This is a genomic window from Bhargavaea cecembensis DSE10 (genome assembly GCF_000348905.1).
Lineage (GTDB): Bacteria > Bacillota > Bacilli > Bacillales_A > Planococcaceae > Bhargavaea > Bhargavaea cecembensis.
On record NZ_AOFT01000006.1, the window covers coordinates 1 to 184,436 of the forward strand.

At 49.7% G+C, this 184,436-nt stretch carries 175 protein-coding genes and 2 riboswitches; of the genes, 123 read left to right on the forward strand and 52 right to left on the reverse strand.

Going from position 1 to position 184,436, the window contains the following annotated elements; all coding sequences use genetic code 11:
- Positions 1-166: 166 nt before the first annotated feature.
- From C772_RS06735 to C772_RS06770, 8 genes are all read right to left on the reverse strand, one after another.
- Positions 167-1,369 carry a M20 family metallopeptidase gene (locus C772_RS06735; protein ID WP_008298505.1) on the reverse strand — a complete coding sequence of 401 codons (1,203 nt, stop codon included), beginning with the start codon at positions 1,367-1,369 and terminating at the stop codon, positions 167-169.
- 21 nt (positions 1,370-1,390) lie between these two features.
- Positions 1,391-2,257, reverse strand: coding sequence for a MetQ/NlpA family ABC transporter substrate-binding protein (locus C772_RS06740; protein WP_008298506.1), 867 nt, complete (start codon positions 2,255-2,257; stop codon positions 1,391-1,393).
- A 17-nt stretch (positions 2,258-2,274) separates the two neighbouring features.
- Entirely contained in the window at positions 2,275-3,144 is an 870-nt protein-coding gene (locus tag C772_RS06745; protein WP_008298507.1) for a MetQ/NlpA family ABC transporter substrate-binding protein, read from the reverse strand.
- Between the two features lie 53 nt (positions 3,145-3,197).
- The gene (locus tag C772_RS06750; protein WP_008298508.1) at positions 3,198-3,860 is read right to left on the reverse strand and encodes a methionine ABC transporter permease; all 663 of its coding nucleotides are present in this window, start codon (positions 3,858-3,860) and stop codon (positions 3,198-3,200) included.
- Entirely contained in the window at positions 3,850-4,875 is a 1,026-nt protein-coding gene (locus C772_RS06755) for a methionine ABC transporter ATP-binding protein (RefSeq protein ID WP_008298509.1), read from the reverse strand. The genes C772_RS06750 and C772_RS06755 overlap by 11 nt, the downstream gene beginning before the upstream one ends.
- Before the next feature lie 81 nt (positions 4,876-4,956).
- A riboswitch (SAM riboswitch) is annotated at positions 4,957-5,069 on the reverse strand.
- Positions 5,070-5,412: 343 nt separating this feature from the next.
- Positions 5,413-6,114: an ABC transporter permease gene (locus C772_RS06760; RefSeq protein ID WP_152419719.1), complete on the reverse strand. Its 702-nt coding sequence runs from the start codon at positions 6,112-6,114 to the stop codon at positions 5,413-5,415.
- On the reverse strand, positions 6,114-6,959 hold the full coding sequence (locus C772_RS06765) for an ABC transporter ATP-binding protein (protein WP_008298514.1): 846 nt from the start codon (positions 6,957-6,959) through the stop codon (positions 6,114-6,116). The genes C772_RS06760 and C772_RS06765 overlap by 1 nt, the downstream gene beginning before the upstream one ends.
- Positions 6,960-7,114: 155 nt before the next feature.
- Positions 7,115-8,179 carry a LytTR family transcriptional regulator DNA-binding domain-containing protein gene (locus C772_RS06770; protein ID WP_008298516.1) on the reverse strand — a complete coding sequence of 355 codons (1,065 nt, stop codon included), beginning with the start codon at positions 8,177-8,179 and terminating at the stop codon, positions 7,115-7,117.
- Positions 8,180-8,636: 457 nt separating this feature from the next.
- On the opposite strand from C772_RS06770, the gene C772_RS06775 reads away from it, so the two are divergent.
- The 20 genes from C772_RS06775 (at position 8,637) to C772_RS06870 (ending at position 28,192) form a co-directional block, all read left to right on the forward strand.
- Positions 8,637-10,265: a flavin-containing monooxygenase gene (locus C772_RS06775; protein ID WP_008298519.1), complete on the forward strand. Its 1,629-nt coding sequence runs from the start codon at positions 8,637-8,639 to the stop codon at positions 10,263-10,265.
- 40 nt (positions 10,266-10,305) lie between these two features.
- Positions 10,306-11,271 carry an alpha/beta hydrolase gene (locus C772_RS06780; RefSeq protein ID WP_008298521.1) on the forward strand — a complete coding sequence of 322 codons (966 nt, stop codon included), beginning with the start codon at positions 10,306-10,308 and terminating at the stop codon, positions 11,269-11,271.
- 263 nt (positions 11,272-11,534) lie between these two features.
- Positions 11,535-12,239 (forward strand): response regulator transcription factor, encoded by a 705-nt coding sequence (locus tag C772_RS06785; protein ID WP_008298523.1) that lies wholly within the window; start codon positions 11,535-11,537, stop codon positions 12,237-12,239.
- Between the two features lie 534 nt (positions 12,240-12,773).
- A complete protein-coding gene (locus C772_RS06790; RefSeq protein WP_008298524.1) occupies positions 12,774-13,358 on the forward strand; it encodes a TetR/AcrR family transcriptional regulator in 585 nt (194 codons plus the stop codon).
- 47 nt (positions 13,359-13,405) lie between these two features.
- Positions 13,406-14,587: an acetyl-CoA C-acetyltransferase gene (locus C772_RS06795; RefSeq protein WP_008298526.1), complete on the forward strand. Its 1,182-nt coding sequence runs from the start codon at positions 13,406-13,408 to the stop codon at positions 14,585-14,587.
- Positions 14,588-14,605: 18 nt separating this feature from the next.
- The gene (locus C772_RS06800; RefSeq protein ID WP_008298528.1) at positions 14,606-16,174 is read left to right on the forward strand and encodes a class I adenylate-forming enzyme family protein; all 1,569 of its coding nucleotides are present in this window, start codon (positions 14,606-14,608) and stop codon (positions 16,172-16,174) included.
- Positions 16,168-17,409, forward strand: a complete 1,242-nt coding sequence (locus C772_RS06805; protein WP_008298531.1) for an acyl-CoA dehydrogenase family protein — start codon at positions 16,168-16,170, stop codon at positions 17,407-17,409. The genes C772_RS06800 and C772_RS06805 overlap by 7 nt, the downstream gene beginning before the upstream one ends.
- Positions 17,406-18,398: an NADPH:quinone oxidoreductase family protein gene (locus C772_RS06810; RefSeq protein ID WP_008298532.1), complete on the forward strand. Its 993-nt coding sequence runs from the start codon at positions 17,406-17,408 to the stop codon at positions 18,396-18,398. Before C772_RS06805 ends, C772_RS06810 begins: the two co-directional genes overlap by 4 nt.
- A gap of 20 nt (positions 18,399-18,418) precedes the next feature.
- A complete protein-coding gene (gene dctP, locus C772_RS06815; protein ID WP_008298533.1) occupies positions 18,419-19,540 on the forward strand; it encodes a TRAP transporter substrate-binding protein DctP in 1,122 nt (373 codons plus the stop codon).
- 68 nt (positions 19,541-19,608) lie between these two features.
- Positions 19,609-20,961, forward strand: coding sequence for a TRAP transporter large permease (locus C772_RS06820; RefSeq protein ID WP_008298534.1), 1,353 nt, complete (start codon positions 19,609-19,611; stop codon positions 20,959-20,961).
- Positions 20,962-20,966: 5 nt separating this feature from the next.
- Positions 20,967-21,530 (forward strand): TRAP transporter small permease, encoded by a 564-nt coding sequence (locus C772_RS06825; protein ID WP_035001716.1) that lies wholly within the window; start codon positions 20,967-20,969, stop codon positions 21,528-21,530.
- Positions 21,531-21,538: 8 nt separating this feature from the next.
- On the forward strand, positions 21,539-22,282 hold the full coding sequence (locus C772_RS06830; RefSeq protein ID WP_008298536.1) for a 2-phosphosulfolactate phosphatase: 744 nt from the start codon (positions 21,539-21,541) through the stop codon (positions 22,280-22,282).
- A complete protein-coding gene (locus tag C772_RS06835; protein WP_008298537.1) occupies positions 22,279-23,310 on the forward strand; it encodes a phosphotransferase family protein in 1,032 nt (343 codons plus the stop codon). Before C772_RS06830 ends, C772_RS06835 begins: the two co-directional genes overlap by 4 nt.
- Positions 23,307-23,699 carry an FAS1-like dehydratase domain-containing protein gene (locus C772_RS06840; protein ID WP_008298538.1) on the forward strand — a complete coding sequence of 131 codons (393 nt, stop codon included), beginning with the start codon at positions 23,307-23,309 and terminating at the stop codon, positions 23,697-23,699. The genes C772_RS06835 and C772_RS06840 overlap by 4 nt, the downstream gene beginning before the upstream one ends.
- The gene (locus tag C772_RS06845; RefSeq protein WP_008298539.1) at positions 23,696-24,061 is read left to right on the forward strand and encodes a MaoC family dehydratase; all 366 of its coding nucleotides are present in this window, start codon (positions 23,696-23,698) and stop codon (positions 24,059-24,061) included. Before C772_RS06840 ends, C772_RS06845 begins: the two co-directional genes overlap by 4 nt.
- On the forward strand, positions 24,058-24,957 hold the full coding sequence (locus C772_RS06850) for an NAD(P)H-dependent flavin oxidoreductase (protein ID WP_008298541.1): 900 nt from the start codon (positions 24,058-24,060) through the stop codon (positions 24,955-24,957). The genes C772_RS06845 and C772_RS06850 overlap by 4 nt, the downstream gene beginning before the upstream one ends.
- Entirely contained in the window at positions 24,950-25,780 is an 831-nt protein-coding gene (locus tag C772_RS06855) for an enoyl-CoA hydratase-related protein (RefSeq protein WP_008298543.1), read from the forward strand. The genes C772_RS06850 and C772_RS06855 overlap by 8 nt, the downstream gene beginning before the upstream one ends.
- A complete protein-coding gene (locus tag C772_RS06860) occupies positions 25,777-26,544 on the forward strand; it encodes an enoyl-CoA hydratase/isomerase family protein (protein ID WP_008298544.1) in 768 nt (255 codons plus the stop codon). Before C772_RS06855 ends, C772_RS06860 begins: the two co-directional genes overlap by 4 nt.
- Before the next feature lie 4 nt (positions 26,545-26,548).
- The gene (locus tag C772_RS06865) at positions 26,549-27,421 is read left to right on the forward strand and encodes a 3-hydroxyacyl-CoA dehydrogenase family protein (protein ID WP_008298546.1); all 873 of its coding nucleotides are present in this window, start codon (positions 26,549-26,551) and stop codon (positions 27,419-27,421) included.
- An 18-nt stretch (positions 27,422-27,439) separates the two neighbouring features.
- Positions 27,440-28,192 (forward strand): SDR family NAD(P)-dependent oxidoreductase, encoded by a 753-nt coding sequence (locus tag C772_RS06870; protein ID WP_008298547.1) that lies wholly within the window; start codon positions 27,440-27,442, stop codon positions 28,190-28,192.
- A 187-nt stretch (positions 28,193-28,379) separates the two neighbouring features.
- On the opposite strand, the gene C772_RS16340 is transcribed toward C772_RS06870, so the two are convergent.
- Positions 28,380-29,216, reverse strand: a complete 837-nt coding sequence (locus tag C772_RS16340) for an HNH endonuclease signature motif containing protein (protein WP_008298549.1) — start codon at positions 29,214-29,216, stop codon at positions 28,380-28,382.
- 273 nt (positions 29,217-29,489) lie between these two features.
- Complete coding sequence (locus C772_RS06875; RefSeq protein WP_008298551.1) at positions 29,490-30,350, reverse strand: glycerophosphodiester phosphodiesterase; 861 nt, start codon at positions 30,348-30,350, stop codon at positions 29,490-29,492.
- A gap of 480 nt (positions 30,351-30,830) precedes the next feature.
- On the opposite strand from C772_RS06875, the gene C772_RS06880 reads away from it, so the two are divergent.
- The 8 genes from C772_RS06880 (at position 30,831) to C772_RS06915 (ending at position 38,955) form a co-directional block, all read left to right on the forward strand.
- The gene (locus C772_RS06880; RefSeq protein WP_008298552.1) at positions 30,831-33,461 is read left to right on the forward strand and encodes a Cna B-type domain-containing protein; all 2,631 of its coding nucleotides are present in this window, start codon (positions 30,831-30,833) and stop codon (positions 33,459-33,461) included.
- 14 nt (positions 33,462-33,475) lie between these two features.
- Positions 33,476-35,206: a SpaH/EbpB family LPXTG-anchored major pilin gene (locus C772_RS06885; RefSeq protein ID WP_008298554.1), complete on the forward strand. Its 1,731-nt coding sequence runs from the start codon at positions 33,476-33,478 to the stop codon at positions 35,204-35,206.
- A 77-nt stretch (positions 35,207-35,283) separates the two neighbouring features.
- A complete protein-coding gene (locus C772_RS06890) occupies positions 35,284-36,123 on the forward strand; it encodes a class C sortase (protein ID WP_008298556.1) in 840 nt (279 codons plus the stop codon).
- Positions 36,110-36,790, forward strand: coding sequence for a class C sortase (locus C772_RS06895; RefSeq protein ID WP_008298558.1), 681 nt, complete (start codon positions 36,110-36,112; stop codon positions 36,788-36,790). The genes C772_RS06890 and C772_RS06895 overlap by 14 nt, the downstream gene beginning before the upstream one ends.
- Positions 36,791-36,871: 81 nt before the next feature.
- Positions 36,872-37,081: a hypothetical protein gene (locus C772_RS06900; protein ID WP_008298561.1), complete on the forward strand. Its 210-nt coding sequence runs from the start codon at positions 36,872-36,874 to the stop codon at positions 37,079-37,081.
- A gap of 146 nt (positions 37,082-37,227) precedes the next feature.
- A complete protein-coding gene (locus C772_RS06905; RefSeq protein WP_008298562.1) occupies positions 37,228-38,139 on the forward strand; it encodes a hypothetical protein in 912 nt (303 codons plus the stop codon).
- Complete coding sequence (locus C772_RS06910; protein ID WP_008298564.1) at positions 38,120-38,326, forward strand: hypothetical protein; 207 nt, start codon at positions 38,120-38,122, stop codon at positions 38,324-38,326. The genes C772_RS06905 and C772_RS06910 overlap by 20 nt, the downstream gene beginning before the upstream one ends.
- 113 nt (positions 38,327-38,439) lie before the next feature.
- Positions 38,440-38,955: a YfiT family bacillithiol transferase gene (locus C772_RS06915; protein WP_008298566.1), complete on the forward strand. Its 516-nt coding sequence runs from the start codon at positions 38,440-38,442 to the stop codon at positions 38,953-38,955.
- A gap of 59 nt (positions 38,956-39,014) precedes the next feature.
- On the opposite strand, the gene C772_RS06920 is transcribed toward C772_RS06915, so the two are convergent.
- Positions 39,015-39,275 carry a hypothetical protein gene (locus C772_RS06920; RefSeq protein WP_008298569.1) on the reverse strand — a complete coding sequence of 87 codons (261 nt, stop codon included), beginning with the start codon at positions 39,273-39,275 and terminating at the stop codon, positions 39,015-39,017.
- Positions 39,276-39,497: 222 nt separating this feature from the next.
- Between C772_RS06920 and C772_RS16655 the strand changes: the two genes are divergently transcribed.
- On the forward strand, positions 39,498-39,656 hold the full coding sequence (locus C772_RS16655; protein WP_008298570.1) for a hypothetical protein: 159 nt from the start codon (positions 39,498-39,500) through the stop codon (positions 39,654-39,656).
- Positions 39,657-39,759: 103 nt separating this feature from the next.
- Here C772_RS16655 and C772_RS06925 read toward each other — a convergent pair whose 3' ends face one another.
- The 4 genes from C772_RS06925 to C772_RS06940 form a co-directional block, all read right to left on the reverse strand.
- Positions 39,760-41,478 carry an S-layer homology domain-containing protein gene (locus C772_RS06925; protein WP_008298572.1) on the reverse strand — a complete coding sequence of 573 codons (1,719 nt, stop codon included), beginning with the start codon at positions 41,476-41,478 and terminating at the stop codon, positions 39,760-39,762.
- Between the two features lie 132 nt (positions 41,479-41,610).
- Positions 41,611-43,326, reverse strand: a complete 1,716-nt coding sequence (locus C772_RS06930; RefSeq protein WP_008298574.1) for an S-layer homology domain-containing protein — start codon at positions 43,324-43,326, stop codon at positions 41,611-41,613.
- Between the two features lie 143 nt (positions 43,327-43,469).
- Positions 43,470-45,116: an S-layer homology domain-containing protein gene (locus C772_RS06935; protein ID WP_008298575.1), complete on the reverse strand. Its 1,647-nt coding sequence runs from the start codon at positions 45,114-45,116 to the stop codon at positions 43,470-43,472.
- Positions 45,117-45,251: 135 nt separating this feature from the next.
- On the reverse strand, positions 45,252-45,944 hold the full coding sequence (locus C772_RS06940; protein ID WP_008298578.1) for a GDSL-type esterase/lipase family protein: 693 nt from the start codon (positions 45,942-45,944) through the stop codon (positions 45,252-45,254).
- A 138-nt stretch (positions 45,945-46,082) separates the two neighbouring features.
- Here C772_RS06940 and C772_RS06945 point away from each other — a divergent pair, with 138 nt between their 5' ends.
- Positions 46,083-46,781, forward strand: a complete 699-nt coding sequence (locus C772_RS06945) for a GntR family transcriptional regulator (protein WP_008298579.1) — start codon at positions 46,083-46,085, stop codon at positions 46,779-46,781.
- 36 nt (positions 46,782-46,817) lie between these two features.
- Here the strand turns inward: C772_RS06945 and C772_RS06950 are convergent, their stop codons facing one another.
- A complete protein-coding gene (locus C772_RS06950) occupies positions 46,818-48,455 on the reverse strand; it encodes an SLC13 family permease (protein ID WP_008298581.1) in 1,638 nt (545 codons plus the stop codon).
- 227 nt (positions 48,456-48,682) lie between these two features.
- Here C772_RS06950 and C772_RS06955 point away from each other — a divergent pair, with 227 nt between their 5' ends.
- The 3 genes from C772_RS06955 to tcuA all read left to right on the forward strand — a co-directional run bounded on the left by C772_RS06955 (position 48,683) and on the right by tcuA (position 52,964).
- Complete coding sequence (locus C772_RS06955; protein WP_008298583.1) at positions 48,683-49,777, forward strand: tartrate dehydrogenase; 1,095 nt, start codon at positions 48,683-48,685, stop codon at positions 49,775-49,777.
- A gap of 235 nt (positions 49,778-50,012) precedes the next feature.
- Positions 50,013-51,182 carry a glycerate kinase family protein gene (locus tag C772_RS06960; RefSeq protein WP_008298586.1) on the forward strand — a complete coding sequence of 390 codons (1,170 nt, stop codon included), beginning with the start codon at positions 50,013-50,015 and terminating at the stop codon, positions 51,180-51,182.
- A gap of 273 nt (positions 51,183-51,455) precedes the next feature.
- Positions 51,456-52,964 (forward strand): FAD-dependent tricarballylate dehydrogenase TcuA, encoded by a 1,509-nt coding sequence (gene tcuA, locus C772_RS06965; RefSeq protein WP_268743602.1) that lies wholly within the window; start codon positions 51,456-51,458, stop codon positions 52,962-52,964.
- Positions 52,965-53,022: 58 nt separating this feature from the next.
- On the opposite strand, the gene C772_RS06970 is transcribed toward tcuA, so the two are convergent.
- Positions 53,023-53,901, reverse strand: coding sequence for a LysR family transcriptional regulator (locus C772_RS06970; RefSeq protein ID WP_008298591.1), 879 nt, complete (start codon positions 53,899-53,901; stop codon positions 53,023-53,025).
- A 210-nt stretch (positions 53,902-54,111) separates the two neighbouring features.
- On the opposite strand from C772_RS06970, the gene yyaC reads away from it, so the two are divergent.
- On the forward strand, positions 54,112-54,612 hold the full coding sequence (gene yyaC, locus C772_RS06975; protein ID WP_008298593.1) for a spore protease YyaC: 501 nt from the start codon (positions 54,112-54,114) through the stop codon (positions 54,610-54,612).
- 187 nt (positions 54,613-54,799) lie between these two features.
- Here the strand turns inward: yyaC and C772_RS06980 are convergent, their stop codons facing one another.
- Positions 54,800-56,113, reverse strand: coding sequence for a CitMHS family transporter (locus tag C772_RS06980; protein ID WP_008298595.1), 1,314 nt, complete (start codon positions 56,111-56,113; stop codon positions 54,800-54,802).
- A 157-nt stretch (positions 56,114-56,270) separates the two neighbouring features.
- A complete protein-coding gene (locus C772_RS06985; RefSeq protein ID WP_008298596.1) occupies positions 56,271-57,134 on the reverse strand; it encodes a LysR family transcriptional regulator in 864 nt (287 codons plus the stop codon).
- A gap of 148 nt (positions 57,135-57,282) precedes the next feature.
- Here C772_RS06985 and C772_RS06990 point away from each other — a divergent pair, with 148 nt between their 5' ends.
- Together C772_RS06990 and C772_RS06995 are read left to right on the forward strand one after the other, a co-directional pair.
- Positions 57,283-58,410: a 2-methylaconitate cis-trans isomerase PrpF family protein gene (locus C772_RS06990; protein WP_035001767.1), complete on the forward strand. Its 1,128-nt coding sequence runs from the start codon at positions 57,283-57,285 to the stop codon at positions 58,408-58,410.
- A gap of 532 nt (positions 58,411-58,942) precedes the next feature.
- Complete coding sequence (locus tag C772_RS06995; RefSeq protein ID WP_008298599.1) at positions 58,943-59,617, forward strand: hypothetical protein; 675 nt, start codon at positions 58,943-58,945, stop codon at positions 59,615-59,617.
- 858 nt (positions 59,618-60,475) lie between these two features.
- On the opposite strand, the gene C772_RS07010 is transcribed toward C772_RS06995, so the two are convergent.
- From C772_RS07010 to nhaC, 3 genes are all read right to left on the reverse strand, one after another.
- Entirely contained in the window at positions 60,476-60,907 is a 432-nt protein-coding gene (locus C772_RS07010) for a hypothetical protein (RefSeq protein ID WP_008298606.1), read from the reverse strand.
- Between the two features lie 701 nt (positions 60,908-61,608).
- Positions 61,609-62,130, reverse strand: coding sequence for an SMI1/KNR4 family protein (locus C772_RS07015; protein ID WP_008298610.1), 522 nt, complete (start codon positions 62,128-62,130; stop codon positions 61,609-61,611).
- Positions 62,131-62,152: 22 nt separating this feature from the next.
- On the reverse strand, positions 62,153-63,526 hold the full coding sequence (gene nhaC / locus C772_RS07020; protein WP_008298612.1) for a Na+/H+ antiporter NhaC: 1,374 nt from the start codon (positions 63,524-63,526) through the stop codon (positions 62,153-62,155).
- 1,167 nt (positions 63,527-64,693) lie between these two features.
- Here nhaC and C772_RS07025 point away from each other — a divergent pair.
- Both C772_RS07025 and C772_RS07030 read left to right on the forward strand, forming a co-directional pair.
- A complete protein-coding gene (locus C772_RS07025; protein ID WP_008298614.1) occupies positions 64,694-65,653 on the forward strand; it encodes a S8 family peptidase in 960 nt (319 codons plus the stop codon).
- Positions 65,650-66,414: an endonuclease I family protein gene (locus C772_RS07030; protein WP_008298616.1), complete on the forward strand. Its 765-nt coding sequence runs from the start codon at positions 65,650-65,652 to the stop codon at positions 66,412-66,414. The genes C772_RS07025 and C772_RS07030 overlap by 4 nt, the downstream gene beginning before the upstream one ends.
- A 35-nt stretch (positions 66,415-66,449) precedes the next feature.
- Here C772_RS07030 and C772_RS07035 read toward each other — a convergent pair whose 3' ends face one another.
- The 11 genes from C772_RS07035 to C772_RS07085 form a co-directional block, all read right to left on the reverse strand.
- Positions 66,450-67,343 (reverse strand): sulfurtransferase, encoded by an 894-nt coding sequence (locus C772_RS07035; RefSeq protein WP_008298617.1) that lies wholly within the window; start codon positions 67,341-67,343, stop codon positions 66,450-66,452.
- Between the two features lie 127 nt (positions 67,344-67,470).
- Entirely contained in the window at positions 67,471-68,169 is a 699-nt protein-coding gene (locus C772_RS07040; protein ID WP_008298619.1) for a PoNe immunity protein domain-containing protein, read from the reverse strand.
- Complete coding sequence (locus C772_RS07045; protein WP_008298621.1) at positions 68,124-68,909, reverse strand: PoNe immunity protein domain-containing protein; 786 nt, start codon at positions 68,907-68,909, stop codon at positions 68,124-68,126. Before C772_RS07045 ends, C772_RS07040 begins: the two co-directional genes overlap by 46 nt.
- 5 nt (positions 68,910-68,914) lie before the next feature.
- Positions 68,915-69,634, reverse strand: coding sequence for a PoNe immunity protein domain-containing protein (locus C772_RS07050; protein ID WP_008298624.1), 720 nt, complete (start codon positions 69,632-69,634; stop codon positions 68,915-68,917).
- 5 nt (positions 69,635-69,639) lie between these two features.
- Entirely contained in the window at positions 69,640-70,368 is a 729-nt protein-coding gene (locus C772_RS07055; protein WP_008298626.1) for a PoNi-like cognate immunity protein, read from the reverse strand.
- 154 nt (positions 70,369-70,522) lie between these two features.
- Positions 70,523-71,242: a PoNi-like cognate immunity protein gene (locus C772_RS07060; RefSeq protein WP_008298628.1), complete on the reverse strand. Its 720-nt coding sequence runs from the start codon at positions 71,240-71,242 to the stop codon at positions 70,523-70,525.
- Between the two features lie 10 nt (positions 71,243-71,252).
- On the reverse strand, positions 71,253-71,849 hold the full coding sequence (locus tag C772_RS16825; protein WP_051059418.1) for a hypothetical protein: 597 nt from the start codon (positions 71,847-71,849) through the stop codon (positions 71,253-71,255).
- Complete coding sequence (locus tag C772_RS16080; RefSeq protein ID WP_235046387.1) at positions 71,812-72,816, reverse strand: ribonuclease YeeF family protein; 1,005 nt, start codon at positions 72,814-72,816, stop codon at positions 71,812-71,814. Before C772_RS16080 ends, C772_RS16825 begins: the two co-directional genes overlap by 38 nt.
- A gap of 199 nt (positions 72,817-73,015) precedes the next feature.
- Complete coding sequence (locus C772_RS07075; protein ID WP_008298635.1) at positions 73,016-73,729, reverse strand: PoNe immunity protein domain-containing protein; 714 nt, start codon at positions 73,727-73,729, stop codon at positions 73,016-73,018.
- A 66-nt stretch (positions 73,730-73,795) separates the two neighbouring features.
- Positions 73,796-74,599 (reverse strand): PoNi-like cognate immunity protein, encoded by an 804-nt coding sequence (locus C772_RS07080; protein WP_235046385.1) that lies wholly within the window; start codon positions 74,597-74,599, stop codon positions 73,796-73,798.
- Positions 74,580-74,957 (reverse strand): hypothetical protein, encoded by a 378-nt coding sequence (locus C772_RS07085; protein WP_008298638.1) that lies wholly within the window; start codon positions 74,955-74,957, stop codon positions 74,580-74,582. Before C772_RS07085 ends, C772_RS07080 begins: the two co-directional genes overlap by 20 nt.
- A gap of 127 nt (positions 74,958-75,084) precedes the next feature.
- Here C772_RS07085 and C772_RS07090 point away from each other — a divergent pair, with 127 nt between their 5' ends.
- Positions 75,085-75,378 carry a hypothetical protein gene (locus tag C772_RS07090; RefSeq protein ID WP_008298640.1) on the forward strand — a complete coding sequence of 98 codons (294 nt, stop codon included), beginning with the start codon at positions 75,085-75,087 and terminating at the stop codon, positions 75,376-75,378.
- Between the two features lie 260 nt (positions 75,379-75,638).
- On the forward strand, positions 75,639-76,274 hold the full coding sequence (locus tag C772_RS07095; protein ID WP_008298642.1) for a DapH/DapD/GlmU-related protein: 636 nt from the start codon (positions 75,639-75,641) through the stop codon (positions 76,272-76,274).
- A gap of 141 nt (positions 76,275-76,415) precedes the next feature.
- On the opposite strand, the gene C772_RS07100 is transcribed toward C772_RS07095, so the two are convergent.
- From C772_RS07100 to C772_RS07110, 3 genes are all read right to left on the reverse strand, one after another.
- Positions 76,416-77,138, reverse strand: a complete 723-nt coding sequence (locus C772_RS07100) for a CPBP family intramembrane glutamic endopeptidase (protein ID WP_008298644.1) — start codon at positions 77,136-77,138, stop codon at positions 76,416-76,418.
- Between the two features lie 259 nt (positions 77,139-77,397).
- On the reverse strand, positions 77,398-77,637 hold the full coding sequence (locus C772_RS07105; RefSeq protein ID WP_008298646.1) for a hypothetical protein: 240 nt from the start codon (positions 77,635-77,637) through the stop codon (positions 77,398-77,400).
- A 16-nt stretch (positions 77,638-77,653) separates the two neighbouring features.
- Positions 77,654-78,541, reverse strand: a complete 888-nt coding sequence (locus C772_RS07110) for an S-layer homology domain-containing protein (protein WP_008298649.1) — start codon at positions 78,539-78,541, stop codon at positions 77,654-77,656.
- A gap of 196 nt (positions 78,542-78,737) precedes the next feature.
- Here C772_RS07110 and C772_RS07115 point away from each other — a divergent pair, with 196 nt between their 5' ends.
- From C772_RS07115 to C772_RS07125, 3 genes are all read left to right on the forward strand, one after another.
- Positions 78,738-79,712 carry an agmatinase family protein gene (locus C772_RS07115; RefSeq protein WP_008298651.1) on the forward strand — a complete coding sequence of 325 codons (975 nt, stop codon included), beginning with the start codon at positions 78,738-78,740 and terminating at the stop codon, positions 79,710-79,712.
- Positions 79,713-79,734: 22 nt separating this feature from the next.
- Positions 79,735-80,376, forward strand: coding sequence for a helix-turn-helix transcriptional regulator (locus tag C772_RS07120; RefSeq protein WP_008298653.1), 642 nt, complete (start codon positions 79,735-79,737; stop codon positions 80,374-80,376).
- A gap of 74 nt (positions 80,377-80,450) precedes the next feature.
- Positions 80,451-81,701: an Nramp family divalent metal transporter gene (locus tag C772_RS07125; protein WP_008298655.1), complete on the forward strand. Its 1,251-nt coding sequence runs from the start codon at positions 80,451-80,453 to the stop codon at positions 81,699-81,701.
- A 156-nt stretch (positions 81,702-81,857) separates the two neighbouring features.
- Here the strand turns inward: C772_RS07125 and C772_RS07130 are convergent, their stop codons facing one another.
- On the reverse strand, positions 81,858-82,835 hold the full coding sequence (locus tag C772_RS07130; RefSeq protein ID WP_008298656.1) for a DMT family transporter: 978 nt from the start codon (positions 82,833-82,835) through the stop codon (positions 81,858-81,860).
- 134 nt (positions 82,836-82,969) lie between these two features.
- Here C772_RS07130 and C772_RS07135 point away from each other — a divergent pair, with 134 nt between their 5' ends.
- Positions 82,970-83,866 carry a LysR family transcriptional regulator gene (locus C772_RS07135; RefSeq protein WP_008298659.1) on the forward strand — a complete coding sequence of 299 codons (897 nt, stop codon included), beginning with the start codon at positions 82,970-82,972 and terminating at the stop codon, positions 83,864-83,866.
- A 199-nt stretch (positions 83,867-84,065) separates the two neighbouring features.
- On the opposite strand, the gene C772_RS07140 is transcribed toward C772_RS07135, so the two are convergent.
- Positions 84,066-84,968, reverse strand: a complete 903-nt coding sequence (locus C772_RS07140) for an S-layer homology domain-containing protein (RefSeq protein ID WP_008298662.1) — start codon at positions 84,966-84,968, stop codon at positions 84,066-84,068.
- A gap of 191 nt (positions 84,969-85,159) precedes the next feature.
- Between C772_RS07140 and C772_RS07145 the strand changes: the two genes are divergently transcribed.
- The 3 genes from C772_RS07145 to C772_RS16660 all read left to right on the forward strand — a co-directional run bounded on the left by C772_RS07145 (position 85,160) and on the right by C772_RS16660 (position 86,938).
- Entirely contained in the window at positions 85,160-85,381 is a 222-nt protein-coding gene (locus C772_RS07145) for a DUF2188 domain-containing protein (protein ID WP_008298663.1), read from the forward strand.
- A gap of 310 nt (positions 85,382-85,691) precedes the next feature.
- Positions 85,692-86,681: a nuclease-related domain-containing protein gene (locus C772_RS07150; RefSeq protein ID WP_008298664.1), complete on the forward strand. Its 990-nt coding sequence runs from the start codon at positions 85,692-85,694 to the stop codon at positions 86,679-86,681.
- A gap of 95 nt (positions 86,682-86,776) precedes the next feature.
- Entirely contained in the window at positions 86,777-86,938 is a 162-nt protein-coding gene (locus C772_RS16660) for a hypothetical protein (RefSeq protein WP_160162841.1), read from the forward strand.
- Positions 86,939-86,973: 35 nt separating this feature from the next.
- Here C772_RS16660 and C772_RS16085 read toward each other — a convergent pair whose 3' ends face one another.
- Entirely contained in the window at positions 86,974-87,780 is an 807-nt protein-coding gene (locus tag C772_RS16085; RefSeq protein ID WP_008298668.1) for a hypothetical protein, read from the reverse strand.
- A gap of 188 nt (positions 87,781-87,968) precedes the next feature.
- On the opposite strand from C772_RS16085, the gene C772_RS07165 reads away from it, so the two are divergent.
- From C772_RS07165 to wecB, 15 genes are all read left to right on the forward strand, one after another.
- A complete protein-coding gene (locus C772_RS07165) occupies positions 87,969-88,694 on the forward strand; it encodes a YveK family protein (RefSeq protein WP_035001736.1) in 726 nt (241 codons plus the stop codon).
- 5 nt (positions 88,695-88,699) lie between these two features.
- Positions 88,700-89,419: a CpsD/CapB family tyrosine-protein kinase gene (locus C772_RS07170; protein ID WP_008298672.1), complete on the forward strand. Its 720-nt coding sequence runs from the start codon at positions 88,700-88,702 to the stop codon at positions 89,417-89,419.
- A 54-nt stretch (positions 89,420-89,473) separates the two neighbouring features.
- Positions 89,474-90,241, forward strand: a complete 768-nt coding sequence (locus C772_RS07175) for a tyrosine-protein phosphatase (RefSeq protein WP_008298673.1) — start codon at positions 89,474-89,476, stop codon at positions 90,239-90,241.
- A 113-nt stretch (positions 90,242-90,354) separates the two neighbouring features.
- Positions 90,355-92,190 (forward strand): polysaccharide biosynthesis protein, encoded by a 1,836-nt coding sequence (locus C772_RS07180; protein ID WP_008298674.1) that lies wholly within the window; start codon positions 90,355-90,357, stop codon positions 92,188-92,190.
- A 123-nt stretch (positions 92,191-92,313) separates the two neighbouring features.
- Positions 92,314-93,555 carry an O-antigen polymerase gene (locus tag C772_RS07185; protein ID WP_152419724.1) on the forward strand — a complete coding sequence of 414 codons (1,242 nt, stop codon included), beginning with the start codon at positions 92,314-92,316 and terminating at the stop codon, positions 93,553-93,555.
- Positions 93,556-93,576: 21 nt separating this feature from the next.
- Positions 93,577-94,779 carry a DegT/DnrJ/EryC1/StrS family aminotransferase gene (locus C772_RS07190; RefSeq protein WP_008298677.1) on the forward strand — a complete coding sequence of 401 codons (1,203 nt, stop codon included), beginning with the start codon at positions 93,577-93,579 and terminating at the stop codon, positions 94,777-94,779.
- A complete protein-coding gene (locus tag C772_RS07195; protein WP_008298679.1) occupies positions 94,772-95,365 on the forward strand; it encodes a sugar transferase in 594 nt (197 codons plus the stop codon). The genes C772_RS07190 and C772_RS07195 overlap by 8 nt, the downstream gene beginning before the upstream one ends.
- A gap of 13 nt (positions 95,366-95,378) precedes the next feature.
- Positions 95,379-96,038: an acetyltransferase gene (locus C772_RS07200; RefSeq protein ID WP_008298681.1), complete on the forward strand. Its 660-nt coding sequence runs from the start codon at positions 95,379-95,381 to the stop codon at positions 96,036-96,038.
- Between the two features lie 11 nt (positions 96,039-96,049).
- Positions 96,050-97,255 (forward strand): ATP-grasp domain-containing protein, encoded by a 1,206-nt coding sequence (locus C772_RS07205; RefSeq protein WP_008298683.1) that lies wholly within the window; start codon positions 96,050-96,052, stop codon positions 97,253-97,255.
- 18 nt (positions 97,256-97,273) lie between these two features.
- The gene (locus tag C772_RS07210; protein WP_008298684.1) at positions 97,274-98,521 is read left to right on the forward strand and encodes a glycosyltransferase family 4 protein; all 1,248 of its coding nucleotides are present in this window, start codon (positions 97,274-97,276) and stop codon (positions 98,519-98,521) included.
- Complete coding sequence (locus C772_RS07215) at positions 98,521-99,834, forward strand: nucleotide sugar dehydrogenase (protein ID WP_008298687.1); 1,314 nt, start codon at positions 98,521-98,523, stop codon at positions 99,832-99,834. Before C772_RS07210 ends, C772_RS07215 begins: the two co-directional genes overlap by 1 nt.
- Before the next feature lies 1 nt (position 99,835).
- Positions 99,836-100,927, forward strand: a complete 1,092-nt coding sequence (locus C772_RS07220; RefSeq protein ID WP_008298690.1) for a glycosyltransferase — start codon at positions 99,836-99,838, stop codon at positions 100,925-100,927.
- Positions 100,928-100,971: 44 nt separating this feature from the next.
- The gene (locus tag C772_RS07225) at positions 100,972-102,402 is read left to right on the forward strand and encodes a lipopolysaccharide biosynthesis protein (protein ID WP_051059419.1); all 1,431 of its coding nucleotides are present in this window, start codon (positions 100,972-100,974) and stop codon (positions 102,400-102,402) included.
- 31 nt (positions 102,403-102,433) lie between these two features.
- Positions 102,434-103,492, forward strand: coding sequence for a sugar-transfer associated ATP-grasp domain-containing protein (locus C772_RS16090; protein ID WP_008298694.1), 1,059 nt, complete (start codon positions 102,434-102,436; stop codon positions 103,490-103,492).
- A 90-nt stretch (positions 103,493-103,582) separates the two neighbouring features.
- Positions 103,583-104,683 (forward strand): non-hydrolyzing UDP-N-acetylglucosamine 2-epimerase, encoded by a 1,101-nt coding sequence (gene wecB / locus C772_RS07235; RefSeq protein ID WP_008298695.1) that lies wholly within the window; start codon positions 103,583-103,585, stop codon positions 104,681-104,683.
- Between the two features lie 96 nt (positions 104,684-104,779).
- Here the strand turns inward: wecB and C772_RS07240 are convergent, their stop codons facing one another.
- Positions 104,780-106,129 (reverse strand): ABC transporter permease, encoded by a 1,350-nt coding sequence (locus C772_RS07240; RefSeq protein WP_008298697.1) that lies wholly within the window; start codon positions 106,127-106,129, stop codon positions 104,780-104,782.
- Complete coding sequence (locus C772_RS07245) at positions 106,107-106,796, reverse strand: ABC transporter ATP-binding protein (RefSeq protein WP_008298699.1); 690 nt, start codon at positions 106,794-106,796, stop codon at positions 106,107-106,109. The genes C772_RS07240 and C772_RS07245 overlap by 23 nt, the downstream gene beginning before the upstream one ends.
- 901 nt (positions 106,797-107,697) lie before the next feature.
- Between C772_RS07245 and dctP (C772_RS07250) the strand changes: the two genes are divergently transcribed.
- The 6 genes from dctP (C772_RS07250) to C772_RS07275 all read left to right on the forward strand — a co-directional run bounded on the left by dctP (C772_RS07250) (position 107,698) and on the right by C772_RS07275 (position 112,683).
- Positions 107,698-108,777 carry a TRAP transporter substrate-binding protein DctP gene (gene dctP / locus C772_RS07250; RefSeq protein ID WP_008298700.1) on the forward strand — a complete coding sequence of 360 codons (1,080 nt, stop codon included), beginning with the start codon at positions 107,698-107,700 and terminating at the stop codon, positions 108,775-108,777.
- A 12-nt stretch (positions 108,778-108,789) separates the two neighbouring features.
- Positions 108,790-109,287 (forward strand): TRAP transporter small permease subunit, encoded by a 498-nt coding sequence (locus C772_RS07255; protein ID WP_008298702.1) that lies wholly within the window; start codon positions 108,790-108,792, stop codon positions 109,285-109,287.
- A complete protein-coding gene (locus tag C772_RS07260) occupies positions 109,284-110,603 on the forward strand; it encodes a TRAP transporter large permease (protein ID WP_008298703.1) in 1,320 nt (439 codons plus the stop codon). The genes C772_RS07255 and C772_RS07260 overlap by 4 nt, the downstream gene beginning before the upstream one ends.
- Positions 110,604-110,623: 20 nt before the next feature.
- Positions 110,624-111,523 carry a 4-hydroxy-tetrahydrodipicolinate synthase gene (gene dapA, locus C772_RS07265; RefSeq protein ID WP_008298705.1) on the forward strand — a complete coding sequence of 300 codons (900 nt, stop codon included), beginning with the start codon at positions 110,624-110,626 and terminating at the stop codon, positions 111,521-111,523.
- Between the two features lie 119 nt (positions 111,524-111,642).
- A complete protein-coding gene (locus C772_RS07270; protein WP_008298706.1) occupies positions 111,643-112,185 on the forward strand; it encodes a helix-turn-helix domain-containing protein in 543 nt (180 codons plus the stop codon).
- A gap of 162 nt (positions 112,186-112,347) precedes the next feature.
- Positions 112,348-112,683 carry a hypothetical protein gene (locus tag C772_RS07275; RefSeq protein WP_152419726.1) on the forward strand — a complete coding sequence of 112 codons (336 nt, stop codon included), beginning with the start codon at positions 112,348-112,350 and terminating at the stop codon, positions 112,681-112,683.
- Positions 112,684-112,887: 204 nt separating this feature from the next.
- Here C772_RS07275 and C772_RS07280 read toward each other — a convergent pair whose 3' ends face one another.
- Complete coding sequence (locus C772_RS07280; RefSeq protein ID WP_008298712.1) at positions 112,888-113,661, reverse strand: DUF2935 domain-containing protein; 774 nt, start codon at positions 113,659-113,661, stop codon at positions 112,888-112,890.
- Between the two features lie 191 nt (positions 113,662-113,852).
- Here C772_RS07280 and C772_RS07285 point away from each other — a divergent pair, with 191 nt between their 5' ends.
- On the forward strand, positions 113,853-114,329 hold the full coding sequence (locus C772_RS07285) for a pyridoxamine 5'-phosphate oxidase family protein (protein WP_008298713.1): 477 nt from the start codon (positions 113,853-113,855) through the stop codon (positions 114,327-114,329).
- A 94-nt stretch (positions 114,330-114,423) separates the two neighbouring features.
- Here the strand turns inward: C772_RS07285 and C772_RS07290 are convergent, their stop codons facing one another.
- Positions 114,424-115,119: a FadR/GntR family transcriptional regulator gene (locus C772_RS07290; protein WP_008298716.1), complete on the reverse strand. Its 696-nt coding sequence runs from the start codon at positions 115,117-115,119 to the stop codon at positions 114,424-114,426.
- A gap of 135 nt (positions 115,120-115,254) precedes the next feature.
- Between C772_RS07290 and C772_RS07295 the strand changes: the two genes are divergently transcribed.
- The 4 genes from C772_RS07295 to C772_RS07310 all read left to right on the forward strand — a co-directional run bounded on the left by C772_RS07295 (position 115,255) and on the right by C772_RS07310 (position 121,510).
- The gene (locus C772_RS07295) at positions 115,255-116,382 is read left to right on the forward strand and encodes a M24 family metallopeptidase (RefSeq protein ID WP_008298718.1); all 1,128 of its coding nucleotides are present in this window, start codon (positions 115,255-115,257) and stop codon (positions 116,380-116,382) included.
- A gap of 13 nt (positions 116,383-116,395) precedes the next feature.
- Positions 116,396-118,474 (forward strand): hydantoinase/oxoprolinase family protein, encoded by a 2,079-nt coding sequence (locus C772_RS07300; protein WP_008298720.1) that lies wholly within the window; start codon positions 116,396-116,398, stop codon positions 118,472-118,474.
- A gap of 4 nt (positions 118,475-118,478) precedes the next feature.
- The gene (locus C772_RS07305) at positions 118,479-120,167 is read left to right on the forward strand and encodes a hydantoinase B/oxoprolinase family protein (protein WP_008298722.1); all 1,689 of its coding nucleotides are present in this window, start codon (positions 118,479-118,481) and stop codon (positions 120,165-120,167) included.
- An 80-nt stretch (positions 120,168-120,247) separates the two neighbouring features.
- On the forward strand, positions 120,248-121,510 hold the full coding sequence (locus C772_RS07310) for an MFS transporter (protein ID WP_008298724.1): 1,263 nt from the start codon (positions 120,248-120,250) through the stop codon (positions 121,508-121,510).
- A gap of 207 nt (positions 121,511-121,717) precedes the next feature.
- Here C772_RS07310 and C772_RS07315 read toward each other — a convergent pair whose 3' ends face one another.
- From C772_RS07315 to C772_RS07325, 3 genes are read right to left on the reverse strand one after another with little or no spacing between them, the layout of a single operon-like run.
- Complete coding sequence (locus tag C772_RS07315; RefSeq protein ID WP_008298726.1) at positions 121,718-122,938, reverse strand: M20 family metallopeptidase; 1,221 nt, start codon at positions 122,936-122,938, stop codon at positions 121,718-121,720.
- A complete protein-coding gene (locus C772_RS07320) occupies positions 122,935-123,657 on the reverse strand; it encodes a hypothetical protein (protein WP_008298727.1) in 723 nt (240 codons plus the stop codon). The genes C772_RS07315 and C772_RS07320 overlap by 4 nt, the downstream gene beginning before the upstream one ends.
- A 19-nt stretch (positions 123,658-123,676) precedes the next feature.
- Positions 123,677-124,384 (reverse strand): DUF5058 family protein, encoded by a 708-nt coding sequence (locus tag C772_RS07325; protein WP_008298728.1) that lies wholly within the window; start codon positions 124,382-124,384, stop codon positions 123,677-123,679.
- Positions 124,385-124,793: 409 nt separating this feature from the next.
- Here C772_RS07325 and C772_RS07330 point away from each other — a divergent pair, with 409 nt between their 5' ends.
- Complete coding sequence (locus C772_RS07330; RefSeq protein WP_008298729.1) at positions 124,794-125,705, forward strand: fumarylacetoacetate hydrolase family protein; 912 nt, start codon at positions 124,794-124,796, stop codon at positions 125,703-125,705.
- 37 nt (positions 125,706-125,742) lie between these two features.
- Here C772_RS07330 and C772_RS16830 read toward each other — a convergent pair whose 3' ends face one another.
- Positions 125,743-125,982, reverse strand: a complete 240-nt coding sequence (locus C772_RS16830; RefSeq protein ID WP_326977095.1) for a DUF6241 domain-containing protein — start codon at positions 125,980-125,982, stop codon at positions 125,743-125,745.
- Positions 125,983-125,984: 2 nt separating this feature from the next.
- Here C772_RS16830 and C772_RS07335 point away from each other — a divergent pair, with 2 nt between their 5' ends.
- From C772_RS07335 to C772_RS07420, 17 genes are all read left to right on the forward strand, one after another.
- Positions 125,985-126,197: a nucleotidyl cyclase domain-containing protein gene (locus C772_RS07335; RefSeq protein ID WP_008298730.1), complete on the forward strand. Its 213-nt coding sequence runs from the start codon at positions 125,985-125,987 to the stop codon at positions 126,195-126,197.
- A 738-nt stretch (positions 126,198-126,935) separates the two neighbouring features.
- On the forward strand, positions 126,936-128,522 hold the full coding sequence (locus tag C772_RS07345; protein ID WP_008298731.1) for a PucR family transcriptional regulator: 1,587 nt from the start codon (positions 126,936-126,938) through the stop codon (positions 128,520-128,522).
- A gap of 147 nt (positions 128,523-128,669) precedes the next feature.
- Positions 128,670-129,728, forward strand: coding sequence for a TRAP transporter substrate-binding protein (locus C772_RS07350; protein WP_035001747.1), 1,059 nt, complete (start codon positions 128,670-128,672; stop codon positions 129,726-129,728).
- A 96-nt stretch (positions 129,729-129,824) separates the two neighbouring features.
- Positions 129,825-130,310, forward strand: coding sequence for a TRAP transporter small permease (locus C772_RS07355; RefSeq protein WP_035001749.1), 486 nt, complete (start codon positions 129,825-129,827; stop codon positions 130,308-130,310).
- Positions 130,311-130,314: 4 nt separating this feature from the next.
- Complete coding sequence (locus tag C772_RS07360) at positions 130,315-131,589, forward strand: TRAP transporter large permease (protein ID WP_008298734.1); 1,275 nt, start codon at positions 130,315-130,317, stop codon at positions 131,587-131,589.
- Positions 131,590-131,604: 15 nt separating this feature from the next.
- Positions 131,605-132,906 (forward strand): CapA family protein, encoded by a 1,302-nt coding sequence (locus tag C772_RS07365; RefSeq protein WP_008298735.1) that lies wholly within the window; start codon positions 131,605-131,607, stop codon positions 132,904-132,906.
- 186 nt (positions 132,907-133,092) lie between these two features.
- Entirely contained in the window at positions 133,093-134,349 is a 1,257-nt protein-coding gene (locus C772_RS07370; protein WP_008298737.1) for a Zn-dependent hydrolase, read from the forward strand.
- Between the two features lie 30 nt (positions 134,350-134,379).
- Positions 134,380-135,165 carry a dihydroorotate dehydrogenase electron transfer subunit gene (locus tag C772_RS07375; protein ID WP_008298739.1) on the forward strand — a complete coding sequence of 262 codons (786 nt, stop codon included), beginning with the start codon at positions 134,380-134,382 and terminating at the stop codon, positions 135,163-135,165.
- Positions 135,162-136,103 (forward strand): dihydroorotate dehydrogenase, encoded by a 942-nt coding sequence (locus tag C772_RS07380; protein WP_008298741.1) that lies wholly within the window; start codon positions 135,162-135,164, stop codon positions 136,101-136,103. The genes C772_RS07375 and C772_RS07380 overlap by 4 nt, the downstream gene beginning before the upstream one ends.
- Positions 136,072-137,529 carry an allantoinase AllB gene (gene allB / locus C772_RS07385; protein ID WP_235046386.1) on the forward strand — a complete coding sequence of 486 codons (1,458 nt, stop codon included), beginning with the start codon at positions 136,072-136,074 and terminating at the stop codon, positions 137,527-137,529. Before C772_RS07380 ends, allB begins: the two co-directional genes overlap by 32 nt.
- A 19-nt stretch (positions 137,530-137,548) precedes the next feature.
- Positions 137,549-138,757 (forward strand): NAD(P)-dependent malic enzyme, encoded by a 1,209-nt coding sequence (locus C772_RS07390; protein WP_008298743.1) that lies wholly within the window; start codon positions 137,549-137,551, stop codon positions 138,755-138,757.
- Positions 138,754-140,151: an aspartate ammonia-lyase gene (gene aspA, locus C772_RS07395; RefSeq protein WP_008298744.1), complete on the forward strand. Its 1,398-nt coding sequence runs from the start codon at positions 138,754-138,756 to the stop codon at positions 140,149-140,151. Before C772_RS07390 ends, aspA begins: the two co-directional genes overlap by 4 nt.
- 322 nt (positions 140,152-140,473) lie before the next feature.
- Complete coding sequence (locus C772_RS07400) at positions 140,474-141,565, forward strand: DmpA family aminopeptidase (protein ID WP_008298745.1); 1,092 nt, start codon at positions 140,474-140,476, stop codon at positions 141,563-141,565.
- A gap of 15 nt (positions 141,566-141,580) precedes the next feature.
- A complete protein-coding gene (locus C772_RS07405) occupies positions 141,581-143,089 on the forward strand; it encodes a sodium:solute symporter family transporter (protein WP_008298746.1) in 1,509 nt (502 codons plus the stop codon).
- Positions 143,090-143,269 carry a hypothetical protein gene (locus C772_RS07410; protein ID WP_008298747.1) on the forward strand — a complete coding sequence of 60 codons (180 nt, stop codon included), beginning with the start codon at positions 143,090-143,092 and terminating at the stop codon, positions 143,267-143,269.
- A 218-nt stretch (positions 143,270-143,487) separates the two neighbouring features.
- Positions 143,488-144,591, forward strand: coding sequence for a hypothetical protein (locus tag C772_RS07415; protein WP_008298749.1), 1,104 nt, complete (start codon positions 143,488-143,490; stop codon positions 144,589-144,591).
- Positions 144,592-144,623: 32 nt separating this feature from the next.
- Positions 144,624-145,067, forward strand: coding sequence for a DUF4209 domain-containing protein (locus tag C772_RS07420; RefSeq protein ID WP_152419727.1), 444 nt, complete (start codon positions 144,624-144,626; stop codon positions 145,065-145,067).
- A 417-nt stretch (positions 145,068-145,484) separates the two neighbouring features.
- Positions 145,485-145,591: riboswitch (SAM riboswitch) on the forward strand.
- Positions 145,592-145,638: 47 nt separating this feature from the next.
- Here the strand turns inward: C772_RS07420 and C772_RS07425 are convergent.
- Positions 145,639-146,532 carry a LysR family transcriptional regulator gene (locus C772_RS07425; RefSeq protein ID WP_008298751.1) on the reverse strand — a complete coding sequence of 298 codons (894 nt, stop codon included), beginning with the start codon at positions 146,530-146,532 and terminating at the stop codon, positions 145,639-145,641.
- Between the two features lie 147 nt (positions 146,533-146,679).
- Here C772_RS07425 and C772_RS07430 point away from each other — a divergent pair, with 147 nt between their 5' ends.
- The 29 genes from C772_RS07430 to C772_RS07575 all read left to right on the forward strand — a co-directional run bounded on the left by C772_RS07430 (position 146,680) and on the right by C772_RS07575 (position 177,498).
- Positions 146,680-148,236 carry a long-chain-fatty-acid--CoA ligase gene (locus C772_RS07430; protein WP_008298753.1) on the forward strand — a complete coding sequence of 519 codons (1,557 nt, stop codon included), beginning with the start codon at positions 146,680-146,682 and terminating at the stop codon, positions 148,234-148,236.
- Positions 148,237-148,416: 180 nt separating this feature from the next.
- On the forward strand, positions 148,417-149,196 hold the full coding sequence (locus C772_RS07435) for an enoyl-CoA hydratase/isomerase family protein (protein WP_008298754.1): 780 nt from the start codon (positions 148,417-148,419) through the stop codon (positions 149,194-149,196).
- A gap of 13 nt (positions 149,197-149,209) precedes the next feature.
- Positions 149,210-150,268 (forward strand): TRAP transporter substrate-binding protein DctP, encoded by a 1,059-nt coding sequence (dctP, locus tag C772_RS07440; RefSeq protein WP_008298755.1) that lies wholly within the window; start codon positions 149,210-149,212, stop codon positions 150,266-150,268.
- Between the two features lie 36 nt (positions 150,269-150,304).
- Positions 150,305-150,781 (forward strand): TRAP transporter small permease, encoded by a 477-nt coding sequence (locus C772_RS07445; protein WP_008298756.1) that lies wholly within the window; start codon positions 150,305-150,307, stop codon positions 150,779-150,781.
- Positions 150,771-152,081 carry a TRAP transporter large permease gene (locus tag C772_RS07450; protein ID WP_008298757.1) on the forward strand — a complete coding sequence of 437 codons (1,311 nt, stop codon included), beginning with the start codon at positions 150,771-150,773 and terminating at the stop codon, positions 152,079-152,081. Before C772_RS07445 ends, C772_RS07450 begins: the two co-directional genes overlap by 11 nt.
- A 267-nt stretch (positions 152,082-152,348) precedes the next feature.
- Positions 152,349-152,837, forward strand: a complete 489-nt coding sequence (locus C772_RS07455; protein ID WP_008298758.1) for a hypothetical protein — start codon at positions 152,349-152,351, stop codon at positions 152,835-152,837.
- 26 nt (positions 152,838-152,863) lie between these two features.
- Positions 152,864-153,211, forward strand: a complete 348-nt coding sequence (locus tag C772_RS07460; protein WP_008298759.1) for a hypothetical protein — start codon at positions 152,864-152,866, stop codon at positions 153,209-153,211.
- A gap of 320 nt (positions 153,212-153,531) precedes the next feature.
- Positions 153,532-154,725, forward strand: a complete 1,194-nt coding sequence (locus C772_RS07465) for an iron-containing alcohol dehydrogenase (protein WP_008298760.1) — start codon at positions 153,532-153,534, stop codon at positions 154,723-154,725.
- Positions 154,726-155,265: 540 nt separating this feature from the next.
- Positions 155,266-156,000, forward strand: coding sequence for a glycosyltransferase family 2 protein (locus C772_RS07470; protein ID WP_008298761.1), 735 nt, complete (start codon positions 155,266-155,268; stop codon positions 155,998-156,000).
- 1 nt (position 156,001) lies between these two features.
- On the forward strand, positions 156,002-156,340 hold the full coding sequence (locus tag C772_RS07475) for a DUF2304 domain-containing protein (RefSeq protein WP_008298764.1): 339 nt from the start codon (positions 156,002-156,004) through the stop codon (positions 156,338-156,340).
- Between the two features lie 3 nt (positions 156,341-156,343).
- Positions 156,344-156,685, forward strand: a complete 342-nt coding sequence (locus C772_RS07480) for an EamA family transporter (protein WP_008298765.1) — start codon at positions 156,344-156,346, stop codon at positions 156,683-156,685.
- A gap of 12 nt (positions 156,686-156,697) precedes the next feature.
- Positions 156,698-158,014, forward strand: coding sequence for an ArnT family glycosyltransferase (locus tag C772_RS07485; protein WP_008298767.1), 1,317 nt, complete (start codon positions 156,698-156,700; stop codon positions 158,012-158,014).
- Between the two features lie 56 nt (positions 158,015-158,070).
- Positions 158,071-159,930: an LTA synthase family protein gene (locus tag C772_RS07490; protein ID WP_008298769.1), complete on the forward strand. Its 1,860-nt coding sequence runs from the start codon at positions 158,071-158,073 to the stop codon at positions 159,928-159,930.
- Between the two features lie 1,024 nt (positions 159,931-160,954).
- Positions 160,955-161,959 carry a LacI family DNA-binding transcriptional regulator gene (locus tag C772_RS07500; protein ID WP_008298774.1) on the forward strand — a complete coding sequence of 335 codons (1,005 nt, stop codon included), beginning with the start codon at positions 160,955-160,957 and terminating at the stop codon, positions 161,957-161,959.
- A gap of 22 nt (positions 161,960-161,981) precedes the next feature.
- The gene (locus C772_RS07505; protein WP_008298776.1) at positions 161,982-162,938 is read left to right on the forward strand and encodes a sugar kinase; all 957 of its coding nucleotides are present in this window, start codon (positions 161,982-161,984) and stop codon (positions 162,936-162,938) included.
- Positions 162,939-162,955: 17 nt separating this feature from the next.
- A complete protein-coding gene (gene hxlB, locus C772_RS07510) occupies positions 162,956-163,498 on the forward strand; it encodes a 6-phospho-3-hexuloisomerase (RefSeq protein WP_008298778.1) in 543 nt (180 codons plus the stop codon).
- 16 nt (positions 163,499-163,514) lie between these two features.
- Positions 163,515-164,525: an ureidoglycolate dehydrogenase gene (allD, locus tag C772_RS07515; protein WP_008298780.1), complete on the forward strand. Its 1,011-nt coding sequence runs from the start codon at positions 163,515-163,517 to the stop codon at positions 164,523-164,525.
- A 36-nt stretch (positions 164,526-164,561) separates the two neighbouring features.
- Positions 164,562-165,572, forward strand: coding sequence for a TRAP transporter substrate-binding protein (locus tag C772_RS07520; protein WP_008298782.1), 1,011 nt, complete (start codon positions 164,562-164,564; stop codon positions 165,570-165,572).
- A 78-nt stretch (positions 165,573-165,650) separates the two neighbouring features.
- Positions 165,651-166,148, forward strand: a complete 498-nt coding sequence (locus C772_RS07525) for a TRAP transporter small permease (RefSeq protein ID WP_008298783.1) — start codon at positions 165,651-165,653, stop codon at positions 166,146-166,148.
- Positions 166,145-167,422 carry a TRAP transporter large permease gene (locus C772_RS07530; RefSeq protein ID WP_008298785.1) on the forward strand — a complete coding sequence of 426 codons (1,278 nt, stop codon included), beginning with the start codon at positions 166,145-166,147 and terminating at the stop codon, positions 167,420-167,422. Before C772_RS07525 ends, C772_RS07530 begins: the two co-directional genes overlap by 4 nt.
- Positions 167,423-167,434: 12 nt before the next feature.
- Positions 167,435-168,454 carry a zinc-binding alcohol dehydrogenase family protein gene (locus C772_RS07535; RefSeq protein ID WP_008298786.1) on the forward strand — a complete coding sequence of 340 codons (1,020 nt, stop codon included), beginning with the start codon at positions 167,435-167,437 and terminating at the stop codon, positions 168,452-168,454.
- A gap of 11 nt (positions 168,455-168,465) precedes the next feature.
- Positions 168,466-169,089, forward strand: coding sequence for a bifunctional 2-keto-4-hydroxyglutarate aldolase/2-keto-3-deoxy-6-phosphogluconate aldolase (locus C772_RS07540; RefSeq protein WP_008298787.1), 624 nt, complete (start codon positions 168,466-168,468; stop codon positions 169,087-169,089).
- Between the two features lie 13 nt (positions 169,090-169,102).
- Positions 169,103-170,182 (forward strand): mannonate dehydratase, encoded by a 1,080-nt coding sequence (uxuA, locus tag C772_RS07545; protein ID WP_008298788.1) that lies wholly within the window; start codon positions 169,103-169,105, stop codon positions 170,180-170,182.
- The gene (locus C772_RS07550; RefSeq protein ID WP_152419735.1) at positions 170,173-171,009 is read left to right on the forward strand and encodes an SDR family oxidoreductase; all 837 of its coding nucleotides are present in this window, start codon (positions 170,173-170,175) and stop codon (positions 171,007-171,009) included. Before uxuA ends, C772_RS07550 begins: the two co-directional genes overlap by 10 nt.
- 58 nt (positions 171,010-171,067) lie before the next feature.
- Positions 171,068-171,718 (forward strand): 3-hexulose-6-phosphate synthase, encoded by a 651-nt coding sequence (gene hxlA, locus C772_RS07555; protein ID WP_008298790.1) that lies wholly within the window; start codon positions 171,068-171,070, stop codon positions 171,716-171,718.
- A gap of 149 nt (positions 171,719-171,867) precedes the next feature.
- Positions 171,868-173,493: a PucR family transcriptional regulator gene (locus tag C772_RS07560; protein ID WP_008298791.1), complete on the forward strand. Its 1,626-nt coding sequence runs from the start codon at positions 171,868-171,870 to the stop codon at positions 173,491-173,493.
- Positions 173,494-173,677: 184 nt separating this feature from the next.
- Positions 173,678-175,090, forward strand: coding sequence for a sodium:solute symporter family protein (locus C772_RS07565; protein WP_008298792.1), 1,413 nt, complete (start codon positions 173,678-173,680; stop codon positions 175,088-175,090).
- 18 nt (positions 175,091-175,108) lie between these two features.
- A complete protein-coding gene (locus C772_RS07570) occupies positions 175,109-176,320 on the forward strand; it encodes a metal-dependent hydrolase family protein (RefSeq protein ID WP_152419728.1) in 1,212 nt (403 codons plus the stop codon).
- A 23-nt stretch (positions 176,321-176,343) separates the two neighbouring features.
- Entirely contained in the window at positions 176,344-177,498 is a 1,155-nt protein-coding gene (locus tag C772_RS07575; protein WP_008298796.1) for a M24 family metallopeptidase, read from the forward strand.
- A gap of 121 nt (positions 177,499-177,619) precedes the next feature.
- On the opposite strand, the gene C772_RS07580 is transcribed toward C772_RS07575, so the two are convergent.
- On the reverse strand, positions 177,620-178,753 hold the full coding sequence (locus C772_RS07580) for a M20 metallopeptidase family protein (RefSeq protein WP_008298798.1): 1,134 nt from the start codon (positions 178,751-178,753) through the stop codon (positions 177,620-177,622).
- A gap of 219 nt (positions 178,754-178,972) precedes the next feature.
- On the opposite strand from C772_RS07580, the gene C772_RS07585 reads away from it, so the two are divergent.
- The 3 genes from C772_RS07585 (at position 178,973) to C772_RS07595 (ending at position 180,909) form a co-directional block, all read left to right on the forward strand.
- Entirely contained in the window at positions 178,973-179,866 is an 894-nt protein-coding gene (locus C772_RS07585) for a serine hydrolase (protein WP_008298799.1), read from the forward strand.
- Between the two features lie 110 nt (positions 179,867-179,976).
- Complete coding sequence (locus C772_RS07590) at positions 179,977-180,513, forward strand: DUF1643 domain-containing protein (RefSeq protein WP_008298800.1); 537 nt, start codon at positions 179,977-179,979, stop codon at positions 180,511-180,513.
- A gap of 6 nt (positions 180,514-180,519) precedes the next feature.
- The gene (locus C772_RS07595; protein WP_008298801.1) at positions 180,520-180,909 is read left to right on the forward strand and encodes a hypothetical protein; all 390 of its coding nucleotides are present in this window, start codon (positions 180,520-180,522) and stop codon (positions 180,907-180,909) included.
- Between the two features lie 96 nt (positions 180,910-181,005).
- Here C772_RS07595 and C772_RS07600 read toward each other — a convergent pair whose 3' ends face one another.
- From C772_RS07600 to C772_RS07615, 3 genes are all read right to left on the reverse strand, one after another.
- A complete protein-coding gene (locus C772_RS07600; protein ID WP_008298802.1) occupies positions 181,006-182,241 on the reverse strand; it encodes a metal-dependent hydrolase family protein in 1,236 nt (411 codons plus the stop codon).
- A gap of 15 nt (positions 182,242-182,256) precedes the next feature.
- Entirely contained in the window at positions 182,257-183,429 is a 1,173-nt protein-coding gene (locus tag C772_RS07605; protein ID WP_008298803.1) for a hypothetical protein, read from the reverse strand.
- Between the two features lie 362 nt (positions 183,430-183,791).
- A partial coding sequence (locus tag C772_RS07615) for an aminotransferase class I/II-fold pyridoxal phosphate-dependent enzyme (RefSeq protein ID WP_035001801.1) occupies positions 183,792-184,436 on the reverse strand: 645 nt, incomplete at its 5' end.

Below are 184,436 nucleotides of genomic sequence, written 5' to 3' on the forward strand. Positions count from 1 at the left end.
AAATCTCGTCATTCAGCTGCTAAGTTTCGTCATTCGCGTCCGGGAGAGGTTGAATGACGAAACTGCGACCTCGAATGACGAGATTAAAGCCCCGAATGACGAAACCACTCAAATCGAAAATCCCCCGCCACGGCCAAAGCCATAGCGGGGGATCTCATCAACCTAATTATTCACCTTTAGCCGCAAGCGCCCGCTCAAACTCAACTTGAATCTTGTTAAGCAGCAGTTCTTCCGTAAGCAGGCGGTAGCCCGCAGCGGCAAGGGCTTTGGCGCCGCGGATAAGGGCTTCATCGCCGACTGGGGAGGCGGCGGCTTCGCGGAACTCGTTGGTGTGTCCGATCAGGTCGTCCGGCCCGATCTTGATGTGCGGGTGGGCTGTCGGGACGGCGTAGCTGATGTTGCCGGCGTCGGTGGAGCCTTTGCCGGAACGCTTTTCGTCGACGACGTGTTCACCGACCGCAGACAGTTCCTGGCCGATCGTTTCGTCGAGGACACGGTTCAGGACAAAGTCACGGACTTCGTTCTGGAACCGTTCGATCTTGACTGTGGCGCCGGTCGCAAGGGCTGCGCCTTCCGCGACGGCGCGGACTTTTGCGGAGACTTCCTCGGTCCGTGCCCAGGTTTCCGCACGGATAAAGAAGCGGGCGGAGGCATAGTCCGGAATGATATTCGGAGCATCGCCGCCGTGCGTGATGATGCCGTGGATCCGGACATCTTTCGGCAGCTGCTGGCGAAGTGCGTTGATGCCGTTGAACAGGCCGATGACGGCGTCCAGCGCATTGATGCCTTTTTCCGGGGAACCGGAAGCATGCGCGGAGCGGCCGTAGAAGTGGAAATCAAGCGGGTCGACGGCAAGCGTCTCTCCGGTCGGGGATGTCTTGGCGCCCGGGTGGATCATCATGGCGACATCGACATCCTCCAGGAACCCGTGACGGACAAAGCTTCCTTTTGCACTGCCGTTCGGGCCGCCTTCTTCGGCCGGGGTGCCCAATACGACCACCCGTCCGCCGGTTTCATCCAAACGCTCTCCGAGGGCAATTCCTGCTGCGACACTCATCGTCCCGATGATATTGTGTCCGCAGGCGTGGCCAAGTCCCGGGAGTGCATCGTATTCCGCCAGATAAGCGACAGTCGGGCCTTCTTTGCCGCTGTCCTTCACGGCATGGAACGCCGTTTCGTGCCCGGCGACATTCCGCTTAACCGTGAATCCGGCTTCCTCAAGCAGTGCGGATAGCCGGCCGCTTGCGTAGATTTCCTCATTCCCGATCTCGGGACGGGCATGGATATCATGGCTTACACCAATATAGCGCTCGCGGTTCTCTTCGATCGTTTCCCAAATCTTCCCTCTCGCATCCTGTGCAACGGTCATTCCGGATCCCTCCACATCAAATTACTTTTTCAGTTCTACAAATGCCTTGTCCAGCTCTTCCTGGCTGAGTTCGACGAGGATCGATCCATCGTTCGTGTCTTCCTTGACGGCCTCGGCGATGTCTTCTTCCTGGTAAAGCTCGGCGATGCGCTTGTACGTTTCGTTTTCTTTGTCCTCACCGCGTGCCGCGATGATGTTGACGTAAGGGTGGACGTTCTCGTCGGTTTCATCTTCCACGAAGATCGCATCTTCCTTAGGAGAGAAGCCGGCCTGTCCGGCCACACCGTTGTTGATGACCGAAGCGGCGACGTCAGGCAGGACGCGCGGTGTCTGCTGGGCGGTCATCGGAAGGATCTCAAGGTTCAGCTTGTTTTCCGCGATCTTGGACGGGTCACCGAACATGCCGAAATCGTCTGCAAGCGTGATGAGTCCGGCGCTTTCAAGAAGAAGAAGTGCGCGTGCCTGGTTGGACGGATCGTCCGGAATGGCGATCTTGTCGCCTTCCTTCAGCTCAGAAACGTCGGAGATCTTCTCGGAATAGAGGCCCATCGGCGCGAACATCGTGGAGCCGATCGGGATGATGTCATTTCCGCTTTCAGTCACATACTGTCCGAGGAACGCAATGTGCTGGAAGGCGTTCAGGTCGATGTCCCCCTGGGCAAGGGCGTTGTTCGGAAGCGTGTAGTCGGCGAACTCGATCAGCTCGATTTCGATACCTTCTTTTGCTGCCTTTTCCTGCAGGATCGGCCATTGTGCGCCGTCCGCGCCATTGACGCCGATCTTCACTTTGACGGTCTCGCCGCCGCTTTCTTCAGAACTTCCGCTTCCGCATGCCGAAAGGGCGAGGGAAGCAATGAGGGCAATTGCCAGAATCCAGATTTTCTTCATGATGAGGCTCCTTTAAATTAATAGTTCTTTAATTCTTCGTACGTTTGATCAAGTTCTTCTTGGCTGAGGTCAATCAGGAATGAGCCGCCGTTCGTGTCTGCTTTAACCGCCTCGGCAATGTCTTCTTCCTGGTAAAGCTCGGCGATGCGCTGATACGCTTCATTGTCTTTGTCTTCGGCGCGTGCCGCGATGGTATTGATATAAGGACGGATGTTTTCATCATTTTCATCTTCAATGAAGATCGAGTCTTCAACAGGGGAGAGACCGGCCTGTCCGGCAATGCCGTTGTTGATGACAGAGGCAGCGACATCCGGAAGGGCGCGCGGTGTCTGCTGTGGGGTCATCGGGATGATTTCAAGGTCCAGTTTGTTTTCTGTGATCTTCGTCGGGTCATCGAACAGTCCGAAGTCTTCGGAAAGGGTCAGAAGCCCTGCGCTTTCAAGGAGGCGAAGCGCGCGTGCCTGGCTGACTGCATCATCCGGAATGGCAATCTTGTCGCCTTTTTTCAGTTCGGAGACGTCCTTGATCTTATCGGAGAACAGGCCCATCGGCGCGAACATCGTGGAACCGACCGGAACAAGCTCATTGCCGCTTTCCTTGGAATACTGGGCAAGGAAGGCAATCGTCTGGAAGGCGTTCAGTTCGATGTCACCCTGTGCGAGGGCGTTGTTCGGCAACGTGTAATCCGCGAACTCAACCAGTTCGATTTCAATGCCTTCTTTAGCAGCTTTTTCTTTGAGGATCGGCCACTGTGCGCCGTCCGCACCGTTTACGCCGATCCGTACTTTGACAGTTTCGCCGTCCGCATTTTCTCCGCTTGCCCCGCCGCATGCCGCGAGGGTAAGGGAAGCGATCAGGGCGATCGCCAGAATCCAGAACTTTTTCATAGAGGTTTCTCCTTTTGTTAGGGGATTAGTTTCCAGCAAATCGCAAGCGCCGGTCAGCGGCGCATGATTTTTCTTGAGAGCGTGTTCCCGAGCCACTGAGCCAACTGCACGAGGACGATCAGGATCAGCACGGTGACGATCATGACGCTCGCGTCAAAGCGCTGGTAGCCGTAGGTCATCGCGATATGGCCAAGGCCCCCGCCGCCGACGGTTCCGGCAACTGCCGAGAAGTCGATCAGGGTGACCGTGACGAATGTCAGGCCGAGAACGAGCGGTCCGAGCGCTTCCGGGATCAGGACCGTGAAGATGATCCGGAGCGGGCTCGCGCCCATTGCCTGGGCGGCTTCGATCACACCCGGGTCGATGCTGACGAGGTTGTTCTCGACAACACGGGCGATTGTGAAGCTTGCAACAATCGTCATCGGAAAGATGGCGGCCGCAGTTCCGATCGTCGTGCCGACCACAAGCCGCGTCAGCTGCGAGATGGCAACGAGGAAGATGATGAACGGCACCGGGCGGATGATGTTGATGACAATATTTAATAGGTTAAAGACGAACTTGTTCTCCAGAATATTGTTCTGGCGGGTCACAAACAGCAGGAGCCCCATGATGATGCCGAGGATCGATCCGAAGATGAGCGTGGCGATGACCATCGTGATCGTCTGGCCGGTCGCTTCGATAATGCGGGGCCAGAAGGTTGTCCAATCAACGTTCAATTTCCTGCACCTCCTCGATGTCAGTCAGTGTTGCAATTTCCCTGATGGCGGCTTCGACGGCCGCCGGGTCGCCGAGGAACGAGACAATCAGATTGCCGAACAGCCGCTCCTCAAGCTCCCGGACGGAGCCGTACACAATGTTGAACGTAATCCCGTGTTTTGCAGTCACAGTTGATAACACCGGTTCGTTTGCAACCGGTCCCTTGAACTTGAGCCGGTACAGACTGCCGCCGCCGGATTCCCTCCATTCGGCAAGGACATTCGGGGAAGGGAGGTCCTGCTGAACGGAATGGATGAACCGCTTGGTCGTCGTGTGCTGCGGATCCGTGAACACTTCGAACACGCCGCCGGACTCAATCACTTCACCGTTCTCCATGACCGCGACCTTCGTGCAGACCGACTGGATGACTTCCATTTCGTGGGTGATCAGGAGGATGGTGATTCCGAACTCCCGGTTGACCTGCTTAAGGAGACGGAGCACATCGGCTGTCGTATCCGGGTCAAGTGCGGAAGTCGCCTCATCGCAGATCAGGATGTCCGGGTTGGTCGCGAGCGCACGCGCGATCCCCACGCGCTGTTTTTGCCCGCCCGACAGCTGATCCGGATAATCCTTCGCCTTGTCGGCCAGGCCGACGAATCGGAGAAGCTCTTCGACGCGGGTGTTGATCTCGTGCTTCGGAGTGCCGGCGAGTTTCAGCGGATACGCAATGTTTCCGGCAACCGTCCGGGAATTGAACAGGTTGAAGTTCTGGAAGATCATCCCGATGTTCCGGCGCTGTTTCCTGAGCTCCTTGGCGGAGAGTGACGTGACGTCCACGCCCTGTATTTCGATCGAGCCCTCACTCGGGCGCTCCAGCAGGTTCACCAGCCGCAACAGCGTACTTTTCCCGGCGCCGCTAAAGCCGATGATTCCGTAGATGTCGCCCTGCTCAACTTTCAGCGACACATCCTTTACTGCGTGAACCTCACGCTTTCCAAGCCGGAATGTCTTGGAGACTTGTTTAAATTCAATCATCCGGCGTACCTCCTGTTGTCAGAAATGAAAAAATCCTCTTGATCTCATAAAGAGAAAAAGAGGACCGTCAAGGCCATCTTTTTCTCATCTTCCAGATGGATAGACATCTGCAGGAATTAGCACGGTGCCGCCAATGGATGGGGTCCGCTGCCGAGACGTCCTAGGGCCTGTCCCTCGGTCTCTCTTGATAAGAAAAGATGTGCATATTTGATTAGTGCAAGAATTGTAACTAACTTTACTGCGATGCAGAAGGGAAGTCAATGACTTGCAAAAAGTAGTTTTATTCTGATTAATTGTGAATTTAATGGAAGCGTTTGCGATGTGCTGGGACATATGGAGAGTGGGATTGGAGGTCATTCAAGGGGAAAATAGAAGATTGCAAATTGACTATGGTGAAAAGCATAAAAAGCTCCCGGTGCACCGGAAGCTTTCAGCCTAAAGGATCGCGCATACGTTTTCGTTATTCCCCTCCCAGAGCAAGTGGTGAATGACGAAATCGAGCCCCGGCACCCATCATGCCGGGGCCCTCAATTTCGATCAGTCCATCCGCCGTTTCCGGTAAACAATCACAGTCGCTGCGATGGCCCCCACAGCCCACAGAACGAGGAAGAGGAAAGATTCACCGACGGCCGTTCCGCTCTCCAGCCCGACCCAGATTTTCGTGAGCAATTCATTCGGGAGATAATCCAGCACGGTCAAAATCGTTTCGTTTGTAATCATCGACTTGAACATCGACGACATCCCGAAGATCACCATGACGGGCATGCCGATGATGCTCGTTTCCATGACGGTACGGGACAATAGTCCGAGCAGTGTGCCGATTGCGAGGAAGAAGATGAGCCCGAGCAGGATGCTCAATGCAAACAGCGGGAGAGAAGGGACATTAAATTCTGCCAGCCAGATGCAGCCGACCACGACAACCAATGTCGACACGGCACTCAGCAGGCTTTTGCCGACAAACACTTCGGTCACGCTTGCCGGGGAAAGAAGCAGTCCCCGTAACGTGTTTTTTTCCTTTTCTTCCGCGACCATTGCGGCCTGGACGAACGCGCCGGCGATTACCAAAGCAAAGACAATCGGGAAAGCGATCATTTCAGCACTGTCAGCGCCGATCCTTCCGAGCCATGCGGCGAAGAAGAGGGGCAGGGCCAGTGTGAACAGGACGTACGAGTTGCGCTGCAGGTCTTTCCAGTCTTTCACAAAAATCGCGTTGACGCGTTTCATCGAAAATGTGGTCATCATAGGTTCCTCCCGGTCAGTTGTACGAACAGGTCGCCGAGTGTCGGCTCATTCGAGTGGATCGTCAGCAGGCTGCCGCTGGCCATGTAGCCGGCGATTACGGCGGCGCCGCTTTCATTCGGTTTAACAGTGACAGTCGTCTTGTCTTTGAGAAGAAGTGAGATGGACGGGCTTCCGGACATCGTCCGCAGGTTTTGCGGGGTATCAAACAGCTTGATCTCCCCGTCATGCAGGAAGGCGACCCGGTCACAAAGCGCTTCCGCTTCATTCATGTCGTGCGTTGTCAAAAAGATCGTCGTGCCTTCCCGGTTCAGCTCACGCAGCCCCTCGTGGATATGCTTGGTCGTCGTCGGGTCGAGCGCCGAGGTCGGCTCATCGAGGAACAGGAGGGCCGGCTTATGAAGGATGGCCCGGGCAAGCGTGACGCGCTGCTTCATTCCCTTGGAAAGCTTTTTGACGGGTGTCCGCTCTTCGCCGAGGAGGCTGACCATCTCCAGCACTTCACGGATCCGCTCTTTCCCGACACCGTACAGATCCGCATAAAGTGCCAGGTTGTCCTGTACGGTCAGCCGGTCATACAGCCCGCTGTTGTCGGTCAGGATGCCGACCTTCTTCATTCGTGCCGGTTCTTTTAATAGGTGGACCGGTTCCCCGAACACCAGGATGTCGCCTGCCGTCGCAGCGAGCTGGGCGGTCAGGATCTTGATCGTCGTCGTCTTGCCCGATCCGCTCGGTCCGAGAAAACCAATCGTCTCTCCCTTGCGGACATTGAAATCCACATCTTTCAGTGCGAGTTTGTCTCCGAATGATTTGACGAGGCTGTTGACCTCAATGATGTGCTCCATCATCATCGCTCCTTTTCTGCCGTTCGTTTTCTTGACTCCACCTTACCGCGCCCCTTTAAAGAACGCAGTAATATCAAGGTGAAAGGAGCTCTCGGCAACGTGAGTGGAGTAATTCGGGGATGAATGGAGCGCTAATATTAGCGCTGACAGATCGGTCAGATGCCGAGGAACGTCTTCAGCTCGGCGTACTTGCCCTTGGAGAGGGGGACGGTGCTTTTATTGGGATCCTCCAGAATGAGGCTATAGCTGTTGCGGGTCCATGTGATGACTTCGCGCACGCGCTGGAGGTTCACAATATACGAACGGTGGCAGCGGAAAAACCCGAACGGCTGAAGCCGTGTTTCAAGATCGGCCATTTTGATGGCGCACGGGAACGTCTCGCCCTTGACATGCAGCTGTGAGATGCCGTCCACGCTTTCAACGAAGATGATCTCCGTCGGGTCGAACAAAATCAGCTTGTCATTCACCTTTGCGGGAATCTTGTTGAACTGGAGCTGGGGAGCAGGAATGCCCTCTTCGGCTTCGGGCCCTGTTTCTTCGGCAGAAACAGGTTCCTCCAGGATCACCTCCCCGTCTTCCTCCTCCGCCAGTTCAAACAGTTTAAGTCCATCCGAATTCAGGCGGTAGACGGCATCACCCATCGTGACCGCGTTCTCCAGGTTGCTGGTCGTCAGCAGCACCGCACCGCCGCCAGTCGTGAATTCAGAAAGGACCCGCTGGAGGATGATCCGGCTCTCCACATCCAGGTTCTGCTCCGGTTCCTGCAAAATCAGCAGCTCCGGACGATGGACAAGTGCCCGTCCAAGCAAGACGCGGCGTTTTTCGGAATACGTGAGTTTCGAAATTCGGACCCTTCCGCGTTCATCCATCCCGACTTTCCTGAGCAATTCCTCAACCGGAGTCCCGGCACCATACAAATTACGGAATAGCCGCAGCTGCTCGGCGGGCGTCAGCCGCTCATAAAGGGCATCATCCAGCAACACCACCCCGACTCGCGAGGCCAGGTCCCGGAAACGCCGGCTGACGGGCTCTCCGGCAAACCGCACTTCTCCGTGAGATGCGGGAGCTGTCCCTGTCACCATGCCGATCAGCTGCAGCCCTGCCTCATGCTCGCACTGAACAGCCGTCACCGCACCCGGCTCCACATTCAGATCAAAGCGGGGAAACACGACCTGATTCCCCGCCATTTTCTCCACCTGATGAAACTCCAAAATTCCCATGATGATCCCCCTGATGTCTGACTCTTCATATTAATTACAGTCTAAAGAAAGGGTGAGTGGGGAGCAATAGGGCTTGTTTGTATTTATTGAGGTATGGGCGAATGGTGAGGGATTAGGAGTGCAAGGTTTTGCGGATGAACCAAAATGGAATGCGAGTGCTTCAAAGTAAAGCTCCAGTGCTTCCATTAGGAGCCCGAGTACTTCCGAGAGGCTAATGTTAACCCTCACCCCCCAGCCGGGGGATGATTCACCGAAACCGGGGACTGTCTTTTGGGTACCTTTGTCCCTTAATATCAAAAACACGAAGGCGATGCGGCTATTCGGAATACGGTTCAAAAGGGGGCATCCACATACCTAAATACGGTTCGATGCTGAATCAAGCAGAATTTTGTAAGCGCATACAATGCGGGCTTCATAATCAGGCTGTCAAACTCACTGGAAAGGAAGGGAGATGCCGATGAATCAGCAGGTCGATTTCGATGCGGTTGTGGTAGGTGCCGGATTTTCAGGGTTGTACATGCTCCATTTGCTGAGGGAGGCAGGCTATTCGGCTCAGCTTTATGAAGCTGCGGGTGATGTGGGCGGAACGTGGTATTGGAACCAGTACCCGGGAGCCCGATGCGATGTCCCGGCCGAGTTCTACAGTTATACATTTTCCGAGGAGATTCACCGCGACTGGAAATGGTCCGCCGTTTATCCGGAACAGGACGAGATCTTGGCGTATATCAAGTATGTCACCGAAAAACTGGATCTCCGTAAAGACATCCAGTTCAATACGCGCATCACGGATGCCAAGTATGATCCGGAGGCGTTTACGTGGACGGTCAATATCGGAGGCGGCCGGACCGTGACGGCCCAGTACTTTATCCCGGCGATCGGGAACGTTTCCGTTCCTCATGCGCCGGCCATTCCGGGGCTCGACAAGTTCCGGGGCCAGACGTACCACACAAGCCAATGGCCGCATGAGCCGGTTGACTTCAAAGGCAAGCGGGTGGCTGTCATCGGGACGGGCTCCAGCGGTGTGCAGGCGATCACGTCCATCTCCAAAGAGGCCGGCCATCTGACCGTCTTCCAGCGGACGCCGCAATACGTCATGCCGGTGGAGAATCCGAAGGTGGGCGAGGAAGATCTCGAGAGAAGGCGGGCTGAGTTCCCGACACTGCGCAAGCGGGTCCGCGAACACATCGTCGGCATGCCGTGCTTTGATGTGAGGAAGTTCTATTCGGCACTTGAGGACACCGAGGAAGAGCGGAACAGGCATTACGAAGCACTTTGGCAGGAGGCAAAGGGCTTCCAGATGCTCTATGCGTATACCGACCTGACGATCAATGACGATGCGAATGCGACGATCGCAGAATTCGTCCGCGGGAAAATCCGTGAGATTGTGAAGGACCCGGCAAAGGCGGAGAACCTCATGCCCACTTACCTACTCGGAGGAAAGCGGCCGGTCGTCGCGACCAAATACTATGAAACGTATAACCGGGAAAATGTCGACCTCGTGAATCTCAAAAAGACGCCGATCACGGAATGCACCGAGAACGGCCTCGTCACGGCGGACGGGACGGAGCACGAGCTGGATATCATTGTGTTCGCGAGCGGATTTGATGCGATGATCGGGCCGCTTGCGGGAACGAAAATCCGGGGCAGGGAAGGCATCACGTTAAAAGAAAAATGGGATGACGGCCGAAATCTGAAAACGTATCTCGGGGTCTGCCATGTCGGCTTCCCGAATATGTTTACCATTACGGGCCCGCACTTCCCGCTGACCGCCAATGCGCTCGCGGTAAACGAAGTGATCGCGGAGTGGGTGATCGACTGCATCGAGCATGCCGAAAAGCAGGGCCTGGCCGAAGTGGAAGCGACGCCTGATGGGGAAGAGGAATGGACAAGCCATGTGAATGAAGTCGGCAACGCATCGATCTATGCGAGAACCGACAGCTGGTATACCGGCGCGAACATCGAAGGCAAACCGCGCGCCTTCTACGGCTACACGGGAGATTTCCAGACCTACCAGGATAAATTCGAGAAGTCCAAGGACTACAAGGCGCTTGCCGTGAAGCCGCTCCAACAGGTCGAAACCACCTGACCCGAACAGAAAAACCACCACACAAAGGGAGGAAATAAGAATGAACTATGATCCGCAGGTAACGGCATTGATTGAACTGTTAAAGCAGGCCGGCGGCCCGCCGGTGCATACCCTGTCGCCGGAACAGGCCAGACAGGTCATGGACGGCATGAATGCCGTGGAGCAGGTGGAGGAAGTCGGCAGCGTGGAAGACCGGAAGATACCGGGTCCGGAATGCGAGATTCCGATCCGGATCTATAAGCCGCAGAATGCGGCAGCCTCCGGAGTGCCGGTTCTCGTCTACTATCATGGTGGCGGCTGGGTGGTTGGCAGCGTCGAATCCTATGATCCGGTGTGCCGCAAGATCGTGAACCGCGCGGAATGCATCGTCGTGTCTGTCGATTACCGTCTGGCACCGGAGCACAAATTCCCTGCAGCGGTCATTGACTGTCAGGCAGCCTTTGAATGGGTCAAGAAAAACGCAGGAGAAATCGGCGGCGATCCGGATCGGGTGGCGGTCGGCGGAGACAGCGCGGGCGGAAACCTGGCAGCCGTCGTAGCTGCGAACGTAAAGGATTCCGAGGATCTGAAAGTCGCCCACCAGCTGCTCGTCTATCCGACGACCGGCACCGGCGGCAAATCCGAATCGTACCAGAAATACGGCTCAACGTGCCCGATCATCCCGACCGAGGTCATCTCCTACTTCTGGAATCATTACTGGAGAGACCCGAGCGACGAAAAACACCCGGACTTCAGCGTCTACTCCCGTGAAGACGTGAGCGGCGTGGCACCGGCAACCATCATCGCTGCGCAGTATGATCCATCCCTTGATGACAGCAAGCTCTACGCGCAGAAACTCATTGCGGAGGGTGTTGATGTTGATTACAGGGAGTATCCGGGGATGATCCACGGATTCTTCACGATTGACGCAATCGACAAGGGCCTGGAAGCCATCGAGGATGCGTGCAACAATTTAAAGGCGCAATTTGAAAAGCTCCAGCCGGCAGAGGCCGGAGTCGGCAAGTAATTGTTATTGGAATTGGGGAGGCGCCTTGCTCAGGCAAAGCGCTTCTTTTTTGCGTGGAATTGGCGGGAGCAGACAATCGGTTGCTGAACGTACACTTTGACCCCGCAAACGTACACCTTCGTTGCGGGAAATGACACCATCAGAAAAAATGTCGCAAACCAACAATATTCATCGGAACATTCAAAATCATTTGACGTTTGACTCCTGGCGATTATAATCTTATCCATAGCATAACAATTGTTAGCGGGTAAGGGGGAATGTCGGTGGTCACACTGGAAATGGATCAAATGATTTCAAGGCTGCAGCATGTCCCGGGGCACGAAGATCAGATTATCGAGATGCTCGAAGGGTTTCTTGAGATGTTTCCCATTTTGGATGTGGGGCTGTTCCGCTATTCCCCGATCGGTTACCTGACGGAAGGCGTCATGGCAATCGTTCCGGAAGATGCCGGACTGACGGAACTCAGTCACATCCGGGATGTCCGGGATGACATCCGCACTGTGCCGCCCGTGAAGGAAGCGGTCCGCGAAAGAAGGGCCGTCCTGGTGAAGGGCGAGGAGTTCATCAAGTACAACTTCAGGTACCGATTTTCCCAGAACACGAAGTTTTTGCTGTTTGTCCCGATCTGCTTCAGGAATACGGTGATCGGCGTTCTCTCCAGCACCCAATTCTCTGCCGGGGAAAAGGAGATCGAAGCCCTGCTGCCCGACATCACCCGCTACGGGGTGGAAGTCGGCAGGATTTTTGAACGGCCTTACTTGAAAAGCGGCGACTCCGAACTGCTGAATGCCCGCGAACTGGAGATCATGTACCTGCTCTCACTCGGGGAAAGCACCAAGTCCATTGCCGAAAAAATCCACCTGAGCGAATTCACCGTCCAGGACTATATCAAGGCCTCCCTGAAAAAGCTGGGCGTCCGTAACCGCACGCAGGCAGTCGCCGAGCTGCTGAGGAAAGGGATCCTGTGAGTGATTTCGTCATTCGTGTGTACAGTCTCGTCATTCGACGCAATCATTTCGTCATTCACTCCTGGTAAAAGGGCGAATGACGAAATCGGGGGTGTGAATGATGAAACTGAGGTCACGAATGATGAAATCAGAACGGCGAATGCAGAAATCTTGATGGAGTTATCAGAAGTCTGTAATTGTGGGAAACCATCTACTCATCCCTACCTCAGATGCTGACGCGTCGGAACTTACTATTGTGACTAACCAACTATAAACGGTCCTTCAAACCGAATATCCGTGTTTGAACCATGTTCAAATAATTCTTGGCCCTTGTTCTCAAGCAAGGGCCTTTTCCATATAAATATTTTGAACAATGTTTAAAAAATCTCTTTACAACCCAATCGCGAGGCGTATAATAGGGGTCAACACCCAATAGTCTGATAATTTAACAAAGTTCAAAAACTCTTCCTTCCAGCAGGGAGATTCGCAGGTTCCAGACACATTTATGTAAGCCCTTACAAATAAAAATAGACGGCGCTAACCGAGGTGATGGCCATGAGAAATGCAAGCCGCAAACAGCAGGAGAAAAGAGAGAGAATCATCCTGTCCGCAATCGCAATTATGAACCGGGAGGGCTTCAAGTACACGACGATGGAGCAGGTCGCTTCCGAGATGCAGATGACGAAGGGGTCACTTTATTACTATTTCCGGAATAAGCAGGATCTGATGTTCCAGTGCCACGAGCTCGTGCTGGACCAGGCCATCGAAGACCAGCAGGAGGCATTCGAGGCCGAGGGGACCTACGAGGATAAACTCCGCAGGATGATCCACTGCCATATCGATTACGCGGTCAACCGGAAAGAGACGTTCAACATGATCATCCAGCCGGAGCAGGCATTCGAGAAGGGGCAACTGCCATCGATCGTCGAGAAGCGTGATGATTACGCGCGGCTGTTTGACCGGGTCGTCTCGGAAGGAATCGGCGCGGGAGAGTTCCGGAACTCTGACGTGAAGATCATCCGCATGATCCTTCTCGGGGCGATGAACTGGGTCCAGACCTGGTACCGGAAAGACGGGCTGATCAGTCTGGATGAACTGAAAACCATGTACGCGGAATACCTGATGAAGCTCCTGAAGTAAGGACTTCACAAGGCCAACACATAGAGAAATCTGGAGGAGATGCAGAAATGACTGAAGTTTATCTGATTGACGGTGCACGGACGGCATTCGGGGCATTTGGAGGTTCATTCGCCAGCACGCCTGCCGATGAGCTCGGAAAGGCAACGGCGGTTGAAGCAATGAAGCGTTCCAATGTGATTCCCGAAGACATCGACCATGTCATCTACGGAAATGTCATCCACACGTCGACGAACGCATCCTACCTTTCACGCCACATCGGGCTCAAGGCGGGCATCCCGCAGGAAGTGCCTGCGCTGAACGTGAATCGTCTCTGTGGTTCCGGGACGCAGTCGATCGTATCCGGCACACAGATGATCAAGCTCGGCGACGCGGGAATCGTGCTTGCCGGCGGAGCGGAAAACATGTCGATGTCCCCTTATGCCAGCTTTAAGGCCCGGTTCAGCCAGCCGAAGATGGGCGGCATGCAGTTCGACGACATGCTGCTGGCGACGCTGACCGACGAATACACCGGAAGCGGAATGGGGATGACGGCGGAAAAGCTGTCCGAGATCCACGGCATCAGCCGCGAGGAGCAGGACGAGTTCGCCGTACTCAGCAACAGCCGCGCGGCAGCCGCCCGTGAGTCTGGCCGGTTCGCAGAAGAGATCGTCGGCGTGGAAGTGAAGACGAGAAAAGGCACCAATACAATCACCGAAGATGAACATATCAAGCCGGAGGCGAGCACCGAAACCCTTTCCAGGCTCCGCCCTTCTTTCAAAAAAGGCGGGACGGTCACCGCGGGGAACGCGAGCGGCATCAATGACGGGGCGGCCAGTGTCGTCATCGCCGGGGAAGATACGGTCAACAAGCACAATCTGCAGCCGACCGCGCGGATCGTCAGCTACGCCGTCACGGGCGTTGACCCGACGATCATGGGAATCGGCCCGGTGCCGGCGATCCGCGAGGCACTCCGCCGCGCCGGACTGACGCTGGACCAGATGGACCTGGTCGAGGTCAACGAAGCGTTCGCCGCACAGTATCTCGCGGTCGAAAAAGAACTCGGCCTGGAGCGGGAGCGGACGAATGTGAACGGCGGCGCGATTGCACTCGGCCACCCCGTCGGCGTCAGCGGCACCCGGATCGTGCTGTCGCTTGCCTACGAGCTGAAAAAGCGGAACGGCCGATACGGCGTCGCGAGCCTCTGCATCGGAGGCGGCCAGGGAATTGCGTTAGTCATCGAATCAGTCTGATGAAGGAGTTGAACGCTCATGACCACGTTGACGATCTCTGAGATGACACTGTTCGGGCGGGAAAACATCCGTGTTTACGGGGAGCGCCCGTCCTCCATTGCGGAATTCATCCATCAGTCGGCGGAAAAATATCCGGACAAAACGGCAGTTTCGAATGAACAGGGCGAACTCACGTACAGGGAGTTCGAGAGATGCTCGAAAAACCTGGCGGCCTATCTCCAGAATGAGCTGCATATCCGAAAAGGCGACCGGGTCGCGAGCCTGATCGGCAACAGCCTCGAGTTTCCGATCGTCTGCTACGCATGCGCGATGATCGGGGCCATCATGGTTCCCATCAACACGAAACTGTCCAAAGGAGAAATCGACTATATCCTCAACCATTCGGGCGCCCGGACCATCCTTCACCAAGAACCGCTCCAAGACAAGATCACCGACACCCCTCACCTTGAATCACTGCACGACATCACCGAACTCATCCGGAAAGTCGCCAGGGCCAACCTGGTCAATCTCCGGAAGACCACTGTCGAAGAAACGGATCCCGCCTACATCCTGTACACCTCCGGGACAACCGGGCGGCCAAAGGGCGCGGTCATCTCCCACATCAATGTCATCCACAGCGTCATGAACTTCAAAAACATCCTGGACTCGGATGAAACCCTGTCCACCGTTATTGCCGTCCCGATGTTCCATGTGACCGGCCTGGTCGGGCAGCTGCTCCACCAGTTCTACAACGGCGGCACGGTGTACTCGATGGAACGCTATCAGAACGAAGCCTACATCGAACTGGTTCAGAAGCACAAAATCAACTTTCTCTTTAATGTTCCGACCATCTTCATCATGATGTCGACCAGCCGGAAGTTCCTCGAGAATGACTTCAGCTTTGTCCGCAAAGTGGCCTACGGCGGGGCACCGATCTACCGGCAGACATACGACACGATGAAGCAGGCCTTCCCGAATGCCGACCTGCACAATGCCTACGGATCCACCGAGACAACTTCGCCGACGACGCTCATGCCGGCCGTCTACGATGAAAGCAAAGTCCGCTCATGCGGCCGCCCGGTACCGGTCGCCGACGTCAAGATCGTGGACGAAAACGGCGAGGAACTGCCTGCCGGCCACACCGGAGAGCTCTACATCCGGGGCCCGATGGTGGTGGAGGGCTACTGGGACAACGAAGAAGCCAATCTGAAAAACTTCACCGACGGTTACTGGCACTCCGGCGATCTCGGCACGATCGACGAGGAGGGATTTGTCTATATCCTCGACCGCAAAAAAGACATGATCAACCGCGGAGGCGAGAAGATCTTCTCCATCGAGGTGGAGGACGTCCTGAAAGCCCATCCCGAGATCAACGAAGCGGCCGTGGTCGGCGAGCCCGACAGCGTATTCGGCGAACGGGTCAAGGCGTTCATCGTCTCCCCGAGCCTGAACGAAACGGACATCGAAGCGATCCGAAGCTACTGCCTCGAACGTCTTGCCAAATTCAAAGTGCCGGAATCGATCGTATTCCTCGATGAACTGCCGCGGAACGCTGCAGGCAAAATCCTGAAGACCGCACTGAAAAACAAAGGAGGATCATCATGCTAAAAGAACTATCCCCGAAAGCTCAAAAAATCAAGGACCAGCTGACGCAGTTCATGGACGAACATGTCTACAAAAACGAGGCCGTTTACGAACAGCAGCTGAATGACGCGGAACACCGCTGGGTCGTCCCGCCGATCATCGAGGAACTCAAAGCGAAAGCCAAGGCGGAAGGCCTATGGAACCTGTTCATCGACAACGAGGAATACGGACCGGGGCTGACCAACTACGAATACGCCCATCTGTGCGAGATCATGGGACGTTCGCTGATCGCGCCGGAAGTTTTCAACTGCAACGCGCCGGACACCGGCAATATGGAAGTGTTCATGAAATACGGCACGGAAGAGCAGAAGGAAAAGTGGCTCAAGCCATTGCTTGAAGGCGAGATCCGCTCCGTGTTCTCGATGACCGAGATCGAGGCCGCTTCCTCGGACGCGACGAACATCCAGGCCTCGATCACGCGTGACGGCGACGAATACGTGATCAACGGCAAGAAATGGTGGTCGTCGGGTGCGATGGACCCGCGCTGCAAAGTCGCGATCGTCATGGGCAAGTCCGATCCGGAGGCGGAAACGTACCGCCAGCAGTCGATGATCATCGTCCCGTTCGACGCGCGGGGTGTGGAAGTCAAACGGTACCTGCCGGTGTTCGGCTATGACCATGCCCCGCACGGCCATGCGGAAGTGCATTACAACAATGTCCGGGTGCCGGCCTCGAACATCCTTCTCGGCGAAGGCCGCGGATTTGAAATCGCGCAGGGCCGCCTCGGACCGGGCCGGATCCATCACTGCATGCGGGCGATCGGTGCCGCGGAACGCGCGCTGGAACTGATGATCGAGCGGGCGGACGGCCGTGAGACATTCGGCTCCCGCAACATCGACAAAGCGGTCATCCGCGAACAGATCGCGGAAAGCCGGATCGAGATCGATTCCGCACGACTGCTCACGCTGTCAGCGGCTCACAAGATGGACACCGAAGGCAACAAGGCGGCGCGCAAGGAGATTTCGATGACGAAAATCGCGGCACCGCGGATGTGCCTGAATGTCATCGACCGCGCGATCCAGCTGTTCGGCGGCGCCGGCGTCTCGGATGACACGGTACTTGCGGCTCACTGGGCAAATGCCCGCACGCTCCGGATTGTCGATGGTCCTGACCAGGTCCACCTCCGCGACATCGCCAAGCTGGAAATCCGCGAGCAACTGAACGAAAGGACGTCCAAGGAAAAGGAGCCCGTTCGATGAGGGCGTGGCAGATCACAAAGCTGGACGATCCGCATGAAGCACTCGAGCTGAATAAAGTGACATCGCCGGAGCTCCAGCCCGGCCAGGTCCGCATCAGCGTCCGGGCGGCAGCGATGAACTTTTTCGACATCCTCCAGTGCCAGGGCAAGTATCAGGAAACCCACGACCTCCCGTTTACACCGGGCGCGGAAGTGAGCGGTGTCATCAAGGAAACGGCCAACGGCTCCGGCCTGAAGGCGGGGCAGCGGGTCATCGCGACACCGCTCCTGCCAAACGGCGGATTCGCGGAAGACCTCGTGATCGACGAATCGCTCGTGTTCCCGATCCCTGATGAACTGAGCCACGAAAAAGCGGCGTCCATGTTCATCACTTACCAGACGGCCTATTTCGCCCTCCACCGGATGGGCAAAATCCGGGAAGGCCAGGTGCTCCTCGTCCATGCCGGTTCCGGCGGCGTCGGGTCTGCGGCCATCCAGCTTGGAAAAGCGGCAGGTGCCACCGTCATCGCGACTGCAGGTTCGGATGAGAAAACGGACATCTGCCGTAAGATCGGAGCGGACTACGCGATCAATTACCGGTCTGAAGACTTCGTGAAGGAAGTCAAGGCGATCACCGAGGGCCGCGGGGCGGATCTGATCTTTGACCCGGTCGGGGGAGATGTGTTCGACAAGTCGAGAAAGTGCATCGCCTTCGAGGGCAAGATCCTCGTCATCGGGTTCGCGGGCGGACGCATCGCGGATGCCCCGACCAACCACGTACTGATCAAGAACTATTCGGTCGTCGGCGTGCACTGGGGCTACTTCCGGAAACTTCACCCGGAGGAAGTGGCCAACTACCACGACGCGCTCATGGAGTTATATAAGGAAGGGAAAATTGACCCGCTCGTCTACGGGGCGTATCCGTTCGAACAATTGCCGGAAGCACTCGGCAAACTGTCGAACCGGGAGACGTATGGGAAGCTGCTGCTGAAGGTCGGAGAAACCCAATAACAGAAAAGGAGTTGAACGAGATGAGATGGACGAAGAAATCAAAGCTGATGGGGGCCGTTCTTCTGGGCGCCTCGATGATGCTCGCAGCATGCGGAGGGGAGACGTCCTCTGAAGACGCCGCTTCTGCCGATGGCGAAAAGATTACGCTCCGCGCGGCAACGGGACTCAGCCCGCAGCATGCCTGGTGGGAAGGCGGCATGGAGCCTTGGATGGACCGGGTCACGGAGCTGACCGACGGCCAGGTGGAATTTGAAACGTTTACGTCCGGAGAGCTTGTCGCCGTACCGGATGAGGCGGAAGCGGTGGAAAACGGCACGGTCGACGTAGCCCTGATTTTGCCGATCTACCAGCCGGACCAGTTCCCGATGGCGGAAGTGACGATGCTCCCGCTCAGCCACTCCGACACGATGATCGCATCGAACGCATGGAAAGCGCTGCTTGAAAGCGATGTTGAGCTGCAAGACGGCAAGACATTCTCCGAGCTCCAGTTCGACCAGTTCAAGGTCTTCCCGATCTCGACCACACAGGAATACTCCATCTCAACAACCGGCAAAGAGTTCGCGTCCGCCGGTGATGTGAAAGGCACCTCGCTCCGCACGCCGTCCCGGATCCATGAAATGTATTCCAAGCAGACCGGCCTGAACAGCATCACGATGCCGGCGGTCGAAATGTACGACGCGATGAGCCGCGGCGCCTTCGACGGCAGCTTCTACAGCATCGCAGACTGGACCGGCTACGGATTCCAGGATCTGTTCAAGTACACGGTGACCGGCATCAACTTCGGCCACTTCAACGCATTTATCGGCATGGACGAAGCGAAATTCGATTCGCTGCCTGAAAATGTCCAGGAAGCGATGGAACAGGCGACGGACGAGTACTTTGAAGACTCCGCACAGATCTGGATGGACCGCTCCGAAGAAGTGATTGCGATGAACGAAGAACAGGGCGGCCAGTTTGTCGACTTTGCGACGCTCCCTCAGGACGTTCAGGACCACTTTAATGAAGGAATCGAAAACACATGGGGCGACTATGCCAAGCTTCTAGAGGACAACGGCCTTCCGGGCACCGAACTCGTCAAGCTCTGGAGGGACCTCATGATTGAGCAGGGCGGCGAAGTGCCGCAGAAAGTCAAGGAGATGTAATAGAAAAAATGAAAAGGCGATAATCCTGGCATTATCGCCTTTTTTCAACCTAATGGGGGTGAAACAAGATGGACAGCTATTTGGTGGTCGGAATCATCATCTTCATGATGATTATGTTCCTGCTGATGGGGATGTATATCCATTCCGTCCTGCTGGCAAGCGGCATCATCGGGCTGATTTTGCTTGAAGGCTTCTCGATCCTGCCGGGCCTGCTCGGAAATGAACCGTTCAACCGTGTGGCGAGCTATACGCTCACGACGATCCCGCTGTTTGTCCTAATGGCGCAGTTTATCCTGCACTCAGGCCTGGTACAGGACATTTTCTACATTGTTCATAAAATCTCCCGCGGCCGGCGGAGCCTGCTCGGCACGCTGACGCTCATCATCGGCGGGATGCTCGGGGCGGTATCCGGCTCCGGGACGGCCACGGCCGCTTCACTCGGACAGGTCGCGGTACCCGAACTGAGAAAACACGGCTACAGCGGACCGCTTGCCGGTGCGATTGCATCAGCCGGCGGCTCGCTGTCCGGCATCATCCCGCCGAGCATCATCCTGATCCTTTACGGGGTCGCGACGGAAACACCGGTCGGGGCGCTGTTCATCGGTGCGTTCATCCCGGGTGTGCTCGTCATGGTGACATTCATCATTGCGATGCTGTTCTACTACCGGAGAGAAACGAAGCGGTCCCCGGCCGCAGCGGAAGCCCAGGCGGAAATCGCAGCCGCGGCCGAAGCGGAAGCTGCAGAGGAGAAAGTGCCCGTCACAAGGCTGGCCGTCTCCGTCATCATGGGCTTTCTGATTGTCGCGACTATCTTTGGCGGCATCTATTCCGGAATCTTCACGCCGACGGAAGCCGGCGCCATCGGTTCTGTTGTCGGCCTGCTCACCGCACTGCTGCTCGGCAAGGTGAACCTGAACTTCTTCAAGGCCTCCCTCACGGAGACCATCAAGCTGACGGGGATGGTCATGCTCATCATGATCGGCGCCCAGATTTTCGGCCGGTTCGTCTCGCTTTCTCTTCTTCCGAGAAAGCTGATCAGCCTTCTGGAGCCGGTCATGGATTCGCCGGCACTTGTCCTGCTCCTGATTTCCGCCATCCTCTTTGTCATGTTCATGTTCATTGAAGGGGCCGCGGTCATCCTCATGACAATCCCGGTGTTCCTGCCGATCATCACGGCGCTCCAGGTCGATGTGCTCTGGTTCGGGGTGTTCATCTCCGTCATCTGTACGATCGGGCTGATCACGCCGCCTGTCGGACTGAGTGTCTATGCGGTATCGGGCGTAACGGGTATCAGTTCCGGTTCAATCTTCAAAGTCGGCATGGGGTTTGCGGTATTCTCGATGATCGTCGTCTGCGGCCTCATGATCGCCTTCCCTGAACTGGCGACATGGCTGCCGTCGGTCAGCGGCGGAAAGGGGTGAACGGAATGACGACCTTTTATAAACTTTACGGCTATTTCGGAGTACTGAAGAAAATCGGACTCGTCATCAGTGCCGTCGTTGCACTGATCATGATGTTCTTCATCACCTACGACGTCGTGATGCGGAACGTGTTCTCCAGCTCGATCCGGGGCGGGTTTGAGATCATCCAGAACTACATGATGCCGCTTGTCGTGTTCCCGGGTCTGGCCTATGTGTATGCATCGGGCGTCCTTCCGAAGATGGAGCTGCTGTTTGCGAAGTTTTCTCCCGCGGTCAAGCGGATTCTCATCCTGTTCCTCATCGCGATCGAAGTGTTTATCCTCGTCCTGGTCGTCCAGTTCAGCTGGACGTATGCGATGGACGGGATGGAGCGGAACACATCCTTCCCGGCAGCCGGCACACTGTACCAGCTATGGCCGGTATTCTTCACGATCCCTGCAGCATTTGCACTGATCGTCATTGAGAACATCTTCCTGTTCATTAAAAACCTGATCGAGAAAGATCCGACCTTCGTCGTGGAGTACAATCCGTCCGAGGAAGAGCAGATCATCAATCAGGCCGTGAAATGAGGCATTCCATGAGAAAAATCCATGTGGTTCCGCAAAAGGAAACCATTGATCCCGAGAAAATAACGGATTGTGTGGCGGTGGTCTACGACGTGTTCCTGGCCACTTCCACGATCCTGTTTTTGCTGGAAAAGAATTATGGGCCGGTCACGGCGGTGGAGAACGAGGCGGCGGCACGGGCATTCCATGCTTCCGCCCAAACGCCTGCTGTCATGATCGGAGAATCTGACGGAGACCCGATCGAAGACTTCCTTTATCCGGACCCCCAGCAGATCGGCCCGGCAGAAAGCAGTGAACGGGCGGTGTTCTGTTCGACCAACGGCACGAGGGCGCTCGAGAAGGCGAAAGGGGCAAAGGAGCTGCTGATCGGATCGTTGCTGAACGGGCGCTCGCTCGCCGCCTATATCGCCGGACAGACGGAAAGCGACTCGATTGTCATCGTCGCCGCGGGCAACGCCGGCAGGCTTTCGGTGGAGGATATGGTGGGCGGGGGCCATCTGATCGATGAGCTCCTGAAGCTGGGTGATTATCAGCTGTCCGACGCTGCCGTGATCGCCCACCGCCTTTATGCCGAGTCGGCGAACGCGGATCACCGCGATCTCCTGGATGTCGAGACCTTCCATCTGCTGGAGGCGAAAGGGTTTCCCGATGCGGCGGAATATGTGATCAGACACAAAGACCGGGTACCGGTCATTGCACGGTATTCGGCAGAAGAAAGAGGGATTGTGAAATTACGAAAAGGGGTGTTTCCATGACCGTCCAAACATTTTATATCAACTGGGAACCGCTTGAGCAGCTGCTTAGGGATAAGATCGATCTTCCGGAGGAGCCGCTCCGCTACGAGAAATTCTCCGAAGGCTACTCGAACATGACCTATCTCCTGAAAGTGGGGGACTGGGAAGGCGTCATGCGCCGTCCGCCTGGCGGGCCGCTTCCGCCGCGCGCCCATGACATGGAGCGGGAATTCACGTTGCTCAAAAAGATCAACCCGCTGTTCCACTACGCGCCGAAGCCCTACCTGCTCCATGAAGACGAAGCAATCATGGACAAACACTTTTATGTGATGGAGAAAAAGGAAGGCGTCGTCGTCGACGAAACCTTCCCGGAGCGCTGGGGAAGCTCCGAGATCGTCGGTCCCAAGCTGTCCCGCAATCTGATCGGCACACTGATCGAACTGCAGCAGGTGGACTACAAAAAGGCAGGCCTTGAGAAGATGGGCAAACCGGAAGGGTTCATGGAGCGGCAAGTGAACGGCTGGATCCGGCGATATGACGCCGCGAAGACCGAAGATATCCAAGGCATTGGAGAACTCGAAGAATGGCTCAAGCAGGCCGTCCCGCTCAACCCGGAAACGACGATTGTCCATAACGACTTTAAGCTGAACAACATCGTCATCGATACGGATGATCCGTCAAGGACGACAGGTGTCCTCGACTGGGAACTCGCCACGATCGGCGACCCGCTCAGCGATGTCGGCTCGGCACTTGCTTACTGGGGAAGCGCCCAGGACCGGGACATGGGCATCAATGCGGTTTCAAGCCTGCCCGGATTTTATTCCAGAAGGGAATTCACGGAAGAATACGCGAAAAAAAGCGGCAGGGACATGACCCGCATCGACTTCTACCTGGCATTCGGCTTCTACAAGCTCGCGGTCATCCTCCAGCAGATCTACAAACGGTGGGCAGACGGCACGGTGGAAGACGAGCGGTTCGGCACACTGAACGGGGCGGTCCGGAACCTGATCGAGATGGGCCACGACGCCCGTGCGGGGAAACTGCTGTGACCACGGTCGGATTCGAATTCGACTACACCCCGCTTGTCCTGGAGCCGGAGGTTGTCCGGACCTTCTCCGAAAGCGTCGGATACAGCGGCCCCGGACTGCCGCCGACGATCTACTCGGCCGCCCTCTACAGGGGAGAGCGGAATCTGTACACCTTCCTGGATGAACTGGGGCTTGGCGAGGCGCACGTTCTCCATGTGGAGCAGCAGTTTGAAACACTCCAAGAGCCGGAAGAGGGAGAAACCCTCCGGATGACTTCCCGGGTGGTTGGGGACGAGCAGAAAAAGAAGTGGCGGATTTTAATAGTAGAAACGTCGATCCGCTCCGACGCTGACGAGGTCGCCAAGGCTCAAATGACCTACTTCTGCAGGAAAGGGGGCGATGCGGAATGACCCTGCAGCAGCTGATCATTCCCGTCACCGTCACGGCAGAACAGATTGTGGAATACGGCCATGCAAGCGGTGACCTGAATCCGATCCATATGGACCCGGAGGCGGCAAGGGCGCATGGTTACCGTGACCGCATCGCCCATGGCCTGCTCATGATGGGCATCTGTTCGTCACAGATCACGGAAGCCCTCGGCAAGAAGCCGGAGCGGCTGTCCGCCAAGTTCAAAGACATCGTCTACCCGGATGATCCCCTCCAGTTGGAACTGGAGACGACATCGGACGGGGCAGGGACCGGCAGCCTGACCGGCCAGGACGGTACGGTGAAAATCGCACTGGAATTCGGACTCAAAGGAGGAAACCCATGAACCTGCCTGTTATCGTTTCCCCCATGTTTCTCGTCTCGAACCCGGCGATGGTCGTCGAGGCATCCCGCAATGGACTAATCGGATCGGTTCCATTACTGAATGCCCGTACCCGGGAAACATGCGAAAAGTGGCTCAGGGACATCAGTTCCGAACTGATCAGCGGCGAGCCGTGGGCGGTGAACTACATTTCCCATAAGACGAACAAGCGGTTTGAAGAAGACCTTGAACTCATCAGGGAATACGAGCCGCCGATCGTGATCGCCTCTCTCGGACATCCGGGACGCGTCGTTGAGGCGGTGAAATCCTACGGCGGCAAGGTGTACGCGGATGTCGCGACACTGAAGCATGCACGCAAATCCGCGGAAGCCGGCGTTGACGGACTGATCCTCGTCTGCGCCGGAGCGGGCGGTCATGCCGGGAAGCTGAACCCGTTCGCCTTCACACAGGCGGTCCGGGAATTCTGGGACGGCACGATCATTCTGGCAGGCGCCATTTCGACAGGAAAAGACGTCCTTGCTGCACAGACGATGGGCGCCGACTACGCCTACATGGGCACTCGTTTCATCGCGACGGCAGAAAGCAGCGCCCCTCAGGAATACAAGGAGATGCTGGTGGAAGCTGGTCCCGAGGACATCATCTACACCGATTCCTTCAGCGGCGTCCATGCCAACTACCTGATTCCGAGCCTGCTGAAAAACAACATCGACCCGGCATCGCTTAAGCCGAGGGAAGACGTGGACCTTGCCCATATGACCGACGCCAAAGCGTGGCGGGACATCTGGTCGGCCGGCCACGGCGTGACCGCCGTCAAGGAAGTCCAGACAATGGCGGACGTGATCGGCCAGCTGAAACAGGAATATGAAGAAGCGCTGAAAGGTGTGACCCAGCTTGTATGAAACGATTTCCGTAGAGACGAAAGCCGGCATCCGGACGATCTTCCTCGACCGGCCGGAGGCGATGAATACATTTTCCGAGAAGATGATGGAAGAACTGATCGATGCCTACACGAAAGCGGGCGGGGATGACGACGTCCAGGTGATCATCGTGACCGGCAAGGGACGCGCCTTCTGCGCGGGGATGGACCTCTCGCAGGGGGATGACGTGTTCACATCCACCGAGTCCTTTGATGACTTCCGGGACACCGGCGGCCGTGTCAGCCTGGCAGTTTACCGACTCAACAAGCCGGTCATCGCCGCGATCAACGGTGCCGCCGTCGGGATTGGCATCACGATGACACTGCCGATGGACATCCGCATTGCGGCACCTGCCGCCAAAGTCGGGTTCGTCTTCGGGCAGCGCGGCATCGGGCCGGAAGCGGCCAGCGGCTATTTCCTTCCAAGGCTCGTCGGCCATGCCAAGGCACTGGAATGGGTCTACACCGGCCGGATTTTCCGGGCAGAGGAGGAAAAAGACAGCGGGCTGTTCCAATACATCGAAGCCGATCCATACGCGCGCGCCGTACAGCTGGCGGAAGAGATGATCGGGAACACGTCACCGGTTTCAAGAGCGTTCTCGAGACAGCTGTTTTATTCGATGGTCGGCAGCAACCACCCGGAAGAATCCCATCTTGCCGAATCAAAATTCCTTCATTGGATCTCGGATTCCCCTGACGTGAAGGAAGGCATCGCTTCATTTAAAGAAAAGCGGAAAGCCAACTTCCCGATGCGGGCCGGTGACCTGCCGGACTTCTTCAAGGAAAAGAAAGGAGCAGGCGTATGACGGTACAAATTGAGCAGGAGGGCGCGGTATTCACCCTTACCATCAGCAATCCTCCGATGAACACGCTGAATGCGGACGTGCTTCGGGAACTGGACGAGGCCATCACCAAAATTGCGGAGGACGATTCGGTCCGGGCACTGATCATTACAGGAGAAGGCGACCGGGCATTTGTTGCGGGAGCGGAAATCAGCGAGTTTCTGGGGCTGGACGCGGAAACCGCCCCGGCACTTCTCGGCAGGGGCAGCGGCATTTTCCGCAGGATCGAGCAGTTGGAGATCCCGGTCATTGCCGCGATCAACGGCTATGCCCTCGGCGGAGGGCTGGAACTCGCACTTGCCTGCGACATCCGCGTGGCCACGACCAAGGCGAAAGTCGGCCTGCCCGAGGCGAAGCTCGGCATCGTTCCCGGTTACGGCGGCACGCAGCGGCTCAGCCGGATTGCGGGACCGGGAACGGCAAAAGAACTCATCTTCACCGGCCGCATGCTGGATGCCGAAGAAGCCCGGCGCCGGGGCATCGTCGAGGCGGTCACGGAGGGGGAAGCCCTGGTCAAAGCACGGGAAATCGCCGAAGCCATCACGAAAAACGGCCCGCTCGCGGTATCCGCTGCCAAGCGGGCCATCGACGAAGGGGCGGCGCTTCCGCTGGATAAAGCACTCCAACTGGAAACCGCCGTCTGCAGCCCGCTCTTCGGGTCGGGGGACATGCGGGAAGGGGCCACGGCATTTCTCGAGAAGCGGCAACCACAATTTACGGGGAGGTAATGAGATGAAGGTAGGGGTAATCGGAGCAGGCACGATGGGGAATGGCATTGCGCAGGTGTTTGCACAGCACGATCATGAAGTGGTGTTGTGTGACCAGTCCGGGGAAGCGCTTGAGCGGGCCAAACAGACGATGGAAAACAGCCTGAAGCGGATCTACGGCAAACAGGGCAAGACGGATCAGGACATTGCGGACACACTGGCAAAGATTTCGTTCACGCTCGATATCGAAACGCTCAGCGACCGGGAGTTCGTCGTCGAGGCGGTCGCGGAAAAAATGGAGGTGAAGCTGGAAGTGTTCCGGAAGCTGGATGCCATCTGTCCGGATGAAGCACTCCTCGCCACCAACACTTCGGGACTGAGCGTGACCGAGATCGCCGCCTCAACAGGGCGTCCGGACAAAGTGGTCGGCACCCACTTCTTCAACCCACCGCCGATCATGAAACTCGTCGAAGTGGTGACGGGTGAAGAGACATCCGAGGAAACGGTGAAGGCTGTCCGGGAAATCTGCGGATCGATCGGGAAAGAAACGATCCAGACCGTCGACTCCCCGCTGTTCATCGTCAACCGGATCCTCGTCCCGATGGTGAACGAAGCGATGTTTGTCTACCAGGAGGGCCTTGCGTCAAAAGAGGACATCGACAAGGCCATGAAGCTCGGCACGAGCCAGCCGATCGGCCCGCTCGCACTGGCCGACCTGATCGGACTCGACACGCTCCTGTTCGTGTGCGAGACGCTTCTTGAAGAAACGGGCGACTCCAAATACCGCGTCCCGCAGATTCTCCGCAAGAAAGTCCGCGCCGGCCACCTCGGCAGAAAAACAGGGCGCGGCTTCTATGAATACGAGCCGGCAAAAGAAAAGCAGGCATCGCTCACGTAACAGTCGGGAGGTGAAAACATGTTTAACCTGACCGGAAAAACCGCCCTGATCACCGGCGGCAGCAAGGGGATCGGCCTTGCGATGGCCGAGGCGCTCGGCAAACAGGGCGCCAACATCGTCATCACAGGACGGGGGGAAGACGCCCTGTCTGCGGCAAAAGAACAGCTCGGCTTCTCAGGCATCCGGGCAGAAGCAGTCCAGTCCGACGTCACGGACCGTATCAGCATCGAGTCGGCAGTCGCACATGCGGTGGAGCAGTTCGGCTCACTCGACATCCTCGTCAACAACGCCGGCATGAACATCCGGAAGCCGCTTGTCGAAGTCGAAGAGGAGGACTGGGACCGCGTCGTCGACACCAACCTGAAAGGCATCTTTCTCGCCGGACAGGCCGCCGCCCGGCAGATGATCCGGCAAAAGCGCGGCAAGATCATCAACATCTCCTCGATCTATGGACTCGTCGGCGGTCCCAACCAGACGAGTTACGCCGCCAGCAAAGGCGGCATCAACCAGCTGACACGTGTCTGGGCCGAAGAACTCGCCCCACACGGCATCCACGTCAACGCCATCGCACCCGGCTACATCCAGACCCCGATGACCGCGTCGTTCCTCGAAGACAAGGAACGCACCCAAAAACTCATCGGCCACACGATGCTCGGTCGCCTCGGCGAGCTAAAAGACCTCGCTGGCCCCGTCGTCCTCCTGGCATCCGATGCATCCAACTACATCACCGGCCAGATCATCAGCGTTGATGGCGGATGGTCGGCGAGATAATCAGTTTAATCAATCCCCCAGCTGAGGCCGGGAGCTCTTGTCTAAGTCAAGATCAGTATGATAGGGGTTGAGAATATCGGGACTGCCTGGGGTAGTCCCGATTTCTTCAGTAATAATAATTTCGTCATTTATCTAGCTAGAGAACCCTCAAAATTTTCATTTAAACCACAATCTTTCAAGTAGTTTACTATTCATTTCCCCACTTAAGAAATTCATCATCAATATTCCAAAATGGTACATGTGTTGTACTCGTATCTGTATTTCTATCACTTTTTATAGCATTGCAATCTGAACATAATAATTGCATATTTGAAGCATCATTAGTTCCAAAAAGGCTCAAAGGTACAATATGGTCAATATTAATAGTACTATCCAGTGTAACAACTCCTGTCAAGTCACGACGACAAATGACGCATTTCCCTTTATCTCTATGGAAAACAGCCTTTTTAAGCCAAACCGGAAAAGCCAATCTTCTTATCCTCCCTCTAGCTGTAACATTATCAGGGTATTTTTCTTTAATTTCGTCAATATTCTTTTCTATAAATTCAGCTAGTTTTAAATTAAAATCGTGAAGGAATTTTCTATCTTGAAAAACAAATTGGAAAGCAGAATGGATAACAATTTTATCAATTTCAGAAGCCATACTTTTAGCGTATTCTTCCCACTTATCAATTCTTCTTGCACATTCGCACTCATAATGATTATCCTCATCTTCACAATTATGAAAATCAGGTTCTTGCAAATCAGGTAACAAATTTACATCTGTTAATAACCTTTTTAGATATGCAAAAAATTCTTCCTTACTTTCTGCTCCTCTAACATTATCTATTTCTTCATAACTATCTTGAAAACAATTTAATAGATAATGAATAGCGCTCGTCCTATTAGCTTTAACCACAACATTAATAATTTCTTCCCCAAAAACATCAAAGAAGACTTCAGATTCACTCCAAAAATTTATTATTGTCCATCCTGCAAGTCCAGCTCCAGAACTCATTGCTAAATGTTGTGGTGTGCTAGTCAATTTTTTGTTCACCTCATGAAGTATGATTGATTAATTATATCACGCACGAAATAAAACAAATTAAATCATTGCTAGTATTGTATCCACTATACCTATTTTTTAAAAACGGAAGCGAAAGGTTTAGTTGCCTCCGAGAAACATATGAATGACTAAACCGCGACGCATATGACGATACTGAGCCCGCGAATAACGAAACCAAAGCCGCCAATGACCGCGCCATACCGCATATAAAAACAGGGCCGCCCGCAGGCGACCCTGTTTTCCTAATCCAACTCACTTGCTCTTAACCGGGTGGTGGTAAACATGCTCCGTGTAGTCGGTGATGATGCCGTCCACGCCGAGGTCGAACAGGCGGAGGGCCTGCTCCTGCGAGCGGGACGTGTACGGATAAATCTTCATGTCCGCCTCGTGCACGTCAGCCACCAGGTCATGTGTCACGATGTTCATGTTCGGGTTAAAGTAATCCGCGTATGTAGCAAACTCCGCCAGCTGCTCTTCCGTTACATCAGCCCAGCTTGCACCGGCGAGTACGCCATGAGGGACGTTCGGCAGAAGCTCCTTGGACGTCTGCATCGATTCATGGTTGAACGACTGGATGATGATCTTTTCATTGTTCGGGCGGTGCAGGTTGCGCTCCATCAGCGCTTCCGCGACCTTTTCCTCGATTCCAGGATACAGTTCCGGTGCCTTCAGTTCGATCAGGATGCCGACCTTGCCGCGGAACGCATCAAGGATCTCTTCGAATGTAGGGACTTTCTCGCCTGCAAACTCCGGACCGAACCAGCTGCCCGCATCCAGCTGACGGATCTCTTCAAATGTCAGGCTGCCCACTGCGCCCGTGCCGTTCGTGGTGCGGTCGACAGTCGTGTCATGGATGGCGATCAGTTCGCCGTCCTTCGTCATCTGGACATCGATCTCAATATAGTCCGCCTTCATTTCGAACCCTTTATGGAACGCCGCCATTGTGTTTTCCGGCGCGTGTCCGGAAGCCCCGCGGTGTGCCACGTTGATCATCTTCTGCTGCTCCTGCTTGGAAACAATGCTGCTGAGCTCTGCCGGTTCCGCCGCTGCAGTCCCCGCAAACGAACTCATCGCGATTCCCACTCCTGCCAATACAGTTACAATCCGCTTCATCCAAACCACTCCTTGTCCTTTTGTCGACTCCAGTATAGGAATCGAATATGAAGCAGACATGAACAGAATATTAATAACCGATTGAGGTCAAAGAAAGTATTTTAATAGAATATCAACAATGAGCCCCCGGAACCATGTGGCCGGGGGCTTATTTCCTATGTAATTGCGGCACTACCGGGCTCTCACCCCGGCCGGAGCGGCGCGTATTTGTTTTCCACTCTCCGTCAAGAGTGCCCATGCGCGCAGGACAAGGCGGTGCCGCGGCCTTGTGATAAAACCAGTCTATGCATTTCGCAAATTGTTTATTCACCATTTGGGTAGGGATTAAGATTCATTTACTTTCCTGATTTCAGAAAATATAAATTACTCTATTAGGTCATTTTTCCTTTCTATCTCGCATAAATATAGTTTTGTGCAGGAATTAAGGACCAGTATAAGAGAGGTCTGCGCATAAACTCGGATCGAAAGGAGGGAACTTGTATGCGGAAATTGAGGGGGCTTTCGGTCATGCTCTGTGTGCTATTGGCCCTGCAGCTGGCGATTCCTTACTGGACCGGGGCTTCAGCGGGCCAGACGGACGATCCGGGGAGAGTACAGGCAGAGCTGATTGATCAGTCCCCGGAATCCGTGAAATGGCGGATCACACTCAATGCATCCGGTACGGAATTTGAAGGATTCCGCGCCGCCATCCGCCTTGGCGCAGGACTGGTTCCAGGGACAGTGACGAATGACGAAAATGCCCAGGTCAGCACGACTTCGGATGGCTATGACGTAGAGGCGGGTCCCGGCAATGGAAGCATCAGGCTGGACATAACCGCCGCCATCAGCGACCCGAATCTATCAGTCTATGAGATTCGTGCAACTGCCTCGTATCCTGACGGGGAATTCAAGGCAAGCCATCAGGCGGAAGCCATCAAGCCGGAAATTCCTGAGCCGGAGCAGGAGGCCGCACCGGAAGAAGCCGATGATCCTGCGGAACAGCCTGCAGAGGAAGACCCAGGAGCCCAGCCGGAAGGTGAACAGGCGGATTCGGAATCCCCTCCTGCTGATAGCCGGGACCAGCCGGCTGAAGAGCCATCGGAGGGAGCGACCGAGGACCAGGATGTCCCGGTCGAGCAACCGGCCGAACAACCTGAATCCCCTGCCGATCAACCTGCTAATTCTTCGGATGCGCTTGAGGCACAGCCGGAGGAAGAGGTGGTCGAGGAACAGGAGCCCGCTGATCAACCGTCAGCACCGGTTGTCATTGACGACAACTGGCCGCCAAAAGATGAAGAACAGGTACCCGCAGACCAGCCGCCAGCTCCTGTCGTGATCGACGGCACGACCGACTGGCCGGCGGAAACCGAGCCTGACGGAGTCGTGCCGGATCCGCCATCGGCACCGGTGGTAATCGATGATTTGATCATCCCGGATGAATCGGACGAAACGGAAGAATCTGCCGAACAGACGGAAGAGGATACACTCACCGAACTGCCGCCACCTAAAGCCGGCCTGGCGGCTGCCACCGGCCAATACACTCCCGATCCGAATGCCATCATTGTGCCGACCCGTTTGGAAGGCGTCTCTACTAATGCTCATACTCGACCGGTGCTTATGTGGGTTAACAGTGGATTGGTACATGTAGCCGTAAAGTCTACACATCGCCTTGAGTACATGGAGCTGGTTGGCGTTAGGAATACAACCTTTGACCGATATAATGCACAGATTTCAATAACCGTCGGTGATGATGAGTTCAAACCAGATGGGCTTAACGGGAACACTAATGATGCACACTGGACAGTCTTCAAGTTTTTCGCCGATGACCTGTTCCTTAAGGACCGAACAAATTATCCGTTTTTCATAAAAGGAATCGGCGGCGGCCACGATGTGCGCGACAATTTGGTAGTCACACTACCAGTAGCCGACGTAACAGCGAACAAAAATTGGGTCGGGGGTAAGGAACACCCGGCAATTAACCTTCAACTGATTGCACAGGCAGAAGGCGAAGCCCGTAGAATTATTGGAGCGGAGAAGGTAGACGGAACGGAAACACCTGCCTGGTCAAACACCTGGCTACAAGTCCCCCAATATAACCCGTTCGGAAGGCCATATGAGTTTACTGCAGATGAAGTAGAGGTTCCAGTGAACTATGTGAAGACCATTAAAGGCACGACCGTCACAAACACCTATGATCCTGTAAAACGAACCATCAAGGTTGAGAAGAAATGGATCGGACCGGCCGGAGAATCAGCTACGGTCCAGCTGATGGAAGATGGAGCGGACACAGGCCAGACAATCACTCTGAGTGAAGCCAACAACTGGACCGGGTCATTCTTCGTAAATAAGTTGGACGACAAGAGTGGCGCTGAAATTGCCTATGACGTAGAAGAATTGGAACTGGACGGTTATTCAACAGTCAAGACCGGTTCGATGGAAGAAGGCTTTATCTTCACGAACACAAGCACCTCAACCACGCAGGTGGATGTCGTGAAGAAGTGGGTAGGACCTAAAGCGGGTCCCGTTACAATCCGGCTGCTCGCCGATGGGAAAGTGACAGAACAAACACTCGTCCTGTCTGAGGAGAATAGCTGGGCTCAGTCATTCACCGACCTCTCAAGGTACCATTCGGTGACGGGAGAAGAGATCGATTACTCGGTTGAGGAACTTCAAGTTCCCGCTGAATATGTGGTCAGCTACAGCATCGACGAACAGGGAGCATTCATAGTCACCAACACGGCCCAGGCCGCCATGCTCACTGTGCTCAAAGTCGATGAAAGCGACCAGCCGCTTGCAGGTGCAGAGTTCGAACTGCGGGATGCAGACGGAGAAACAGCCGGTACCGGCACATCTGACAAAGACGGAAAAATTGTCTTCGGGAATCTCGAGTGGGGCAGCTACACACTGGTTGAAACCAAAGCGCCCGATGGCTATCGTCTGTCGGCTAAACTGATTGAAGTAACAATCGGCGCCGGTTCGCTGAATGTCGAGAAGAAAGTGGTCAACACCCGGATCGGATGGGAACTGCCGAACACTGGGGGAATGGGCACGACACTGTTTTACGGTGCCGGAGCGGTCCTGATGGCGACCGCGGGATTCATGCTGTTCAGAAGAAGAGATGAAGAAGAATGAGAGGGGAATTGAGAATGGCTGTGTCCAAGAAAAAGAAACTGAATCTCGTTTTTGTATTCGCATTGTTGGCAGCGCTGTTTTTCCCGCAGATGGCTTTGGCGGTTACACCAATAGGAGATCCAAGTAATCCGACACTAACCATCCAAAAGTTTGAGCAAGAGCCGGATACAGGAGCAGGCCTAGAAGGGACCGGTATGCCGGTAGAGATTATAGGTAAAAAGGTTCAAGGGGTCACCTATGAAATAACTCAGACTCACTCCTTTAATCCTGAAGACAATGAGTGGAGTGAATTTAATGGTGATACTATCGAAGGAACCACGGGTGCAGATGGGATTGTAGTCTTCTCAAATTTGGAGCTTGGCCGCTATGAGATAGTAGAAGTGTCCGGCCCTGACCATATTCTTCTCAATAAAGAACCTTTCTATGTGGACATTCCGATGACAAACAAAGAAGGAACAACTCTTAACTATGACGTGCATGTTTATCCGAAGAACGAAACAATTCGTTCGAACGTGGAGCTGAACAAGGTTGGTGAAGATGAAAACCCACTTGATGGGGTATCTTTCAAACTTTATAAATTTGGCGGAACTCCAGCAACAGATTTGGAAGGAAATGAAATCCCAACACTAGTCACTAAAGATGGCGGAAAGATTAATGTTTCCGGTCTTGCTGCGGGCAAGTACTACTTCCAAGAAACAGGGGTGCCAGCGAAATACGCTCTGAACAATACGGAAATCGAATTTGAAATCAAGAAAACCAGCGAAACTCGTGACGGAATCACTGTAGAGTGGACTCCTGAACCTGGTTTCGTCAATGACGGGGTCGTAACTAACTACTACAGCCCTGAAATCAAAAAAGACGCGAATGGCCAACAGCATCTACGAATTAACCGCGATACCGAATTTGACTACAATCTGACCATCAAAATTCCAGGTGACATAGGGAAATATAAAAAATTTGTAGTGACAGATAATCTCGATCCACGTCTTGCTTACACGGGTACATGGGATGTGAGCGAAGGTGCTTCCAAAGAAGACTTCAAATTTACGCAGGATGGTCAGTTGCTCACTTGGGCGGTGGAGGACTTTGAAGGCTTGTCTGGTAATGAGGAAATAATAATAACCTTCAAAGCAAAAATCCTTCCGGATGCTGTAATAGACAAAGAAAAAGAAGAAGGCATCGAAAACACCGCAAAACTAAACTTTGACAACGACAACGGCTGGATTAAAGAAGTTGATTCTGGAGAACCGCCGATTGTAACTCCTAATGATGGAGGGATGCAGGTCATCAAGATGGACGCCACTGACAACACCAAGTTGCTTCCGGGGGCAGAGTTCCAGCTTACGGATAAAGAAGGTAACGTAATCGACGTATCGGATACTTCCGTGAGATACAACGGGAATCCAATCGGCCAACTGAAAAATCTGGTGACCGATGAAGACGGTCAGTTTAAAATTACCGGCCTCACCCCAGGTACGTACTATCTGGAAGAAACAAAAGCACCGACATACAAAAATGATAAAGAGGAAACAAAATCGTACCGCCTCCTTGCCCAGCCAGTTAAAGTTACGATTCTACACGGCGAGCCCACTAAGGTGGAAGTGAAAAACTCCAAATCCGACTGGCTCCTGCCGACAACGGGCGGTATTGGTACGGTTCTGTTCACATCCGGCGGCCTTTCGCTGATGTTGGCAGCAATGGTGCTCTATGCCCGCCGACGCAAGTCGGAATCCAACGCAGCTTAATGGACCTGAATGGGGGAGAGATTCTCCCCCATTTTTTATCATTTTAAAAATTTCCTTATGATAGGACGGGAAGCGCTGTGAAGAAACATCTATTTCTTATTTTATTTCTAGTGGGTTTGGCCATCTTTTCCTATCCTATGATAAGCAATATTTTTTCAACGAAGGCCCATCAGTCGGTCGTCAGGGAATACGAAGAGACGGTGAAAAACCTGGATGCGGAACGGATCAGGGCTGAAAAGGAAAAGGCCAACCAATACAACCGGCAGCTTGCTGGTGTTCAGACGGATTTTGTCGATCCTTTTTCCGAGGGCGGAGGCGGCGAAGGGGACCGGAGTTACTATGACGCGCTCAATATCGGCCCGGCCATCGGGTCCGTGGAAATTCCCAAGCTCAACGAGGAACTTCCTATTTATCATGGAACGAGTGAAGAGGTGCTGTCGCAGGGCGTTGGCCATCTGGAAAAGTCCTCTCTGCCTACAGGCGGACCGGGCACACATAGCGTGCTTACTGCGCACAGGGGCCTTCCTTCCGCCAAGCTGTTCCGGAACCTAAATGAATTAACCGTTGGAGATCGGTTTTATATCCGGGTACTCGGTGAAACACTGGCTTATGAAGTCAGTCACACAGATATTGTGTTGCCGGAAGAAACGGACTGGCTCCAGATGAATGAAGGGGAAGACCTTGTCACACTGCTGACTTGCGACCCATATATGATCAACACGCACCGCATGCTGGTCACAGGCAAGCGGATTCCATACGAACCTGAAGCGCTTGAAGTAAGTGCCCAGCAACAAGCGGAAGATAACGACCAGTCGTGGATTTACTATGCATCCACCGCAGCACTGCTCGTTCTCACAATCGCACTAATCGTGTACCGCAGAAGAAAGAAAAGGATGAAAGCTCATGAAGAAGCATAAATGGCCCCTCCTTTTATTTCTGGCAGGCCTCCTCATCCTCCTCTACCCGCACATCGCCCAGTTCATCAACAGCCAGATGCAGCGCAGCCAGGTGGAAGAGTTCCGGACCGCCCTGGACGATCTGCCTGATGACGATGTGGATGACCTGTTGGACCGCGCCCGGCAATATAATGAAGAGATCTCCCGTGACCTGGAAGGGCTCCGGGATCCGTGGGGCGACCACCAGGAGCTGATGACGACCTATCATGATCTCGGATTCGACGATAAGAACATGTTCGGCGCCATTGAAATTCCGAAGCTGGAGTTGTGGATTCCGATCTACCTCGGCTCGTCGGAGGCCGTCCTCAGCAAGGGGGTCGGGCAGGTCGAAGGCTCCTCTCTGCCGCTTGGCGGAAAAAGCACGCACACGGTCCTCGCCGGCCACCGCGGGATGAGCACGAAGGCGATGTTCCGGGATCTGGACCAGCTGTATCCGGGTGACGTCTTCTACATCCACACAATGGGGGAAACGCTTGAGTACCGGGTCACCGAACAGGAAGTCATCTATCCGACCGACACCGATTCGCTGGAAATCCGGGAGGGCAAGGACCTGGCCACCCTGCTGACCTGCCATCCGTACCGGCACAACTACCAGCGGCTGCTGATCCACGGGGAGCGGACGGGGTAGGGCTTTCTGAGTCATCCGCCCAACCGCCACCCCTGACAAACGCATAGGATGCACTTGATTCCCTATAAAAGGAGAGATCTTGTGGATCCGAGATTGGCCCAGCTTCTTCAGATGACGAGTTTGTATGGAACATTGGCGAAGTTTTATGAACACAGTGACCCGGAAAAACATATTTATTTCTATAAGAAACATATCCAGTACGAGATGCAGCTGGTCCAGATGTATTGGGCGTTGCATGGCCATGACCACCAGGAAGCCTATTCCTGGGATGAGCAGCATTATCACGGTTAACTGAACGGAATCATCTTTGAAGGAGCCGAATTTGGCTCCTTTTTGCTGTTTTCAGGCGTAATCCATCCTGTGTAAAATCAGGCAGACGACAGCGGAGAGAACGGAAGGGCGTCTGCATACAATGGCTACTAAGGGGTGAGGAACCGATGTGGAATGCCTTCTGGACGACCCGGCTGCGGCCCTTTTTGACCCGGTATTTGCCGCTGACGATTTACTTCGCCGGGCTGCTGTTTTTGCTGGGGGTCATTTTCCGCAATGTGCTGGCGTTCGATGGCGTCAGGGAGTTTACCGAGGCCGAGCTGGAGAAGTTCAGTCTGTTGAAGCTGTCCATCGTGGCGATCGGGGATTCGCCTGAGCTTCAGAAGATCACGGTCAGCGCCTGCCTGATTTTGCTCTGGATCCTGTTTTTTGTCGTCGCACGCCTTGGCATGAAGAACCTTCAACGGCTGAAAGTCATGAACTTCGAAATGGAAGCGGAAAGTCCGGAGAAGAAGATCGAAGTGCTGAAGGGGGAAGTGGAGGGGTCCATCCAGCCGGCGAAGCTGATGAAGTTCTTTTCGGGGCAGGAAGTGTATGACTTCGTATTTGAAGTGCTGCTTGAGGAAAGCTTTCAGCCCGTGGACCGGATGCGCCCGATCGGTGAGGTGTACGAATCTCTTTTGTCCGGTTATCTTGAACAGACGGCCGACCAGTACCTTCAGCATTACGGGAACAGCTTTGATTATGAAATCATCCATGGGTCGGAGGCGGAATCGCTCTCCAAGCCCATGACGCTTCTCGTCAACAAGGCCCGCCATTCGGCTGAATCGGTCTTTGTGAACCGGGAGGCGGACATCTGGCCGAAAAAGAACACCTTCATCCACCGCCACGTATTCGAGGAGGAGGAGTACTTCACGATCCTCACCAGCTACGCCTATGCATTCCGCACGAGCGATGACTTCCTGTTTTCCGTGCTGCACAATACCATCATCAGCAACATCGACCGCGCGCTCCACGTCATCACCCTTTCACAACATCTGTTAGAGGAGGAGAGTCAGAATGAGAAATCGCCGCATTAATAAAGCCTTTATGGAAGCGGCCTCCCAAAGGGCGCAGCAACAGATGAAGTCGCATATGGACCGGTTGAGTGACCAGGGTTACGCCCGGTCATGCCGAATCGACCCGAGACTGGCTGAGACCACCAAGCTGCCGGATAATGACGGAGCGGTGCTGGACATCAAAAAGAGAATCCGGAAAATCAACTGATGGGCATGCACTGAAAGGTGCATGCTTTTTAGTTTGCAAGAGCCAACCCTGTCCGGTATATTGAAGGTTAATGGCAAAATATTTAGAAATAAATACGGAAAAGGGGTTATCGCATGGATGTGAAGTTCCCGATCGGCCAGCTGGACGTTCCCGAAAAGGTCACGCTAAACGACGTACAGGGGTGGCTGGAGGAGATCAAGACGTATACGACCCGGCTAAGAGAAACGGTCGACTCCCTAAGTGAAGAGGAACTGGGCCGGAAATACCGCGAGGGCAGCTGGAATGTCCGCCAGCTGGTTCACCATATTGCTGACTCCCAGCTGAATATGTACCAGCGCCTGCGTCTCGCATTGACAGACAACAGCCCGACCGTGCCCGGATTTGACCAGGATAAATGGGCAGTCCTGCCGGATACCGAGCTCCCGGTGGAACCTTCCATTAAAATGCTGGAAGGGCTCAATGAGCGCATTGTCGCCCTCGGCCAAAGCATCACCGAAGACCAGCTGGACCGCTCATTCATCCACGAGACAAACGGCGAAATCAAAGTCGCCACGAAGCTCAGAAAACTCTCCTGGCATCAGGAGCACCACTTGGAACATATCAAGATTGCATTGGAGAATCCTGCATAATCCTCATCCTAATAAGGCCGACCGGCTCCCGGTCGGCCTTCACGTTTTTATTCTGGTCATCAATAGCGATGCGGTTTGAGAAAAATCCGTCCGTCTTCCGCCGAATCCACTTTATATCTTCCGCCGAAGGCAAGGTAGATGCCATCAAGCGCGGCAAGGTTGGTAATGACCGTCCGCTCTGCCAGGAGCACACGGAAATGATCGAGCGTCGGCCCGTCTGCAGTCCGGATGTCGACGCCCTTCGCGGAATAGGCGATCGATCCTGTGACGGTCCGTTCCCATTTGTCATGCGACAGCCTGGTGAATTTAACTGGTTTCAATCCATCACCTCTATACAGTTCACGATCATCACTTTGAATTCAAACTTCTATTCCCTTTTTGGCTGCTTCGGCAAACTTGGTAAAAGTAAGGGGAAATGCTAGCCCACCCTCAATGAATAAGTCGAGTGTTTAGAAAGTTAATTAATTTGTCGTTTTGGATTTTTATTTCCAAAATCGGGTAATGAATAACCATACATCGTTCCAATAAAGGAGGGAGGGACCATGGAACAGAAAGAACGAACCCCTGAAGTGATGATGTTCTCTTATGAACTGCTGCGCCTGTACAGCGACCGGATCCGCTGCCGGGATAAAGAAGTACAATCCAAAATTACGGATGATATTACACTTCTGAAACAGGCATTAAAAGAATCCGTTGCTTAATACAGAAAAGCATGCGCTGTTTTAGCGCATGCTTCTTAATGTATAACGATTAATAGATGCGATATTGAAGTCCCTGAGCCTATCATAATAGACCTTCAAAAAATCACTCATTAATCTCTGCTGGTTCGAGTGGTTCGACTATGAAAATGTCATCCTTGGTGACCGTGATCGTTGCTGGGGCCACTACAGGATTTTTGTTTACAGAATCATCCGTGAGAACTAATGCCTCGTTGTCTTTCCCTTCCGGAACAACAGTAATTGTAGAGGTGTGGTTGATATCCATCTTTGGGAATTCAATATAAACTTGCCCGTTTTCTTCTACCCCTAGGCTAGTAATATTCACTTCTGTACCGTCCACGGTAAGGACCAGATCATCCTGCTTGTGTAGAGAGTTATAACCCTCTAATATAATCAAGCTTACAATCAGGTCGTAGTCGTTCTCGTGGGTAAGGCCATTGCGGTTGTAATATAAAGGTGCCAGTTTTTCAGAGAATGTGAGCAGCATGGCATCAGTGGTTTCGGTATCCGAAGAGTAAACGACATACTGACCGGAGACGAGTGTCGGTGGTACATTATCGTGAAATTTTCCATTCACAGTAAAGTTAATGGGTTCTTCAGCACCGTTATTTGCCTCCTTGGCATTATTAGCAAAAATGTCGCCGGATTTGGTTTTAACGTTTTTGGAGAATTCAATGGTATACTCGGTATCTTTAAGGATTTTCTCAGGTGCTTCAAGAGTGATCGTCATTCCGCCGTTTTTAAGGAGCTCAATCGTCGTGCCTGAAGGCATGGGCCCGCCATTAAACGTATAATTGGAAAGATCCAGGGCGGAATCACTTAATTCTTCAGATTCAAATACGATGACATTGTTGTTGGCATCGACTGAGACAGGTTCAGTGTATGTAGGTTTCTTTACGACCACCTGAACAGACGCCATCAGATCAGTGTCGACCACGTCTCCTGTGATGGTATAGGTCTCGATTTCATCTGTGGCCAGGTCGTTCGTGTTCCATTCCACAGCCTTGGTCGTTGTCACGCCGCTTTCGAGTGTCACGCCGACTGTTTCCGGGAGTTCGGGAGTTTCACCTACCGTGATGGTGATGTCATCCAGAGAGTGAACCGATTCAACCGGGAATGGATACGGGCTCTGAGGATCCAGTCCTTCCGCCACTTTATAGGCACGGACCAGGAACGAGGCAAACTGTCCGCGGCTGGTTGATTCAAACGGACGGTAGGGATTGGCGTTGGAGATGCCATTTTCATAGATCGTCTCAATTGATTTGGCGTAGCCGGACTGATCGGTGTCTGAAATCCCCGGGTCACCTTCCTGATCTTCGAAACCGAATGCCCGCACGAGGACTTCGGCAATCTGATCGCGTGGCATCAATTTGGAAGCATTGAGCTTGTTGTTGGCTCCTTTAAAAATCCCTGCTTCTTTTACGATCTTCGAATAGGTGACCAGTTCTTCGTCAACCCAGTCATCAGGGACATCTGTAAAGTTTTCGACCTCTGAGATGTTGTTCGCTTCTACATATTCTTCAAGCGTCAATCCGCTCTTGGCAACCACGTATTTGCCGAACGCTTTTGCGACGTTTCCGCGGTTCAGCTTCTGGTCCGGCTTGAACGTCGAGTCTCCATACCCTGTCATGATTCCCAATGCACGTGCTTCCAGGATCGTTTCATAGTGTGAACTCGATGTCGGAACATCCGAGAACTTTTCTGGTGTTTCTGCCGGAGCCGCCGCTACGGGCACAATCGCGGAGCCGACCAAAGCCGAAGCTGCAGCGAACACTGTAGCTTTTTTGGATGTCTTTGTTTTCAAGAAAAACAACCCCCTTTATGTAATTTGGAACCTGAATCCTACTACAGAAAATTATACCATTTTATTTGCCGTGATTGAGATACATAAAAGACAACTCAAAAAGAAGAGCCGCCCAATAGGCAGCTCTCACACTCATTCAGCTTCTTCTTCTGGTTCCTCTGCTGGTTCGATTACCACAACATTATCTTTTGTAATCGTCTTGGTTGCCGGAGCGACTGCGGGATTTTTCGCTACAGAATCATCTGTAATAACCAACATTGCGTTGTCTTCGCCTTCCGGAACAATGGTGATGGTGGAAGTTTGGTCAACTTCCATAGGCGGAATCGATAGATAAACTTTACCGTCCTTTACCGATGGATTATAAGTGTCAATCTTTTTACCGTCTACTGTGAAGATTAGGTCATCACGACTGTTGTAAGAAAGATTGGAGTTGTAGGCTTCCCAATATTCAAACCAAGGGTCCTCAGGATATTGGCTGACATACTCATAATATAAAGGTGCCATATCCTCAGAAAATGTCAGCTGAATGGTATCTGTAATCTCCGAATCCTCAGAAGGAATAACATAGTCTGCAGAGACTAATGTCGGCGGTACATTTTCCGCAAACGTACCAGGGATTTTAAGATTGACCGGTTCTACCTCACCGTCTTCTCCAACAATGAGTTCATCGATTAATAAACTGCCGGATGCAGTTTTAACATTCTGGATTTCCAATATATATTCAAAGTCCTCGGTAACTTCCTGATCCGTGGGAAACTCAATAAGCATCCCGTATTCGCTTGTTTTAATTTTCGTGCCAGGGGGCAGGGGACCGCCGTTAAACTTGTAATTAGAAAAATCGAGGGCAGAATCGCTGAGTGGCTCTGTATCAATTTGGATTGTATTTGGGACACCAGGTCGAGTGAAAATTGTAACAGCGTATGCATAAGTAGGCTTATTGACGACCACCTCGACAGATGCCGTAAGGTCCGTATCGGCAACGTCTCCTGTGATGGTATATGTACCAATTTCATCCGTGGCAAGATTGTTGGTGTTCCACTCCACAGCTTTGGTCGTTGTCACGCCGCTTTCGAGCGTCACGCCGACGGTTTCCGGAAGTTCAGGCGTATCACCAACCGTGATGGTGATGTCCTCTATGTCGTGAACCGATTCAACCGGGAATGGATATGGGCTCTGAGGATCCAGTTCTTCTGCCACTTTGTAGGCACGGACCAGGAACGAGGCGAACTGCCCGCGGCTGGTTTGGTTAAGTGGATGATATGGATTGGCGTTGGATACACCATTTTCATAGATGATCTCGATCGACTTGGCATAACCGGATTGTTCGGTATCCGAGATTTTCGGGTTACCTTCCTGATCTTCGAAGCCGAATGCACGTACCAAGACTTCTGCAATCTGATCGCGCGGCATCAGATTGGAAGCATTGAGTTTGTTGTTGGCTCCTTTGAAAATGCCGGCCTCTTTGACGATTTTCGAATAAGTCACCAATTCACTGTCAGACCAGTCGTCAGGAACGTCTGTGAAGTTTTCGACTTCCGAGATATCGTGCTCTTCGATGTATTCTTCAAGCGTCAACCCGCTCTTGGCAACCACGTATTTGCCGAACGCTTTCGCGACGTTCCCGCGATTCAGCTTCTGATCCGGCTTGAACGTTGAATCGCCGTAACCGGTCATGATGCCGAGTGCACGTGCTTCCAGAATGGTTTCATAATGCGAGCTCGACGTCGGAACGTCCGAGAACTTGTCTGCCGTTTCTGCCGGAGCCGCCGCTACGGGCACAATTGCAGAGCCGACCAATGCAGAGGCTGCAGCAAACGCTGTAGCTTTTTTATATGTATTTGCTTTCAAGAAAAACAACCCCCTTTATGTAATTTGGAATCGGAATCCCTCTAATGAAAATCATACCACTTCTCTATGAATATTGGAGTGGTTAAGAAGATCGGGTTTACTTTCAAATAGCAAGAAGAGCCGCCAAATGGCAGCTCTCAATCTTATTCAGCTTCAGCCAGTTCCTCGGCTGTTCCGATTACGACAACATCATCTTTAGTAATCGTTTTTGTTGCTGGAGCTACTACAGGATTTCTTCCAAGGGAAACATCTGTAATTCCTAATCTCTCATTGTTTTCCCCTTCCGGGACAATGGTGATTGTCGATGTTTGATTAATATCCATTGTAGGGATTTCAATGTAAATTTTACCATCACCATCGTAATAAACACTTTCATGATTGACTTCTGTGTCCCCCACTTTGAAGGTAATATCATCATCCCAGTCTTGTGGAATAAGCATCGCATCTTCAGAGAATGTAAGTTGAATGGTATTTGTGATTTCAGCGGCCTCAGAGGTAACCACATAATCCGCGGAGACTAATGTCGGCGGTACATTTTCAGCAAACGTCCCAGGGATCTTAATGTTGACCGGCTCTACCTCACCGTCTTCTCCAATAACGAGTTTTTCGATTAAATAACGTCCGGATACAGTTTTAACATTTTGGATTTCCAATATATACTCAAAATCCTCGGTAACTTCTTGATCCGATGCAAGTGTAATGAACAAATTGGCCTTTTCGCCAATTTTAATGGTTGTCCCGGAAGGCAGGGGGCCGCCATTAAACTTGTAATTGGAAAAGTCGAGGGCAGAACCGGTCAACGCTTCTGTATCCACGACAATTGTATTCACTTCATATGGGTGAGGTCCGTATGTTACAGGGAAAGAGTAGGTTGGCTTCTTGACGACTACCTGAACAGATGCCGTCAGGTCCGTATCAGCCACGTCTCCTGTGATGGTATAGGTACCGATTTCATCTGTCGCAAGATCGTTCGTGTTCCACTCCACAGCTTTTGTCGTTGTCACGCCACTTTCGAGCGTCACGCCGACTGTTTCCGGAAGTTCAGGCGTTTCTCCTACTGAGATTGTGAGATCTTCCACATCGTGAACCGATTCAACAGGGAATGGGTATGGGCTTTGCGGATCCAGGCCTTCTGCCACTTTGTAGGCACGGACCAGGAATGAGGCAAACTGTCCGCGGCTGGTTGATTCAAGCGGACGGTAGGGGTTGGCGTTGGAGATGCCATTTTCATAGATCGTCTCAATTGATTTGGCGTAGCCGGACTGATCGGTGTCTGAAATCCCCGGGTCACCTTCCTGATTTTCGAAACCGAATGCCCGCACGAGGACTTCCGCAATCTGGTCACGCGGCATCAGTCTGGAAGCACCAAGCTTGTTGTTGGCTCCTTTGAAGATTCCCGCCTCTTTGACGATTTTCGAATAGGTAACCAGTTCCTCGTCGACCCAGTCGTTAGGGACATCTGTAAAGTTTTCGACCTCTGAGATGTTGTTCGCTTCTACATATTCTTCAAGCGTCAATCCGCTCTTGGCAACCACGTATTTGCCGAACGCTTTTGCGACGTTTCCGCGGTTCAGCTTCTGATCCGGCTTAAACGTCGAGTCGCCATACCCTGTCATGATTCCCAATGCACGTGCTTCCAGGATCGTTTCATAGTGTGAACTCGATGTCGGAACATCCGAGAACTTTTCTGGTGTTTCTGCTGGAGCCGCAGCTACCGGAATAACAACTGAGCCGACCAATGCAGAAGCTGCAGCGAGCGCTGTGGCTCTTTTATATGTCTTAGATTTCAAAAAGAACAACCCCTCTTATGTAATATGGAACCGCAATCCCTCTAAAGAAAATTATACCACTTCTCTATGAGTATTGAGGCAGGGGGAAGGACTCTGACAAAAAAAGAAGAGCCGTCCCAATGGCAGCTCTCCAACTCACTTCATCTGCTCCAGCCAAACATCATACCCCTTCCCGTTCAGGTGCACACCATCGACGGTGTACTGTCTGTCCAGCTGCCCCTTATCATCCAAGAAATGAGGGTGGAGGTCAATAAATTCCGCTCCGCTCTCCTCCGCGACTTTCCGGATGATCTCATTGAACCTGTTAATCTCCTCATCCTTCACTGAGTTCCCGACCAGGTCATGGTTCACCGGCAGGATAGAGAACAGGGCCACTTTAGTTACAGAAGTATCGAAGGCATCGACAATCTCCCGAAGGTTCTTTTCGTATGTCTCCGCTTCGACGCCTTTGATGATGTCATTGATTCCGACCATCACATACGCTTCCTTCGGCTCCCGTCCCGCAACTTCTTCAATGCGGTTCAGCACGAACTCTGACGTATCGTCATAGACGCCCCGATTGATCACTTGCTCGTCCGGGAAGTACTCGCCGAACGCTCCGTAATCGGTCAGGCTGTCACCAACGAAAGCCTTGTCGACCGGCGCATCCGGCGACTCCTTGAAAACGGAGGTTTTGGTCAGATAGTATTCACTGAACGACTTGTCGGAAGTCATTGCCCGCCACTGGGCCTTGATGAAACGCTCCCCGCCGTTCATCTGGATAATCCATACGGCTGCCCCGATCAGCAGCATATTCAATAATACCGAAATCACAAACCATTTCTTCACGTTGTCCACTCCAAGTCATCTGACAGAATAAAAGATGTCTACCCGCTCAAGCCCCGGTGCAATCAGGACCGGGCCAACACTATGATTGAGCATCTCCGTTCCTTTATAATAAAACCAACAGGAAATGGAGCGGATAATATGGAGATCACAGCGACATTAACCCCCTTTGCACAGCAGCTGGAGGGGCTGGATCAATACCGCCTGCCGCAGCGGGCGTATCATACGGTAAGGCTGGCGATCCGGAACCTGGTGCTCCCGCCGGGCCAGGCGATCCTCGAGCGGGAAATCAGCGAGGCGCTTGAGATGAGCCGGACGCCGGTGCGGGAGGCGCTGGTCCGACTTGAAACGGAAGGAATGCTGACGCTTGTTCCGCGGCGGGGGTTCATCGTGGCACCCATTGAAGCGGATGACCTCCGGGAGATCTATGCAATCATCGGCACGCTCGATGGGCTGGCAATCGAGCTGGCTGCGGAGCGGGCAGAAGAGGAACTGCTCGGACAGCTGGACAGCATCATCGACAGTCAGGAAGCGGCGCTGCGGTCCGGTGACCTGAAAAAGTGGTCGTCCCTGGATGATGAATTCCACCACCGGATCGTCCGGTGCGCGGGAAACCAACGGCTGACAGGCATCATCGACAGCTACGCCGACCAGTCGTACCGTGCCCGGCTGTATACGATCGCGGAGCGGCCCGTACCGAAGCGGTCAATCATCGAGCACCGGGCGATTGTTTCGGCGATGAGGGCGAAGGACGGCAAAGCTGCGCGGATGCTGATGGAGTCCCACCGGAGCCGTGCCCAGAAAGAGATACTTGAAGTGCTCAGCCGGATCAACGAATAAAAGGATTGGAAGCCGGGAAGCTTCCAATCCTTTTTGTTATTTTATCAGTCCGCCAAACACCAGCGGAACAAAGTAGGTGACGATAATCAGGGTGAATACAAGAGAGAACAGGTTAAGCCAGAAACCGGTAACCGCCATCTTGCTCATTTTCACATAGCCTGTACCGAAGACAATGGCGTTGGGCGGGGCGGCGACCGGAAACATATAGGCGAAGGTGGCTGCCATATTTGCAGCAACCATAAGGATGATCGGGTCCGTCCCGAGCGATGCTGCTGCCACCGCGACAATCGGGTAAACCATCGTGGCTGTCGCCGTATTGGATGTGAATTCTGTAAGAATCAGAATCACGAGTGCCATGAGGCCGATCGAGACAATAAGCGGCAAACTGCCGAATGCGGTAATCTGCTCGCCGATCCATTTATCCAGACCGGATTCCATGATGCCCGCAGCAAGCGCAAGGCCGCCGCCGAACAGCCAGAGAATGCCCCAAGGCAGTTTCATCGCTGTATTCCAGTCCATGATGTTGCCGTTCGCGTTTTTCGCAGGAATCATGAAGAGCAGGATACCCGCCAGTAATGCAATCAGTGCATCATCAATTCCGGGAATAAATTTGCTCAGGATGAAACCGCGGGTGATCCAGGCAATGCCGGTCAGTGTAAAGATTGCAAGAACGACCTTTTCTTCATAGCTCATTTTCCCAAGTGAATCGAGGTCCTTTTTAACAATATCACGGCCACCCGGAATGCTTTTGCTCTTGATGGGGAACGCGACTTTTACAAGGTAAAGCCAGACCAGCGGAATCAGGATGGCGACAATCGGCACCCCGAACATCATCCAGCGGGCAAAGGAAATATCGACATCGTACATTGTCTTAACGGTGCCGGCAAGGATGATGTTCGCCGGCGCGCCGACAATTGAACCGAACCCTCCGATTGTTGCGGAATAGGCGGTCCCCAGCATCAGGGCGGTTCCGAAGGCGAATTTCCCGGGAGTCGTATCGATTGCGGAATCTCCCTTGAGTGAATCGGCCACATGCTTCGTGACAGCGAGGCTGATCGGCACCATCATCATCGTTGTTGCCGTATTGGAGATGAACATGGATAGGAATGCTGTCGCGGCCATGAAGCCAAGCACAATCGTAGCCGGATTCGTGCCGACCGCGTGGATGATTGATAGGGCAACCCGCTTATGGAGGTTCCATCTCTCCATGGAAAGGGCAATCATGAAGCTTCCCGCAAACAGGAAGATCAGCGTATCCCCATAGTTTGCTGTCACGGCACCTGAATCCATCACTCCCTGGAGAGGGAACAGAAGGATCGGCAGGAGTGAGGTAATCGGAATGGGCATCGCTTCGGTGACCCACCAAGTAGCGACCCATGCGACAGTGGCGAGAACGGAAACTGCAGCGGCCGACATACCGGCAGGTTCTACAAACAGCTTGATCAATAAGAAGAAAGACGGTCCGAGGACAAGTCCGATCTTCTGCGGGACGGTATACGTCGGGGCACGGGGCGGGCTTTTCAGCCGGCCCTCTTCTTGTTCCGAACCGGAAGAGCCGGATCCGGCGGTGGTCACGATGGCCATGACGTTCAGCGTCAGGATCGCCTTCAAGAGTGCTTTGGCCTGGTCATTCCAGACCCAGAGCTGCGCCCACAGGTTTTTAGCAAATGACATTAACTGTTCTCCTCCTTTTCCCTGCCTTCAAATGAAATCGCTTTCAACAACCAATCTTGAAACAGATTGTAGACAATGAATACGTTATAGTCAATAGTAAATAAAGAAATTTCTAAAAATAAAGCGATTTTGACCCTAATTGATACCGTTTTCATTTTCCTCTTGACTTTAATGTATACGTTAATCTAAGATTCAGATAACACGAAACACGAAGGAGGAGCATGACGATGGCAGAACAGACATTCAAGATTGCAGTCATCCCGGGGGACGGGATCGGTAAGGAAGTCATCAAGGAGGGACTGCGCGTCCTGGATCACCTCGCGGAGGAATCTGAAGGGAAGTTCGCATTTGAATACGACCATTTCCCTTGGGGCTGCGAGTACTACCTCGAGCACGGCAAGATGATGGATGAGGACGGCGTGGAGAAAATGCGCAACTATGACGCAATCTACTTCGGTGCAGTCGGCTTCCCGGGCGTGCCGGACCATGTGAGCCTTTGGGGCCTGCGTCTCGCAATCTGCCAGGGCCTCGACCAGTGGGCGAACATCCGCCCGGTCGAATTCCTGCCGGGCGTTCCGCACCGCATCAACCATCCGGACCCGGAAAGCCTCAACTGGATCCTCGTCCGCGAAAACTCGGAAGGCGAGTACTCCGGCATCGGCGGGCGCAACTTCCAGGGACGCGGTCCTGGCGGGGAAGTCGCCGTTCAGTCGGCGCTGTTCACAGAGAAAGGTACGGAGCGCATCATCCGCTTCGCATTCGACCTTGCCCGGACACGCAAGCGCAAGAAAGTCACAAGCGTGACGAAAAGCAACGCCCAGCAGTACGGCATGGTGCTCTGGGATGAAGTATTCGCTCGCGTGGCGAAAGACTATCCCGATGTCGAAACCGACCAGTGGCTCGTCGACGCCATGGCGGCTCACTTCGTCCTCCATCCGGAAGACCTCGAAGTCGTCGTTGCATCCAACCTGTTTGCGGACATCCTGTCCGACCTCGGCAGCGCACTAGCCGGAAGCCTCGGCATCGCGGCAAGCGCCAACCTCAGCCCGGACAAGAGCGCACCGAGCATGTTCGAATCTGTCCACGGATCCGCGCCGGACATTGCCGGCAAAGGCATCGCCAACCCGATCGGCACCATCGGCAGCGCCGCGCTCATGCTTGACCACCTCGGCCTGAAAGAAGAAGCGGAACGCGTCAACCAAGCGATTGCCGACACGACCGGCCAAGGCATCCTCACCCGTGACATCGGCGGCACCGCGGACACAGTGGAAATCACCGATGCCATCATCAAGAACCTATCGAAGGTGAATGTGGAAGCTTGAGGGTTTTTGGGGGTGTGAGGAGTGAGGGGGGTGCCTCTGAATAGGGGTGAGTGCTCATATTCTCGGGGTGAGTGCTTCCATACGGGGAGTGCGTACCCCCAAACATCTCTTGAGTGCCCACATCCGCCTCACGAGTGCCCGCTAAAGGAATTCCAGGCTCTCACGCAGAATCAGTAAATAAAGAAAGAGGGACTGCCGCCTGGCAGTCCCTCGTTGAATAAGGAAGGTGATTCCGGTGAACATCCTCATCGCCATCGATTCATTCAAAGGCAGCCTCACCTCGGCCGAAGCGGGCGAGGCGGCCGCAGCCGGCATCCGCGCGGCAAATCCCGACGCTGAAATTGAGGTCGTGCCGCTCGCGGACGGCGGGGAGGGGACGGTCGAGGCACTTGTCCAGGCGACGGGCGGGGAACTTGTCCGCGCCCGGGTGACCGGCCCGCTCGGTGAGCCGGTTAATGCCGCTTATGGCATTCTCGGTGACGGCACGACCGCTGTCATAGAAATCGCCGAGGCATGCGGGCTTCCACTCATCCCGGAAGCCGATCGCAATCCGCTGGAGGCCACCAGTTACGGTGTCGGCGAGCTGATCTTGGATGCCGCCTCCCGGGGAGCCCGTTCACTCATTGTCGGCCTCGGCGGCAGCGCGACGAATGACGCAGGTGTCGGCATGCTGCAGGCACTCGGCTGCCGCTTTCTGGACGGGGCGGGGGAAGAAGTGCCGCGGGGCGGGGCGGCGCTCGGCGCCATCCGTTCGGCTGATGTCTCCGGCCTGCACCCCGACATCCAAAGTCTCGACATCCAAGTCGCCTGCGACGTGAACAATCCGTTGCACGGGGAGCAGGGGGCGGCATATATCTATGGTCCGCAAAAAGGCGCGACGCCTGAGATGGTGGAGGAACTGGACAGCGGTCTCCGCAACTTTGCTGAAGTGGTTGAAAAGGAACTCGGAAAAGATATCCAGGAGATTCCCGGCGCCGGGGCGGCCGGCGGACTCGGCGCTGCCTTCGCCGGACTCCTGGATGCCGAGCTCAGAAGCGGGATTGAATTGGTTCTGGATACCATCGGACTGGAGGAAAAGGTGCGACCCGCTGACTTCGTCATCACCGGTGAAGGCCGGATGGACGCCCAGTCTTCCATGGGCAAGGCGGCCATGGGCGTTGCCGGACTTGCAGAAAAACACGGCGTTCCGGTCATTGCACTTGCCGGCAGTGCCACAAATGAAGCCGCATCATTGAACGGCAAAGGCATGACCGCCTATTTCTCCATTCTGCAGGAGCCGATCACACTGGAAGAAGCGATCCGACCGGAAATCGCCCGACAGAATATGGAGACGGCGGCGGAGCAGGTATTCCGGCTGATTGGAGCGGTGAAACCGGCACTACCCGAGGTTCAGAGACTAAAATGATGAAGGCTTCCTTATCGATTTCCGCGGTATTCGTCTTCCCTAAAGGGGCACTCGCCCTCCCAAAAGAGGCATTCACTTCCGAGAAAGAAGCACTCGCTAAAGCCTCCTCACGACCGCTGAGCATCTGATAGCTTATTCATCAAAAGGAAGGTTCCGAAAAATTCCGGGACCTTCCTTTTCGCAATCAGCCATAACTTTCTTGTATGGTGATTCATACATTAACGGTATTTTATTTATTCTTCTATTCACCTTACGATAGATTCATCAAAGAAGCTGCCAGGAGGAATAAAGATGACAAAGAATTATGACGTGATCGTTGTAGGAGCTGGGAACGCGGCACTGTGTTCGGCCATCGCTGCTAGGGAAAACGGGGCAGAGGTTCTTGTCCTCGAGCGCGGACCGAAAGAAAAGCGGGGCGGGAACTCCTTCTTCACGGATGGGGCAATCCGGGTTGCCTATGAGAACCTGGATGCCATCCGTAAAGTGATTCCGCTCACGGATGAAGAGGCGGAGAAAATCGAGATGCCCGAGTACACGCAGGAGGACTTCCATGCGGATCTGATGCGCGTCACGGAGGGCAAGAGCGATCCGAAACTGGCCGACCAGCTGATCTCCAAGTCCTATGAGACCATCGCCTGGATGGCGGAGCAGGGCGTACAGTTCGAGCTGAACTTCGAGAACCAGTCGTTCGAAAAAGACGGCAAGCGCCATTTCTGGGGCGGTCTTCCGATCCGCACGAAGAACAAAGGGATTGGCCTGATCGACGACCTGATCAGGCGGTCCGAGGAACTGGGCATCGACATTTGGTACAACTCGCGTGCGACGGATCTCGTCATGGATCAGGGCCGTGTTACCGGTGTGGTGCTTGAGCAGGAAGGTGAACAGGTTACCGTCAGCGCACCAAGTGTGGTCCTTGCGTCCGGCAGCTTCGAAGCGAATAAGGAAATGAGAAGCAAGGAAATGGGCAAGGAGTGGGAAGCGGCGATTGTCCGCGGAACCGAGTTCAACACAGGCGACGGCATCAAGATGGCGCTAGCTGCAGGAGCACAAAAGCACGGACAATGGGACGGCTGCCACTCAATCGGGACGGACTACAACGCGCCGAAGGTCGGAGACTTCAACAAGCCGGGCGACATCTACAAAAAGTCCTCCTTCCCGCTCGGTCTCCTGGTCAACAAGGAAGGCAAGCGGTTCGTGGACGAAGGTGCCGACTTCCGGAACTACACGTATGCCAAATACGGCCGCGAAGTGCTGAAGCAGCCGGAACAAACGGCCTTCCAGCTGTTTGATGCACAGGTCCGTCCGATGCTGCGCAAGGAATATAACCTTGAAGAAGCCACGGTCCTGGAGGCAAACACCCTTGAGGAACTGGCTGACCTGATGAAAATCGACAAAGAGCAATTCCTTGAAACGATCAAAGCTTACAATGCGGCAGTCCAGGAAGGGGAGTACAACCCGACCATAAAGGACGGCAAGGGCACAGTAGGCATCACCCCGCCGAAGTCCAACTGGGCGCTGACCCTCGACCAGGCGCCGTTTTACGCCTACCCGCTCACATGCGGAATCACGTTCGCATTCGGCGGCGTGCATGTCAGCCCTGAAGGCGAAGTCCTCGACGAACACGAAAACCCGATTGCCGGACTTTACGCGGCAGGCGAAATGGTCGGCGGCATCTTCTACCACAACTACCCGGGCGGCTCGGGGCTTATGTCCGGAGCGGTCTTCGGAAAACAGGCCGGCACATCCGCCGCGCGCTACTCACAGGCGAAAGTCACAGTCTGATCAACAATAATAAGAGCATCTGCCAAAACAGGCGGATGCTCTTTTTGATGCCCTGATTTCAATCTGTCAGCCATTCCCTGGCATCCGATTCCTTCACAAAGTTGACGAACGCCTTCACCATATTGAGCTCCAGCGACTCCTCGTGGTAGAGCATCCAGGTTTTGCGGACAATCGGATTGCCGTCGGCGGTATGGATCACGTTCGTGTGAATGTCATCGTTGCCATTTAGGACCATCGACGGCAGGATCCCATAGCCCAGCCCGTTCGCAACAAGTTTCTTGCACGTGCCGGCCTTGTCCACCTCGATGCTGACCAGGGGCGGCTCGGAGAAGTTTTCGTGCCACCAATGATCGATGGAATGCTTCAGGCCAGGATCCGTATGGTAGTCGATGCGCGGCAGCTCGGGAAGTTTCCGTATATCAATTTCGCGATCGGCAGCAATGCTCAAGGTATCTTCGAACAATAAATGTTTTTGGCCGTTCCAGGCATAGTCGCCCCGCACGATCGCGATGTGGACCTCCTGGCTGTAGATCAGATCTACAATATCACTGCTGAAGCCGGTGGTGACCTTGAACTCGATACCCGGGTACTGCTCCTTGAATGCCTTCAGCAGGCTGGGCATGAGGTAGTCGGTCGAGAAGTTGGAGACGGCCAGCCTCAGGGTGCCGGTGAGCCGGTCCTCGAAGTTCAGCACGTTTTCCTTGATCCGCTGAATGGCCATCAGCATTTCCGATGCAGCCTTCGCCAGGTATTCACCCTGCGGCGTGAACTGGACACCTCGCCGCCCTCTGTTCACGATCTTCACGTTCAGCTTCCGCTCCAGCTGGTGAAGACGATTCGTCAGGGCCGGCTGTGAGATGTAAAGCATCTGGGCCGCCTTCGTGATGTTCTTTTCCTGATACAGCGTCTGGATCAGGATCCAATCCCGTTCATCCAATCTTTACCCCTCCTTTCCATAGACTTTCGAACAATGTATTTCCTGTTCATCTCCCGGTTAGGATATGATAGAGACAAAGCTAGTTCATGCCAAAACGTTAGGGTGATGATCGTGTGTTCATTATTCCGGGATCCTGAAAATCGTCTGCAAGACTCCACCCCATTTTATCTGAAACCCGGCGGGAAAACAGAAGACAATGAGATTTCTGCTTTGTCTCTGACCATCGGGGAAATCATCCGGCAGGCTTCCGCCGAGGGCCGGGAAGTGGTCTTTTTGTGCATCGGATCGGACAGGTATGTCGGGGATTCCCTCGGCCCCCTGGTGGGATCGATGCTTGAAGACAGCCAAGTCCCATACAAGGTCTACGGAACATTGAAAGATCCGGTCCATGCATTTAACCTGAAGGGGACCATCAAGGAGATCAACCGGCAGTTCACGAAGCCGGTCATCTTTAGCATCGATGCATCCCTCGGGACAAAGGAAGAAGCGGGTTCCGTCATCTTCAGGGATGGACCGCTGAAGCCGGGTAAGGGAATCGAAAAAGTGCTGCCGCCGGTCGGTGATTATCATTTTGCGGGTGTCGTGAATTATATCGACCCGCTCCCGACTTCCCAGTTTCTGAACGATACGAGGCTGTACACCGTCATGACACTGGCGCAGGCAATCGTGAAAGTCATCTTGGGTGCGCGGCGGGACGAAGAATCACTTTAAGATTGCATTCGAGAAAAAGCCATCCAAACCGTAAACTCCCGGTTTGGATGGCTTTTGTTTTTGGCCTCGAATCACAAATTTGTCGCGAAAACGGCTGTTGCGGTCGCGAATTGGTGACTTGCGGTCGCAAACTCATGACTTGCGGCCGCAAATAACGAAGCTTCCGCAAAAAATGTTCTTGGTGTCTTCAGATCACGCCTGTCAGAACCGCGATGATGATCATGAACACGGAGCAGAGGAAGGCCCATTTAAAGGCGAACTTCTGAATTTCCCCAAGATCACGTTTGATCATACCGGTTAGCAGGAGGGTGGAAGCCACCAACGGACTGAGGAAGTGTACAGGCTGACCCAGTACGGAAGCCCTGGCGATTTCCAAAGCACTCGCGCCATACGCCGTGCCTGCTTCTGCCAGGATCGGCAGGACACCGAAGTAGTACGCGTCATTGGACAGGACAAACGTGAACGGCATGCTGGTGATTGCGACGATCAGCGGGAAGAAGCCGCCGGCAGATTCTGGAATGATGGCGATCAATGCATTCGAAATGGCATCGACCATTCCCGTACCGGAGAAGATCCCCGAGAAAATCCCTGCTGCGAATACTAGCACAACAACCGTCAGTGCATTTCCTGCGTGCGCCTGAATCCGTTCTTTCTGCATCTCGAGATTTGGATAGTTGATGACGCAGGCAAGGACGAATCCAATCAGGAACAGCACGGCTACCGGCATGACGCCAATCACCAACAGTGACATGACCGTGACAACGAGAATCAGGTTGACGATTCTGAGTTTCGGGCGTTTCAGGCTATTTTCTGCAGCGGCTGTAGCGGATACAGCCATTTCAGTCATTCCCAGGGATACATTGGAATTGTCCTTTACTTCGACGACTCCGAGCCTGGCCCGCTCTTTCATGCCGAGGACATAAGCGATAAACAGGATGGAAGCCATTCCTCCAAGCATCGTAGGGATGATCGGGAGGAAGAATTCATTGGCGTCCAGACCTAACGAAGCGATCGCTCGTGTAGCCGGACCTCCCCACGGTGTCAGCCCGCTCACGACACTGACAGAAAGCAACGAGATGGTTGCAAGAATAAGTGGATTCATTCCAATCCTAAGATACAGGGCAAACATCGCGGAAATGGTGATCATGTGGGTCGTGGTTCCGTCACCGTCCAGGGCAACAGTCATGGCAATGACGGCTGTGCCCAAGGCGATTTTTGCAGGGTCCCCCTGAACCAGTTTTGTAATCGTATTAATCAAAGGATCAAATAATCCCGCATCGATCATGATTCCGAAGAACAGGATGGCAAACAGCAGCAGGGCAGCTGAAGGAGCGACTTCTTTCAGACCGTCCATCATCATGTCCCCAAGCTCTAACCTAAAGCCGGCAATCACTGCGAAAATAATAGGGATTGCGACAAGCGCAGTGACCGGTGATAATTTTTTGGCCATAATCAGATAAGTAAATGTAATGACCATCGCGATGCCCAAGAACGTAAGCATGGATGAATCCCTCCTCCAAAGTAAGTAATCGCTTTCATCGATGATAACAAAAAAAGCATCGAAAAAAAGTATTGTTTTTAGAATATTACAAGGAGAGGGATAAGTGAAATAGTTTTATTTTAGAGGTTTTATAAAAAATTTCTTATAATCCAATCTCTTATACGGAAGGACGCGCCTCAAGAAACTCCACAAAACTTCGGACCGTCGGCAGTTTGAGCAAGTCCTGGTCATACATCAGCCAAGTGTGCCTGCTGACCGGATTGCCATTCTTATAGGAGAGTTCATAGACATGCAGATTGTCTGACGGCTGTAGACAGATCTGAGGAACGACGGCGATTCCCAAATCATTCTTCACCATCTCTTTGCACGTTTCCAGACGGTCCGTCTCCATGACGACACGCGGAGGCTCCGAAAACTGATCCTGCCACCATCCCATGATCAGAGCTTTTAAAGAGTTATCGGTTTTGTAATTAATAAAGGGGAGGTCAGCCGAATTTTCAATGGAAATCTCTTGTGCGGAAATCAGGCATAAGTTCTCGGTATGCAACAGTGTTCTTTTTCCGTACCATTCATAATCCCCGCGGAAAATCCCCAACTGAACCGTAGAAGAGTTAAGCAGGTCCATTACCTCGGTACTCCATCCTGTGTTGACGCTGAATTGGACTTGCGGGTATTCGGTGGAGAACTCCTTCAGGATCTTCGGCAGCTTATATTGGGCAAAGTTACTGGAAACGCCCAGCCGCAAGGTTCCTTTCACTTCGCCCTGCATATTCATCATATAGTCCTTGGTGTGCTGCAGTTTTTTGATCATTTCATCTGCGTACTCGGCCAGATGGGTGCCTTCCGGCGTGAATTCGATGCCGCCTTTGATCTTGAAAAAGATCTTGGTCCCGAACTCAGTCTCCAGGTTTTTAAGCCTGTAACTCAGTGCCGGCTGGGAGATGTACAAGCGCTCTGCCGCCCTGCTGATATTTTTTTCTTCATATAGGACCCTGATTGCAGTCCAATCTTTTTCATCCATTCTCATATTCTCCCTTCATGGTTATAAGATTTTTTATAAGTTTAATAAATAAAATATCTATTTTACTTATGACATTAACTATCATACTCTAATTTTACAAGTAGGGTGTTGAATGATTGAAAAAATTAAGCAAAAGGTGGTTGGTGACATGAAAGTTCCTGTAGTGGTGATGCGAGGCGGAACCAGCAAGGGCGTATTCATCAATTTCGACGATATGCCGGCAGACCGGTCCCTCTGGGAGGAGTTCCTTCTGGATATTATGGGAAGCCCGGACCGCAGACAGATTGACGGGCTTGGAGGAGCCAACTCACTGACCAGCAAAGTGGCGATCATCAAGCAGTCGAAACTTGCCGGAGTGGATGTGGAGTACACGTTTGCCCAAGTGAGCATCGAGCACCAGATGGTCGATTTCAAAGGGAACTGCGGGAACATCTCATCCGCGGTAGGGCCTTATGCCATCCAGCAGGGGCTGGTGGCAGCCGTTGAACCGGTGACCAAAGTGAGGATCTTCAATACGAACACGAACAAAATGATCGGCGCGGAAGTGGAAGTGGAAGGCGGTCAGGTGAAAACGGAGGGACTGTGCTCGATCCCGGGCGTCCCGGGAACGGGCTCGCCAATCTACCTGGCGTTCAAAGATGCCGAAGGGGCCGTCACGGGAAAGGTGCTGCCGACAGGAAAACCGGTCGAGCAGATCCAGACGTCCAGAGGCCCAGTATCCATCTCAATCGTGGATGCCGCCAATCCGCTCGTGTTCGTCCGGGCGGAAGAAGTCGGCCTGACAGGTGCCGAGCTGCCTCATGAACTGTCCCAGGAAAAGCTCGACGAACTGGAGGAAATCCGTTCCATCGCAGCAGAGCTGTGCGGTTTTGCGTCCAGGGAAGAGGCGACGGTGAAGTCCCCGGCAGTTCCCAAAATGACCGTCATCGCAGCTCCGCAAGACTACACGGATGTCACCGGTGTCCTCAGGAAAGCCGAAAACATGGACTGCACCATCCGGATGATGTCGATGCAAAAACCTCACCAGGCACTGGCCATCACAGGGGCCATCTGCTCGACGACAGCCATCTTCCTGAAGGACACGCTCCTGTATGACCTGGTCGAACCCAAGCAGGAAGTCATCCGCCTGGGCCATCCGGCAGGAATCATGGAAACCAAAGTGGACCTGATCGCCGGCAACATCAGCTCAATAAAAGTCGTGCGCACGGCCCGCACCATCCTGGAAGGAACGGTCTACACGAAGAAGAATTATGAGTATGCTTATCACCTGGCCTGACAGAGAAGAAACCCTATTATGACTTCTAAATTGGCCTCCGCCCAAGCGGAGGCTTTTTGTGTTTATATGTATCTTGTCAAAAGAGAGTGTGGAATCTTAGCCCAGGCTTAGCGGCAGGCCTTTGTGATTAGAGATTAATTCTCAATAAACTCATTAATTTACTGGTAAAGCACACTATCTAAAAACTAGTAAAGTTATTGCATCATCGTAAGTTTTATACGGCTCACATGTTCAATTACAAGATCTGCCAATTATGAATGTTATTCAAAAACAGGTAATTTACAAATATTCTCGTTACCTGGCTTAAGTGTTTAAATCATATGTTTCATTTATTTGGCAACCTAACGCATCCAGAGTGTTAGGGATATAGAACCTTTTGTTAAATAAAATTCCATTTTTACTTACCATTTCCATTAGAAAGAAAATGGACTAGTATAGTTTGTGCAATCGCTTCTTGCTTTTGCAAGGAGGTGGGGTGGGAAGTAATAGGCAATTTGTGCAGTTCTAAAACGCAGCTTAAGGGGGATTTTTCATGAAACAAAAAAAGTTGATGGTATTTCTATCTATGGTGCTGCTCTTTAGTAGCTTTATTCTTGGCACCGGCAATGCGGAAGCCAGTACCGGAGCAGCGCAGCAAGATGTCACAAAGCCTGAATTAAGCCAAGAAACAATTGAATTGGCCGATCCATTCATTATCCTTAAGAACAACAGGTTTGTAGTCGTTGATGCTAATTCGTTGATTAAAGTAATCGGAAAAGATGATTTTGTTAAAGTAAAACAGGAGCTGGCAGAAAAAAATGCGGTTTTAAGCGGAGTCACAAGCAAAGAGTTTGAAGCCGCCCATGTCACCGGAAACACAGTTGAATTTATTAATGAAACAAGTGGCTTCAGCACACTTGCTTCAAAAGGAAAAAATGGGATTTCCGTTCATTGGTGGGGTTATAAGGTCTACTTGAATGACAATTTGACCAATACAACTGCCCAAGCCCTGGCTGCAGGCGGTGGAGGAGCTGCAATTGCTGCTATTTGGGCGCCGTTCATTTCCGCTCCTACGGCAGTTGTTAAAGCTGTAGCTGCTAGTGCAGCAATCGTTTTGGGCGGAGCATCTGCGATGTTCTATAAGACGAACAAAGGAAACGGTGTATATCTGAGGTTCACAGGGATTGTACCTCACGCTGTTATTTACACAGGCATGTTTGCTCAATAAATCATCTTTCTTCAACAACACAACCAGCCCAAAAGCTTCTATCGAGGCTTTTGGGCTGGTCTTTAATTTATATACCGGAAGCAACTATGCAGCCGAACTCACGTTAAAGTCTTTATACACCAACAATATAGTAAGAGGGATCAACAGCATCAAATAGGCGATCAATGTCGTTTGAGTGCTTCCATCCAAGACAAAACGGTTGATGACAATGATCAAAATATTGAATGACAGAAACAATCTGAATCCTATATCCAGCTTCTTTTCTTTCGGTGAGTAACCCTTTTTCCTCTTGGCAGTGAGCCATTGGTCAATGGTATACATGGAAGCAACCGTGAACGCAATTACTGCCCAAGGCGTATAGAAACTATAATTGATCAAAAAGATTACCGAAGTGATCAATAACAAATATGATAATGCGCTCGATGGATTGGGCAAGTTAGTCACACTCCTCATTTTTGGTACGTACAGCTGAGTGGGCAGGTAAATGGATTTCTCTGGTTATTGTAACAGTTCCATACATATCCAGTCCATGCGGCTTTTTACTTAATTAGAAAAGGAGAGGGGCATGATATTATGACTGCTCTATATGAAGTAAGCTATAGCCCGGATTAAGACGCGGATAGGAGTCTAACCGCTTGTGCAGCGTAAAGATGTGTTTCAGATTGTAGCTTTAGTGGATTTGATTGCCCCCGGGCCTTCACTCTCTTTGGTGGATCGACAAAGTAATACTCCAATTGGGTTTGGTCCCGGCGGAAGCCTTCTTTTAATTGTTGGAGGCCATTCGCATACTGGAGGGAGGACCTCGGCTTCACCATTAAGGCACTCGCTTCCGCCAAAGAAGCACTCGCCATACCCCCCTCACTTCCGTTCCTCTTCCGCCAGGAGCTCCTCAAAAAACTCCCCATACGTTTCCCATACATCCGGTGGCGAAGCGAGCGCTCGGTCGGCCAGATTGTTCACATCCGTCGCATCGAGCCAAATCACTTCCGGAGTGCCTGTGGTATCCATGACAATCAGGCTCCCGGGAGGCTCGGCCAGCACGACGAATCGGGAGGGGAGGCCAATGCTTTCCCTCAGCCGCAGGGTCTCTCCCTTAATATTCGGCTCCCGATCATCCGGTATGGAAAAATGGCTGATGCCGCCAAGGAGGCCGCCGCTGTAGAACGAAGAAGTTTCCATGAACGTCACCGGAAACCAGATGCCCAGCACCCTCTCGGTTTCCTCTAATTTTCGGCGTATTGTGCCTTCATTGGGATAAAGTTTGGTGTACCGCGGTTTTAATTGCTGCATCTGCATGCTCCTTGTCAATATGTATAAAAGGCCCATGAATCAAAAGGAAACGATCATCATATAACCTAAAGGGGAGTGCGGCATCCCCCGAAAAAAGGCTCCCCAAAATACACAGTATCGTTTGAGAACCACCCCATCGGTGGTATAATAATGTCGAACACAGTCGAATCCGCCAAAAAGCCATCCGGGGGCAACCGGATGGCCCAGCGGACACGGCGCAGGGAGACCTGCCCGGAACATATGGATCAAGCAAAAAATGACCTCACCATCGAGCGGCTATTCTCAAACGGGGGGTCATTTTTTCTGTGCTGATTCCATAATGGTAGCGACCAGGGCCGCAAATGCGACAGCAAACATCAGTGCCTCGTGAATAGACACAAGCCTCACCCCCTTTCGTCTGGGAGTGGGCAGATCCGTTGCAGGCCGCACCGCTGTCCTATAATTATACCATTTGTCGATCAAAAACTTACTAGGCTAAGAGTAGGGAATACTATTCTAAGTAAAGGAATAAAGTAGCATTTTTGTATAATCGTTGTTTCTTCTTTTGCTTGTTCAGAGGCTGATTGCCCTAGAGAAGAGCCATTCCGTATAGTCCGAGCAATTCCCAAATGAAGGCGCCCGATGCGGACGCCTTCTTTTCAAATATTATAGTAATCCATGTCATAAGGGTAACAAGAGAGCTGATTCCTTGCGAGGTTTATTCATTCTGATCCCAAATCCATGACTTCCTCGCGGTTATAGTCGATCATCGCAAGGAAATACTCCTCGAAACTCCCGAACCGGTCGATTTCCTCTCCGGCAAACCAGATGACCGTGCCGGGGGAAGGGGAGCCCTCCAGAGCAATAACGAAGAGGTCCTTGTCGGATGCTGTCGAAGCAATCGGCAGCAGATCCACTTTTGCAAAGCCGCTGCCCTCCAGGACATCCGGCTCGATCGAATCGAGCAATTCCATGGCATCATCCATAACGCCGGAGCGGGTTAACTGCCCGGTTCCGAACAGATCCACTGTCTGAAGGAAACCTCTCCAGCCGTCAGCATGCATCAGGAACTCGCGGTACTGGGGATCCAGCGGGATGCCCAATGCCTTCTCGGCTGCCTGCAGCTGTTCTTCGGTCGCGCCGACTTCCGGCAGGTGGTGGGGCCACAGTTGGTCCCTGTCCCGTTTCAACAGTTCCTGTTTGACCAGATGCATGATGGCGATGTGGTCTTTCCAACTGTTCATTGTCCGATCCTCCCGCCATTGATCATTGTTTGGACAAGCCAACTTTTGTGAGGCCGCTTAAAATTGTCAGGACCGGGCACAGCAAACAGAAGATCGCGAATGGCACGTATTCCACCGTCGGAACGCCGAGTACGCCCGCGATAAATACGCCGGCCACTCCCCACGGGACAAGCGGATTGATCACAGTGCCGGCATCCTCCAACGCTCTGGATAATGCTTTTTTGTTGTAACCGAGCTTGGTGTATTGCCCCTCAAACGCTTTTCCTGTGATCAGGATGGACAAGTACTGCTCGCCGACGAAGAAATTCAGTCCGATTGCCGTAAAGGCCGTTGTGGAAATGAGGCGCGCAGCGCTGGTTAACAGCCCTGCAACTGCCTCCAGAATCGCCGGGATGATCCCCAGCAAAAACAGCAGTCCGCCCATGCCGAGCGCCAGCAACACCAGGGAAATGGAGAACATCATGCTCTCAATCCCGCCGCCGGAAAGCACAGCGTTTAATTGATCCACGTTGCTTTCCATGACAAATCCGGAAAACAGGATGTCGGCCATCTCCGTGAAATTAAGGGAACGAACTTGAATAAATGCAATCACAATACTGCTGATGATCCCGGCCGATAAAGTAGGGATCGCAGATACTCTCCTCATCGCCAGAACAGCGACAATGATAAACGGGATGAAAGCAAACCAGCTTATGTTGCTATATTCTTTAAGCGCCTGCAAAAAGGCTGTAATCTCGTTTGTTCGTTGACCTTTTTCCGGCGAAATGATTACAAATACAACAGCAGAGATGATGAATGCCGGAATCGTCGTCCATAGCATGTTTTTGATATGTTCGAAGAGGGGGACACCAACGGTTTCGGAAGCGAGGTTGGTCGTTTCAGAAAGGGGAGACATCTTATCTCCCAAGAAGGCTCCGGACACAATGGCGCCCGCCGTAATGGCCAAAGAGGCATCCAGCGCGGTGGCCATTCCGATAAATGCCACCCCGATCGTCGCTGCTGTCGTGAACGCACTGCCGATCGCCACCCCCACAAGGGAAGTCACGACAAACACGGCGAAATACAGCGGCAGATCCGAGAACAGGTGGAACCCATAGTACATGAGGCTCGGAATGGTCCCGCTTGCCATCCAGCTGCTGATCAGCATCCCGATAAAGAAAAAGATGTAGACGGCGCCGAGTCCCGAGGCCGCGCCATTGATCATGCCCTTTTCAATTTCATGGATGGGAAGGCCCTTTATCAGCCCATAGATCATCAGGAAAATGATCGAGAAAATGATGGGCAAATGCGGATTCATGCCAAGCATGATGATGCCCACACTGATGGATGCAAAAACCACCAGCAAAACCAGAACCGCTTCCCAAACCGGTAACTTTAACTTTGACGACTGCAACATACGATTCTCTCCCCGTAACATGATGAGCCTCAAAAAAAGAGCACAAAAAAAGCCCTTCTCCGTAATAGGGACGAAGAGGCTTCGCGGTACCACCCTAATTGGCAAGAAAATCTTGCCCACTCAATTCGAACTCCGCCTGAAAGGCGCAGGTGTAATTCACTTTGATTCCGCTCGGATTCGCACCAACCATCCGATCTCTTCCTTCTGCGGGAAATCAAAGCTACTGTGTCTGCCGGCAGATGATAATGATGTTGTCGTGCAAAAGTATAATGTTTAATTTACGGATGAACCACCCATTTGTCAACCGGGGCACTGCACGCAGCTGCTGTCATCCTTCCTCTGAATAACAAAAGCCAACTTGGCATAGGGTAAAAGGGGACTCGCTGAAGGTTTCGTTTTCATCAAAGGTAATCACTCAAATCCGATAGGTAAGAACTGAACAGCTGCAGGTAAAGATTGGGCGTCTCAGGTACGAATTCGCACTGACACACCCGTTTCATAACCCCGCCATCGGTGGTATACTAATGGCGGTAAGAGATGAATGAAAAAACCATCCGGCGGCAACCGGATGGCCCAGCGGTACGGCGCGGTTTTGAGACCTGCCCGACGCTACGATCAATCAAAAAATGACCTCACTATCGAGCGGCTATCTCAGATGGGGGTCATTTTTTGTGTTTCGCTTCCATAACGGTTGCGATCAGTGCTGCAAAAGCAACTGCAAACATCAGTCCCTCATAAACGGACATCTGGCCTCACCCCCTCTCGGCGGGGAGTGGGCAGACCACCCATCGCAACCGTACCGCTGTCCCATAATTATACCATTTACTGATAAAAACCTTACTAGGCTAAGAGGAGGGAATATTATTTTCTGCAAAGGAACAAAGTAGCATTTTTGTTTGTAGATTCTTTCTTTTTTTCTTAATGGAATGCTGATCTCCCTATGGAAGAGTAGGAAAAGACAAGCCAATACTCGATTGATGTCGAAATGTGGAACCCGGAAGGAAGGCGTCTGTCACGGACGCCTTCTTTTTCTGTTTCACAATGAACTCTATTATTGAGATAGTATTTTTAGGGCAAACGACTCTATCGGAAAGTAGTTTTAATTGTTAAAATTTTAATCACAACAAGAGCCGGCTTCTCATGAATCTCTTAAGGGGAGGGAAAGAAATGGAGCATCATGTTCGCGTCATTCCTCACACGGTGATTCAGCAGGAAGAGTCAGTCAAGGAAGTGCCAAAGGGTGTTGAATTGATTCAGGCGCCAGAGATCTGGAAGGAAACCAAAGGAAAAGGCATGAAAGTCGCTGTCCTGGACACGGGTTGTGACACCAATCATCCGGACCTGAAGGAACGAATCATCGGCGGCCGCAATTTCACGGACGACGATCAAAGCAACCTCGAGATTTATAAAGATTACAACGGGCATGGGACGCATGTGGCCGGGACGATTGCAGCCCAGGAAAACAATGCAGGTGTCGTTGGAGTCGCCCCTGAAGCCGATCTCCTCATTGTGAAGGTGCTGAACAGAAACGGATCCGGACAATACAAGTGGATCATCAACGGCATCCATTACGCCATCGAGCAAAATGCCGATATCATCTCGATGTCCCTCGGCGGACCGGTGGATGTGCCGGAGCTTCATGATGCCGTCAAATCGGCGGTCAAAAAAGGGATCCTCGTCGTCTGCGCCGCGGGCAATGAAGGCGACGGCGACCATTCGACCGACGAATACGCCTATCCCGGCTGCTACAACGAGGTCATCAGCATCGGGGCGGTCAGCCTGGAATTGGATCCGTCCAAGTTCACGAATTCCCACAACGAAGTGGACTGCGTAGCACCGGGTGAAGGGATCCTCTCCACTTATCTGAACGGCAAATACGCCACCCTCAGCGGCACGTCGATGGCGGCCCCCCACGTCTCCGGTGCGCTGGCGCTGATCAAGGTCTATGCCAACGAGCATTTCGGAAGAGAACTTACGGAACCCGAACTGTATGCACAACTGATCAGGCGGACCGTTCCGCTCGGCAACTCACCGAAACTCGAAGGGAACGGACTGGTCTATCTGACTGTGCCTGAGCATCTGGCAGGCATCTTCGAACAAAGCGTCCAATCTGTGATTGCGATATGATCAACGCATCGGTTCAGGTTGAAACCTATTACGATCCGGAGAAGGATTTGAAGGCGCAGGAAGACTATTACAGGGAGGTGGATTTCGGGAAAGGAAACCTCCCGGAACAGATCCGCTCGCTGCTCGTCGGCACCCACACTCGCCCACTGAATTACTCACCGCATCAATACGTCTATCCGTGGGTGGACCTGCAGGAAAACGGCCGGCTGAAGAGCCTGTACTCGGGAGCCAGTCTGGACCCGATCGAAGCCATCAACCATGATCTGAAGATCCTGCAGATGAGCCGTCAAGAAGGTGCATCCACAAGCGAAAAACTGATGTTCAATACCGAGCATGTCGTGCCCCAATCCTGGTTTGACGAGAAAGAACCGATGAGGGGCGACCTCCATCATCTGTTTGCCTGCGAACCCGCCTGCAACAGCATGAGAAGCAACTATCCGTACCATGATTTCAAGTCGTATGTTCCTGAATTCCGGGCGGACAAGATCCGGAGCGGATGCGGCATGGCGGAAGAAGGGAAGTTCGAGCCCGAGTACGGCAAAGGAATCGTCGCGCGGGCCGTGTTCTATTTCGCGGTCAGATACAAAGACGTGATCCGTATGGAAGACAAAATGGACCTGGAGCTATTGCTGAGGTGGCACCGGGAACATCCCGTAGATGTCTACGAAAAGCACAGAAACGCCGCTATCCAGGAACTCCAGGGTAACCGGAATCCGTTTATTGATCACCCGGAGCGGGCAAAAGAAATGCTTGGCATATAAAAGAGAAGGCGCCCATTGCGGACGCCTTCTCTTGTTTATTTTGTTTCCATTGGCAGTGACGGATCGTTGGCCCATTCTGTCAGTGACCCGTCATAAACCGATACATTTTTCTGTCCCAGTTTGTTCAGAATCATGCCGGTCCAAGTCGCGGCAATGGCGCTGCCGCAATACGTGATGACTTTCTTGTCAGGGTCAAGCGCGCCGACACTTCCAAAGATCTCACGCAACTTTTCATCATCGTAAAGTTCCTTTGTCTCCGGGTCGGAAAGCGCACCGAAGAATACATTGACGCTTCCGGGAATATGGCCGGGTCTTCCGTAGGTGTTTACTTCACCGCTGTAACTATCCGGCGACAAACTATCTAGGATGACGACGTCTTCATCATCGATTGCCTTTAGGACGTCTTCTTTTGTTACAAACAATTCAGGTCTTCTCTCACCTGTAAAGTTCCCTTTTGGATAGGACCCGGGCTCGGTCGTCACCGGACGCCCTTCTTCCATCCACTTCGGAAAACCACCGTCGAGAACCGCAACATTGTCAAAGCCTTCATATTGCAATTGCCAAGCAAGACGCGATGCCCAATCCGATGCGATGACTTCTGGGATATTGACGATCGCCCCCTGATCGTAGATGACGACATAAGTGCCCTCACCGACACCCAGCTCACTGATTTTCTCAACAAATCTCTCGCGGGAGGGATGGGTAAAGGCGTGTTCTGCATCCGGGTCCGAGAGCTCCTTGTGCAAGTCAGCAAATACGGCACCAGGGATATGTCCCTTTTCATAAGCTTCCTTACCTGACCAGACGTCATAATACCCGCCCTCTTCAGGGTGTTTCAGAAAGGTCGTGGCATCCAGCAATCTCAGATTAGGATCATCCAATCTTTCCGCAAGCCATTCAGTCGTTACGAACTTTGGTACGTTAACCATTTGGACAGCTCCTTTAAAACAGATTTATTTAATCGGGATTAAAAATAGCGTAACACGCTGTTGGGCTTCTTTCAAACGAATCACATCTAGAATAAAAAGGAAAGCGCCCATTGCAGACGCTTTCCTTTTAGTCTTTGTAGTGGACCAGGTCATATGGGTAGTAGGGGACATTCTTCAGGCTACTATCATCCAGCTCAAGGATCTTTACGATTGCTCCGCTTTCAAAGCTCCAATAACCACAGTAGATGGCATCCCGATGATCATGGGTATCATGCCAGCCGGCATGCTTGTTGCCGTCATACCAGTACTTCTCAAGGTATTCTTTTAATTTCTCTAGCTGCGTTTGCTTGTTGCCGCCTTTAATGACATCAAGAAGACTGTCATAGGGGGCTTCAACGCTTGCCGAACCTTCGGATGCTGGGCTTCCTTGGATCATCAGCTTAATGATGGGATTTCGAAGGTCATGCTTCCTGGCCAGGTCCACGAGCCGGCTGAATGAATCATCCTCCAACTCCAGCATGACACATACGGAGAGCACCCGAAGCATCTGCCCAACATCGCTGCCGTTCCACGTTTTCTCCATCGATTCAATCAGCGGTGGCATCAGCGCTTCGATTTCTTCGATTGGCCGCCCAGCGGAATACAGCGCCCTCAGCTTCTTGAGGTATCGGTTATTCAATATGGAATAGGCATTATGAACGCCCGGATCATCAGCACCCCGGGCTTGCTTGACCTGATCCATCGCCAGTTGGAATTTCTGAATGCTTTCATCCACCCAACTTAGGTAATCTTCAAAGTAGCGTTCGTCTTTGATGAAGTCGCGCATGCTTCATTCCTCCTGGCCGGTGTCTTTGGAATGCACCATGTCATACGGATAGTAGGGGACGTCCTTGAGTATTTGGTCATCCAGACAAGTATCTTCATGATCGCCCCGCTTTCAAAACTCCAGTAGCCCCTGTAAATGGGGTCCTGATGCAAATGGGAATCGTGCCACCCCATGCCGTCATGGCCCCTGTACCAGTCGTTTTCCAGGTAGACATTCAATCGCTGGATGCTTTGCTCACCTTCGATTACCGGGAGCAGCCGGTTGTAAGGATAACCATATACAAAAGAGGCCTGGCGAGGCTTCCAGGAAACAGAACGCCGGGCATTCAGGAGAAAATCGATGAGCGCATCATGCGGAGCGTAATGCTGCGCCAACCGGTCCAGCCGGGACATGAGCGCTTCGTCAATCCCCAACATAATCCCGATGGAAAGCAGCCATACCAGCTCGACATAATCATCAAGGGAGTCAGGGTCATCCGGCTCCCATGTTTTCTCGAATAGACCAATCAGCGGCGGGAGGGCGTCCCTGATTTCATCCAGCGGACCGCCCGCTGAATACATGGCGATCAGCCGGTTGAAATGATAGCCGCTTAAGGCGATGTAGCCATTCCGCACGCCCTCATCATCGACACCGCGCTCACGGATCACCGTCTCCAGCAATTCCTCGAATTCCGCGATTGTCTGGTTCTGAAACGTAAGATATTCCATGAAGTAGGCTTCGTCTTTTAAGGGGTCTCTCATCTCATTCATCCTTTGTAGTGCACCATGTCATACGGGTAATAGGGGGTGTCGTTCAGGCTGTTGTCGTCCAACCCCAAGATCTTTACGATCGCTCCGCTCTCGAAGCTCCAGTACCCCCGGTAAACAAAATCATCAATAGCATGCGTGTCATGCCAGCCGGTGCCTTCGTGGGCCGGGTACCAGTTGCTATGCAGATATTGAGCGAGGTGCATGACGGAAGTGTCTTTGTCTGACGTCATAAGGACATCGTCTAAATTTGCGCAAGGCCGGTCCATGAGAAAGAAGTGATGGTTTCCGCTCACCGAACCGTTCATCAGGAAATCCATCATCTTGTCATGATTCTGATAAATCCGGGCAATCTGTTTGATCCGGTTCATAAGCCCGTCCTCGATATCCAGCATGATTCCGATGGACATCAGCCAAAGGCATTCATTGTAGTAATCCATGTTCCGGATCACCGAAGGGGTATAGGCTCTCTCCATGATCCCGACCACTTCAGGAAGGAATCCCCGGAATTCATCCAAAGGGCGTCCCGCCGAATACAGGGCAATCAGCTCATTGAAATAAAGGACTTCCAGATAGGTGACGAGCGTGTAGACGCCTTCACCATCAGGCCCTCTTTCTGCAATCAAAGCCTCTGCGGCACGTTCGAACTTTGTGATTCTGGCATCTAGATTATCCAAAAACCCCTCAAAATAGGCCATGTCCTTGTATCGGTCTCTCATTCCACTCATCCTTTATAGTGAACCATGTCATACGGATAGTAGGGCACATCTTGCAGCTTGCTGTCATCCAGCCCAAGAATCTTTACGATTGCTCCGCTCTCAAAGCTCCAATAGCCAGGGTAAATGATGTCGTCATCATGATGCGTCTCGTACCACCACGCTTTTTTATTTCCCTTATACCAATCATTCTTCAAATAAGCTTTCAGCTTCAGGGTTTGTTGCTCTGGGTCATCGCCATTAACGACCGGCCGTAGTTTCTTGTAAGGCAACCCAAACAAGAATGTGGAGTGATCAGGCTTCCACCCGGAACGACGGGAATTCAGAAGGAAGTCAACCAAGGCATCGCGTTCCTCATAGGTCTTGGCCATTTTTTGAACACGAGAGAGCAACGTCTCGTCGATTTCAAGCATGATTCCGATGGATAACAGCCAGACCACTTCAAGGTAATCGTCATAGTTTCCAATTCCATTTGTAGGCCGGCTTCTTTCAATCAGATCGATCAGCTTTGGAAGGGCGTCCTTGATTTCATGAAGCGGGCGTCCGGCAGAATACATGGCAATCAATTTGCTGTAAGAGTAAACACTCAGGGAGTCATAGGTGTTATCGATACCTTCATCGCCTATGCCGCGCTCGTGAATTAAATGTTCCACTAGATCCTCTAACTCACCGATTGCGGAATGATAGTTTTCGATGTAATCCTTGAAATAGCCTTCATCCCTCAGGCGGTCTCTCATCATATCGATTCTCCTTAACCAGATATCCGTTACCAATAGTTTACCATTTGGAGATGAGGGAACTCAGTGTTCTGTCTGGAAGGGAACGGTGGCAGGGTTTTTAAAAGGGATAAGGAGCTGAAAAAGAAAAGCGCCCATTTCGGACGCTTTCCTTTCAGCCTTTATAGTGAACCATGTCGTACGGGTAGTAGGGGACATCTTTTAGGGAACTATCGTCTAGCCCTAAGATCTTTACAATCGCGCCGCTCTCGAAACTCCAGTAGCCGGGGTAAATGAGATCTTCATCAAGATGTGTTTCATACCACCAGGCATATTTATGGCCTTTATACCAATCTTTTTTAAGATAGGACGCGAGCTGTTGAATTTGAAGGCCAGGATCATTGTTGGTGATGATTGGCAGGAGTAGTTCATAGGGGAAGCCATATAAGAATGAAGTTTGCTTAGGCCTTCGAGCATTTAGAAGGAATTCCATAAGTGCATCACGGTCAGCGTAGGTACTAGCCAACCTTTCGATTCGGATGTTTAAGTCATTATCAATCTCTAGCATAGTTCCAATTGATAATAGTGTAATGACTTCTAGGTAATAGTCATAACTACCAATGACTTTAGGTGACCATGTATGCTCCATTAAATCAACGAGTGGAGAAATAACTTCCTTAATTTCATCTAATGGTGCACCTAACGAATACAAGGAAAGAAGTTTGTTGAAATAATATCCGCTCAGGGCTATATAGCCACTGTGGACTCCAGGGTCGTCTTCACCTCGCTCCCGGATTACTTGCTCAACAAGATTCTCGAATTCCTGGATAGAGGTTTCTTCGAAATCTATTTTTTCCTTGAAGAATGTTTCATCTTTAAAAGTATCCCTAATCAAGATATTTCACTCATTTCTTTATAATGTATCCATCAGTATTAAGTTCTTTCTCCACTACATTCCCATCATGTTTTATACGAACTAATTTCTTCTTTACAGAATCAGGATTGGTAACCATGCTTTTTTGGATATCATTATATTTCTTTACTCCAACAGCACTTCGTAACCTTCGTTGCACCCAATAGTTATCCATCTGTCGCCAGTCTTGTGTCTTATTCAGTTGAGCTTTGTTATATTTTGCTTCAGCAATGATGAACTTTGGCGGAGGACCAGAGTCTTCATAAACACCATCAATACCTTGAGCAATTTTTTGATCTAACTTCGTTACTCGCCCTTTGCTAATCCTATTGTATCCCTGACTCTCATAATGCACGTCCATCTTCATCTCGCCGTAGTTGCCTTTTTGCTGGTTGTTTTTCAGTTTGGTTTTTCCGGATTCTACAGATTTTATAGCATTCTGCTGCTGAATCTGCGCAACTTCAGTGGCGGTGTAGTGGCGTTTTCCTTTGAGCGCCGCGTTGTTGGAGTCAGTTTTGAACCACTTGCCGACGGGGGATTCCTTTACCAGCTTAAATCCGAGCTTTCCGGCCTTCACGCCTTTGCCCATCGGCGTCATGCCGAAGATGGCTATGCCTTTTTGCAGGAGGGAGGAGTCCTTGTCTGTGATGGTTTCCAGATCGTCGAGTAGTGCGTAAATCCGCGAAGTCTTTTGCAACCTTGAGGAATCCGTTCTCGCTTTCTGCTTCTGGTTTTTCGGTGCTGTTTCCGATTGCAGCGTTAGGAGCAGTCATCAGTGATTCAGGAGGAAGACCTTCCAGAGTCGAGAAGCCCAGGTTCCTTCCATTGTACAAAACATTCTGGGGGTTCTCCATGCTGTTCAAGCCCCTGACGCTATCCATTTTGGCGGATTGGTGTGCCAGTCCTAGTTGGAGCGGAGACCTGGCCGCTACTGCAGCCCATTGCTCTGCTGGAAAATCAACGCCAGTCAATCCGCTCTGGAACAAGGATTCAATTTGAGCAATCCACTGTTCCATTGCCTGGAGTTGGTCTGACACGGGCATCAGCCGGTTTGTCTGTGTGGCGTCGAATTCATTCAGATCACTGACGGTCTGATTCTTTTCGCGCCGTGCATCCAGTACGCCCTCCTGTACCTGACTGTCATCCAGGTGGGGGAGGCTGACGATATCGGCAACCTGGTCCATGATGGCATTGGTCTCATCGGTCAGGTTACTGGAAATCCGGGCAATCTGATTCAGCCCATTCTCCACTTCACTTTCGATAAAGCCTTCATCTATGTAGCCGTTGGGAGCGGGCTCCAGTGCATCTGTGGCGGATTCGATGCCGGCCAATGTGCTGTAGAAGTTCTCTTTGAACAGGAGAAAGTACTCTAGGAACGGCAGGTGGCATTCCTGATAAAATCTCCTGATGGTGTCTCCGCCCTGGCCTTTCAGTGCTTCGTTAAGCTGGACCAGTTCTCTGACGGAGTCCATGATGAGCGTCATTTCGCTCTCCAGCCGGTTCAATGTGTCCTTATTACGCTCCAGCCTCTCCTCAAACGGGGTGACATCCAACACTTTCAATCTCCATCACCTTCTTCTGCGGATTGCACAGCAAAGATCAATTACCAATAGTTTACCATTGAGGGGTGGGTGAGGGACTGCGACGTTTAGCCCGTTTTTGCTAGAGGGTGGGAGGAGGATGGGGGCTGTCTTATAGGTAAGAACTCATAGAAGAGCAGACGAAGAGAAGGCACCCGATGTGGATGCCTTCTTGTTAATTCTTATAGTGGACCAGGTCATACGGGTAGTAGGGGACGTCTTTCAGGCTGCTGTCATCGAGTCCAAGGATTTTTGCAACGGCTCCGCTTTCAAAGCTCCAGTATCCACTGTATATTGGATCTCGGTGTTTATGGGAGTCATACCACCCGGAATCGCTATGGCCGGTGTACCAGTACTTTTCCAGATAAAGCTTCAATTTTTTTAACTGCTCCTCTTTGTCCGGGGTGCCTATTACATCAGCCAATTTGGCGTAAGGGCGTTCGTAGAGAAGTTCTCCCCTAAGAGTTTTGTCCCCTTGCTCTTTCCCTTTAATCAGAAACTCCAAAAGACCGTCTTGCACGTTGTATTTCCTCACGAGCGCAACCAGTCGATCAAACTGGTCGTTATCTACATCTAGCATGACTCCAATAGATAACATCCACAGCATCCGTTCATAGTTTTCTCCATTCCATGACTTCTCTAATACTTCAATGACATCAAGGAAAAAATCTCGGATTTCATTAATAGAGTGGCCTGCTGAATAAAGCGCCCTTAACTTTGCGAAATGGTAGCCGGTCAATATGATGTAACCGACCCGCACTCCATCATCATGTTCACCTCGTTGCTGAATGACCATCTCTATTCCTTTAGAGTACTTTTCAATCCGAGCAGTTTCATCTTGAAGGAATTTCTCGAAATAAAGATCGTCTTTTAAATAGTCCCTTGCCATTGTGATTCTCCTTCTATTCTTAATCGATCACTTTCTTATGTAATTTTCCATTCGGACGCCTTTTGTTTAATCCTTATAGTGGACCATCTCAAATGGGTAGTAGGGGACGTCTTTCAGGCTGCTGTCATCCAGCCCTAAGATCTTCGCAACCGCACCACTCTCATAGCTCCAGTAACCTGTGTAGATGGCATCCCAATGATGATGGCTGTCATGCCATCCGGTGTCTTCGTGGCCGTCATACCAGTGAATCTCAAGATAATCCTTCAGCTTCCGGATTTGCTGTTTATGATCATCGAAGTAGATCAGGTTAAAAAGATTTTGGTAAGGGTCTTCGTGCAGCAATGGGCTATTGCTTTCATTGGAAGCTAGGCCTCTCGAGGACAAGAGGAAATCGATCAAAGCATCTTCCAATTCATATGTCCTGATCAGCTCTTTGAGCCGGGCTAAATCAGAGTCATCTATTTCAAGCATGATTCCAATAGAGAGGAGCCAAAACATTTGGACATAGTGACCGCCGTTCCAGGAATTCTCCATTGTATCAATGACCTCTGGTATAAAATCTCGAATATTTTCTAACGGGACTCCGCCCGAATACATGGCATTCAATTTATTGAAGTGGTAAGTGTTTAAGGACACAAATCCATTCTGAACCCCTTTATCTTCTATCCCGCGTTCCGCAATCACGACTTTTAATAGATCCTTTAGTTCCTCGATGCTCTCATTTTCGGACTCTAAATAAGTTTTAAAATAGGTTTCATCTCTTAAGGTATCTCTAACCACGACAATCACTCCAACTTCTTGAGGTCTTCTGTATAGGTATTGTAGTAACCTTCGCTGCGCAATGAATCCCTCACCACCATTTTTCAGCACTCCTCTTAGCAGTATCCTGAACGGGCGACTCACGCCTTTCTTTCCGGTCAATCAGAGAAAGGACGATCGTGGTGATCAGGGATAGAGTCAGGAAGAGAAACAAGAGAGAGGTTTGTTTGTAAACAACATGAGAGAATACGCCCAATAGCACCAGGGATGTAGGAAGCATCCAGCGGGCTTTTTCTCCGGCCAGCCATTCGCCGGTCATTAAAATGATGCCACCGCCGATCAGAAAATAGGGAAGGGCGGATTCGTAATAATCTTCGTAGATCGCAAAGGCCGGGAGGACGACGGCTAAGAAAAATCCGATGATTTTCATGCCTTTCCCGAGTCGCACTTTAAACGATTTCTTTTCCATAACCATTCCCCCAGATCGTTAACGTTGCTCCAATTATACCATTCTTTCCCACTTATGTTTTATAAGTATTAATCAGTGGGTGGTTAGGGGCCAAGTCTGGAAAATGAGCTAACGAGGGTTAATTAGGTTGGATATTTATGTTTTACTAAAGAAAATGAGACTTTCGATTAGCGGTATTAGACTTTGGAGCTCTATACAATCTTTGGCTGAAGGGATTGAGCTACAAGTGAAAAGCAATCTTAGTGTGGGTGCTGCCTTTTGTATTGTCATCATCTTAAATATCGATAAAGTGATCAGCAGTTCATTCATTGCAAATTTGATTAAAGTGCTGGCAATCATAGCGTTCGTTGCTTATGCAATTGTAGTAATAAGAAAAAGAGGGAAGAACAGGGAGCGTGAAAAAGGCGATCGCATTGAGTAATCGGATCACTTGGAGCGATCAGTAAATGCCGCGGGTCTGGAGACGAATCTCCGGACCCGCTGCTTTTGATTGGTGGGGATTCACCACTGATTCGTCGTAACTCAAAGGGGTGGAGGACGGAACTCACACCCTCATAGGTAGTAACTCGGTGGGGGTGAGGTGGGGATTCGCATTTTACAAACATTTAATAGTGTATTGATACGGGTTCAATCCTGCCAAGCTACACTGGAACTATCCAGGATAGAAAGAGGCGGGGAGAAGTGAGGGAAATCCATCAGGTGAAAAGTGGGGCCATCCTTTCTGAAGAGCCGACCGTGCACGGGACGGCTCAGGTGGCGAACAGTCAGGCGGGTGTGTATACATCAATCGGGGCGTTCAATAAAATCGTGGAGTCCGAGATAGGAGACTACACATACACGATGGAAAACGTCACGATGAATTACACGGAAATCGGAAAGTTCTGCTCGGTGGCGGCGCAGGTTTGCATCAATCCGGTGAATCATCCGATGGAGCGGGTCACCCAGCATCATATGACGTACCGGCGCCGCTCATTTGGTTTTGCCGATACGGATGATGTGGAGATTTTTGATTGGCGGCGTTCCCACCGGGTGAAGATCGGCCATGATGTCTGGATTGGCCACGGCGCGATCATCATGAAGGACGTCACGATCGGGGACGGAGCGGTGATCGCGTCGGGCGCGGTGGTGACGAAGGATGTGGAGCCGTATACGATCGTCGGCGGAGTTCCGGCCAGGAAGATCAAGGACCGTTTTCCGAAGGAGATTGCAGAAAAGCTCCAGCAGATCGCCTGGTGGGAGTGGCCGAGGGACGTGATCGAAGAGCGCTTTGAAGAACTGAATGACTTGGAGCGATTTTTGGAGAAGTATGGTCAATAAAGGCAATCGGGTCCGGATTTTCCGGACCCGGTTTGTTTTTTTAGGGCACTCGCGAGTAAAAAAGGGGCACTTGTAAGTGGAAAAGGAGCACTCCCGCACGAATCGGGGGCACTCGCCGTCACGAAAAGTGCACTCGCCAATTCAATCCCCCAGCTTCGCAATGTAGTCGACCATGAAATGCAGAACGATCAGGGGCAGCAGCGAGTCCAGAGAGATGTAGATGGTGCAGAACAGCACACCGAAAACAGACGTTCTGACGACGCCCATCAGGAAGCCCTGATAGGTGTGGGCAAGCCCGAAGAGGATCGCCGCCAATACAATCACAATCCAGATGGAAAGCGAAGGGAACAGGTACAACAGGGCAAAGATGAGAAATCCCCGATAAATCACTTCCTCCGTCAGACCCGCTGTGATCGAGACATAATTCCAGCGCTTGTTTTCCTCAGCCGTAACCGGCAGGATCGGCGAAATGACCGACCGGTCCCATTCTTCTTTTTTCTTCTTCGTCAGTTCTGCCCTGACTTTGCTGTTGAAATGGAATCCGAGAATGAAATAGGTGACGAACAGAAAGTACAGGAGACCGATGCCGAGAGCGATCATCGACGGAATGGTCCCCAGCGGTTCGAAGTTGAATGTCGGCAAGGAAAGTCCGATGTCGCCCAGTGTGATGCCGGAGAAGGCGACCAGTAAGAGAATGACAATGGTGGGGACCCAGAGGCCTATAATGGTTTGTTTGTAGAACGTCATTCTCGCCCGGTCATTGACCTGGACGTCGACTTTGAACTTTTGGAAATCCCGGTAGCCGAAGATCGGATCATAGATCAGCAGGAACAGCAGCAACCCCCAAATGACGGCGTCGACCATGACTTCACCCCTTTTCTACAAGTGTACCTGAAAACAGTGTAAGGAGAGGTAGGGATTCATCCCATATACGTTATGATTCGGAGTCCCTTAGGTTGCGACTCGGAGGGGGTGAGGTGGGAATGAACCCAAAAGGAAGAGGAAGGCCGCGGCCTTCCTCTGATTATGAGGTAATCACTGAATCCGCTTCGGTCACGATTCGTAAGATCGAGGTAAACGCTCGCACCTCTGGGGTAACCATTCACCATTCCAAGGTAAACACTCACCCGTGCTCCCGGAAAAACGCCTTCACGTCTTCATCTGCCTTCAACTGATCTTCCCCACTTATCTTTCCATACATAATCCCAAACAGCCCATACTCGATCACACCATTCACGGGGTCGTACCAGATCGTCCCCGTAAAACGCCCGGTCGTCTCCTTCACGCGGACGCCCACAAGGCCATTGTTCGTATGGGTCAATTCATCGGATACAACCTCACCAATTCCATGGACACTTGACATCAACCTCACGCTCCATTCACTCACTCACGCCCATCGGGTCTTCCACGAGCACATTTACTTCAAGGGTGTGTCCGGTGTCGCCAACCGTGCCGGTCACATCATATTCTCCCACGGTCATGGTATCCAGGTCTCTCAAATCCCAGAAGACTGGGGTTTCCGTCACAACGCCATTCACCAGCGTGACGTTCAGATGGGTCGGCGGCTCGGGGTGCTCCCCGACGGCGAGAGTGATGATATCGGGGAAGTCGACGCTTTCAATCGCGTAGTTCACGACGCGCTCGTCATGTGCCCGTACGAGGAAGCTGGCGAACTGTGCCCTGGATACGGATTCCTTCGGCCGGTATGTGTCGACGAGCGTCACGCGGTTTTCCCAGAGGGTACGAATCGGCTCCTGGAAGTACGGCGCCGCCTGGCCGATGTCGCGGATCGATGCGATGCGGTTCGGGATGTCTTTCAGCCCAAACGCGCCGACGAGGACTTTGGCCATCTGTTCACGGGAGATGTGCGGAGTGGGGTTGATATGGTTGTTCGGGTCCCCGTCGAAGATGCCTGCATTTCTCACAATCAATGAGTACTTGTACAGCTCGCTGTCCGGGTGGTCCGCCGGTACGTCAGCAAACGGTTGGATGCCGCTGTAGTCATAGGTTTCCAAAGTCTCGCCGGAGCGGTTCAGTTCCAGTTTGCCGAGTGCCTTGATCGTCTGACCTCGGGTGAGCTTCATGTTCGGCTTGAACGTGCCGTCCGGGTAGCCGGTCATGACGCCCGCTTCCTGGGCGATGAAGATGTTCGTGCTGTGTTCCGCTTCAGGCGATACGTCCGAGTATCCCTTGGCAGCCGCGGTGCCCGGCACGAGTGCGCCTGCCGCAAGCACCGCAGCTGCACACCACTTTGCAAATCCTTTCATGTCAATCGACCCCTTCTTTATAGTTGGTACTTTTTACATACCCTTCGGGAGGGGCGGGGTAATCACGAATTCAAGCAAATACATGCCGAAAGCCTTCTCTACATAACTTTTACAAAAAGTAAAAGATTATTTGACTAACGATAAAAATCTCCGTACCATTGCACTAACTTCCAATTCTCAGGAAAGGGATGATTTCATGCTATACGGCAATACACCATGTTTTCTCGATGCGAAGAACATCTCCAAGACGAAGGACACCACGGATCTCGACGCGGTGGTCTACGGGGTGCCCTGGGAGGGCGCGGTGACGTGGGGGGATTACACGGGCTGCGAGCTGGGGCCGAAGGTGATCCGCCTGGCGTCGGGGCGCTACAGCGGCTATCTTCCTGAGCTGGACCATATCGATGTGTTCGAGCATATCCGGCTGGGGGATGCCGGCGACATCGATGTCGTGCCGGCGGATGTGGAGGAGACGATGGAGCGGATTTCCGGATTCACCGCGGACCTCTGGAAAAGCGGCAAGTTCCTGGTCGGGCTCGGCGGCGATCATGGAATCACGTACCCGATCATCAAGTCGCTCACCGAGACGACGGGCAAGAAGGTCGGCATCATCCACCTCGATGCGCACTACGACAATATGCCGCATTACCAGGGCGACAAGTACGCCCGCTCCACGCCGTTCGCGCGGCTGTATGAACTCGACGGCGTGCGCAATGAGAGCCTGATCCACACCGGCATCCACGGTCCGAGGAACAAGCCGGACAGCGGCAAGCTCGCGCGTGATGCGGGGGCGGTCACTTTGACGGTGAACGACATCCGGGGCCGCGACCTGAAGGAACTCGCAGCTGAAATCTACGAGATGGCGAGCAAGGACGTCGACTGCGTCTACCTCAGCATCTGCAGCGATGTGCTCGACTTCGCCTTCAACCCGGGAGGCCCGGTCGACGGCAACGGCATCACTTCGTACGAACTCGTCACGCTCGTCCACGAGTTCACGAAAAAAGGCATCATCGGCATGGACTTCGTCGAAGTGTACCCGCAGCAAGACGCCAACCAGAATTCTGCACACTTCGTCTCCACAGTCGTGCTGTACGCACTCGCAGGCCATGCGCTGCACCAGCAAAGCAAGCAGGCGAGCAGCAGCCAGGAGACCGTCAGCTCCAGAAGCTAAATAAAACAGAACAGGTGAAATCATGACAGCCAATGAACACCAGGACATATTCAAGCGCTACATCCCGATCGCGGACATGATCGCGGCGACGTTCGGAAGCCGCTGCGAAGTGGTGATCCATAATCTGCGCGACCTCGAGTCATCCCTCATCTACATCACCGGGAACGTCACGGGCCGGAAAATCGGCGCGCCGACGACCGAGGTGATCCTGAAGGAACTCGTGAACCAGGAGGACGGCATCAAAGATAGGCTCGGGCAGGTGACCCGGACGGAGGACGGCAAATTCATCCGAACGTCCACGTCGTTTATCCGCGACAGCCGGGGGAAGGTCATCGGATTTATGGGCATCAATTTCGACATCTCCGCATTTGCAGAGATGGAGTCCGTCATCAGCGAGTTCACCGCCGGGATGAACGATGCGTTTGTCCCTCCAAAGGAGTCCTACGCCCAGTCGGTCGGAGAAGTGTTCGAGAAGCTGATCGATGACGCCCTGAAAGAGGTCGGCGTCCCGATCGAGAAGATGAAGAAAAGCGACAAGGTGCGGTTCGTTAAAAAGCTCGAGGAAAACGGCGTCTTCCTGATCCAGGGGGCCGCCGAGCGCATCAGCGCGGTACTCGGCGTCACGAAACAGTCTGTTTATAACTACTTGGATGAAACACGGTGACAGCCTTCAGGCCGCACCGTCATTGGCAAACCTGAAAGCGCTTTAGGGGGAATCAACCAAAAGGGGTGGAAAGGATGGAAACAACGGTAAGCAAGTCGGAAGCGCCCAGAAGGGGACTGATGGAGCGGCTCAAGTCCATCGGTCCGGGCATGGTCATCGTCGCAAGTTTTATCGGACCCGGCACCGTCACGACGGCGACCCGGGCAGGGGCATCGTTCGGATATGCCCTTCTCTGGGCGGTCCTGTTCTCGATTCTCGCAACGATCATCCTGCAGGAAATGAGCGCACGGCTCGGCATCATTACACAGAAAGGGCTAGGGGAAGCCATCGCCGAGCAGTTCTCCAATCCGGTCATCAGATACGCCACGATGACGCTCGTCATCGTCGCCATCACCGTCGGGAGCACTGCCTATATAACGGGGGACTTATTAGGAGGCTCTACCGGGCTGTCGATCATCACCGGCCTGCCCCAGAAAGTGATCGGCCCGATTCTCGGGATCATCATCCTGTTCCTGGCACTGAAAGGCTCCTACAAGATCGTTGAGAAATTCATGATCGGGCTCGTGCTCATCATGGGCGTCACGTTCTTCACGACGATGATCGTCGTCAGGCCCAATATCGGCGAGGTGTTCCAGGGTGCCTTCCTCCCGTCGATTCCGGTGGGCTCGATCATCACGGTCATCGCCCTGATCGGCACGACGGTCGTACCATATAACCTGTTCCTGCACGCCGCCACGGTGAATGAGCGGTGGAAAAGCCCGGACGACCTGAAGGACTCGCGCCGCGACAGCATGATCTCGATCCTGATCGGCGGCCTGATCACCGCGGCCATCCTGATCACCTCCGCGACGGTGATCAAGGGCATGAGCGTCGAAAGCGTCGCTGATCTGTCGCTCCAGCTTGAGCCCGTGCTCGGCAGCTGGTCATCCGCCTTTATCGGCATCGGATTCTTCGCGGCAGGCCTGTCCTCCGCACTCGCCGGACCGCTCGGCGCCGCCTACACCATCTCCGGCCTTCTCGGCTGGAAAAACGGCATGAAGGACAAACGCTTCAAAGCCGTCTTTGCCGGCATCACGGTGTTCGGCATCTTCTCGACACTCACCGGCTTTGAAGTCGTCTCGGTCATCATCTTCGCCCAGGCGATCAACGGGATCCTGCTGCCGTTCATCGCGTTCCTCCTGCTCGTCATCGTCAACAACAAAAAACGCCTCGGCGGCTACGCCAATAACCTCACGCAGAACATCATCGGCGGGGTAGTCGTAATCATCTGTGCGGGGCTTGGGATTTACAGCCTGGTCGATGCGATCGGAGCATTTCTCGGATAAAAGCATAAAGGAAAGCCCGGACGGATTCCCGTCCGGGCTTGATTTGATTTGGTGGTGATTCAGGCAAGATTGGTAGGAATTCAGTAGAGGGGAGGTGGGAACTCAGCACCCCCTTGGTAGGGACTCGCACCCCCATAGGTGGGAACTCGCGATTCCTTATGCCTCCGTTTCCTGCAATCTTCCTCTGAAATCCTCTTTTGTTTCCCTTTTCTTCTGCTGTAACCGAAGAAACAGATTGTTTAAAAGTAAGGACAGGATAATGAAAACGGTGCCGATATAATCATAAGCCGTGACGCTTACACCTTGGACAATTTGAATGACTAGCGTGGTGACGGGCACAAAGTTAAGAAATAACAACCCATTCAGCGGTGTGATGACACTGACGCCATAGTTCCACCCCACCAGTGCGATCACTCCCGGGAAGATGACCATAAATGCAAGATGCGGGCTTGTAATGGTCAATGTTTCAACGGTTGGAAACGAGACATAGCCTGTGAGCGTGACACCAATCACGACAACAGCCGCAGTAGCCGTTCCGAGCAAACAGCTTAAAGTTGAATAACGCAATGCAGACCAGCCATCGTTACTGAATCGGGTTCCGCCCATCGTGTACACAACCCACCCAACAACTGCGATAAAGACCAATAAAGATGGGATGATCGCATTTGAAGCTGAGAAAAAGGCACCGAAATCGCCTTTTGTTACGACCAACGATGCGCCGACAAACCCAAGAACGACACAAAACATCGTAAATGCATGAGGTCGTTGCCTGATGAACAGCCAAGCAATCACAATAGAAATCATCGGCATTAACGATTCCATAATCGAAGCAATCATCGTACCCGGATCACCCAATAAATCCTGACCCCAGAAAATCAGCAAATTATAAACCGCAAAGGCCATGGTTCCAAAAAACCAGAGGAGCCGACCCTTCCCTTCAAAACGGAAAGCTTCCTGCCCTTCCTTCCAAAACAGCCATACAACTAAAATAATCGTTACAAAACCATACCGGAAAAGTGTGAAATAAAATGGGTCGATATGTTGAAATGCATGATTCGCAACCGGAAACATGGCTCCCCAGGAAACTGCGGAAATCAGGCATAACATAGCGGCCCATACTACGGTGTTCTTCATGATGTTCGGTCTCCTTCAACTAACTGTTAACTCTATTAAATCATAGGTACGATATCTCTTAAAATGAACAATAACGATGTCTTCCATCTCGATTAGTGATATCATGAGAAAGAGTATATTGAAGGAATGATCATATGGAAATTAAAGATTTAGAGATTTTTCAAATGGTTGCACAAAAAGGTACAGTCACCGATGCTGCAAAAGAATTAAGTTATGTCCAATCCAATATCACCTCCAGAATTAAAAAACTTGAGACTGAAATGAATACCGCTCTTTTTAACCGTCATAGTCGTGGAATGACATTAACGCCCGAAGGAAAAAAACTTCTTGTTTACTGCGAAAAGATTCTTGCGCTGACCAATGAAATGAAGAAAGTCGTTCAAAGTAAAACTGAACCGGCAGGCAAACTTGAAATCGGGACGGTCGAAACCGTTATGAAATTGCCGGTGATACTGGCTTCTTATAACAAAAAGTATCAAAACGTAGACTTATCACTCTACACGGGTGTGACTCATCAACTGCAAGATGATGTGCTGCACCACCGTTTGGACGGTGCGTTCGTGACAGAAATCGATCCCCATCCTGAACTGGTTTCCCATGATGTGTTTCAAGAAGAGCTTGTCCTGATATCAGACAGTGCGAAGACTTCGTTGGATCAACTAAAAGAAGAACCGATTCTTTGCTTTAGCGAAGGATGCGGCTACCGGGCACGACTGGCAAAGTGGTATCAAGATCAAAACATCACACCGCAAAAATTAATGGAGTTCGGGACATTGGAAACGATTTTGGGGAGCGTAACGATGGGGCTGGGCATTACATTCGTTCCCAAATCAGCCGTTGCCCATCTGGAAGAAAGAGGAATCATCCACTGCCATTACTTGCCTAAAGAATATAGTAAAGTCAATACAGTATTCATCAGACGGAAAGATGCCTATTTAACTTCTACACTCGAAAAGTTCATCGAAACATTTGAACGGGTCGAAGGCGTAATGGCCTACCCGCTTGCAAATAAAAAAGTCCTCAGTACTTGAAAAAGGATCTGAGGACTTTTTCGGTTATTACTGTGCGTGCTTTATTGGTGGCGTAACGATTCACGTTCTTTTGGTAAGAACTCAGTTGAGGAAGGTAATCACTGACGTTTTCGGGGTAAAGATTCATCAGAGTGTGGTAATCACTCACTGCAATACAGATGAAAAAGGAGGAGTGCCCGCAGGCGCTCCTCCTTCGACATTACTCAACCGGTTTATCTTCCAGCCACTCATCCTCAGCATACACATAGATCGTCGCCACTGCCGTCTCACCCGGGAAATCCTTGAGTGTGCCGGTAATCACATACTCACCCGGTGTAGAGGTATCCAGCTCAGCCAGATCCCACTCGACAGGCGTATTGAACATGGCGCCATTCTGGAGGAACACATACAGAGAATCCGGCAGCTCCGGCTGTTCGCCCGGCAACAGGTCCGCATAATATTCTTCGATATACTCCACCGGGGAGTTGGTCATGACGTCATACGAGCGCACCAAGAATGAAGCAAACTGTCCCCGCGTGGTCGTCGCGAGCGGCCGGTACTCCGACACAGTTGTCACGCCATAATGGGACAGCACCAGGATGTAGTCTTGGAAATACCAAGCTGCCTTATCAAGATCCATGATTGCAGTATCATCGAGGTCACCGACTTGCCACAGTCCAAATGCATTCACCAGCACCTTCGCCATCTGCTGGCGGGTTATGGGCTTGTCCGGATTCACATTGCCGTTGGAATCCCCTTCGAAGATGCCGGCATTGCGGACGATGACCGAGTACTTGAACAGCTCCTTGTCCGGATGCGTCCGCGGGATATCCCGGAACGGGCGCGTCCCATAGTAAGGATACGACTCCAGCGTCTCGCCGATCAGGCGCAGCTGCAGTTTGCCGAGCGCCTTGATGACATTCGCGCGCTGTAGCGGCTTCGATGACTGGAACGTGCCGTCCCCGTAGCCGGTCATGAGCCCGAGCTCCTGCGCAGCCAGGATGTTTTCATAGTGCGCATCCTTCTCTGTAACGTCCGAGTACCCCTTCGCGAACGCGGCGGACGGCAGGAGCGTCCCAACCGCGATCACCGCTGCCAGCCCCCATTTGATCAATGATTTCATGTGAATTCCCCCCCAATTCTCTGTGTGTTGAGATGAGTATAGTCGGTGTGCGGAGGCCAGTCCATAGCGTTTGATGTCGGAAGAAATATATAGTTTTAGTGGAATAAAAGCGGTATCCGACACGGGTCCGGATTCGCCGTTCACACCCTGGGGAATGAAAGAAGAAAAGAGCGATTGAAGGAGTGAGCCGAATGGGCAAGAACATACATGTAATACCGGTTGATGACAGATGGGGCGTGAAAGCAGAAGGGGAATCGGAGCCGTCTCAAGTGGTGGATACGCAGGAAGAAGCGTTTGAAATCGGACGGGAACTCGCCAAGCAGGAGCGGTCGGAGCTGCTCATTCACGGGGAAGACGGCCAGATCCGGGAGCGGAATACATACGGGAAGGATCCGTTTCCGCCGAGGGGATAAGAGAAGAAGGGAAGGACTGCCGGCCCGGCAGTCCTTTTCGTATAGACTAAAGCGGTCTTGGTAAAAACACGAATGCCAGCAGTAATAACTAGGGAGGGGGAGGTAAAGGTTAAGGCACTCCAGGTAATCACTCACCAGAATGCTAAATTTCAATTTTGATAAATAGCCTGTTTAGTCCTGCCATGGCTTCTCCGAAATAGCAACCTCGCAAGATTCAATTATGAGCCATATAAGGAGTTCAAATTTGAATGATGCCGATTCGTCAACCGACAGTCATCCTGCTATGGTAACTCCAAAAAGGAGTGAGGGCATGGAGGTGAGGCGACAATATCCTGTCTATCTGTATGCGTTGGAGCGGGCACTGGCAAGGCTCAAACCGGATGATCCTGCGATTCGACAGGTGAAGGACGAAATTTATCGGCAGGAGGCCGGGTACTCAGGTGAGTTGGCGTCAGATCAATATGTGCAAAGGACTCGACTGCCCGGGAGCGTGCGAGTGCTTACGGATCTGCAAATCGAGCTTGGGGAAGGTGAAAGCGTGCAGATTGATACACTTATTTTGACGCCGAGAGGGGCGTGGATCATCGAGTCGAAGCGTTACCGGGGCATGCTCCGCTATTGCCATTCACCTAAGCGGATTGAGCGGGTGGATGATGATGGACTTGCCATCGCATTCCCTTGCCCGATTCTGCAGCTGGAGACTCAGATCCGCGCAATGGAAGGCTGGTTGGAAAGCCGGGGGATTGAGCTTCCGGTAAATGGCACGGTAGCTTTCGCATCCCACAATGTGTGGGAAGGATTGCCGGATGCCGCGCCCATTATCCCGGTCCGCGAGATTCCGTTTTACCTGGAGAACGAGTTCAGGATCAAGCCGGACTGTCTGGATGCTCAACAGTTCAATCAGCTAGTTAGGCTGCTTGAGCGAGAGGGTCTTCATAAGGAGTGGACTCCGATCTGCAAACGGTTCGGAATCAATCCGAATCATCTGAAGCGGGGATTCCTATGTCCGGACTGCGATGCCGTCCTGGCCCGGGCGACTGAGCGGACTGTCCACTGCACGGGTTGTGGTCATGAGGGGCTCCGGGATTATTGGCAGCTGATCTTGGACTGGTTCCTGCTTATCCATCCGACAATCAATAATGCCCAGCTCCGGACCTTCGCCAGGCTCACCGGCAAGCAATCCGCCAACCGGATTCTCCGGATGTACGAGCTGGATAAAGGCGGTGCTTCCACCCGAACTGTTTATAGTCTGAATCCTTATCGGGATTTGGATGCAATGTATGAAGTGTCTCTCTATTGACCAAGCTCTCTATAAATCGGTTAGGGAGGTTGGCTATGAAGAGCAGTGTGTTGGAGATTACCCCGTCTCAGTATTATTTTCTGGCGGTGGGTTGGATGGATCTATTCGCTACCCGACAGCAGGAGGATGTGGAGGCGGCAAATCGGGAGCGGTTCGCGAGTATGGCGACGGAGGATTTGGTGGCGCTTCATGAACGGGTGGGGCCGCAGGGGCTGAAGGAAATGATTGAGGCAGAACTTACTATAAGAGGACGTTAAAAGGCTTCCGGCGCGAACCGGAAGCCTTTTAACGTTTATTGAGCGATGAAGTATTGGATGAGTGCGTCTGCCCAGACATCGAGGCCCTGTTCAGTCGGGACACCGTTTTCGTCGAGGTATGAATCCAATTCATCCATTGGCCAGTTGTTCCATGTGTCTACATAAGGAATGCCTTGCTGCTCGGCGTAGTTTTTGAGCGAATCAATCTGCGTCAAGTAGTAGCCGGCATTCTCAATCGGGTGGGACGGGGTGATCAGGAACGCGGAGTCCTGGACGGCTTCCATGGCGCGTTCTTCGACTTGCGCGATGTGGGCGTGTTCGTCTTCGATCACGACGATGCCGTTGTTGTTGAGGGTGAACGGTTCGTACAGGACGATGTCATATTCGTTCGTCCACGCCAAATTCGGTACGCCCTGTTCGACAAATTCGGCGCTTGTTCCGTCGAATGCGAAGGCATCAACGGTCAGGAAATCACCGTATGCTTCATTCACAGCATCCGCCAGGCGGTCAGCAATGCCCTGAATTTCACCGGATCCGATAACAACCATTTGTGCAGGTTCGCCGGCTTCCAGACGCGCCAGGAGCACTTCCTGGACCTTAGCATCAGTGTTGGCCGACAGGATTTCCAGTTCTTCCTGCTTAATCGACACGGAATCTGTGTTTTCTTCTCCATTTTGCTCCGGTTCAGAAGTGGTGTTTTCTTCCGGTTCATTTGTTACTGTTTCCTCATCCGTTTTTACCCGTGCGGCTTCTTCAAGCCGGTTTTGGTAGGTGAGGTAACTGAATATGAGTATTGCTCCGCAGAGCAGTGCGACTAATGTAACAAGAAGTCCTTTCCGCATGATTACGGCTCCTCCCAAGGTCATGTGTATATAGTCTTAGACCGCTATAGCGCGGTTCTTTACAAACTGATTACAAGTTTACCATAAATGAATGCGGATTTTGTCACAAAATGAATGGATTCTATGATATACTACGAGAATAATTGGAAGAAATTCCGAATAGACCACAGCAATAAAGGGGCCGCATGATGGAAGAGACTATCAGTCTGCAGGATCTGTTCAGAACATTAAAGAAACGCCTGGCTTTGATTCTGACCTGCATCATATTGGCGACGACTGTCGCAGGGGTTGTGAGCTTCATGCTTATGACGCCGGTATACCAGGCGAAAACACAGATTCTCGTGAACCAGACGAGCGCTGAAACCGAGCAGTTCACTTCGCAGGATATCCAGACAAACCTGCAGCTCATCAATACGTACAACGTGATCATCAAGAGCCCGGCAATCCTGGACCTCGTCATCGAGCGCCTGGACCTTGACCTCACCGCGTCACAGCTTACACAAAAAATCGCTGTCGAAAGTGCACAGAATTCCCAGGTGGTCACGGTGACCGTGCAGGATCCTGACCCGTATCGGGCGACGGACATCGCCAATACGACCGCGCAAGTGTTCGAAGAAGAAGTGCCGAACCTGATGAGTGTCGACAACGTGAACATCCTCTCGCCTGCCATCACATCCGACAACCCGCAGCCGGTAGATCCGAACCCGGTACTGAATATGGCGATTGGTGCAGTAATCGGACTCATGCTTGGTGTCGGGATCGCATTCCTACTCGAGTATCTGGATACGACGATCAAGTCCGAACAGGATGTGGAAGATGTCCTCGGCATGCCGATCCTCGGACTGGTCAGCCCGATTCCGGATTCTGAAGTGAATGTAGATGAAGTCGTCAGGACAAGCAGAAGGAGAAGGTGAACCGCATGGCACTCAAGACAAAGAACCGCAAGAAAAACCAACTGGAGCAGCGTGCGCGTAAGCTGGTCGTCCACGCAAGTCCGAAATCACATGTATCCGAGCAGTTCCGGACGGTCCGGACGAACATCAACTTTTCTGTGCCGGACAAGGATCTGAAGACACTGCTCTTCACATCGTCCCAGCCGGGTGAGGGGAAGTCGACGGCTTCGGCGAATCTCGCAATCCTGTTCGCACAGGACGGAAATCGCGTCCTGCTGGTGGACGGGGATATGAGGAAGCCGACTGTCCACTACACATTCCATATGACCAACACACTGGGTCTTTCAAACGTCCTGACCCGTCAGGAAAATCCGGGTGAGGTCATCAGAGAAGCCGAAATCACGCCGAATCTTCATGTGATGACAAGCGGCCCGATCCCGCCAAACCCGGCGGAACTCCTCGGTTCCCAAACGATGGACCAGTTCATCGAGGACATGACTGCCCGGTATGACATGGTCATTTTCGACGCGCCTCCAGTCCTTTCGGTGACGGATGCGCAGATCCTGGCCAACCGGGTAGACGGAACGATCTTTGTCATCAATACAGGGGAAACCGAGAAGGAAAGCGCCGAAAAGGCGAAGGAGCTTCTTGGTTCTTCAAAAGCCCGCGTTCTCGGGGCGATCATGAATAACTTTAAACTTGGTAAGGACCATCACTATTACCACTACTACGGAGAGGGAGAGTAAGGGGAACACCCTCTTCCTCTCTTTCGTTTTGCGTTCAGACAGGAGGAACAACACGTGATTGATACACATGCACATATTTTGTACGGAGTCGATGACGGCCCGGCGACCCTGGAGGACGCACTAGAGATGCTCAGCCAGGCAGAGGCGGAAGGGATCACCGATATCACGGCGACGTCCCATGCCCTTCATCCACAATTTCATGCGGAAAAGGAAGACGCGCTTATACGTCTTCAGAACCTGCAACGGGCTGCCGACCAGGCGGGCATCAAGGTGAAAATTCACCAGGGCCATGAAGTCCGGATCAAAGACGATATCGTGGAACGGTTTGACCGGGGAGAACTTCTCACACTGGCAGGCTCGAAGTATCTCTTGATCGAGCTTCCGTCTTCCGGCATCCCAGGCAACACAACAAGTGTAATCAATGAATTCCTATCACGGGACATTCTGCCGGTCATCGTCCACCCGGAGCGCAACCGCGCTATTATCGATAAGCCGGAGCGGCTGGCACGCCTCATCAACCATGGAGCGCTCGCGCAAGTGACGGCGGGTAGCCTGGCAGGGAAATTCGGTAACGATGTCCGGGATACAGCTCTGCAGCTGATCGATGCTAATCTCATCCATTTATACGGCTCGGATGCCCATGACCTGAGGAAGCGCAACTTCTTCTTCGACAAGGGCCTGACGTATCTGGAGCGCAAAAAACATGCCGATGCCGTCGATATCTTCCTAGAGAATAACGCACGTGTCATCGAACACCGCGATCCGGTCATCTTGGAGCCGGCTGAGCCTGCCCCGAAGAAGAAATGGTTTATTTTCGGTTAAGTCTATGTAAAATTGTCAAAGATTGATAGCCCTGGGTTCCATTTATAGGAATTCTTTAGTATAATAGCCTATGGTAAAATAGACCCTTATGTAACTTGAAAGGAGTTAGGTGTGTGACGCATCCAAAACGTTTGATCTTGTTAGGATTCATCGACTCCTGCATTGTCTTTTTCTCAATCTATGTCAGCTTCCTGCTTTTGCATCCGGCAGCGGATGTACTGGAATCCAAAACACTCCTGCTTAGTGCTCTGACGATCTTTGTCGCCCATCACCTGACCGCAGCCTATTACGGGCTGTACCGGAAAGCTTGGGCCTATGCATCAGTCGGAGAATTGAAAGCCATCTTCAAGGCGGTAACCATCTCGATCGCCACGATTGCAGTCGTCCAGATGATCGTACTGCAAGACATCTATGTACGGGTTCTCGCAATCACCTGGATGCTTCATATGATCCTCATCGGCGGCTCCCGGTTTATGTGGAGAGTGTACCGCGACTCGATCACCAAACGCCTAAAGCTAAGCGGAAGACGCACAATGGTCGTCGGTGCGGGACAAGCCGGAACCATGGTTGTCCGGCAGATGAAGCAGAATCCTCAGAACGGCCTCATGCCTGTCCTGTTCGTTGATGACGATAAGACGAAGCAGCATCTCGACATCTACGGGGTGAACGTTGCCGGAGGATCAAAGGAAATCTCTCAACTCGTCAAGGCCCACAATATCGAGAATATTGTCATCGCTATTCCATCCATGTCCAAAACTGAGATGGCAGATCTTACCAAGGCCTGTGTCGACACCGGGGCCCGCACCCAGACCATCCCAAGGATTGAGGATGTAATGACGGGCAAGGTCTCTGTCAACGATATCCGTGACGTGAAGATCGAAGACCTCCTCGGCCGCGAGGAAGTCGAACTCGATATGAAAGCCATCGCCAATAAGCTGCAAAACAAAACGATTCTTGTTACGGGCGCAGGCGGGTCGATTGGGTCGGAAATCTGCCGGCAGGTTATGAAGTTCAAACCGGATAAGTTGCTACTTCTTGGCCACGGTGAAAACTCAATCTACCTGATTGACCGTGAACTTCGTGGATTAAAGCAATCTGAAACCGAAATCGTTCCGATTATCGCAGATGTACAGGATCGGGAACGGATCTTCGATACAGTTGCCGAACACGCACCGGACGTCATCTATCACGCCGCAGCCCACAAACACGTCCCGCTTATGGAAGCAAATCCATTCGAGGCGGTAAAGAACAACATCTTCGGCACGAAGAATGTTGCAGAAGCAGCGGACACATTCGGCGTTGGCCATTTCGTCCTTGTCTCTACAGACAAGGCGGTCAACCCGCCAAACGTCATGGGCGCAACCAAACGCTTTGCGGAAATGGTCGTCCAAAACCTGGCTAAGAACAGTAAAACTAAGTTTGCAGCAGTCCGATTTGGTAACGTCCTCGGATCTAGAGGATCTGTGGTTCCGCTCTTCAAAAAGCAAATTGCTGCAGGCGGTCCTGTGACGGTCACGGACGAGCGTATGACCCGCTACTTCATGACTATTCCGGAGGCATCCCGCCTTGTAATTCAAGCCGGCACACTCGCCAGTGGTGGTGAAGTATTCGTTCTCGACATGGGTGATCCCGTGAAGATTGTCGATCTTGCCAAAAACCTCATCAAGCTGTCGGGCTATGAGGTCGAAGAGATCGGCATCACTTACTCAGGCATGCGGCCGGGAGAGAAGCTTTACGAAGAACTTCTCGATCCTTCAGAAATCCAGCAAGAACAGGTCTTCCCGAAAATTCATATCGGAAGAGCTACACCGATTGGTAGTTCGGAACAACAATATATCCTGGACAAGCTCCTTGATATGAAAGAGGACGAATTAAGGATTACATTAGTTGCTCTTTCAAACAGAAAAATACCTGAATCTCCAAGAGAAACCGAACTTGTCAAGGGGTGAAAAACTACTTGAAATTAAGTGACGGTAAATAAGAAGACTGAAAGGATAACTTTATCTATGAACTTCCTTTTAGCGTTCATACAGCTGATTAGTATAATTGTGTTGTGTATTTATGAGTATAGGATGAAATTTGTTTCAGTTTTTTTGTGGGCTACTCTTTTGGTTATGTTTGGGATTCCGCATTTTCTTTCCGTGGTTTTTAATCAAATGGAATACGGTTATAATGTTATGATCAAAGCATCAATATTTGTTATTTTATTCAATTCAATCTATCTCTTTTCAAGATTTATGTTGTGGAAAATTGGTAAGAAAAGAAAAAACATTATAACTCTTAAGGAACATAGTGCTATACAAATATCTCATTCGCATTTTCCCAGCAGGGAAAAACTGCTTTATGTATTTTTCTTTGTAGGCTTAATAGCTTCGTTTGTTGCATTGTTGCTTTACACTAATTTCTACTTAGGTAGTATCTTTAATGCAAATTGGGGTAGCTTTTATGTGATTGGGCAGAATTTGGGTTATGGGAACGTATTGAAATACACTAATCTTCTCTTTTTTGCAACGGCTGGGGTGGCATTGGTTTTTCGATTAAATGGTAAAAAGAAACTTTTCGTAATATCTTCTATATTGGTTCTTTTCTACTCTTTAATTACTGGTAATAGAATTACAATTTTGCCGCTATTTATAGCTTTAATTATTCCATATGTCTTCAATGAGAAACGGAATATATCCTTAAAACAAGTGATCTTTTTTACTACAGCAGGATTGGTAGTTATATATTCAGTATACTTTTTAAGATTATTGAGAATTTATGGTGGGTTTTATTTATTGATGAGTAATTTTGATTTTTGGGGGATTAACAACCAAATAATAACTATGCTATTGAGTGGAGATGGTGAACTAAGTTTAAGAAATACATTTTACCGTTTCATCGAAATTGATAATGATTGGCCTGGTTTTAACGAAGCTCATACTTATATTAGGTTGTTATTAATCGCAATTCCCACATCTCTCTCCTTTGGGTTAAAACCACCAGATTTCGCCATAACGATGGGCAGTGCGTCACTCAATAATATTTATAATACAAAATCTTCAATGCATCCAACACTTTATGGTGATGTATTCGCTAATTTATGGTGGTTTGGTATTTTTTTGGGTGTTTTTTGGGCTATACTGAATTCTATAGTTGATAATTTTGTTAATAGGAGAAGTTTTGTGATAAAAGCTATGTTAATAGTTTTGTTTGGTGTGGTTTATGTGATTGCAGGAAGAGGATCTGTTTACAATGGGTTTTTTATAGGATATACAGGCTGTATTATTATTTTCGTAGTCTTCTTAATGACAAGATTGAGGCTAAGTAAATAACATTATTTGGAGGAATAAATAGTGAAAAATATAACATTTTCACCGCCAGATATAACTGAAAGAGAAATTGAAGAAGTTGTCAAAACAATGAAAACTGGCTGGATTACAACTGGACCAAAAACAAAAAAATTCGAAGATGAAATCGCTAAATTTGTTGGAGTCAAAAAAGCTGTTTGTTTAAATTCGGCAACGGCAGCTATGGAACTAATTCTTAGAATATTAGGAGTCGGGCCAGGTGATGAAGTTATTACTACTGCGTATACATATACCGCTACAGCTTCTGTAATTAATCATGTAGGAGCAAAAATAGTATTAGTAGATACGGCTCCAAATTCATATGAAATGGATTATTCTATGTTGGAAAAAGTGATTACTCCAAATACCAAGGTAATAATCCCAGTGGATATAGCAGGAAAAATGTGTGATTATGACAGGATTTACGATGTTGTAGAAAAAGTTAAAATGAAGTATAAACCAAGTAACGACATACAGAGCTTATTTGGAAGAATTGTTGTGCTTGCAGATTCTGCGCATGCATTTGGTGCCGTTAGAAATGGTAAAAATTGCGGACAAGTTGCGGATTTCACTGTGTTTTCATTCCATGCAGTTAAAAATCTTACTACATCAGAAGGTGGAGGGATTGTTTGGAGAAACGATAACGGCCTTGATGATAAGTGGATGTATAATGAGTTAATGCTATATAGTTTACATGGTCAATCAAAAGATGCACTTTCTAAGTCGCGGATAGGTGCATGGGAATATGATATTATTTACCCGGGTTTTAAATGTAATATGACTGACATTAACGCAAGCATTGGACTGATTCAATTAGAGAGATATGAAGAATTATTAAGTAGAAGAAAGGAAATAATTAAGAGATTTGACTATGGATTAAAAGATTTAGATGTTGAATTGATAGAACATTATGGCGAACTATACTCATCTTCAGGTCATCTCTACCTAACTCGAATAAAAGGAATCGGTGAAAAACAAAGGAATAATATTATTAACAAATTGGCAGCAGAAGGCATTCCATGTAATGTTCATTATAAGCCCTTACCTATGTTAACAGCATACAAGAGGATGGGGATGGATATTAAAAATTATCAAAATGCATATAAACAATACGAGAATGAAATTACCCTTCCTCTACACACACAATTAAGTGATGAACAAATAGAATATATTATAAGTAAATTTAGGCGGTATGTCGCAAATGAATAATATTTATGAAAAATTCGGAAAAAGAGTATTTGATATATTGGTTGCGATTTTTGCGTTACCTTTTTGGCTATTGATTTTTATCTTTGTTGCGCCAACAATATATATCACTGACAGAGGCCCAATTTTTTATAATTCATCAAGGTTAGGAGAAAATGGGGCAGTTTTTAAAATGTATAAATTTCGTTCTATGATTGTGAACGCCCCGGATATAAGAAATAATGATGGATCCACATATAATTCATTAGATGACAAACGGTTAACATCCATAGGACGTTTCATTAGATCTACAAGCATCGACGAAACCCCCCAAATATTAAATGTTTTAAAGGGGGATATGAGTATCGTAGGCCCACGGCCTGATTTGCCGAGTGCCATTACTAAGTATAACGAATTCCAAATAAAAAGATTAAAAGTCAAACCAGGAATTACTGGATATAGCCAAGCTTTCTTTAGAAACTCAATTTCAAGTGAACAAAAATATGAAAACGATATATATTATACTGAAAACGTTTCTTTATCTTTAGATATTAAGATTATAATTTATACAATAAAGAATACAGTAAAAAGAAACAATATCTACCAATGAACTGGAGACGAAAATGAAAGACTTAATTATATTTGGAGATTCTCAATTTGCTAAAATAATAAAATGGTATATTGATAATGATAAAGATCCTCGAAAAGTAGTTGCATTTTGTAAGGAAAAACAGGGAACCGATAAAGATTTATTTGAAGGATTACCATTAGTAGACTTCTCCTACATTGAAAAATTATATCTTCCTCAAAAATATGAAATCTTATTGGCAATAGGTTATAAAAATATGAATAAAATAAGAGAAAGAATTTTTAAAGAATGTAAAAATAAAGGATATAGTATTGCTTCATACTTTCATTCGTCGTCAATAATAGAGGCTAAAAGTATTGGTGAAGGTAATATTATCCTTGAGCGTTCTCTTCTATGTCCTTTTGTTTCTATTGGAGATGGCAATCTGATATGGAATAACGTGTCAATTGCTCATGATTCAATTATTGGTGACTTTAATACTTTTTCTGGAATGGCGGCTATAGCAGGAAATGTCCAAATAAAGGATAATTGTTTTTTTGGAAAGGCCAGTGTGGTAAAAGACCATGTTTCTATTGATAGTTTTTCTTTAGTTGGTGCCGCAGCATATTTAAGCGAAGATATACCTCCATATACCGTAGTTGCTGCAAATAAAGGGACTATTTTAAAAGGGAAAAAAAGTACACATTTTTTATGAGGAATGAGTGCATGAAAAAGAAAATTATGATTTTAGGAGCTAGTATCTTACAACTTCCTGCTATAAGAGCGGCCAAGGAAATGAATTTAGAAGTAATCGCTGTTGATATAGACAAAAACGCAATTGGATCAACAGAAGCTGATATCTTTGTTAATAAAAGTACAAATGAAATTCCCTCAGTGATAGAGGCCGCTAAATATTATAAAATTGATGGAATAATAACATTAGCAAGTGATTTGCCTATGAGAAGTGTAGCAGCTGTGGTTAATGAACTTAATTTAACTGGAGTATCAATAGAAACAGCAGAGTTAACAACAAACAAATATCTAATGCGAGAAGCTTTAAACAACAAAAGTATACCTGTTCCGAATTTTAAGAAGGCTAAAACCGTTTCAGAATTTCTGGAGTTGTTAAATGACTTCAATGATGACATCATAGTAAAACCAGCTGACAGTTCGGGCAGTAGGGGCGTTACTAAAATCCATCAAAAGGACGATGTGGAAACAAAAAAAGCAGCGTTCCACAAGAGTTTATCTTTTTCAGTTGCAAAAGAGGTAATTGTTGAGGAATTTATGATTGGTCCAGAAATTAGTGTTGAAACCATAAGTATGAATGGCCATGTATCTGTACTTGCTATCACTGACAAAGTTACTACTGGCGCACCTAATTTTGTTGAAGTTGGTCACTCTCAACCAAGTATTTTATCGATTGAGATTATAAAAAAAGTGGAGGAAATATCAAAAGCCTCTATTAAAGCATTAGGCATATATAATGGACCCGCACATATTGAAATAATTATAACTAGTGAAGGACCTAAAATAGTTGAAGTTGGAGCAAGGCTTGGGGGAGATAATATTTCCACGCATTTAGTTCCCTTATCAACTGGTATTGATATAGTAAAAGCTACGATTGATATATCTTTGGGTAACCAACCGAAATTAACGTTTACTAAGAACGGTGGTGCAGCTATAAAATATTTTTATCCAAAGGACACTGGAACCCTTAAAGGAATTTATAATCTTAACAAAGCTAGGATGATTGAAGGGATTAAGCAAATCACCGTAACAAAGAAAAAAGGAGACAAAGTAATAGGCGGAAAGGATTTAGAGAATAGCACTGATAGACTCGGTTTTATTATATCGCAGAGTGAAGATAACCAATCTGCAATAGAGAAATGTGATAAAGCGGTATCTTTATTACACATCGAAATTGAATAGAAGGAAAGGAAGTTCTTATTGAATATATGGATAGTTTCATCTGGAGAACCACTACCTATTGATCCTGGAAAACCACGACTTAGAAGGATGGGGTTATTGGCGGATGTATTAAATAAATTGGGCCATGACGTTCATTGGTTTAGTTCCTCTTTTCATCATTATAAAAAAGAACATAGAAGTTTGCAGAATAAAGATATAGCAATTAATGATATGTATACTATCCATCTATTAAAAACTAAAGGGTATAAAAGGAATATATCCTTACAAAGAATAATGAATCAGAGAGAATTAAGTGAAAAGTTTAATATTAAGGCAGAAAGTCTCAAGAAACCTGATGTAATAATTGCGACAATGGCACCTTTACAACTCTCTAAAAGTGTGGTCGAGTTTGGGGAAAAGAACAATATCCCAACAGTAATAGATATAAGAGATCTGTGGCCAGAAATATATTATGAAGCCTTTAATGGTTGGAAGAAAAAACTTATCATACCGTACGTCAAGTATTCCGAAAAGAGATTAATTAGCACATTAAGAAAATCCACCTCTATAATCGGTGTAACTCCAGGCTTTTTAGAATATGGACTGAACTTAGCAAAAATACAAAAGAGAAAATATGACGATGTTTTTTATACTTCGTATAAACAACCAGATTATAATAAGTATAAAAATAGATTTGAAGATTATTGGGGCCAATATGGACTCAAAAAAGATGATTTTATAGTTACCTTCTTGGGGAACTTTGGTAGGCAATTCGTGCTAGAGCCTGTTATTGAAGCTGCAAGAAAACTCTCTCACATCAAGGGATTGAAATTTGTTTTATGTGGTACTGGAGAATCTTTAGATCGAATTAAAAGCAATACTAAAGATACAGAAAACATTATTTTTCCTGGTTGGATTGAGGAAAAACAAATTTACTCTCTTTTATCAAACTCAGATCTTGGTATAGCACCATACAAAAATAGTATTAACTTTACTAAGAATACGCCAAATAAGTTTGGGGAATACCTTTCGGCATCTTTGCCTATTCTCATGAGTGTAGATGGGATTATGGAGGACTTGGCAGAAAAATATAATTGCGGAAGGAGATACCGAACCTCGGAAGAATTAGCAAAATATATTATTGAGTTTAAAAATAACTCTCAAAAATTATGCGCGATGAAAAAGAATGCAGAGCAATTATACCAAGATAAATTTAATGCTGAAGAAGTTTATCAAAAACTTTCATTGCATTTAACAACCATAGTGAAAGAAGTAAGGAGCAAATAATGATTAATTACGAGAATTTGATTAAACAAGAAAAGATAATATCAATAATAGGATTGGGCTATGTAGGATTGCCATTAGCAATTGAATTAGCAAAGAAATTTAAGGTAATAGGATACGATAATAACTCTGAGAAAATCCAAAAATACCTTAATGGCATTGACATTACACAGGAAGTGGGCGATACCGAAGTTAAACAAACTTCCATGCGCTTCACAACTAATGAAGAGGAGTTAAAACAAGCTGATTTTCATATAGTTTCAGTACCAACTCCGATTAATTCTGATAAAACTCCTGATTTAAAACCAGTAATTAGTGCGAGCGAAGTTATAGGTCGCAACTTAAATGAGGGTGCAATCGTAGTATATGAATCAACTGTTTATCCGGGTACAACGGAGGAGGTTTGCATTCCTATATTAGAGAAGGAATCAGGCTTGAAATTTGGCAAACAATTTAAAGTTGGTTATTCACCAGAAAGAATAAATCCAGGTGACAAAAAAAATACATTAACAAAGATTAAAAAGGTAGTCTCTGGTTCTGATGATCAAGCACTTTCGCTCATTGCAAAAGTTTATGGTGAAATAATTAAAGCTGGAATTCATAAAGCGGAGTCAATTAAAGTTGCAGAAGCAGCAAAAGTCATTGAAAACTCTCAACGAGATATAAATATAGCTTTTATGAACGAATTATCACTAGTGTTCAATCGAATGAATATAGATACTAAAGAAGTATTAAAAGCAGCAGGAACAAAGTGGAATTTCCTCGACTTTAAACCAGGTTTAGTAGGGGGGCATTGTATAGGGGTAGACCCATACTATTTTATTTATAAAGCAGAACAGTTAGGTTACCATTCGCAAATTATTACGGCTGGTCGCAAGATTAATGATGATATGCCTAAGTTCGTGTCCTCAAGTGTAATTAAAGAAATGATAAAAGCAGATATTCCAATAAAAGGATCAAGTATTGGTTTATTAGGTATTACGTTTAAAGAAAATTGTCCTGATGTAAGAAATACTAAAGTGATAGACATAATAAATGATTTGAAAGAATTAGGGGTTAATATAATTGTATATGATCCATGGGCAAACCCGGTAGAAGTAGAAAGGGAATATGGTATTAAGCTAGCTCATAAAGATGATTTGAAAAATCTAGATAGCATTATTTTAGCTGTAGGACATGATGAATTTCAAAAACTTACAATAAGTGATTTTAATGATTTTTATAAACGTGAAACAAGAAAAGTCTTTATTGATATAAAAGGAATTCATGATAGAAAAAAACTTACACAGAATAGTTTTATTTATTGGAGCTTATAATATGAAGATTTTGGTTATTGCAGAGGATTACTCAGAGGTAGGAAGGGTTTCTTTACATTATATCCATAGTAGAAATAATTGGTATAAACAATCCGGTATTGATGTTAAAGTCATTTCATTTAAAGCGAAACAAAACTATACTTATGAAGATATCCAGGTCTATACATTCGAAAATTTTACTGAAAATCCTGATTTCTTTAAGAGTGATATCCTAGTTTCACATGCACCTAATATAAAAAATCATTATAAATTTATTAAGAAGTATCATTATTTGTTTTCTGATATAGTCTTTTTCTTCCACGGTCACGAAGTCTTAAAAACATCAGAGATTTATCCACAACCATATAAATACCTTAAAAAGAAATCTCAATATCATTCCATTGAAAGGAAGATATATGATTACTTTAAGTTGAAGATTTGGAGGTCTTTCTTTATTAAAATATCACACAAATCTCAATTTGTATTTGTAAGTGAATGGATGCTTGAGATGTTTTACAAGTATGTGAAGGTACCCCGGGAAACTTTAGCTGGCAGAAGTCATGTTATTTACAATTGTGTTGGGGAAACCTTCGAGAAAGAATCCTTTGAAAGTGAAACCCAAAAGTTTTATGACTTTATCACAATACGTAGCAACTTAGATGGTTCGAAATACGGGATAGACATAGTTAGAAATTTGGCGTTAAATAACCCCGATTATAAATTTTGTGTAATCGGAAAAGGTAAATTCTTCGAACATAATTCAAAACCGGATAATCTAACTTTAATTAAGAAAAATCTTTCCCACTCTGAAATTATTAATTATTTAAATAGGTCAAGATCTGCTTTAATTCCAACAAGAGTGGATTCTCAGGGAGTTATGGCTTGTGAATTCGCTACATTTGGGATTCCTGTCATTACCTCAGATATCTCAATATGCAGAGAAGTATTTTTGGGATTTGAAAATGTTTCTTTTATTAATAATGATAATCCTAAAATAAATCTCGGAACTATCTTAGAAAGATTTCCTCAAATTAAAGAAAAAAATACAAAATATTTCTCGGAACATACAATTGAAGAAGAGATTAAGCTCTTCCAAGAAATAATTAAAAGGTGAGTGGAATTTCCGACGAGTTTTCATTTCTTGTTGGAAGAATGTATATGAACAAACTTTTATCGAAATTCTTAACGTATTTCTTAGGAAGTGGATTAGCTTTAATAGTAGGTGCAATTACTACAATTATAAGTACAAGGATTTTCCCCCCTACAGACTTCGGTAAATTTTCCATGTTTACTTTAGCGGTTAACTTAATAATGATATTAATTATATTTGGGACAGACCAAGCTTTTGTTAGATTTTACTATGAAGAAGAAGAAAAGAATAGAACCACTTTATTTATAAATACACTGAAAATGCCTGTAATTTTAACTGTGTTTTTTGTTTTCTTCATTATTATTTTTAAGGAAAAAATCAGTTTATTGCTCTTTGGCGAAATAGAAGAACAGGTTGTTTGGATTCTTATAATAAGCATATTATTCCAAGTATTATTCAGATTTGCATTATTAGTCATACGGATGGAGCAAAAAGGAATACTTTACTCTATTGTTACTGTAGTTAATAGATCCCTCAATTTGTTGTTAATTATTCTTTTTATTATTTTCTTTACTGCAGATTATAAGCTTCTTATCTATGCTTTTTCTTTCGCATTAATATTAGCTACATTTCTTGCGATATTTAAAGAGAAAGCTTTTTGGTGTAAATCTTTGCTGAAACACAGCAAAATAGCATTGCATTCTCAAAAGGAAATATTAATATATAGTTTTCCCTTAATGATTACAATATTAATTACCTGGCTGTTTCAATCCTTCGATAGATTTGCTATTAGATATTGGGCTAATTTTGAAGAATTGGGCATATACACAGCTGCATTTCAAATTGTTGCCTTATTAAAAGTTATAGAGTCTGCTTTTACAACCTTTTGGGCCCCGGTTAGTTTCCAAAGATTTCAAGATTCTCCGCTTGATTTTAATTTCTTTTCTAAAATAAGCAAGGCGTTAGCATTCGTACTGTTTTTTATTGCAATAATAATTATCCTCCTAAAAGATTTAATAATATTTCTATTGGGCGTTGATTACAATGCGGCTAAAGTAGTTATACCGTTTTTAGTTTTCATGCCTATTATGTACACATTGTCAGAAACTACTGTGATAGGAATAAATTTTTATAAAAAAACTCATTGGCATATATTAATAGCACTAATTTCATGCGTTTTTAATATAATTGGAAATGCTTTATTAGTTCCGGATTTTGGTGCAGTTGGAGCAGCAATTTCTACGGGTCTATCATATATCGTATTCTTTTCTTTAAGAACGCATATTTCATTAAGATACTATAAGGTGGATTTTGGACTAAAGAAAGTGTACTTTTTTATTGGACTTCTGACTGTATTTGCATTAGTAAATATAATATGGCCATTAGAATTATTCACATATATTTTCGGTGTTATATTAATTTTTATGCTGTGCATGTTTTATAAAAAGGAAATTGTTTTTATTTTTGGTTTGATAAATAAAAAAAGTAATAATATATGAGGAGTAATATACATTAAATGGAGGATTAATGATGTCCATAAAAAAGAAGTTCTTGTCCTTGGCAAAAGCAGCAAATGTTCACAGAAACTTTTATCTTAAGGAAAAAAATTCACGATTACGAACAAATTTTGTTAAAAGAATTAAGTGGATGTCAAAAGGGTTTTTGAGCGAATCTGAATATATATACAATCTAAATACGAACGATTATAAAGACTATCTTTCAGACCGTTCACGATATAAAACTATGTACCTTAATTCTCCTTATTCTTTTATTTTAAAGGATAAGGTAGTCTTTGAAGCTATGTATAAATACCATTTTAAAGTACCAATAAGCTATGCTTTTATATCAAAGGGTAAAATTTCTTCACTTGACAGCAAGCATTCAATAAAAACAATTTCGGATATCTTTTCCTTCCTCGAGGAAAATCAAGCTTGTGTTTTTAAGCCTGCGAGAGGGGATGGGGGAAAGGGAATTTTTATTCTGAAGCGTATCGAAAAAAAGTATTACTTAAATTCGAGTGAAGTCCTGCCTCAGCAAATTGAAGAGTTGGTGTACAGTATGGATGATTATTTTATGAGCGAATACCTAATACAAGGCGAATTTGCAAATGCGTTTTATCCAAGTACTACCAATACATTGAGGATCGTTACAATGGTTGATGAAGAAACTCAAGAAGCTTTTATACCGATAGCTGTGCAAAGAATAGGAAATTCTAAATCTTCTCCAGTTGATAATTGGACTGCTGGGGGGTTAAATGCAAGGATTAATCTCGAAACAGGTGAACTAGGAAAAGGTGTTTCATTTCCATTTAATGAAAAACTAATGTGGTATGATAAGCATCCAGAGTCTGGAGAGCAAATAGAAGGCAAGGTTATTCCAATGTGGAATGAAATAAAGAAGGGCATCTTGAGAGCGGCGTCTTCATATCCTTATATAAAGTACGTGGGGTGGGATGTTGTTTTGCTTGACAAAGGCTTTGCTATACTAGAAGGCAATAACGTACCCGATGTGAATTTGTTGCAGGTTCATACTCCATTGTTAAAAGAGCCTAAAGTAAAGAAGTTTTACAAACAACATAATATATTATGAGTTTAAACCTTTATATCGCAATACCGAAAAGCGTGTTTGAAAGGGCTGATTATTTTTATTTAAGACTTAATAAGAGATTGGAGATACATTATGAAGAAAACAGTATTAATAGTTTTCGGAACTAGACCTGAAGCAATAAAAATGTGCCCCTTAGTAAAAGAACTAAAAACAAGAGAAGCGCTAAAGACAATTGTTTGTGTAACCGGACAACACCGCGAAATGCTTGATCAGGTATTACATGCATTTGACGTCCAACCGGACTATGATCTATCCATCATGAAGGCAAAGCAAAGTCTCTTTGATGTAACCATCAATATTCTAGAAAAGATGAAAGCTGTCCTTGAGGAAGTGAAGCCGGATGTGGTCTTGGTGCATGGAGACACGTCTACAACGTTCGTGACTTCATTAGCATGCTTCTACCTGCAAATCCCAGTCGGCCATGTCGAGGCGGGCCTGCGTACATATAATATTTATTCGCCATACCCTGAAGAGTTCAACCGACAGGCAGTCGGACTTGTGGCTAAGTACCACTTCGCTCCTACAGAAACCTCCAAGGAAAACCTAGTGAAGGAAGGGAAGAACGCGGAAGACATCTATGTCACGGGTAACACAGCAATTGACGCTCTTAAGACGACTGTTCTAGAAGATTACCGTCATAAGCAGCTCGAATGGGCATCGGATAGCCGATTAATTATGATTACCGCACACCGCCGTGAGAATCTCGGCGAGCCGATGAGAAACATGTTCCGTGCAATTAAGCGGATTATCGATGAACATTCGGATATTAAGGCGATCTATCCAATCCATATGAATCCGGTTGTAAGGGAAGCGGCCAACGAAATCTTGGGAGACTCCGATAGGGTAAGAATTATTGAGCCACTAGAGGTACTGGACTTCCATAACTTCCTTGCACAGTCCTATATGATACTTACAGATAGCGGCGGCATCCAGGAAGAAGCCCCGAGCCTTGGTAAGCCCGTTCTGGTTATGCGTGATACTACAGAACGCCCGGAAGGCATTGCTGCAGGGACACTTAAGTTAGTTGGAACTGATGAAGAGACAATTTATAACACCTTTAAGCAACTGCTAGAGGATGAAGAAAAATATGCAAAGATGAGTAGGGCGAGTAACCCTTATGGAGATGGTTTTGCTAGTAAACGGATTGCGGATGTTTTGGAGAAGCATTTATAAGCATAAAAGGGACCGAAGAGAAACAGCGTTTTCTCTTCGGTCCCTTATTTTTGAGTATCTTAGAACTCGCGGGGGAGTGGTTACTGGTGGGGCTATCTATTCAAACCGCAACGCCCGACTAGGCTGCAACCTAGCTGCCTTAATCGCCGGATAAACCCCACAGACAATGCCAATTAGAATAGAAGATCCAAGTGCTAGCTGAACAACCCACATAGGCAGAACAAGTGGGAAGATTGTGATGGATTCGTTCCACCATGTGACAAATCCATATCCGAGCAACAGTCCTATGATTCCTCCTGCCAGGCAGAGAAGGATGGTTTCAAAGAGAAATTGGAATAAGATCTCAATAGTAGAGGCGCCCAATGCTTTACGAATCCCGATTTCCCGGGTCCGTTCCCGGACAGACATCACCATCACGTTCATGATACCTGCGCCGCTGATGACGAGTGCGGTGGTCGTGATGCCGATCAGCATGACCTGCAGGATTCTGGTGACCGTGTCGATGGCATCCAGCATCTCGGTTTGCTTGACCGTACTGAAGTCGGTTTCGGGATGGTTGATTCCAACTGCTCCATGCACGTCTTTTTCCGCCTGAGCCAGGTTGTCGATCGAGTCCGCTTTGACATAAATGCTCGTCAGGTTTTCCGTGCTGGTCACCTCGAGTGCAGTTTGGACCGGCATGAGTATGCTGTTATCGGATGTCATGCCGAGTGTGGCTTCGGATTCCAGAACGCCGATGACGGTAAAGCTTTCTCCCTGGATGGTGACTTCCTTACCGACCAGGCTTTCTCCTTCAGCCGGTGCTTCTGCGGCACTGACAGATGAGCCGGTCAGTCTATCCAAGAGCTTCTGCCACCAGGCTTTCTTTGGTACTGCCTGCTGTGCCGGATCTGTTTCGGGCAGTTCCTGTTTCTGATTGAGGAGGGAAGCGTGGATTCCGCTCCCGAGCACGACTACCCGGTTTTTATTGGCCCCTTCGTCATTCGTGAAAAATCGCCCTTCTTCAAGGGTCGTATGTAAGACTTCCTGGTAGGATTCACTCGTACCCACGAGCATGCCTTCCACCGTGGTCGGCTCTCCGTTTCCATTGTCGTACTGGATGCGGCCTACCGTTTCCAGCATAGGGGTCACAGACTTGACGGATTCCAGTTTCCCGATCTCCTCGGCGTCGGTATTGGTCAATGTGCTTGGCGTACCGGACACGCCGCTGAGGAAATTATGGGCTCCGCCTTCGTCCTTCAGAACACGCCCAGGCATGACCATGATCTGTTCCGCGCCGAGACCGCCCATCTGCTTCATCACCGTATCCTTGACACCCAAGGAAATGGCGGAAAGGGCGATGACGGCAAATACACCGATGACCACGCCGAAGATCGACAGCAGCACACGGAACTTATTGCTCCAAATCCCGAGAAGCGCCATCTTAAAGGCTTTGAACAGTCTCATAAGCTTGCTCCTTTATCTGTCCGCCTTTTAAATACAGAATTCGTTCCGCCCGTTTCGCCACTTCCGGATCATGGGTGATTAGGATGATCGTCACCCCGCGCTGATGCAGCTCGTCGAAAATCTCCAGGATTGACTCCGTCGTCTTCTCATCCAAACTCCCAGTCGGCTCATCCGCCAGAAGCAAGGAAGGCTCATTCACAATCGCACGCGCAATCGCCACACGCTGCTTCTGCCCGCCCGAAAGCTGATGCGGCTTCGCCTTCAGCTTTCCCTCGAGTCCTACCATGGCGAGCGCTCTTTTGACCCGAGCCCGCTTTTTCGACTGCCACTTCCGCTGATATGAGAGGGGGAGGAGCACATTCTGATACACAGACAGATTTGGGATCAGCTGATAATTCTGGAACACAAACCCGATCTCCTCGTTCCGCAAGAGCGTCAGCTTCCCATTCCCCATCCGATGAACCTTCTTATCACGAAATATGTACTCACCGCCATTCGGCCGCTCCAGCGTCCCAAGGATATTCATCAACGTACTCTTCCCCGTACCCGAAGCCCCCATAATCGCCACATACTCACCCTCATCAAGCTCAAAATCCAGTCCCTCCAAAACCGACTCCCTACCCGCAGCCGACCGATAGGACTTACTGATATTCGATAACCGGATCATCTGAAAACCTCCCACTTCGTCAGCAATCGACACGTTTCACCCCGTACCCTCTATCTTTAACACGAAAACTAGCTGATGAAAATGGACAGAAAGACGTGAATTGAGCGGGGGAGCAGGGGAACCACCAATGATTGGGTTACAAATGACACAGTTAACAAACAGTAGGCGAATGAGTTCTTCCCAATTGCTCTCGAATTCCTACCAAGGGGCACCCGAGTTCCTACCTGCACCCGTCCGAGCTACTACCTCCGGTGTCTGAATCTTAACGAATCCGGGGTGAGTGTTTATCTGGCACAGGTAAATGGTTACCTAGAAGCAATGCCGCAAGGCATTCTTCAAAAACGAAAAGAAAAAGCCACTGCCCGCATGGTCCTGGCAGACCATGCGGGCAGTGGCTAAAACATTCACCTTGGGCTACGAATATGAAATGGATTTGAGCTCATGAATACGTGCTTTTTAAAGTGATCATCTAACAGACGTGCATGCGAGTTTCTACATCTTGTACCTGAAAGTCATCCGCCATTGCTCTGATCACCCTCATCTTGCAACCAAGGCATTCTCGGCCATGGACTGAAGAACAGCCTTTCCATCATGTACCGGACACAACATGTACGTTGGACACGTTTGAGGAGGCTCTTAAAGAGTCTTCAACCAGAAGTCATCCTGCATTCAGACAATGATTCCACTACACCGATCTGAGGATCAGAAACACCTCAAAGACGTGCAAATTAGCCAATCGATGTCCCTAAGAGGAAAAGCCATATACGGCTCTAAACGGAATTAATTTCACTCACAGTGAAATATTTATTGACTTTACGCATATGGTGAAATAATATAACTAATATTCAGTCTAATCGAGGACTGAAAGTTCGTCTAACAGAATCAAAAGGGGGCTGGTTGGATGAAAAAGAAGGTATGGGGACTTCTGTTTTTGGTGGCTATATTGCTTTTGAGTGCGTGTCAATCCTATCAGACGATTCCGGAGGGGGAAGCCAGAGTCTACAAGTGGAGGATGGTGACTCACCAGATTCCTGGCACAGCAAGATATGAAGGAACGGTCGTCCCGTTCGTCAAAGCGGTGGAAGACATTACAGGGGGGCGCCTGATCATCGAACCGTTCGGTGCCAATGTTCTTTTCCCGAATGATGAGACGTTTGATATGGTGAAGAACGGCGTGGTGGAGCTGGCGGCTGTTTACACAGGCTTCTGGACAGGAAAGGATCCGGTGTTTGCGCTTGGGGGAGGCACAATTCCCGGAGATCCAATTGCGAATTTCGATGAACACTTCTATCGTTCTGATCAACTTCAGCCGATTATAGATAAGGCTTATGAGAAGCACGGCATCAAAAATTTGGGGGCTTTTGACTATGCCCCCGAAGAAATCCTCATGTCAAAGGTGCCTATTCGTTCTCTCCAGGATTTCAAAGGGAAAAACATTCGGGCTGCAGGTGTTGCGAGCTTATATTACGGGAAACTTGGTGCATCGGCCATCTCGTTGTCAGCGCCGGAAATCTATACAGGTTTGCAACTCGGCACTGTTGACGCGGCAGAGTTCAATGACTATCTCGTCAACGGAGAAATGGGGCTGGATGAGGTCACGAAATACGTAGTTGAACCGGCTCTGCATGTAGGTCCGAGTACAGACAAAGAATTGATTGTAAACCCAAAGGCATGGGATGAACTGCCAGATGATCTGAAAGCGGCATTGTATGTTGCCCGTGACAAAGTACGGTACGAATCGGCTATTGCATACGGCGTGGAAAGTCGGAAGGCCATGAAAGAGTGGGAGGAAAACACGGACATCGAGTTCATTCAGCTTCCAGAGGAAGATGTCGAGGAGATGCGCCGGCTCGGCTTTGAACTGCTCAATGATTATAAGGAAAAAAGTGATTTGAGCAGGGAGTATGTGGAAGAGTATGCGAAGGTTCTCGCGGAATTGGGATACACGGAAGAAGCGAAAATCTTGGGCTATGGGGAATAAGGCGGTGATCAGATGAACGTACTATTAAGAGGGATCGAGACTTTGTCAGCACTTATGGGGAAATTGGCTGGGTTCTTGATGATCCCGTTAACACTAGTCATCGTCTATACCGTCATTCTCCGGAGATTCTTCTCAAATGCCCCTGACTGGGGTTTTGAAGTCCCAATATTCCTGTTCGGGATGATGATCTTGCTTTCAGGAGCAGACACGTTGAGGGTCAAGGGGCATATTGCCGTCGATATCATCCAGAAGTATGTATCTGAACAATGGGGACGTATTTTGACCACTTTTGGGCTTTTGATTGTCTTACTTGTAAGCGCATTCTTGGTGTTTAAGGGGTTGGATTCAGCAATCGAATCGACGAAAATCATGGAACGGTCTTCTCATCAGAGTTCATTTAACCCTCAAATCTGGTGGTTTAAATGGTTTATCCCCATCGGGGGCCTGCTAATCTGGCTTCAGGCATGGGTGGAGATCTATAAAGTATGGCGCGGAGGTGATGCAAGATGATGCTCATCTTTGAATACGCGCCGATTGCCATGTTTGTTCTGTTGCTGCTTCTCCTGTTCCTCGGCGTACCGATTGCGTTTTCACTCGCTTCAACCGGGATTTTATTTGCCCTGATGATGTGGGGGATTGACAGTACGGCGCTGCTGACAAGTGCCACATGGGGAATCATGAACAACTTCACGCTCATTGCCATTCCATTGTTTATCCTCATGTCGGTGCTGCTTGAAAAGACTAACATTATCTCTGAGCTTTTCGACGCTGTGTATAAATGGTCCGGAGGTTTGCGCGGTGGCCTCGCCATCACGGCCATCGTCGTCGGAGCCATTATCGGGGCAATCTCCGGCGTCGTTGCGGCGGGTGTAATCGGGCTCGGCCTGATCGCACTTCCACAGATGATGAGATACAGATACAACGAAACGCTGAGCCTTGGGTCGATTATGGCCGGCGGGACACTCGGCCAGCTGATTCCTCCGAGCCTGAACATGGTCGTTTACGGTGCCATTACAGGTGTTTCGGTTTCCAGTTTGTTTGCAGGCGGGCTCAGTGCCGGAATGATGTTGATTCTGCTGTTCATTGCATACATTCTCTTCCAGGCCTACCGGAAAGAAGACGTGGCACCGGCTCTTGCTAAAGAGGATCGCGCCACAACCGAGGAAAAGTTTGCTTCGCTGAAATCCATCTTTCTGCCGATGCTTCTTATCATCCTCGTACTCGGTTCTATTTTCACGGGAGCAGCAACACCGACCGAAGGGGCGGCAGTTGGAGTGCTGGGCACGGTCATCATCGGTGTCATCTCCAAGCGGTTGAGCTGGACGAAAATGAAAGAATCCATCTATGAATCCATGAAGATGACCGGGATGGTCGGATGGATTTTGATTGGTGCAGCAGTCTTCAGCGCGGTCTTCTCCGGAGTTGGGGGCAATCAATTTGTTTCCGAGATGGCAGCCAATGCACCGGGGGGCAAATGGGGAATTCTCTTCTTCGCCCTTGCATTCATCATTGTGCTCGGGATGTTTCTGGAAACGATGGCACTTATCATGCTCGCCACACCGATCATTACGCCGGTCGTCGTCAATGCAGGATTTGATCCGCTTTGGTGGGCAATCATTTTCATGGTCGTTCTGCAGATGGCATTCCTGACACCGCCATTCGGCTTTGCAATTTTTTACTTGAAGAGCGCAGTTGGTGAGAAAGTCACCATCGGCAAGATCTACCGCGCAACCGTGCCGTTTATCATTATTCAGCTAATCGCGGCCATTCTGCTGATTGTATTCCCGCAGTTGGCAACATGGCTGCCTGAATTGCTAAGTAAATAAATTTAATGGAGGTATTAGAGATGGAAGAATTTAAGGGAGTTTATCCAGTGCTCGTTACACCAATGAACGAGGATGGAAGCATTGACTGGGAAGGCTTTGCAGAGAACATCGAGTATTACATCGGAGAAGGGGTTGATGGTCTTGCCATCAATGGCAGTACAGGAGAATTTGTCAGTTTGACTAAGGATGAACGGTTTAAGGCAGTGGAAGTCGCAGTCAAGCAAGTGAATGGACGCCTGCCGCTTATTGTCGGTACAGCGGCTGAAACAACGGCCGATGCGATTGAATACACCCGCCAGGCTGAGGAAGCGGGTGCGGATGGTGCATTGCTGATCAACTCTTACTATGCCCATCCGAAAGAAGAAGAAATCTACCAACACTTCAAGGCAGTTGCAAAGGCAGTCTCCTTCCCGGTCATGATCTACAACAATCCGTCTACGAGTGGAGTAGACATCTCAGTTGAAACCATTCTTCAGGTCGGAAGAGACGTAGGCAACATTACTCATATCAAAGAATCAAGCGGGGAAATCCGGAAAGTCCGGGATATTTCACGGCAAGGCAAAGGATTCATCAAGACGTTCTGCGGAGCAGACGATATGGTGCTTGAATCGTTCCTCGTTGGGGCAGTAGGCTGGATTTCAGTGGCCGGCAACATCGCTCCCCGCACAGCAAAAGAGTTATTTGCCTCATTTGAAGCGGGGGATTTGGAAAAGGCGTGGGAAGCCTATGACCGATTATTGCCGCTCTGTAACTTCCTCGAAGGCTCGGGCAAATATGTGCAGATCGTCAAGCGAGCTATGGAACTAAAGGGGCTCGCTGGAGGACCACCACGAAAACCACGGCTGGGACTCACTGGTGAGGAAGAAGAGAGACTGACGAGGCATATGCAGGAACTTGGAGAACTAAAGGTTACTCAATGACAGATAGGATCCCAGAGTGTAAATACGCTCTGGGATTTTATTGCACTGAGACAAAATTTAGAAACGTGATGATAGAATAGTATGGAAAGAAGCGGATAACGAATCAGGAGTGAGGAGTCATGGATAACCAAATCGGGGAAGAATTCAAGCGGATTCGCAAAGAAAGAAAAATGACTTTGCGGGAACTAAGTGAAAAAAGCGGACTGTCAGTGAGCTTCCTATCGCAAGTCGAACGCGGAATCAGCACCGTTACATTCACCTCGCTCCGTAAAATCGCGGAAGCCCTCGGTGTGAGTGTCAATTTCTTCTTCGAACCTGAAGAAGACACTCCGATTAAAAAGAGGTCCCTGAAGAAAAGCGCCGACCAACCCAACTTCACATACACCAGCCTGGCGGGAGACCTTGACCAACCAAAATTCACTCCCGCCCGAATCGAACTTAAGGCAGGCGAATCCCAAACCGCCCCCTATTCCCACCAAGGTGAGGAGTTTGTATATGTGCTAGAGGGGGAGCTGAAAGTGATGCTCGAAGGGCACGAAGAAATCCTTTATCCACACGAATCACTTCATATCGATTCAACGAAAGAACACACATGGTATAACGAGACAGACAAGCCGGTCGTGTTGTTGGTGGTGAGTACGAATGAAGATGGTAGAGACTGAGAAGTAAGCCTCGGAGTTAGTAATCTCTCTGAAGTATACCTGACCATACGGGGAGTATTTCCTTTTTAACAAGCTTACCCTTGAATCAAAGGTGACACCCCAAGGTCTTATAACCGAACCCCCACCCAATGAATAAGATGAGGGGAGGTTTAGGAAGGGGGAATGAAGATGACTGGCAATTACGGTCAATGGTCGGCGGAGCAAGATGATGTGAAGTGGCATGTTGGTCCGGATCTTTCCATTCCGTATATGGATGGACCGTTTGAACATGATCAGGACTCTATGTATGAAGAACAGCCGGCTCTGTTTGTTCAGGATCAATTTATGGATAATATGGGTCCGGTCTACGCTGTTCCGTCTTTTTCATGGCAACAGGGGGACAGTTACGGGGCAGGAGGCGGACAGTGGCAGCCATATGGGCAATATCCTCAAATGCCGATGCCGTGCTGTATGCGCTGCGGATATTCCCCATGGATGGAGCAGGGCTTCTGGTACTAATCGAACCGCGAACATGAAAACCACCTGTTGCCAGGTGGTTTTGTTAGTTATTCGGATTGACTTTGGCTACGGAGCACTGATCTGCCATGGGGCATTGACGGCAATCCCGTAGAGGTTCTTGACTGCCTTTATCGTGTAGGGGCTCAGCGAGTTGAGGGGATGGCTGAGCACTTTTTGGTTTGTCGGTAGCTGTTTTCACCAAACTCACGTGATGATCTCTTCCTCGAGATTCCTCCACAGATGGTGGGCTTCCCGGGCGATGTGTTCCAATAAATCAGGAGGTGACGTGGTAACAGCCGCGCATTGTTTGACCAAATCGTCCAGCTCCAGTTTAAACTCCTCTAAGCTTTTGGCTTCTTTGATGATCATGTTCTTAAATTGGGTCAGGACCGGCAGGGTTTCATTTCTCGGGGTCCGGATCATGGTCTGCAGGGCTGTCGCCTGCATTTGCAGACGCTCAAACTTCTGCATCATCTCCGTCACCCTGAAATTCAACTCATAATTCGATACATCTAAATAATGGCGGATATAGCCCAGGTGATCGGCCATTTGCCTGATCCAAAACACGCATTCATGAATGATGGCATCTGACGGGGAAATCTGAGCGCCGCTCTCGATCAATTGATAAACCCGCTGGGACTCCTCGGATTCCCTCACCATATGGTCCAGGAGAGAAACCGGCGTGGAGATGATGACCTCACAATGCAGTGACTTATCCATCGTGTACGCAAGCAGACTATGGAACTCCTTCGTCGCATGGCGCGCCTCGTCAATCAACTTGCCCACATCGCCCTGCTTCTTAACCGCCTTCTCATACACCTTCCCCAAACGCTGGATATTGTTCAGGTTCGCACGGGCCAACTCCGTCTCATAATGGCTGATCTCACGGTCAAAAAACCGCCCGTGGTCATAATCATTCTGCAACCAAAACGCGATAATCCCGTACGCATCCCGTTCGTAACGATCCGTATACCCCAAGTACCTGGCTCCTTCCTTCCGGTTATGGCATAGCCTTATAGATTGTATTCGATTAGTGGATGGGCTATGAGCGGATAAACGAGCTGCCAGGGTTGAGTGGTTACCCCGGTCACCCGGGTGGTTACCTCGGCACTGAATATCTAACTACTAGAAAGGGTAATCTACCTCTATAACACAAATGAGGTGATTCTATGAAACAAGAAGAAATGGAAACACTCCGAGACCTGATCAAAGGCGTTGACACCGCAATGCTAACGACGGTATCCGATGAAGGACTCGTCTCCCGCCCAATGAAAACACAGGAAGTCGAATTCGACGGCGACCTCTGGTTCTTCACCAAGAAAGAAACCGACAAATACAAAGAAATCCTCCACAACAAAGACGTCAACGTCGCCTACGCCGGCAAATCCTACGTCTCCGTCCGCGGCCGAGCCGAAATCGTCGAAGACATGTCCAAGAAAGAAGAACTTTGGAGCAAAGCCTACGAAAAAATCATGCAAACCACATACGACGACCCCGATGTTATCCTGATCAAAGTCAAAGCAGAAGCCGCAGAATACTGGGAGAGCGGCAGCCTTGTGAAGAACATAGCGTTTATGTACAAGCGGATGACAGGGAAGGATCCGGAGTCGGCGGAGATTAATGAGACGTTGGAGTTGGATAAGTAATTGAGGAGAACAAGAAACGAAACGGTGCCATGGGAGTGACCCATGGCACCGTTTAATTATTCAAGTAAAAACCAACAGTTAGCTCCCTAGCCGATTAAAAAATCAGAAAGTAATTCATATGTTTGTCCATTTCTCTTTCTGCTGCCTTTACATCGCCGGCGATAACCGCATCTATCACTTCAATGCTGTTCGCGGTAATAAATATTTTATTGTCATCATTAAAATCTTCGGATGACTCCAGGTACGATTTTGTTATTGCATTAATAATTGTTTTTGTCAGCGGGTTTTGTGTACAGTCTGCGATGGACATGTGAAATTTCAAGTCAAGTTGCAGGATTTCTTGCATGCTGAGTTTTCCGCAGTCATTTAATTGACTTTTCATCATCTGGAGTTTTTCCAAATCACTCTCTGTTCTTCTTTCTGCAGCCAATCCGGCGCAAGGTATTTCGATTAACTTCCTCACTTCGAGCAAGTCATTCGTTTGCATTTTATTAAAAGTGAGGGAGAACGTAATCATTTCATACATACTGTTCATTAACTTATCAGGGTAGGACTCTGTGATGAAGTAACCGCCGTTTCTTCCTTTAATGATTGTAATCAGGCCGGATTCGTAAAGGGACTGTAGTGCTTCCCTCACCGTAGGCTTACTTACTCCCAAGCTTTCACTTAGATCGTCCAGTGAAGGAAGTTTGTCGCCTGGCCGTAATCTCCCTGTTACGATTTCATGCTTGATATGATCTGAGATTTGCTGAGGAATGGATCTTACTTCAATGCTTTCTATAAAACTCATGCATCAGGGTCCTCCTTAAAAAGATTAAAACTTTTAAACGGTAAATTTTCTTTCATTTTAAAGTTATTTGATTAGTTGTATCATTTCCATTAGTAAGAGTATAACAAATACCTCGTTTGGAAAGGGGAACTTTCAATGCAAGCAGTAGCTGGTGTTGTTCAGAAAAGATTTGACCTGTTGGAAAAAAGGATGGAACAAGAAAATTTGGATGCGGTGATTGTTTACGGAAGAGGTATGGTCACCCAGTACGGATATTTGTATTACTTTGCAAATTACTATCCAATTCTCCGCCCGGGCTTTGTCATTAAAGTAAAGGGCGAGGAACCGATTGCTTTTTATACAACAAGAGCGGATTATTATTTGGCGAAAGAAAGAGGTTCTATTGAAGATGTGCGTTATGCAGGAATTGGGGATGTCGTTGATAGCAAAAATGGCATTATGGAACAAATTTCTTCGCTTCTCAATGAAAAAGAACTCGAAAATATCGGGATTTGCGGCTTGAATTCACTCATGTCATATGCCGAAGCAAGCTACTTTAAAGAAAACCTAAAAGGAAATGTTATTGACGGTACAAACCTGATCCAAGAAATGAAAGCGGTTAAATTTGAAGAAGAACATGAACAAGTCAGAGAGACATTTGAAATTGCGGAGCTGAGCTTTGCAGAGTTTGAAAAACATATCGCGGGCGGCAAGACACCGGCTGAGATTGCTGCAGAAGTTGATAAAGTCGCTAGGGCTCATGGGTCCATCTCCACTTTGATATTCTTGGAAGATGGTCCATACTTCCTGAGAAAACCAACATTAACGCCTCTAAGGCAATCCGGCCTCTTGACAGCTTTTGCTGAAATTGTCGGACCTAACGGAAGTTGGGTGGAAAAGGGTGGACTTTTTGCACTGGGTAAACTGACCAAGGAAGAAGAAGAGATTGGGAATGCGTGTGTAGCAGCCATGTACGCAGTTAAAGAAGCGATTCGGCCAGGCATCAAAGTATCAGAACTTGCACGGATCATCACAGAGAAAACAGAACATCTGAATGTCAATCCTGGCATCTGGCATGGACATGGAGTGGGTGTTGACCATGATTCCCCAATCATCCGTGAGGATTCGGATGCGGTGATTGAACCTGGTATGGTCATCAGTGTCCATCCAAACTTCTCAAACCAGGAAGAAACCATTGGAGCAAGCCTCGCCGATGTATTTTTGATTCATGAAGACCGTGCGGAATCACTCAGCAAAAGAAGCTACGATATTACTTACTTGTGAGGAGGGTAAGCAAATGGGCTATGCCATCGGGATTGATGTAGGCGGAACATTCACTGATCTGCTTTTAATGGATACAGAGTCAAAAAAGCAAATGATTAATAAAACCTCGACAGTCGTAGAGGATCCTTCTGTCGGGGTGATGAACGGACTTAAAGGATTTGCCGACAGATTCAATTTGACCGTAAAAGATCTGCTGGCGAAAACAGATCTGATCGTCCATGGAACAACCGTAACGACGAATGCAGTACTGACGAATAATGGAGCCAAAACTGCCCTGCTCACTACGGAAGGTTTCCGTGATGTTTTGCAGATGAGAAGAGGAGTCAGAAGCAGGGATAATTTATTCAACAATAAATATGTCGCTCCTCCTGTCCTTGTGCCGAGGGAGTTGAGAATTCCAGTTTCAGAGCGGATGGACAAAGGCGGAGTCGCTGTCAAAGAGGTTGAGGAAACAGAGATCGTCCAAATTGCAAAGAGCATGCAAGAAGACGATGTTAAAGCTGTGGCAATTTCTTTCATGCACTCGTACGCAAACAATGAACACGAAGAAAAAGTCAAAGAAATTATCAAACAGTACCTTCCGGATGCATTTGTAACGACGTCGACCGAAGTAGTCCCGATTGTCCGTCTATACAACCGGACAAGTACTGCGGTGATGAATGCTTATGCGGGTCCCATCCTGAACCAATATATCATCAATCTTGTCGATAAACTGGAAGCAGAAGAATTCCAGGGGAACTTATTGATCATGCAATCAAACGGCGGTGTCAGCAACCCTGAAACCGTGAAGAAACTTCCTGCGACCACATTGCTTTCAGGCCCTGCTGCAGGACCGGTCGCCGGAGGAACATTTGCCAAATCAAGCGGATATGATCATTCGATTGTAGTAGACATGGGCGGCACATCTTTTGAGGCATCAATTGTACGGGATGGGAATGTGTCGATCAGAAAAGAAGGGGAGATCAATAAAAACTCGATTTCTCTGCCGATGGCTGATATTCACACGATTGGGTCGGGTGGGGGAAGTATCGCTTACCTTGATGACGGGGGCCTATTGAAAGTCGGACCGCAAAGTGCCGGAGCGACACCTGGCCCGGTCAGTTATCAAAAAGGCGGTACAGAACCGACAACCAGTGATGCTAATTTAGTGCTTGGTTACTTGAACGATGACTACTTCCTGGGCGGATCGATGCGATTGGATAGAGCTGCAGCCAGACAGGCGGTCGAAGAAAAAATTGCTAATCCGCTAGGTATGTCTGATGAAGAAGCTGCTTTTGGTATTTATACAATTTCCAATCTGAATATGGCAAGCGGTATCAAGGAAATCACCATTGAAAATGGATATGATCCGAGAGAATTTCCATTGGTCGTCGCAGGGGGGGCAGGTCCAATCCATGCCGCGATGATTGCGCACGAGTTAGGGATAAAAGAAATCATCATTCCAAGATTTTCATCCGTCCTCTGTGCCGTCGGCATGCTGTCATCGATGCTTAGACATGACTACTTGAGAAGCTATCCTGCAAAATGGAGCAGTTTGGAATTCTCTTCCATTCATGAAGAAGTCAAAGAGGATATCAAAGAAGGCAGCGAATCCTTGTTGCATGAGAGCGTCCCTGTCAATGAGCAGACGATCATGATCGGGCTTGACTTGCGTTATGTCGGTCAACATTTCGAGGTGACTATAGAATTTGACCAGAAATTATTGATTGATGGCGATAAGGATCAGGTAGAAGAACTGTTCCACAATGAACACAACAGGTTATACGGCTTCGATTTGAGAGGACATGAAATGGAACTCATGAATATCCGTGTATCTTGCCAAGGAAAGCATACTGATTTCTCCATTCAAGAAGTGGGAAATACGGTTGGCGATGTGGCACAGTATATTAAAAACCAGCGTTCGATGTATGACCCTGTTCTAAGAGAGCGGGTGGATGCGCCAGTATATGATGGGGAGAAGATGGGGGCAGGATGTCAGTTGGAGGGTCCGGCAATCATTGAGTTGATCACGACAACTATCATCGTTCCGCACGATTTTGAAGTGACCACAGAGAAAAACGGCAACTTCATATTAAGGCATAAGGGAGAGTGACGAAATGGATCAAATACTAGTGTCAGTGATCTCAAACCGGCTAAAATCCATTTGCAGTCAGATGGGTGTAACGATCGAAAAAAGTGCGCACTCACCCCTATTGGTAGAAGGACGGGATTTTTCGCTGGGATTATACGCCGCAGATGGGACGCTTATTGAGCAGACAGAGTATATTCCGATTCTCGGATATGCCACTGTACCCGGTGTGAAGGCGATTGTGGAATTTTTCGAAGATGACGTCCACCCGGGAGACGTGTTCCTCCATAATGACACGTATACAGGAGGGAACCAAAACTCAGACTGGAAAGTTGTAAAGCCGGTATTTTCGGATGGTGAACTCGTTGCTTGGACTGCGATCATCGGCCACCAGGCTGATGTCGGAGGTGCTGTTCCGGGTTCTTATAATCCGCATGCAACCGATTTGTGGCAAGAGGGATTGCGGATTCCCCCGCTTAAAATCATTGAACGAGGCAAAAAACGCCGAGACGTATGGGATCTCGTTTTTGGTAACGTCCGTCTGCCGATTGTTGCCGATGACATCACCGCGATGATCGGCGGTTGTGCAGTCGGTGAAAGAGAATTTCTGAAGCTTGTCGACCATTATGACATCGGTACAATCAATCATGCGGTGGAGGAGATCTTCAAATCCACAGAAAGAATCGCGAAGAAAATCATCCGTGACATTCCGAACGGAACCTATAGAAGCAGCATTATGACTTACGATGATGGCTTCGATCACGAGAAAGAAATGAACATTGACGTGGCCATCCACGTGACGGATGAACATATGACGTTTGACTTTACTGGCACACATGAGCAGACGAAAGGATATGTCAATGCTCCGTTACCAGTAACTGTATCTTCCGTCATGATTGGATTCTTTATGTTGAGTGATCAAGATTTCCCTCACAATGATGCCATTCACAATTGCATCGACATTATTGTCCCAGAAGGAACGATGTTGAATCCGAAGTTCCCGGCAGCTTCCGGATTCGGCAACCATCTGAGCGATCAAATTGTAACCGTTGTTATGATGGCACTTTCTGAAGTGCTTCCGGAACGTGTAACCGCCGGATGGAACCCGCAGTTGGGTGCCATTATCAACGGTGTCGATCCGGAAACCGACGAGCAATTTGTTGATATTTTGCTGAATGGGGCAAAAGGCGGCAGTGGGGGAACACATGAGGCGAATGGCTTCGATCATATCGGACTGATTGCATCAGGCGGTGCGCTCGCAGCTCAGGATCCGGAAATGTTTGAAATTACGCTCCCTCTATTCCTTAAAAAATATGAATACGCGACAGACTCGGCCGGCGCCGGCCAGTGGCGTGGAGGATTCGGGGTGGAAACCGTCTTCGAGATCAATTCCCCTGGCGCACAGCTTAGCGTATTTGGTGACGGCGAATCTCCAAACTCTGTAGCCAAAGGTCTGCTTGGCGGAACAGACGGAGCAGCCAACTTGATTGAACTGGAATACCCTAATGGAGAGCAATACCGCTCCAAAATGAAAGATTTGATTTCGGATATTCCTAAAGGGACGATTTACAGGCAGATTGCGGGTGGCGGCGGAGGTTATGGTGACCCTAAGAAACGGCCGAAAGAATTGATCTTGAAGGAAGTCAAACAAGGGTTAATTTCCCCGGAATTTGCACTGAAGCACTACGGTGTTGAGACTAGAGGCCTACTCGTATAAAGGTTGAATTAAAATAGCAAGCTACTGCTTTGTTAACTGCAGGAGCTTGCTATTTTTATTTGAAAATAGGAGTGATATAAATGGAAAAGAAAAGCTTTTTCAACTACGAAAATAAGTTGTTGATCATCCTGTTTTTCGCAATGGGATTTGTTTTCCTTGACCGGCTTGCGATCACTTTTTTATTTCCATTTATTACAACTGAGTTTAACCTGACGAATATGCAAATCGGTCTCCTTGGAGCAGCCGTATCCATTGCCTGGGCAGTGTCCGGACCGTTAATCGGCTTTATCGCCGATAAACATGCAAAGAGGAAAGTACTTATGATTACACTCATGGTGATTTTTTCTTTCATTTCATTTGCACAAGGATTGGCGACCGGATTTGTATCCTTGCTGATTCTTCGGCTATTAATTGGTGTTTTTGAAGGTCCCTTTTTGCCAATCGCCCAATCCATGATGGCGATTGAATCGACACCCTCACGCCGAGGTTTTAATATGGGCTTCATGCAAGTGACATCAACCGGACTATTCGGAGGTGTTTTGGCTCCCATCGTTCTTGTAGCACTCGCCAATGCATTTGACTGGAGAGTCGCTTTCTATTTTACAATCATACCTGGTCTCGTTGTTGCCTTTGTCATGTGGAAGTATGTAAAGGAACCACAGACAAGCATTGAGGTGAAAAAACAAGCCCCGGTTGAAAAAAAAGAAAGCAGAGCGCAGTTATTTCGCATTATTAAAGAAAGAAATGTCTGGCTATCCATGGTCATATGCAGTTTTGCGCTCACATGGTTTAATGTTTTTGCGATATTTGCGCCAACTTATTTGGTTGATATCAGAGGATTCACAACGGGGACGATGAGCATTATCATGAGTACAGCCGGGGTTGCTGCGATGATTTGGGGCTTTGTCGTCCCGGCCATCTCCGACAAGCTTGGCAGAAAACCGATCATGACCACATTTGCGCTGCTCTCCGCAATGTCACCGCTCCTCGTTCTTTACTTTGAATACTCGGTATTTCTGTTGGGGATTTTAATCTTTTTGCTGCACACTGGTCAAGGGTTCCATCCTTTATTCATGTCAGCCGTTCCAGCAGAATCCGTTCCACCCAAATACGTCGGTTTTTCAATCGGATTAATCATGGGGGTAGGCGAAATTTTTGGCGGCGTGCTAGCCCCAATCATCGCCGGTTACCTTGCCGACACAGTAAGTGTACAGGCACCGCTATGGATCTGCGTATTCAGTGCGCTGGCGGCAACTTTGTTCTCCATGTTCATTAGAGAAACTGCACCAGCTAAAGTAAATGCAGAAACTCAGAAGAAAGTGATTTCTTCAGTTAACGTATGAGTTACAGGAGAGAGAGAGTCGGCGGAGATTAATGAGACATTGGAATTAGATAAGTAATCGTGGAAATGGACTGTCCTATATGGGCGGTCCATCTTTTGATTTAAACGAATGAGCACTGAGTGATTACCTTCGAAGAGCGAGTGGTTACGGGCGCCTAAGGAATAGGAAAAAGCAGCCGGTCGGGCTGCTTTTGTCCAAGTACTTCCATTAATCAAAGCTATACTCGCAAACCACATGTGCAACGGATTTGGCGGAGATCAACAAGGCGTCTTCATCAATGTCGAACTTCGGGTGATGGTTCAGGTAGGGCTTGTCCACGCCTTTGGGTTTGCATCCGATGATATAAAACGTGCCTGGGGTCTTTTGGGTATAGTAGGCGAAATCCTCGGAACCCGAGTTAATCGGAATTTCTTTGACGGCCTCAATGACCGGGTCATCCGCTTGTTCCAAAATGGAGACGACTTTGGCGGTGACGGAAGGGTCATTGTAGAGCGGCGGGTAATCCGGGACGTAGTTGAGCTCGCATTCGACCCCGAACTCTTCCTCGATTCCTCTTGTGATCCGGTGGATTTCCTCCGAGATGACTTTCTGTGTGTCTTCATTCATATAGCGGACGTCGCCCTCGAGTTCGACGCTGTCCTTGATGACGTTGAATGAGCCTTTCCCGTCAAACGAGCCGATGGTCACAACGCCCATTTCAAACGGATTCAACCGGCGGCTGACAACGGTTTGGATGGCCGTGATGAAATAGGCACCCGCAACGATCGAGTCGTTGGATTGGTGGGGAGAGGAACCGTGGCCGCCTTTGCCTTTGATCACCAGCTTAAAGTACGTCCTGCCAGCCATGGAAAAGCCGCTTCTGTATCCGATTTCCCCTGTAGAGAGTGCGGGCATCAGATGGGTCCCGAACACGGCATCCAAATCATCCAGAACACCGGATTCAACGATGCTTTTTGCGCCGCCCGGCGGTGTTTCCTCCGCGTGCTGATGGATGATCTTGATCGTCCCGCTGATCGAGTCCTTCAGCTGAATGAGGCAGTCCGCCAATACGAGCATGTAAGCCGTATGCCCGTCGTGGCCGCATGCGTGCATGACACCCGGGTTTTTGGATTTGAATGGAACATCGGTCTCTTCCTGAATCGGCAGCGCATCAAAATCGGCACGCAGACCGATTGTCTTGCCTTCTTTTCCACCCTTGATCGTCACGATGATCCCATAGCCGTTTCCGACATTTGTCTGGATTTCGACGTCCTTGCCTTTGTAGAATTCTTCGATGTATTTTGCGGTCTTCTCTTCTTTAAAGGACAATTCAGGGTTTTCGTGGAGATGCCGCCGGATCTGGATCATCTCTTCCTTCCGGTCTTCCAGCATGGACAGCAATTGCTGCTTGAGCGTCTGATTTTCGTTCGATATGTTCGAAGTCGTCATTTGTCTCCCGCCTTTTCTGATTTTATCTTCTCTAATAGTATACAGGCTGCGACCGTCCCGAAGATGCATAAGAAGGTTTGAAGGGATTGAGGAACCGGCCCAAGATTCACGAAGAGGCCGAATGCAATCCCGATCAGTCCCCATACCGGCTTCTGAATCGCAAACTGGGCAATCACACCGCCGTAAATTGCAGGGAGGACGAACTTGAACGTATCGACCAACGCGGCCGGCAGCAGAGAAATCAAATAGGATCCTCCCAGAACGACGAGGACGAGAATCGATGTATTGATGATGGCCGCCGCCGCTATGGCAAGGGTGGCCGTCAGTTCTCCTTTTTCAGTCCCGGGCTCCGCACCGACTGCCGTCTGTGCAACCGAGGCGCTGGGAAGGCACATGTTTCCGATGTTCCCGTTCAGAAACGCCAGATACGTCCCGGAGACCCCCAGTATCGGATAGTAGCTGATCGGCTCAACCACCCAGACAACCGCAATGATGGAAGCATAGGCAAGGAAACCGGACAAGATGGCGGACCAGCCGGGGTGATAGCCCAGGCCAAATGAAAGGATCATCGGCAGAGAAAAGGTCAATAAAATAATGCCCCAGAGTGTCAGGCGTCCCCAGAAATGCGATTTGTCCTGGAATGTCGTGAAGCTGAATGCCTCTTCGCGGGCGGCGCCTCTTACCGCAACCGAACTTTTTAATTCCTTACTGACTGACATCAAGCCTTCCCTCCCTTAGTTAACTTAACAGGTAGCCGACAGCCAAACCGACGAGAATCACCAATCCAAGTGACCATTCCACCAGCCACTTCATCTCGAACTTTTTAGCTGCCTGTAAAATGATCGGCATCACCATGAACGCGACAAGCAACACAATCGCTTCCTGATAGCCCTTGATCATCTGGCCGCTGCCCAGATAACTGAATGCGCCGATCATCGCGGCGGTCGAAATGATTTTGAACCGTTCCAGATTTTTCGGAGTGCTCGTCGTTTTCGCCTGGACCTTCCCAAGCGATTTAGTGAATAAGGCAGTGAACAAAAGCCAGCCGAGCCCTCCAAGACACATCACCCAGACCGCATTCGTGAAGGCGTGCGCTGTAAAACTCGCTGCCCCGAGTTCAGCACCCGCCGCCTCAGCCCCGAGACTCGCACCCACCGTCTCAATCGGAGCAGAACCGATGATCCCGATCCGCACCAGGGTCACCGGATTCCCGATCAGTGACAGGAGGGAGATCGCGATAATAATGATGGCAAAGGAAGGACCGATCGAACTGATGGCGCCCGCCCGGATCGCTGTCTTCACCTCCTGCTTCGACATTCCTACAGAAGCGCTGGTCTTTGTAGCGAGGCTGATAAACTTGAACGCCTGAAAAAAGACAAGTCCGATCACCAACGATGCGATAATCCATAGCGGATAACTGTTTGCGATTCTCATGACATCATTCATCGTTCTCCTCCATCCCATCAGAATCAATATTCTGTTTATTTGGTGAAGTATAGAAGAGTGAACCTGTTAAAGCAATGGCAATTGGGCGTGTGAGGTGAAATTCTACCTTATGTATCAGGGGGCTGGGGCTTACTGACTGGGGGGGAGAGAGGCAGATTCGAGATTTGATCGGTGAGGTGGGCTGGAGGTATGAGGTCGATTCCGCAAGCGTGCTGTTTCCGTCAGTTCCCACCTACAGGTACCCGAATCCCTACCAAGGGGTACCTGAGTTCCTACCAAGAGGGATCTGAGTTACTACCAACTGGTGCTGAATGATAACGAATTGGTGGTGAAATTAGATGAACCGAGAGAAGGGAGTAGTCCTCTCTAGAGCGAACTATTTAAAGAGAGATTACAAGGGGGGATGAACATGCGACTGGCAACAGTGAAACTTGAGGGGAATGAAACAGCGGCCATCATTGCGGGGGTGAAAGCAGTGATGGTTGAAGAGGTGAACAAGGCCGAGGGGAAGAAATGGGCCACTTCGTTATTTGAGATTATCGATTCCGGTCAGCTCGGTGAAATGACCAACTGGTACCACAGGGAAGGGAAACAGAAAATCCTGGATGGGGAGATCGGAGAGTTGGACACAGCATCTCTTGAATACCAGCCGCTCTACCGCAATCCTTCGAAAATCTGGGGAATCGGACTCAATTACGTGGACCACGCATCGGATCTGGGTGAAATCGCTCCGAACACCGAACCGGCAAGTTTCATGAAACCGACGACGTCGATCATCGGACCGGGTGAGACGATCAACATTCCTCACCAGTCCGAGCGCACGACCGCTGAAGCAGAACTCGGAGTCATCATCGGCAAGGTCTGTAAGGACGTTGAAGAAGCGGACGCGATGGACTATATCGCCGGATACACGACGATCATCGACATGACCGCAGAGGACATCCTCCAGCGCAACCCGCGGTACCTGACCCGGTCCAAGAGCTTTGATACGTTCTTCAGCTTCGGCCCGCAGTTTGTCACCCCAGATGAAGTGGAAGACCTCATGAAACTGGAAGTGTCGACAATGATCAACGGTGAAGTTCACCGGAAGAACACCGTCGACCATATGACATTTAATCCCCTGAACCTCGTGTCGTTCCACTCCAAGGTTATGACGTTGCTGCCCGGGGATATCATCTCAACCGGGACGCCGGGAGCGGTGGTGATTAACAATGGGGATGTGGTGGAATGCCGGATTGAGGGCTTTGCGCCGCTGTTGAACCATGTAAGGGATTTGAAGGTGGAGACGAAGGGAGAGTTGGCTGCGGAGACGGGAGTTTGATTAAAGTTCAAACATTCACAAGCCGGATGGGTAACAGTTAATTCCCATCCGGTCTTTTTCCTTCGTTTGTTACCTCGGTTTTTTCTTCGTTTAAAAACCACTCCCCAATAAACTTCAATTCTTCTTCTTTACCCAAGAGCCCCCTGGCTTTTCCAAGCGTCCCATCCTGCAGGTCCCAGATATAGTTATGATCCTTGTCAGCCTCGCTGAAGTCCCCACGCTCCCATTTCGCAATGATACCCAGCAGTTCTGATAGTCCCTGCGGCGAGGGAGACAGGTATGACTTTGATCAAGCTCCGGCGGGAGTTGGGCATTGCCAAACGGGTCCGGGTTGGGTCTGTTGCTGTGAGTGCATCGATGGGCTCCGCCCGGTTCCCTCAGGACGGCAGCACCTACACAGAATTGGTTGACGCGGCGGACCGGCGGATGTATGGCGAAAAGGCGCGGCGGAGGGAAGAGCATTCATTTACATTGGCTGGCGACATCTGTTGAGGTGTCTTTTTTTGTTGTTCAAGAGTCAGTGAGAGATCCGCTGGTGTTGAGGGAGTAGGAACAGGAAATTTCGGAATGGTTACCCTATTGGATTAGTGGTTACGAAGAAAAGTTACTCAAATGGAGGGTAATATATGCCTACTAAGCAAAGCACAACGAGAAATCCTAACCCCTATGTAATGAATGAAGGTACTGTAAATGTGTTCCCAACTTTCTTTTGTCAATGTTTTATTTTGTAGCTCTTTGACAGGCTTGATGTTAAAGCGATAAAAGTAGAGATTAACGTCTACGTAGAGTCCATGTGGCCGCATTTTTAGTGAATTAGCATGAAAACGGTAAGGATCCTGCCGGGCTTAGGGTTTTCGAATTTAGCTTTTTGACCGGTCATTAAAAGATATAGAACAGAGAATAATTTATACACATTTCTTTGAAAGAAACGAATAAATATGAAATACTCTTTATTATCTGAGATTTCTATAATAGAATATAGAGATTCAAAGGACCTATTACGGGTCAATAGAGTAGAAAGGCTGTGAAGAATATTGGATAAGACAAACGCATTCATCGAATTGTATCAACTTCTACTGTTTTACTCTGAAAACCGTGATCAACCCGTTCCGGAAGACTTCAATTTTTTTGGTGAGCTTAAGCGCTATTGTAAGACTTTGGATTTAGACTACACTACAATCGAAAAAGAATTTCAGCTTAATTCTTTTAAGGGATAAGGAGAATTGAGCAATGGAACTAACCATGCGGGATTTGCTGAAGTTAGGGGGATTTACTGAGTGCCAATTAGTGGCGGGTGAAAGAGGTTTGAAACGCCAAGTGAACAGTATTACCGTACTTGAAGTACCTGAAGTAGCAAAATGGGCCAAGGGGGGTGAGTTTATGCTCACTTCCCTTTATGCGGTAAAAGATGATCTGACAGCACAGCTGCGCTTGTTGGAACGATTGAATGCTTCAGGGGCATCCGGCATTGGGATAAAACCGGCGCATTTTATCGGAGAGATTCCAAAAGTATTACTCGCCCGAGGAAATGAGTTAGAATTTCCGATTATTGAAATTCCCGAGCATCTGCCTTATCTGGATCTAATGTCACCGGCTATGCATGCATTATTCAATAAAAAGGTCGTCCTTCAAGAAGACCTCGACCGTGCAACTCGTTTACTGGAAGAATTATCACTGACAGATCAAGGAATTGGGCAATACGTAAAAACAATCTCCTTTATTTTAAAGACAGATGTCTCTATTGAGAGTGAATTGCCAACTATAGATTCTTCTAACATTCCAGAGGGCTTGGAGGACCTATCTGACCATCAAAAGAAAGAGCTCACAATAGTCAAACGCCCTCTCAAACTGGAGCGAAGGATAAATGAAAAACTTGTTTCTTGCGCTGTTGCTCCTATCATTGTTGAGGGAGAGTATTTCGGAAATATTACAAGTTGGAACCATTACATTGAGTATTTAGCTAATGATGTAGCAATTCTTGAACGAGCAGCTTCAAAGCTTTCTTTCGAATTTTTGAAACAGAAAGTACATTTAGATATTGAACAACGCTATGAAAGTGATTTTATGCGAGAATTGCTGTTCAGTGAAACCATCCGTGAAAAGCAGGTTGTCGAATGGGGTGGCAAATATCGAATCGGGCATCACCAACGTTATACTTGTCTCCTTTTTAGTGTCTTGGACTCTGAGACAGGAGAAAAGCAATACCATGTTCTGAAAAACTATAGGTTGACAAATTACCTAAAGCAATTGAATCCCCAGGCACTTGTCGGAGCAATACGGAATGGAATTTGTATCATTCTGCCTAATACATCTGATCAACAACTTAGGCATATGGCTAATCAGTACTATAACGGTATTAGCGGTCAGATCAGCCAAAACTTTCGTTTGGCACTCGGAACAGGAAAGTCTGAAATAGGAGTAGCTGGAATTCAGGACAGTTTCCTTCAAGCAGAAAAAGCACTGTACTTTGCTGAAACAGAAGAACGGCAGAAGAGAATCATCTATTACGATAACTTGGGAATTTATCGTTTAATATATTCAGTTAGAAATGAAGAGGAGCTCCGCTCTTTCTATTTTGAGACTTTTCAAGGTCTGCTGCAAGAAGCTAAGCGGGACGAATTTTTTGAAACGTTACGTACCTATTTTTTGCATGATGAGAGTTTAAAGGAGACTGCGAATGCGCTATTTATCCATGTCAATACCCTTAAATACCGTCTTAGGAAAATTGAAGAGTTAAGTGGCTACTCATTAAGAAAAACAGAAGGGAAGATGAATCTATTTATCGGATTGAAAATTGCGGAACTGATTAAAGTATAGTTTAGTATTTGTCTTTTAGGACAATGAAAAAAACAATATATTGGTGCATAGGACATACTAATGTTCTCTAAATTTTTGTAATATTAATTTAAGCATTATGAAAGGGCTTTCAAACTATTTCCAAAAGAGAGGGTGGGTTCTATTAAGATGAAAAAGTCATCTATGTTTGCTTCGCTGTTCTTGGTATCTTCCGTGTTGCTTGGGGCTTGTAATGGTTCTGGTGCCTCGTCAGGGTCTGATGATGCAACCAATGAAACAGATGGAAGCTATCCTGAAATGACGATTACGCTAAGTCATAATCAGCCAACAGAAAGTCCCGAACATGTAGGGGCTCAAAAGTTTAAGGAAGTTGTAGAGGATAAATCAGAGGGTGCAATTCAAGTTGAAGTGTATCCGGCTTCCCAGTTGGGAAGCTTGCGAGAGCAAGTGGAATCAACGCAACTTGGAGAGATTGATATAACGATGCAGCCGACTGCTGTCGTCTCTCCGTTCGTGGACGATGTTAAAATTGTCGACTTGCCATATCTGTGGCCTGCAGAAGCCGACAAAATGTATGAAGTCTTGGATAGTGAGGTAGGCAGTGAAATTCTTTCAACGCTAGAGAGTGGTGGCTTTAAAGGTCTTGGATTTTGGCCTGGTGGCTATAAGCTGATGACGACAAAAGACACAGCCATTCATAAACCTGAAGACTTAGATGGATTGACCATGCGCGTTATGGAATCACCACTATTGATTGATCAATACAAGATGTGGGGAGCAAATGCTATCCCTGTCCCTTATGCTGAGGTCTATAACTCACTTCAACAGGGAATTGTAGATGGCCAGGAAAATCCACTTCAGACTGTGTTCCTAAATAACTACCATGAGGTTCAAAACAATATCATCGAGACGTATCACGGTACGATGACTTACCTTCTGATGGCAAACCAAGGCTGGTTTAATGGCTTAGATGGTGACGCTCAAGAGTTAATCCTTGAAGCTGAAGAGGAAGGTCGTAATGCAGCAAGGGAGAATTTAAAAACAACCGAAGACGACTATCGTGAGAAAATTATCGATTCGGGTGTGGAGTTCCATCAACTAACAGAAGAAGAAATTGAGACGTTCCGTGAAGCATCTGAACCATTCCATGAAGAGGCATATAATACTCCGGAGCAACTTGAACTTTTGAAAAAAGTAAAGGAAAAGATTAAAGAAGTTACAAGTTGATCGTCCAAATGTGGAAGGACCAAGCAGGACGTGATAGCGTGCCAGTGCTTGGTCCTTTTACTATACGTCTTCGCAAAATGGAAGGGGGAGAATAATATGCATGTATTAAGGAAAACGGAAGACATTTTTGTCGGTGTTGCATTAGCAGTAGCTACACTTCTGTTATTCGTAAATATTGTTCTAAGATATTTTTTTGATGCAAATACAACATGGGCAGAGGAATTTATACGATATGCAATGATCTGGATTGCTTTTATAGGTTCAAGTATCTGTTTCCGTAAAGGAATCCATGTTGGGGTAGACTTATTAATGAATAGTTTAAAGGCCAAGGGGCGCAGGATGCTACAAATATATATAAATATATTGTCTATTCTTTTTATGGTGCTTCTCGTGAAATTCGGAATTGATCTAGTTATTTTTAGTGTAAACACTGGTCAAATTACGCCATCTCTAAAAATAAACATGTTCTGGATATACCTGGCAATCCCAGTCGGAGCCGCATTATCAATACTTCATCTAATAATTGACACCTTCCAATTGTTCAAGGGTCATGATACTCCGGATAGAGGAGAGGTGGTCTGATCCGATGCTGATTGCTTTATTGGTATTTATCTTGCTGTTTTTGTTCACAAGTGTACCGATTTTCATCTCTTTGGGCCTAGGTGGGTTTTTGGCAGTTTTGCTATTTAGTGATACACAGCCTGTAGTTCTTATTCAGCGACTGTTTGGTGGTATTGATCAGTTTGCGCTAATGGCACTTCCATTCTTCATTCTAGCGGCAAATCTGATGGATGGTGGAGGTCTCTCAGATCGTATCCTTCGATTTTCGAGAGCTTTGGTTGGCCACCTTGCAGGTGGTATAGCCCTGACTGCTCAGGTGGCCAGTATGTTTTTCGGGGCATTATCCGGGTCAAGTCCGGCTACAGTTATAGCGATTGGGAAAATTATGTATCCAGAAATGCTCCGGGGGGGTTACAGCAAAAGCTTTTCAGGTAGCTTGCTTGCATCGGCTGGCGCTGTGTCCTTAATTATTCCGCCTAGTATTACATTGATTATATTTGGATCTGTGACAGGCGTTTCAGTAGGTAATTTGTTTATTGCAGGAATCGGGGCAGGCTTGGTGATAGGGCTCACTTCCATTGTTTATATCTATATTTATGCGATACGCAACAACTTGCCGAGAGATAAGAGAGCATCAGGTAAAGAATTAGGGCAATCATTTCTGAGGGCTTGGTGGGCACTGATGATTCCTGTGATTATTTTGGGAGGAATCTATAGTGGGATTTTCAGTCCTACTGAGGCAGCGGGTGTATCCGCAATTTATGCACTCTTTGTTGGAATGGTCATTTATCGTGAATTGAATTTTAAAAAGCTTTTCCAAATCACAATCGATTCGGCAGTGACTTCTGCGCAAGTTTTGGTTTTGGTTGCCGCAGCCCAAGTACTAGGTTGGATTCTGACCCGTGAACGTCTTCCGCAAATGGTAGTACAGTTCATTACTGAGAATATAAGTTCTCCATGGGTGTTCCTGTTACTACTAAATGTAATTCTGCTTGTTATGGGGATGTTCATGGAAGGCGTGGCAGCGATTATTGTTACGGCCCCGCTTGTCTATCCAGCTGCAATGGCGCTCGGTATAGATCCGGTTCACCTTGGCGTGATTGTAATTGCGAACCTTGCTATCGGAATGTACACGCCTCCGTTTGGAATGAATATTTTTGTTAGTCAAACCATCACTAAAATCGGAATGGCTGAAATGATGCCCGGAATCGTAAAGTTTCTAATTTTCAATCTAGCTGGTTTAATGTTAATCACGTATATTCCGGAACTTTCTTTATTCCTTGTTCATTTACTGGATTAATAAGGAGTTGATAGCTTGGAGGAGACTGTGTTTATTGCCACTGGAGATAGCTTTATTACAAGGCGTCTGCCTCAGCCGGCATCTGAAGCGTTTGATCAGCTTTCTGCACTGATCCGGAATGGGGATATAAGATTTACTAACTTGGAAGTTATCACGCCGGGGCCTGATGCCCCGCCCTCCGCTTTTTCGGGAGGAACATGGGCCCGTGCGGATAAACGGGTCATTGATGACTTAAAGAAATATGGCTTTAACTGCATGAACACAGCAACTAACCACGTACTTGATTATTTGTACGAAGGCCTCTATGCCACGGAACAAGCCTTGAAGGAAGCAGATATCGTCTACGCAGGCGTGGGGGAGAATCTTCATGCGGCATCAGCACCAAAATATGTTGAGGCGGATCATTCGAGGATTGCGTTGATTGGAGCAACAACTACTTTTCATGAAAGTTGGATGGCTGGTCATCAGCGAAAGGATAGTCCGGGCCGCCCAGGTGTCAATGGCATGCGGGTGCAATCTACATACAAGGTGGCACCTGAGAGGCTGGAGCTTCTAAAGGAAACTGCAGATCGAGTTGGTCTCAATCATCAACGGAATCTCGATATCAAAGAAGGTTTTCTTCCAGAGGATGAGAATAATCGTGTGCACTTTGGATCTTATGTGTTTGAAAAAGGGAACGTAGAAGCTTCTTCACGCACAATCCACAAAGAAGATATATCAAGGATGGTTAAGTCTATTCACGAAGCAAAGCGTCAAGCCGATTATGTTCTGGTAAGCTTGCATACTCATGAAATGGAAGGAGATAGAAAAGAAGTACCCGCCAATTTTGTCCGGGAAGCTGCACACCGTTTTATAGATGAAGGTGCGGATGCAGTAATAGGGCATGGTCCCCATATATTGCGTGGAATCGAAATCTATGAGGGTAAGCCAATATTTTATAGCCTCGGTAACTTCATTTTTCAAAATGATACCGTTCAGCAACTTCCCGCCGATTTCTATGAGAAATACGGATTGTCATATGAACATAATGTGGCGGATGCTTTGGACCACCGAAGCCGTAACGGAACCATTGGCCTGGGGACAAACCCGCTCGTGTGGGAGTCAGTGGTGGCAGAATGGACGATGAGTGAGGGTCAACTTACCCAACTGGTCTTACATCCGATTGAACTCGGATTTAACCTACCAAGATACAGGAAGGGTTGGCCGAAATTGACGAATGAGTCTTCTCCACTTTTGAGGCTCCGTGATTTATCCGAACCTTTTGGAACAAAGATGGAGATTGTGGACGGAAAGGCAATCGTTCAAATCCCAACATAAATTTAGATGAAGACAGTATCCGAACCTTTGACAGGGCAAGGATACTGTTTCTTTTTATCATGGATCTTGCGATTGTTTGAATCGACAAGAATTAGTGCTCAGATTTGTCCAATCGTACGTTAAGATTCTGACTTTTCTATAATAATATAAGTATATCCAGTTATCCGAGCGTGAGGAGTGAAGACGATGGATATAAAGCGTTTACAAAATGAAGTTGACAAGTTGTCAGGGTTTTCAAGCCGTAATGATGGAATTGACCGTTTGGCATACTCTAAAGCCGAAAGAGAAGCGGTGCGATATCTGGAAAGGTGTTTTTCCCAGATTGGTATGCTCACCCGTTACGATCCCGCGGGTAACCTGATTGCCCGTATGGAAGGCAAGAATCCGAAATTGCCGGCTCTTGCGATTGGCTCCCATGTTGATTCAGTTTATGACGCAGGCCGCTACGATGGAGTGGCTGGTGTGGTGGCTGCGTTGGAAATCGTTAGAAGTTTGAAAGAATCAGATATTAAACCCGAACGGCCGATTGAAGTTATCGTGTTTGCTTGCGAAGAATCATCAAGATTCGGGATGTCCACTGTAGGAAGCAAGGCAATAGCAGGTAAATTAAGTGTAGATGTATTTAGAAAACTAACAGATCGCAATGGGGTGTCGACTGAGGAAGCACTGAGTGAAGTTGGACTTAATGTAGAAGAACTCTTAGATGCACGTCGAGCAACTGAGGATCTGCATTCTTTTATAGAAATCCATATTGAACAAGGTCCAGTTTTGGAAAACGAAGGATGTGAAATCGGTATTGTTACAGCGATTGCAGCCCCGCTTAGATACCGTATTACACTGCATGGTCAAGCTTCCCATTCAGGTACCACGCCGATGGCATACCGCAATGATGCATTTCTTGGTGCAGCTGAAATTGCTTTAGCAGTTGAGGACGCGTCGGTTAAGGAAAGTGATTATGAAACAGTCGGGACAGTCGGGGTAATAGAAGTTTCCCCTGGTGCTATGAATGTTGTTCCTGGTGAAGCAAGATTGGATATTGACATCAGGAGCACCGATCTTGAATCAAGAGAGCGTGTAAAAGAAAGAGTGCTGTCCAAAGTAAAAGAAGTGGAGAGGCGCCGGGGATTGCGTGCAAGCATTCTCCAGTTGTCTGAGGAATTGCCTGTGAAGTTAGACGATGGCGTGATTGCTGATTTAACAGAATCTTGTCGATCCAAGGGTATATCCTTTAAGAAAATGGCTAGCGGAGCGGGACATGATGCTATGAATATGACTGCTATTTGTCCAACTGGAATGCTGTTTGTCCCTTCGAAAGATGGCCTCAGTCATACTCCAAAAGAATTTACGCTGATAGAGCACATCTATGAAGCCGCCGATCTTCTCATGCAATATGTTTTGAAACATACAGTGGAAAGCTTCCTTCCAGAACATCAAAGCCAATGACAAAATTTTCATTAGGGAGAGAGATTAATCATGCAGTCCAATAAATTATCCATCCTGGAACACCGACAAGTGAGCGTGCGTTATTGGCATATGGTCGTATCCGCACAAGGATTGACCGAACAGATTCGACCAGGACAATTCTTTAACATTCTTTGTGGTAATCGGGCACTTCCATTCCTAAGACGTCCTTTCAGTATCTATCGAATCAATCGGGAGGAAGAAACGATTGAATTCCTATACCTTGTGCAGGGAGCTGGAACGAGGGAAATGACCAATATGAAGGTTGGTGAATCCATCGACCTTCTCGGTCCGTTTGGAATCGGATTTACATTGGATGAACAATGGGAAACCGTGCTTCTATTAGCTCGAGGAGTTGGTATTGCTACACTTGCCGCTTTGGCACAAGAGGCCGTTGCACAAGGAAAACAGTGTATCGCAATTTTAAGTGCAAGAAGTCGCAATGACTTGCTGGCGGCGGACACATTACAAGGCCTCGGAGTGGATGTTCTAAAGGTTACTGAAGAAGACGGCAATAGTGATGTGACCCAAGTCGAAGAACTAATTATGGACATACTGGACAAACGAAAGATTGATGCAGGATTTACGTGCGGTTCAAAACGGCTATCACGACTGATGCAAAAGGTCTCTATAAACAATGGATTCCCAGCACAAGTAGCACTTGAAGAACATATGGCCTGTGCAATGGGGGCATGTTTTGCCTGCGTCTGTGATATCCGTGAGGGAGACGCAATTAAATCTGTTCGAATCTGTACAGAAGGACCCGTATTTGACTTATCTAAGGTGGTGATGGCATGAACATGAGAAGCCGAAATCTGGAAGTGAAAATCGGCAACCTGGCCCTTGCGAATCCGATCATGCCAGCCTCTGGTGCATTCGGCGTCGAAATGAATCAAGCTATGGACTTCAACCGGCTTGGAGCGCTTGTGCCGAAAAGCATCACGAAATACCCGAGAGGGGGCAACCCTACTCCCCGTGTTTGTGAAGTTACCAGCGGAATGATTAACTCAATCGGCATTCAAAGTAAGGGGATTGATTATTACATTAAAGAAGCTATTCCAGAATACGCCCAGTATCCAGTTCCACTGATCTCTAGTATTTCTGGAGACACAGTTGAAGAATTTGTTGAGATGTGTCAAATCATTGGTAATCATCCAGACGTGGATGCAATTGAATTGAACATTTCATGCCCTAACCTGGAGCATGATGGGAAAGCATTCGGGATGGATCCAGATATCTCCTATGATTTGATTAAGAGGGCGAAACAAGTCACCGATGTTCCGCTAATTGCCAAACTTACACCTAATGTAAGAAGTATTCAGGAAATTGCAATTGCCTGTGAAAATGCAGGAGCTGATGCACTCACAGTTGCTAATACATTCCTTGCCATGGCCATTGATATCCATACAATGAAGCCGAAAATAGGAAACATAATGGGAGGTATTTCTGGTCCTGCAGTAAAACCAATGATTGTGCGAATGATCTATCAAGTATATCAATCTGTGGATATCCCGATTATCGGTTGTGGCGGTGTGATGAATCCCGAAGATGCTATTGAAATGATGGTTGCTGGAGCAACCGCAGTACAAGTTGGGACTGCGTCGTTTATTAATCCCAACAGCATGATAGAGATCATTGAAGGAATCGAAGCTTACATGATTGATAAAGAGATTGATGATATTAACGAACTTATTGGGCGTTTTCATGCAGACGGTACTCCCAATCTCTGTGTATGACAAAAAAGAAACCGAAGGGATGATGATGAATATGTGGGATCAGGCGTTTATAAATGGAGTTATTGTGGATGAAGACCATACATTCAAAGGAAATATTTATGTTAAAGACGGTAAAATCGAAGCTGTATCCGAGACGCAATTGGAAGGCAACGTAAAGGAAACAGTTGATCTAAAAGGCAGATATGTTCTGCCGGGATTAATCGACACCCATGTTCATTCTAGAGATGGAGGAGCGACTCACAAGGAAGATTTCTTTCATTCTACACAAGCCGCTGCCGCGGGGGGAATAACTACAATTTTTGAAATGCCAAATACAAACCCGCCGATCAGCAACCGAGAAAATTTCATCAAGCAAGTAGAAAATTTCAAATCAAAGGCGCATGTGAATTTCGGAGTTTGGGGAATCTGCCTTGGTGACCTGAACTTGGGAAATATCTCAGAGCTCGACGAAGCAGGTGTAATTGGATTCAAATATTTCTGGGGCTATGCTGTCGACCGTGCCAACTATCAGCTGGTCTATAACTACGAGGAAGGCATGGAAAATGTGATCCCGCCAGCGGATGATGGTGAAGTATATGAAATGTTCAATGAAGTGGCGAAAACCGGAAAACTGATTGCTATCCATGCAGAGAATAGTGAACTCATTAATCATATGACGAAGAAGGTGAAGGAAGAAGGAGGGACGGGGTATGCGGATGCTCTCCGTGCCAGGCCCGCTCTCGCAGAACAATTAACGATTCAGACTGGAATCGGGCTTGCAAAAGAAACCGGCGCTAGACTCCACATTCTCCATGTCAGCTCTGGGGAGAGCGTGGATATTATCAAGCTCGCGCAGGAATCAGGCTATCCGATTACAGCAGAAACTTGTCCGCATTATTTGTTTCTTACCGATAAAGATTTTGAAGAAAAAGGCTCAATGATGAAAGTTTACCCTCTCGTCCGCCATCAGGAAGATCAGGATCGTCTGTGGAAAGGAATTGAGGAGGGGGTGTTTAGTCTAGTTTGTTCGGATCATGCGCCCCATACACTCGAAGAAAAACAAAGGGATTTGTGGAGTGCTCCCGCAGGCATGTGCGGCGTGGAAACGCTCGTTCCAATGATGCTCAATGAAGTTAGCGAAGGACGATTGACTCTTCACGATATCGTTGCCTTACTTTCATCCAATCCGGCGAAGTTATATGGGATCTATCCTCAAAAAGGTTGCATTCAGGTGGGAGCAGACGCTGATTTGACAGTTGTCGATCTTGAAAAAGAGCACACCATTCGTTTGGATGATCTGCACAGCAAGAGTAAGGTCTCTGCCTATGACGGGATTCAGATTAAAGGAATGCCAGTGATGACAATCGTGAATGGACAGACTGTCATGAAGGACGGAGATATTGTCGGTGGCCCATCCGGTGAATTGGTCACACCGGCGCGAGATTAAATTGTACAGGAGGAATAGAATGAGCCAATATCAGGAAGCAATCGATCTCCATGAGCAGTGGCAGGGAAAACTCTCTGTCACAGTCAAGCCGGAAATCAATAATATGAATGACTTGAGTCTAGCGTATTCCCCTGGTGTTGCGGGTCCGTGCATCGAAATTGCAGCGCGGAAAGAAGACGTCTATCGGTATACATCCAAAGGAAATCTGGTGGCTGTCATAAGTAACGGCACAGCTGTACTGGGGCTTGGCAACATTGGTCCGGAGGCTTCCCTGCCTGTCATGGAGGGCAAGTCGGCGCTGTTCAAACGATTTGCTGATATCAACTCCGTACCGTTGATTCTGGATGCCGCGAATCCTGAGGTTTTTATCCAGACCGTCAAAGCCATTGCGCCGTCATTTGGGGGAATCAACCTGGAAGACATTGCTGCACCGGAGTGTTTCTATATTGAAGAGTCGCTAAAGCAAGCGTTGGATATTCCTGTTTTTCATGACGATCAGCACGGCACTGCAATCGTTGTAGTGGCTGCTCTTATTAATGCCGGGCGCCTGGTTAACCGAAATATAAGTGAAATGAGAGTAGTCATAAATGGAGCGGGTTCAGCGGGGATTGCAATAGTGAAGTTGCTGAATGAATTCGGGGTCAGAAACGTCATTATGTGCGATACGGCTGGTGCCATCTATGAAGGAAGGCCAGAACGCATGAACTCGGTTAAGGAAGAAGTCGCCCGTTTCACGAATCCTGAACTGGCCAAGGGTGATCTCATAGACGTTCTTAAAGGCGCGGATGTGTTCATAGGAGTTTCTTCCGGCGGTGCATTAACTTCAGAAATGGTCGCCGGAATGAATGAAGATCCCATTGTATTCGCCATGGCCAATCCAGTGCCGGAGATTATGCCGGAAGAAGCGAAGGCCGCCGGTGTACGAATCATCGGGACGGGCCGCTCAGACTATCCAAATCAAATTAATAATGTATTGGCGTTTCCTGGTGTGTTTAGGGGGGCTTTATTAGCACGTGCGAGCAAGATCAATGAAGAAATGAAAAAAGCAGCGGCGACAGCAATCGCTGGCCTGATCAGTGATAAGGAACTGCGCCCAGACTATATAATCCCCAATCCGTTTGATGAAAGAGTCGTTAAACAAGTGGCTAAGCGTGTAAGTGAGGCCGCTTATCAATCGGGAGCGGCAAAAAAGAATCGTTCTAATGAAGAAAAGATGATTCTGCGATGACGGATAAACAGGTACGTATAGAAAGGGATTTTCTCGGATCCATCGAAATTGATGATCGCTCATATTATGGAATTCAAACATTGCGAGCGGTGGAGAACTTTCCGATTACAGGTTATTCAATTCATCCGGAACTAATCCGTGCATTAGGGATGATTAAAAAGGCTTCGGCACTGGCCAACAGGAAAACAGGTCGTTTGGAAAATGGAATCGCAGCGGCTATCTGCATCGCTTCCGATGAAGTCATCGAGGGACAGTTAACAAGTCAGTTTATTGTAGATCCAATTCAGGGAGGTGCAGGCACCTCCATTAACATGAATGCCAATGAAGTGATTGCCAATCGGGCACTCGAACTACTAGGTCATCAGAAGGGGAGATATTCAATAATAAGTCCGAACACACATATCAACATGTCCCAGTCAACCAACGATGTATTTCCCACGGCCATCCACCTTGCTGTCCTGCGTTTGTTGGATGGTGTAATTGAAGAGTTGGAGGGATTAGTTGGAGCTTTTTCGTCAAAAGCAATGGAGTTTGATGACGTTATTAAGATCGGGCGTACACACCTTCAGGACGCTGTGCCAATCCGATTGGGGCAAGAGTTCGGCGCTTATGCCAACGTTCTTCGCCGTGACCTGAATCGTATTCGCCGGACGCGTGAACCGCTACTATTTGTTAATCTAGGTGCGACTGCGGTTGGGACCGGGTTGAATGCAGATCCGGACTATGTAAGGTTGTCAATAAAGCACTTAGCTGAAATCAGTGGTTACCCACTTGAAACTGTGGACCATTTAGTGGATGGCACTCAGAATACGGATGGTTACACAGAAGTTTCAGCAGCCCTCAAAATCTGCATGGTCAATATCTCGAAAATCTCCAATGACCTAAGACTGATGGCTTCCGGTCCTAGAGCTGGTTTGAATGAACTTAATCTTCCACCGAGACAGCCTGGATCATCCATCATGCCCGGAAAGGTAAATCCGGTCATCCCAGAAGTGATGAACCAGATCGCCTTTCAGGTGATTGGCAATGATCATACCATCACACTAGCATCCGAAGCAGGGCAAATGGAGTTAAATGTCATGGAGCCAGTCCTGGTGTTCAACCTGCTGCAGTCGCTGTCAATTATGAAAAACGGGTTCCATGTGTTCAAAAATTACTGTATCGAGGGGATTACACCAAACGAAGACAGGATGAGGGAAAATGTGAATCAGAGCATCGGTTTGATTACGGCCATTAATCCTCATATCGGATATGAGCAATCTGCTGAGATTGCGAGAGAAGCTTTAGTAACCGGCAAGCCAATCAGAGAAATCTGTCTGGACCGAAATATCTTGGATGCAGTCGTTTTGGAACAGGTTCTGGATCCGTTTCAGATGACCGGAGCTAAGAGTTGAGGTTGTCCTTACGCCAATGAAAAATTTAAAAACATTTTAAAGCTCCCAAACCTAACCTGGGGGCTTTGTCTTAATGCGCAAGGCATAAGGTTTATCCGCTGTTCACCTTAGATTAAATATTTGTCCGAGTGCGACACCATTTTACCAAGAGGGAATGCCGATTTAATCTAGTATGAGAGACACTATGTCTATTTGAAGGATTGGACGATTTACACAACGTATAGGGACTTTTCGGCTATTAAAGTTTATAATATGGTGAATTAACGAACTGTTTTGACTTTTTGTAAGCGCTTTTATTTACAATCTTAAGGGGGAGAAGTAAGTGGATGCAAGAGAGTTGGGCATCCCGTTTGAGGGGGAACCAGGAGAGTACAATGCAATAACGGATGTGCCGGGGGTCCAAGTAGGGTATTCGACCATTATTGAAGGGGAAGGGGCACTTGAAGTCGGCAAGGGTCCTATTCGGACAGGAGTGACCGCAATCCTTCCTAGGGGCGATAATAAAACCCTTCAACCTGTGTGGGCTGGTATGTACGCACTAAACGGAAATGGGGAAATGACGGGAACCCATTGGATTCATGACGCAGGATACTTCTTAAGCCCGATCTGTATCTCTAATACTCACGCAGTCGGAACCGTTCATCATTCGGTAACGAAGTGGATGATTAACAAGTATCAGAACCAGTATCACAATGAACATTTATGGATTATGCCGGTAGTAGCAGAAACGTATGACGGTATCCTCAACGATATCAATGGCCTACATGTAAGAGAGGAGCATGTCTTCGAGGCCTTGAATACTGCGAATACCGGGAAAATTAAACAGGGTAATGTCGGCGGCGGTACAGGCATGATTTGTTATGAATTCAAGGGGGGCACAGGGACTTCTTCGCGCAAACTTGAGGTTGATGGAGAGACTTATCATGTCGGTGTCCTCGTACAGGCTAATCACGGCAAGAGGGATTGGTTGACTGTTGCAGGTGTCCCGGTAGGCAAGCATCTTACGGAAGACACTATTAACGGGAAGGAAATGGGTTCAATCATTGTTGTAATCGGTACGGATATCCCAATGCTGCCTCATCAGCTAAAGCGGATGGCTAAACGGGCCGCAATAGGGATCGGTCGTTCCGGTACTCCTGGGGGAAATGATTCCGGTGATATCTTCCTGGCTTTTTCTACAGCGAATGAGATGGAAATCCCTCATAAAGAGAAAACTCGTCTGAACATGGAATGTATCAATGATGAATGCTTTGATCCGATTTATGAGCAGACAGTACATGCAGTGGATGAAGCCATTATCAATGCGATGGTATCTGCAGAAGATATGACGACATTGAAACCGGAAGGAAAAGTTGTTAAAGCAATTAATCATAATGACTTGGTTGGTGTCCTAAGAGAATATAAGCGGATCTAATAAGGGGGATCTTCGATGACGGGGCAATTAACAGGATATTTAATTCTACTTGTTTTTGCAGTTATTCTGATTGGCATTTCAGCTTTAATCAATAAGAATAACAAACTGAACCGAGTCGATGAATTGCTGACGGCAGGGCGCGGAATTCCGTTTGGTTTCATTGCAGCAAGTGTATTTGTTGCTTGGGTTTGGGCTGGTTCCCTTATGGGTGCGGGGGAAGCTGGAATTTGGTACGGCGTAAGCGGAGGATTCAATTATGCATGGGGTGCAGCGCTTCCGTTCCTATTGTTCATCCCAATCGCGCTACGGATCCGTAAAATCATGCCTAAGTCCACAACGTTCATAGAGTTTATTAGAGAGCGATTTGGTGCTAGGCTAGCCAATACATTCCTGGTTTTTGGTATCTGTTTGGTTCTCTATGTTTGTGTGATGCAGGCGGTCGGGATTGCATATGCATTTGAATACACATTCGGACTCAACTTTAAGATCACGGCATTCCTCGCCTCGATGCTCTTCGCCAGTTTTATTGCCATCGCAGGACTTCGGGGTTCCATCTATAACTCAGTGTTCCAGTTCTTCGTCATTATGCTAGTTGTTTTTGTTACTGTTCCATTTATCGTGAAAGAGCTCGGAGTCGCACACATCTTTGAATCGTTAAATATCATTGCTACCGATGCGTCACACCCTGAACATAATGCTGATGCACTAAACTTCTTCAGTACAGCTGGACTCCGGTACGGACTGTCTGCGGTCGTGATTGCAATGGGGCAAGTATTGCTGAGCCAGAGCTACTACTCAACTGCTGCTTCAGCTAAAAGTACCAAGAGCCTGTTTTGGGCATACCTGATTGGTACAGTGGTTGCGTGGATGCCGATTCCCATCATTTTCGGCAATGTTGTCGGTGGGGGGTTCCATGCCCTTGGCCTTACTTCGGGCGACGTTCCGGTTGATAGTGGAGCAGCACCGTACATCTTCCAACTGGTTCTCGGTGATTTCGGGGCAGTTGCATTCGTCATCCTGATCTTAATGACGGGAATTACAACAGGCGGAAACGGATTGGCCGGGCTTCAGGCAATGTTTACACTCGATCTATATAAGCGTTACATCCGTCGTGATGCAACGGAGGAACAGCAGACAAAGTTTGGCCGAATGATTATTCTCGTCGCGGGAGCAGTGATCGGCTTTGCTGCTACATTCCTGGATGGAGTTTCTCTTCTCATGATCGATATCTTCAGTGGTATTCTTTTCGCAGCTCCTGCTGCAGCTCTGATTCTCGGTCTCTGGCTGGATAAAATCAACAGCAAGGTCGCATTTGCATCAATTATCATCGGTTTGGGTTCCGGTCTTGCAGCATTCGCCCTAATCTCCGATGATGAACTGAATTGGTTCGTCGGAAATATGTTTTCCCTCATACTGCCGTTTATCGTGCTGCTTGTGTCGATTCCCTTTACGAAAGAGCGCTTCGATTACAATGTGCTCAGTAACTATGAACCGTCCCATGACCTAGGAAAAGGAGGAGCTTAAATGTCATTAGAAACATTCTCGTTCTTTTACTACTTCGTCTTTATCTGGGGTGGTGCCGGAATGCTGTTCATTGCTGTAGTCCTGATTAGAGAGATGTTGCAAATGGGCAAAAAAGCAGATGACATGGAAGCTGAATTGAGTAAGGCGAAAGCAATTGGGTCGGAGGAATCTACGATATAGGGATTTGGCAAAATTATATTTAATGAGCTAAATATATGACCCTCTTCCCGAACTTTGGGGAGAGTTTTTTCTTGATAAAGAATTAATATAGTAACACAATAAAAGGAGACAACTCCTTTAAAAACCACAATGTCCCATTACCTTAGAAACCTAAACATTCGTTGTAAGGTTTAATAGAGGGAAAATGACCATATAATTTATGGATAGCGGGTGATATAATGGATGAATTTATTGAGTATTTGGAAACGAACATCACTAATCTTCGTTTAGTAAGGGCTCATGAATTTCAAAATCATGCTAATTATAATTACGAAATGTTTGCCTTAAAACATCAAATTAGTACAGACGGTTGTGAACTAAGAAAACCAATTCTACAGTCCGTTGAAAACTATGGAGAATGGCTTGGTTATATTGAAGAAAGGGCTCTATCAACTACTAATTCTGTGTTGCGTTCTCGCTATAACGATATTCTGTGGGTGTACAGAAAAGAGGGATCGGCACAATCAATTAGGGTGGGCAATGTTAAAGATAAGTGTGAGTTAGCAATTTCAGACTATATAGAATTAGCGAAGTCGAGACTATTAAGAATTGAGGATGATAAACATCTGTTGTATAACCTTACAACATATTTATTTAGACCTTGGTGTTTAACCAAGCAAATAAATAGCGCTAAGAAGGATAGTTTAATTCAAATAATGATTGATGTTGAGGCCACAATTGAAGAGGATGGAAAAATAGGATTATGGGGCTTCTCATATGAAAATTTAATAAAAAATACTTCTGTTACTTTGTCAGATGAACAAAAAAGAGAAGTGATACAACTAATAGATAGAAGAGTTAATCGGCTAGACCTAAGAGAGTTTCATCCATTAATGCATGGAGTGACTAAGTTACTTGAATATTATAGGGATGACCCAAAGAAGCAGTTGGAGTACCTTGACATTTTAGAAAAGAGCGCTGAATTGGGGGATGAAATGCCTTTTCGTACCCAGTACCGCTATGAACAACTCATAAAGTTATATCATAAGTACGATTTCAAGGAAAGAAAAGAAATGGCATTAATTAATTATCAAAAGCATGGCAAGGAGATAGTTAAGAATCTAGCCAAAATCGAAAGAGGAACGGAAATTAGTCGTGATACGCATCAGACTCTCTTAAATTTGTTATATAACGAAGATCATCAAAAACATTTGATGAATATTACATACAATTTCTTTAGAAATAACAGAAAAGAAGCAGAAAGGCTAAAAAGTAAAGAAGAGAGAATGTCCTATATCAAAACTATAACCTCCAATGGCAATGCAAATTGCAATTTTTGTTAATTTCACTTGCGGATTTTGCCGCGAAACATGAAATGAAAGATAGTAAGAGATGGGATGAAATATTATATGACGATCTCTTATACAAAGGCCAACAACAAATATTTTCGAGAATAACAAATGCCTTTGTAAAAGAGGATCATATCTCTATGTGCTATCTATCTATACCTGTCATTGAAAATGCTCTTAGAAATTTATTGTTCTTATGTGATCGATCTATTTATGAAGAAAGTAAAGAGGATGCATATGAAAATGTTAAGTTAACACGAATTCTAAAAACATTAGAAGAGTATTTGGATGAAGACATAATTTTTATACTTAGATTTATTCTTAATGAAAAGGCAGGGTTAAATCTAAGAAATAGACTTGCTCATGGGCTTATAAATGATGCAGAAATTAATGTTGGAACTTCGACTACATTGTTTTATGTATTAATGATTTTAAGGTTTCTTGTAAATTCTTCTCATCAGAATGAGTAGAAGGATAAGAAATAGAATACTTAACATAATTGTTTGGATGATAATTCGACTGTCAATGCCAAATGTCCGTTAGTTGCTTGGGACCGAGCCGCAGGATTTGTGAAAAGCGAGCAGATCACTTCAAAGAATTTTTGGAGAACAGCTTTATGGACGCCAAGGAAGAGTGGGAGGATTAATTACTATTCATATATTGTTAGGGACTGCTGTATTCACTGTAAGCATTCGATAGCGTTAAGTATTAGCTTAAAAAATCTAATCTGAACAAAAATAGGAAGTGAGATGGTTCTAAAGGTAGGAGGGCAGGCTGGGACTTAAGGATAAAGAATTTTATCCAGTCTGGACCTCATTGACCCATCTACTTTAAGGTGTTAAACTACTAAATAGTTTGACTAACTAACAACTTAAAATATTATATACTTCTTATCCAGAGCGGCGGAGGGACTGGCCCGACGATGCCCGGCAACCGGCAGGCGAAAGCTTGTATCGGTGCTAATTCCTGTGGGAGTGATCCCAGAAGATGAGAAGAGTCCGCCGATATCATCGCCACGCACTCTTCTTATGAGTGCGTTTTTTATTTGTCCGGGTCTTGGATAAAAGCTTTCGCCGCTTGGGCGAATCGTTCTGCGAGGGGAGAGGCATCCTGCCGGTTCCACGCCAGATACAGGCTGATGGCGTCATCTGCACTTTCAATTTCCCTGTAGACTATCTCATCTCTTTGGGTCTCGGCAGCGGCGGTCGACACGATGGAAATGCCGATGTCGGCGGCGACGAGGGAGAGGATGGTCGTGACGCCTTCCGCTTCCTGGCGGATGTCGGGGCTGATGCCGGCCCGGTTGCAGAGGGCGATGATCTGGTCGAAGTAGCCGGATTCTTCACCCCTTGGCGGCAAGATGAACGGTTCGCCTTTCAGTTCGGACAGCCTTATCGGAGAGGGGTCGCCGGCGAGCGGATGGGAGGACGGCAGGGCGACGACGAACGGATAATCGTACAGGTGGAAGAATCCGAGCGCGTCCCCGTCGATCGGCGGGCAAAGGAATCCGATGTCGATTCGGCGTTCGGCCAATGCTTCGTTCTGCATGGCGCTCGACATCCGGTGAAGGATAAGCTCGACGTCCGGATGCCGGTCCTTGAACGAGCGGAGGATCCGGATAATGCCACTGCTCAGCATCCCTGTATAGCCAACGGCGAGCTTGCCCGCTTCACCGTTATAAATCTTCCGGGCCTGGTTGGTCGCCCGCTCAAGATTGCCCATGATGGCCTTGGCCTCGCGGAAGAGATGTTCGCCTGCGGGGGTGAGCCTGACGGAGCGGTTCGTCCGGTAGAAAAGCTGCGCACCGATTTCTTCTTCCAGCTGGGCAATCTGTTGGGAAAGCGGCGGCTGGCTCATATTCAGTTCCTTGGCGGCGCGGCCGAAGTGCAGGTGTTCGGCGACGGCGATAAAGTACCTCAGATGTCTCAGTTCCATGGCGTTTTCCTCCGGTGGCAGTTAATGGCTGATTGATAGCCGGTGCGTATTATTTCATCTTCAATACATATTAGCCCGACTGAAGTCTTAATGGTAGTGTAATTCAAAAGATTTAATGTCGGAATATTTATATAGGGAGGAAGGACAATGTTTGCTCCTGCAAATGATTTTAATACATTCCTTAGAAACCGATTTACCACACACGGAAAAAGAATCGCCCTTCATGCGGACGGAAAGTCGATCAATTATGAGGAACTACTTGCGGAATCCAGCCGACTGGCGAATGCGTTCATCCGCGCGGGCATCCGCCGGAATACGCGCATCGGAATGCTTATCCCGAACAGCATTGAATACGTAGTCACTGAGCTTGCCGTCTATTTTTCCGGCGGGACGAAGGTCGCGCTCAACACGATGCTGCGGGAAACGGACATCGAGTACATCCTGAATGACTCGAGTGCGGAGATCATGGTCGTGGACCACCAGTACCTGCCGATCATCGAGAATGTGAAGGACAAGCTCACGACGGTGCGCCAGATTGTCGTCCTGAACGGCCCGGCAGACCAGCCGGAAGAGTATGTGGACTGGCATGCGTTCAAGAACAGCGAGTCCGCGGAATTCCCTGAAGCGGGCAACGATCCGGACGACATGACGACGATCCAGTACACGGGCGGGACGACGGGAGAGCCGAAGGGCGTCATCTATACACGCGAACGGACGCTGCTCACGCTGTCATCGATCATCATCGATGCGGACGTGCATCACGACGAGAAGATCCTGGTCACGACACCGCTCCCGCACGCGGCCTGGCTGTATACGTATTCCGGGCTGATCATGGGGGCGCAGGTCTTTATTGAAGAAAAGTTCGATCTAGAGAAGGTTGTCCACCATATCGAAGAGAACAGGATCACGTTCCTGAGCCTGGTGCCGACGATCATCTACCGCCTGTTGGATTACCTGGAGGGCAAGGACATCGACGTCAGCTCGATCCGCACGATTCAGTACGGCACCGCCCCGATTACCGCGGAGCGGCTCAAGCAGGGACTGGAGCGGTTCGGTCCCGTCTTCACCCAGATCTACGGGCTGAGCGAAACGCAGAGCGCTGCGACTTGGCTGAGAAAAGATGACCACCTGAAGGGCGGCAAACTGCTCCGGAGCTGCGGCAAGCCCGCGTACTTCAGTGCGGTGAAGATCGTCGATGACGAGGGGAATGAAGTGCCGGCAGGAGAGCCGGGCGAGATCCTAGTCAAGGCGGTTACGAACATGACCGGCTACCTGAACAAGCCGGAAAAAACTCGGGAAGCGCTCACGGAAGACGGCTGGCTCCATACAGGCGACGTCGGCTCGAAGGACGAGGAAGGCTACATCTATCTGCTTGACCGCAAAAAAGACATGATCATCAGCGGCGGCATGAACGTCTACTCGTCGGAAGTCGAAAACGCCCTCCAGCTGCACCCGTCCATCCGCCAGGTCGCCGTCATCGGCGTACCGGACGAAGACTGGGGCGAAGCGGTCCATGCATTCGTCATCCTGAAGGACCACATCACCGACGAAGAACTCGTCCGCTTCTCCAAAGACAACATGTCCAAATATAAAGTGCCGAAAGCCTTCCACATTGTCGACGAATTCCCGCTCACGAACTACGGCAAAATCGACAAAAAAGCACTGCGTGAACCGTTCTGGAAAGTTAAAGAGAGGCAGATCTGAGTTTGACTGTGAGGTTGATTGCAGTGGAAGGCCCGAGACTCCTGCGGGAATAGCCGGACAGGCGAGACCTGCATGGCGTAGCCGCAGGGCTCGGCGCCGGCCCGCGGAAAGCGAGGGCCTGAAACGGAAATCAACAAGCTCTATATAACAGCGCTTAATCAGAGAAAAGGGGGAGACCAAATGTTCAACTACGAAACCATCCAAGTCAACGACGAAAAGCCCGTGCTGCGGGTGAACCTGAACCGTCCGGAAAAAGCCAACGCCATGAACGCGCAGATGAACCAAGAACTCGACGACGTCATCACACGCGTCCGGCAGAATCACGACTACCGGGTCATCGTCTTCACCGGAAACGGCCGCGTGTTCTCGGCCGGCGCGGACATGAAAGAAATGAGCGGCATCCTGAAAGACAACCCAACCGACACCACCTGGATCCGCGAAGACCAGCTGCAGCGCCATGAGTTCCTGCACAAGTTCGACACACTCGACCAGATCACCGTTGCCGCGATCAACGGCCCGATGCGTGGCGCCGGCATGGCGCTCGCGATGGTGTGCGACTTCCGCATCATGGCGGAGGAAGCGGACGGCGGCCTGCCGGAAATCGAACGCGGGCTGTTCTTCTCGGGAGGCGGCACGCCAAGGCTCGTGAACCTGGTAGGTCCGTTGAAGGCAAAAGAACTCATCATGCTCGGCGAGACGTTTACCGCAGAAGAAGCGGACAAGATGGGCCTTGTGAACAAGGTCGTTCCACGCGAAGAGCTGGAAGCGGCGACCGATGAACTCGTCGGCAAGCTCACGGCGAAGTCGTTCGCTCCGCTCCGCATCTCCAAGAAAATCGTCAATGCCGCCGTTCCGGCGATCGATCCGCTCCTGTATTACGACGCGGAACTCCAGGAAGCCGTCATGACGGCCGGCGGCACCGCCGACCAGATGGCCGGATTCGAAAAAGCGAAGAAATAAGGGGGAACGGAAGATGAAAAAGAGCCTCCTCGGCATCACGCTCCTCGCACTGCTTGCCGTCCTCTCCGGATGTGCTTCGGCAAGCGGGAGCGGCAAGGCGGAATATGTGTATTCATTTAATATCCAGCCGGCGGCGACGCACAAATTCCATACAGATGTCGTCGCCCCGTGGGCGGAATACGTGGAAGAACAGACGGACGGCCGCGTGAAGATCGAGATCTATAACAGCGGCGCGCTCGGCAACCTTGCAACAGCATACGAAGACATCGAAGGCGGCCTGTACGACATCGGCTACGTGAGCCCGAGTGCTTCGACAAGCACACCGGCCTATCCGCTGACGCTCGGCGACTTGCCGTTTGCGATTCTCGACCCGATGGACAGCCCGAAAGTCCTTCAGCCGTTTATCGATGAATTCATGCAGGACGAATTTGAAGATAGCATCCCGCTTGCCATCTCCGCGACGGATGCCTACCAGCTCATTACGACGGAGCCGGTTGAGACCGTGGAAGATGTGAAAAACAAGAAAGTCATCGTCTCCGGAAAAGAGCGCGTCCAACTTGTTGAGCTATGGGGCGGCGTGCCCGTGACCCTCGGCATCGAGGAAAACTACCAGGCGCTCGATCGCGGCACCGTCGACCAGACAACGTACACCGCGATCGGTGCGAACGGCTTCCGCCTGTTCGAAGCGGCGCCTTACCTGACAAAAGTCGATATCGGTGCCACAACGCTCCTGTTCCTCATGAACGAGCGGGCATTCGACAAGCTGCCGGACGACCTCCAAAAGCAGTTCGAGGAAGATTTCGGACCGAAGCTTAGCGAACTCAACTCGAAAATGTACTCCGAAGGCACTGCCGACGCCCTGGTCCAATTCGAAAAAGAAGTGGCGGACAAAGGCGGCCGTGTGATCGTGCCGGAGGGCGAAACACTCGCGGAATTCCGCGCCCCTGCAGGCCAGATCTGGGAAGACTGGGTGAAAAACGCCGAGAAGAAAGGCTATGACAATGCCCAGGAAATGATGGACTTCTTCACCGAAACGCTCGAAGAGCAAGGCATCGACAGCCCGGTCGATTAATTTCGTGAAAGATAGAAACAGAAAGAGGGGGAAAGCATGGAGCTCCTGCAGAAACCGGTCCGTCTCCTGACGAACATCAACAAATGGATCGGCCTGATCGCACTAGGTCTGATGTTCCCGGCCGTGTTCGTCTTCGCCGTCGCGCGGACGACGGGCAACCCGATCATCGGGGACATCGAACTCGTCCAGTTCGTGATGGTCGTCCTGATCATGGGCTCGCTGTCCCTCAGCGAAGCCACCAACACCCATATCTCGATCGGGCTTTTTGTGGACAAGTTCTCGCCCAGCATCCAGCGCGTGATGGATTTTATCGCTCACCTGCTCACGCTGGCGTTCTGCCTGCTCGTCTGCTGGGCATTCCTGTCCCACCTGAAAACCCAAACATCCGACCTGCTCGGAATCTCATACGTCCCGTTCAAGCTGTTCGTCATCTTCGGCTTCCTTACCTGGGGGCTCGAGGCACTGCTCAAGCTGGTGCAGGATCTGAAAGGGGAGAAGAGCGGTGCCCACTGAAATCGTTGGTCTCATCGTCATCCTTGGGGTCCTCTTCCTCATGTTCCTCCGGATCCCGATTGCGATTGCCATGGTCGTCCCGGCAGCACTCGGCATCATTTATCTCCGGGGAATCGACACGCTCCTGGCCGCCGTCAATAGCATCGTCTGGAGCCAGAGCTTCAGCTACACACTCAGCACCATCCCGCTGTTCGTTTTAATGGGGCAATTGCTGTTTGCCTCCGGCGTCACGAACAGCCTGTTTGAAACGTGCAAGCACTGGTTCGGCCACCTGAAAGGCGGCCTCGGCATCTCCACAATCGGCGCCTCCGCGCTGTTCGCAACTGCCGCAGGCTCCAGTGTCGCGACGACCGGAACGATGGGCGTCATCGCGACCGATGAAATGAGGAAAGGCGGCTACAGCAAGAGCCTGACCGGCGGCACAATCGTCGCGGGCGGCGCGCTTGGGATCCTGATCCCGCCAAGCACCACGTTCATCGTGTACGCGATGATCACCGAACAATCCGTCGGCGCGTTGTTTACCGCGGGTATCATTCCTGGGATCCTGCTCACGCTGTTCTTCATGATCACCATCTGGGCGGCTGTTCTGATCAACCCGAAGCTTGCACAGACCGAGGAAATGGAGAAATCCACGTGGAAACAGCGGTTCGCCTCGCTGCCGAGTAACCTGTTGGTCGCTTTGCTGTTTGTAGTCGTCATGGGCGGCATCTACCTCGGCTGGTTCACCGCAACGGAAGCCGCCGGCGTCGGCGCACTCGGTGCCATGCTGATAGGTGTCATTAAACGCACACTGACTTTGGAGAAACTTAAAGAAGCCATGGTCGGCACCCTGCAAACCACCGGCTTCATCTTCGCCATCATCATCGGCGCCTTTATCCTGAACTATGTATTGGTGCTGACAAGGTTCCCGAACATGCTCGCAGACGCCCTGCTGTCCGCGAACCTGTCCGACGCCATGATCTTTGCCCTGATCGTCCTGCTCTTCATCATCCTGGGCGCACTCATGGACTCCCTCGCCATGATGGTTGTCACCATCCCGATCCTCATGCCAGTCTTGGCGGCGCTGGAATTTGATTTGGTATGGTTCGGCGTCATCATCGTATTGGTCGTCGAAATGGCCCTCATCTCACCACCGATCGGCATGAACGTCTTCGTCCTGAAAGGCGTCACCAAAGAACTCGAACTCACGGATATCTTTAAGGGAGCATTCCTGTTCATGATCCCGATCTTGACGCTCATTATCTTAATCTATATCTTCCCTGAAATCGCCTTGTATCTGCCTCAGCAGATGGCAGGGTAAGGGGAGTGGAGCTACCTGGAGAGAAAACCCTCCAGGTGGCTTTTTTGTTATGGGGGTGAGTGGTTACCTTGGGGGAGTGAGTGGTTACCCTCGAATACTTACCAAGGGATACCTGAGTTCCCACCAAAGTGTATCCGGGCTCCTACCAATCCCCGCCGAATCGCCACCAACCGGGATTGAATTACCACGAATTTCTTAGAGGAGTGAATGGGGAAGAGTCGAAATCAACTGCATTAAAACGTTTAGATATACGGGGGAGGCGGTTAAATGGAGAACATGTTGAATGAAATTGAAAAAGGGTTGGAAGCAGGGTTATATCACTTGGCATTGGGAATGACATTATGTATTCCTGATATCTGTGCCGCTCTGCAATCAAATAATGGGGAGACCAAGAAAAATAAATATGTGAATTGGTATGATCAGTACGTAGGAGATAAAGTTCGTATGTCAGCCAACGATTGCTATTATTTCCGATGTGCATTCTTGCATCAGGGGAGAACTGAACACAAGGATTCGCAGTATAGGAAAATTATTTTCATTGAACCAACTTCGACATTAACTTTACACAACAATGTATTGAATGATGTTTTGAATATCGATATCCAGATTTTTTGCAGAGTAATCATTGATGCCGCGAGAAATTGGTATGAGGAACAGAAAGATACCAAAAACTATAAGAGTAATTTTGAGCACTCATTTAAAAGGCATCCTGAAGGGATGGCTCCTTATATTGTCGGTGTTCCTGTATATGGATAAGATAACTGGAAGGAGGCGAATTAATCGTGAAACGAGGAATGCGTTACTCGGACTTTCTTGAAGCGTTGGATAAGGAACAGAATTACCTTCAAAATGGGGGGACCTCTTATCGCCGGCAAACAGCAGCAATGGCAAGGGACTTGGCAAGTATTAATGATGGGCTCGCTCAGTTCTTGAACCGCCAGGAATTGGTACGTCAGGTTCGTACTGCTTATCCGTTAGCAGATGAGGAACGCATCCAAGACGTAGCTAAGATGTTGAATGTGGTGGCAAAGAACGTCTATCTGCGATCTAACGTTTCCGATGAAGCCGCCGCATATGTCCGTTCAAGGAAAGCCCGCCGAAAACCGTTAACACTGATGAAACATGAATAAAAATAAACAATAGCGCCTTACTTGAATTATTCGTATTCAAGTAAGGTTTTTATTTGCAGGTGCCGTGTCAATAACAAATACTCTCCGGGTGGTTTTTTTGTTTTGGGGGCGAGTAGTTACCTTGGGGGAATGAGTGATTACCGACGGATCCCCACCGAGGGGTATCCGAGTTCCTACCAAGCCCCTAGTGAGTTACTACGAGTACAACTGAATTCTAACCAACGTATGAATAGACAGAAAAGATGAAACACATTGACACTTCCTACTTTTGTAAGATACGCTTTTTCTACAACACCGTTCAAACAAAAGGGGGAAACATCATGAATACTAGCAAGGGGTTCCTTACACCACCGTCAATCGTCTATCTGCAGGGGGCGTTTCAGCAGGTCGGCAAGCAGGCGCTGAACTTGAAGGGGAGCAAGGCGCTGATCATCAGTGATGCCATCATGGACAAGCTTGGTTATGTGGATGAGTGCCGGAAGCTGCTTCAAAATGACGGAATTGAAAGCGCTATCTATCTGGGGGTCGCGTCTGAACCGACCGATGACTTTGTGGCTGAGGCGCTGCGCATCTTTGAAGGGGAGCGCTGTGACCTGATCATCTCCCTTGGGGGCGGGAGCTGTATTGATACGGCGAAGGCGGTGTCGATCCTGGCGACGAACGGGGGCTATATCGGGGATTACATGGGCGGCCGGAAACTGGCCGACCAGCGGCCGGTGCCGCATATCGCCATTCCGACTACAGCCGGGACCGGAGCGGAAGCGACGGACGTCACCGTGATCACGAACTCCACAACTCAGGTGAAGATGATGATCAAGCAGCCCGCGCTCATGCCGGACGCCGCGATTGTCGACCCGATGCTGACACTGTCCACGCCGGATAAAGTGACTGCCGCGACAGGCGTCGACGCCCTCAGCCATGCCGTCGAGGCTTACATCTCCAGGAAGGCGCATCCGATGACGGACATGCTGGCCCTTTCCGCCATCCGGCTGATCGCAGCCAACCTTCAGCGGGCTTACGACAACCCGGAAGACGTTGAAGCGAAAGAAGCGATGTCGCTGGCGGCACTGCAGGCGGGCATGGCCTTCTCGAACGCTTCCGTCTGCCTGGTCCACGGCATGTCCCGCCCGATCGGCGCGCTGTTCCATGTCCCGCACGGCTTCTCCAATGCCATGCTGTTGCCGGCAGTCCTGGAATACAGCAAGGTTGCCTGCGTGGATCGGCTCTCGGATATCGGCCGGATCTTCTCTCCGGATGAAGACATGACCAATGAACAAGCCGCAGAACGGACCGTTCAAGCGGTGAAAGAACTCTGTCATTCATTGAACATCCCGAACCTGAAGGAATGGGGTATCGATGAAGAGGAATTCATGAACGCCAGAGAAAAAATGGCCAAAGACGCCTTGGACAGCGGTAGCCCGTCGAACAACCCGAAGGTGCCGACGAGTGAGGAGATTATTGAGCTTTATCAGATCGTCTATAATTACCAGGCGGTTGAGCGTGTAAATCAGTAAGTGAAAGAATGGAGAGACGGGGCTGTCCAACCAAACTTGGATTCAGCCCGCCATATAGCAAACGGCACGGACGCCGGGAGACACCTGCGGGAAAAGCCGGGCTGTCGAGACCCGCTTCACGCGGGGTTCGGCGCCGGCCCGCGGTAAGCGACCAGAGTCCGTGCTGTTTGCTTTTTTTAAATTCATACTTACTTTCTGGACAACCCCGTCTTTGCGTGTGGAGGCGAGTTGTTACAGAGGACGCCTGAATGATTACGAAGCAGGGTCCAGTGATTACCTGCCACCATCAAATCGTTACCAATGGTGAGAGAGTTAGTACCAACCATTTGCTTCTGTGGTCATTAATTTTTACTCTGTCATATCTCTATCGAATCCCCACCAATACCGCCCGAATCCCTACCATTTCAAACCACTCCGAGCACTCATTTCTATTAGCTCCAATTTCACAATTAACAATAAATCTCCATTTAATCCACGCACTCGTTGAATCCCTTTCGCCAGTAAGGTATGATATCGTTAGGAATTTTGGAGGTCTTATTAATGAAAGAAACTCAGCGTGAGTCGTTGAAAATATTAATTATTGTCCCGGCTTTTAATGAGGAAGAGGCGATTGCGGGGACGATCGGCAACCTGCTGAATGTGCGGGATCGTTTTCCGGGGCTGGACATCTGTGTCATTAACGATGGTTCCAAAGACGGGACCGCGGACATTGTGCGCAAGTATCCGGAAGTGGTTCTTCTGGATCTTCCGAACAACCTCGGCATCGGCGGCGCCGTCCAGACCGGCTATAAATATGCGGATTATGCCGGCTATGACATTGCGGTCCAGTTTGATGCGGACGGGCAGCATAGTGCGGCTGAACTGGAGACAATCATCACTCCGGTCGCTGACGGGGAATGCGACATGTGTATCGGTTCCCGATTTGTGGAGAAGACCGACTACTCCGGCAGCCCGTTCCGCCGGATGGGGATCTTTTACTTTGAGCGGCTGATCCGCCTGTTGTCCGGACAGCGTGTCACCGATCCGACTTCCGGCTTCCGCGCGGTGAACCGGGAGATCATCCAGCTGTTTTCGGAGGCTTATCCGAGCGATTATCCGGAGCCGGAAGTCATCATTTATCTGAGGCGGAAAAAGAAGCGGATCCAGGAAAAAGCGGTCCGCATGCATTCCCGTCAGGGCGGCGAGTCTTCGATCACGCCATTCAAGTCCATTTACTATATGGCAAAAGTGACGCTGTCCATCGTCATGCAGCGCCTCGTAGGCGGGAGAGTGTAAGATGGATATCAGCATATTGTCTTTTGTCCTTGTCGTTGTTTTGTTTATCGTTGTCATCGAGGCGGTCAGGCGCGGAATCCTCGAGACCAAGTATTCGCTGCTCTGGATTCTGACCTGCCTGTTCATGGGCTTCTTCAGCATCAATGAGACGTTCATCAACCGGCTCGGGGAGTGGCTTGGCGTCTTTTATCCGCCGTCCCTGCTTTTCCTTTTTGGTCTGCTGTTCGTCTTTGTGCTGATTTTCGACCTGACACGCCGGATTTCCAAGCTGAACAAAGCGCTCACCAACCTGACCCAGGAACATGCCATCCTTAAGAAAAAACTAGAAGAGAAGGAATAATCCATGGTTTATCTCGTTCTGATTGCGAACATTCTGCTCCTGGTTACCGGTCAGGTGCTCTGGAAAATGGCGGTGTCTTCGATCGATGCCTGGTCACTCCAGTCCGCCATCCGGCTTGTTCTCTCGCCGCTGTTCATCGGCGGTGCTACGCTCTATGTTATTGCCACAGGGCTTTGGCTGTATGTCTTAAGCAAACTTCCTCTAAGTGTCGCTTATCCGAGCCAGAGCATCAGCTATATCCTTGCCGCCATCATCGCCATTCTGGTATTTCGCGAGACTGTCCAGCCGACCCAGTGGATCGGCATGGCGGTCATCATCTTCGGCGTTTATCTCGTCGCAAAATAGGAGTTCTGAATTATGTCCATAGCTAACAGGATGATGCCCTTTCTGAAAAGGCACGTCATCATCATTGCCTTATTGGTCGCCTATGCGTTTGTGAACCTGTATTTCCTTTATACCCACCCGGGGTCCATCTACAATGACCCTGAGTATTTCGGGGAAGAGATTTCTACATACGGATCGCGGGATGCCGCGCTCTATGCCAAGATGGCCTGGCAGTTGCTGAATGACGGAATCTACGGTTATGAATACAGCCCGAACGCCGCGGGCCAGTCGAATGCCTACGTCACCTATGGGCAGCCGTTTTATCTGGCCGCGATCTTTAAGACGGCAGAAGTGCTGAATACGAACCACCTCATGCTGTACCGTCTGGCCAATATGATGCTGAACTTGGGGATTGTCATTCTCATTTATTCGATTGCCCAGAGGCTGTTCCGCAATCGCTGGATTTCGGTAATTGCATCCATCCTGTACATGACGCATATTGCGCCGTTGCATTATTTCCGCGCCGCGCTCACTGAGATTCCGAGTATCTTCCTTCTGATGCTGTCGATCTGGATCTACATCATCGCCCTGAAGAAAAAAGATTTCAAATGGCATATGTTCTTCGGTATTGTGGCATCACTGATGTTGATGTTCCGCGCGACGCCGGCACCGATGCTGTTATTTGCCTGGTTCCTCACGGTCTCCCGGTATGGCTGGAAAGACGGCATCAAAACCGGCTTTATCTGGTGCATCGGGCCGCTTATCACGATGGCTCCCTGGGCCGCACGGAACATCTATCACTTCGGACATGCCTACCTGTTTTCCAACCATGCCGGCGGTCCGTTGCTCGGCGGGGCGAATCCGTTCTACCGGGTTCCGCCTGAAGACCTCGTCCACGAGGCCGTGGCAAAAGGCTATAACCAGGAGCAGTATGCCAAGATCCTGATTCCCCAAGGATTCAAGGAAGACTTTGCGCTCTGGTTCAGCTGGTTCACAATGGGCAAGACGTTCTGGCTGTTTTTCGACAACAACTTCACCCCGGATGGTCTCGGCCCATATAACCGGTACATCTCGGGCACGCTGCGTTCGTTCTTTGTCGTGCAGAACCTCTTCCTTGCGGGAGTCGGCCTCATGTCGGCCATCCTGACAAGAAAGCACCGGCCTGTCATGTATCTGAGCGTTCTCGTGCTGATCTATATCGCCGCGTCGAACATCTTCCTGGCACTGCCGCGCTACGGGCTGCTGATCATGCCGCTCCTCGCGATCATCGGAGCCTATGGAATCGTGACACTTGTCGGATTTGTTGTTGGTAAAGTAAAAGCTCTGCGAATGAAAAATGCGATGCAGTAAATGGAGTGGACCGGGCGATCAGGCCTGGTCCATTTTTAAGAGGAAGTGGAGGAACGATGAAACAATCTGTTAAAAATAGTCTGGCTCTTGTCCTGACAGCGATTTATTTTGGCATCCTTGTGCTGATGCTTGAGATGCGGCTTCATGGCGATGCATCGGAAGAACGGCTGGAATGGATGCAGACGACCGGCACGACCGCGTATCTGCTGAATGTCCTGATCTTGTTCGTGATCTACCTGATCCTGATGGCTGTGACGAACCGGTTCTTGATCAGTTTTATCATCACGAACATCCTGGCTGCCGGCCTCACCGCTGTGTCTTATTTTAAGATGAACTTCCTTGGGGAAAATCTGTATCCTTGGGATCTGTTCCTCTACAATAACGTCATCAACCTGTTGCCGAGCCTGTCCGAGCAGATCAACCTGCCGAGGATTCTCACGATGGCCGCGATCGGATTGGCGGTCATTGTAGCGCTGATCGTATTCATCCGCCTGAAAAAACCGCCTCGGCTGGTGAAGTTCCCTTGGTGGGGACGGGTAATCATGGCGTTGGTCGGCCTGCTTGTCCTGTCTTCATTTATCTTCTACAGAAGTTTTCCGGTGGCGGGCCAGGTACTGGAAGATCGGTTCGGCATCATGAACCGGGACTGGAACCAGAATGAGAACTATACGGTGAACGGCTTTTTCGTCGCTTTTCTCCTGAACACCCAGAGCGCGATCGTGCTGCCGCCTTCCGGATACGGAAAAGGAAAGATGGCGGAGATTGCCCAAGAGATCGAAGAAGAGAAAGACGAGCGGGAAACGGAGATCTCGGATACCCGGCCGAACATCATCATGATCATGAACGAGGCATTCTGGGACCCGACGTTATTGAGCGAAGACCTCAAGTTCAATCAGGATCCGATGCCGAACGTGAGAGAAATGCAGAGCGGCTGGTTCCTCGCGCCGGTATTTGGCGGAGGCACCGCCAACTCCGAGTTTGAGGTGCTGACGGGCATGTCGAACGCGTTCCTCCCGAACGGATCCGTTCCTTATCAGCAGTACATCACAAGCGACATCCCGGCATTGCCGAATTACCTGAAGTCGTTCGGCTACAGGACGCTTGCCGTCCACCCGTACCCGAAATGGTTCTGGAACCGGGAAAGCGTGTACCAGCATATGGGATTCGATGACTTCATCGACATCGACCGCCTGGACAATCCTGAATATATCGGCCCGTATGTCGGCGATGCCGAAGTGACAAGGGAAATCGTCCGGCAGGTGGAAGACTCGGAAGATCCGCTTTTCCTGTACGCGGTCACGATGCAGAACCACATTTCCTATAATCCGGGCCGGTATGAGGAAGTGAAGATCACTTCCCAAGGCGGCGGCCTCACCCCTGAGATGCGGTCGATCGTCGACCTGTATGCCCAGGGCGTGTTGGATGCGGACCAGGCACTCAAGGACCTGATGGATACGCTCGAGGAGCCTACGGTGATCGTGTTCTTCGGAGACCATATGCCGTCCCTCGGGCTGGACTATCAGGCGTACAAGGAAGCAGGCTATGTTCCTGGCGGCCCGGGAGAAGAAAACTGGGAACTCGCGGACACCTACAACATGAGACGGACACCGCTTGTCTTCTGGAACAACTTCGGCGCGCCGACTCCGGAAGTGGATGTCCTGAGCGCCTCCTTCGTCGCGCCATACGCGCTGGAAATGGCGGGAATCGAACAGCCGCTGTTCTACTCATTCCTCGACCAGATGGATGACGTCATGCCGGGCTATACCCGTGACGTCAAAGTCGATGCGGATGGGGAAATCTATTATGTAACTCCGGATGATGTGGATCCGCTGCGGCAGAAATATATGCAGATCCAATACGATATTCTGTTCGGCGATCAGCACTCCAGGGAGACGCTATTTGGGAAACCGGAATAAAGATGGATGGATAGAGCGGCTCGGCCTATTATGGCTGAGCCGCTTTTTGGTGTTTAATGATTACCTCGGGGCGGCCAGTTGTTACCTGGTAGTGATGAATCATCACCATTGGGGATTAAGGGGTTACCTTTCTTGCTTGAGTGGTGACGAATAAGATTCAACAAAATCCACCAGTGACTGTCGCTATTTGTCTATAATATTTTGTTGTTTACTGAAGGTGCCATTGGTAGTATTTGAATATGCAGAAGTATGAGAAAATAGTTGCCGAAACGGTAGAAGGGTACAGACGAAAGTTGTGCATGGGGGACAAAAAATTGCAGGGGACGGTGTCCGATGGGGGAAGTGAGGGATATCATGATTGCATCGCATGTACCGGTAAGACTGTTTGAAATTGTGGATACGGGGTGGGGCGAAGAAGACCTGTTTGTAGTCATTCTATCTTCAGGGGACCCTATATCATTGGATAGCGAAGGAGCCCGGGAATATGCCAGGGTCGTGGCTGCCCGGAGACGATGCGGCATCCCGGTTTCCGCTGGTCCCATCAAGCCGGGAGCCGAACACCCGGGCTATCAGCGGGCCTTTTTCTTTAGAGATTCGGTTAGGAGAAGTTAACCACAACCTTCCAAGCCTAAATTGCAACAAATGCTGTCTAAGCTCTAACCAATCAAAATCGCCGGCAATCCTTCGCGAAGGGTTGCCGGCTTATTCAATACTGCTTTTAAGTGTGCACTCACACGCGGAGTTCATGGATGAAAAAGGAACGTGCCGTGCTGAGTCTGCTCGTAGATTGCGGGTGACAATCTCAACCGGGTTGTCCTGTAAACAGGTCATTTGGAGTTCAAGAAGGATGATAGCGCAAATTACCTGTGACTCTTCATTTAAGCCAGTGTCATAGAGTCATTCATTTACTTTTTGGAAAAAGAGTGTTTCATTTATTGAAAAAAGTCTTGAAAGTGAAAAGGCTTTCAAATATAATTCTTTCTAAACCGGTTTACTAAACCGGTTTATGCTAGGAGATAGACAAATGAAAAAAGTAACTATGGCAGATGTTGCAGAGCGTGCAGGCGTATCCAAAAGTACCGTTTCGCAATTTATCAATAACCGCTATGAATATATGGCGGAGGCGACCAAACTCAGGATTGAAGAAGCGATTGAGGATTTAGGATATGTTCCGAATTACATCGCGAAAAGCCTGAGGCAAAAGAAAACATCGACCGTCGGTGTGATTGTCGCCAATATTCTTCATGCCTTCTCGACAGAGATTATCCGGTCGATCGAGGATGAGTGTGAGCAGAATGGCTTTCATTTGTTCGTCTGTAATGCAGATGATCAGCCGGAAAAAGAGCGGGCCTATATCGATATGCTCGTAGCCAAGCAAGTGGATGGTCTGATCATATTTCCTACAAACGGAAATGAAGATTACTACGAGCAATTGAAACGCTCAAAGTTCCCAATTGTGTTCATGGACCGGAAAATCGATCACACATTCTATCCGACAGTTCTGCTGGATAACGAAGCAGCTGCATCGTTAGCTGTCGCAGAACTGGTCCAAGGAGGGCATCGTAAAATCGGTATGGTTTCCAACTCTATCGAAAACAAAGTCACTCCACGACTTGAGCGGATAGCCGGTTTCCGGGAAGCTGCGGTAAAACACGGGCTTGAAGTGGTGGAAGAATGGATCATTGCAGACCAGGTACCGAACATCAAGGGCAGGTTGGAGAATGTTTGGAAAAAAACAGATCGGCCAACCGCTTTCTTCGCTGCAAACGACCTTGCTTTAATCGAACTCATGAAGTTTGCGAAACAGGAAAGGCTCCGGATTCCGGACGACCTCGGAATGATTGCCATCGATGATTCTCCGTTCCTTGAGATTGCACAGACGCCCATCACGGTCATCAGGCAACCAACGTTTGAAATGGGCAAGGCTGCAGCAGAGATGCTGTTTAGTCTGATTCAGGGCGGCCGGATTGACTCGGTTTGCGAAGAGATTCGATTTGCCCCTGAGCTGGTCAAAAGAAATTCGATCTAACTGTTTTTGAGGAGTGGGTGCTGTGTCTGGGAAATATGGAATGCTGACCATCGGTGACGCCATGATCACCATGAATCCTCTGTCAACGGGACCGATGCGTTATGTATCAGAGTTTGAAAGAAAGGTTGGAGGGGCGGATCTGAACGTTGCCATTGGCTGTGCGAGGCTGGGGCTGAATGCCCGCTGGATCAGCAGGCTCGGAAAAGATGAATTCGGCAAGGTCATCTACAGCTTTGCCCGCGGAGAAGGGGTGGATGTGAACCATGTCCGTCTTGAAGAGGGTTTTGCCACTGGAGTCAATTTTAAAGAAATCCGCGAAGACGGTTCGGGAAAGACATTTTACTACCGGTTTCCGACACCGCTGAGTGTACTGACACCCGAATCCATCACCGCAGACATGTTTGAAGGCATTCAGATGCTTTATCTGTCCGGTGTCTTCCTTTCTTTGGACCCGAAAAATGTTGCGATTGCCTTGCGGATGATCGACATCGCTGAAGAAAAAGGCATCACCATTGCATTCGATCCGAATATCCGTCTGAAATTGTGGACAATCGAACAGGTTCGGGAAGCCTTTGCTCCGATTTTGCCGAGGGTGGATATCTTATTAACCGGCTTTGACGAACTTCAGCTGATTGCGGACCGGAAGGATTTGCAGGAATGCCTGGAATTCCTGAATTCGTACGAAATCAGAGAGGTTGTCATCAAGAACGGAAGCAAGGGATCGAAGCTATACCGGGAAGGATCATGCTTTAACGGAGAACCATTCCAGGTTAAGGCGATCGATACGGTCGGAGCAGGTGATGGATTCAATGCCGGATATCTCTACGGATATCTGAACGGCCTTGGGCCTGAAGAGAGACTTCGCTTTGCCAATGCAGTGGGGGCGCTGGTTACGACAGTATCAGGAGACAATGAAGGTTTGCCTGATACTGATGAAGTGAATGCGTTTCTCGGGAACAAAACGGTCATCGAACGTTGAAAGGGGAGGTGTCTGAATTGGTCACGCCATCAGTCATCCTGCAGGAAGTCAGCCAGGTGATCGGAAAGGTCGATCCCCGGCAATACCGGCAACTCAAGGAAATGCTGAATGAACCGGGCAGGCTGTTTATCTTCGGTGAGGGACGATCCGGGCTCTTGGGGAGGATGATCGCCATGAGGCTGATGCACTGTGGCTGTAAAGTGTTTGTCGTTGACGAAACGATTACGCCCTCCCTGGCTAAAGAGGATCGTTTACTGGTTATCTCCGGATCCGGCAACTCTGCACGCATCCGGGATATGGCAAAGAAAAGCGAGGGCGCGGGATATCGGATCTGGCTGGTTACAGCGAATGGGGAAGCCCTCGGGGAAACCTGGTGCGAAGGCGGGCTTCTGATTCCGGCTGCAACGAGGAGCCGCAAGTCTGGAGAGCCCGGGACTATCCAGCCGCTCGGCAATCAGTTTGACCAGAGCGCGCATCTGTTGCTTGATGCGTTGGTCATCGATGGACCGGCTTCCGGATTGGATCATCAATCTCTGAAGGACCGCCACTCGAATCTCTGAGAAGGAAGGTTGACTCATGGCGACTGTCACAGTGCCTCACCAAGAGGCTCAAGTGCTTATCGAACAAAAACTGGTGGAAAATGGTGTTTCCCCAAAAGAGGCTTCGAAAGTTGCAGATGTCCTGCTTCATGCAGACTTGCGGGGTGTGTCCTCTCACGGATCGCTCAGGACGGAACATTATGTGACCCGGCTACAATCAGGGAGCATCAATCCTGCCCCGAAACTCGAATTTCAGGCAACCGGTCCTGTGACCGGTGTCGTCGACGGAGACGATGGGCTTGGGCATGTGGTCGCTGACTTTGCGATGGACCGGGCCATTGAGATGGGATTGGAGAACGGTGTGGGAATGGTAACCGCCATGAACAGCAGTCATTGCGGAGCGCTCAGTTATTTCGTCCAGAAGGCGGCAAGTAGCGGCCTGATCGGAATCGCGATGACCCACACCGACAAGATTGTCGTGCCATTTGGCGGTAAAGAACCGTTTCTCGGCACAAACCCGATTGCCTATGGGGTACCGGCAAAAAACGAAAAACCGCTGATTCTGGATATGGCCACATCCAATGTCGCACTCGGAAAGATTCTCCAGAGTGAGGCGGAAGGAAAAGAAATTCCGTCGGGATGGGGAGTTGATGAAGAAGGCCGCGAAGTGAACGACCCTTCAAAGGTTAAAGCGCTTCTTCCATTTGGCGGACCCAAAGGTTATGGTCTTTCACTGATTGTCGACATCTTTTCCGGACTTTTGGCCGGAGCCGCTTTCGGTCCACACATCTCGAAGATGTATGGAGATTATGACCAGAAGCGCAAACTTGGCCATTACTTCTGTGCAATTGATCCGGCCCGGTTTACCGATCGGGATACGTTCTTCGTGCAGATGGACCGGATGATCCGTGAGCTTCACGAGGCGCCTCCTGCGGAAGGGTTCGAGAGAGTTCTTGTCCCGGGAGAAATCGAACAGATGAATGAAGAACGGAACCTCCAGCTGGGAATCCGGATCGCCGAAAAGACTTATGAGTATCTGAAAAGCTGAAACAATGAATTCATCAAATAAAAGGGAGAGATTGAGATGAAAAAAGCATGGTTGGCAGGAGCGTTGGCATCCGCGATGATTTTGGGGGCTTGCGGATCGGATACTTCGTCGGGAGGAGAAGCAGAAGGCTCAACGGGTTCGGGCGATAAGATCGAATGGCGGATGGGCCACCTGGCAGATGAAAATCATATCTGGCATAAGACAGCCGAGCAATTTGCAGATTCAGTCAGCGAGAAAACCGACGGTCAGATTGAAATCACCATCTATCCGAACAACTCGCTTGGCGGAGAGACCGATACGATCAATGCGATTCAGGCAGGAACAGCAGACATGGTCATTTCCGGTGAAACGCTTCAGAACTGGGCACCTAGCGCTGCTTTGATGGCCGCTCCATATGCCTTCCGTGACCTTGATCATGTTAAGTCGGTGGTCGAAGGCGAGATCGGACAGCAGATCGCTGATGAAATCAAAGAAAAAGCCGGTCTGACACCGCTTTACTACCATACCCGTGCGCCGCGTAACCTGACGTCCAATGAGCCGATTGAATCTCCTGAAGATCTGTCAGGATTCAGCATGCGTGTCCCGAACGTCCCGCTTTTCCTTGATGCGTGGAGCGCTGCAGGAGCGAAGCCACAGGTGATGGACTTCCAGGAAGTGTTCACAGGCCTCCAGCAGGGTGTCATCGACGGACAGGAAAACCCGGTCGACCTGATTCAGAGCGGAGGACTTTATGAAGTTCAGGACTACGTCAACCGTACGGAACATGTCTACTCCTGGATCTATCTCCTCGTTGGTAACGAGCAGTTCAACCAGCTGAGCGATGAGCAAAAGTCGGCTGTTGAAGAGGCTGCGGCTGAAGCTCAGGAATATGGAATGGAGCTCTACGATGAAGAAATTGAAAAGATCGAACAGGCGCTGAAGGATGAGGGCATGGAGTTCGTCGATGTTGACCAGGATGCGTTCCGTGAAGCGATGAAACCGGCTATTGAAAAATCCTTGGGTCAGGAACAGTTGGATCTCTACAATAAAATCCTTGAAGCTGAGTAAGAGCATTGAACTTTGAGAGGCACATCTGGCTGCAGGGAAGCCAAATGTGCCTTTCCAACTAGAAAGGACTGAACTGATATGACAACGATGCGGAAGGCGATAGATTTTACTCTGGCTACTTTAACTTTTTTAAGCTTTGCCGGCGTCATAATCATCGTTACCGTGCAGATCATTTCGAGATTTGCACCGTATTCATTTGTCTGGACGGAAGAACTGACGCGCTATCTTTTTCTATATGCCATTTGCTTCGGGGCACCGCTTGCATTGATGAGAAATGAATTTATTAATGTTGACCTAATCTTGAACAAGATGCCAAACAAGTTTCGCCGATACTATGAGGTGTTCATCTATGTTCTTATCATTGCCCTCAGTGTTGTGATGGTTATTGAAGGCTACAATTTCACACTGATCGGGAAAAATCAGGCCTCAGCGACTATGCCGTTCCAGATGTCAGTGATTCACGCAGCACTGATTATTATGGCCGTGTTCCTGATTTACTACGCTGTGCTGAAGGTGATTGATCTCATTAGGAACGAACAGGACTATTCTCAAGACTTTGGAGGTGAGGATCTATGATGGCCGCTCTGCTGTTTGTTTCATTTATTGTACTCATTTTCTTGGGAGTGCCCGTTGCATTCAGTCTAGGTCTCTCTTCACTTCTCTATTTGCTGATTGCGGATATTCCGCTAACTATCATCCCCCAGAGAATGTTTGGCGGTCTAAACTCTTTCGTATTGCTATGTATACCGGGGTTTGTACTGGCAGGTAACTTGATGAATGCAAGCGGAATCACTGAAAGAATCATTGGTTTTGCCAATAACTTTCTTGGTCACATCCGTGGGGGGCTAGGACTTGCAAACGTCGGTGCGTCAATGGGATTTGCGGGTATCTCTGGTACGGCGCTAGCTGACACTGCAAGTATCGGGTCGGTATTGATTCCGGCAATGAAGCGGGAAGGATACGGGGCTGGCTTTTCGGTTGCAGTTACTGCATCTTCCTCTACGGTTGGTCCCATTATTCCACCGTCTCTGCCATTAATTATCGTTGGTACACTCGCATCATTATCCATTGGCGATTTGTTCCTTGCCGGAGCAGTTCCAGGAATCTTACTTGGTTTGGGCCTGATGATCCCTACATATTTCATCTCTGTAAAGCGGAACTACCCTAAGGGTGAACGCAAAACACTAAAGGAAGTCGGAAAAAGCTTTGTCAGTGCGTTTTGGGCACTCCTCATGACCATTATTATTTTGTGGGGAATCCTCGGAGGCTTCTTTACACCGACTGAAGCATCAATTGTAGCTGTACTCTATGCGTTCATCATCGGAATCTTTGTCTATCGCCAATTGCCTATTAAAGAAATTCCTAAGATCATGCTGGAATCCATGACTTCTACGGCGTCTATCATGTTACTTGTCGGGTTCGCCAACCTGTTCGGCTGGATCATGGTGCGGGAACAGATTCCACAGCTTGTAGCTGATTCCATCCTGGGGATTTCAACAAATGCGATTGTGGTTATTATTCTGATCAACTTGCTGCTGCTATTTGTCGGTACCTTCATGGAAACCATTGCGGCTATTGTCATTTTGTTCCCGGTTCTTCTGCCTGTGGCGACATCCATCGGAATGGACCCGATCCAGTTCGGCGTCATGATGGTGCTCAACTTGGTGATTGGCCTGTGTACTCCTCCGGTGGGCGTCTGCCTGTTCGTCGCCTCTCAGATCGGGAAAGTCTCGATGGGCAAGGCAACGAGAGAGCTCCTTCCGTTCCTCGGAGTCAGTCTCGTGGTCTTGATGCTGGTGGCGTTTGTGCCGGAAATTACTACATTCCTGCCAAGCCTATTTGATAATTAAGGAGAATGTCTGATGAAAGCTGTCCATATTCCTGAACCACATACGTTGAACATTATTGAAATGGAGAAACCGGAAATTCGGAATTCTACAGATGTGCTCGTGAAGGTGAAGCGGGCGGGGATCTGCGGATCAGATATGCATATTTTCCATGGAACCAATCCGCTGGCCACCTATCCGAGGATCACCGGCCATGAAGTTGCCGGGGAAGTGGTGGAAACCGGAACAGGCGTTAATCATCTTAGAGCCGGTGATCATGTGGTTATCGAGCCGATCCGGTATTGCGGCGAGTGCTATGCATGCCGTAAAGGCCGTCCGAATGTCTGTGAACACCTTTCCGTGTTCGGTGTCCACGAAGACGGAGGGATGCGTGAATATCTCGTGTTGCCTGAACGTCAGCTGCACGCGGTGGATCTGGAACTTGATTGGGACGAGATCGTCCTGGCGGAACCGTATACAATCGGTGCCCAGGCAGTATGGCGCGGAAATGTTGAGGAGGGGGACACCGTTCTCATCCAGGGATGCGGGCCAATCGGCATCTGCATCCTGAAAATGGCCAAGATTGCCGGGGCAACTGTTTATATGACCGACCTGAACGAAGAACGGATGAAGTTTGCCCTTGAAAGCGGTGCGGATGAAGTCATCGATGCAGGAAATGAGCAGGTCGATCAGGCCATTATGCGCCTAACGGACGGCAGAGGCGTCAATGTCGCCATCGATGCAGTGGGCCTACCCTCAACGGCGGCACTGGGAGTAGATGTGGTCTCGCCTGCCGGGTATGTCGTGATACTCGGTTTCGACGAGCGCCCTTCTCAAATCCCGCAGCTTCCGGTTACCAAGAAAGAGGTGACCATCGTCGGCTCCCGTCTGCAGACCAATCAGTTCGGCCGTGTGGTGGAACTCCTGAATCAGAAAAAACTGTGTTCAGATGGCCTGATCACCCACAAGTTCTCTCTGGAACAGGCTGGAGATGCATTCAAGTTTGTCGAGGAGCACCCGGACCAGGTCCGGAAAGCATTGATTGTATTTGACTGAGGAGGCTGTCCATGATTCCGAAGATGAAGGTATACGAGGAATTGCTTGATACAAAAGTGGTTGCCGTGATCCGGGGAAAAAATGCGGAAGAAGCAACAGCCATTTCTGAAGCTGCGCTGGAAGGGGGCATGAGGGCCATCGAGGTGACCTACACCACCCCTGGGGCGGGACAGGTGATTGAACGGCTATCCGGCACGGACGCGCTGGTCGGAGCAGGTACCGTACTTGATGCGGAAACCGCCAGACATGCCCTTCTGGCAGGAGCGGCGTTTATCGTCAGTCCCCATTTCGATCCGGAAGTGGCGAGGCTGTGCAACCGTTACAGCACGCCGTACTTGCCTGGCTGCATGACGATCAAGGAAATGGTGCTTGCAAGTGAAGCGGGCTGTGACATTCTCAAGCTGTTTCCAGCCAACGGATTTGAACCATCATTTATCAGGTCGGTGCAGGGACCGCTTCCGAATGTCCGGATCATGCCGACCGGAGGCATCAATAAAGAAAATATGAATAGCTGGCTCGAGGCAGGCGCAGTCGCAGTGGGCGTCGGAAGCGACCTGACCAAGACGTACCGCGCTTCTGGCAGGGAGGCGGTCGTAGAGTCAGCCCGCAACTATATGGCCGCTGTACAGCGATGAGGAGGAATAATTCTTGAACATCACATTCAGATGGTACGGACGGGGCAATGACAGTGTCACCCTTGAGCAAATCCGCCAGATTCCGGGCGTAAAGGGGATTGTATGGGCCCTGCATCAGAAACCGGTCGGAGACGTGTGGGAAAAGGAAGAAATACTCGAGGAAGTTGAGTATATCCGCTCCCATGGCTTCCATGCGGATGTCGTGGAAAGCGTTAATGTGCATGAGTCAATCAAGCTGGGAAATGAGGACCGGGACCGCTACATCGAGAATTACAAGGAGACCATCCGCAATCTGGGCGAGGCAGGCGTCAAGGTGATCTGTTATAACTTCATGCCGATCTTCGACTGGACCCGGACCGCGCTGTATGAACCGCTCGAAGACGGTTCGACCGCCCTCTATTTCGATAAGGAAAAGATCGAGTCGCTGGATCCAGAAGAACTTGTCAGTACGGTCGCTTCTGCGTCAGATTTGACGCTGCCGGGCTGGGAGCCGGAAAAGATGGCTCGGATCAAAGAGCTGTTTGAGGCATATCGGGAGATTGACGAAGACAAGCTCTGGGAACATCTCGCCTACTTCCTCGAGGAGATCCTGCCTGTTGCAGAGCAAGCCGGCATCCGGATGGCCATTCATCCGGACGATCCGCCGTGGTCGATTTTCGGTTTGCCGCGCATCATGACGGGCGGCGAAAGCTGGAAAAAGCTCCGTGAAATTTCCGATTCCCCATCAAACGGCATTACATTCTGCACGGGTTCGATGGGCGCGAATCCAGATAATGACATGGTGGAATTGGCAAAAGATTATCTGGCACACTCGCCATTCAGTCATGTCCGCAACGTGCGCATTTTTGAAAATGGAAGCTTTATCGAAAGTTCCCATCTGACTTCTGATGGTTCGGTCGATATCAACGGGGTCATCCGTCAATTCGCTGATCAGGACTATGAAGGTTACGTACGCCCCGATCATGGCCGGCATATATGGGGAGAGGAATGCCGGCCGGGGTACGGCCTTTACGACCGTGCTCTCGGCATCATGTACCTGCTTGGACTATGGGATGCCTACACGTCCGGAAAAGGGGAGAAGGCATCATGGTGACACATGAAAACCTTAGCGGACGGGTAGCAGTCATTACGGGCGGGAGTGGCGTCCTATGTTCTGCGATGGCCCGGTCGCTGGCATCCCAGGGTGTGAAAGTCGCCATTCTCAACCGCACCGAGGAAAAAGGATCGGTCGTGGCTAAGGAGATTAAAGATATTGGCGGCGAGGCGATGGCGGTTGCGGCTGACGTGCTCGACCGACCCTCTCTTGAACAGGCAAAGAAACAGATCCTGGAACGCTTTGGCAGAATTGATATCCTGATTAACGGCGCAGGCGGCAATCATCCGGATGCCATTACGGATATGGAAACCGCCGATGAATCAGCAGAAGGGAAGTCATTCTTCGACCTGGAGCAAGAGGGCTTCGACAGGGTGTTTTCGACCAACTTCACAGGATCCTTCCTGGCCAGCCAGGTGTTTGGAAGAGAACTGCTCAACCAAGAGCATCCCGTCATCCTCAATATCTCTTCGATGAGTGCTTACTCACCGATGACGAAGGTGCCGGCATACAGCGCGGCAAAGGCCGGAATCAATAACTTCACCATGTGGATGGCCGTGCACTTTGCGGAGAAAGGCCTGCGAGTCAACGCGATTGCCCCAGGCTTCTTCCTGACGACCCAAAACAAAGACCTTTTAACGAATCCGGACGGCTCACTAACACCCCGTTCCGAGAAGATTATGAACGGCACACCGATGAAACGTTTTGGTAAGCCGGAAGATCTGGTCGGCACTGTGCTTTGGCTGGTCGACGAGTCCTATTCAGGCTTTGTCACAGGAATTACGGTACCGGTGGACGGCGGTTTTATGGCGTATTCGGGAGTTTGATTGAATGAGCAGGCTGTGCCGGAGACGGCATGGCCTTTTATTTGAGGGAGGGAAACGCATGAAATTGCAGCTGGCTCTGGATCGCCTATCAAGGGAGGAGTGTATCGATTTCATCGCGAAAACTCGTGATTTTATCGATTGGATTGAAGTGGGTACCGGAACCATCAAGGAGCATGGTATCCGGCTTGTGAGGGACATCAAGGATGCCTATCCGGATAAGACGGTCGTAGCCGATATGAAAATCTGTGATTCCGGCCGGCACGAGGCTGAAATGGCTTTTCGGGCGGGAGCGGACGTGGTCACCGTGATGGGGTTCGCAGGTATCGAAACCATCCGGCAAGTGCTTGAATCTGCAAAAGAAAACAGGAAACGTGTCATGGTGGATTTGCTCGAGGTAACAGATTCCGGCCGGGTAAGGAATATATACCTGGCAGGAGCCGATCTGTTCTGTCTGCATATTGGAAAAGACCGGCAGTCAAGCGGCAAACAGCATTTTGAAGATCAGCTGCATCTTGTGGGCGGCCTGGACCAGGCAGATCTGGCCGTCGCGGGAGGAATTGGTCCGGATAACCTACCATCACTGAGAAAGCTGGGAGTGGGAATTGCCATCGTGGGGAGTTACATCACAAACAGCCAGGACCCGGAGCAGGCAGCTGCCGGAATGGCGGATGCACTCCGCCGATCGGATGGGCAACAAAAACATCTATAAATACAGGGATGGTAATCAGAATAGATTTCCATTTTAGTATTGGTAGAGGGAGTTCAGGAATGACTTAGGTAAGATGTCTTCAGGCATTTTCTTTTTACGATGCTTCAATCTGTTCTGTGTGTTCTGACTGGGTAGGAGTTCAAGTTTCCATGAGCGAAATACAGTATCAGTTGGAATCCATAAAGATAAAAAGGGGCTATCACCAAATGATCACGGTAGACCAAATCGCTCAAGAGCTTGCAAAAGCTGATATTCCTCTTCTGGCAGGCAGGAATGGGCTTGAACAGGAGATCCGGTATGTGACCGCAATTGAGCTGAAGGAGCGGACTTCACGGATTCAAAAGAATGGGTTGCTGCTGTCCACCTTTCATGCATTTCAGGATGTTGAGGAAATCATTGATCATCTCCATTGGTTGGTGGACGTCGGCGTGTCTGCCATTGGTTTTCATACATCGGTTTATCCGGACATCCCGGTACAGGTAAAGCGCTTTGCCGATGATCAGGGTCTGCCTGTTTTCCGGATACCTGCTGAAACGCCATATAATTTGATATTTGAGCTGTTTAACCGGATGCGGCAGACAATCAGGGACCAGGCAAGGGAACGGATCGGCCGGCTGAATAACCTGCTGATTGAATCGATTCTTTCCAGGCGAAGCCTGAGGGTAATTATTGAGATGATCGGAGAGTATATGGGTGGGGATGTTGTCTTCTGGATCGACTCGGATCTGGAAGTCCTGGAACAATGGGCGGATCGTCAGGTTGAACGGGGAGCGGTACATTCATTCGCAGAGACCATCATAGCCGAAAAAAATCGGCTTCAAGAATCGCGCATCAAGAATGAGCCTTGCCGTCTGACTAATCTTGATGGGGCAGGATGCATAATCATTTATCCGATTTTCTCGGATTCCGGATTTGGAGGATATCTGGCATTCCATTTCAAGCAGGACCAGGATGCACCCGAACAAGACCTCATGGAAGAAATGATCCGGACGGCATCCAAAATTCTTATGTCGGATGTGTATAATCCGGACAAACAGGGACGTCAGGAGGCTATCAGCATCCTGGAAAAACTCCTGTCCGGAGCGACCGATCCTCATTTGGTGCAAGAGCTTCCTGATGTTGAGGAACGAATGTATCAAGTGGTCCTGATCGAATCGACTAACCAGGATAATGCCGGAGTGCTGGAGAGGGTTAGCCGGTGGGTAGACATGCATGCTGAACAATCGTCGGAACGCTTCATCTTATTTCCGCCTTTTATCCGTGATCATCATCTGGTTTTATTGACCCGGGCAGATTCTCGAATCCAGCAATGGAAATCAAAACTGCCGGAAACCGAGCATTTGCTGATCGGGGTCAGTGACCGAGCGGAACTATCGGATGCCTCTACCTATCGGCGTTTACATGAACAGTCTGAAATTGTTCTCAAATTGTGCAAGCAGAGCGGCCATACGTACGCGGAATGGGGACAAATGGGCATTGAGAAGGTGGCTGCATTTCTGGAAGGGGAGGATCTGTTCCAAAGTTTTGCGGAGCAGCTTTTACAGCCGCTGATCAAGTACGACTGCGAGAAGAATACCGATCTTGTCGGGACACTCCGAGTCTATCTTGACAATTTCTTTAATCTGAAGAAAACCGGCAAGGAATTATTCATCCATCCGAACACAGTGAAGTACAGACTCGAAACCATTCGTGGATTGCTTCCTCTTAATATTGAAGATTCGTCCATCTACGCATTATTGGTATTGGCCTACCGGTCTTATGGGGATCACCCATAAGGCCGGTTTGTTGATGACAGACAAATTCATTAGATAAGTTTGTCGATGGCTCACATGGTGATATGGTTGTATACATTATAAGATTTAACTATTCAATATAGTCAGTCATTCGGGAGGGTGAAAGTAAGCGCTTACTATCCGGGGTTAATGGAGGAGCCATAATTACGATAAGAGGTGAACAAGAATGAGTATCTACCTGGTAGCTGTCGTTGTTTATCTGATTCTGATGGCACTGCTCGGCGTCTACTTTGCCAAAAGTTCGATCAAGAACAGCGATGATTTCATGGTGGCGGGGAGGAGCCTGCCGCTGTGGATTGTCATCGGGACGCTTCTAGCGACTTTCGTCGGTTCCGGCACCGTTGTAGGCGGGGCCAGCTTTATCTATCAATATGGTCCGTTTGCGGCAATCTTTAACCTGTCCGGCGGCTTTGTCGGTGCGTTCATCTTGTATCTGATCGCAAGCAAGGTGCGCCAGAGCGAGATGTACACGGTTCCACAGCTGCTTGAAAAACGGTTTGGTACAGCTACGCGTGTTATTGCTTCAATCTTTATCCTTCTTGCTTACGTCGGAATCACGGCTTACCAGTTCACTGGAGGAGCTTATGTCCTTCAACTGACGACAGGCATGCCGCTTGAAGTAGGGGCGATTGTCATGTGTGCGCTGGTCATTTTCCTGACGATGAGCGGCGGGCTTTTCTCCGTTGCCTATTCGGATGCATTGGGCGCGGTGCTGATTCTGATCGGATTTATCATCGGGATTCCATTTGCTCTGAATGCAGCCGGAGGGTTCAGCGGATTGGCGGAAGCTCTGCCGGCAATGACGAAGACATGGAACGGCGGCCTGTCCATTCCGCAGCTGCTTGGCTTCTTCCTTCCTCTGTTTCTGCTGGTATTGGGGGACCAGAACATGTACCAGCGGTTTGCTGCGGCAAAAGACGAGCTTACGGCCAAACGCTCTGTGCTCGGATTCATTGCTGGTAACGCGCTGGTCGTCGGCCTTGTTATCATGATGGCGACAACGGCCATTGTGCTGTTCCCGACCATATCACCGGATGCGGCAATCCTGACTGTCGCAATCGAAGGAGTCCCTGTAGCAATTGGCGTACTGATCCTGTGCGCTTCGGTCGCTTTTCTGATCACGACGGCTACTTCTTATTTGCTTTCCGCATCCGGCAATATCGTGTACGACCTCGTACAGCGTTTCAGCAAAAAAGAGCTTCCGGAACAAAAACTGCTCTGGCTGAACCGGGGTACCGTGCTCGGACTTGGTGTATTTGCATACGTGCTGGGTCAGTTCTTCCCGAGTGTCCTGGCGATTCAGATGTACTCGTATACGATGTATGGCGCGGCCATTACACCGGCAATCATCGCGACGCTGTTGTGGAAGAAGGCGACCACAGCGGGCATCATGAGCTCCATTATTGTCGGAGGATCGGCCACGATGTTCTGGGAGCTGGTGCTCAACCGGCCGTTTGACTGGAACAGTGTGCTGTTCGCGCTTCCGCTTTCTGTGATCACACTGGTTGTCGTAAGCCTGGCAACACAAAAGAAAGGGGCAAGCCTGACGCTCGGCAACAAGAATCTGAACCTGGAGTAAGGAGAAGGGGTTTTGACGGTGGAATATGTTATTTCAAACGTACGGCTGCTTCTTGGGGAAGAGCTGGAACTAATCGAGAACCGGGCAGTATGGGTAAAGGATGGAGTCATCGAGGACGTCATTGCAGATTCGGAGATTCCTGAAGGGGTCCTTGTCTATGACGGTCAGGGGCATCTGCTCATGCCGGGTCTGATTGATCTCCATATTCACATGATGTGGGACGGTTCTGCCGACCCGGTGGCGACCCTTGAGTCAGAAGGTTACGAGCAAATGCTGATCCGGGCGGTAGCCAACTGCAGGCATTACTTGGAGCATGGCATCACTACAGTACGCGACATCGGTTCGGTTGATGATATCGCATTACATGTGGCCAAAAGCATCCGGCGGGGGCTGGTTCAGGGGCCGGATGTCATTGCAAGCGGGAAGACGCTGACGATGACCGGCGGGCATGATCCGTTCTGGGCCCGGTTTGTGGACGGGAAAGATGAGGCGCTGAAAGGTGTCCGTGAGCAGATCTATAAGGGCGCCCAGGTGATCAAGGTGAGTGCGACCGGAGGGGCATATGGCCGTGATGAAGGGGAGCAGGTCGGCCATTCCGAGCTGAACCTTGAGGAACTACAAACCATTGCAGATGAAGCGCATCGCTTCGGGCTTAAGGTCGCTTCCCATGCAATAGGACGTGAAGGCATCCGGAACTCTCTGCTAGCCGGCATAGATACGATTGAGCACGGGCACTACTTGGACGATGAGTTAGTGGGCCTCATGAAAGAGCGGGGAGCGGCATGGATTCCAACGCTTCATGTCTATCAACAGCTCGCATCCATGAAAGAAATCCCAGACTACGCGAAGGAGAAAGCAAGAAAAATCACGGAAATCCATGCAAATGCATTCAGAAAATATCTCGAGAGCGGTGTTCTGGTCGGGGCCGGATCCGATGCAGGTTCGCCGGGCACTTCCCATCATGCATTGATCGATGAACTGTACGCCATGCACGAGCTCATTCCTGATACAAGGGCCATTTTGAAAACGGCAACGGTGAATGCCGGCAAGATCTTGGATTTGAACGTCGGCAAAATTGAGAAGGGATACAAGGCGAATCTGCTGATGATAGCGGACAATCCGCTGGAGAGCCTGTCCCACTTGGAAAAGGTCAAGCAGGTAATTGTCGACGATAAAATTTTGGTCAATCACGGCCTTACCGGAACACCGTCACTTGAAACTGTACGATAACTCGAAGAAAAGGCGGGATGTAGATGAATACAGAAAAACGGGTGCAAAAACTGCGCGAAGTGATGGACGCAAAGGGAATCGACGTATCGGTCATCTTTAATTTTGAAAACCAGTATTATTTCAGCGGGCTAAAGGCCATTATCTATTCCCGGCCGATCGTGCTGCTCGTTGATAAAGAGAAAACCGCACTGATCATTCCATCTCTTGAAGAAGAGCATGCCAAGGCCAAAGCGAACGTCGATGAGTTGTATGTCTATCATGAAGTAAAGTCGAAGACCGGGCAGGGTGGGTCCTACACCGAGCATTTCGACACGCTCCTGTCCCGTTATCCGAAAGGAACGGTGATCGGGGCAGAGTTCGCTTCATTCTCGGTGAAGCTGGAACAGATCGCGCATCAGCACGGTGCAGAATTGGTCAGCATCGACCAGGAAATCGTGGACATGCGGGCGGTCAAGGACGAAGAGGAGATGGCCATGATCGCCGAATCCGGCCGACTCGTCAGCCTGGCGCTCAAACATTCCCTTGAAAATGCAGCAGCCGGAATGTCTGAGATTGAAATGGACCAGTTCGGTACACGGGCTCTGTTCACTGAAGTGGCGGAGCGGCATCCGAACGCGACGCTCGACTATTTCGTCATGTCTCCGTCGGGTGTTGAACGGACCAATATGCCGCATGTTTTCTCAAACACCCGTCAACTAGAGGAGCAGGACATCATCATCCACAGCCGTCAGGTCGGACTGAACGGTTACCGTGCAGAGTGCGAGCGAACCTTCTTTATCGGTCGCCCGACGGACAAGCAGAAAGACGCGTTCAAAGTCGCGGTGGAGGCACAGGCTGCCGCCCTCGATTTCATTAAGGTCGGCGTAACTGCGAAAGAGGTCAACGAAGTCGCACGCAAAGTAATTGAAAAAGCGGGACTTGAGCCGTATGTCAACCACCGTACCGGCCACGGAATCGGCATCGGCCTACACGAAGAACCGTCGCTCCGCTACGACAATAACCTGGTCCTGAAGCCGGGCATGGCCTTCTGCGTCGAACCGGGCATCTATATCCCTGAAGTCGGCGGCTTCCGCCATTCTGATACGGTCATTCTGAAGGAAAACGGAACAGAACTGATTACAGAATATCCGAGTGATTTGGAGTCGCTGGTGTTTGATGGGGTGAAACAGGGAGTGTAAGAATAATACTGGAATTGTTGTTGAAGAGAGCGCGGAGTGCGCTCTTTTTTGTGCTTTCTTCTGCCGTATCAATGAGAAAAGGACCGGTGCCAGGCACCGGTCCTTTCTAGTATAACTACTGTTAAACATCGGCCGTGACGCCACACCCCGCCAGCTCCTTAAACAGCTCGACGCCCGTTTCAATCAGCTCATCGCGGAAGTCATATTCGACGGTGTGGATATGCGGATAATCTTCTCCGTTTCCGATAAAGCAGAAGGCCCCTTTCGTGAGTTTGGTGTAGTGGCCAAAGTCTTCGGAACCGCGGAAGGCTTCCTGGATTTCGACGAGTTCCATTCCTCTGGTCCTTGCTGCGGAGCGGATGCGGTCGGCGCTTTCCTTGTGGTTGTAGGTTTCGGGAAATTCATCATTGTACTGGAAGCTGACCTTGAGCCCGAATTGTTCCGCCTGTTTCTTTGCAAGGTTCTCAAGGTTTTTCTGCAGGTTGTCCAGTTCCTTCTCGTAGAGGGCCCGGATCGTCATGCGGAGGTCGCCTTTGGATGCGGCCACGCCAAACGCTTTTTCGCCGACATCGATCTGGACGACCGTGCAGAGAACAAGGCCTTTATGATTTTCTGGAGCGGTAAGTGCCGGAATCGCGCCAAGGATATTTCCGATGGCGAAGGATGGGTTGATTCCTGTTTCCGGCTGGCTGGCGTGGGCGGGAGTGCCTTCCAGGTGGATGGTCATACCCTTGGATGCACACATCATTGTGCCATCGATGATGCCCACCGCTTTGTAGGGCAGGCCGCTCATATTGTGCCAGCCATAGATGGCATCGACCGACTGGTCTTTGATGAGTTCCGCACATTGGCGAGCGCCGTCTCCGGTTTCTTCCGCGGGCTGGAACAGGAAGAAGATATTAATGTCCGCGCCTTGCTGGTCGACTTCGAGCGCAAATGCAGCCAGTGTCGCGGAATGGCCGTCGTGGCCGCATTTATGGGACACTCCCGGAATCCGGGAAGCCCATGGCAGTTCGATTGTTTCATCAATTGGTAGTGCGTCAAAATCTGCCCTGAATGCGATGTTGGGCTTATCCGCTCCGGCCCGGTAGATGGCATAGAACCAGTTCCCTTTGTCGACAACCTCGAGTCCGGTGTTTTCTTGGATGAATTCCATCAGGTGCTGCTTGGTCCAGACTTCTTCGTTGGACAGTTCAGGATGCTGGTGCAATTCGTGGCGGAGTTTTTTTACCAGTTCATAGTGATGAGCGTTCATTTCCAACCCTCCAACGTGGTATCTATCTGATGTACGGCCGCTTATTAATTATCGATGATGCCTTGCAGATAGACAACATCAAATAGTTGAAGAAAGGTGAATAGGAAGATTTTTTATTAGCAAGCAGAGGCTTGATGTGTGGAAACTACCAGAGTAGGAATTTTGGTTGTTCATCAAGAAAGTAGAGAACAGGGAAGTCTTAACAAAGGGGGGAGCGGCATGAAGCTCCAGGATAAAATCGAGAAACTACTAAAAGAAACCGACGCCACCTTCGGCATCTCCATCAGGCACCTCCAGTCAGGGGAAGAAGTGCGGATCCGCGCAGACGAATCGTTCCAGATGGCGAGTGTATTCAAAGTGCCGATCCTGCTTGCGCTGTTCGAGCAGGTGCATGAAGGCCGGATTGATTTGACGACGAGGATTGCCCTCACGGAGGAGGAGCGGGTGCCGGGCTCGGGAATCTTGCAGGAGCTCGATCCCGGACTCCCGGTTACAGTCAAAGACCTGGCAACCCTCATGACAATTGTGAGTGATAACATGGCGGCCGATGTCCTTTTGGGAATGCTTGGGAAGGATGCGGTCCGGGATACAGCAAGGAGGCTTGGTGCCGGGAGCATCTCCATCGCGCATTCCTGCTGGGAACTGCTGAGCTTGGCGGTGGGAATGGAGCCGCTTCCCTACAGCGAGGAATCCTGGAAGCAGCTGACGGAGCGGCTGGAGATGGATGTGGATGAAGCGCCCGGTCAGGAAAATCCGGTGATGAGGAAGGATCGGGAGAACAACCTGTGCACCCCGGATGACATGACGGCAATCCTGACGAACTTGGCGGAAGGGGCGTTTATCAGTCCGGGGTTATCGGAGTCTGTCCTCGACATCCTCTACCGTCAGCAGCTGAACGACCGCATCCCTGCCCGGCTTCCGGCCGGAACGAAAGTCGCCCACAAGACCGGTACGATCGCTTCCGCTGTGAATGATGCCGGAATCATTGATCTGCCCGGCGGGAAGGGACCGCTCATCATCAGCATCTTCTCCGCCGGCAACCCGACGACCGATAGCGGGGAAGCCATAATTGCACGGATTGCCGAAACGGCCTATCAGCATTTCACGAAATGAAAGATATGCGTTCTCATGAGATTCGAAACTCCATCATATACCTTAGAGAAGCAGCTGTTTTAGGCTGCTTCTTTTTAAGATAGTAGAAATCAAGCGGAGGGGGAATGGGGATGGTCATCTGGAAAGAAGAGGATGTCCGGATTGAGTCTGGGTTTTGGAAGAATGATGAACATGTTCTTGTGATGTTTGATCACACGGACAGGCATCGCTACCGGTTAAGCGTAACTTGGGAGACAGGCAAGCCCGAGTGGCTGTTTGTGATGCTGAATCCGAGTACGGCGGATGCGGGAAAGCCGGATGCGACGCTTTACCAGTGCATGAACATCGCCAAGCGACAGGGCTACGGTTCGCTTGAGGTCGTCAACCTTTATTCGCTCAGGACGAAAAGTCCTCAAGTCCTCTTTGCTTCGGATGAACGCCATCATTCCCCGAATGACGGATATCTGGCTGATGCTATTGGAAGCGCCAGGCAAGTGATCGTTGCATGGGGGCAGCATGGCGGAAGGGATGGCCGGGATCAGGCGGTCCTCAATAGGATCCGGGAAGCCGGTAAAACACCGTACTGCCTGGGAACAACAAAAAGCGGAATGCCGAGGCACCCGCTCTATCTTCGATCCGATACGCCGCTTGTTGAATATAGACATTGATCGGCCATGAAGCAGAATCCGATTTTCGGCTTCCTGATGCAAATCGGACGGATGAGCGAACAATTTTCCCGGAGAAACCGCCAGCACACGCGCGGCGAGATGGGCGAATGGATCAACCAGGGAGATGAGTGGGAAGAAGACTGGGTCTGGGTTGACAGTGACAAGGCGAAGTGGCTCTACAGAATCTGTTACATCAACATTCATCAGCGGGAAGACGGCCACGACTTAATCGTTTCCTGGGAGCGCGATCCGGATGCCGATCACGTCCAGGAGACCACCTACCGGCACATCGACCAGGCCATCGCCATCTGGTCCAGGTATTACAGGCACGAGGGGAAAATCACATTGATCCGGGAAGTCGAAGATGAGGGGTGGGAGGGTGACGCGTGGTTGTAACCGGAGAAATAAAAACTGCAGACAAAGCGAATGTTTCGCCTCATCTGCAGCCAAACGCGCATCTCCCGGGAGGTGCGCGTATTTCTATTCAAAAACTTATTGTCCCTTTACCAATTCTCCGTCTTTCAAAACGGTCAGGATGTTGTTCGGGTTGGAAAGAGAATCGATATCCTCCAGCGGGTTGCCCTTCACGATGACCACATCCGCCAGCTTTCCTTGTTCAAGCGTCCCGACTTTGTCTTCCCAGCCCATGCATTCGGCGGCGGACTTGGTGGAGGCGACGATGGCGTCCATTGGGGTCATCCCGCAGTCGACCATGAGAGAAAGTTCGCGCAGGTTGGTGCCGTGCCTGAATACGCCGGCGTCGGTGCCCATGGCGATGTTCACGCCTGCCTGGTAGGCCTTTGCGAAGCTGGCTTGATGGGCTTCGATGACTTCGGCGGATTGCTCGACAGCCGATTGGGGCATGCCGACTTCTTCCGCGGTCTCCAGGACGGAGACCGGGGCGAGGAGGGTTGGCACGAGGTACGTCCCGTTTTCTTTCATCAGTTCGATCGCTTCGTCATCCAGGTAGATGCCGTGTTCAATCGAGTGGACGCCCGCGCGTACCGCGTTCTTGATGCCTTCTGCGCCCTGGGCGTGCGCCATGACCTTGACGCCTTTGCGGAAACGGGCTTCTTCGACGATTGCCGAGAGTTCCCCGAACGAGTACTGGGTGAACTCAGGGTGGTCGGTCGGGCTGAGGACGCCGCCCGTGGCATGGACTTTAATGACTTCGGCTCCGGCGCGCAGCATTTCACGTGTTTTCTTGCGTACTTCATCGACGCCATCAGCGATTCCATTCGGCATGCCCCGGTAGCCGGACGGGGAGATGTCGAACACGTCTCCGTTCAATTGCATCCCGTCGCCGTGGCCGCCTGTGATGGTCAGGGCATTGATGCTGACCTGGATGCGCGGTCCCTGGATCAGCCCGTCTTCGATGGCGCGTTTGACGCCGAGGTCGGTTCCGAGTGCATCGCGCACAGAGGTTACGCCTGCGTCAAGTGTCTTCTTCATGTATGCCATTGCCTGATAGAACATGTAGCTGAACGGCGTCGTCAGCCGCTGCTGGAGCGGCGCGTATTCAAACATCATATGGACATGCGTGTCGATGAATCCCGGCAGGACGGTGTTGCCTCCCGCATCGATCACTGTCTCGTCACCGGTTTTCGTATAGCCCGAAGCGTCCCCGATGTAGTCGATTTTGTTGTCCTTTACGACAACAATTCCTTGGCGCGGCTCGCTGCCGGTGCCGTCGATGATCTGTCCGTTTTCAATGATTGTTGTAGTCATCAGCAATTCCTCCAATTATAAGAATGAAACGAGTATACCTGCGATAAAGACCGAGGCGACGGTGACCGTCGTGAATCCGCCGATCAGCATCGGGGTCAGCAATTCGTTGAAAATGAGTTTTTCCTCATCCTTTGTCCGGGCCGTGCTTCGTGCGACTTCTTCACACAGCAGGTAATCCCCCGGGAAGCCGAACAATGCTGTGAGTGCAACCGGCATCCCTTTTAGCGGATCCCATTTGACGAGTTTCGCACCTACATATCCGCCGAGCGCGATCCCGGCCGTTCCGAGGATGATGATCGCGGCAACTGCCGGAAGCTGTGTCATGACATCCTGAGGGGAGACCCCGGCCATGGAACCGATGACGACGAACATGATGCCGACCAGTGTCAGTGTGAACGAGTTCGCCTTCACAAGGGACTCCTGCTCGAGGAAGCCGATCTTTGCACCGATGATGCCGAACACGAGGCACCAGATGCTGTAGTTGATCGGTGTAATAGAGCCGAGAACGACGCCGAGCGCGCCGACAACAAAGACGAGGAACAGCCGGATGGTCATGCTGGAACGCACCGGTCCGAGTTTCTTCGTTTCCTCCAGTTCCTCGGCAAGCTCGGCGTTCATCGGCGTAAAGGTACCGGCATCGATCTTGCCGATCAGCCGCTTGGCATAGGCACGCATAAAGTTAAGTGCGAGCGGCATGCCGAGCAGTCCCTGGAACGCGACGATCAGTGCAGGGATCAGGGCAATCGTTCCGAGGTCCAGTTCCTGAAGTTTTTCAGTCGTGATGATCATTGCGACCACGCCGCCGCTGATCGGACCCATTCCCGCGACCGCCGTCTCGAAATTAAAGACAAAGGGAATGACCGCGAAAATCAGGATGGCCGCCACAACAACGCCGGACAGCGCAATGATGACAGCACGATATTGCTCCCGAAGCACCTTCATCGGAATCAGTGTCCCCATATGGACAATGGCCGGCCCGATCAGGATGGCGCCGAGCGCTGCGAACTGGGAGCTTTCCAGGATATTTTCCGGGAAGATGCCCGTCCAGGTAAGGAGCATAAATCCGACCATGGCGGTCAGCAGCATCGGCACACGGGCGCGTGACACAATTGAGAGCCATTCGCCGAACGCGATCAGTGCAAAAACGAGCACCGTGGCAACAAGTGGAGAATGTATGATTTCTGACATAAATAGCCTTCCTTCCAAGCTGATTCATTGCGCCAACCAAGTTAGCTAAAGCAATGAACTGATTCTACAGAAAATAAGGAAGAATAGTCAATGGAATTTTTAGAAATATATCGGATTTTATATTTTGGATTCCTTATCTTTATTGAAGAACCTTGCAGGCACAGGGGATTCTTCATGAATGCCAATTTATGTTGTAAAATTCCTAATTGGTGGACAATAAACTATGGTAAATATTGTTCCTTTAGCAAAGTTTGGATGGAGGCGTTTTCGATTAATGGGTGGCAATAACAAGCATTGCTTGGCATAGACTTCCCAATACAAAAAGGCGGTACCGGAATCCCATCCGGTGCCGCCTTGCTATTTCAGATTGTCTCTACTGCTGTGAGTTCCCGGACAAAGGCCTCCATCCGATCCATGGCTTCCATCAGGTTGTCCATCGAATTTGCGTAGGAGATCCGGATATGGCCTTCGCCGTAGGAAGTGAAGGAACTGCCCGGAACGACTGCGACGTGCTGGCGGTCCAGCAGCTGTTCGGCGAATTCATAAGAAGTCAGGCCCGTCTTTTGGATCGACGGGAACAGATAGAAGGCTCCGTCAGGCTGTTCCACATCCAGTCCCATTTGCCGGAGGCGGTCCATGACAGCGTTTCTGCGCTCGATATACTGCTTGTTCATCTCAGCAGGCGCATTTCGGCAGTGATCGAGTGCTTCAATCGCGGCATACTGGCTCGGCAGGGAGGCGCAGATGGTGCTGGAAAGATGGACCTTCAGAATCTGCTCCATCACCTCTTTGGATCCCAGCGTGAATCCGATCCGCCAGCCGGTCATGGCGTGAGACTTGGACAAGCCGTGGATCAGGATGAGCTGTTCCCGGAGCTCCGGATAGGAAGCAAAGGAAATATGACCGTCTCCGTAGGTGTTTTCACTGTAGATCTCGTCCGAGACGACCCATAGCTTGTGCTTGCTGAGTACGGCAATCAGCCCATCCATCACTTCCCGGGTAAGGGT

What these genes read in the sequence shown, in the direction of transcription:
- C772_RS06735 (WP_008298505.1), bottom strand. Translation starts at nt 1,369, where the DNA reads ATGACCGTTGCACAGGATGCGAGAGGGAAGATTTGGGAAACGATCGAA.
- C772_RS06740 (WP_008298506.1), bottom strand. Translation starts at nt 2,257, where the DNA reads ATGAAGAAAATCTGGATTCTGGCAATTGCCCTCATTGCTTCCCTCGCC.
- C772_RS06745 (WP_008298507.1), bottom strand. Translation starts at nt 3,144, where the DNA reads ATGAAAAAGTTCTGGATTCTGGCGATCGCCCTGATCGCTTCCCTTACC.
- C772_RS06755 (WP_008298509.1), bottom strand. Translation starts at nt 4,875, where the DNA reads ATGATTGAATTTAAACAAGTCTCCAAGACATTCCGGCTTGGAAAGCGT.
- C772_RS06760 (WP_152419719.1), bottom strand. Translation starts at nt 6,114, where the DNA reads ATGACCACATTTTCGATGAAACGCGTCAACGCGATTTTTGTGAAAGAC.
- C772_RS06765 (WP_008298514.1), bottom strand. Translation starts at nt 6,959, where the DNA reads ATGGAGCACATCATTGAGGTCAACAGCCTCGTCAAATCATTCGGAGAC.
- C772_RS06770 (WP_008298516.1), bottom strand. Translation starts at nt 8,179, where the DNA reads ATGGGAATTTTGGAGTTTCATCAGGTGGAGAAAATGGCGGGGAATCAG.
- C772_RS06775 (WP_008298519.1), top strand. Translation starts at nt 8,637, where the DNA reads ATGAATCAGCAGGTCGATTTCGATGCGGTTGTGGTAGGTGCCGGATTT.
- C772_RS06780 (WP_008298521.1), top strand. Translation starts at nt 10,306, where the DNA reads ATGAACTATGATCCGCAGGTAACGGCATTGATTGAACTGTTAAAGCAG.
- C772_RS06790 (WP_008298524.1), top strand. Translation starts at nt 12,774, where the DNA reads ATGAGAAATGCAAGCCGCAAACAGCAGGAGAAAAGAGAGAGAATCATC.
- C772_RS06795 (WP_008298526.1), top strand. Translation starts at nt 13,406, where the DNA reads ATGACTGAAGTTTATCTGATTGACGGTGCACGGACGGCATTCGGGGCA.
- C772_RS06800 (WP_008298528.1), top strand. Translation starts at nt 14,606, where the DNA reads ATGACCACGTTGACGATCTCTGAGATGACACTGTTCGGGCGGGAAAAC.
- C772_RS06805 (WP_008298531.1), top strand. Translation starts at nt 16,168, where the DNA reads ATGCTAAAAGAACTATCCCCGAAAGCTCAAAAAATCAAGGACCAGCTG.
- C772_RS06810 (WP_008298532.1), top strand. Translation starts at nt 17,406, where the DNA reads ATGAGGGCGTGGCAGATCACAAAGCTGGACGATCCGCATGAAGCACTC.
- dctP (WP_008298533.1), top strand. Translation starts at nt 18,419, where the DNA reads ATGAGATGGACGAAGAAATCAAAGCTGATGGGGGCCGTTCTTCTGGGC.
- C772_RS06820 (WP_008298534.1), top strand. Translation starts at nt 19,609, where the DNA reads ATGGACAGCTATTTGGTGGTCGGAATCATCATCTTCATGATGATTATG.
- C772_RS06825 (WP_035001716.1), top strand. Translation starts at nt 20,967, where the DNA reads ATGACGACCTTTTATAAACTTTACGGCTATTTCGGAGTACTGAAGAAA.
- C772_RS06830 (WP_008298536.1), top strand. Translation starts at nt 21,539, where the DNA reads ATGAGAAAAATCCATGTGGTTCCGCAAAAGGAAACCATTGATCCCGAG.
- C772_RS06835 (WP_008298537.1), top strand. Translation starts at nt 22,279, where the DNA reads ATGACCGTCCAAACATTTTATATCAACTGGGAACCGCTTGAGCAGCTG.
- C772_RS06845 (WP_008298539.1), top strand. Translation starts at nt 23,696, where the DNA reads ATGACCCTGCAGCAGCTGATCATTCCCGTCACCGTCACGGCAGAACAG.
- C772_RS06850 (WP_008298541.1), top strand. Translation starts at nt 24,058, where the DNA reads ATGAACCTGCCTGTTATCGTTTCCCCCATGTTTCTCGTCTCGAACCCG.
- C772_RS06860 (WP_008298544.1), top strand. Translation starts at nt 25,777, where the DNA reads ATGACGGTACAAATTGAGCAGGAGGGCGCGGTATTCACCCTTACCATC.
- C772_RS06865 (WP_008298546.1), top strand. Translation starts at nt 26,549, where the DNA reads ATGAAGGTAGGGGTAATCGGAGCAGGCACGATGGGGAATGGCATTGCG.
- C772_RS06870 (WP_008298547.1), top strand. Translation starts at nt 27,440, where the DNA reads ATGTTTAACCTGACCGGAAAAACCGCCCTGATCACCGGCGGCAGCAAG.
- C772_RS06875 (WP_008298551.1), bottom strand. Translation starts at nt 30,350, where the DNA reads ATGAAGCGGATTGTAACTGTATTGGCAGGAGTGGGAATCGCGATGAGT.
- C772_RS06880 (WP_008298552.1), top strand. Translation starts at nt 30,831, where the DNA reads ATGCGGAAATTGAGGGGGCTTTCGGTCATGCTCTGTGTGCTATTGGCC.
- C772_RS06885 (WP_008298554.1), top strand. Translation starts at nt 33,476, where the DNA reads ATGGCTGTGTCCAAGAAAAAGAAACTGAATCTCGTTTTTGTATTCGCA.
- C772_RS06895 (WP_008298558.1), top strand. Translation starts at nt 36,110, where the DNA reads ATGAAGAAGCATAAATGGCCCCTCCTTTTATTTCTGGCAGGCCTCCTC.
- C772_RS06905 (WP_008298562.1), top strand. Translation starts at nt 37,228, where the DNA reads ATGTGGAATGCCTTCTGGACGACCCGGCTGCGGCCCTTTTTGACCCGG.
- C772_RS06910 (WP_008298564.1), top strand. Translation starts at nt 38,120, where the DNA reads ATGAGAAATCGCCGCATTAATAAAGCCTTTATGGAAGCGGCCTCCCAA.
- C772_RS06915 (WP_008298566.1), top strand. Translation starts at nt 38,440, where the DNA reads ATGGATGTGAAGTTCCCGATCGGCCAGCTGGACGTTCCCGAAAAGGTC.
- C772_RS16655 (WP_008298570.1), top strand. Translation starts at nt 39,498, where the DNA reads ATGGAACAGAAAGAACGAACCCCTGAAGTGATGATGTTCTCTTATGAA.
- C772_RS06945 (WP_008298579.1), top strand. Translation starts at nt 46,083, where the DNA reads ATGGAGATCACAGCGACATTAACCCCCTTTGCACAGCAGCTGGAGGGG.
- C772_RS06950 (WP_008298581.1), bottom strand. Translation starts at nt 48,455, where the DNA reads ATGTCATTTGCTAAAAACCTGTGGGCGCAGCTCTGGGTCTGGAATGAC.
- C772_RS06955 (WP_008298583.1), top strand. Translation starts at nt 48,683, where the DNA reads ATGGCAGAACAGACATTCAAGATTGCAGTCATCCCGGGGGACGGGATC.
- C772_RS06980 (WP_008298595.1), bottom strand. Translation starts at nt 56,113, where the DNA reads ATGCTTACGTTCTTGGGCATCGCGATGGTCATTACATTTACTTATCTG.
- C772_RS06985 (WP_008298596.1), bottom strand. Translation starts at nt 57,134, where the DNA reads ATGGATGAAAAAGATTGGACTGCAATCAGGGTCCTATATGAAGAAAAA.
- C772_RS06990 (WP_035001767.1), top strand. Translation starts at nt 57,283, where the DNA reads ATGAAAGTTCCTGTAGTGGTGATGCGAGGCGGAACCAGCAAGGGCGTA.
- C772_RS06995 (WP_008298599.1), top strand. Translation starts at nt 58,943, where the DNA reads ATGAAACAAAAAAAGTTGATGGTATTTCTATCTATGGTGCTGCTCTTT.
- C772_RS07010 (WP_008298606.1), bottom strand. Translation starts at nt 60,907, where the DNA reads ATGCAGCAATTAAAACCGCGGTACACCAAACTTTATCCCAATGAAGGC.
- C772_RS07015 (WP_008298610.1), bottom strand. Translation starts at nt 62,130, where the DNA reads ATGAACAGTTGGAAAGACCACATCGCCATCATGCATCTGGTCAAACAG.
- nhaC (WP_008298612.1), bottom strand. Translation starts at nt 63,526, where the DNA reads ATGTTGCAGTCGTCAAAGTTAAAGTTACCGGTTTGGGAAGCGGTTCTG.
- C772_RS07025 (WP_008298614.1), top strand. Translation starts at nt 64,694, where the DNA reads ATGGAGCATCATGTTCGCGTCATTCCTCACACGGTGATTCAGCAGGAA.
- C772_RS07030 (WP_008298616.1), top strand. Translation starts at nt 65,650, where the DNA reads ATGATCAACGCATCGGTTCAGGTTGAAACCTATTACGATCCGGAGAAG.
- C772_RS07035 (WP_008298617.1), bottom strand. Translation starts at nt 67,343, where the DNA reads ATGGTTAACGTACCAAAGTTCGTAACGACTGAATGGCTTGCGGAAAGA.
- C772_RS07040 (WP_008298619.1), bottom strand. Translation starts at nt 68,169, where the DNA reads ATGCGCGACTTCATCAAAGACGAACGCTACTTTGAAGATTACCTAAGT.
- C772_RS07045 (WP_008298621.1), bottom strand. Translation starts at nt 68,909, where the DNA reads ATGAGAGACCCCTTAAAAGACGAAGCCTACTTCATGGAATATCTTACG.
- C772_RS07050 (WP_008298624.1), bottom strand. Translation starts at nt 69,634, where the DNA reads ATGAGAGACCGATACAAGGACATGGCCTATTTTGAGGGGTTTTTGGAT.
- C772_RS07055 (WP_008298626.1), bottom strand. Translation starts at nt 70,368, where the DNA reads ATGAGAGACCGCCTGAGGGATGAAGGCTATTTCAAGGATTACATCGAA.
- C772_RS16825 (WP_051059418.1), bottom strand. Translation starts at nt 71,849, where the DNA reads ATGGGCAAAGGCGTGAAGGCCGGAAAGCTCGGATTTAAGCTGGTAAAG.
- C772_RS07075 (WP_008298635.1), bottom strand. Translation starts at nt 73,729, where the DNA reads ATGGCAAGGGACTATTTAAAAGACGATCTTTATTTCGAGAAATTCCTT.
- C772_RS07085 (WP_008298638.1), bottom strand. Translation starts at nt 74,957, where the DNA reads ATGGAAAAGAAATCGTTTAAAGTGCGACTCGGGAAAGGCATGAAAATC.
- C772_RS07100 (WP_008298644.1), bottom strand. Translation starts at nt 77,138, where the DNA reads ATGGTCGACGCCGTCATTTGGGGGTTGCTGCTGTTCCTGCTGATCTAT.
- C772_RS07105 (WP_008298646.1), bottom strand. Translation starts at nt 77,637, where the DNA reads ATGTCAAGTGTCCATGGAATTGGTGAGGTTGTATCCGATGAATTGACC.
- C772_RS07110 (WP_008298649.1), bottom strand. Translation starts at nt 78,541, where the DNA reads ATGAAAGGATTTGCAAAGTGGTGTGCAGCTGCGGTGCTTGCGGCAGGC.
- C772_RS07115 (WP_008298651.1), top strand. Translation starts at nt 78,738, where the DNA reads ATGCTATACGGCAATACACCATGTTTTCTCGATGCGAAGAACATCTCC.
- C772_RS07120 (WP_008298653.1), top strand. Translation starts at nt 79,735, where the DNA reads ATGACAGCCAATGAACACCAGGACATATTCAAGCGCTACATCCCGATC.
- C772_RS07125 (WP_008298655.1), top strand. Translation starts at nt 80,451, where the DNA reads ATGGAAACAACGGTAAGCAAGTCGGAAGCGCCCAGAAGGGGACTGATG.
- C772_RS07130 (WP_008298656.1), bottom strand. Translation starts at nt 82,835, where the DNA reads ATGAAGAACACCGTAGTATGGGCCGCTATGTTATGCCTGATTTCCGCA.
- C772_RS07135 (WP_008298659.1), top strand. Translation starts at nt 82,970, where the DNA reads ATGGAAATTAAAGATTTAGAGATTTTTCAAATGGTTGCACAAAAAGGT.
- C772_RS07140 (WP_008298662.1), bottom strand. Translation starts at nt 84,968, where the DNA reads ATGAAATCATTGATCAAATGGGGGCTGGCAGCGGTGATCGCGGTTGGG.
- C772_RS07145 (WP_008298663.1), top strand. Translation starts at nt 85,160, where the DNA reads ATGGGCAAGAACATACATGTAATACCGGTTGATGACAGATGGGGCGTG.
- C772_RS07150 (WP_008298664.1), top strand. Translation starts at nt 85,692, where the DNA reads ATGGAGGTGAGGCGACAATATCCTGTCTATCTGTATGCGTTGGAGCGG.
- C772_RS16660 (WP_160162841.1), top strand. Translation starts at nt 86,777, where the DNA reads ATGGATCTATTCGCTACCCGACAGCAGGAGGATGTGGAGGCGGCAAAT.
- C772_RS16085 (WP_008298668.1), bottom strand. Translation starts at nt 87,780, where the DNA reads ATGCGGAAAGGACTTCTTGTTACATTAGTCGCACTGCTCTGCGGAGCA.
- C772_RS07165 (WP_035001736.1), top strand. Translation starts at nt 87,969, where the DNA reads ATGGAAGAGACTATCAGTCTGCAGGATCTGTTCAGAACATTAAAGAAA.
- C772_RS07170 (WP_008298672.1), top strand. Translation starts at nt 88,700, where the DNA reads ATGGCACTCAAGACAAAGAACCGCAAGAAAAACCAACTGGAGCAGCGT.
- C772_RS07185 (WP_152419724.1), top strand. Translation starts at nt 92,314, where the DNA reads ATGAAATTTGTTTCAGTTTTTTTGTGGGCTACTCTTTTGGTTATGTTT.
- C772_RS07195 (WP_008298679.1), top strand. Translation starts at nt 94,772, where the DNA reads ATGAATAATATTTATGAAAAATTCGGAAAAAGAGTATTTGATATATTG.
- C772_RS07200 (WP_008298681.1), top strand. Translation starts at nt 95,379, where the DNA reads ATGAAAGACTTAATTATATTTGGAGATTCTCAATTTGCTAAAATAATA.
- C772_RS07205 (WP_008298683.1), top strand. Translation starts at nt 96,050, where the DNA reads ATGAAAAAGAAAATTATGATTTTAGGAGCTAGTATCTTACAACTTCCT.
- C772_RS07215 (WP_008298687.1), top strand. Translation starts at nt 98,521, where the DNA reads ATGATTAATTACGAGAATTTGATTAAACAAGAAAAGATAATATCAATA.
- C772_RS07220 (WP_008298690.1), top strand. Translation starts at nt 99,836, where the DNA reads ATGAAGATTTTGGTTATTGCAGAGGATTACTCAGAGGTAGGAAGGGTT.
- C772_RS07225 (WP_051059419.1), top strand. Translation starts at nt 100,972, where the DNA reads ATGAACAAACTTTTATCGAAATTCTTAACGTATTTCTTAGGAAGTGGA.
- C772_RS16090 (WP_008298694.1), top strand. Translation starts at nt 102,434, where the DNA reads ATGTCCATAAAAAAGAAGTTCTTGTCCTTGGCAAAAGCAGCAAATGTT.
- wecB (WP_008298695.1), top strand. Translation starts at nt 103,583, where the DNA reads ATGAAGAAAACAGTATTAATAGTTTTCGGAACTAGACCTGAAGCAATA.
- C772_RS07240 (WP_008298697.1), bottom strand. Translation starts at nt 106,129, where the DNA reads ATGAGACTGTTCAAAGCCTTTAAGATGGCGCTTCTCGGGATTTGGAGC.
- C772_RS07245 (WP_008298699.1), bottom strand. Translation starts at nt 106,796, where the DNA reads ATGATCCGGTTATCGAATATCAGTAAGTCCTATCGGTCGGCTGCGGGT.
- dctP (WP_008298700.1), top strand. Translation starts at nt 107,698, where the DNA reads ATGAAAAAGAAGGTATGGGGACTTCTGTTTTTGGTGGCTATATTGCTT.
- C772_RS07255 (WP_008298702.1), top strand. Translation starts at nt 108,790, where the DNA reads ATGAACGTACTATTAAGAGGGATCGAGACTTTGTCAGCACTTATGGGG.
- C772_RS07260 (WP_008298703.1), top strand. Translation starts at nt 109,284, where the DNA reads ATGATGCTCATCTTTGAATACGCGCCGATTGCCATGTTTGTTCTGTTG.
- dapA (WP_008298705.1), top strand. Translation starts at nt 110,624, where the DNA reads ATGGAAGAATTTAAGGGAGTTTATCCAGTGCTCGTTACACCAATGAAC.
- C772_RS07270 (WP_008298706.1), top strand. Translation starts at nt 111,643, where the DNA reads ATGGATAACCAAATCGGGGAAGAATTCAAGCGGATTCGCAAAGAAAGA.
- C772_RS07275 (WP_152419726.1), top strand. Translation starts at nt 112,348, where the DNA reads ATGAAGATGACTGGCAATTACGGTCAATGGTCGGCGGAGCAAGATGAT.
- C772_RS07285 (WP_008298713.1), top strand. Translation starts at nt 113,853, where the DNA reads ATGAAACAAGAAGAAATGGAAACACTCCGAGACCTGATCAAAGGCGTT.
- C772_RS07290 (WP_008298716.1), bottom strand. Translation starts at nt 115,119, where the DNA reads ATGAGTTTTATAGAAAGCATTGAAGTAAGATCCATTCCTCAGCAAATC.
- C772_RS07295 (WP_008298718.1), top strand. Translation starts at nt 115,255, where the DNA reads ATGCAAGCAGTAGCTGGTGTTGTTCAGAAAAGATTTGACCTGTTGGAA.
- C772_RS07300 (WP_008298720.1), top strand. Translation starts at nt 116,396, where the DNA reads ATGGGCTATGCCATCGGGATTGATGTAGGCGGAACATTCACTGATCTG.
- C772_RS07305 (WP_008298722.1), top strand. Translation starts at nt 118,479, where the DNA reads ATGGATCAAATACTAGTGTCAGTGATCTCAAACCGGCTAAAATCCATT.
- C772_RS07310 (WP_008298724.1), top strand. Translation starts at nt 120,248, where the DNA reads ATGGAAAAGAAAAGCTTTTTCAACTACGAAAATAAGTTGTTGATCATC.
- C772_RS07315 (WP_008298726.1), bottom strand. Translation starts at nt 122,938, where the DNA reads ATGACGACTTCGAACATATCGAACGAAAATCAGACGCTCAAGCAGCAA.
- C772_RS07320 (WP_008298727.1), bottom strand. Translation starts at nt 123,657, where the DNA reads ATGTCAGTCAGTAAGGAATTAAAAAGTTCGGTTGCGGTAAGAGGCGCC.
- C772_RS07325 (WP_008298728.1), bottom strand. Translation starts at nt 124,384, where the DNA reads ATGAATGATGTCATGAGAATCGCAAACAGTTATCCGCTATGGATTATC.
- C772_RS07330 (WP_008298729.1), top strand. Translation starts at nt 124,794, where the DNA reads ATGCGACTGGCAACAGTGAAACTTGAGGGGAATGAAACAGCGGCCATC.
- C772_RS07335 (WP_008298730.1), top strand. Translation starts at nt 125,985, where the DNA reads ATGACTTTGATCAAGCTCCGGCGGGAGTTGGGCATTGCCAAACGGGTC.
- C772_RS07345 (WP_008298731.1), top strand. Translation starts at nt 126,936, where the DNA reads ATGGAACTAACCATGCGGGATTTGCTGAAGTTAGGGGGATTTACTGAG.
- C772_RS07350 (WP_035001747.1), top strand. Translation starts at nt 128,670, where the DNA reads ATGAAAAAGTCATCTATGTTTGCTTCGCTGTTCTTGGTATCTTCCGTG.
- C772_RS07355 (WP_035001749.1), top strand. Translation starts at nt 129,825, where the DNA reads ATGCATGTATTAAGGAAAACGGAAGACATTTTTGTCGGTGTTGCATTA.
- C772_RS07360 (WP_008298734.1), top strand. Translation starts at nt 130,315, where the DNA reads ATGCTGATTGCTTTATTGGTATTTATCTTGCTGTTTTTGTTCACAAGT.
- C772_RS07370 (WP_008298737.1), top strand. Translation starts at nt 133,093, where the DNA reads ATGGATATAAAGCGTTTACAAAATGAAGTTGACAAGTTGTCAGGGTTT.
- C772_RS07375 (WP_008298739.1), top strand. Translation starts at nt 134,380, where the DNA reads ATGCAGTCCAATAAATTATCCATCCTGGAACACCGACAAGTGAGCGTG.
- C772_RS07380 (WP_008298741.1), top strand. Translation starts at nt 135,162, where the DNA reads ATGAACATGAGAAGCCGAAATCTGGAAGTGAAAATCGGCAACCTGGCC.
- allB (WP_235046386.1), top strand. Translation starts at nt 136,072, where the DNA reads ATGCAGACGGTACTCCCAATCTCTGTGTATGACAAAAAAGAAACCGAA.
- C772_RS07390 (WP_008298743.1), top strand. Translation starts at nt 137,549, where the DNA reads ATGAGCCAATATCAGGAAGCAATCGATCTCCATGAGCAGTGGCAGGGA.
- aspA (WP_008298744.1), top strand. Translation starts at nt 138,754, where the DNA reads ATGACGGATAAACAGGTACGTATAGAAAGGGATTTTCTCGGATCCATC.
- C772_RS07405 (WP_008298746.1), top strand. Translation starts at nt 141,581, where the DNA reads ATGACGGGGCAATTAACAGGATATTTAATTCTACTTGTTTTTGCAGTT.
- C772_RS07410 (WP_008298747.1), top strand. Translation starts at nt 143,090, where the DNA reads ATGTCATTAGAAACATTCTCGTTCTTTTACTACTTCGTCTTTATCTGG.
- C772_RS07415 (WP_008298749.1), top strand. Translation starts at nt 143,488, where the DNA reads ATGGATGAATTTATTGAGTATTTGGAAACGAACATCACTAATCTTCGT.
- C772_RS07420 (WP_152419727.1), top strand. Translation starts at nt 144,624, where the DNA reads ATGAAAGATAGTAAGAGATGGGATGAAATATTATATGACGATCTCTTA.
- C772_RS07425 (WP_008298751.1), bottom strand. Translation starts at nt 146,532, where the DNA reads ATGGAACTGAGACATCTGAGGTACTTTATCGCCGTCGCCGAACACCTG.
- C772_RS07430 (WP_008298753.1), top strand. Translation starts at nt 146,680, where the DNA reads ATGTTTGCTCCTGCAAATGATTTTAATACATTCCTTAGAAACCGATTT.
- C772_RS07435 (WP_008298754.1), top strand. Translation starts at nt 148,417, where the DNA reads ATGTTCAACTACGAAACCATCCAAGTCAACGACGAAAAGCCCGTGCTG.
- dctP (WP_008298755.1), top strand. Translation starts at nt 149,210, where the DNA reads ATGAAAAAGAGCCTCCTCGGCATCACGCTCCTCGCACTGCTTGCCGTC.
- C772_RS07445 (WP_008298756.1), top strand. Translation starts at nt 150,305, where the DNA reads ATGGAGCTCCTGCAGAAACCGGTCCGTCTCCTGACGAACATCAACAAA.
- C772_RS07455 (WP_008298758.1), top strand. Translation starts at nt 152,349, where the DNA reads ATGGAGAACATGTTGAATGAAATTGAAAAAGGGTTGGAAGCAGGGTTA.
- C772_RS07465 (WP_008298760.1), top strand. Translation starts at nt 153,532, where the DNA reads ATGAATACTAGCAAGGGGTTCCTTACACCACCGTCAATCGTCTATCTG.
- C772_RS07470 (WP_008298761.1), top strand. Translation starts at nt 155,266, where the DNA reads ATGAAAGAAACTCAGCGTGAGTCGTTGAAAATATTAATTATTGTCCCG.
- C772_RS07475 (WP_008298764.1), top strand. Translation starts at nt 156,002, where the DNA reads ATGGATATCAGCATATTGTCTTTTGTCCTTGTCGTTGTTTTGTTTATC.
- C772_RS07480 (WP_008298765.1), top strand. Translation starts at nt 156,344, where the DNA reads ATGGTTTATCTCGTTCTGATTGCGAACATTCTGCTCCTGGTTACCGGT.
- C772_RS07485 (WP_008298767.1), top strand. Translation starts at nt 156,698, where the DNA reads ATGTCCATAGCTAACAGGATGATGCCCTTTCTGAAAAGGCACGTCATC.
- C772_RS07490 (WP_008298769.1), top strand. Translation starts at nt 158,071, where the DNA reads ATGAAACAATCTGTTAAAAATAGTCTGGCTCTTGTCCTGACAGCGATT.
- C772_RS07500 (WP_008298774.1), top strand. Translation starts at nt 160,955, where the DNA reads ATGAAAAAAGTAACTATGGCAGATGTTGCAGAGCGTGCAGGCGTATCC.
- allD (WP_008298780.1), top strand. Translation starts at nt 163,515, where the DNA reads ATGGCGACTGTCACAGTGCCTCACCAAGAGGCTCAAGTGCTTATCGAA.
- C772_RS07520 (WP_008298782.1), top strand. Translation starts at nt 164,562, where the DNA reads ATGAAAAAAGCATGGTTGGCAGGAGCGTTGGCATCCGCGATGATTTTG.
- C772_RS07525 (WP_008298783.1), top strand. Translation starts at nt 165,651, where the DNA reads ATGACAACGATGCGGAAGGCGATAGATTTTACTCTGGCTACTTTAACT.
- C772_RS07530 (WP_008298785.1), top strand. Translation starts at nt 166,145, where the DNA reads ATGATGGCCGCTCTGCTGTTTGTTTCATTTATTGTACTCATTTTCTTG.
- C772_RS07535 (WP_008298786.1), top strand. Translation starts at nt 167,435, where the DNA reads ATGAAAGCTGTCCATATTCCTGAACCACATACGTTGAACATTATTGAA.
- C772_RS07540 (WP_008298787.1), top strand. Translation starts at nt 168,466, where the DNA reads ATGATTCCGAAGATGAAGGTATACGAGGAATTGCTTGATACAAAAGTG.
- hxlA (WP_008298790.1), top strand. Translation starts at nt 171,068, where the DNA reads ATGAAATTGCAGCTGGCTCTGGATCGCCTATCAAGGGAGGAGTGTATC.
- C772_RS07560 (WP_008298791.1), top strand. Translation starts at nt 171,868, where the DNA reads ATGAGCGAAATACAGTATCAGTTGGAATCCATAAAGATAAAAAGGGGC.
- C772_RS07565 (WP_008298792.1), top strand. Translation starts at nt 173,678, where the DNA reads ATGAGTATCTACCTGGTAGCTGTCGTTGTTTATCTGATTCTGATGGCA.
- C772_RS07575 (WP_008298796.1), top strand. Translation starts at nt 176,344, where the DNA reads ATGAATACAGAAAAACGGGTGCAAAAACTGCGCGAAGTGATGGACGCA.
- C772_RS07580 (WP_008298798.1), bottom strand. Translation starts at nt 178,753, where the DNA reads ATGAACGCTCATCACTATGAACTGGTAAAAAAACTCCGCCACGAATTG.
- C772_RS07585 (WP_008298799.1), top strand. Translation starts at nt 178,973, where the DNA reads ATGAAGCTCCAGGATAAAATCGAGAAACTACTAAAAGAAACCGACGCC.
- C772_RS07590 (WP_008298800.1), top strand. Translation starts at nt 179,977, where the DNA reads ATGGTCATCTGGAAAGAAGAGGATGTCCGGATTGAGTCTGGGTTTTGG.
- C772_RS07595 (WP_008298801.1), top strand. Translation starts at nt 180,520, where the DNA reads ATGAAGCAGAATCCGATTTTCGGCTTCCTGATGCAAATCGGACGGATG.
- C772_RS07600 (WP_008298802.1), bottom strand. Translation starts at nt 182,241, where the DNA reads ATGACTACAACAATCATTGAAAACGGACAGATCATCGACGGCACCGGC.
- C772_RS07605 (WP_008298803.1), bottom strand. Translation starts at nt 183,429, where the DNA reads ATGTCAGAAATCATACATTCTCCACTTGTTGCCACGGTGCTCGTTTTT.